Origin of the sequence: Buchnera aphidicola (Rhopalosiphum maidis), assembly GCF_003671935.1 — a bacterium.
GTDB classification, from domain to species: Bacteria; Pseudomonadota; Gammaproteobacteria; order Enterobacterales; family Enterobacteriaceae; genus Buchnera; species Buchnera aphidicola_AL.
Genome location: NZ_CP032759.1, coordinates 346,027 through 576,712 on the forward strand (window position 1 = coordinate 346,027; position 230,686 = coordinate 576,712).

At 25.0% G+C, this 230,686-nt stretch carries 197 protein-coding genes, 7 tRNA genes, 1 rRNA gene, 1 other RNA gene and 8 pseudogenes (2 of these 214 running past the window's edge); 101 read left to right on the forward strand and 113 right to left on the reverse strand.

Features of this window, described 5'->3' with window-relative positions:
• Both ffh and D8S97_RS01790 read right to left on the reverse strand, forming a co-directional pair.
• Nucleotides 1-72, reverse strand: the 5' portion of a protein-coding gene (gene ffh / locus D8S97_RS01785; RefSeq protein WP_158361182.1) for a signal recognition particle protein. 1,281 nt of this gene lie to the left of the window's left edge; 72 of the gene's 1,353 nt are visible here — the first part of the coding sequence; the start codon lies at nt 70-72; its stop codon lies beyond the left edge, outside the window.
• A gap of 141 nt (nt 73-213) precedes the next feature.
• Nucleotides 214-1,371: a chorismate mutase gene (locus tag D8S97_RS01790; RefSeq protein WP_158361183.1), complete on the reverse strand. Its 1,158-nt coding sequence runs from the start codon at nt 1,369-1,371 to the stop codon at nt 214-216.
• A gap of 381 nt (nt 1,372-1,752) precedes the next feature.
• On the opposite strand from D8S97_RS01790, the gene rplM reads away from it, so the two are divergent.
• Together rplM and rpsI are read left to right on the forward strand one after the other, a co-directional pair.
• Nucleotides 1,753-2,181 (forward strand): 50S ribosomal protein L13, encoded by a 429-nt coding sequence (gene rplM / locus D8S97_RS01795; protein WP_158361184.1) that lies wholly within the window; start codon nt 1,753-1,755, stop codon nt 2,179-2,181.
• A 17-nt stretch (nt 2,182-2,198) separates the two neighbouring features.
• Complete coding sequence (gene rpsI / locus D8S97_RS01800; RefSeq protein ID WP_158361185.1) at nt 2,199-2,591, forward strand: 30S ribosomal protein S9; 393 nt, start codon at nt 2,199-2,201, stop codon at nt 2,589-2,591.
• Nucleotides 2,592-2,714: 123 nt separating this feature from the next.
• Here rpsI and cgtA read toward each other — a convergent pair whose 3' ends face one another.
• The 5 genes from cgtA to D8S97_RS01825 all read right to left on the reverse strand — a co-directional run bounded on the left by cgtA (nt 2,715) and on the right by D8S97_RS01825 (nt 6,078).
• Entirely contained in the window at nt 2,715-3,716 is a 1,002-nt protein-coding gene (gene cgtA / locus D8S97_RS01805; protein ID WP_158361186.1) for an Obg family GTPase CgtA, read from the reverse strand.
• Nucleotides 3,717-3,853: 137 nt separating this feature from the next.
• Nucleotides 3,854-4,108, reverse strand: coding sequence for a 50S ribosomal protein L27 (gene rpmA / locus D8S97_RS01810; protein WP_158361187.1), 255 nt, complete (start codon nt 4,106-4,108; stop codon nt 3,854-3,856).
• A 6-nt stretch (nt 4,109-4,114) separates the two neighbouring features.
• Nucleotides 4,115-4,438: a 50S ribosomal protein L21 gene (gene rplU, locus D8S97_RS01815; protein ID WP_158361188.1), complete on the reverse strand. Its 324-nt coding sequence runs from the start codon at nt 4,436-4,438 to the stop codon at nt 4,115-4,117.
• Between the two features lie 107 nt (nt 4,439-4,545).
• Nucleotides 4,546-5,799, reverse strand: a complete 1,254-nt coding sequence (gene murA, locus D8S97_RS01820; RefSeq protein WP_158361189.1) for a UDP-N-acetylglucosamine 1-carboxyvinyltransferase — start codon at nt 5,797-5,799, stop codon at nt 4,546-4,548.
• Nucleotides 5,800-5,835: 36 nt separating this feature from the next.
• Nucleotides 5,836-6,078 carry a BolA family protein gene (locus D8S97_RS01825; RefSeq protein WP_158361190.1) on the reverse strand — a complete coding sequence of 81 codons (243 nt, stop codon included), beginning with the start codon at nt 6,076-6,078 and terminating at the stop codon, nt 5,836-5,838.
• A gap of 375 nt (nt 6,079-6,453) precedes the next feature.
• On the opposite strand from D8S97_RS01825, the gene greA reads away from it, so the two are divergent.
• From greA to D8S97_RS01885, 13 genes and pseudogenes are all read left to right on the forward strand, one after another.
• Complete coding sequence (gene greA / locus D8S97_RS01830; RefSeq protein ID WP_158361191.1) at nt 6,454-6,933, forward strand: transcription elongation factor GreA; 480 nt, start codon at nt 6,454-6,456, stop codon at nt 6,931-6,933.
• Nucleotides 6,934-6,987: 54 nt separating this feature from the next.
• On the forward strand, nt 6,988-7,608 hold the full coding sequence (gene rlmE, locus D8S97_RS01835) for a 23S rRNA (uridine(2552)-2'-O)-methyltransferase RlmE (protein ID WP_158361192.1): 621 nt from the start codon (nt 6,988-6,990) through the stop codon (nt 7,606-7,608).
• Between the two features lie 64 nt (nt 7,609-7,672).
• Complete coding sequence (gene ftsH, locus D8S97_RS01840) at nt 7,673-9,514, forward strand: ATP-dependent zinc metalloprotease FtsH (RefSeq protein WP_158361193.1); 1,842 nt, start codon at nt 7,673-7,675, stop codon at nt 9,512-9,514.
• Nucleotides 9,515-9,749: 235 nt separating this feature from the next.
• A pseudogene (gene glmM / locus D8S97_RS01845) lies at nt 9,750-11,089 on the forward strand (phosphoglucosamine mutase).
• A 234-nt stretch (nt 11,090-11,323) separates the two neighbouring features.
• Nucleotides 11,324-11,650 carry a preprotein translocase subunit SecG gene (gene secG, locus D8S97_RS01850; protein WP_158361194.1) on the forward strand — a complete coding sequence of 109 codons (327 nt, stop codon included), beginning with the start codon at nt 11,324-11,326 and terminating at the stop codon, nt 11,648-11,650.
• A gap of 39 nt (nt 11,651-11,689) precedes the next feature.
• A tRNA-Leu gene (locus D8S97_RS03125) sits at nt 11,690-11,771 on the forward strand.
• A 180-nt stretch (nt 11,772-11,951) separates the two neighbouring features.
• Nucleotides 11,952-13,439, forward strand: a complete 1,488-nt coding sequence (gene nusA, locus D8S97_RS01855; RefSeq protein WP_158361195.1) for a transcription termination factor NusA — start codon at nt 11,952-11,954, stop codon at nt 13,437-13,439.
• Between the two features lie 17 nt (nt 13,440-13,456).
• Nucleotides 13,457-16,069, forward strand: a complete 2,613-nt coding sequence (gene infB / locus D8S97_RS01860) for a translation initiation factor IF-2 (protein WP_158361196.1) — start codon at nt 13,457-13,459, stop codon at nt 16,067-16,069.
• A 58-nt stretch (nt 16,070-16,127) separates the two neighbouring features.
• Complete coding sequence (gene rbfA, locus D8S97_RS01865) at nt 16,128-16,502, forward strand: 30S ribosome-binding factor RbfA (protein WP_158361197.1); 375 nt, start codon at nt 16,128-16,130, stop codon at nt 16,500-16,502.
• A gap of 20 nt (nt 16,503-16,522) precedes the next feature.
• Complete coding sequence (gene truB, locus D8S97_RS01870; protein WP_158361198.1) at nt 16,523-17,461, forward strand: tRNA pseudouridine(55) synthase TruB; 939 nt, start codon at nt 16,523-16,525, stop codon at nt 17,459-17,461.
• Between the two features lie 103 nt (nt 17,462-17,564).
• Nucleotides 17,565-17,834 (forward strand): 30S ribosomal protein S15, encoded by a 270-nt coding sequence (gene rpsO / locus D8S97_RS01875; RefSeq protein WP_158361199.1) that lies wholly within the window; start codon nt 17,565-17,567, stop codon nt 17,832-17,834.
• A 285-nt stretch (nt 17,835-18,119) separates the two neighbouring features.
• Nucleotides 18,120-20,243 (forward strand): polyribonucleotide nucleotidyltransferase, encoded by a 2,124-nt coding sequence (gene pnp, locus D8S97_RS01880; RefSeq protein WP_158361200.1) that lies wholly within the window; start codon nt 18,120-18,122, stop codon nt 20,241-20,243.
• A gap of 368 nt (nt 20,244-20,611) precedes the next feature.
• Nucleotides 20,612-22,417: a DEAD/DEAH family ATP-dependent RNA helicase gene (locus D8S97_RS01885; RefSeq protein ID WP_158361201.1), complete on the forward strand. Its 1,806-nt coding sequence runs from the start codon at nt 20,612-20,614 to the stop codon at nt 22,415-22,417.
• A 66-nt stretch (nt 22,418-22,483) separates the two neighbouring features.
• Here D8S97_RS01885 and D8S97_RS01890 read toward each other — a convergent pair whose 3' ends face one another.
• From D8S97_RS01890 to argF, 4 genes are all read right to left on the reverse strand, one after another.
• A complete protein-coding gene (locus tag D8S97_RS01890) occupies nt 22,484-22,870 on the reverse strand; it encodes a Rid family detoxifying hydrolase (protein ID WP_158361202.1) in 387 nt (128 codons plus the stop codon).
• A 72-nt stretch (nt 22,871-22,942) separates the two neighbouring features.
• Nucleotides 22,943-23,398 (reverse strand): aspartate carbamoyltransferase regulatory subunit, encoded by a 456-nt coding sequence (gene pyrI / locus D8S97_RS01895; protein ID WP_158361203.1) that lies wholly within the window; start codon nt 23,396-23,398, stop codon nt 22,943-22,945.
• Nucleotides 23,399-23,408: 10 nt separating this feature from the next.
• On the reverse strand, nt 23,409-24,341 hold the full coding sequence (gene pyrB / locus D8S97_RS01900) for an aspartate carbamoyltransferase (protein WP_158361204.1): 933 nt from the start codon (nt 24,339-24,341) through the stop codon (nt 23,409-23,411).
• A gap of 162 nt (nt 24,342-24,503) precedes the next feature.
• Nucleotides 24,504-25,520, reverse strand: a complete 1,017-nt coding sequence (argF, locus tag D8S97_RS01905) for an ornithine carbamoyltransferase (RefSeq protein WP_158361205.1) — start codon at nt 25,518-25,520, stop codon at nt 24,504-24,506.
• Between the two features lie 172 nt (nt 25,521-25,692).
• Here argF and D8S97_RS01910 point away from each other — a divergent pair, with 172 nt between their 5' ends.
• The 3 genes from D8S97_RS01910 (at nt 25,693) to D8S97_RS01920 (ending at nt 31,103) form a co-directional block, all read left to right on the forward strand.
• Nucleotides 25,693-27,204: a leucyl aminopeptidase gene (locus D8S97_RS01910; RefSeq protein ID WP_158361206.1), complete on the forward strand. Its 1,512-nt coding sequence runs from the start codon at nt 25,693-25,695 to the stop codon at nt 27,202-27,204.
• A gap of 68 nt (nt 27,205-27,272) precedes the next feature.
• Nucleotides 27,273-30,128 carry a valine--tRNA ligase gene (locus D8S97_RS01915; protein ID WP_158361207.1) on the forward strand — a complete coding sequence of 952 codons (2,856 nt, stop codon included), beginning with the start codon at nt 27,273-27,275 and terminating at the stop codon, nt 30,126-30,128.
• Nucleotides 30,129-30,167: 39 nt separating this feature from the next.
• On the forward strand, nt 30,168-31,103 hold the full coding sequence (locus D8S97_RS01920) for a rhodanese-related sulfurtransferase (RefSeq protein ID WP_186821872.1): 936 nt from the start codon (nt 30,168-30,170) through the stop codon (nt 31,101-31,103).
• Nucleotides 31,104-31,126: 23 nt separating this feature from the next.
• Here the strand turns inward: D8S97_RS01920 and D8S97_RS01925 are convergent, their stop codons facing one another.
• From D8S97_RS01925 to pyrD, 3 genes are all read right to left on the reverse strand, one after another.
• Entirely contained in the window at nt 31,127-32,893 is a 1,767-nt protein-coding gene (locus D8S97_RS01925; protein ID WP_158361209.1) for an ATP-binding cassette domain-containing protein, read from the reverse strand.
• 20 nt (nt 32,894-32,913) lie between these two features.
• Nucleotides 32,914-35,010: a bifunctional 23S rRNA (guanine(2069)-N(7))-methyltransferase RlmK/23S rRNA (guanine(2445)-N(2))-methyltransferase RlmL gene (gene rlmKL, locus D8S97_RS01930; protein WP_158361210.1), complete on the reverse strand. Its 2,097-nt coding sequence runs from the start codon at nt 35,008-35,010 to the stop codon at nt 32,914-32,916.
• A gap of 127 nt (nt 35,011-35,137) precedes the next feature.
• Nucleotides 35,138-36,148, reverse strand: coding sequence for a quinone-dependent dihydroorotate dehydrogenase (pyrD, locus tag D8S97_RS01935; RefSeq protein WP_158361211.1), 1,011 nt, complete (start codon nt 36,146-36,148; stop codon nt 35,138-35,140).
• A 199-nt stretch (nt 36,149-36,347) separates the two neighbouring features.
• Here pyrD and pncB point away from each other — a divergent pair, with 199 nt between their 5' ends.
• The 3 genes from pncB to D8S97_RS01950 all read left to right on the forward strand — a co-directional run bounded on the left by pncB (nt 36,348) and on the right by D8S97_RS01950 (nt 40,251).
• Nucleotides 36,348-37,544, forward strand: a complete 1,197-nt coding sequence (gene pncB / locus D8S97_RS01940) for a nicotinate phosphoribosyltransferase (protein ID WP_158361212.1) — start codon at nt 36,348-36,350, stop codon at nt 37,542-37,544.
• A 70-nt stretch (nt 37,545-37,614) separates the two neighbouring features.
• On the forward strand, nt 37,615-39,015 hold the full coding sequence (asnS, locus tag D8S97_RS01945) for an asparagine--tRNA ligase (protein WP_158361213.1): 1,401 nt from the start codon (nt 37,615-37,617) through the stop codon (nt 39,013-39,015).
• A gap of 129 nt (nt 39,016-39,144) precedes the next feature.
• Entirely contained in the window at nt 39,145-40,251 is a 1,107-nt protein-coding gene (locus tag D8S97_RS01950; RefSeq protein ID WP_158361214.1) for a porin, read from the forward strand.
• Between the two features lie 171 nt (nt 40,252-40,422).
• Here the strand turns inward: D8S97_RS01950 and D8S97_RS01955 are convergent, their stop codons facing one another.
• From D8S97_RS01955 to rluC, 11 genes are all read right to left on the reverse strand, one after another.
• Nucleotides 40,423-40,950: a hypothetical protein gene (locus tag D8S97_RS01955; protein WP_158361215.1), complete on the reverse strand. Its 528-nt coding sequence runs from the start codon at nt 40,948-40,950 to the stop codon at nt 40,423-40,425.
• Between the two features lie 37 nt (nt 40,951-40,987).
• On the reverse strand, nt 40,988-41,335 hold the full coding sequence (locus D8S97_RS01960) for an HIT domain-containing protein (protein ID WP_158361216.1): 348 nt from the start codon (nt 41,333-41,335) through the stop codon (nt 40,988-40,990).
• An 80-nt stretch (nt 41,336-41,415) separates the two neighbouring features.
• Complete coding sequence (ptsG, locus tag D8S97_RS01965; protein WP_158361217.1) at nt 41,416-42,849, reverse strand: PTS glucose transporter subunit IIBC; 1,434 nt, start codon at nt 42,847-42,849, stop codon at nt 41,416-41,418.
• 35 nt (nt 42,850-42,884) lie between these two features.
• Nucleotides 42,885-43,685, reverse strand: coding sequence for a TatD family hydrolase (locus D8S97_RS01970; protein WP_158361218.1), 801 nt, complete (start codon nt 43,683-43,685; stop codon nt 42,885-42,887).
• 35 nt (nt 43,686-43,720) lie between these two features.
• A complete protein-coding gene (locus D8S97_RS01975; RefSeq protein WP_158361219.1) occupies nt 43,721-44,710 on the reverse strand; it encodes a DNA polymerase III subunit delta' C-terminal domain-containing protein in 990 nt (329 codons plus the stop codon).
• A complete protein-coding gene (tmk, locus tag D8S97_RS01980) occupies nt 44,707-45,345 on the reverse strand; it encodes a dTMP kinase (RefSeq protein WP_158361220.1) in 639 nt (212 codons plus the stop codon). The genes D8S97_RS01975 and tmk overlap by 4 nt, the downstream gene beginning before the upstream one ends.
• Nucleotides 45,346-45,415: 70 nt before the next feature.
• Nucleotides 45,416-45,655: an acyl carrier protein gene (gene acpP, locus D8S97_RS01985; protein WP_158361221.1), complete on the reverse strand. Its 240-nt coding sequence runs from the start codon at nt 45,653-45,655 to the stop codon at nt 45,416-45,418.
• Between the two features lie 74 nt (nt 45,656-45,729).
• Nucleotides 45,730-46,464, reverse strand: a complete 735-nt coding sequence (fabG, locus tag D8S97_RS01990; protein ID WP_158361222.1) for a 3-oxoacyl-[acyl-carrier-protein] reductase — start codon at nt 46,462-46,464, stop codon at nt 45,730-45,732.
• A complete protein-coding gene (gene fabD / locus D8S97_RS01995) occupies nt 46,454-47,404 on the reverse strand; it encodes an ACP S-malonyltransferase (RefSeq protein ID WP_158361223.1) in 951 nt (316 codons plus the stop codon). The genes fabG and fabD overlap by 11 nt, the downstream gene beginning before the upstream one ends.
• 110 nt (nt 47,405-47,514) lie before the next feature.
• Nucleotides 47,515-47,679 (reverse strand): 50S ribosomal protein L32, encoded by a 165-nt coding sequence (rpmF, locus tag D8S97_RS02000; protein ID WP_158361224.1) that lies wholly within the window; start codon nt 47,677-47,679, stop codon nt 47,515-47,517.
• A 103-nt stretch (nt 47,680-47,782) separates the two neighbouring features.
• On the reverse strand, nt 47,783-48,727 hold the full coding sequence (rluC, locus tag D8S97_RS02005; protein WP_158361225.1) for a 23S rRNA pseudouridine(955/2504/2580) synthase RluC: 945 nt from the start codon (nt 48,725-48,727) through the stop codon (nt 47,783-47,785).
• Between the two features lie 308 nt (nt 48,728-49,035).
• On the opposite strand from rluC, the gene rne reads away from it, so the two are divergent.
• A complete protein-coding gene (rne, locus tag D8S97_RS02010) occupies nt 49,036-51,939 on the forward strand; it encodes a ribonuclease E (RefSeq protein WP_158361226.1) in 2,904 nt (967 codons plus the stop codon).
• A 164-nt stretch (nt 51,940-52,103) separates the two neighbouring features.
• On the opposite strand, the gene D8S97_RS02015 is transcribed toward rne, so the two are convergent.
• The 10 genes from D8S97_RS02015 to flgB all read right to left on the reverse strand — a co-directional run bounded on the left by D8S97_RS02015 (nt 52,104) and on the right by flgB (nt 60,557).
• Complete coding sequence (locus tag D8S97_RS02015; RefSeq protein WP_158361227.1) at nt 52,104-53,738, reverse strand: FlgK family flagellar hook-associated protein; 1,635 nt, start codon at nt 53,736-53,738, stop codon at nt 52,104-52,106.
• A 27-nt stretch (nt 53,739-53,765) separates the two neighbouring features.
• Nucleotides 53,766-54,080, reverse strand: coding sequence for a rod-binding protein (locus D8S97_RS02020; RefSeq protein WP_158361228.1), 315 nt, complete (start codon nt 54,078-54,080; stop codon nt 53,766-53,768).
• Nucleotides 54,080-55,207: a flagellar basal body P-ring protein FlgI gene (locus tag D8S97_RS02025; RefSeq protein WP_261789568.1), complete on the reverse strand. Its 1,128-nt coding sequence runs from the start codon at nt 55,205-55,207 to the stop codon at nt 54,080-54,082. The genes D8S97_RS02020 and D8S97_RS02025 overlap by 1 nt, the downstream gene beginning before the upstream one ends.
• Nucleotides 55,208-55,389: 182 nt before the next feature.
• Nucleotides 55,390-56,106 carry a flagellar basal body L-ring protein FlgH gene (locus D8S97_RS02030; RefSeq protein WP_158361230.1) on the reverse strand — a complete coding sequence of 239 codons (717 nt, stop codon included), beginning with the start codon at nt 56,104-56,106 and terminating at the stop codon, nt 55,390-55,392.
• A gap of 80 nt (nt 56,107-56,186) precedes the next feature.
• Nucleotides 56,187-56,969 (reverse strand): flagellar basal-body rod protein FlgG, encoded by a 783-nt coding sequence (gene flgG, locus D8S97_RS02035; RefSeq protein WP_158361231.1) that lies wholly within the window; start codon nt 56,967-56,969, stop codon nt 56,187-56,189.
• A gap of 17 nt (nt 56,970-56,986) precedes the next feature.
• Nucleotides 56,987-57,736: a flagellar basal-body rod protein FlgF gene (gene flgF / locus D8S97_RS02040; RefSeq protein WP_158361232.1), complete on the reverse strand. Its 750-nt coding sequence runs from the start codon at nt 57,734-57,736 to the stop codon at nt 56,987-56,989.
• Between the two features lie 25 nt (nt 57,737-57,761).
• The gene (locus D8S97_RS02045; RefSeq protein ID WP_158361233.1) at nt 57,762-58,991 is read right to left on the reverse strand and encodes a flagellar hook protein FlgE; all 1,230 of its coding nucleotides are present in this window, start codon (nt 58,989-58,991) and stop codon (nt 57,762-57,764) included.
• 55 nt (nt 58,992-59,046) lie between these two features.
• Nucleotides 59,047-59,727 (reverse strand): flagellar hook assembly protein FlgD, encoded by a 681-nt coding sequence (locus D8S97_RS02050; protein WP_158361234.1) that lies wholly within the window; start codon nt 59,725-59,727, stop codon nt 59,047-59,049.
• Between the two features lie 10 nt (nt 59,728-59,737).
• Nucleotides 59,738-60,148 (reverse strand): flagellar basal body rod protein FlgC, encoded by a 411-nt coding sequence (gene flgC, locus D8S97_RS02055; RefSeq protein WP_158361236.1) that lies wholly within the window; start codon nt 60,146-60,148, stop codon nt 59,738-59,740.
• A gap of 7 nt (nt 60,149-60,155) precedes the next feature.
• Entirely contained in the window at nt 60,156-60,557 is a 402-nt protein-coding gene (flgB, locus tag D8S97_RS02060; RefSeq protein WP_158361238.1) for a flagellar basal body rod protein FlgB, read from the reverse strand.
• Between the two features lie 282 nt (nt 60,558-60,839).
• Between flgB and flgA the strand changes: the two genes are divergently transcribed.
• Nucleotides 60,840-61,508, forward strand: coding sequence for a flagellar basal body P-ring formation chaperone FlgA (gene flgA, locus D8S97_RS02065; RefSeq protein WP_158361240.1), 669 nt, complete (start codon nt 60,840-60,842; stop codon nt 61,506-61,508).
• A gap of 56 nt (nt 61,509-61,564) precedes the next feature.
• Nucleotides 61,565-61,975, forward strand: coding sequence for a flagellar export chaperone FlgN (gene flgN, locus D8S97_RS02070; RefSeq protein ID WP_158361242.1), 411 nt, complete (start codon nt 61,565-61,567; stop codon nt 61,973-61,975).
• A gap of 17 nt (nt 61,976-61,992) precedes the next feature.
• Here flgN and pyrC read toward each other — a convergent pair whose 3' ends face one another.
• Entirely contained in the window at nt 61,993-63,042 is a 1,050-nt protein-coding gene (gene pyrC / locus D8S97_RS02075; RefSeq protein WP_158361244.1) for a dihydroorotase, read from the reverse strand.
• A 149-nt stretch (nt 63,043-63,191) separates the two neighbouring features.
• Between pyrC and murJ the strand changes: the two genes are divergently transcribed.
• Entirely contained in the window at nt 63,192-64,736 is a 1,545-nt protein-coding gene (gene murJ, locus D8S97_RS02080; RefSeq protein WP_158361246.1) for a murein biosynthesis integral membrane protein MurJ, read from the forward strand.
• A gap of 155 nt (nt 64,737-64,891) precedes the next feature.
• Nucleotides 64,892-65,923, forward strand: coding sequence for an OmpA family protein (locus tag D8S97_RS02085; protein ID WP_158361248.1), 1,032 nt, complete (start codon nt 64,892-64,894; stop codon nt 65,921-65,923).
• Between the two features lie 66 nt (nt 65,924-65,989).
• Here D8S97_RS02085 and D8S97_RS02090 read toward each other — a convergent pair.
• Nucleotides 65,990-66,074, reverse strand: a tRNA-Ser gene (locus D8S97_RS02090).
• A 158-nt stretch (nt 66,075-66,232) separates the two neighbouring features.
• On the opposite strand from D8S97_RS02090, the gene D8S97_RS03130 reads away from it, so the two are divergent.
• Both D8S97_RS03130 and D8S97_RS02095 read left to right on the forward strand, forming a co-directional pair.
• Nucleotides 66,233-66,303: transfer RNA gene (locus tag D8S97_RS03130), tRNA-Cys, on the forward strand.
• Nucleotides 66,304-66,325: 22 nt separating this feature from the next.
• Nucleotides 66,326-66,410 (forward strand) — tRNA-Leu (locus tag D8S97_RS02095).
• 16 nt (nt 66,411-66,426) lie between these two features.
• On the opposite strand, the gene rsmC is transcribed toward D8S97_RS02095, so the two are convergent.
• A complete protein-coding gene (rsmC, locus tag D8S97_RS02100; protein WP_158361250.1) occupies nt 66,427-67,437 on the reverse strand; it encodes a 16S rRNA (guanine(1207)-N(2))-methyltransferase RsmC in 1,011 nt (336 codons plus the stop codon).
• Nucleotides 67,438-67,690: 253 nt separating this feature from the next.
• Here rsmC and minC point away from each other — a divergent pair, with 253 nt between their 5' ends.
• Genes minC through minE form a run of 3 tightly spaced genes read left to right on the forward strand, consistent with a single transcriptional unit; the run spans nt 67,691 to nt 69,511 of the window.
• Entirely contained in the window at nt 67,691-68,419 is a 729-nt protein-coding gene (gene minC, locus D8S97_RS02105) for a septum site-determining protein MinC (protein WP_158361252.1), read from the forward strand.
• Nucleotides 68,420-68,444: 25 nt separating this feature from the next.
• Nucleotides 68,445-69,257, forward strand: a complete 813-nt coding sequence (gene minD, locus D8S97_RS02110) for a septum site-determining protein MinD (protein ID WP_158361254.1) — start codon at nt 68,445-68,447, stop codon at nt 69,255-69,257.
• Between the two features lie 2 nt (nt 69,258-69,259).
• Nucleotides 69,260-69,511 (forward strand): cell division topological specificity factor MinE, encoded by a 252-nt coding sequence (gene minE / locus D8S97_RS02115; RefSeq protein WP_158361256.1) that lies wholly within the window; start codon nt 69,260-69,262, stop codon nt 69,509-69,511.
• A gap of 153 nt (nt 69,512-69,664) precedes the next feature.
• Here minE and tsaB read toward each other — a convergent pair whose 3' ends face one another.
• From tsaB to zwf, 4 genes are all read right to left on the reverse strand, one after another.
• The gene (gene tsaB / locus D8S97_RS02120; protein ID WP_158361258.1) at nt 69,665-70,330 is read right to left on the reverse strand and encodes a tRNA (adenosine(37)-N6)-threonylcarbamoyltransferase complex dimerization subunit type 1 TsaB; all 666 of its coding nucleotides are present in this window, start codon (nt 70,328-70,330) and stop codon (nt 69,665-69,667) included.
• A 46-nt stretch (nt 70,331-70,376) separates the two neighbouring features.
• On the reverse strand, nt 70,377-71,951 hold the full coding sequence (locus D8S97_RS02125) for a TerC family protein (RefSeq protein ID WP_158361260.1): 1,575 nt from the start codon (nt 71,949-71,951) through the stop codon (nt 70,377-70,379).
• A 722-nt stretch (nt 71,952-72,673) separates the two neighbouring features.
• A complete protein-coding gene (gene htpX, locus D8S97_RS02130) occupies nt 72,674-73,552 on the reverse strand; it encodes a protease HtpX (protein ID WP_158361262.1) in 879 nt (292 codons plus the stop codon).
• 203 nt (nt 73,553-73,755) lie between these two features.
• Entirely contained in the window at nt 73,756-75,225 is a 1,470-nt protein-coding gene (zwf, locus tag D8S97_RS02135; protein ID WP_158361264.1) for a glucose-6-phosphate dehydrogenase, read from the reverse strand.
• A gap of 284 nt (nt 75,226-75,509) precedes the next feature.
• On the opposite strand from zwf, the gene pyk reads away from it, so the two are divergent.
• On the forward strand, nt 75,510-76,955 hold the full coding sequence (gene pyk, locus D8S97_RS02140; RefSeq protein WP_158361266.1) for a pyruvate kinase: 1,446 nt from the start codon (nt 75,510-75,512) through the stop codon (nt 76,953-76,955).
• Between the two features lie 22 nt (nt 76,956-76,977).
• Here the strand turns inward: pyk and mepM are convergent, their stop codons facing one another.
• Nucleotides 76,978-78,219, reverse strand: coding sequence for a murein DD-endopeptidase MepM (gene mepM / locus D8S97_RS02145; RefSeq protein ID WP_186821873.1), 1,242 nt, complete (start codon nt 78,217-78,219; stop codon nt 76,978-76,980).
• Between the two features lie 10 nt (nt 78,220-78,229).
• Nucleotides 78,230-79,168 (reverse strand): zinc ABC transporter substrate-binding protein ZnuA, encoded by a 939-nt coding sequence (gene znuA, locus D8S97_RS02150; protein ID WP_186821874.1) that lies wholly within the window; start codon nt 79,166-79,168, stop codon nt 78,230-78,232.
• A gap of 72 nt (nt 79,169-79,240) precedes the next feature.
• Between znuA and znuC the strand changes: the two genes are divergently transcribed.
• Both znuC and znuB read left to right on the forward strand, forming a co-directional pair.
• On the forward strand, nt 79,241-79,957 hold the full coding sequence (gene znuC, locus D8S97_RS02155) for a zinc ABC transporter ATP-binding protein ZnuC (protein ID WP_158361273.1): 717 nt from the start codon (nt 79,241-79,243) through the stop codon (nt 79,955-79,957).
• A gap of 21 nt (nt 79,958-79,978) precedes the next feature.
• Nucleotides 79,979-80,764, forward strand: coding sequence for a zinc ABC transporter permease subunit ZnuB (gene znuB / locus D8S97_RS02160; RefSeq protein WP_158361275.1), 786 nt, complete (start codon nt 79,979-79,981; stop codon nt 80,762-80,764).
• A 3-nt stretch (nt 80,765-80,767) separates the two neighbouring features.
• Here the strand turns inward: znuB and aspS are convergent, their stop codons facing one another.
• From aspS to trxB, 3 genes are all read right to left on the reverse strand, one after another.
• Nucleotides 80,768-82,525, reverse strand: a complete 1,758-nt coding sequence (gene aspS, locus D8S97_RS02165; protein ID WP_158361277.1) for an aspartate--tRNA ligase — start codon at nt 82,523-82,525, stop codon at nt 80,768-80,770.
• Nucleotides 82,526-82,756: 231 nt separating this feature from the next.
• Complete coding sequence (gene infA, locus D8S97_RS02170) at nt 82,757-82,975, reverse strand: translation initiation factor IF-1 (RefSeq protein WP_011053826.1); 219 nt, start codon at nt 82,973-82,975, stop codon at nt 82,757-82,759.
• 122 nt (nt 82,976-83,097) lie between these two features.
• Nucleotides 83,098-84,057, reverse strand: coding sequence for a thioredoxin-disulfide reductase (gene trxB / locus D8S97_RS02175; protein WP_158361279.1), 960 nt, complete (start codon nt 84,055-84,057; stop codon nt 83,098-83,100).
• 290 nt (nt 84,058-84,347) lie between these two features.
• Between trxB and serS the strand changes: the two genes are divergently transcribed.
• The 9 genes from serS to tpiA all read left to right on the forward strand — a co-directional run bounded on the left by serS (nt 84,348) and on the right by tpiA (nt 91,845).
• The gene (gene serS, locus D8S97_RS02180; protein ID WP_158361281.1) at nt 84,348-85,631 is read left to right on the forward strand and encodes a serine--tRNA ligase; all 1,284 of its coding nucleotides are present in this window, start codon (nt 84,348-84,350) and stop codon (nt 85,629-85,631) included.
• Nucleotides 85,632-85,664: 33 nt separating this feature from the next.
• Nucleotides 85,665-86,750 (forward strand): phosphoserine transaminase, encoded by a 1,086-nt coding sequence (gene serC / locus D8S97_RS02185; protein ID WP_158361283.1) that lies wholly within the window; start codon nt 85,665-85,667, stop codon nt 86,748-86,750.
• A gap of 66 nt (nt 86,751-86,816) precedes the next feature.
• Nucleotides 86,817-88,103 carry a 3-phosphoshikimate 1-carboxyvinyltransferase gene (gene aroA, locus D8S97_RS02190; RefSeq protein WP_158361286.1) on the forward strand — a complete coding sequence of 429 codons (1,287 nt, stop codon included), beginning with the start codon at nt 86,817-86,819 and terminating at the stop codon, nt 88,101-88,103.
• 138 nt (nt 88,104-88,241) lie between these two features.
• The gene (locus tag D8S97_RS02195; protein WP_261789599.1) at nt 88,242-88,388 is read left to right on the forward strand and encodes a hypothetical protein; all 147 of its coding nucleotides are present in this window, start codon (nt 88,242-88,244) and stop codon (nt 88,386-88,388) included.
• Nucleotides 88,389-88,413: 25 nt separating this feature from the next.
• On the forward strand, nt 88,414-88,635 hold the full coding sequence (locus D8S97_RS03205; RefSeq protein ID WP_261789569.1) for a (d)CMP kinase: 222 nt from the start codon (nt 88,414-88,416) through the stop codon (nt 88,633-88,635).
• Between the two features lie 28 nt (nt 88,636-88,663).
• Nucleotides 88,664-88,867 carry a (d)CMP kinase gene (locus tag D8S97_RS03210; RefSeq protein WP_315968482.1) on the forward strand — a complete coding sequence of 68 codons (204 nt, stop codon included), beginning with the start codon at nt 88,664-88,666 and terminating at the stop codon, nt 88,865-88,867.
• Nucleotides 88,868-88,943: 76 nt separating this feature from the next.
• Nucleotides 88,944-90,623 (forward strand): 30S ribosomal protein S1, encoded by a 1,680-nt coding sequence (rpsA, locus tag D8S97_RS02205; protein WP_158361288.1) that lies wholly within the window; start codon nt 88,944-88,946, stop codon nt 90,621-90,623.
• A gap of 76 nt (nt 90,624-90,699) precedes the next feature.
• A complete protein-coding gene (gene ihfB, locus D8S97_RS02210) occupies nt 90,700-90,984 on the forward strand; it encodes an integration host factor subunit beta (protein ID WP_158361290.1) in 285 nt (94 codons plus the stop codon).
• A 96-nt stretch (nt 90,985-91,080) separates the two neighbouring features.
• Nucleotides 91,081-91,845 carry a triose-phosphate isomerase gene (gene tpiA, locus D8S97_RS02215; protein WP_158361292.1) on the forward strand — a complete coding sequence of 255 codons (765 nt, stop codon included), beginning with the start codon at nt 91,081-91,083 and terminating at the stop codon, nt 91,843-91,845.
• A gap of 6 nt (nt 91,846-91,851) precedes the next feature.
• Here the strand turns inward: tpiA and D8S97_RS02220 are convergent, their stop codons facing one another.
• From D8S97_RS02220 to phrB, 7 genes and pseudogenes are all read right to left on the reverse strand, one after another.
• The gene (locus D8S97_RS02220; protein WP_158361294.1) at nt 91,852-92,643 is read right to left on the reverse strand and encodes an MIP/aquaporin family protein; all 792 of its coding nucleotides are present in this window, start codon (nt 92,641-92,643) and stop codon (nt 91,852-91,854) included.
• A gap of 85 nt (nt 92,644-92,728) precedes the next feature.
• The gene (pfkA, locus tag D8S97_RS02225; protein WP_158361296.1) at nt 92,729-93,691 is read right to left on the reverse strand and encodes a 6-phosphofructokinase; all 963 of its coding nucleotides are present in this window, start codon (nt 93,689-93,691) and stop codon (nt 92,729-92,731) included.
• Nucleotides 93,692-93,967: 276 nt separating this feature from the next.
• Entirely contained in the window at nt 93,968-94,672 is a 705-nt protein-coding gene (gene gpmA / locus D8S97_RS02230; RefSeq protein WP_158361298.1) for a 2,3-diphosphoglycerate-dependent phosphoglycerate mutase, read from the reverse strand.
• Nucleotides 94,673-94,801: 129 nt separating this feature from the next.
• Entirely contained in the window at nt 94,802-95,992 is a 1,191-nt protein-coding gene (gene sucB, locus D8S97_RS02235) for a dihydrolipoyllysine-residue succinyltransferase (RefSeq protein WP_158361300.1), read from the reverse strand.
• Nucleotides 95,993-96,003: 11 nt separating this feature from the next.
• Nucleotides 96,004-98,775: a 2-oxoglutarate dehydrogenase E1 component gene (locus D8S97_RS02240; RefSeq protein ID WP_158361303.1), complete on the reverse strand. Its 2,772-nt coding sequence runs from the start codon at nt 98,773-98,775 to the stop codon at nt 96,004-96,006.
• Nucleotides 98,776-98,857: 82 nt separating this feature from the next.
• Nucleotides 98,858-99,601 (reverse strand): Nif3-like dinuclear metal center hexameric protein, encoded by a 744-nt coding sequence (locus D8S97_RS02245; RefSeq protein WP_158361305.1) that lies wholly within the window; start codon nt 99,599-99,601, stop codon nt 98,858-98,860.
• A 4-nt stretch (nt 99,602-99,605) separates the two neighbouring features.
• Nucleotides 99,606-101,047, reverse strand: a pseudogene (gene phrB, locus D8S97_RS02250) (deoxyribodipyrimidine photo-lyase).
• Nucleotides 101,048-101,393: 346 nt separating this feature from the next.
• Here phrB and fldA point away from each other — a divergent pair.
• A complete protein-coding gene (fldA, locus tag D8S97_RS02255) occupies nt 101,394-101,903 on the forward strand; it encodes a flavodoxin FldA (protein WP_158361307.1) in 510 nt (169 codons plus the stop codon).
• Nucleotides 101,904-101,994: 91 nt separating this feature from the next.
• The gene (gene queF / locus D8S97_RS02260; RefSeq protein WP_158361309.1) at nt 101,995-102,783 is read left to right on the forward strand and encodes an NADPH-dependent 7-cyano-7-deazaguanine reductase QueF; all 789 of its coding nucleotides are present in this window, start codon (nt 101,995-101,997) and stop codon (nt 102,781-102,783) included.
• A gap of 170 nt (nt 102,784-102,953) precedes the next feature.
• Here the strand turns inward: queF and gap are convergent, their stop codons facing one another.
• The 4 genes from gap to D8S97_RS02280 form a co-directional block, all read right to left on the reverse strand.
• On the reverse strand, nt 102,954-103,952 hold the full coding sequence (gap, locus tag D8S97_RS02265) for a type I glyceraldehyde-3-phosphate dehydrogenase (protein ID WP_158361311.1): 999 nt from the start codon (nt 103,950-103,952) through the stop codon (nt 102,954-102,956).
• 88 nt (nt 103,953-104,040) lie between these two features.
• A complete protein-coding gene (locus D8S97_RS02270) occupies nt 104,041-105,282 on the reverse strand; it encodes an FtsX-like permease family protein (RefSeq protein WP_158361313.1) in 1,242 nt (413 codons plus the stop codon).
• Nucleotides 105,283-105,990 carry a lipoprotein-releasing ABC transporter ATP-binding protein LolD gene (lolD, locus tag D8S97_RS02275; RefSeq protein ID WP_158361315.1) on the reverse strand — a complete coding sequence of 236 codons (708 nt, stop codon included), beginning with the start codon at nt 105,988-105,990 and terminating at the stop codon, nt 105,283-105,285.
• Complete coding sequence (locus D8S97_RS02280; protein WP_158361317.1) at nt 105,983-107,182, reverse strand: ABC transporter permease; 1,200 nt, start codon at nt 107,180-107,182, stop codon at nt 105,983-105,985. Before D8S97_RS02280 ends, lolD begins: the two co-directional genes overlap by 8 nt.
• Nucleotides 107,183-107,440: 258 nt before the next feature.
• Here D8S97_RS02280 and mfd point away from each other — a divergent pair, with 258 nt between their 5' ends.
• A complete protein-coding gene (gene mfd / locus D8S97_RS02285) occupies nt 107,441-110,839 on the forward strand; it encodes a transcription-repair coupling factor (RefSeq protein ID WP_158361319.1) in 3,399 nt (1,132 codons plus the stop codon).
• Between the two features lie 127 nt (nt 110,840-110,966).
• On the forward strand, nt 110,967-111,965 hold the full coding sequence (pgl, locus tag D8S97_RS02290) for a 6-phosphogluconolactonase (RefSeq protein ID WP_158361322.1): 999 nt from the start codon (nt 110,967-110,969) through the stop codon (nt 111,963-111,965).
• Between the two features lie 23 nt (nt 111,966-111,988).
• Here pgl and bioA read toward each other — a convergent pair whose 3' ends face one another.
• Nucleotides 111,989-113,287, reverse strand: coding sequence for an adenosylmethionine--8-amino-7-oxononanoate transaminase (gene bioA, locus D8S97_RS02295; RefSeq protein ID WP_158361324.1), 1,299 nt, complete (start codon nt 113,285-113,287; stop codon nt 111,989-111,991).
• A gap of 80 nt (nt 113,288-113,367) precedes the next feature.
• Here bioA and bioB point away from each other — a divergent pair, with 80 nt between their 5' ends.
• Entirely contained in the window at nt 113,368-114,396 is a 1,029-nt protein-coding gene (gene bioB, locus D8S97_RS02300; RefSeq protein WP_158361328.1) for a biotin synthase BioB, read from the forward strand.
• Between the two features lie 227 nt (nt 114,397-114,623).
• Nucleotides 114,624-115,328, forward strand: coding sequence for a dethiobiotin synthase (gene bioD, locus D8S97_RS02305; RefSeq protein ID WP_158361330.1), 705 nt, complete (start codon nt 114,624-114,626; stop codon nt 115,326-115,328).
• 81 nt (nt 115,329-115,409) lie between these two features.
• Here the strand turns inward: bioD and glyA are convergent, their stop codons facing one another.
• From glyA to rlmN, 4 genes and pseudogenes are all read right to left on the reverse strand, one after another.
• Complete coding sequence (gene glyA, locus D8S97_RS02310) at nt 115,410-116,663, reverse strand: serine hydroxymethyltransferase (protein ID WP_158361333.1); 1,254 nt, start codon at nt 116,661-116,663, stop codon at nt 115,410-115,412.
• A 72-nt stretch (nt 116,664-116,735) separates the two neighbouring features.
• Nucleotides 116,736-118,012 (reverse strand): annotated as a pseudogene (hisS, locus tag D8S97_RS02315) (histidine--tRNA ligase).
• Between the two features lie 44 nt (nt 118,013-118,056).
• A complete protein-coding gene (gene ispG / locus D8S97_RS02320) occupies nt 118,057-119,163 on the reverse strand; it encodes a flavodoxin-dependent (E)-4-hydroxy-3-methylbut-2-enyl-diphosphate synthase (protein ID WP_158361335.1) in 1,107 nt (368 codons plus the stop codon).
• 101 nt (nt 119,164-119,264) lie between these two features.
• The gene (rlmN, locus tag D8S97_RS02325) at nt 119,265-120,356 is read right to left on the reverse strand and encodes a 23S rRNA (adenine(2503)-C(2))-methyltransferase RlmN (RefSeq protein ID WP_158361337.1); all 1,092 of its coding nucleotides are present in this window, start codon (nt 120,354-120,356) and stop codon (nt 119,265-119,267) included.
• A 168-nt stretch (nt 120,357-120,524) separates the two neighbouring features.
• Between rlmN and D8S97_RS02330 the strand changes: the two genes are divergently transcribed.
• Complete coding sequence (locus tag D8S97_RS02330; protein WP_158361340.1) at nt 120,525-121,301, forward strand: inositol monophosphatase family protein; 777 nt, start codon at nt 120,525-120,527, stop codon at nt 121,299-121,301.
• 31 nt (nt 121,302-121,332) lie between these two features.
• On the opposite strand, the gene topA is transcribed toward D8S97_RS02330, so the two are convergent.
• The 4 genes from topA to D8S97_RS02350 all read right to left on the reverse strand — a co-directional run bounded on the left by topA (nt 121,333) and on the right by D8S97_RS02350 (nt 126,774).
• Nucleotides 121,333-123,903, reverse strand: a complete 2,571-nt coding sequence (topA, locus tag D8S97_RS02335; protein ID WP_158361343.1) for a type I DNA topoisomerase — start codon at nt 123,901-123,903, stop codon at nt 121,333-121,335.
• Between the two features lie 141 nt (nt 123,904-124,044).
• Entirely contained in the window at nt 124,045-125,070 is a 1,026-nt protein-coding gene (gene sohB / locus D8S97_RS02340; protein WP_158361345.1) for a protease SohB, read from the reverse strand.
• Between the two features lie 52 nt (nt 125,071-125,122).
• Entirely contained in the window at nt 125,123-125,875 is a 753-nt protein-coding gene (locus tag D8S97_RS02345; RefSeq protein ID WP_158361348.1) for a pseudouridine synthase, read from the reverse strand.
• Entirely contained in the window at nt 125,872-126,774 is a 903-nt protein-coding gene (locus D8S97_RS02350) for a DMT family transporter (protein WP_158361350.1), read from the reverse strand. Before D8S97_RS02350 ends, D8S97_RS02345 begins: the two co-directional genes overlap by 4 nt.
• A 219-nt stretch (nt 126,775-126,993) precedes the next feature.
• Between D8S97_RS02350 and trpD the strand changes: the two genes are divergently transcribed.
• The 8 genes from trpD (at nt 126,994) to cls (ending at nt 135,032) form a co-directional block, all read left to right on the forward strand.
• Nucleotides 126,994-128,001, forward strand: a complete 1,008-nt coding sequence (gene trpD / locus D8S97_RS02355; RefSeq protein WP_158361351.1) for an anthranilate phosphoribosyltransferase — start codon at nt 126,994-126,996, stop codon at nt 127,999-128,001.
• 1 nt (nt 128,002) lies between these two features.
• Nucleotides 128,003-129,358 (forward strand): bifunctional indole-3-glycerol-phosphate synthase TrpC/phosphoribosylanthranilate isomerase TrpF, encoded by a 1,356-nt coding sequence (gene trpCF, locus D8S97_RS02360; protein WP_158361353.1) that lies wholly within the window; start codon nt 128,003-128,005, stop codon nt 129,356-129,358.
• A gap of 37 nt (nt 129,359-129,395) precedes the next feature.
• Nucleotides 129,396-130,577 (forward strand): tryptophan synthase subunit beta, encoded by a 1,182-nt coding sequence (gene trpB, locus D8S97_RS02365; RefSeq protein ID WP_158361355.1) that lies wholly within the window; start codon nt 129,396-129,398, stop codon nt 130,575-130,577.
• 3 nt (nt 130,578-130,580) lie between these two features.
• Complete coding sequence (gene trpA / locus D8S97_RS02370; protein WP_158361357.1) at nt 130,581-131,411, forward strand: tryptophan synthase subunit alpha; 831 nt, start codon at nt 130,581-130,583, stop codon at nt 131,409-131,411.
• 95 nt (nt 131,412-131,506) lie between these two features.
• Nucleotides 131,507-132,250 (forward strand): YciC family protein, encoded by a 744-nt coding sequence (locus D8S97_RS02375; RefSeq protein WP_158361359.1) that lies wholly within the window; start codon nt 131,507-131,509, stop codon nt 132,248-132,250.
• A 28-nt stretch (nt 132,251-132,278) separates the two neighbouring features.
• Entirely contained in the window at nt 132,279-132,812 is a 534-nt protein-coding gene (locus D8S97_RS02380) for a septation protein A (RefSeq protein ID WP_158361361.1), read from the forward strand.
• A 42-nt stretch (nt 132,813-132,854) separates the two neighbouring features.
• Complete coding sequence (gene yciA / locus D8S97_RS02385) at nt 132,855-133,262, forward strand: acyl-CoA thioester hydrolase YciA (protein WP_158361363.1); 408 nt, start codon at nt 132,855-132,857, stop codon at nt 133,260-133,262.
• 309 nt (nt 133,263-133,571) lie between these two features.
• Nucleotides 133,572-135,032 (forward strand): cardiolipin synthase, encoded by a 1,461-nt coding sequence (gene cls / locus D8S97_RS02390; protein ID WP_158361366.1) that lies wholly within the window; start codon nt 133,572-133,574, stop codon nt 135,030-135,032.
• A 187-nt stretch (nt 135,033-135,219) separates the two neighbouring features.
• Here the strand turns inward: cls and ribA are convergent, their stop codons facing one another.
• The 10 genes from ribA to mnmA all read right to left on the reverse strand — a co-directional run bounded on the left by ribA (nt 135,220) and on the right by mnmA (nt 145,567).
• Nucleotides 135,220-135,810: a GTP cyclohydrolase II gene (gene ribA, locus D8S97_RS02395; RefSeq protein WP_158361368.1), complete on the reverse strand. Its 591-nt coding sequence runs from the start codon at nt 135,808-135,810 to the stop codon at nt 135,220-135,222.
• A gap of 130 nt (nt 135,811-135,940) precedes the next feature.
• A complete protein-coding gene (pyrF, locus tag D8S97_RS02400) occupies nt 135,941-136,651 on the reverse strand; it encodes an orotidine-5'-phosphate decarboxylase (RefSeq protein ID WP_158361679.1) in 711 nt (236 codons plus the stop codon).
• A 119-nt stretch (nt 136,652-136,770) separates the two neighbouring features.
• Nucleotides 136,771-137,727, reverse strand: coding sequence for a lipoyl synthase (lipA, locus tag D8S97_RS02405; RefSeq protein WP_158361371.1), 957 nt, complete (start codon nt 137,725-137,727; stop codon nt 136,771-136,773).
• A gap of 114 nt (nt 137,728-137,841) precedes the next feature.
• The gene (gene lipB / locus D8S97_RS02410) at nt 137,842-138,498 is read right to left on the reverse strand and encodes a lipoyl(octanoyl) transferase LipB (RefSeq protein WP_158361373.1); all 657 of its coding nucleotides are present in this window, start codon (nt 138,496-138,498) and stop codon (nt 137,842-137,844) included.
• A gap of 68 nt (nt 138,499-138,566) precedes the next feature.
• A complete protein-coding gene (locus D8S97_RS02415) occupies nt 138,567-139,202 on the reverse strand; it encodes a YchE family NAAT transporter (protein ID WP_158361375.1) in 636 nt (211 codons plus the stop codon).
• 60 nt (nt 139,203-139,262) lie between these two features.
• Complete coding sequence (gene rnb / locus D8S97_RS02420; RefSeq protein WP_158361377.1) at nt 139,263-141,203, reverse strand: exoribonuclease II; 1,941 nt, start codon at nt 141,201-141,203, stop codon at nt 139,263-139,265.
• Nucleotides 141,204-141,399: 196 nt separating this feature from the next.
• Complete coding sequence (locus D8S97_RS02425) at nt 141,400-142,182, reverse strand: enoyl-ACP reductase (protein ID WP_158361378.1); 783 nt, start codon at nt 142,180-142,182, stop codon at nt 141,400-141,402.
• 65 nt (nt 142,183-142,247) lie between these two features.
• Nucleotides 142,248-142,874, reverse strand: a complete 627-nt coding sequence (locus D8S97_RS02430; protein ID WP_261789570.1) for a transglycosylase SLT domain-containing protein — start codon at nt 142,872-142,874, stop codon at nt 142,248-142,250.
• Nucleotides 142,875-142,922: 48 nt separating this feature from the next.
• Nucleotides 142,923-144,293, reverse strand: a complete 1,371-nt coding sequence (gene purB / locus D8S97_RS02435) for an adenylosuccinate lyase (protein WP_158361381.1) — start codon at nt 144,291-144,293, stop codon at nt 142,923-142,925.
• 170 nt (nt 144,294-144,463) lie between these two features.
• The gene (mnmA, locus tag D8S97_RS02440) at nt 144,464-145,567 is read right to left on the reverse strand and encodes a tRNA 2-thiouridine(34) synthase MnmA (protein ID WP_158361383.1); all 1,104 of its coding nucleotides are present in this window, start codon (nt 145,565-145,567) and stop codon (nt 144,464-144,466) included.
• Between the two features lie 263 nt (nt 145,568-145,830).
• Here mnmA and lepA point away from each other — a divergent pair, with 263 nt between their 5' ends.
• From lepA to acpS, 5 genes and pseudogenes are all read left to right on the forward strand, one after another.
• The gene (gene lepA, locus D8S97_RS02445; protein WP_186821875.1) at nt 145,831-147,624 is read left to right on the forward strand and encodes a translation elongation factor 4; all 1,794 of its coding nucleotides are present in this window, start codon (nt 145,831-145,833) and stop codon (nt 147,622-147,624) included.
• A gap of 16 nt (nt 147,625-147,640) precedes the next feature.
• Nucleotides 147,641-148,572: pseudogene (gene lepB, locus D8S97_RS02450) on the forward strand (signal peptidase I).
• Nucleotides 148,573-148,710: 138 nt separating this feature from the next.
• On the forward strand, nt 148,711-149,391 hold the full coding sequence (gene rnc / locus D8S97_RS02455) for a ribonuclease III (RefSeq protein WP_158361387.1): 681 nt from the start codon (nt 148,711-148,713) through the stop codon (nt 149,389-149,391).
• The gene (era, locus tag D8S97_RS02460) at nt 149,388-150,236 is read left to right on the forward strand and encodes a GTPase Era (protein WP_158361390.1); all 849 of its coding nucleotides are present in this window, start codon (nt 149,388-149,390) and stop codon (nt 150,234-150,236) included. Before rnc ends, era begins: the two co-directional genes overlap by 4 nt.
• A 102-nt stretch (nt 150,237-150,338) precedes the next feature.
• Nucleotides 150,339-150,719: a holo-ACP synthase gene (gene acpS / locus D8S97_RS02465; RefSeq protein WP_158361392.1), complete on the forward strand. Its 381-nt coding sequence runs from the start codon at nt 150,339-150,341 to the stop codon at nt 150,717-150,719.
• 17 nt (nt 150,720-150,736) lie between these two features.
• Here the strand turns inward: acpS and tadA are convergent, their stop codons facing one another.
• Nucleotides 150,737-151,195, reverse strand: a complete 459-nt coding sequence (gene tadA, locus D8S97_RS02470; RefSeq protein WP_158361394.1) for a tRNA adenosine(34) deaminase TadA — start codon at nt 151,193-151,195, stop codon at nt 150,737-150,739.
• A 10-nt stretch (nt 151,196-151,205) separates the two neighbouring features.
• The gene (gene smpB / locus D8S97_RS02475) at nt 151,206-151,697 is read right to left on the reverse strand and encodes an SsrA-binding protein SmpB (RefSeq protein ID WP_158361396.1); all 492 of its coding nucleotides are present in this window, start codon (nt 151,695-151,697) and stop codon (nt 151,206-151,208) included.
• Between the two features lie 118 nt (nt 151,698-151,815).
• On the opposite strand from smpB, the gene D8S97_RS02480 reads away from it, so the two are divergent.
• Nucleotides 151,816-152,103, forward strand: coding sequence for an RnfH family protein (locus tag D8S97_RS02480; protein ID WP_158361398.1), 288 nt, complete (start codon nt 151,816-151,818; stop codon nt 152,101-152,103).
• A gap of 20 nt (nt 152,104-152,123) precedes the next feature.
• Here D8S97_RS02480 and D8S97_RS02485 read toward each other — a convergent pair whose 3' ends face one another.
• The 5 genes from D8S97_RS02485 to dnaQ form a co-directional block, all read right to left on the reverse strand.
• A complete protein-coding gene (locus tag D8S97_RS02485; protein ID WP_158361400.1) occupies nt 152,124-152,690 on the reverse strand; it encodes a nucleotide exchange factor GrpE in 567 nt (188 codons plus the stop codon).
• A gap of 96 nt (nt 152,691-152,786) precedes the next feature.
• Complete coding sequence (gene gpt / locus D8S97_RS02490; RefSeq protein WP_158361402.1) at nt 152,787-153,257, reverse strand: xanthine phosphoribosyltransferase; 471 nt, start codon at nt 153,255-153,257, stop codon at nt 152,787-152,789.
• A 99-nt stretch (nt 153,258-153,356) separates the two neighbouring features.
• Nucleotides 153,357-153,941 (reverse strand): D-sedoheptulose 7-phosphate isomerase, encoded by a 585-nt coding sequence (gene lpcA, locus D8S97_RS02495; protein WP_158361404.1) that lies wholly within the window; start codon nt 153,939-153,941, stop codon nt 153,357-153,359.
• Between the two features lie 87 nt (nt 153,942-154,028).
• Nucleotides 154,029-154,102 (reverse strand) — tRNA-Asp (locus tag D8S97_RS02500).
• A 73-nt stretch (nt 154,103-154,175) separates the two neighbouring features.
• Entirely contained in the window at nt 154,176-154,892 is a 717-nt protein-coding gene (gene dnaQ, locus D8S97_RS02505) for a DNA polymerase III subunit epsilon (protein ID WP_158361406.1), read from the reverse strand.
• A 33-nt stretch (nt 154,893-154,925) separates the two neighbouring features.
• Here dnaQ and rnhA point away from each other — a divergent pair, with 33 nt between their 5' ends.
• Both rnhA and gloB read left to right on the forward strand, forming a co-directional pair.
• Nucleotides 154,926-155,411: a ribonuclease HI gene (gene rnhA, locus D8S97_RS02510; RefSeq protein ID WP_158361408.1), complete on the forward strand. Its 486-nt coding sequence runs from the start codon at nt 154,926-154,928 to the stop codon at nt 155,409-155,411.
• A gap of 28 nt (nt 155,412-155,439) precedes the next feature.
• Nucleotides 155,440-156,213, forward strand: coding sequence for a hydroxyacylglutathione hydrolase (gloB, locus tag D8S97_RS02515; RefSeq protein ID WP_158361410.1), 774 nt, complete (start codon nt 155,440-155,442; stop codon nt 156,211-156,213).
• On the opposite strand, the gene D8S97_RS02520 is transcribed toward gloB, so the two are convergent.
• The 3 genes from D8S97_RS02520 to D8S97_RS02530 form a co-directional block, all read right to left on the reverse strand.
• Nucleotides 156,195-156,267, reverse strand: a tRNA-Ala gene (locus tag D8S97_RS02520). The genes gloB and D8S97_RS02520 overlap by 19 nt on opposite strands.
• A 16-nt stretch (nt 156,268-156,283) precedes the next feature.
• Nucleotides 156,284-156,360 (reverse strand) — tRNA-Ile (locus D8S97_RS02525).
• A 61-nt stretch (nt 156,361-156,421) separates the two neighbouring features.
• Nucleotides 156,422-157,970 (reverse strand): 16S ribosomal RNA (locus D8S97_RS02530).
• 385 nt (nt 157,971-158,355) lie between these two features.
• Between D8S97_RS02530 and argS the strand changes: the two are divergent.
• Nucleotides 158,356-160,097: pseudogene (gene argS / locus D8S97_RS02535) on the forward strand (arginine--tRNA ligase).
• 98 nt (nt 160,098-160,195) lie between these two features.
• Here the strand turns inward: argS and flhA are convergent.
• Together flhA and flhB are read right to left on the reverse strand one after the other, a co-directional pair.
• The gene (gene flhA / locus D8S97_RS02540) at nt 160,196-162,283 is read right to left on the reverse strand and encodes a flagellar biosynthesis protein FlhA (protein WP_158361412.1); all 2,088 of its coding nucleotides are present in this window, start codon (nt 162,281-162,283) and stop codon (nt 160,196-160,198) included.
• Nucleotides 162,276-163,427 carry a flagellar biosynthesis protein FlhB gene (gene flhB, locus D8S97_RS02545; protein WP_158361414.1) on the reverse strand — a complete coding sequence of 384 codons (1,152 nt, stop codon included), beginning with the start codon at nt 163,425-163,427 and terminating at the stop codon, nt 162,276-162,278. The genes flhA and flhB overlap by 8 nt, the downstream gene beginning before the upstream one ends.
• A gap of 186 nt (nt 163,428-163,613) precedes the next feature.
• On the opposite strand from flhB, the gene D8S97_RS02550 reads away from it, so the two are divergent.
• Nucleotides 163,614-165,329 carry a proline--tRNA ligase gene (locus D8S97_RS02550; RefSeq protein WP_158361417.1) on the forward strand — a complete coding sequence of 572 codons (1,716 nt, stop codon included), beginning with the start codon at nt 163,614-163,616 and terminating at the stop codon, nt 165,327-165,329.
• Nucleotides 165,330-165,388: 59 nt separating this feature from the next.
• Here D8S97_RS02550 and dnaE read toward each other — a convergent pair whose 3' ends face one another.
• The 9 genes from dnaE to rpsB form a co-directional block, all read right to left on the reverse strand.
• A complete protein-coding gene (gene dnaE, locus D8S97_RS02555; RefSeq protein ID WP_158361419.1) occupies nt 165,389-168,871 on the reverse strand; it encodes a DNA polymerase III subunit alpha in 3,483 nt (1,160 codons plus the stop codon).
• 32 nt (nt 168,872-168,903) lie between these two features.
• Nucleotides 168,904-169,362 (reverse strand): 3-hydroxyacyl-ACP dehydratase FabZ, encoded by a 459-nt coding sequence (gene fabZ, locus D8S97_RS02560; RefSeq protein ID WP_158361421.1) that lies wholly within the window; start codon nt 169,360-169,362, stop codon nt 168,904-168,906.
• 73 nt (nt 169,363-169,435) lie between these two features.
• A complete protein-coding gene (bamA, locus tag D8S97_RS02565) occupies nt 169,436-171,835 on the reverse strand; it encodes an outer membrane protein assembly factor BamA (RefSeq protein ID WP_158361423.1) in 2,400 nt (799 codons plus the stop codon).
• Nucleotides 171,836-172,024: 189 nt separating this feature from the next.
• Entirely contained in the window at nt 172,025-172,765 is a 741-nt protein-coding gene (gene uppS, locus D8S97_RS02570; protein ID WP_158361425.1) for a polyprenyl diphosphate synthase, read from the reverse strand.
• Nucleotides 172,766-172,811: 46 nt separating this feature from the next.
• A complete protein-coding gene (ispC, locus tag D8S97_RS02575; protein ID WP_261789571.1) occupies nt 172,812-174,035 on the reverse strand; it encodes a 1-deoxy-D-xylulose-5-phosphate reductoisomerase in 1,224 nt (407 codons plus the stop codon).
• Nucleotides 174,036-174,105: 70 nt separating this feature from the next.
• Nucleotides 174,106-174,663, reverse strand: a complete 558-nt coding sequence (frr, locus tag D8S97_RS02580; RefSeq protein WP_158361427.1) for a ribosome recycling factor — start codon at nt 174,661-174,663, stop codon at nt 174,106-174,108.
• 52 nt (nt 174,664-174,715) lie between these two features.
• The gene (pyrH, locus tag D8S97_RS02585) at nt 174,716-175,438 is read right to left on the reverse strand and encodes a UMP kinase (protein ID WP_158361429.1); all 723 of its coding nucleotides are present in this window, start codon (nt 175,436-175,438) and stop codon (nt 174,716-174,718) included.
• A 90-nt stretch (nt 175,439-175,528) separates the two neighbouring features.
• Complete coding sequence (gene tsf / locus D8S97_RS02590) at nt 175,529-176,335, reverse strand: translation elongation factor Ts (RefSeq protein WP_158361431.1); 807 nt, start codon at nt 176,333-176,335, stop codon at nt 175,529-175,531.
• Between the two features lie 38 nt (nt 176,336-176,373).
• The gene (gene rpsB / locus D8S97_RS02595; protein WP_158361433.1) at nt 176,374-177,111 is read right to left on the reverse strand and encodes a 30S ribosomal protein S2; all 738 of its coding nucleotides are present in this window, start codon (nt 177,109-177,111) and stop codon (nt 176,374-176,376) included.
• Between the two features lie 321 nt (nt 177,112-177,432).
• On the opposite strand from rpsB, the gene map reads away from it, so the two are divergent.
• Together map and dapD are read left to right on the forward strand one after the other, a co-directional pair.
• Nucleotides 177,433-178,218: a type I methionyl aminopeptidase gene (map, locus tag D8S97_RS02600; RefSeq protein WP_158361435.1), complete on the forward strand. Its 786-nt coding sequence runs from the start codon at nt 177,433-177,435 to the stop codon at nt 178,216-178,218.
• 52 nt (nt 178,219-178,270) lie between these two features.
• The gene (dapD, locus tag D8S97_RS02605; protein WP_158361437.1) at nt 178,271-179,095 is read left to right on the forward strand and encodes a 2,3,4,5-tetrahydropyridine-2,6-dicarboxylate N-succinyltransferase; all 825 of its coding nucleotides are present in this window, start codon (nt 178,271-178,273) and stop codon (nt 179,093-179,095) included.
• Nucleotides 179,096-179,142: 47 nt separating this feature from the next.
• On the opposite strand, the gene degP is transcribed toward dapD, so the two are convergent.
• Complete coding sequence (gene degP, locus D8S97_RS02610; protein WP_158361439.1) at nt 179,143-180,579, reverse strand: serine endoprotease DegP; 1,437 nt, start codon at nt 180,577-180,579, stop codon at nt 179,143-179,145.
• Nucleotides 180,580-180,889: 310 nt separating this feature from the next.
• On the opposite strand from degP, the gene D8S97_RS02615 reads away from it, so the two are divergent.
• The 22 genes and pseudogenes from D8S97_RS02615 to speD all read left to right on the forward strand — a co-directional run bounded on the left by D8S97_RS02615 (nt 180,890) and on the right by speD (nt 203,483).
• Nucleotides 180,890-181,801, forward strand: coding sequence for an FAD:protein FMN transferase (locus D8S97_RS02615; RefSeq protein WP_186821876.1), 912 nt, complete (start codon nt 180,890-180,892; stop codon nt 181,799-181,801).
• A gap of 303 nt (nt 181,802-182,104) precedes the next feature.
• Nucleotides 182,105-183,820, forward strand: coding sequence for an acetolactate synthase 3 large subunit (ilvI, locus tag D8S97_RS02620; RefSeq protein WP_158361443.1), 1,716 nt, complete (start codon nt 182,105-182,107; stop codon nt 183,818-183,820).
• A 4-nt stretch (nt 183,821-183,824) separates the two neighbouring features.
• Nucleotides 183,825-184,301, forward strand: a complete 477-nt coding sequence (ilvN, locus tag D8S97_RS02625; protein WP_158361445.1) for an acetolactate synthase small subunit — start codon at nt 183,825-183,827, stop codon at nt 184,299-184,301.
• Nucleotides 184,302-184,478: 177 nt separating this feature from the next.
• Entirely contained in the window at nt 184,479-185,417 is a 939-nt protein-coding gene (rsmH, locus tag D8S97_RS02630) for a 16S rRNA (cytosine(1402)-N(4))-methyltransferase RsmH (protein ID WP_158361688.1), read from the forward strand.
• Between the two features lie 2 nt (nt 185,418-185,419).
• Nucleotides 185,420-185,623, forward strand: coding sequence for a cell division protein FtsL (locus tag D8S97_RS02635; protein ID WP_261789572.1), 204 nt, complete (start codon nt 185,420-185,422; stop codon nt 185,621-185,623).
• A 99-nt stretch (nt 185,624-185,722) separates the two neighbouring features.
• Nucleotides 185,723-187,447, forward strand: coding sequence for a peptidoglycan glycosyltransferase FtsI (ftsI, locus tag D8S97_RS02640; RefSeq protein ID WP_186821877.1), 1,725 nt, complete (start codon nt 185,723-185,725; stop codon nt 187,445-187,447).
• A 16-nt stretch (nt 187,448-187,463) separates the two neighbouring features.
• Nucleotides 187,464-188,000, forward strand: a complete 537-nt coding sequence (locus D8S97_RS03215; RefSeq protein WP_261789573.1) for a Mur ligase family protein — start codon at nt 187,464-187,466, stop codon at nt 187,998-188,000.
• 5 nt (nt 188,001-188,005) lie between these two features.
• The gene (locus D8S97_RS03220; protein ID WP_261789574.1) at nt 188,006-188,995 is read left to right on the forward strand and encodes a Mur ligase family protein; all 990 of its coding nucleotides are present in this window, start codon (nt 188,006-188,008) and stop codon (nt 188,993-188,995) included.
• On the forward strand, nt 188,955-189,770 hold the full coding sequence (locus tag D8S97_RS03225; RefSeq protein WP_261789575.1) for a Mur ligase family protein: 816 nt from the start codon (nt 188,955-188,957) through the stop codon (nt 189,768-189,770). The genes D8S97_RS03220 and D8S97_RS03225 overlap by 41 nt, the downstream gene beginning before the upstream one ends.
• A complete protein-coding gene (locus tag D8S97_RS03230; RefSeq protein WP_261789601.1) occupies nt 189,719-190,330 on the forward strand; it encodes a glutamate ligase domain-containing protein in 612 nt (203 codons plus the stop codon). The genes D8S97_RS03225 and D8S97_RS03230 overlap by 52 nt, the downstream gene beginning before the upstream one ends.
• Nucleotides 190,314-191,381 (forward strand): phospho-N-acetylmuramoyl-pentapeptide-transferase, encoded by a 1,068-nt coding sequence (gene mraY, locus D8S97_RS02655; protein ID WP_158361448.1) that lies wholly within the window; start codon nt 190,314-190,316, stop codon nt 191,379-191,381. Before D8S97_RS03230 ends, mraY begins: the two co-directional genes overlap by 17 nt.
• A pseudogene (gene murD / locus D8S97_RS02660) lies at nt 191,381-192,702 on the forward strand (UDP-N-acetylmuramoyl-L-alanine--D-glutamate ligase). Before mraY ends, murD begins: the two are co-directional and overlap by 1 nt.
• 40 nt (nt 192,703-192,742) lie before the next feature.
• Nucleotides 192,743-193,864 (forward strand): annotated as a pseudogene (gene ftsW / locus D8S97_RS02665) (cell division protein FtsW); the annotation flags it as partial.
• Entirely contained in the window at nt 193,865-194,929 is a 1,065-nt protein-coding gene (murG, locus tag D8S97_RS02670) for an undecaprenyldiphospho-muramoylpentapeptide beta-N-acetylglucosaminyltransferase (RefSeq protein ID WP_158361452.1), read from the forward strand.
• Between the two features lie 52 nt (nt 194,930-194,981).
• Nucleotides 194,982-196,435, forward strand: a pseudogene (gene murC, locus D8S97_RS02675) (UDP-N-acetylmuramate--L-alanine ligase).
• The gene (locus tag D8S97_RS02680) at nt 196,432-197,349 is read left to right on the forward strand and encodes a D-alanine--D-alanine ligase (RefSeq protein ID WP_158361454.1); all 918 of its coding nucleotides are present in this window, start codon (nt 196,432-196,434) and stop codon (nt 197,347-197,349) included. Before murC ends, D8S97_RS02680 begins: the two are co-directional and overlap by 4 nt.
• A gap of 342 nt (nt 197,350-197,691) precedes the next feature.
• Complete coding sequence (gene ftsA / locus D8S97_RS02685; RefSeq protein WP_158361456.1) at nt 197,692-198,948, forward strand: cell division protein FtsA; 1,257 nt, start codon at nt 197,692-197,694, stop codon at nt 198,946-198,948.
• A gap of 48 nt (nt 198,949-198,996) precedes the next feature.
• Nucleotides 198,997-200,151: a cell division protein FtsZ gene (ftsZ, locus tag D8S97_RS02690; protein ID WP_158361458.1), complete on the forward strand. Its 1,155-nt coding sequence runs from the start codon at nt 198,997-198,999 to the stop codon at nt 200,149-200,151.
• Between the two features lie 283 nt (nt 200,152-200,434).
• A complete protein-coding gene (erpA, locus tag D8S97_RS02695) occupies nt 200,435-200,779 on the forward strand; it encodes an iron-sulfur cluster insertion protein ErpA (protein ID WP_158361460.1) in 345 nt (114 codons plus the stop codon).
• Nucleotides 200,780-200,857: 78 nt separating this feature from the next.
• Nucleotides 200,858-201,565 (forward strand): 5'-methylthioadenosine/adenosylhomocysteine nucleosidase, encoded by a 708-nt coding sequence (locus tag D8S97_RS02700; RefSeq protein ID WP_158361462.1) that lies wholly within the window; start codon nt 200,858-200,860, stop codon nt 201,563-201,565.
• A gap of 223 nt (nt 201,566-201,788) precedes the next feature.
• Nucleotides 201,789-202,649, forward strand: coding sequence for a polyamine aminopropyltransferase (gene speE / locus D8S97_RS02705; protein ID WP_158361464.1), 861 nt, complete (start codon nt 201,789-201,791; stop codon nt 202,647-202,649).
• 27 nt (nt 202,650-202,676) lie between these two features.
• Entirely contained in the window at nt 202,677-203,483 is an 807-nt protein-coding gene (gene speD, locus D8S97_RS02710) for an adenosylmethionine decarboxylase (protein WP_158361466.1), read from the forward strand.
• Nucleotides 203,484-203,570: 87 nt separating this feature from the next.
• Here the strand turns inward: speD and lpdA are convergent, their stop codons facing one another.
• The 4 genes from lpdA to D8S97_RS02730 form a co-directional block, all read right to left on the reverse strand.
• Nucleotides 203,571-205,001 (reverse strand): dihydrolipoyl dehydrogenase, encoded by a 1,431-nt coding sequence (gene lpdA / locus D8S97_RS02715; protein ID WP_158361468.1) that lies wholly within the window; start codon nt 204,999-205,001, stop codon nt 203,571-203,573.
• Nucleotides 205,002-205,027: 26 nt separating this feature from the next.
• Nucleotides 205,028-206,251 (reverse strand): 2-oxo acid dehydrogenase subunit E2, encoded by a 1,224-nt coding sequence (locus D8S97_RS02720; RefSeq protein ID WP_261789576.1) that lies wholly within the window; start codon nt 206,249-206,251, stop codon nt 205,028-205,030.
• A 13-nt stretch (nt 206,252-206,264) separates the two neighbouring features.
• Complete coding sequence (gene aceE / locus D8S97_RS02725; RefSeq protein WP_158361470.1) at nt 206,265-208,931, reverse strand: pyruvate dehydrogenase (acetyl-transferring), homodimeric type; 2,667 nt, start codon at nt 208,929-208,931, stop codon at nt 206,265-206,267.
• 231 nt (nt 208,932-209,162) lie between these two features.
• Nucleotides 209,163-210,212 carry a GMP reductase gene (locus D8S97_RS02730; protein ID WP_158361472.1) on the reverse strand — a complete coding sequence of 350 codons (1,050 nt, stop codon included), beginning with the start codon at nt 210,210-210,212 and terminating at the stop codon, nt 209,163-209,165.
• A gap of 137 nt (nt 210,213-210,349) precedes the next feature.
• On the opposite strand from D8S97_RS02730, the gene coaE reads away from it, so the two are divergent.
• Entirely contained in the window at nt 210,350-210,997 is a 648-nt protein-coding gene (gene coaE, locus D8S97_RS02735; protein ID WP_158361474.1) for a dephospho-CoA kinase, read from the forward strand.
• Here the strand turns inward: coaE and mutT are convergent.
• From mutT to truA, 4 genes are all read right to left on the reverse strand, one after another.
• Nucleotides 210,994-211,398, reverse strand: a complete 405-nt coding sequence (gene mutT, locus D8S97_RS02740) for an 8-oxo-dGTP diphosphatase MutT (RefSeq protein ID WP_158361476.1) — start codon at nt 211,396-211,398, stop codon at nt 210,994-210,996. The two genes, coaE and mutT, sit on opposite strands and share 4 nt — an antisense overlap.
• 34 nt (nt 211,399-211,432) lie before the next feature.
• Complete coding sequence (secA, locus tag D8S97_RS02745) at nt 211,433-214,057, reverse strand: preprotein translocase subunit SecA (RefSeq protein WP_158361478.1); 2,625 nt, start codon at nt 214,055-214,057, stop codon at nt 211,433-211,435.
• Between the two features lie 84 nt (nt 214,058-214,141).
• On the reverse strand, nt 214,142-216,442 hold the full coding sequence (mrcB, locus tag D8S97_RS02750) for a bifunctional glycosyl transferase/transpeptidase (RefSeq protein ID WP_158361480.1): 2,301 nt from the start codon (nt 216,440-216,442) through the stop codon (nt 214,142-214,144).
• A gap of 147 nt (nt 216,443-216,589) precedes the next feature.
• Complete coding sequence (gene truA, locus D8S97_RS02755) at nt 216,590-217,381, reverse strand: tRNA pseudouridine(38-40) synthase TruA (protein ID WP_158361482.1); 792 nt, start codon at nt 217,379-217,381, stop codon at nt 216,590-216,592.
• A gap of 302 nt (nt 217,382-217,683) precedes the next feature.
• Between truA and dksA the strand changes: the two genes are divergently transcribed.
• The 3 genes from dksA (at nt 217,684) to panC (ending at nt 219,902) form a co-directional block, all read left to right on the forward strand.
• On the forward strand, nt 217,684-218,139 hold the full coding sequence (gene dksA / locus D8S97_RS02760; protein ID WP_158361484.1) for an RNA polymerase-binding protein DksA: 456 nt from the start codon (nt 217,684-217,686) through the stop codon (nt 218,137-218,139).
• Between the two features lie 98 nt (nt 218,140-218,237).
• Nucleotides 218,238-219,029, forward strand: a complete 792-nt coding sequence (panB, locus tag D8S97_RS02765; protein ID WP_158361486.1) for a 3-methyl-2-oxobutanoate hydroxymethyltransferase — start codon at nt 218,238-218,240, stop codon at nt 219,027-219,029.
• A gap of 15 nt (nt 219,030-219,044) precedes the next feature.
• Nucleotides 219,045-219,902, forward strand: a complete 858-nt coding sequence (panC, locus tag D8S97_RS02770) for a pantoate--beta-alanine ligase (RefSeq protein WP_158361488.1) — start codon at nt 219,045-219,047, stop codon at nt 219,900-219,902.
• 9 nt (nt 219,903-219,911) lie between these two features.
• Here the strand turns inward: panC and hpt are convergent, their stop codons facing one another.
• Nucleotides 219,912-220,445 carry a hypoxanthine phosphoribosyltransferase gene (hpt, locus tag D8S97_RS02775; protein ID WP_158361490.1) on the reverse strand — a complete coding sequence of 178 codons (534 nt, stop codon included), beginning with the start codon at nt 220,443-220,445 and terminating at the stop codon, nt 219,912-219,914.
• Between the two features lie 755 nt (nt 220,446-221,200).
• Here hpt and thrA point away from each other — a divergent pair.
• Genes thrA through thrC form a run of 3 tightly spaced genes read left to right on the forward strand, consistent with a single transcriptional unit; the run spans nt 221,201 to nt 225,890 of the window.
• Nucleotides 221,201-223,648, forward strand: a complete 2,448-nt coding sequence (thrA, locus tag D8S97_RS02780) for a bifunctional aspartate kinase/homoserine dehydrogenase I (protein ID WP_158361492.1) — start codon at nt 221,201-221,203, stop codon at nt 223,646-223,648.
• 19 nt (nt 223,649-223,667) lie between these two features.
• The gene (thrB, locus tag D8S97_RS02785) at nt 223,668-224,597 is read left to right on the forward strand and encodes a homoserine kinase (RefSeq protein WP_158361494.1); all 930 of its coding nucleotides are present in this window, start codon (nt 223,668-223,670) and stop codon (nt 224,595-224,597) included.
• 3 nt (nt 224,598-224,600) lie between these two features.
• Nucleotides 224,601-225,890 carry a threonine synthase gene (gene thrC, locus D8S97_RS02790; protein WP_158361496.1) on the forward strand — a complete coding sequence of 430 codons (1,290 nt, stop codon included), beginning with the start codon at nt 224,601-224,603 and terminating at the stop codon, nt 225,888-225,890.
• Between the two features lie 66 nt (nt 225,891-225,956).
• Here the strand turns inward: thrC and ychF are convergent, their stop codons facing one another.
• From ychF to D8S97_RS02805, 3 genes are all read right to left on the reverse strand, one after another.
• Nucleotides 225,957-227,045, reverse strand: coding sequence for a redox-regulated ATPase YchF (gene ychF, locus D8S97_RS02795; protein ID WP_158361498.1), 1,089 nt, complete (start codon nt 227,043-227,045; stop codon nt 225,957-225,959).
• A 58-nt stretch (nt 227,046-227,103) separates the two neighbouring features.
• Nucleotides 227,104-227,637, reverse strand: coding sequence for an aminoacyl-tRNA hydrolase (gene pth / locus D8S97_RS02800; RefSeq protein WP_158361696.1), 534 nt, complete (start codon nt 227,635-227,637; stop codon nt 227,104-227,106).
• A gap of 166 nt (nt 227,638-227,803) precedes the next feature.
• Nucleotides 227,804-228,415: a Fe-Mn family superoxide dismutase gene (locus D8S97_RS02805; protein WP_158361500.1), complete on the reverse strand. Its 612-nt coding sequence runs from the start codon at nt 228,413-228,415 to the stop codon at nt 227,804-227,806.
• Nucleotides 228,416-228,768: 353 nt separating this feature from the next.
• On the opposite strand from D8S97_RS02805, the gene rnt reads away from it, so the two are divergent.
• A complete protein-coding gene (gene rnt, locus D8S97_RS02810; protein ID WP_158361502.1) occupies nt 228,769-229,416 on the forward strand; it encodes a ribonuclease T in 648 nt (215 codons plus the stop codon).
• Between the two features lie 120 nt (nt 229,417-229,536).
• Here the strand turns inward: rnt and grxD are convergent, their stop codons facing one another.
• Entirely contained in the window at nt 229,537-229,860 is a 324-nt protein-coding gene (grxD, locus tag D8S97_RS02815; protein WP_158361504.1) for a Grx4 family monothiol glutaredoxin, read from the reverse strand.
• Between the two features lie 128 nt (nt 229,861-229,988).
• Between grxD and ssrA the strand changes: the two genes are divergently transcribed.
• Nucleotides 229,989-230,365, forward strand: a transfer-messenger RNA (tmRNA) gene (gene ssrA, locus D8S97_RS02820).
• A gap of 16 nt (nt 230,366-230,381) precedes the next feature.
• Here ssrA and bamE read toward each other — a convergent pair.
• Nucleotides 230,382-230,686, reverse strand: the 3' portion of a protein-coding gene (gene bamE / locus D8S97_RS02825; protein WP_158361506.1) for an outer membrane protein assembly factor BamE. 10 nt of this gene lie beyond the right edge of the window; only the last 305 of its 315 coding nucleotides appear in the window; its start codon lies off the right edge, out of view — the gene reads right to left on this strand; the stop codon is at nt 230,382-230,384.

Consider the following 230,686-nt stretch of genomic DNA (forward strand, 5'->3'; position numbering starts at 1 on the left):
TTCTGTTAGTCTTCCTTTATTAATAATTTTACGTAAACTTTGTGACAGACGTTCCGTTAAGTTATTAAACATTTTTTTTACTCATTTTTTACAGTGATATTAAATTAATATTTATATTAAAATTCATGATTTTTTGTAATTTTTTTATTTATTATTAATATGCTTCAGTATTTATATAATATCTGAGATATTTTTTTAACTAATTAAAAATTTTTATGGAATTACTGGTACTGTGTTTTCACTTGGATAACAGCCTAGAACTTTTATAAATTTAGTAATTTTTCGGATTTGATCAAGAGTTTCTTGCATTAAAGAAGATGATAAATTTGCTTGAATATCAATGTAAAACATTTCCTCCCATGGGTTTTTATAAATGTTTTGAGAAGTTAATTTTTTCATGATTAATTTTTTTTTCTTTAATATTAATAAAACTTCAGCAAGAGCTCCTGATTCTTGACCTGTATTAAATATTAATGTTGTTTTCGTAGGTATTTTTGAAGAAAAAGTAACAGGTTTTCTTGATAATAAAATAAATCTTGTGATATTTTTCTTTTTATTCGCTAGATTTTTAGATAGTACTTTTAATCCATAAATTTTGCTTCCTAATTCACTACCTAACGCTGCATTAGTTATTACATTATAATTAGCGATTTTTTTCATTGCATCAGCTGTACTATTAGTATATTGAATTTTCCAATTTGGAAATTGATTTATAAAATAACTACATTGTTGAAATGGCTGAGGATGACTATATATTGTTTTAATTTTATTCAGTTCTATTTTTTTTATTGCAAGCAAACAATGATTTATTAAAATATTAATTTCTCCAATAATAAATAAATTTGTTTTTTTTAAAATATCAAATATTTCATTAATAAATCCAGAACAGCTATTTTCTATTGGTAAAACAGCATAATCTGTTTGATTATTTTCGACTGATTGTACAACTTCTTTAAAATTAAAGCATGCATTTTCAATACACATTTTGAAATTTCGCTCTGCATATTGAGATGCAGCAATATGTGAATAAGAACCTTTAGGACCAAGAAAAGAAAATCTAGAACAATTCAGATTGTTATCATTACAAAATTTATTTAATAATTTTTTTTGTGTTAATACAGATTCTTCAATTATTAATTGGAATAAACGTGTTATATAATTAATATCTAAATTATTTTTTTTTGCCAAATTAGTTAGTTTTTCTAACAAATTTTTTTCTCTTTCTATATCTCGTATAGGTTGATTATTTTTTATTTTAGATCTTGCTATATTTAATACTAACTTTTTTCTTTTTACTAATAACTGAACAATGTTTTTATCAATTTCATTAATTTCATTTCGAAAATTTAATAAATCATTTTTAGATGGCATAATTTATTTTACCTGTGCAATATTTATTTTTTTATTGAAATAAAATATATTTTTATATATATGTTCTTATTATTTTAAAATACAAATAATATTCATTTATATACAATCAATATTTATATATATTAGTTTTTTTTTGTTAGTTTTTCTTATTTTTTTTTTGGATAAAAAACTTTATTTTTTATATGTAAGATATAAGAAAATATTAATTTTAAATTAAACTGATATAATTTTATTTTTTATTAAAGGATTTTTATTTATGATTAATTATTTATAAAAATGTTTAAGAAAGTATTATAGGCAATAACACATTTACTATATCTTATTAATTATAATCATAGTATTATTTTCTCTGTTAATAACTATTTTTAAGTGAATTATGAAATGAAAACTTTTTCAGTTAAATTAAATGATATAAAACGAAATTGGTTTTATGTTGATGCAACGAATAAAATACTAGGTAGATTTGCAAGTGCAATATCTATTCGTCTTAGAGGAAAACATAAAGTTGAGTATACTCCTCATCTGGATACTGGAGATTATATTATAGTTTTAAATGCTTCAAAAATATTAGTCACCGGAAAAAAAAGAATGAATAAAACTTATTATCATCACACTGGCTATATTGGTGGTATAAAACAATCAAGGTTCGAAGAAATGCTCTTAAAAAATTCTACTAAAATAATAGAAATAGCTGTAAAAGGCATGTTGCCAAAAGGTCCTCTAGGACGTTCAATGTTTAAAAAATTAAAAGTTTTTTCTAATGAAAATCATGATCATATAGCACAATGTCCTCAGTTTTTAAATATTTAAAAAAGGTATAAAAATAAATGGTTAAAGTTCAAAATTATGGAACTGGACGTCGTAAAAGTTCTTCTGCTAGAGTCTTTCTTAGATCTGGTACTGGAGAAATAACTGTAAACAAACGTTCTTTAAAAGATTATTTTGGTCGTGAGACTTCTTGTATGATTGTACGTCAACCATTAGAATTAGTTGATATGATGAATAATTTTAATATTTATATTACAGTAAAAGGAGGAGGAGTTTCTGGTCAAGCTGGTGCTATTCGGCAAGGAATTACACGTGCTTTAATTAAATATAATCATTTGTTCCGTTCTGAATTGAGAAAATCTGGTTTTGTTACGCGTGATTCAAGACAAGTTGAACGAAAAAAAGTAGGTTTTCGCAAATCTAGAAAACGTACTCAATTTTCTAAACGTTAACTGATTTTTTTAAAGAACTTGGTTTTTATAATAAACCGAGTTCTTTTTTTTTATTTTCATAATGTTAAAAATTGTTATTTTAAATTAAAATCTAAAAAAAGGAATTTTTTATAAAAAACACAATTATCCCTTTAAGTAAAAGGATATATCAGAGCATAGTTTTTTAATACCTGTTTTTTTAATTGCAGAAATTAAGTAAAATTTATCCTCTATTTTTAAAAATTTTTTAATTTTATCAATTATTTTTCCTATTTCTGAAGATTCTATTAAATCAATTTTATTAAGAACTAACCATCTTGGTTTTTTATATAAAAGTGGATTGTATTTTTTTAGTTCGTTTAAGACAATTTCTATATTTTCGATAGGATTAGAGTAATTTGTAGGGCATAAATCAACAATGTGAAGTAATATTTTACACCTTTCTAAATGTTTTAAAAAATTAATGCCTAAACCAGAACCTTGAGATGCATTTTTAATTATTCCAGGAATGTCGGCTATAATAAATTTCCCATTTTGTGTACTAACGCTCCCTAGAATAGGGTTTATTGTAGTGAAAGGATAATTTGCAACTTTTGTTCTAGCTCTAGATATACTTTTTACTAAGGTAGATTTTCCAGCATTTGGCATACCTAATGTCCCTACATCAGCTATTAAAATTAATTCTAGTTGTATATTACGTTTTTCTCCTATTGATCCTAGTGTTCTTTGTCTTGGAGTTCTATTGATTGACGATTTAAATCTAGTGTTTCCTAATCCGTGCCAACCACCTTTAGCAATTAATATTTTTTGTTTATGTTCAATTAAATCACCTATGATTTCACGTGTTTCACAATTAATAATTTTGGTACCAACCGGAACATATATTTTTATATCATTACCCTTTTTACCAGAACAATTTCTTCCAGATCCATTTTCTCCGTGTGAAGCTTGAAATATTTTTTTAAATCTAAGATCAATAAGAGTATTTAAATTATCATTAGATTCTAACCAAACGTTTCCACCATCTCCTCCATCTCCTCCATCTGGTCCACCTTTAGGAATATATTTTTCTCTTCTAAAATTAATACATCCATTTCCACCATTTCCAGCAATAACTTGAATAATTGTTTGATCGATAAATTTCATTTTTTATTCTTTGTTTTTATAAAAATTATTTATTATATATATTTAATATTTAACTTTTAAGTTTCAAAAAAAGAATACCCCCTCCTTAATTTAAAAAAAGGGGTTTTCTATAATTAATATTTTATAAAAAATTTATATTAGTTAACTATGTTAATATAAGTTCTTTTTTTAATTCCCTTTTTTTTAAATTCTACCCTTCCTTTTATAGTAGCAAAAATAGTATGGTCTTTTCCACAACCGACATTTTTTCCAGGGTGAAATTTAGTTCCTCGTTGTCTTACAATAATGCTACCTGCTGAAATGAGTTCACCACCAAAACATTTAACACCTAATCTTTGAGCATTAGAATCTCTTCCATTTCTTGTAGATCCACCAGCTTTTTTATGTGCCATTTTTATTTATTTCCTATTAAAATTATTAATTTCTAAAATTTTTACATTAGTGAAATATTGACGATGACCTTGTTGTTTTTTATAGTGTTTACGGCGATTAAATTTTATTATTTTAATTTTTTTTAATCTACCATGATTTTCAATATGAGCTTTAATTTTACTTCCATATAAAAAAGGATTACCTATTTTTACTTCATTTTTATTAGAAATCATTAAAATATTATCAAACTCAATTATTGAACCCGGTGGATTATTTAATTTTTCTAATTGAATAATTTGATTTTTTTTTACTCGATATTGTTTTCCGCCGCTAATAAAAACTGCATACATAAAAATACCCCTGTTCTTTTAGTTATCTTTTTACCAAAGTATTATTAATTAATATTTTTTTTTAGTTTAAATAAATATAAATTGCATTGTTAAAACGTAAAAAATATTTATATATATTTAATATTTGCTCCTAATTTTTTTAGTTTTTCACAAAATGATTCATATCCTCTTTTAAAATGATAAACATTGTTAACTATTGTAATTCCTTTAGCAATACAACCTGCTAAAACTAATGTTGCTGATCCTCTTAAATCATTAGAAAATAAATTTTGAGCATACAAATTAGAAACACCTTTACAAATAATAGAATTATTTTTTATTTTTATTTGTGCTCCCATTTTAATCAGTTCTGAAACATAGATAAAACGATTATCAAATATGTTTTCAGTTATAATACCTTCACCTTGAGAAATACTGTTAAGTAAAGTAAATTGAGGTTGCATGTCTGTTGGAAATCCTGGATATGGAGAAGTTGAAATATTTATAGATTTTGGTTTTTTTCCTCTCATGTCTAATTGAATCCAATCTTTTCCTGTTTCAATTTCAGCGCCTGATTCTGATAATTTTATTAAGACGTTTTTTAAGTGTTTAGGTTCAGTATGACGGCAAATAATAAATCCTTTAGAAACAGCTGCTGCAATTAGAAAGGTTCCTGTTTCAATTCTATCCGGTATAATTCGGTGTTCTCCTCCATTAAGTTTTAAAACGCCTTTGATAAATATTGTATTACTACCTGCTCCAATAATATTTGCACCTAAGGTATTTAAAAATTTTGCAATATCAATAATTTCTGGTTCTTGAGCTGCATTTTCAATAATAGTTGTACCTTGAGCTAGCGTAGCAGCACTCATAAGAGTAATAGTTGCTCCTACACTTATTTTTTCGATATAGATACGTTTTCCTATTAAGGGTTTTCTAATAGAAGCAGAAATATAATTTTTTTCTAAAACAATTTTTGCTCCTAATTTAATTAAAACCTTAACATGAAGATCAATAGGTCTGGAACCTATCTTACAACCTCCTGGTAGAAATATTTTAGCTTGACCAAAACGAATTAAAAGGGGAGCTAACATCCAGATAGATGCTCTTATTTTTTTTGTTAAATCATATGGTGGAGAATAAATTTTTATTGAACTTGTATCAATATATAAAAGTTTTTTTTGATATTTTGTTTTTGCTCCTAAACTTTTCAATAATTCAATTGCTACAGTGATATCTGTTAGTTTTGGTATGTTGCTTATCTTAATTTTTTCTTCTGTCAATATAGTCATAAACAAAATAGGTAAAGCGGCATTTTTAGAACCAGAAATTATAACATTTCCATTTAATTTTTTATCGCCTTCTATATATAATTTATCCATTTTACTGTTAAATCTCTATACTATTTTTAATATATGTTATTTTTCATTTTTATCCCATTCTTCTAGTGTATAAGATTTTATAGAGACAGCATGAATTTTATTTTCTGTAATCATGTTAACTAAAGGTTTATATATTATTTGTTGTCTTTTAACTTGAGTTAGTCCTTGAAATATATTTCCTATAGCTGTTATTTTAAAATGATTATTATCTTCTGTAACATAAACGTCTTTTAAATTTAATTTTTCTTTTAATATTGAGATTATTTTTTTTCTGTTCATTTTCAAATATACTTTTGAATAATTGTTATAAAACATTAAATTTTTAAAATTTTGATAAATTTTATTTTTTACATTAAAATAGATATCTAAAATAGATACATACACTGTTCATTGTCAACTGTGAAAACACATTAAAAAAATAATTAAATTTTTATATAAAAAATTATTTTTTTTAATTTAAAATTAATTAAATTTTATCAATGATAAAGTAATATTACTATATTTTTATTTGAATCATTACTTATATAAAATAAAAATTTTTAAATATTTAAAAATTTTTATAGAAAATAATGGTATTTTTTAAATATTTTTTTATGCTTAAAAAAAAGATTAGTTTTATATTTTTTTAAGAAGTAACATAATGAGGTATTTTATATGACTAATTTAATTCCAATGACTGTTAGAGGTGCTGAAAAACTTCGAGAAGAACTTGAAAAACTAAAAAATGTAAAACGTCCTCGTATTACTATAGAAATAGCAGAAGCTAGAAAGCACGGTGACTTAAAAGAAAACGCTGAATATCATTCAGCTCGAGAAGCACAAAGTTTTTGTGAAGGACGAATACAAGAAATTGAATCTAAATTATCTAATTCTCAAATTATAGATATAACAAAAATATCAAATGATGGACGAGTAGTTTTTGGTTCTACAGTTACTATTTTAAATATAAAGAATAATCAAGTATTTACTTATCAAATCGTTGGTGACGATGAATCAGATTTTAAAAAAAATTTAATTTCTATAAATTCTCCTATGTCAAGAGGTTTAATTGGTAAAACTGTTAATACCATTGCTACTATATGCACTCCATCGGGTAATGTTGAATATAAAATTTTAAAAATAGATTATATCTAACTTAATACTTTTTTAACAATAAGAAATAATAATGTTTATAAAGATACTGAGAGTATGATTTCAAAAAAAAAATCAAATAGTTCTAATCGTTGGTTAGCAGAACATTTTAAAGATCAATATGTCAAGGAGGCTAAAAGGAAAAAAATACGTTCAAGATCTTGGTTTAAATTAGAAGAAATTGATAAAAGTAATAGGCTATTTAAACCTGGAATGAACGTTCTTGATTTAGGGTCTTCTCCTGGAGGTTGGTCCCAATATGCAGTCAGTAAAATAGGGAAAAAAGGATATATTTTAGCTTGTGATATATTACCTATGAAAAAAATAGTAGGCGTAGATTTTTTTCAAGGAGATTTTCGTAATCAAAAAACATTAAATGTAATGTTAAGTAATTTATCTAATATTAATTTTAATTTAATTATGTCTGATATGGCGCCTAATATCACAGGTTGTTCATCTATTGATATGCCACAAATTATTGAAATATGTAAAATAGTTTTTAAAATATCTGATTATGTATTATCTCGAAATGGTGTTCTATTAGTAAAATCGTTTCAAGGAGAGGGTTTTAATGAATTTCTTGCACAGATTAAAAATTTGTTTTCAAAAATTAAAATTTGTAAACCTAAAACTTCTCGATCAAGATCTCGAGAAATATTCATTCTAGCAACCAGATAAAAAATTATAATCTGTGTTGTTCTTTAAAAATAGATGTTAATGAGAGGTTGTTCCCTTGAGTGACATGGTTAAAAACCTGATCTTCTGGTTAGTTATTACAGTTGTTTTAATGTCTGTTTTTCAGAATTTTAATTCTAGCGATACCAGTAATCATAGAGTTGATTATTCCACTTTTTTATCAGAAGTTAATCAAGATCAGGTCCGTGAAGCATATATTAACGGACGGATGATTAGTGTTACTAAAAAAGACAGCAGTAAATATGTTACATATATTCCTATTAACGATCCTAAGTTATTAGATAATCTTTTAACAAAAAATGTTAAAATTATTGGTGAAATGCCTGAAGAACCAAGTCTTCTTATTTCTATTTTTATTTCTTGGTTTCCAATGCTATTACTAATAGGTGTTTGGATTTTTTTTATGCGTCAAATGCAAATGGGCGGTGGAAAAGGAGCCATGTCTTTTGGCAAGAGTAAAGCACGTATGTTGTCAGAAGATCAAATTCAGACTACCTTTTCTGATGTTGCAGGATGTGATGAAGCAAAAGAAGAAGTTAGCGAATTAGTTGAGTATTTAAAAGAACCTAGTCGTTTTCAAAAATTAGGAGGGAAAATTCCTAAAGGTATATTAATGGTAGGTCCTCCTGGAACTGGTAAAACACTGCTTGCAAAAGCAATAGCAGGTGAAGCAAAAGTTCCATTTTTTACAATTTCTGGTTCTGATTTTGTTGAAATGTTTGTTGGAGTAGGAGCTTCTCGAGTAAGAGATATGTTTGAACATGCTAGGAAATCTGCACCATGTATTATCTTTGTTGATGAAATTGATGCAGTAGGTCGTCAAAGAGGAGCTGGATTAGGTGGTGGTCATGACGAAAGAGAACAAACGTTAAATCAAATGCTTGTAGAAATGGATGGATTTGATGGTAATGAAGGTATTATTTTGATAGCTGCTACTAATAGACCAGACGTTTTAGATCCTGCCCTACTTCGACCTGGTCGCTTTGACCGTCAAGTTGTTGTAGCACTTCCAGATGTTCGCGGAAGAAAACAAATTTTAAAAGTACATATGCGTAAAGTTCCTTTATCTCAAGATGTAGATCCAATGATTATCGCTCGTGGTACGCCAGGTTTTTCAGGAGCAGATTTAGCTAATTTAGTTAATGAAGCTGCACTTTTTGCCGCTCGTTTTAATAATCGAGTAGTATCCATGATACATTTTGAAAAAGCAAAAGATAAAATTATGATGGGTTCTGAACGTAGATCTATGGTAATGAGTGATTTTCAAAAAGAATCCACTGCATATCATGAAGCAGGTCATGTTATTATTGGAAGATTAGTGCCTGATCACGATCCTGCACATAAAGTAACTATTATTCCTAGAGGCCAAGCGTTAGGAATAACTTTTTTTTTACCAGAATCAGACACACTTAGTATTAGTCGTCAAAAGTTAGAAAGTCAGATATCTACGCTTTATGGTGGTCGTTTAGCAGAAGAAATTATTTATGGTTCTAAAAATGTTTCAACTGGCGCATTCAACGATATTAAAGTAGCTACAAATTTAGCACGAAATATGGTAACTCAATGGGGATTTTCAGATAAACTTGGTCCTTTATTATATGCTGAAGAAGAAGGGGAAATTTTTTTAGGTCGTTCTGTTGCTAAAGCAAAGCATATGTCAGACGAAACAGCTAGAATTATTGATGAAGAAGTAAAATTATTAATTGAAATTAATTATAATCGTGCTAGAAAAATTTTAAATGAAAACATTGATATTTTACATGCAATGAAAGATGCTCTAATAAAATATGAAACTATTGATTCATTTCAAATTGATGATTTAATGGAACGACGGGAAGTTCGACAACCAAAGGGGTGGTCTGAAATTGATCAAAAGAAAAATATTTAAATAAATTATTATTTTTTATTTGGTTTTTAAAAAATATTTTTTTATTAATGAAATAAAATTTTAATGTAAATCACATTATTTTTTAAAAAAGCATTAAAATAAGATGAAGTCATAAATTTATTATAGCTTCATCTTGTTTTCTAAAATTTAAAATTATTTTTTATTCTTTTATAAAAAAATTTATTTTAGTTAAAAACTAAAAGATATTTTAAACAAATACAAGGATATAATTATCATGACGCATTTAAAATATTTTAGAACAGATGGCATACGTGGTAAAGTAGGAAAAAAGCCTATAACACCAGATTTTTTATTAAAGTTAGGACAAATTATTAGTATAGTATTAGGTGAAAATAAAAAAAAAAATTTATTATAGGAAGAGATACACGTATTTCAGGATGCATGCTACAGTATTCGTTAGAATTTGGAATTCTATCTAAAGGCTTTTCAACTGTATTAGCTGGTTGCATACCTACTCCTGCAATTGCATATTTAACACATTCTTTAAATGCTTCTGCTGGAATTATCATTTCAGGATCTCATAATCCTTTTTATGATAACGGAATAAAAATTTTTTTTAAAAATGGAATAAAAATAACTGAAGAAAAAGAATATATTATTGAGAAACAATTAGATGATTCTCTATATGATTCTTCCTATTCAAAAAACTTTGGTTTTTCCAATAAAATTAGAAATGCTGTAAAAAGATATATTACTTTTTGTAAGAGTACTTTTCCTAGGAATATAAACTTATCAAAGTTTACTATTGTAGTAGATTGTGCCAATGGATCTACTTACAATGTAGCACCTAAAGTTTTTCAAGATCTTGGCGCGAAAGTTATAACTTCTTCTATTTATCCAAATGGAATAAATATTAATAAAAATTCTGGATCTACTAATATCTTGGAATTAAAAAAATTAGTACTATCAATAAAAGCAGATATTGGCTTAGCATTTGATGGTGATGGAGATCGTGTTATTATGGTAGATCATTTAGGAAATGAAATAAATGGAGATCAAATTATTTACATAATTGCTCGAGAATATTTAAAAAACAATCAATTAAAGGGTGGAGTAGTAGGTACCTCAATGACTAATATGGGTATTGTTTCTGGATTAAAAGAACTTGGTATTCCTTTTTGCGCAACAAAAAAGATAGGAGATCGTTACATTTATAATAAAATTAAAGAAAAAAAATGGATTCTTGGTGCAGAGCAGTCAGGACATGTTATCTTATTAGATAAACATTCTACTGGAGATGGAATTATAGCTAGTTTACAAGTATTATTAACTATGATTAGAAATAATACATCTCTATATTTTTTATCTCAACAAGTAAAATTATTTCCCCAAATTTTATTGAACGTTTTTTTTAATAAAGAAAAAGATTTTAAAAAAGACATAAGATTACAATCGATTATTTATAAATCTAAAAAAATTTTAGGTGAGTCAGGTCGTTTATTTATACGAAAATCCGGTACAGAACCATATATTCGTATTATGGTAGAAGGTAAAAATTATCTGCAAATAAAAAAATTAGCTTATGATATTTCAGATGTAATTAAATTAATTTAATTTATATAAATAAAAAATTTTATTTTACTTTTTTTAAATTAAAAATATATTATTTTAATATTTATTTAATTAAAAAAGTAAGAATATTTTTTAAATATTAAAACAGAATTTTTTAAAAATAATATATATAATTTAATAATGTACTTATTTATACAAGTATAAGGTATTTTTTAAATAAAATATGAATTGATGTATATTTAAAAAATAATTTATAAAAAAGGAAAATAATATTTTATGTATTTGTTTTTTTTAATTTTTTTAATTCTCATATCTTTTTCTTTAATTTTTTTAATTTTGTTACAACCAGGAAAGGGATTTAATAATACTGTACATTTAAATGCATCAAATCACCTCAATTTTTTTAATAATATTGGAAACAGTAGTTTTATAAAAAATACTATTGGTTTTTTTGCTGGTTTTTTTTTAATTTTTAGCATTATTTTATGCAATATTAATGATAAAAAAGTTAATTCAGATGTTTTTTTAGAAAATAATATACACAAAAGTAGTTTAAAAGAAAAAAAAGAACTAAAAATATTAAATAATGAATTACCACGTTAAATTTTTGATATAAAAATTTTTTACAGTTCTGTATATTTTACCGAGGTGGTGAAATTGGTAGACACGCTATCTTGAGGGGATAGTGCCTTTAGGCATATGGGTTCAAGTCCCATCCTCGGTATTATTTTTTAGTATACAACTTAAAATTTATATTTTTTTAATAAAAAAACTATACGAAGGTATTATATAAAAAATATTTGATATTTTTATAAATAGGGTGATCTTACCTAAAACCCCGAATCTTCGGGGTTTTTTATTATAATATTTATTTGAAAAATTTTTTAGTTTGAGGTTGTCTAAGATGAATAAAGAAATCTTAGCTGTTGTAGAAGCTGTGTCTAATGAAAAATCGTTACCACGTGAAAAAATTTTTGAAGCTTTAGAAATTGCATTAGCAACAGCAACTAAGAAAAAACATGAACAAGAAATTGATGTAAGAGTTAGTATAAATCGCAAAACTGGAAATTTTAGTACCTTTAGGCGATGGATGGTAGTAGATATAGTTACTCATCCAACGAAAGAAATTACTTTAGAAGCAGCTTGTTTTGAAGGTGAAAAAGTTAAAATTAATGATTATATAGAAGATAAAATTGAATCTGTAAATTTTGACAGAATCACTACTCAAACTGCTAAACAGGTAATTGTTCAAAAAGTACGTGAAGCAGAACGAGCAATGTTAGTTGATCAATTTCGAAAATATGTTGGTCAAATAATTACTGGTGTAGTTAAAAAAATTAATAGAGATAATCTAACTTTAGATTTAGGTAATAATGCTGAAGCATTAATTTTACGCGAAGGTATGTTACCCAGAGAAAATTTTCGTCCTGGAGATCGTATTCGTGGTATTTTATATGGAGTATATCCAGAAGCTCGCGGTGCACAATTATTTCTGAGTCGTTCAAAAACTGAAATGCTGATTGAGCTTTTTCGTATAGAAGTTCCTGAAATTGGAGAGGAAGTTATTGAAATTAAAGCGGCTGCACGTGATCCTGGTTCTCGTGCTAAAATTGCAGTAAAAACTAATGACAAACGAATTGATCCAGTGGGAGCTTGTGTGGGCATGAGAGGTGCACGAGTACAGGCTGTGTCTAGTGAATTATGTGGAGAACGAATTGATATTATTTTATGGGATGATAATCCTGCTCAATTTGTTATTAATGCCATGGCTCCTGCCGATGTCGTTTCTATTATAGTAGACGAAGATCACCATACTATGGATATTGCTGTAGACTCAAGTAATTTAGCTCAAGCTATTGGACGAAATGGTCAAAATGTTCGCTTAGCTTCTCAGATTAGTGGTTGGGAGCTCAATGTTATGACTACAGAAGATCTTAGATCTAAACATAAAGAAGAAGCTTATGCAGCTTTTAACATTTTTAAGAAAAATTTGAATGTTAGTGAAAAAATTATTAAAACTTTAGTTAAAGAAGGTTTTTCTTCTCTTGAAGAATTAGCTTATATACCATTTAATGAATTATTGGAAGTTGACAATCTAACAGAAAAAGAAGTGAAATTAGTCCGTGAAGGTGCTAGACATGGATTACTTCTTCTTGAAGAAGATCAAGAAAATCAAATTAAAAATAAAAAAATCGAAAAAGATTTATTAAATATAAATGGCATGAATGAAGTATTAGCTTTAAAATTAGCGGAAAAAAATATATTTACTGTAGAAGAATTAGCTGATCAAGGAATAGATGATTTAATTGACATTGAAGGTTTAAAACCTGATAAAGCTGGTTTATTAATTATGGCAGCTCGGAATATATGTTGGTTTGGTAGTAAAGTCTGATAATAGGAAAAAATAGTATGGTTGATACAAATTTAAAAAGTTTGTCAAATGAAATTAAAATATCTGTTAAAGAATTAATAAAAAAATTATCTGAAATTGGAATTTCAAAAAATGAAAATGATTCCATCAATATAAAAGAAAAGAAAAATTTATTAAAGTATTTAGAAACTAAAAACAAATCTTTTTTAAATACTTTTATTTTACAAAGAAAAACACGCAGTACTCTAAATGTATCTACTCCTGGAGGAAAAAATAAATCTGTTCAAATAGAAGTAAGAAAGAAAAGAACATATCTTAAAAATAATAAATCTGAATTAGATATTCTGTTGAAAAATAAAATTTTATCTCAAAAAAAAGAAAAAAATAATTTAAAATTGTTTAAAAAGACTCTTTCAAAAGAAAAAAACTCACAAAAAAATATTGAAATTTTAGAAGAAGGTAAAACTCGTATTACTTTTACAAATTTGAATAAATTAAATCAATTAAAAAATTCTAACTCTCTAAATAAAAATGAAAAAAATAAATCTTTAAAAAAAAATACTGACTTAAATAGTCATCCATTTCATATGAAAAGAACAACAAAAGATAACACTGAAAATCGAAAATTATATAAGGAGGAAAAAAAAGATTATCATTTAACAACATTTCTTCACAATCGAAATACAGAAGACGATAATGATCGTGAAATAGAAAAAAATAAAAGAAATTATAATCGAAGTATAAAAAATTATCGTCAAAAGAAAAATAATAAACAAAATAATCAAATAAAAAACAAAAAAGATGAAATTCGTCTTTCTAAAAATAGAAAACATATAAAACAAAAAAATAAATCTGTTTTGCTACAACAAGCTTTTAAAAAACCAGAATCAATTATTAATCGAGATGTAGTTATCAATGGTACTATTACTGTATGCGATTTAGCTAATAAAATGGCAATAAAAAGTTCTGAAGTAATAAAAAGCATGATGAATATGGGAATAATAGGAACAATTAATCATGTTCTTGATCAAGATACAGCACAGTTGATTGCAGAAGAAATGGGTCATAAAGTTATTATACATCGTGAAAATGAAATAGAAGAATTAATAATGAAAGATCGTGATACAGGAAATAATATTTCTACAGTTCGTGCTCCTGTAGTAACTATTATGGGTCATGTTGATCATGGTAAAACATCATTATTAGATTATATTCGTTCTACAAAAGTAGCTTCTAATGAAGCAGGTGGAATTACACAAAATATTGGTGCTTATCATGTTACTACTGATTTAGGTTCTATTACTTTTTTAGATACACCAGGACATTCTGCTTTTACAGGTATGCGATCTCGTGGAGTTAAAATTACTGATATTGTTGTATTAGTGATTGCAGCCGATGATGGAGTAAAACCACAAACAATTGAAGCAATTCAACATGCAAAAGAAGCAAATGTTCCAATTATTGTTGCTATTAATAAAATAGATAAGTTAGATTCTAATATAGACCAAATTAAAAATGATTTGACAAAATATAATATTCTTTCAGAAGAATGGGGTGGTGAAAATATATTTGTACTTATTTCTGCAAAAACAGGAAAAGGTATAGATCATTTGTTAAACGCAATTTTATTACAGTCAGAAATGTTAGAACTTAAAGCTATATCTACAGGTATGGCTGAAGGTGTTGTAATAGAATCTTTTTTAGATAAAGGAAGAGGACCAATAGCGACTGTTTTAGTTCAAAAAGGAAATTTAAAAAAAGGAGATGTAATACTATGTGGATTTGAATATGGTCGTATTAAAGTTTTACGTAATGAAACTGGAAAAATACTTAAACATGCTGGACCATCTATTCCAGTAGAAGTTTTAGGTTTATCTAAAGTTCCTTTTGCTGGAGAAAAAGTAACTGTAGTACGTGATGAGAAAAAAGCAAAAGAAGTTGCTTCTTATAGAAAAGATAAATCTCGTGAAATTAAACTATCTCATCAAAATAGATCAAGTTTAGAAAATATGTTTGAAAACATTAAAAAAAATGATTTTTCTGAATTGAAAATTATTATTAAATCTGATGTACAAGGTTCTTTAGAAGCCATTTCTGGTGCTTTAGTTAAATTATCGACTGACGAAGTAAAAGTAAATATTATAGGATCTGGTATTGGTGGAATTACAGAGACAGATGCTTCTTTAGCTTTGGCTTCTAATGCTATTATTTTAGGATTTAATGTTCGAGCAGATTCTTCTGCTAAAAAAATAATTGATTTAGAACATCTAGATCTTCGTTATTATTCAGTTATTTATGATTTACTTGATGAAGTAAAAGCAGCTATGACCGGTCTTTTATCTCCTGAATATAAACAAAATATCATTGGTTTAGCTGAAGTAAGAAACATATTTAAATCTCCTAAATTTGGATTAATTGCAGGATGCATGATTACTGAAGGCATTGTTAAAAGAAGTAATCCAATTCGTATATTAAGAAATAATATAGTTGTATATGAAGGTGAATTGGAATCACTTCGTCGTTTTAAAGAAGATATAAATGAAATAAGACATTCTATGGAGTGTGGAATTGGTATAAAGAATTATAATGATCTACGTATCGGAGATGTTATAGAAGTTTTCGAAGTTAAAGAAGTAAAAAGAATATTATAAATTTAAATTTATAAAAGATGATACATTTTTAGAATATTTTAAATGTGGTAATAAAATCATGGAAAAATCATTTAGTCGATCTTCTAGAATTTCTCAAGAACTACAAAAAAATATTGCTGTTATTATACAGCACTCTCTTAAAGATCCACGTATTAAAACCATTATTACTGTTTCTGAAGTACGACTATCAAAAGATTTATCTTATGCTCAGGTATTTATTAGTTTTTTAGAAAACAATTATAATTTAACTGTAAAAAAAACATTAATTATATTAAATAAAGCTGCTGGATACATTCGAAAATTATTATGTAATAAAATGAATTTAAGAATCATTCCAACTATTGTTTTTTTTCATGATGATTCTTTTTTTAAAGGTAATAAAATTTCTGTTTTATTAAATAAAATAAAAAAAAATAATAACATTATATTATGAATAAAATAAAGGATAGATAAATGTTTTTTCATAAAAAACGTAATGTTAATGGATTTTTATTATTAGATAAACCTCAGGGAATGTCTTCTAATAATGTTTTACAAAAAGTAAAAATTATTTTTAATGCTAAAAAAGCAGGTTACATTGGAACTTTAGATCCTTTAGCTACTGGAATGTTACCTATTTGTTTTGGTGAAACTACAAAATTTTCTCATTATTTAAGTGAATCTGATAAGTATTATAATGTAATTGCTAAATTAGGTGAAAAAACATCTACTTCTGATTCTGATGGAATAATTTTAAGAAAACGACCTGTTTTTTTTACTTCTTTTGACCTCAACTTGGCTTTGAAAGCATTGACAGGTTTAATTAATCAAAAACCTTCAATGTATTCTGCTATCAAACATAATGGTATACCTTTATATAAATATGCACGAAAGGGAATAAATATTAAACGCAATATCAGATGTGTTTTTATATATAAGATTACTCTTATTAATCAAAAAGATAATTGGATTGAATTAAATGTACATTGTTCGAAAGGTACTTATATTCGAACACTTATTGAAGATTTAGGAGAAAAATTGTTTTGTGGGGCTCATGTAATTGCATTGCGTCGCTTGAAAATAGGATTACTTTCTTGCTCTAAATTAGTTAAATTAACTTTTTTAGAAAATTTATCAAATAAAGAAAATACTAAACAAATAAATTTTTTTAAAAAAATAGATGATTTGTTAATGCCTATTGATACTCCCATTCATTTTTTACCTAAGATATATATTTCTATTAAAAAATTATCTGTTTTTAAACTAGGACAAAAAGTGCCTTTTTTATCTAATATTAAAAATAGTTTAGTACGTGTTTTTGAAAAAGATAATAATAAATTTGTAGGTTTAGGAAAGATTAATTCTAAACAAATATTAATTCCATATCGGTTAGTTTCTATGTTGACTAATTAAGTTAATCTATATTAAATTTAACAATAGCATGATATTATTTTTTAAATAATTTAATTAAATTTTTAATGAGTTTTTACATAGATTAAAACATATGGAGTATCTAATGTCTCTTGCTATTATAGGTATAAAAGAAACAATTTTAAAATATGGTCAAAACGAAAAAAATACTGGAAAAACAGAAGTTCAAATTGCATTATTAACAAATCAAATTAATCATCTTCAATTGCATTTTTCTCAACATAAAAAAGATCATTGTAATCGAAGAGGTCTTTTAAATATGGTTTCGAAACGTCGAAAATTATTAAATTATTTAAAGAAAAAAAATATATCTTGTTATACTAAATTAATTAAAAGTTTAAATTTAAGACGATAAATAGTTTTTTAAATAATTGTAAGATTAAAAAATATTTAAAAATTTCAAATTAATAGATAAAAATATTTTTATTAAGGGCTTTTTTAGCCCTTTTTTTACAATTTTGTTTTGATTTTTTTTATTAAAAAAATATTAATAGAAAGTTTATTTAAAAAGTAAATTAAATTCATATTTAAAACAAATATTATATTTACAGATCAAATATTGTACTAATTTACAACTCCAATATTTAAAATTAAAAGTTTATAATAAATAGAAAATTAGTCTTATATTAAGGATATTATTTTGCTAAATCCCATTGTACGTAAATTTCAATATGGCCAACATACAATTACTTTAGAAACAGGTATAATGGCTCGTCAAGCAACAGCTGCTGTTATGGCTAGTATGGATGACACAGCTGTTTTTGTAACTGTTGTTGGAGAAAAAATAACGAATTCTAATCAAAAGTTTTTCCCTCTTACAGTGAATTATCAAGAACGAACATATGCTGCTGGTCGAATACCCGGAGGTTTTTTTAGAAGAGAAGGACGTCCGAGTGAAAGCGAAATATTGACTGCTCGACTAATTGATAGACCAATTCGACCTTTATTTCCAAAAGGTTTTTTTAATGAAATTCAAATAATTGCTACTGTAGTATCAGTTAATCCACAAATAAACCCTGATATAATTTCTATTATAGGCGCTTCAGCAGCGTTGAGTTTATCAGGTATACCATTTTATGGTCCAATTGGAGCTTCTAGAGTTGGTTTTATTAATAATCAATATGTTTTAAATCCTACAACTGATGATATGAAATCCAGTGTTTTAGATTTAGTTGTTTCAGGTACTCAAAATGCTGTTTTAATGGTAGAAGCAGAATCAAAAGTATTAAGTGAAGATAAAATTCTTGGTGCTATTATGTTCGGTCATCAACAACAACAAGTAGTTATTAACAATATTCGTTCTTTATCAAACGAAGCAAGTAAATTACCTTGGATAATATCTTATCCTGAAATAAATACAGAATTAGAAATAAAAATTACAAAGTTAGCTGAAAAGGACATAAGCAGTGCTTATTTAATATTTAATAAACAAGAAAGACATGAAAAATTAAATTTTCTTAAAGAAGAAATAAAAAAACTATTTTTTATCGAAAATTCAAATACGGATATGTCGGAAATTGAAGACATTTTTCAAAAAATTGAAAAAAACATTGTAAGAAAACGCATATTAAATAACGAAAATCGTATTGATGGACGCGAAAAAGATATGATTCGTGCATTAGATATCAGAACTGGTGTTTTACCTCGTACTCATGGTTCTTCTTTATTCACTAGAGGAGAAACGCAATCTTTAGTTTCTGTTACCCTAGGAACATCTCGAGATGCACAAAATTTAGATGAACTACTAGGAGATAAAACTGATAATTTTTTATTTCACTATAATTTTCCTCCTTATTCTGTTGGAGAAATTGGAATAGTAGGATCACCTAAAAGACGAGAAATTGGACATGGTCGTCTAGCTAAAAGAAGTTTATTAGCAGTTATGCCTAAATTAGATGATTTTCCTTATACTATAAGAATAGTATCTGAAATTACTGAATCTAATGGTTCTTCTTCTATGGCTTCTGTTTGCGGGGCTTCTTTAGCTTTAATGGACGCTGGAGTACCTATAAAATCTGCTGTTGCAGGAATATCTATGGGTCTAGTTAAGGAAGGAGATAAATATGTTTTACTTTCAGATATTTTAGGCGATGAAGATCATTTAGGAGATATGGATTTTAAAGTTTCTGGAACAGAAGAAGGGATTACAGCTTTGCAAATGGATATAAAAATAGAAGGAATTACTAATGAAATCATGCGTATTGCATTAAATAAAGCGAAATCCGCTCGATTGCATATTTTAAATGTTATGAAAAAGGCATTAAGTAAACCTAGAAAAGAAATTTCTGAATTTGCACCTCGTATTCATACAATTAAAATAAATCCTGAAAAAATTAAAGACGTAATAGGTAAGGGAGGATCGGTGATTCGTATGTTAACTGAAGAAACGGGAACTATAATTGAAATAGAAGATGATGGTACAGTTAAAATATCTGCAACAATTGGGGAAAAAGCAAAAAATGCTATTCGTAGAATCGAAGAAATTACAGCAGAAATTGAAGTAGGAAGAATTTATTCTGGGAAAGTAACTCGTATTGTTGATTTTGGTGCTTTCATTTCAATAGGTATTGGAAAAGAAGGTTTGGTACATATTTCACAAATTTCTGATAAAAGAGTAGAAAAAGTTTCTGATCATTTAACCGTTGATCAAATAATTTCAGTAAAAGTATTAGAAATAGATCGTCAAGGACGTTTAAGATTAAGTATTAAAGAAGTAGATAATTCTATTATTCCTAATAAATCTATAAATAATATTTATATCTGATATAATTATATCTAAACTAATAAAAAATTTAATCTTCTTTTTGTAATTTTTTCTATAAATTAACAGATTAAAAATTTTTTATTTTCAATAAAATATAGATTTATATCGTATCAGATAGTACCATATGAATAGTATACAAAATAAATCTAATTTTTTTTAAAAATAATTCTCATTATTTGCTAATGTAATATTTTATATTTTTAAAGAATCATTAGAAATAACTAATAAATATTATTTACTTTTAACATGTTTATTAGATCATTTAATTTGAGCCGGTTCACAACTTTCAATGAGAATAATAAATAATATATATTTTCATCATGAGCTATGTAGACTGGCCACTGTAACTTAAAAGGCATATCTATTGCATGACTCATACTGAAAGCACGTTTTCTTTTCTTGGTTTAAATCCTTTTATTATTAAATCTTTAGCAAACATGGGATATGTTAAACCTTCTCCTATTCAAGCAGCTTGTATTCCATTACTTTTAGAAGGACGAGATGTATTAGGAATGGCGCAAACAGGAAGTGGAAAAACAGCAGCATTTTCATTACCTTTACTACATAACCTGGATATTAACTTAAAATCACCGCAAATTTTGGTATTAGCTCCAACAAGAGAACTAGCTGTTCAAGTAGCTGAAGCTTTTTCAGATTTTTCTAAATATATAATAGGAATACATGTATTACCTTTATATGGTGGTCAACGATATGAAGTACAATTACGAGCATTACGACAAGGACCTCAAATTGTTGTAGGAACTCCAGGTCGTTTGTTAGATCATTTAAAAAGAGGAACTCTTAATCTTTCAAATTTACATTCATTAGTTTTAGATGAAGCAGACGAAATGTTACGTATGGGTTTTATAGAAGATGTAGAAACAATTATGTCTCAAATCCCTAAAGAACATCAAACAGCTTTATTTTCAGCAACAATGCCAGAAGCTATACGTCGTATTTCTAAAAGATTCATGAAAAATCCTCAAGAAATAAAAATACAATCGAATATGACTACACGTCCAGATATTAGACAAAGTTATTGGATGGTTTATGGTAGAAAAACTGATGCATTAATTCGTTTTTTAGAAGTAGAAGATTTTTCTGCAACAATTATTTTTGTAAAAACAAAAAATGCAACTTTAGAAGTTTCTGAAGCATTAGAACGTAATGGATATAACAGTGCTGCACTAAATGGAGATATGAATCAAGCTTTACGAGAACAAACTTTAGAACGATTAAAAAATGGTCGATTAGATATCTTAATTGCTACTGATGTAGCAGCTCGAGGCTTAGATGTAGATCGAATTAGTTTTGTTATTAATTATGATATTCCCATGGATCCAGAATCTTATGTTCATCGTATAGGTCGAACAGGTCGAGCAGGTCGAGCAGGTCGAGCATTATTATTTGTTGAAAATCGTGAGCGTCGATTATTACGTAACATTGAACGCACAATAAATCAAACTATTCCAGAAGTTCAATTGCCAAAAATTGAATTATTATGTAAAAGACGTCTTGAACAATTTGCAAAAAAAGTACAAGAACAATTAGAAAGTAGAGATTTAGACGAGTACAGTGCATTGTTAGATAAATTATATTCTCCTGGTGATTTAGATATAAAAACCTTTGCTGCTGCTTTATTAAAAATGGCTCAAGGAGGACGGCCTTTGATTATTAAAAAAGATTTATTAAGACGTCCATCTAGAGAGTTTTCTTTTAAAGATGATCGCCGACGTGAAGAAAGTAATCGTAATAATAATCGAAGTCGTCGTGACCGTCGAGATGTAAAAGATATAGACTTATACCGAATTGAAGTAGGTCGAAATGATGGAGTTGAAGTACGTCATATAGTTGGCGCCATTGCTAACGAAGGAAATATTAATAGTCGCAATATTGGAAACATTAAACTATTTTCTTCTTATTCAATTATAGAATTACCCAAAGGACTATCTAAAGATTTATTGCAACATCTCATGAAAACAAAAATTTTAAATAAACAAATAAATATAAAATTATTACGTGATAATAAAAATTATGAGACTAGAACGCATAATCGTTCTATTTTTAATAAAGATAAAAATAACAAGCGTCGTTTTTCTGAAAATCGTGTAAATAAATCTAATTCTATTAAAAATGAAACAAAGTCATCTTTTTCTCGTCGTAGAAGTGTTTAAGTTTATGCCGCTTTGCGGCATATTGAAGATATTATAGTAGGAAATAATTTAAAAATTGTACTAAATTTATTTTTTAAATGCTATTGCTTCCATTTCAATTTTTACGTTTTTTGGTAACTTTTGTACTTCTACACAGGATCTTGCAGGAAAAAGTGATTTATTATCTATAAAAAATTTTTCATATATTTCGTTAATTATATGAATTTTATTTAAATTAGTAGTAAAAATTGTTATTTTTATAATGTCTTGTATTTTATATCCTGAAGCAATAATAATAGATTTTATATTTTTTAATACAATATATGTTTGTTCAGAGATATTATCTGGTATATGTCCTGATTTGACATCAATAGGTATTTGACCAGATGTAATTAAAAAATGTTCATTTTTTATAGCTTGTGAATATGGTCCAATAGGTTTCGGAGCATTTTCAGTGTTAATTATCACATTCATAATTTACCATTTTTATGTTATTAAATAGAGAAATAAAATTTTTTAAAATATGTAATATTTAAATTATTTTTATTATAAAACTATATTTTTGGCGAATTCTTTTTCACAATACTGACATTTTAAATTCATTTCATTGTTTATATCTTTTGTAAAAACAAAGCTAGAAGTCATAAAATGATTATGACTAGCACAGTTACTGTTTGGACAAATTAAAATACGATCTATTTTTTTAGGTAAAGAAGGAAAAATTTTTCCTACTAAATTATATTTTTCAATATAATTAACTGTAGCACATGGTGCATAAATAGCTAATTGATTAATTTGATCGCCGCTCAAAAAAGTATTTTCAATCTTTATAATATCTTTTTTACCTAATTTTTGAGAAGGTAAATTTAATCCAATAGTAATTCTTTTTTCTGTTTCTGTAAACCGGAATAAAGAAAGTAATTTAAAACCAATATGTGCTGGAATATGATCAATTACACTACCAGATCTAATAGCTTCTACTTGAAGTTTATTTATTTGCATATTTTTTTTATTAAAAATGTTTTTCTATTAATACTAATGATAAAATGGCTTGACGCGCATAAATACCGTTTGCTGCTTGTTTAAAATACCAAGCATAAGGTGTGTAGTCAACATCGTTATCTATTTCATCTATGCGAGGTAATGGGTGTAATATTTTTAAATTATTGCGTGCATTTTTCAACGTTGAAGTTTTTAAAACAAATTTTGATTTAGCATTTGCATATTCAGTTGGATCAAGTCGTTCTTTTTGAACACGAGTCATATAAAGAATGTCAACTTCAGAAATTATTTCTTCTATGTTTTTATATCTTTCCCAATGAATTTCTTTTTTATAAAGCATATCACTGATATAGTTTGGCATAGTCAATGCATCAGGAGAAATAAAAAAAAATTGATTGTTTTTATATTTAGCTAAAGCTTGTGTTAATGAATGAACTGTTCGTCCATATTTTAAATCTCCTACCATAGCAATATTTAGATTATTAAGTTTAGTTTGTGTTTCTTTAATAGTGAATAAATCTAAAAGTGTTTGCGTTGGATGTTGGTTCGAGCCATCTCCTGCATTAAATATTGGTATTCCATTAGAAAATTTTGCAGCTAAACGTGCCGATCCTTCTTGAGGATGTCGAATAATAATTGCATCTACATATGAACTTATAACTGAAATAGTGTCTGCTAATGTTTCTCCCTTTTTTCCTAGAGAAATATTTTCTCCATTAGAAAATCCTATTATTGATGCTCCTAAACGATAAACAGCTGTTTCAAAAGATAAACGAGTACGTGTGGAAGCTTCAAAAAAACAACTGGCAATAATTTTGTTTTTTAGTAAATTAGGTTGTGCTTTTTCTTTTAAAAAAGCAGATTTTTTTAATACTAATTCTAATTCATTTCGATTAAGATCATTGATTGAAATTATATTTTTTTTATACAGAGAATTTCTCAATGTTTATTTTCCTTAATTATAGTGAAAAAGATAGCATTGGATATCTTATCAGTATACAAAGAGATAAGAAAAAAAATTATTGAGTGATTTTTTACATATTATAAATTTCATATTTTTTTATTATCATAATAATATGATTTTTTTTATAAAATATATTCATTTTTAAAAATTAATTTCTTTTACAAGACTAGATATAAGAAGTGCTTTTATAGTATGTAATCTATTCTCTGCTTGTTCAAAAATTATTTTTTGATGTTTTTGAAAAAGATTATCTGTTATCTCCATTCCGTCTTTTAATCTGTATTTTTCTAGTATAGATTTACCTATAATTGTTTTTTGATCATGTAAAGCAGGAAGACAATGTAGTATTTTTACTTTAGGATTTTTAGTCATTTCTATCATAGAATCATTTAGTTGATAATTTCTTAATAATTCAATTCTTTCTTTCCACATAGTTTGATCTTCTCCCATCGAAACCCAGACGTCGGTATAAATAAAATCTGTATTTTTAACACCTTCTTTAATATTTTCAGTACAGATTATATTACCTTGATTTTTTTTTGCTAAATTTTTGCATTCAGTAAAAAGATTTTTGTCAGGCCAACATTTTTTTGGAGATACTAAACGAAGATCTAATCCTACGATTGAAGCTGCTTCTAAAAAACTATTTCCTATATTATTACGTGAGTCACCAACATAGGCACACTTTATATCAGAAAAATCTTTATTTGGAAAAATTTCTTTCATGGTCAGCAAATCAGCCATGAGTTGTGTAGGGTGAAACTTTTCAGTTAATCCATTCCAAACTGGTACAGTAGAATATTGCGCTAAAATTTCTATTGTTTTATGATTATGACCTCGATATTGAATTCCATCATATAAACGACTAAGTACTCTTGCTGTATCTTCAATCGATTCTTTTGTTCCAAGATGAGTACTACCAGGTCCAAGATAAGTAACATGTGCACCTTGATCAAAAGCGGCAACTTCAAATGAACATCTTGTACGAGTTGATTCTTTTTCAAAAATTAAAGCAATATTCTTTTGTTTGAGAAATTTAATTTCTTGATGACTTTTTTTTATTTTTTTTAATTTTTCAGACAATGTAATAATGTTTTTTAATTCTATAGTGGTAAAATCTAATAGTCTTAAACAGTCACGTTGATAAAGATAATTCATAACTTAGATTCTCTATATAATTAGATAAAAATATATTTTTAATGAAGTTAAATTAGAAGTTAAAAATACGATTATATAGTATATAATATTTTTATATATTTATTTTTTTTAATATTGAAAGAATAAAATATATAATTAATAATGTTTCTACTATAATTTTTGAGAAAAAAATATGAAATTTTTTATAAAAAATTCTTCTCTAGAAAAAGAAAAAAGCGATTGTATCATAATTTTTGTATTTAAATTTTGTGAATTTACACATTTAAAAAATCATTTAAATGCATTTTCTTCTAGTTATATTAATAATTTTATTAGAAGAGGTGATATGCAAGGGAAAATAGGTCAAACTCTTTTATTGCACGATGTTCCTAACATTACTTCTAAAAGAATGTTACTAGTAGGATGCGGAGACAAAAATACTTTAAATAGATACTATCTTGGTAAGATAGTAAAAAAAACCATGAAAATTTTAAATCAATTTTCTATTAAAAATATTATTTTTTCTTTAAATGAAATAAATATTGAAAATTGTGATATATATTGGTCTATTAGGACAATAGTTAATTCTATTAATAAATATTTATATAAAAGTGTTAAGATAAATACATCTTTTAAAAAAGATATTTATTTAAATTCAATTTCATTAAATGTAATGAAAGATAAATATTTTAATATAGCGAAAAATGCTTTAGAACATGCTTTAGCAATTAATTCTGGAATTAGAGCTGCAAAAAATTTAGCTAATTTACCACCTAATGTTTGTAATCCATTGTACTTATCTTTACAAGCTCAAAAATTATCTGAAAAATACAAAGATAAAATTGATGTTACATCAATTGATGTCAAAGAAATGCATAAATTAGGCATGAACGCTTATATTGCCGTTGGTAGTGGATCTAAAAATAAACCATATATGTCTGTTATTAAATACTCTGGAAAAAATAAAAATAAGAAAAACAAAGTTATTGTCTTAATAGGGAAAGGACTAACATTTGATTCTGGAGGTATATCTATAAAACCATCTAAAAACATGAATGAAATGAAATATGATATGTGTGGTGCAGCGGCAGTATATGGAACTTTAATTGTTGCAGCTAAATTAAATTTACCTCTGACTATTATCGGTATTTTAGCTGGTTGTGAAAACATGCCAGGAGGAAATGCTTTTAGACCCGGCGATATTTTGACTACGATGTCGGGTAAAACAGTAGAAGTACTAAACACTGATGCTGAAGGACGTTTAGTTTTATGCGATGTTTTAACGTATGTAAATCGTTTTTCTCCCAATATAGTTATTGATATTGCAACTTTAACTGGAGCATGTGTTATAGCATTAGGAAATCATTTTAGTGGTTTTTTTTCGAATGATGAAAAACTTGCTTGTTCATTAGAAAAATCTTCGCAACAAACTAATGATAAAATATGGCGTTTACCTTTATCTAGAGAATATGAAAAAGAATTGTATTCCAATTTTGCGGATTTTTCAAACATTGGAAAAGGTAAAGCAGGTGCAATAACCGCTGCTTGCTTTCTTTATCAATTTTCAAAACAATACACTTGGGCACATTTAGATATTGCTGGAACAGCTTGGAAATCTGGAAAAAATCAAGGTGCAACAGGTCGTCCTGTTGAACTATTAAGTCAATTTCTATTAAATGAATCTGATTTTTTTAATTTTGAATAATATAAAAGAATTTAATTTGTTAATACGGCAATAGTGCCATTCTTAAAACAAAAATACAGTTGAATACAATGGAAAAAAATTACAACCCTAAAGATATTGAAGAACCTTTATATGATTTTTGGGAAAAAAATGGATTTTTTAAACCCAATAACAACTTAAATAAACCAACTTTTTGTATTATGATGCCACCTCCTAATATTACAGGTAATTTACATATGGGGCATGCTTTTCAACAAACAATTATGGATATATTGATTCGCTATCATAGAATGCAAGGAAAAAATACACTATGGCAAGTTGGCACAGATCATGCTGGAATAGCAACCCAAATTTTAATTGAACGTCAGATTTTTTTAGAAGAAAAAAAAACAAAAAAAGATTATGGTAGAAATAATTTTGTTAAAAAAATGTGGAAATGGAAAAAAAAATCTAATTTTTCTGTTACGAAACAAATGAGACGTTTAGGAAATTCTGTTGATTGGGAAAGAGAAAAATTTACTTTAGATCCTGATATTTCTGATTCTGTTAAAGAAGCTTTTATTATTTTATATAAAAATAACTTAATTTATCAAAAAAAAAGATTAGTACACTGGGATTCGAAATTGGAAACAGTGATCTCAGATTTAGAAGTAGAACATCGTTTAGTAAAAAGTAAAAAATGGTTGATTCGATATCCAATTGTTAAAAGTACAAAAACTATAAATACTAAATATTTATTAGTAGCTACAACTAGACCAGAAACCTTATTGGGTGATACTGCTTTAGCTGTGAATCCAAAGGATTATAAATATAATCATTTAATTGGTCAATTTGTCATATGTCCTATTGTTAATAGAATAATACCGATTATTGGAGATGATTATGCAGATTTAAATAAGGATACGGGTTGTGTAAAAATAACTCCCGCACATGATTTTAATGATTATGAAGTAGGACAGCGTCATAAATTACCTATGATTAATATTTTTACTTTTAATGGAAAAATTAAATCTAATTCTTCAGTTTACAATTATCAAGGTAAAGAATCTAATTCTTATAATTCGTTTATTCCAATTGAATTTCAAAATTTAGATATTTTATCTGCAAGAAAAAAAATTGTTTGTGAAATTAAAAAATTAGGATTTTTAGAAAACATCGAAGAATGTAATATTCTTACTCCTTATAGCGATCGAAGCGGTGTTATCATTCAACCCATGTTAACTAATCAGTGGTATTTAAAAACGTCTCAATTATCTAAATTAGCTATTTCTGTTGTTAGAGAAAAAAAAATTAAATTTATACCAGATCAATATGAAAGTATGTATTTGTCTTGGATGAATAATATTAAAGATTGGTGTATCTCACGTCAATTATGGTGGGGTCACCGTATTCCAATATGGTATGATGATAAGAAAAATGCATATGTTGGTCACAATGAAAAAAAAATACGTGAGGAATACAATATATCGAATGATATAATCTTAAATCAAGATAATGATGTATTAGATACGTGGTTTTCTTCCGCTTTATGGACTTTTTCTACGTTAGGTTGGCCGAAGAAAACAGAATTTTTAAAAGTTTTTCATTCAACGAATGTTTTAGTTAGTGGCTTTGATATTATCTTTTTTTGGATTGCTCGAATGATTATGTTAACAATGTATTTTGTTAAAGATTGTCATGGGAATCCTCAAATACCATTTAAAGATGTTTATATAACAGGTTTAATACGTGATGAAGAAGGTAAAAAAATGTCAAAATCAAAAGGAAATGTGATTGATCCAATTGATATGATAGATGGCATTTCATTAAATAAATTAATTGAAAAGAGAACAAATAATTTATTAAAACCTCATTTGTCTGAAAAAATTCGTGATCGTACTGTAAAACAATTTCCTAATGGAATTGATTCTACAGGTACAGATGCGTTACGTTTTACTTTTTCTGCTTTAGCATCTAATACACGTGATATACAATGGGATATGAATAGATTAAAGGGATATCGTAATTTTTGTAATAAACTTTGGAATGCTAGTCGTTTTGTTTTAATTAATACAAAAAATCATAATTATTTTAATTTTTCTATTGATGATAATATGTTATTAATAAATAAATGGATATTAATCAAATTTAATAATACAGTTAAATCATATAGAAACTCGTTAGATACTTATCGGTTTGATATTGCAGCTAATATTTTATATGATTTTGTTTGGAATGTTTTTTGCGATTGGTATTTAGAATTTGTAAAATCGATTATAAAATTAGGTACTTCTCAAGATATATATTTTACTAAAAATATTTTAATTTATATTTTAGAGTTATTGTTAAGATTATCTCATCCTATAATTCCTTTTATTACAGAATCTATTTGGCAAAGAGTAAAAATAATTAAAAATATTGAAGATAAAACAATTATGCTTCAACCTTTTCCAGAATATAATGATCAATTATTTGATGAAAATATATTGTCTAATATTAGTTGGATAAAAAAAATAATTATCTTTTTGCGAAATACTAGAGTAAAAATGAATATTAGTCCTACTAAATTATTACCATTGTTTTTAAAAAATATCAATTCTGAAAAAGAGAATATAATTAAAGAAAATAAATTTTTTTTAAAAAACATGGCATTTTTAGATAAAATCAATATTTTATCTAATAAAGACGATGAACCTTTTTTATCTATAAAAAAAATAATTGATGGAGTTGAAATTTTAATTCCCATACTGAAAATGGTTAATAAAGAAACTGAAGTAAAACGATTAAATAAAGAAATAAAAAAAATTAAATCACAAATTTTAATTTCTGAAGAAAAAACATCTAATCAAGATTTTTTATCTTATGCTCCCAAAAATATAATAAATCAAGAAATAAAAAAATTAAAAAATTTAAACGAAGTTTATTTAAAATTATCTCAACAATTAAAATTATTTAATAACTCATAATATAAAAAAATATAAATTTTTAATTAAAGGTTTTTGATGATGTCAAATTTATATAATCGTATTTCTAAAAAAGAATTGAAAAAAAAGATGCTTTTTAATAAAGAACCTCGTTTTGTAGTTTCTTTTTATAAGTATTTTTTAATAAAAAATACAAAAGAATTTAGAGATGAAATTTATAAAAATTTTTATGAATATAATGTTTTAGGAAGAGTTTACGTAGCTAATGAAGGTATCAATGCTCAGATTAGTATTCCTGTAAAATTTTATTTTTTGGTAAAAAATTTGTTATATAATTTTACTCCAGAACTAAACGATTTATTTATTAATAAATCATTAAATCATGATTCACAAGCATTTTCAGTGCTTTCTATTAAAATTAAAAAAAATATTGTTAATGATGGTATTACAAATCCATTGTTTAATTCTAAAAATGTCGGTATCTATATAAAGTCAAAACAAGTTAATACAATGTTGAATGATCGAAAAACAATTTTTATTGACATGCGAAATTCTTATGAATATCAAATTGGACATTTTCCAAATGCTATAGAAATTAAGAGTCAAACTTTTCGAGAGCAATTGAAGAAAGTAATTCAAATTATGGATTATGCTAAAAATAAAAACATTGTAATGTATTGTACAGGTGGTATTCGTTGCGAAAAAGCCAGTGCTTGGATGCATTTTAATGGTTTTAAATACGTCTATCATTTGAAAGGTGGAATTCTTGGTTATGTTCACGATGCTAAAAAAAACGGATTGCCGATTCTTTTTGAAGGTAGTAATTTTGTTTTTGATAACCGTATGATTGAAAAAATTTCAGATAAGATTATATCTTTTTGTAAACAATGTGCTAAACCTTCAGATCGATATGTAAATTGTAGTTTTGATCTATGTCATCTTCTTTTTATTCAGTGTGAAAATTGTGCAATTGATTTTAAAAATTGTTGTTCTTTAAAATGTATGCATGATGTATAATTAATTTTTTATAAAAAAATAATTTATAGTTTTTTTTCTAAGTTTTCCCAACATATTAATATTTTTTCTAATTTTTTTTCTTCTATTTTAAATTCTTTTAAAGTAGGTAATTGATTGATAATATTTTGTTTAAAAAAACTTGGTTCATTCATTTTATTTTTTAATCTTTGAATGTTATTTTCTATTTTTTCTATTTTATTTAATACTTCTTTTAATTCTTTTTTTACTTGATTTTGTTTTATTTTTGAACAATTAATATGAGATTTATTTTGATTTAATACACATTTTTTTTGAATTTTTCTATTTTTTTCTTTTATTACACTATCATATGAATTAAAATGTGTATTTATTAATCCATCTCCTTTAAATATCCAATATTTATTTACTGTATTTTCAATGAAATTTCTATCATGACTTACTATTAAAACTGTTCCTGAATATTTTATAATAATATTTTCTAATAATTCTAGTGTATCCAAATCTAAGTCGTTTGTAGGTTCATCAAAGATTAAAACGTTGCTTGGTTTTAAAAATAATTTTGCTAAAAGTAATCTATTACATTCGCCTCCAGACAAAGTTTTTACTAAACATTGTACTTGATTTGGTTTAAATAGAAATTTTTTTAGGTATCCTATTAAATGTTGTTCTTTTCCATTTAGTATAATTTTTTCTGTTCCATTGTTTATGTTTTCTAAGATAGATTTATTAGGATTTAAAATTGATCGGTCTTGATCAAAATATGCTATTTTCAATTCTGTTCCAAAATAAATTGAACCTGTTTGAATTTTTTTTTCTCCCATAAGTATTTTTATCATAGTACTTTTTCCAGATCCGTTGTTACCTATCAATCCTATTTTATCACCATATTGTATTATTGAAGAAAAATTTTGAATAATGGTTTTTTTTTCAATTAAAAAACTTATGTTTTTTAATTTAAAAATTATTTTTCCTGGATAACTTTTAATTTCATTAATTTTAATATTATCAAAGTTGTCTATTTTTTTATAGTTTTCATGTTCTTTTCGTAATGTTTTTAAATTTCTAACTCTTCCTTCATTACGAGTAGTACGAGCTTTAATTCCTTTTCTAATCCATATCTCTTCTTTTTCTAAATTTTGATCAAATAGTTTTTTATTTATTTTTTCAATCCGATTATGTTCTTTTTTTAATTTTATAAATTCTTTGTAATTTCCTGGAAAAGAAGTTAATTTTCCTCTATCAAGATCGACAATTCTTGTACATACATTTTGAATAAAAGATCTATCATGTGATATAAATAATACTGTTCCTGAAAATTTTTTTAAAAAGTTTTCTAGCCATGAAATTGAACTAATATCTAAGTGATTTGTTGGTTCATCAAGTAACAAGACATCTGGTTTACCTAACAATACAGAACCTAATACAATTTTTCTTAAAAATCCTCCAGATAACTCTGAAAGTAAAGAGTTTTTATCAACTTGAAAATTTTTAATTAATTTATTGATTTCTATAGTTTCATTAATATTTATTTCTCTTTTAAATTGGTTTTTAATAAAATTATGTATAGAAATATTTAGGTTTTTTGGATTATCTTGTTTTAAATAAGATATTTTAATATTTTTTTGATAAATGATAGAACCGTGATCTAAATCTTGATTTTTATTAATTACCTTTAATAAGGTTGATTTTCCAGCACCATTTTTACCAATTAAACTAATACGTTCGTTTTTATTTATATAAAGTACAACTTTTTTTAATATTTCTAAATCACTGAATGATAAAGAGGCATCTTGAATACTAATTAGAGGCATGTATTTCTCGTTTTTTTAATTTATTGAATATGTTTGATTAACCAAGAATGATAATTCTTTTTTAAATGATCTTTCGTTTGTGTTAAATTAGTAATATTTTTTGCATGTAGATTTATTTTTTTAATATTATTGCAATCAATTTCAAAGTTATGTGTTGAACTTGAAAAAACAATATTACCATCTTTTCGTAAGATTCTTTTTAGGTTTATCATTAATTCAATGTAATCTCTTTTTAATTCAAAAGATTTTTTCATTCTCTTGGAATTTGAAAAAGTAGGTGGATTTATAAAAATCAAATCAAATTTCTTTTTAGTTAAAACAATCCATTCTAAACAATCTTTTTGAATAAAAACATTTTTACTATTTGTTAAATTATTAAGAGACATATTGCGCATAGACCATCCAATATATGTATTGGATATATCTACAGTTGTAGTACTTCTAGCTTTTCCTAATCCTGCGTATACACTAGCTGCTCCAGTGTATGCAAATAAGTTTAAAAAATCTTTTCCTTTAGACATTTCACCTAATAGCTTTCTTACAAGTCGATTTTCCGAAAATAAACCTGTATCTAAATAATCAATTAAATTCACTAATAATTTTACATGATATTCTTTAATTATAAAAAAACTACCACTATTAAATAATTTTTGGTATTGTTCTTTGTTTTTTTGTTTTTTTCTAAACTTTATTACTATATTATTTGTAGGGATAGATAGTATTTCTTTACTATGGTAAATAGCATTACATAGTCTTTTATGTGCTTCTTTGTGATGTATTAATTTCGGTGCTTGATATTCTTGAATTACTAACCATTTTTTATAAACATCTACTATTATTTTATAATTTGGCAAATCTGAATCATATACTCGAAAACATTCTATTTCTTGTAAATCATTCCATTTTTTTAATTTTTTAAAATTTTTTTGTAGTCTATTTTGATATTCTTGGCTTTTATCGTTGATTGTATTTGAAAATATTTCGTAATTTTTTAAAGTACAGTTTAATGAACCATTTTTAAAAATAAAATTTTCGTATGATTTCATTTGTAAAAATTTTAATAAAAATTCAGATGAACTAAATACTGATAGTTTCCAATTTTTAAAGTGTTTTCTTGATATAACTCCTAATTCAATATATAAAGCTATTAAATTATTTTCAGTTTTATATCTTTCTCCATAAGGAGGATTGCTTATTAATGTGCCAATTTCTTGTTTTTGATAAGGATTTTTAAGATTACTTAAATCACATTTAACAAAATTAACAATATTTTCTAAATTTGCATTTATTGCATTTTTTTGAGCTTTCTCTATAATGTTTGGATTACAATCATATCCTATAAAATAATTTTTAACACATTTTTTTATACCTATTTTAAATCTTTCTTTTGCGTTTTTTAGAACTTCTTTCCATATTTTTTCATTATATCCCTTCCAAGATTGAAATCCCCATTTTTTTCTTGTAAGTCCAGGAGCTCTATCAGAAGACATCATTGCTGCTTCAATTAATAATGTTCCTGATCCACACATAGGATCTATTAAAGGAGTATTTTTTTTCCATCCTGAACTTAATATAATTGCTGAACTTAAGTTTTCTTTGATAGGCGCAACATCAAAAAATTTACGATATCCTCTTTTATTTAAAGCATCACCACTTAAATCTAACATAATATGAACTGAATTTTGAAATAAATATGCCGTAATACGAATATCTGGAGTGATAAGATTTATGTTGGGACGAATGGAATATTTTTGATAAAATTTATCCACGATAGAATCTTTAATTGTTAATGAACCAAATAAGCTATTTCGAATAATATTATTTGTTCCATTAAATTTAACTAGAAAATTATTTTCCAAGTATAATATTTTAGTCCAATTAATATTATAGGTATTATGATATAAATCATCACTATTTTTTATGGTAAATTTTTTTATACATAAAAAAATCCTTGAAGAAATTCGGCTCCACATTAAACTATTATATAGTATTAAATCTTCTCCTTCATAATATACGCCACCTTTTATAATTTTTATGTTTTTTCCTCCTAAAGATAGGAGTTCTTGTTCTAAAAATTTTTCACATCCAAAATTTGTACTAGCAAATAAATAATTCATTGTTTTATTTTCATTTTTTTAAATATTTAAAATTTTTTAAAAAATTAATATCTAATAAGATATGTTAGTAAAAAAAAAGAAAAAATTCTTAAAAAATACAGTGCTAAATTATATAAATATCTTTATTTTATAGATTTTTAATTATTTTTCTAACAAAATTTGGACCATGATATATTAATCCAGAATATATCTGTATTAAACTAGCTCCACATACAATTTTTTCTCTAGCAGCGTTGATAGAATTAATACCTCCAACTCCGATAATAGGAATTTTTCTTTTGAGATTTTTATATAATATTGATATCACATCATTGCTTTTTTTTTGTAAAGGTAAACCACTTAATCCTCCCTCTTGTATATTATTTTTAGTTTCAGGTATTAATGAATAATCTAATGTTGTATTAGTTGCAATAACTCCATCTATTTTATAGTGAATTAATTGGTTGGAAATATCAATTAATTCTTTTTTTGATAGGTCTGGAGAAATTTTAATCGCTATTGGTACATATTTAGAATATTTAGAATACATTTCTCCTTGTTTTTTTTTTATATCTCTTAATAAATTTTTAAATAATGTACCATATTGTAATTTTCTTAAATTAATAGTATTTGGAGATGAAATGTTAATAGCAATGTAACTGGCATAAAAATACACTTTTTCTATACAAATTAAATAATCTTTTATCGCATCTTCAATTTTTGTATTTTTATTTTTTCCTATGTTTACACCAATTATTCCTTTAAATTTAGATTTTTTTATATTATTAACTAAATAATCTATTCCGAAATTATTAAATCCCATTTTATTAATAATTCCTTCTATTGAAGGAATTCGAAAAATTCTAGGTTTTGGATTACCGTATTGGGGTAAAGGAGTAACTGTGCCTACTTCAATAAAACCAAATCCGATTTTAGATAAAGAATCTATATAATCTCCATTTTTATCCATTCCTGCAGCTAGACCAATTTTATTGTTAAATGTTAGCCCCATACATTTTGTTTTTTTTAATGGAATTGATTTAATAAAAAAATTTCTTATGAATTGAATTTTTTTAGAATTAAAATATTTTAATGTTAGTGTATGTGCTTTTTCAGGATCAATTAAAAATAAAAGTTTACGAATTAAATAGTAAAACATTATAATTCCTTTGTAAGAACAGTTAAAAACTTCATACTATGATTTTTTTTAAAAATTGATAACCTTTTTATTTATGTTATATTTTTATATATATTAGGATTGTTTTTATCATCTTTTAAACATTTTATATAATTTTAAATATAAAGTTATATGATAATTATCATACTATAAAAAAGAATACTATGAAAACAGATATATTATGAAACGATATAATTATCCAATAGTGAAAACGTTACTTGACACTGATGCGTATAAACTTCATATGCAACAAGCTGTTTTTTATCATTATAGAAATGTAAATGTGGTTGCAGAATTCATTTGTAGAGGTCCTAATACCTTAGGTCGCTATTCTAATATTTTATTAGATCAAATCAATATGATGTCTTCTTTATCTCTTAGTCATGAAGAATACCTCTATATGACCACTTTTCCATTTTTTAAAAGAGAATATTTACATTGGTTAAAAAAATTTCGTTATAATATTACACAAGTTAAAGTTAAAAATTATCATGGTCGATTACATATTCGTATAAGTGGATTGTGGAAAGAAGTAATTTTATGGGAAGTTCCTATTTTATCATTAATTAGTGAAATTTTTCATAAACATTGTTATCCAGATATTACTTCAAATATTGCAGTAAAGTATTTAGATAAAAAATTAACAAAATTTTTTAAAAAAAATAAGAATTTAGATTTATCTCGTTTAAAAATTGTAGATTTTGGAACAAGAAGACGATTTTCTTATGACGTACAATATTCAATTGTTAAAAGATTAAAAGATAAATTTCCTTTTTTAATTGGTTCGAGTAATTACCATATATCACGTATTTTAAAACTACTACCAGTAGGAACTCAAGCACATGAGTGGTTTCAAGCGCATCAACAAATTAGTTCTAATCTAAGAAATAGTCAAATATTGGCATTAGAAACATGGTTGCATCAATATAATCAACATTTAGGTATTGCTCTTACAGATTGTATTACAATGGATTCATTTTTACGTGATTTTAATTTATTTTTTTCAAAATCTTATCAAGGTATTAGGCATGATTCAGGGGATCCAGTAAAATGGGGCGAGAAAGCGCTTAAACATTATGAGCGTTTAGGAATTGATCCTACTACTAAAACATTATTATTTTCAGATAATTTAAATTTTAAAAAAATTATATCTCTTTATAAAAAATTTAATAATAGAATAAATATTATATTTGGTATTGGAACAAAATTAACCTGTGATATTCCAAATGTCAAACCACTAAATATAGTAATTAAACTTGTTAAATGTAATGGTAAACCAGTTGCCAAACTATCTGATAGTCCTGGTAAAACTTTTTGTTTAGATAGAGAATTTATTAAATCTTTATGTAAAGCGTTTGATTTATCATTGATATTTTAATTCAAAACTAGTCATCTTAATTAATTTTATTTCGATAGACTGTTTAAAAAGAAGATATAAGGAAAAAATTATGAGTACAATATCAATATCGAAAATCTATAAAGATGATATTATAGTAAATACTTCTATTACTGTCTCTGGATGGGTTCGAAGTCGTAGAAGTTCAAAATCTGGTTTTTCCTTTATTACAATGTATGATGGTTCATGTTTTGATTGTATACAAATTATTGCCAATAAAAATCTATCTAATTATTATACAGATATATTGCATTTAACTATAGGTTGTTCTATAACAATAACTGGAGTTCTTGTTTTATCTATTGGAGAACAACAAAAATACGAAATAAAAGCGACAGAAATTCAGGTATTAGGATGGATTCAAAACCCAGATACTTATCCAATATCTGCTAAAAAACATACTTTAGAATACTTAAGAGAAGTAGCACATTTACGTTCTAGAACAAATTTAATTGGAGCAATAGTAAGAATAAGAAATCATGTATTTCAATCATTACACAAATTTTTACATAAAAAAGGTTATTATTGGATTCCTACACCTATTATTACTGGTCTTAATACAGAAGGAGCAGGAGAAATGTTTCGCGTTTCAACGATGGATTTAAAAAACATTCCTAAGAAAATAAATGGTTCCGTTGATTTTAAAAAAGATTTTTTTGGAAAAGAATCTTTTTTAACTGTTTCGGGACAACTTAATTTAGAAACATATGCCTGTTCTTTATCAAAAGTATATACTTTTGGTCCTACATTTCGAGCTGAAAATTCTAATACCAGTCGTCATCTAGCAGAATTTTGGATGTTAGAAGTCGAATCTTCTTTTTGCAATTTAGATGAAATTGCAACGTTTTCTGAATCTATTTTGAAATATATTTGTAAATCTATTTTAAAATATTGTATGAAAGATATTAAATTTCTTAAAAAGTATATTGATAATGATATAATTAATCGTCTAAAAAAATTTTTGTTAGTAGATTTTGTACGCATAGAGTATAAAGACGCTATAGATATTTTATTAAATTCTAAAAATAAATTTGAGAATGTTGTTTCTTTCGGAATGGATCTTAATACTGAGCATGAGAGATTTCTTGTAGAAAAATATTTTAAAGTACCTGTAGTAATCATGAATTATCCCAAAGAGTTGAAAGCATTTTATATGAGATTAAATGACGATAAAAAAACAGTTGCCGCAATGGATTTATTAGTTCCAGGTGTTGGAGAATTAATAGGTGGTTCTCAACGTGAAGAACGTATTGCGATGTTAGATTTACGTTTATCAGAATTAGGTTTAAAAAAAGAAGATTATTGGTGGTATCGAGATCTTCGTCGTTATGGTACTGTTCATCATTCAGGATTTGGCATGGGTTTTGAGCGCTTAATTTCTTACATTACTGGAATAGCAAATATACGAGATATAATTCCATTTCCACGTACTGTTAAAAACGCTAATTTTTAAGCATTTTTTCCATATAAAATTATTTATTATTTTAATAGCATTTTATCGATTCAAAATTTATAAAAATACAATAATTATTTAAATCTTTTTAATTTAAACTATATTTACTAAAAAGGTAATATAAAAATTATGAAAAATCATAAATCTTTAGCAATTTTAATACCAATGCTCTTTGCTAGCACTAGTTCAGTAAATGCTATAGAAATTTTTAATAAAAATGGTAACAAATTAGAATTATATGGTAGCATAAATCCTAATCATAATTTTTCTAATAAATTTTTATCTACTGAAATTGTTTCTAAAGAAGATAATACTAATGCTGTTTTAGGATTATCAGGAAAAATAAACATTACTGATAAACTATCTAGTTATGCTAAAATCGAATATAAAACCGATCTTTTTATGCCTGAAGATTTAATGGACAAACAACAACCTAACACTGTACGTTTAGGATATGCTGGTTTAAAATATGGTAATTTAGGATCAATAGATTATGGTCGTAATTATGGTGTAATTCATGATGCACAATCACTAACAAATCACATTCCATACATTAATAATAACAGTGTTTTTGCATACAATGACAATTATATGGTAGGCAGAAATAATAGCCTACTAACTTATAGAAATAATAATATTTTTGGTTTAGTAGATGGCGTTAGTTTTGCTTTACAATATCAAGATGCAATTAAAAATAGAATTTCAGACCAGCAAAATAGTGTTGGTTGGGGAGCATCATTAAAATATGAAAGCGATTCGGGATTGACTGCTGTAGGTTCTTGTTTTACATCTGAAAGACCAATTTCTGATCAAAATAAAATAGATTTAAAAAGTAAATCTGTAGATTCATATGGATTAGGTTTTAAATATGATGCTAATAATGTATATATTGCCGCTTTTTATGGTGCTGCACGTAATTTAACACCATATCATATGCACAGCGATCGCTTTATTAACGAAACACAAAATATTGAAGCAATTGCAGAATATAGTTTTGACTCTGGGTTTCATCCGTCTTTAAGCTATTTAGATTCTAAAGGACAAAATTCAAATACTCCAAAAAGTGAATTAGATTTAGCAAAACAAATCAATATTTCTACTCGTTATGAATTTAATAAAAATGTTTCAACATACATGAATTATAAGATTAATTTATTAAAAGAAAACGACTTTATTAAAGATAATAAAATTCCTACAGATAATATTATTGGCGCTGGAGTAGTGTATCAATTTTAATATAGTTTTTTATGTTTTATAAAATTTTTTAAAGTTTAATTATTAACAATAAAAGCTTTCTACTGATTTATAAAAAATAAAAAAATTGATTTTCAGATTAGTAAAAATTTTATTTTTTATTTTTTAGTAGAAAGTAAATTTTTCTGTAAAATCAAACTAATTTAATTTTTTTTAATAAAATTTTTGCATTTTATAAAATATAATTTCTCCTGTTTTTACAAGTATCAATTGAATTTTTAATAAAAAAGGTTTATTTTCACCAATAATAGAAGTATCAAGGTAATATGTAGCATTGTTATTACGAGAAATTACAATGGCTTCATTCATACTTAATGAATTATTATCTTTAGATAATCCTAATTTTTCTTTTGTTTTGTTAATAGATTCTGTATCAATAATATGTATTTTTTTTTCGTTCATAGAAATAATTTTTTTAACAATATTAATTAATTTTTTATTTTCCAAAAAAATATTGCTTTTTTTTTCTACTAAATTAATATATAGCGATATTTTTTTAGAAAAAAATATATTCTTATTATTTATAATTTCTAAAATAATATTTTTAACAGTATCTTCAAAATTTAAAAAAATAATTTGTTTTCTTTCTAAGAAAAAGTTGTTTTTTTTTATATTTTTAAAAAAAGAACAACTATTTGTAAAAAATAAAAAAAAAGTTAAAAGTAATAGAATTTTGTTCAATTTTTAACCTTAAAATTTTTAAAAACATCAAATATGTTTAATATAGTGCTTTTAGTTTTTCACCTCCTAGTAAATGCATGTGAAGATAGTTTATTTCTTGTCCACCATTTTTATTACAATTGATAATTATTTTATATCCATCTTTGCTAATTTTTTTATCTTTAGCGATTTTAACAGCAATATAGAACATGTGCGCAAAAATATTTTTGTTTTTTTTATTAATATTATTTGATGTTTCTATAAAAGTATTAGGTATAATTAATATATGTATCGGAGCTTTCGGTGCTATATCTTCGAAAGCAGTTACTATTTTATCTTGATAAAGAATTTTTGTTGATGTTTCTTTTTTTATGATTTTTGTAAAGATTAAGTGTTTATTTTTCATGAAATGTTCTTTTTTATAATTTTAACTGATATAAAAACTTTAAATACCAGGGCGAGTGGAATTTTTACTCACCCTTTTTATTATGTATTATTCATATACTCATCCATTTCTGTTTTTATATTTTCTGATCTAGTGCCAAAAACAGCTTGTACTCCAGATCCTGAAATAACTACACCTGCAGCCCCAAGGTTTTTTAGACTATCTTGATTGACTTTTGATATTTCTAAAACTGTAATTCGTAATCTAGTAATACATGCATCTAAATGCTTAATATTACTTTTTCCACCTAATGCTTTAACAATATATGGCGCTATTTCTATATTGTTTTTAAAAAACATAGCTTTTTTGTTGTCTTCACGTCCAGGTGTTTTTAAATTAAATGTAGTTATTAAAAAATAAAATATACTATAGTATAAAAGGCCATAGCAGATACCAATAACTGGAAAGAGTAATATTTGATTACTATGTCCGCTCAATACTATGAAATCTATAAATCCATGAGAAAAACTAGTTCCAGCCCGCATATTTAAAAAAATACATAATGGAAAAGACAACCCTGCTAAAATAGCATGGACAACATATAATATTGGAGCAACTAATATAAAAGAAAATTCAATGGGTTCAGTAATTCCTGTTAAAAAAGCTGTTAAAGCTGCAGAAATCATAATACTTCCTATTTTAGCTCTATTTTCTTTTTTAGCTGTATGCCAAATTGCTAAAGCTGCTCCTGGAAGTCCATACATTTTAAAGATAAACCCACCTGATAAATTTCCTGCTGTTGAATCACCTGCCATATATCTTGCAATATCTCCATGAAAAACTTGTCCTACAGAATTTTTGTATTCTCCAATTTGCATTTGGAATGGAACGTTCCATATATGATGTAGACCAAATGGTACTAATGCTCTTTCTACTAAACCATACAGAGAAAAAGCAATAATAGGATTTTGATAAGCAGCCCATTCAGAAAAAAGTTGAATTTTATTACCAATAGTAGGCCAAATAAGGGATAGGATTAATCCTACAAATATTGCGCATAATCCTGAAATAATAGGAACAAATCTTTTTCCAGCGAAAAAACCTAAATATTCAGGTAATTGAATTCTATAAAATTTATTAAACATATACGCTGAAATTGCTCCTGCTACGATTCCTCCTAATATGCCAATATCAGAAAAATTTTTGTTTTTTATTGTATCAACATCTGTATTTAATACAGTTGGTTCAACTGCAGATAGTGTTTGAATTAATATGCTATAAGCAACAACAGCCGCCAATGCTGCAACACCATCATTATTACTAAATCCAAGAGCTACACCAATTGCAAAAATTAATGGCATATTGGAAAAAACAGAACCTCCTGTTTGTGCCATAATTTGAGAAATAGTCTCTGGTATAAAACTAAAATGAGCTGATCCTATTCCAAGGAGTATTCCTGCAATAGGAAGTACTGAAACGGGTAACATCAGTGATTTACCAACCTTCTGAAGGCTTGCAAATACATTTTTAAACATATTAAAAAACTCCTAAGTATATATAAAATATCAAATTAATTAAATAATATATTTTTTTTTAAATTTAAATTAAATAATGTAAAAAAATTATTTGTAGTAATTTTGGCTAATTCTTCTAAACTTATTTCTTTTATAAAAGCAACTTTTTTTGCTATAGAAAGTAAATATGCTGGTTGATTTTCTTTCCCTCTATATGGTGTAGGTGACAAATATGGTGAATCTGTTTCTATTAATAATTTTTTTAATGGTATTTTTTTTAGTGTATTACGTAATTCAATCGATTTTTTAAAAGTAATTATTCCAGAAAAAGAAATGTAAAATCCCATGTCTAGTAGTTGAAATGCTGATTTTTCATTTTCAGTAAATGAATGTAAAATTCCACCACATTTTTCTGCGTTTTCTTCCCTTAATATTTTTATTGTATCTTTTATAGCATTTCGACTATGTACTATAATTGGTTTATTTAATTCTATTGCAATTCTAATATGTTCTCGAAAAAATTCTTGTTGTAGATTTTTTGTTTCAGATGAGTAGTAATAATCTAGACCTGTTTCTCCCAATGCTAAAACACGTTTAGAATTAGATAACTTTTTTAATTCATTCAAATTTTTTATTTCTTTTTGGCAAAATAATGGATGAATCCCACAAGAATAAAAGATAGAACTATATTTATCTAATAATTTTTTTATTTTATAAAAATTATCTATAGAAGTTGCTACTGTCAAAAATTTTTTTACATGATTTTCGTATGCTTTTTTTAATATTTTTTCGATATTTTCATGCAATGAATTATGATTTAGTTGATCAATATGGCAGTGAGAATCAATTAATAACATAATTTTATCTCTTTCATTTAAAAAAAATATGAAATTTAAGGTTTAATAAAAAAGTGTAAAATTTTTTCCCATACAAGCAATTGTTCTAGTAGTAATAATTCATTATTAATACTAGATATACTTGATAAAATATATCGACATTTTATCCAATTTTTAATACTTTTATTTAAAATAATATTATTATATTTTTCAGAAAAAAAATTAATTAGTTTTAGTTGGTCACAGTTAGTCAATTTTTTCCTTTCATTGAAATTTATTTTTATAGCATCAAATAACAATAGACATATCCAATCTATTTTAATTATAGTATTGTTTTTACATAAGATGGGTAATATTTTTAGTAGATTTTTACTTTCAATGGAATTTGACAAAGATGTGTATAAGTTTTTTCTTTCTTCCCATAGTTCTCCCTCAATAAATTTTTTAGCATGCATAGGAGAACCTTGATTAATGCGTAGTGAAGTTAAATTTGATATATCATTTCTTTTATTTTCATTTTTTAGCCAATTTAAGCTCTCTTTTTCTATGGGGGGTGATAATCTATATAAAAAACAACGACTTTTTAATGTGTAATTTAATTTTAAATAGTTGTAATCTATAAGAAAAAACCAATTTTTTTCCGGTGGTTCTTCTAATGTTTTTAATAATGCATTTACTGCTGATTCTGTTAATTTATGAATATTTGGTAAAAAAATGATTTTATTATTTCCTTGTTGTGCACGTTTAAATATTTTTTCATTAATGATTCGAATAGAATCAACATCAAAGGTATTATTTTTTTCATTAATTATAGTATGCCAATCTGGATGATTTTTTGCAGACATTAGTTTGCACCCATGGCAATTATTACAAAATTTTATTCCTATTGGTTTTAAGCATAATAACCATTTACTAATAAACCAAATTAGTTTGAAAGCTCCTATTCCTTTTTGGGTTTGTATTAAAATGGCATGATGTGCTTTTTTTCTTTGATGCAGTTCAATAATATTTTTATATGGTTTTAGTAACCAAGGATACAATTTCATATAACTTTTTTTTCAAGCCATTTTAAAAGTTGGCTTTTTATATTTTGAGTAACAATTTGAATGTTTAAATTAGCGTTTATTTTTATTATTTTTTTGTCTAATTCTATATTTTTTAGGTAAGTATCTCTTGTTTTTTTAAAAAAGTTTAAAGAGCGATGTTCTATTCTATCTAATTTATTTCGTTTTAAAGCTCTTTTTAAACCAATTTCAGGATAAACGTCTAAATAAATAGTTAGATCAGGAATAAAATCTTTTAAAAATAGATATTTTAGCTGATTAATTTTTTTCTTTTTTATACCCAACCCGCCTCCTTGATAGGCTATAGAAGATAAATCATGACGATCTGAAATAACCCAAATACCCTTTCGCAAGGCTGGTTGTATTATTTTTTTAACTAATTGTATTCTTGCAGCATACATCAGTAACAATTCTGTTTCTTTTACAAAATCTTCAATATGAAAATTATTTTTTATTAGTTTTCTTATTTTTTCTGCAATAGGTGTACTTCCAGGTTGACGTACTAATATAACATTTTTTATGTTATATTCTTTTAAAGTACGTTGAATACAAATGCAAGCATTTGTTTTTCCAGCACCTTCTAATCCTTCAATTACAATAAATTTACTTTTGATCATTATTTTTAATTTATTTACATATGATTCGAATTGTACACTTCAGAAATGAATATTAAATATATAATAAAATTTATTTTTTATTTTGATTACTAATATAATTAATAGATTTTTGTACGGTATTAAGTTTTTCCGCATCTTCATCTGATATTTCAACATTAAATTCTTCTTCTAGAGCCATGATTAATTCTACTATATCTAGTGAATCAGCACCAAGATCATCTAAAAAAGATGCATTATTAAGTATTTTTTCTATTTTTATATCAAGTATATTTGAAATTATTTTTTTTATTTTTTTTTCAATACTATTCATTTTAAACATCTCATTTTTTTTAAATTATTTTTATTTTATCATAAAAAAATTGAATTTTTAGATATAGAAAAAATTTATGTCATATACATGCCTCCATTAACATGGAGTGTATGTCCCGTTATATACGATGCTTTTTCAGAAGAAAGAAATACTACCGCATCAGCTATTTCTTCTGGTTTTCCTATTCTTTTCATAGGAATTTTAGATAAATGTTTTTTATATTGAAAAATATTTAAATCTTTTGTAAGATTAGTTTTAATAAAACCTGGTGAAACAATATTAACTGTAATGCCCTTTGATGCAACTTCTAATGCTAGTGATTTATGAAATCCAACTAGTCCTGATTTTGAAGCACTATAATTGATTTGACCTTGATTTCCGATATAACCAATTACAGAGCCAATTGTAATAATACGTCCAAATTTTTTTTTAATCATCGAACGGATAACTGATTTCGACAGATAAAATATTGATGTTAAATTAATTTTTATTACATTTTCCCATTCCTGGTTACTCATGTAAACTAATAAATTATCTAATTTAGTACCAGCATTATTAATTAGTATATCAATAGAATATTCTTTTTTGTAAATTTCTTTCATTTTTTCTAAAATTGAATCACTATCTTTTAAATCTAAAACAAAACCGAATCCATTTTTTTTTAAATATTTATTAATTATTTTAACTCCGTTTACACTTGTAGAAGTTCCGATTACTTGTATTCCTTTTTGTAATAATTTTATAGCTATTTCTTTACCAATACCTTGATTTGCACCTGTTATTAATGCAGTTTTTTTGTTAATTTTCATTGTTTTTTTTATGAATTTTTTTAAATGCGATTAAAAAATTTTTTAAATTATTTGTATTGAACATAGTTATACTATGATTTTTTTTCATTAAATTAGTTAAAATTTTATTTGGTCCTATTTCTAACATTGTAAAAATTTTTTTTGATTTTATTAAATCAATTATTTCTTTCCATCTTACAGTACTATAAAGTTGTCGAACTAACGCTTTTTTAATTTTTTTTTCACTTTTTTCACATATAACATCTACATTATTAATAACAGGTATTTTCGGAGTTTTTATTTTAATAGATTGCAATAAATACTGCATTTTTTCTGCAACAGGTTTCATTAAACTACTATGTATAGGCGTATTAATGTTTAATTTTATTACATATTTAGCTCCATTTTTTTTACAACTGACACCGACCTCATGTACTGCTGATTTATCTCCTGAAACAATAATTTGATTTTTAGAATTTATACTTGCTATAGAAACAACTTTTTCTGAATGTTGTAAACATATATTTTCAATAATTATTTTATCTAAACCAATAATTGCTTGTACTAAAGATGGTTTATTTATAATAGTTCTTTGCATTAACTTACTTCTTAGTTTAACTATTTTTAGTGCATCAGAAAACTTTATTGCATCAGCACAGACTAATGCTGAATATTCTCCTAAACTATGTCCTGACATAAATGCTGGACATCGTCCATTTTTTTCTTTCCAAAACTGATAAATCGCAATTGATGAAGTTAATATTGCTGACTGTATATATTTATAATAATCATCTTTTTTTTTTGCACCATTTTTTATTAACTTTAATAAGTTATAATTAATACATTCTGATGCTTCATCGAATATTTTTTTAAAAATATTATTTTTTTTTTGAAAGAAAGAACACAACATGTTTGTATGTTGAGACCCTTGACCTGGAAATAGCATTGCAAATGAGTTCATTACATTTACCTATTTTGTTGAAAAAAGCATTTTTTAAATATATAAATTATTTTGAACCAAACATAATTTATAACATGGTACTTTTTAAAAAAGTACCATGTTTTTATTTTTTAAATGACTTTCTTTCCTCTATAGTATCCCTTCGCAGTAATATGATGTCGAATATGTGTTTCTCCAGAAAATTTATCTTGAGATAAAGTAACTTCTTTTAAAAAATCATGAGAACGTCTCATTCCTCTTTTAGATCGTGTTGGTTTGCTTTTTTGAACAGCCATTTTCTTCTCTATATAATATTATTTAAAATAAGTGTTTTATGTATGCAATGTGAGTGAAAAAAGGTTTTGTTGTGTAATATTCTCTTAAAGAATTTCTCATTTATTATACAAGAGTATTTAAATAATTTTTAAAATTTATATCTAACGGTGCTACAATATGCATTTTTTTTCCATTTTCAGGATGTGAAAAATTAATTGAAGTAGCATGAAGTAAAAGTCTATTAATTTTTGTTTTATTTTTTATATTAGAATCTAAATCACGTTTTCCATAACGTTTATCAAATAATATTGGGTGACCTGCATATAATGTATGTACACGAATTTGATGTGTTCGACCTGTTTTAGGTGTAATAGAAATTAAAGTGGTTAATGAATACCGTTTTTTTATTCTAAAACATGTCTCGGAAGGTTTTCCATCTTTGTTAATTGAAATTTTTTTTTGTTTGTTTTTTAAGTGAATTTTTAATAGAGGTTCAGATATCTTTTTTAAAGAAAGAGGCCATAGACCGTGTACTAATGCTATGTATTTTTTTTGTACTTTTTTTTCTCTCATTTGTTTGTGTAATGATATAAGAGACTTTCTTTTTTTTGCTAGCATCAAAACACCAGATGTATCTCGATCAATACGATGTACGAGTTCAAGGAATTTTTCTAATGGTCGAATCTTTCGAAAATATTCTATAACTCCTAAGTTTATACCGCTTCCACCATGTACTGCAATACCAGAAGGTTTATTTATAATTAATAAATGATTGTCCTCATATAAGATGTTATTCAATAAATTTTTTTCATATTTAGTTGTTAAAATATTGTTTTTTTCTTTACATATTATTTTTATTGGTGGAATTCTTAATGTATCACCTATTTTTAATTTGTAATGTGGTTTGATTCTTTTCTTATTAATTCGAATATTTCCTGTTCTTATAATACGATAAATTGCACTTTTTGGTACGTTTTTAAATTTTTTTTGTAAAAAATTATCTATACGTTGATTTATCATATCTTCATTAATATATATAATAGATACAGATGTGGTTTTATATGTCATTAAAAAAATCTCTATAAATTAAGTAATTTTTTTAATTTTTATTAATTATAATATAATTAAATATATAAATATATTAGTATGAATAATTAAATATTTATAATGATATTTTATAGAAAAAATAACTTTTTTGATTTTTTCAAGATTTTTTTTATTTTTAAATTATTTTAACACTATTTTAAAACAACTTATTTTTATATATATTTCAAACAAATATCAAAATTAGATATGAAAAAATTAATTCTTTTAAAAGTATATATTTTCTATTGATGTATTGACTTATTTATAAAAATAAGAGAGAAAACGTTATAATGAAAAGAATGTTAATTAATGCAACTCAGCAAGAAGAGTTACGTGTAGCTCTTGTTGATGGTCAGCGTCTATATGATCTTGATATAGAAAGTTCTGGATCAGAACAAAAAAAATCAAATATATACAAGGGGAAAATTACTCGAATTGAACCTAGTTTAGAAGCTGTTTTTATAGATTATGGTACGGAAAAACATGGTTTTTTACCATTAAGAGAAATTTCTAAAAATTATTTTCCAGAAAAATACAATTGTGATACACGTCTGAATATCAAAGATATTTTACGAGAAGGTCAAGAACTTATTGTTCAAATAGACAAAGAAGAAAGAGGTACTAAAGGCGCTGCATTAACTACCTTTATAACTTTAGCTGGTAGTTATTTAGTTTTGATGCCTAATAATCCTAAAATTGCTGGAATATCAAGGCGAGTTGAAGGAAATGATAGAATAGAATTAAAAGAATTATTATTATCTTTAAAAATTCCTGAAAAGATGGGTTTAATCATCAGAACCGCTGGTGTGGGGAAATCTATAAAATCACTACAATGGGATTTATCTCTTAGATTAAAACATTGGGATGCAATTAAAAAAGCTTCAACAAGAAAATCTGCACCATTCTTAATTCATCAAGAAAGTAACGTTATTGTCCGTGCTTTTAGAGATTATTTACGTCAAGATATTGGTGAAATTTTAATTGATAACCCAAAAACATTAGATGTTGCTCTTGAACATATTACTGCTCTAGGACGTCCAGATTTCATTAACAAAATTAAATTATATACTGGAGAGATACCACTTTTTAGCTACTATCAGATTGAATCTCAAATAGATTCTGCTTTTCAAAGAAAAGTAAAATTACCTTCTGGTGGGTCAATTATGGTAGATACCACAGAAGCATTAACAGCTATTGATATTAATTCAGCTCGTTCCACTCGTGGAGCTGATATTGAAACAACAGCATTCAACACTAATTTAGAAGCAGTAGAAGAGATTTCTCGTCAATTAAGATTACGTGATTTAGGCGGTTTAATCGTCATTGATTTCATAGACATGACAGCTATAAGTCATCAAAAAGCTATTGAAAATAAATTGCGTGAAATTGTTCGTGAAGATAGAGCACGTATTCAAATTGGACATATTTCTAGATTTGGTCTTCTAGAGATGTCCAGACAAAGGTTAAGTTCATCTTTAGGTGAGTCTAGCCATCATATTTGTCCTAGATGCACAGGTACAGGTACAATAAGAGATAATGAATCACTGTCTTTGTCAATTTTACGTTTAATTGAAGAAGAAGCTCTTAAAGAAAATACATATGAAGTTCATGCAATTGTACCAATAGAAATTGCTTGTTATTTGTTAAATGAAAAAAGAGAAGCAGTCTATGCCATTGAAAAACGTCAAGCGGGTGGTAAAACTATCATTGTTCCTAATAAAAACATGAAAACTCCGCATTATCTTGTATCTAGAATCAGAAAAGGTGAACAAATACGCTCTATGAGCTATTGTCTTTCTAACGTTAGAAAAAATAAAATACTAAATAATATTAAAAAAGAAATTTTAGAGAAAAAAATCAGATCTAATCCAATTTTAACAAATGTTTCTTTGTCTAGTTATTCACATAATAAAAAAAATATTGAAAAAGATAATATTCCAAGGAAAAGAAATTTTAATAATTTTATTATTAACGCGTTATTAAATAAAAAAAATCCCGTTTTTAAATTTATCACTTGGATAAAAGATTCTTTTCTTAAAAAGAATGTTTTTATTAAAAATGAGATTTTTAAACGAAGTATTTTTCAAAATAAAAAAAATGTTCTTTTCTCTAAAAAAGAGAATTTTTATAGCATAAAAGAGATCAATAAAAAAGATAAGATAGTATCTTCTATCAAGAAGAATGAAAAAAAGAAATTACTTAATAACATTAAAAAACATTATTATCATCAAAATAATAACTTTTTTGATAAAAACACTAAATATACGTCTTTTAAAAACATTGATTCTAAAATTAATAGTATTAATTTTAAATTAAAAAATTTAAATTTTTTAGAAAAAAATAATTTTTATATTTTTAATAAAAATAATTTTTTATATACAGAAAAATATTCTAAAAACGAATTTGAAAAATTTTTAAATTTTAAAATTACAAGCAATGTAGATTGCCATGACAGAAATCAAAAAAATTTAGAAAACAATACATCGTTTAAAAAAAAATCATCATGTAATAATATTATTTTTAATAATTATTATCCCAATAATATTATAGTTAATATTAATTCTACTATTTTTCAAACATATCAAGATTCTCAATTATTTAATTTTTATCCTATTAAAACTTCAATTTCAATGATTCCTCATAGTTTTTTTTCATTAGAATTAGTTCTTGGAAAATCGTTAAAAAAATATTCTTTTTCTAAGGAAAATCAAATAAAAAAATATCAAAAATTTAATCATTATACAAAATCAAATATGTTTTCTATCAATAAGAAAAATAATTTTATTAAAAATTCAACTTCATTTCCCAAAACATTTAAAACTAAAGAAATTAATCATTCTTATAAAAAAAATAAAATAATTACAAAATCATATTTTTTTAAAACATCTTTTAAATATAAAACTGTTATTCAAAATAGTACGAAATTGAAAGTAAAATTAATACCTAAAAAAAGTAATTCTTTAGTTTCAGATCAAAAAACAGTTTTTTTAAATCCAACTTTTAAAGAAGAAAACATAAAGAATCAGTCAAGTGCACCAATAACAAAAATTTTTAGTGATTTATCTTTAAACAAATATCAAAAAACTGTGACATCTCCAATTTTATTAAAAAAATTAAACAAAAAATTAAAAAAATCAGCTGGAGCGCATTCTGCTACAAACTTTTCTACTTCTCCTGTTAAAAAATCAGAATAAAATTATTTATTAAATATTAAAATTTTTTTTTTAAAGCAAAAAAATTATTCAAAAATAAAATCTATTAAATATATTATTTATTAGCGATAGCATTCTATGAAAAATAAAAACTTACTTTTTAAGTAAGTTTTTATTTTTTATAAAATATTTTTTAATTCTTAAAATTAACTATAACAATCAACAATTTCATTGAAAATTGTTTCAGCCATTTTTAGAATCTTAACATTTGCAAGATAACATTTTTGTTCATAGCTTAGATTTTGATAATTTTCATGAAAATTATCAGATTCTGATAACTTTTTATTTTTTAATATTTCAATCATGTTTCGTTTAAAAGGTACTTTTTCTTCAAGATCGTTACATTTGTAAGATATAGATTTTAAAAATTTTCGATAAGATTCATATAGTGTTTCTTTTTTGTTAACTATTTTTTCTTGGTTTAAATGATGTATTTTAATTGCATTATTTTTATTCATTTGACTTAAATCATTTGATGAAGATATTGAAAATCGATCATTTTTAACAATTAATAATTCTAGTTGATTCAAAGTTTTAGAATACGGTTTAATCATGTAAATATTACCTTCAGCATTATCTCCTTCTATTTTAAATTCAATTCCGTCAAAAGTAATATATGTGTTATTATCTTGTTGATATATATCTGATTCGACTACTGAACGATCTCTTAATCTTGTAACTGTCCAATGATTATTTTTTAAAAAAACTACATAATTAGTATCTTGTGCATCACTAGTCGAAACCCATTTAATAGAAGTAGGAAGATACGATTGATTTGTTGAGCTAGATATAATTTCTGGATTACTAATATTAAAAACTTGTTTTCCAAGATTTCCAAGAATATCATATCCTAATGTATGACATTCATTAATACTATCAGCAAAATTTATAGTCAATTGTCCAATTTTATTTCTTGCATTTTGTAGATCTTCTCTACGAAACATAAGAAGAGCACCTAAAGATGAACTCGGAATCATATGTTCCATTTTTTTTAATGTTTTTTCATTATCATCCCAATATCCTACGCTTATATATTTATCGTCAGTACTTGAAGTTAATGCAATTAAATTTTGTTTGTTATGATCATCAATAATACACATACCGTTATTTAAACATACTTTAAAAGAATTGTTTTCCTTAACTACTTTTACTCCTATTATATCATTTAATTCATCTATTAATTGATCTCGTTTATCTATAAAACTATCTACTCTATTAGGTAATTGAGCAGTAGGAAAAAATCGAATATCAATATTAGTATTATAAATTTGATTAATCAAAATGTTTGCTTTTTTTATTTTTTCTGTTATTGATTCTTTAACATCTTTTTCTAAGAAACTTAATTTTTCATCAAAATTTTTTAATTCACTAATGATTGTTTTTAAATTTTTTTCTATATTTTCATTAAATATGTTTACATTGTTATTAACAACATCATTTTCTATAGAAGAATACAATTGATTAATTAAAAGAGTAAAAATACTCGATTTTTCACCAAATAAATCTTCTAGTTTTAAATATTCTTCTATTTTTGTTTGTTCATCTTGTACTCTTTCGCTGATTTTTCGCTTTTCTTCTTTAATGAAATCATTGTAATCATCATATACTTTTTTTATTCGAACTCCTGCATTGAAATTAGGTTCATCTACAGTATCTTCTATAAAGATATTTTGTTTTATTTCGTCTTTATATTTTGGATTAATAATTTTGTTAGCAGTATTATTAATTAATATTTTTATTGCATTTATTCCAGTAATAGTAGAAGTTAATATAGAACTCATTTGGCTTCCTTTTTTGTAAAAAAATTATTATTTATATAATTTTTTTTGTTGAATTTGTTGTAAAATAATGTTTGTTAATCCTATACCCTTACTAGTCATTTCTTTTGAAATTTTTTGGTCGTAAACTTCAGTGTAAAGACGACTTTGATTACTATCTAATAAGTTATCTTGTGTTAAAGAATTTCTCATACTTTTTAATAACATTTGAATAAAAATACCTTCTACCTCCTTTGCTATTTCTAGTTGATATTTTTTAGGATTATTTTTCACTTGATATTTTAAATCACTAACAAATTTTGCTCTGTAGTTTGTTATATTAAATAAAGATAGATCATTTTTCATCAAACTATTTCCAATTTAGCATGAAGACAACCGGCATTTTTCATTAATTGTAGAATAGATATCAATTCGTCAGGTTTTGTTCCTAAAGAATTTAAGACTCGAACAATATTATTTAAACTAGTATTTTTAAAAGAACTATTACTAAAGGAATTATTACTAATATAGTTTCTGTTAATGATATTTTTTAAAAAACTTTCTTTTTCATGTTTTCTAAATGTATCTAGAAAACTTGAAGTAACATTTTTTTCTTCTTTTTTTTCTATTAGTATTGATAAATCTCCATGAGAAACAATACAAGTTCCTAATCTTACTTCTTGATTGATAACAACTGATCCAGTTCGAGGATTAACTATAACTTTAGCTTCTTGAGATGGCATAGAAATATCTATATTTTGAATATTAGATAACATGTGAACTTGTATCGTATTATTAGGATATGTATTTAACTGTACTGTTTTAGAATTTAAAGCTGTTGCTGTATCTGGATATTGCACATTGATCATATCACTTATTTTTTGTGCTATACTAAAATCTTCTTCATTTAATTGTAAATTAATTATTTTTTTCTTTCCGAAATCAGTATTTATTTCTCTTTCAATTGTTGCACCATGATTGATTCTTCCTGAATTTACTTGATTTGAAAAAATAGAATTATTTTTTTTTTGAGAATTATTTTTTTCAGATACTAGTACATTTCCTTGAGCAATAGCATAAATTTGATTGTCAGTACCCTTTAGAGGAGTCATTAATAATGTCCCACCCTTAAGGCTTTTTGCATCGCCCATTGATGATACTACTACGTCTATCTGCTCTCCTGTATGACTAAAAGGAGGTAAGTTTGCTGTAACTATAACAGCAGCTACATTTTTTAAATGCATATTAGTCTCAGGAGATACAGTTACGCCCAATTGCGATAGCATGTTATGCAATGATTGATTGGTAAATGGGGTTTGTGTTGATTGATCACCTGTACCATCTAAACCTACTATTAAACCGTAGCCAATTAATTGATTATCTCTTATACCTTCAATACTAGTTAAATCACGTATTTTTTCAGCATATGTAAAAGAACATAAACTTATTAAAATACAAATAATAAATTTTAATAACGATATTGTCTTAGACATAAAATACCTTATATTCATTTACTTTATTTATTCTATTTCTATATCTATTATATATAAAATATATCATCTATGATAAATTTTTTTTTTAATAATTTTTCTTTAATAAGTTTTTCCTCATAAAGGATTTATACGATCCTTTATGAGTTTTATTTAAAAAAATCAATTTTTAAAAATTTTTATGATTAAATAGGTGAAATTTTTAATAGAAATCGCTGTAACCACCCCATTTTTTGAATATCGTTAATACGATTATTACTTACGTATTCAATACGTGTGTCAGCAATTTGAGTAGAAGCAACTAAATTATTTTTATTTATATGATTAGGATTAATGACACCTGAAAAACGAATGAATTCTATACCTTGATTAATAGCCACTTGTTTTTCACCAATTACCTTTAAATTCCCGTTTGGTAGTACTTTCTGAACAGTAACTGTAATTAGACCAGTAAATGTATTTTTAGCGGAATTACTTCCCTTTCCTGAAAAGTCATTTTTTCCTATACTATCTATTCCTGTTTTGTTATCATTCATATTAAATCCCAATACAGGATTTAATTTTCCAGGTGTTACTGTTACACCTACATTTGCTGTTCCATCACGAGTTAAATTTGAAGAAGAACTATTGCTAGCGCTTATATTTTCTTGTAATACAACAGTTATTGTATCTCCTATATTATGAGATCTATGATCTTCAAAAAGGGGTTGATATCCATAATTTGTAGGTATTTTTTCTTGAAATAAAGAACCATTCTTAATTTTGGGTATCATGTTAGGTGCTACAGCAGTTGTAATACCATTAACTAAAGGTTTATGTTCAACAGAAGCGCAACTTTGAATGATTATTATAAAGAAAGCAGTCAAATAATATTTAATTTTATAACTAAATAATTTTACCACGGAAAAACAATCCTTAATGAAAACATATTAAAATAGATGTTTTTTAAAATTTATTGATTTATGATAAAAAAAATCAATTTTTATAGTTGAGATAATTTTTGTAGCATTTGATCTGAAGTATTTATGGATTTACTATTAATTTCATATGCACGCTGTGTTTGAATCATATTTACCAGTTCTTCAGCAACATTAACGTTTGAAGTTTCAACATATCCTTGATACAGTAAACCTGTACCGTTTAATCCAGGTGTGGTATCTATAGGACTTCCAGATGCTTGTGTTTCTTGATATAAATTCTCTCCTAAACTCTCTAATCCAGAATGATTAACAAAATTAATTAAATTCAATTGACCAATAGAAATTGGTTGAGTTTGTCCTTGTATTGTTACGCTGACAATACCATCTCTTCCTATATTCATGTTTATTGAGTTAGGTGGAATATTAATTTCAGGAACAATAGGAAAACCACTATTAGTTACTAATTGACCATTTTGATCTAGTTGAAAAGAACCATCTCTAGTATATGCTACGTTACCATCTGGTAGTTGTACTTGAAAAAAACCAGGTCCATTAATAGCTACATCTTTTGAAGAATCAGTTTTAGAAAGATTCCCTTGACTATAAATTTTTTCGGTGGCTACTGGTCTGACTCCTGTACCTAATTGTAATCCGGATGGTAAGGTAGTATCAATCGATGAATTTGCCCCTGCTTGTCGTATTGTTTGATACATTAAATCTTCAAATACTGCTCTAGAACGTTTAAATCCATTTGTACTTACATTAGCTAAATTATTGGAAATCACGTTCATGTTTATTTGTTGAGCATCCAGACCTGTTTTAGAAATCCATAAAGAAGGAATCATTTTTTTATCCTTTTAACTTAATTGTTAATATTAAATAATTGATTGGCATATTCTGTATTTTGGTCACATATAGATATAATTTTCATGTTCATTTCAAATTGTCTAGCATTTGAAATCATATCAATCATGTTTTTTGTTGGATTCACATTACTTGCTTCTAACATTTCTGTTTGTATACGTACACTACTATCATGAAGAATATTGTTATATTTGTTTAAATTATCTTTTTTAAGATAAAATAAACCATTTTCTTTTTGTATCAGATTATTATTTGGCAATCGTACTAATTTCAATGATCCTATTGTTGATTCTATAATACTATCTTTAGTTTTATTAATTTTTTTAATTATACCATTTGATGAAATTTTTAAATTTACATTATTTGGTATTTTTATGTTTCCATGATTTCCTATTACTTCATGATTTTGAACAGTAAGCTTTCCTTCTTGATTTATTTGTATATGACCATTTTTTGTATATGCTTCTTGACCATTTATATCTTTTATTGCTAGCCAACCGTTATCTTTAATAACTAAATCTAGTTTTCTTTGAGTATGAATTAAAACTCCTGGATAGAAATTATAATATTCCCTTACATCTTGATCATATGTTTTATATAGATTTCGAACGTTTTTATCTTTTATAAAAAAATTAAATGATTCTTTAAAACCAACTGTAGATATATTTGCTAAGTTGTTAGCAATTACTGCTTGTTTATCTAACAATTTAATAGCAGCATTCATAGATTCATATATTGCTTTTTCCATTTGATAACCCAATTTAGTTACAAAGTTATTTTAAATTAACTAACGTATTAATTATTTTATCTTCTGTTTTAAAAGCTTGAGCACTAGATTGATAATTACGTTGTGCAACAATCATGTTAATTAATTCTTTATTTAAATCAACATTGGATGATTCTAAAGATTTTGTATACAATATACCAAAACCTTGGTCTCCAGCAGCTCCTATTTTTTCCTTTCCAGCTTCATTTGTTGCTGACCAAATACTACCACTTTCAGGTTTTAATTTTTCTGGATTAATAAATTTAGCTAAAAATATTTGTCCTATTTTTTGTTCTTGTGCGTTTGTATATTGTCCAATAATTTCACCATTATTTAAAATGTCAAAATGTTTTAAAGAACCTTCTGAATATCCATTTTGAGACAATTCTATTGAAGGAACATCAGTTTCTGATGTTTTAAGAGTACATTCTAAATTTAAAGTAATTTCATCTAAAATAATATTTTTAGAATTTTTTGATGTAATTTGTAAAGAAGAATTAGAAATTAAATTGCCTTCAGAATCAAATTTTAAAATAAAATCATTGTTAATGATTTCATCAACTGGAGCTTTTTCATCATTTAATTTTATGTTTAGTTTCCATTGATTCTCGTCAATTTTATTAAAGGAAATATTGACTTTTTGAGGATTTGCATTTTGATCATAAACAGTAATACTGTGTATTTCTGAGTTATAAATATCATCATTTATTCCAGTTATACTGTTTGTAGAATTAAGATCGCTTATTAAATTGGCTTTTAACTTGATTTGATTTGTTGGTTTTGCTCTTAATACATTCGATTTTCTTAAATTAATAGGTTCTAGATTAGCTACATTGTTTAAATCATTTTTTAAATCAAGTTGATTTTGACCAGTTAAGTACATTCCTTGTCCATTAACAATATTTTTGTTTTTATCAAGTAAAAAATGACCGTTTCTTGTATAATGTACATAACCTTTAGAATCTAAAACTCGAAAAAAACCATCTCGTACAATTCCTAAATCTAAATCTCGATCTGTTTGAACTAATACTCCATCACTAAAATTTTGAACTAAATTGGAAATTCCAACACCAGATTTTGTAACTTGATTAGAATAAAATGAATGAGAAACTATATCAAAAAATGAAGGAGTACTGGATTTAAATCCGATAGTAGAAGCGTTTGCTATATTATTCGAGACAATATCTATATAATCATTATTAATCATTAATCCATTGATAGCTTCTATAATTGACATATAATTTTTTCCTTAATAATTTTTCATATAAAAATTTTGTCAAATTAAATTATCTTTATTTAAGAATTTTACGAATTTTTGATAAAGTTATAGTTCCCATTACTCCTAAATCAATAATTGGATCGCTTGAAGAAGAAGTAATAATACTGTTTACTAAAGCTTCACTTAAAATTTGTACAGGAACTTCCCTGTTGTTATTTTTAGCTGTAACAACAACATTATATTTTTCAGTCTTCATATCTTTTTTGTCTAAATTTTTACCATCCCATATGAAACCATATATACCGGATTTTAAATTTTTTGTTTCTTTAACGTGTATAATTTTTCCAGTATTATCAGTTATTTTTATATTTACTATGTTTGCATCACTAATTAATTCTATCCCGAACTTAGTTTCAACACCTTTAGTATGTACAATTTGAGAACTTGGTATCATTACATGATGTCCAATTAATGAAGATACCTGTATGTTTTGACTTTGATTAATTTTATTAGAAAATTTTCCAACAGTATTGTTTAATTTTTCAATTCCTGTAGCTGTATTAATTTGAGCTAGTTGTGATGTTAACTCAGTGTTTTTGATAGGATCTGTAGGATCTTGATTTTTAATTTGTGCCATTAATAGACTTAAAAAATTTTTTTGTAAATCTAGTGCATTAGAATCATTTTTTAAGTTATTACTATTATTTGCAATAATGTTGTTATTTATAGAAGAATTAATATTAACAGTGCTCATTTCTTCTTCCTTATTCTCCAATTGATAATGTTTTCATTATCATAGACTTTGCAGTTTTTACTACTTCTATATTGGCTTGATAATTTCTCGAAGCTGAAATATGATTTATTGTTTCTGTAACTGGATTAACATTAGTTTTTAAAACATATCCTTTCTTATTAGATAAAGGATTACTTGGATCGTATATTAATTGCATTGGATTAGGATCATTTATTATAGAAAAAACTTTTACTCCGCCGATTAAAGAATTTTTTAATGGATCTAATTTAAAAATAACTTTTTTTGCAGTATATGGATAAAATTTTCCATCTTTACATATGATGCTTTCTGAGTTAGCCAAATTACTAGCAATAACATTTATTTTTTCTGATTGAGCTGTCATAGCTGAACCAGCAATATTAAGTATATTTAATAAAGACATAATTTTTTTATCCCTTTAATACATGCATTATATTTTTAATTTCATTTTTTATGAAAACTAAATTTTCTTCATATTTCAAAGTATTTTTTATAAATTCTATTCTTTCTCGATTCATATCTACTGTATTTCCATTTGATTTAATTTCTTTTTTTACTATAGGTTTAACTTCGAACATAAAAAAATCGTTTTTTTTTGGATTTAGATGATATAAGGAAGTTTTTTTTAAAGGAATAGCTGAATTATTTTTTTTTATTATTTTTTCAATTTCATCTTTGAAACTGATATCCATTGCTTTATAGTTTGGTGTATCTGCATTCGCTATATTTGACGATAAAATTTCTTCTCTTTTAGAGTAAAAATTTAGTATTTTTTGATTAAAATCAAACATTTTATTTATTTTATTAAACATTTTTTATTCCTAGTATTTTTTATTGAAAATAAAGTTTTATTTTTTTAATAAAGAAACGTTTTAACGTTAAATTATGTAATGTAATATGAAATAAAGTTTTAGATGATTAAAATATAATTGTATTATAGATTTTTAAGAAATTTACTTTGTCCAATAAATTTATATTATACCTTTATTAGATATTTTGTATCAAGCAAAGAACCTTAAAAAATATAATATACTTATTAAACAACATTGATAGGTTTAATATTAATTTATATTGCTCAATAATTAAGGAAAAAAATGAAACTAATAAAAATATTTTTTTGTTTATTCATCTTTTTTTTATTTTCTAAGTCTTTTAAAGCTAATGCGTATAGTTTAAGTGATCAATTAAATAATTTTTTTAAAAAAGAATATGCTCTTAAAACAAAGAATATAAAAACAATAATACATACTCCATTAAAAAAAAAATTTTTTTGTAAAAAACCTATTTTTTCATTGGTGAATAATATTCATGATTTTGGAATACTTGATATTCTCTTAACTTGTGGAGATCAACATCATTATTTACAAGTTGAATTACAAGCGGAAGGGGAATATGTTATAGCCAAGAAAAAAATACCTAGGGGGACAAAAATCAGAGAAGAAGACTTAGAAAAAATAGTAGGACGATTAGATACACTACCTCGTAGTACATATTTTAATAAAAAAGATGTTATTAATAGAGTTAATTTACGCGATATTTTTCCCTTTCAACCTATTACTTCTTTTATGACTCGTCCTTTTTGGTTGGTTAAAACTAATCAACAAGTTACTGTAAAAATGAAGGGAATTGATTTTGAAGTTGTTTTTGTAGGTAAATCTTTAAGCAATGGTGCTAAAAAACAGAAGATACGTGTACAAATAAAAAATGGTAAGGTTTTAACTGGAATAATTAATGAAAATGGTGAAGTCATAGTTTTTTTATAAAAATGAAATAAAAAATTCTATGTAAAGTGTAATTTAAAAATGAGTATTCCAAAAAAATGAAAAAATTATTAAATATACTTAAAGAGATGAAAGAAAATATTATTTTCTTAGAAGACCTAATGAACCAAGAATATGATAATTTATTAAAATCTAAAACTAACATAAAAAAAATAGAATTAATTATAGAAAAAAAAGAGTTTTTTTTAAAAAAAATTTCGTTTTTAAAACAACAAAAATCAGTTATAGAAAATCAATATAATATTTTTCCACCTTACTTGCCATTCGATGAATTGCATCTATGTTGGAATGAAATTGTTTCTAAATGTTCTTTACTCAAGAAAAAAAATATACAAAATAAAATTGTTTTAAATCAAAAATTTTATTTAAATCAAAGATTTTTAAATATTTTTCAAAAAAATGAATTAAATAAAAATAATATTACATATGATTTTGATGGTAATTTATAAAAATCAAAAATTTATTTTTAAGATTCAATAGACCAATCTAATTTTTTTCCAGCTAAAAAAGGAATAATAACATTATTTCCAATATTGATTTTTTTTAAAATTTTATGAGGTTTTTTTACAAGTGTAATTGTTTCTTTATTAATTGGCATATTATAAAAGTTAGGTCCGTTTTCAGAGCAAAAAGATTGAAAATATTTTAATGCGTTTATTTCTTCAAAAATGCTAACATAACATAACAAAGAAGATGGAGCATTAAATATACCTGCACAACCAAAATTGTTGATTTTATTTTGATGAAAATGTGGAGCGCTATCACTGCCTAAAAAAAAATGTTTACTACCACTTGATATTGCATTTCTTAAAGCTATTTGATGTTTTTTTCTTTTTAAAAGAGGTAAACAATAAAGATATGGTTGAATTCCATTACTGAACATATTATTTCGGTTTAACATCAAGTGATGTGGTGTAATAGTACCAGCTAAATATGAAGAATTAGATTCCTTAATATACGATATAGCTTCTTCTGTTGTAACATGTTCTAGTATTATTTTTAATTCTGGAAAATGCTTACGTAACGGTATTAATGTATTTTCAATAAATTTTGCTTCTCTATCATATATATCAATATTTGGATCAGTTTCTTCTCCATGAATGAGCAATGGCATTTTAATGTTTTCCATAATCTTCAATAGATGATAAATTTCTTTAATATGTTTTATACCGTTTTTTGAATTAGTTGTGGAACATTTGGGATATAATTTTGCTCCTACAAATATTTTTTTAGCAAAACCTTGTTTTAATTCTTCAGGAGATGTTTTCTTTGTCAAATAACATATCATTAATGGTTTGAACGTAGTATTTGGTTTCATAGAATTTAGAATTCTACGACGATAAGACATTGATTTTAAACAATTTGTAATAGGTTGATCCAGATTAGGCATAATTATTGCACGTTTATAAAATTTTCCAGTGTATTGAGAAATTTTTTTTAAAATCTCATTGTCTCTTAAATGTACATGCCAATCATCAGGTTTTATAATTGTTATTTTTTTTAACAGTTTAGACATTTTAGTTTTGATGAATATTAAGAAATAATTTTATATTAACATTTTTTTATTAAAAATACTTTGCAGATACAAACATATTTATTCTTTAAAAAAATTAATTTTGAATCATAATTATAATATTTTAACCTCATAGGTTAGGTTAATTTCAAATGAATATTCTAAAATGTTTAGTGTCAGTAAGTGTAATGACATTAATATCACGTGTATTGGGGTTTCTTCGTGATCTTTTAATTGCTCATATATTTGGTGCTTCTATATTTACTGATGCGTTTTTTATAGCTTTTAAAATTCCTAATCTATTGCGTCAAATTTTTGCTGAAGGAGCATTTTCTAAATCTTTTATCCCTATTTTAATAAATTACAAATCCAGAAAAGATAAAGAATATATACAAGAATTTATTAGGTCTACATCTGGTTTAATGATATTAATTTTAACTATTATTGTAATTTTAGGAATCATTTTTTCTAATTATCTTATTATTGTTAATGCTCCGGGATTTTCCAAATCACCTGATAAATTACAATTAGCTTGTACTTTATTAAAAATAATGTTTCCTTATATTTTATTTATTTCTTTATCTTCATTATGTTCATCTATTTTAAATAGTTGTAATGATTTTTTTATTCCTTCTTTTTCTCCTATTATTTTAAATATTACTATTATAGTTTTTTCATTTTTTTTTAATAATTATTTTGAACCTTCTATTATTTCCTTGGCATGGTCTGTAATTATAGGTGGATTTTTTCAGCTATTTTATCAATTTCCATTTTTGTACAAAATAAATATGTTGGTTTTTCCTAATATTAATTTTAAAAATATTGGTCTTTTAAAAGTTTTAAGAAAAATGGGACCTTCTATTTTAGGTTCTGGTGCTAATCAAATTTCTTTAATCTTTAATACTATTTTTATTTCTTTATTAAACCCTGGTTCAATATCTTGGATGTATTATGCTGATCGACTAATTGAATTTCCAATAGGTATTATAGGAGTATCCTTAAGTACCATCTTATTTACGTCTTTTTCTAGTACTTATTCGAATAATACTAAATCAGAATATAAAAAATTGCTTAATTGGGCGATTCGTTTTAGTTTGATTTTATCTTTACCTATTTCTGTTATATTATTTATGTGTTCAAAACCATTAGTTATCATTTTATTTCAATACGGGAAATTTACAAATTTTGATGTTTTAATGACGCAAAAAGTACTAGAATTATATTCTTTTGGTTTAGTTTCTTTTATTTTAGTTAAGATTTTAGTTTCAGCTTTTTATGCTTATCAAGAAGTAAATATTCCAATGCGAATTTCAATTTTAACATTATTTTTAACACAATTAATGAATCCATTTTTTATTTTTTATTTTCAGCATTCAGGTCTTGCTTTGTCTTGTAGTATAGCTAGTTGGATAAATTTTATCTTACTTTATTGGAAAATGTACCAAAAAAAAATAGTTAATTTTAAATTAAACAATTTTATTTTTATTTTTCGTCTATTAATTGCAATATCAGTAATGATATTTTGTCTAATTGTTATGTTATATTTTATTCCTTCTTGGAAGATTGGTTCATTTTTTGATAAGATAATACGTTTATTTACTATTTTATTGGTTTCTGTAATAGTATATTTAATTACTTTATATTTTTTAGGGATACGAGTATTAAATTATTCTAGTCAATTATTTCAAAAAAAATAATTTTATACTAAAAAATTAATTTAAATATGTTATTTTAATACTAATATAATATTTATAATATAATTCGATATTATATATTTTTTCTATCAAAGATATAAAATATTCTATATATTTCTTATTATTTTCAATTTATTTAATTAAAAACGGAGTTTCAAATGAAAAAAAAAGTTCTTACTACTATTTTTTTGTTAGTAAGTTTAGTTACGGGTATTCGAGCCAAAGAAAACAATGGCTGGTATTTGGGTACTAGAATGGGTTGGTCTAATTTTAATATTTTAGAATATAAAAATGAAAACACAACAGAAAAAAACATAAAAGATAAATCAGGAGCACCGCTTTTTGGACTATTTTTAGGTTATGAATTTAATCCGTATTTTTCTTTTGAAATAGAAAATGATACAACAGGGTTTTCTCCTCATTTAATCTTTCAAAAAAATCAAAAAAATACACAACCTAATAGCATTCAACTTGCTACAAAAATATCATATCCTATAACAGACGATTTTAATATTTATACCCGATTAGGTGGAATGATGTTTTGGGATAATTTGTCTTCTAAACAAGAATTAAAAAATATTTTTACTAAAGAGAGTAAATTATTCCCTAATTTATCTTTAGGTGCTGAATATGTATTCAATGAAAGATTCATCACTAGATTTGATTATACTTGGAAAAATAATGTCGAAAAAATCATGAATTTATCTATGAAACCTACTTTAGGAGATTTTGTTCTTTCTTTTGGATGGAAATTTGGAAAATCTAGTATAAATGACATTTTTTCTTCATATATTCCTGAATCATCAAATCAACAATATGTTGCCCTCAACGAAAATATTAATTTTCCCTTTAATAGTACAGAATTAAAACCTATATCTAATGAAAAATTACAAAAATTACAAAAAGAAATAAAAAATATTAAATCAAAAAATATTTTTATTATGTTATCTGGTCATGCTGATAAAATAGGAAATAAAAAATACAATCAAAAATTATCTGAAGATCGTGCATACAGCATTAAAAATTATTTTACTTCACACGGTATTTCTCAAGATAAAATAACTGTTCAAGGGATGGGAAATGAATTTCCTCTAACTAATCAGATATGTAAAGACATATCCAGTAGACCTTTGTTAATCAGCTGTCTGGCTCCTGATCGTCGTGTGGAAATTGAAGTTTTGTCTGATTAATAAAATATATTTAAGTATAAAAATATTTTAAAGAGATATTCTTTTATTTTACTTTTTTATTTTTTTCGGAGAGAGAGAGATTCGAACTCTCGGATGATTTCTCATCGGCGGTTTTCAAGACCGCTGCCTTAAACCACTCGGCCACCTCTCCAGGTAAAAGATATTAAAAATATGTAAAATATTTTATAATACTAAAACATTATATTAGTTAATGTAAAGACATTTTTTTATTTTTTAATTTTAAATGTTTTATTAATAAAATTTTGTTTGTAATTTTGTTTTTTTTTTTCTATAATATATTTAAATAAAGGCGTGTTGACAGATTGGCTATGTAGCGGATTGCAAATCCGTATAACCCGGTTCGATTCCGGGATACGCCTATAAAAATTCGTTTTCAATAAAGCCCGGATGGTGAAATTGGTAGACACAAGGGACTTAAAATCCCTCGGCTTTTAAAGCTTTGCGGGTTCAAGTCCCGCTCCGGGTATAAAAAATCATATTTTTTATTTTAAAAAAGCCTGATAAATTTTATATTTATTGTTTTTTTCTATTATAAAAAATTTAGAAAAAATTTTTTTTAAATAAAAATCATAGCTAAAACATTGATTTGTAACAAATCTTAATTCTCCGTTTTTCTTTAAAAACTTTGTAGAATTAAATATTATTTTTTTTGTTATATTAAAATTTGTTTTTAAGTCATCATGAAAAGGTGGATTAGAAATAATCATATTAAATTTTTTAAAAACATTCGAATAGATATTACTCGATAATACTTCTCCCTTAAAAAAATTTGCATTAAGAGTAGCTTGACTTGATATTAATGCCGATGTTTTTCTATCGATCATTGTTAAAAAACAGTTAGGCGATTTTCTTAATACAGATACTGATAAAAAACCTGACCCACATCCAACATCTAATATTTTTCCATTAATTTTTTTACAAAAAGTAGATGCAAGAAATTTACTTCCTTCATCTATTTTTTTATGACCAAAAACACCTGGTAGGGATTTTATAATTAAATTTTTCCAAATATGTGTTTTAAAAAAACTTTCTAATATAAATTTCGTTTTTTTAAAAATAATACCTGACATTAAAATAGAGTGGTTTGCATTATCTATTTTTTTTAGTTTGACTGATTCTTCTAATATTAACTTTGCACTTTTTACTCCACTTGAATTTCCTCCTACAATAAAAATTTCACTTTCAATAGGAAAGTGAGATAGTAAATGAAATAATTGGAATTTTGCTTCAGATTTATTTTTAGGCCAATAATAAATTAATGTATTATAGTCTTCAACAATGTTTTTTGAAACTAACAATTCACGATAAAAAGTAATATTTTTATTGTCATTTATTTTTTTTAAATTTTGACTTTTTTGAAAATGTATTTTAGTTTTTATAGTTGATAAATTTATAGGTAATTCATCGTCTATATTTCCTGAAAAAAAAACTTTCCTATTTTTAAAAATTTTTTGATGACGTAATATAAGTTGACTGTTTTTAGAAAATATCAATATTTTTTTCCTTGTAAATTATAGAAATTTGATAAATCTAAACTATAATGTTTTTTATAAAGTTAGAAATTAATTTAATTTTATTCCAATCAAAGCATTTTTTATTTGTAATAATTTTAATAAAAAATAGAAATTGTTATCATATAATATTTATATTATAATTTAATTGAAATTAATATTTTTTTAGTTTTTCATAATAACAACACAATTTATATTTGATGTGCATATAATTAAACATTATTGAGCAATATATATGCAAAAAACGCCTATTGAACTGAAAGGTAGCAATTTTACATTATTAGTGCTGTATTTAAATACTAATAATATAGATTTAATTAGTAAATCGCTATATAAAAAAATTCAAGAATATCCTCAATTTTTTAAAAACGCCCCTATTATTGTTAATGTATCAAATTTACTGAATCAAGTAAATTGGAAAAAAATACAAGAAATTATTATTGCATATGGTTTTTATATTGTAGGTGTAAGTGGATGTAAAGATAATTACTTTAAAAAAATTATTATTGAATCAGGTTTACCTGTTTTATTAGAAGGTAAAAAAAGTAATACTAATAAAGATTTAAATTCTTTTTATCATGCTTGTACTTTAAAAAAAACAAAAAATGAACAACGACTACGAGTTAAAAAAATAGAAAAAACTCATATTATCAATACGCCTGTTCGTTCAGGACAAAAAATTTATGCTAAATATTCTGATTTAATAGTGATAAATAATGTAAGTGCTGGAGCAGAGTTAGTTGCTGATGGTAACATTCATATTTATGGTGCAGTTCGAGGTAGAGTACTTGCTGGTGCTAATGGAGATGTCACAAGTAAAATATTTTGTACAACATTGTTTGCTGAATTAATATCAGTATCAGGTCAATATTGGTTATCAGATCAAATACCATCACATTTTATTGGAAAATCAGCTCAAATTTACTTGAAAAATAAATTTTTAACTATTAATTCTCTCAGTTAAGTCTGTTTTTTTAGGAAATTTTTATATGACACGGATTATTGTAATTACTTCAGGGAAAGGAGGTGTAGGTAAAACCACTTCAAGTGCTGCTATTGCGACTGGTTTAGCGCGAAAAGGAAAAAAAACAGTTGTTATAGATTTTGATATAGGATTAAGAAATTTAGATTTAATAATGGGATGTGAGCGTAGAGTAGTATATGATTTTATCAATATTATTCAAGGCGATGCTAAAATTCAACAAGCTTTGATTAAAGATAAAAAAACAAATAATTTATTTATTTTACCAGCATCACAAACTCGAGATAAAGAATCATTAACATATTCAGGAGTAGAAAAAGTTTTAAATCAACTTGTAAAAATGGAATTTGATTTTATTATTTGCGATTCACCTGCAGGAATTGAAACTGGTGCCATTTTAGCGATATATTTTGCCGATGAAGCAATTGTAACTACTAATCCAGAAGTATCTTCAGTTCGGGATTCTGATAGAATCTTAGGTATTATCTCATCTAAATCAAGAAGATCTGAACAAAATATAACTCCTATAAAAGAATATCTTTTATTAACACGTTATAATCCGACACGTGTTAAAAAAGGAGAAATGCTAAGTATGGAAGATGTTTTAGAAATACTTCGTATACCAATTATTGGTGTAATTCCAGAAGATGCTTCTGTTTTACGGGCGTCTAATCAAGGTGAATCTATTATTTTAGATGAAACTTCTAATGCAGGAAGTGCTTATTTTGACACAGTTAATCGATTGTTAGGTGAAAATCATAAATTTCGCTTTATTGAAGAAGAAAAAAAAAGTTTTTTACAACGTTTATTCGGGAGATAGGTATGGCTTTATTAGATTTTTTTTTATCCCGGAACAAAAACACAGCTCATGTTGCAAAAGAAAGACTACAAATAATTGTTGCAGAACAAAGAAAGTTTAAAGGTGAACCACATTATTTCCCCCAGCTAAAACGTGAAATACTTTCTGTGATTTGTAAATATGTAAATATAGACCCTCATATGGTCACAATACAGTTAGAACAAAAAAATGAAGATATTTCTGTATTAGAATTAAATATTATTTTACCTGATTAAGTTTTTAAAATAAATAATAAAAGATGTTATTAATTCGTATGAATATTTTATCAAATTAAATATATATTCTATATATAAAATAATAATTCGATATAATCAATACTGAACTATACTTAATACTTCAGTATTGATTTTTTTAATCCTTAAATAATTTTAAAATAAATTATCTAAATAATTATTACTTGTTTTAGTACGGTGTAGAAATTCTTGATTTTTAATTTTTAGTAAACAAAATGGAATAATATCTTTTGCATTAGGATGTAACATTTCTTTTTTTTCAAATTTTAAAGTATTTTCCCATTTAATTTTTTCCCATCCATTTCCAACCAATGTCCATTTTTTTTGAAATGTTTTTATTTTTTTTTCTATTTCATTTATTTTAACTAAAGATTCTGTGTGTTCTCCTGTCCATAATAAACTATCATTTTTAATGTATCTCCCCCAGTATACCTCTCCTATTTTAGCATAAATTGCAACTAATATTTTCTTTTTTTTATATTTTCGCCATGCTTGCTCAGCTAAAATAGACAACGTTGAAATACCAAATATAGGTATTTTTAAACTTAAAGATAAACTTTGTGCAATACCTATTGCAATACGTATTCCAGTAAATTTTCCTGGTCCTTTTGAAAAAGCTACATAATTTAAATCCTTTAATGTAATTTTTGCATTTATTAGTACTTTTTGAATCATTGGTAATATTTTTTTGGTGTGTTCTTTTTTACAATTTTCTGATAATGAGTAAATTATTTTTTTTTTATATATAGCAACTGAACAATAATCAATTGAAGTATCAATAGCTAAAATTATGTCAGACATATTTTGCTCAAAATAAATTTAATAAAATTTTTATTTAAATAAAAAATTATTGAGAAAGCTCTTTATTTGTATCTTGATTTTTAGTTATCCTAACTAAATCGATACGATATTCTGTAGCTTTAACAATATAAAAAGAAAAAGAATTAATATAAATTGTCTCTCCTGGAAGAGGTAATTGACCTTTTTGAGAAATTAATAATCCTCCTAATGAAGCGCAGTCATCTTCTTTAATTAATTCTTTAGTATTAAGTAATTGTTGTAAAGAATGTAAATCTGTTTCTCCTTTAACTAGCCAACTATTTTGTTCTTTTATAATATCTGGAGTTTCATCAGCGTCTGGAAATTCTCCTGCTATAGCTTCTAAAACATCTAAAGGTGTGATTAATCCTTGAACAACGCCAAATTCATTGCTTACAATTACAAAACTACCTTGAGCTCGACGAAGTACTCCAAGTAAATTAATAGGATCAAGAGTATCTGGTATTATAATAGGTGGTATTTGAGAAGCAAATTTATAAACGTCTATATTTTTTTCAATAGCGACTAACAATTCTTTAGCTCTTACGATACCTATTATTTCATCTAACTCTCCTTTACAAACTGGAAATAAACTATGAGGTGTGTCTAATAATTGTAACCGAATTTCGTTGATTTTTTTTTCTGTATTTACCCATGATATATTACTTCGTGGGGTCATAATACTTTTAATAGATCGACCAGCTAAGGTAAGAACTCCATTAATCATATATTTTTCTTCATCTTTAAAACTTTCTGTTTCTAATGAAGATGATAGTACTATTTCTTCTTTATTATCAGTTTTTATTCTTGTTTTATTTTTGTTTTTTTCTCTTATCATTAAACGTAAAATAGCTTCAGCTGCTCTTTGTCTCATAGGTTTTCTAGATTGGTTTTTCATAAAATTATGACGAGCAATTTGATTAAAAATTTCGATTAAAATAGAAAAACCTATTGCTGCATATAAGTATCCTTTGGGGATATAAAATTTTAAAGATTCAGCAACTAAACTAAAACCAATCATTAGTAAAAAGCTAAGACATAGTACTACTACAGTTTGATGAATATTAATAAAATTTGTTAATGCTTTTGATGCTAATAACATTAATATCGTAGCTAATATAACTGCTATCATCATAATTAATAATTGATTTACCATCCCAACTGCTGTAATTATTGCATCTAGAGAAAAAACAGCATCTAATATAACTATTTGAATTACTACTGCCCAAAAACTAGCGTAATTTTTATTTTCTGTCTTTTCATGATCTTTATTTTCTAATCTTTCATGCAATTCAATTGTAGCTTTGAATAAAAGAAACAAACCACCAATCAGTAATATTAAATCACGTATTGACAAAGAAAAAAAATTATTGCTGATAATAGGAGAATTAAGTGTTACCACCCAAGATATCAATGATAATAATGCTAATCGCATAATCAAAGCTAATCCTAAACCAATTAAACGTGCTTTGTCTCTTTGATTAGGAGGTAATTTTTCTGATAAAATTGCTACAAATATTAAATTATCAATCCCTAAGACTACTTCTAAAATAACTAATGTTAACAAGCCGGCCCAGATTGACGGGTCTAAAAAAAACTCCATCAGAAAAACTCCGTAAAAAAAATAGGACAGCCCAATATTTAATATATCTAAATATCTAAGATATAATATAATTTGAGATTATATCAAGAAAATTAAAAAATAGTTGAGATACAATATGGACCATATTTGATTAAATAGATTTCGCGAGACTTCATTTGTATGAAGTTAGAAGTTGTTATGTTTAATTAAGCTATAGAGAAATAAAAAATTTTATTTTAAATTTAATAAATTTTTTTAAAAAAAATATTTTTTTAAAATAAAATAAGTATTTAGTAAAGTATATTTTTTATAATAAACTATTTTAGTTTCTAGTAATTTTTGGACTTTCAATTTTATTTTTTTTAATTATTTTTAAGATCAGTTTATCTATTGTGAAAAAATAAAGAAAATTATTTTCAACTATTATTTTTTCTGGTTTTTTATAAAATTTAGTTTAATTTATTTCCTTAATAAAATTTATTATTTTTAATATTTTCTAAAAATAGAAATTAGGAAAATAAACATCAATGATTTTTATAAGATATGAATTTAAGAATTTTAAGAAAAGTTTTATTAATATTTTTTAATTTTAAAAAATAATTTTGTATATTATAAACATTTTTACATTAAAAAACAAGTTTAAATCATTACTTAAAAAGTATTTTTTTATAAATTTTTTATCTCTTAATAGAAAAATTTTCTACTAAGAGAGGTAATTTTTTTGTATTTTTTGTTTCTTCTACTTACATATATTTCTTATTATTTAGAGCCTGTATTCTTTTATCTAAAGATGGATGAGAGGCAAATAATTCTATAAATGAATTAGATTTTCCATTAATACAAAATGCGATAATACTATCTGATTCTTGAGGTTCATGGCTTGATTTTAAACGATTTAAGGCAGAAATCATTTTTTCTCGACCAACTAATTTTGCTGAACTTGCATCAGCATAGAATTCTCGATTTCTAGAAAACCACATAGTAATAACACTTGCAAGTACGCCAAAAATTATTTCTAAAAATGTAGAAATTAAAAAAAATAAAAATGAATCTTTTCCGTCTTCACTGTTTTCATTTTTATTACTTGATAATAAGCTGCTTAATGCTTGCGAAACAATACGAGATATAAAGATTACAAAGGTATTTACAACACCTTGAACTAAAGTCATCGTAATCATATCACCGTTTGAAATATGACTAATTTCATGAGCAATTACTGCTTCTGCTTCATTACGTGTCATATTTTCTAATAATCCTGTCGAGATAGCAATTAAAGCTGAGTTACGACGGGCACCTGTAGCGAATGCATTGATATCAGCTGCTTCATATATTGCTATTTGTGGCATAATAATATTTTTTTTTATAGATTGTTGACGAATAGTATCAATTAACCAACGTTCTGTTTCGTTACTGGGATGATTGATAATTTTACCATTTACAGAACGTAATGCAATCCATTTAGACATCATAAGTGATAAGATAGATCCACTAAAACCAAATAGACTTGACATAATCAACAAACCATAAACACTTTCAGATTCAATTCCTGTCAAAGCAAGAATTAAACTAAATGTTGACATAACTGCTAGATTAGTTAATAAGAAAAGAATAATACGTATCATAAGATATTATCTTCCTCAATTTTAGATAAAATAGTTTTAATTAAAAAAGGAAATTTAATTAAACAAAATATAAAGGTGTTTTTTTAAAAAATATTTAAATTTATAGTATTAATTATTGAAAATAAAAGTATTAAAAAATAATTTTTTAAGCTAACATAATTTTCTTAATTAAGTCAAGATAGATAGATTATTTAGAGTTAATTTTAATTAAATGTTTCCCAAAATCGACCATCTCGCATAATGATTTCGTCTGAATTTTTTGGTCCCCATGTACCAGATTTGTATAACTGTAGAGTATTTGTTTTTTTCCAGCTATTTATTATTGGATCAATCCATTTCCATGCTTCTTCTACTTCATCTCGACATACAAATAATGATTGTATTCCTCTCATACTTTCAAATAGTAGTCTTTCATAAGCATCAACAAAATTTTTAGTATTGTTTATATTAAAATAATTACATTCCATTCTATCATTTATTAATTTATATTCCTTACTAAGCCCTGGTACTTTTTTTAGAAATTCTATTTTAATACTTTCATTAGGTTCTAAACGTATAATTAATTTGTTAGGTGGTAAATTTTTATTAAATTCTTGAAATAGGTTATTAGACATTTTTTTAAACACAACAACTATTTCAGAGTATTTATATGCTAAACGTTTACCTGTTCTTAAATAAAATGGAACTCCACACCATCGATGATTATCAATATCAACTTTAATTGAAACAAATGTTTCTGTTTTACTATTTTTGTTTGCACCGTTCTCTTCTACATAGGAAGGTACTTTTCTACCGTTTATAACTCCAGATGCATATTGACCTCTTGCTGTTTTAATATTTATTTCGTTTAAATGAATTTTTTTTAAAGAACGAAGTATTTTTAATTTTTCATCTCTTATACCTTCAGGTGTAATATTTTTTGGTTGATCCATCGAAACAATTGTTAGAATTTGCAAAAGATGATTTTGTATCATATCTCGTGTTTGTCCCATCTGATCAAAATAATTCCATCTATTTTCAATACCAACTTCTTCAGATACAGTAATTTGAATATGATCAATTATTTTGTTATTCCAACTATGAAAAAAAAATGAGTTTGAAAAACGTAATGCTAGAAGATTTAATATCGATTCTTTTCCAAGATAGTGATCAATTCGAAAGATTTGTGATTCTAAAAAGTATTTAGAAATTTGATTATTAATTTTTTTTGATGTTTCTAAAGATATTCCTAATGGTTTTTCTATTATGATTCTTGATGGAAAATAATTTAAATTAACTTTTCCTAATCCTGAAAAAATAGCGTTAAATGTATTGGGGGGGACTGCACAATAATAAATAATTATATTTTTTTTTTCGTGTAATATTTTTTTTAATTCTAAAAAATAAATATCCTTAGATACATCAATATTAAAAAAATTTAAACGTGAACTTAATTTTTTCCAAATATTTTCATCAAATTTTTCATTTAAAAATTTTTTTATTGCTTTTTTTACCACATTTATATAATCTTCTGTATTCCAATCAGCACGACCTGCACCAATTATACGTGTATCTGGATGTATTTTTTGAGATTTTTCTAATTTGTATAAAGCTGGTAATAATTTTCTTCTTGCTAAATCTCCTTTTGTTCCAAAAATAACTAGATCGCAAGCTTGATTAGTTTCTGTAATCATAATTTTCTCTTCGAAATTTAAAATATATGTATCGTTGTTACATTTTGTAATTTTAAAAACATTTATATGTTAAAATATGTATTATTTAAAAATTTTTAAAAAACTGTTTTTTACTGATTTTACTAAATAAACAAAAAAATATAAATGAATATTTCACATACTTATTTGAGTTTTTATGGTTTTATTTAAATGCGTATTATTAAATTCTCTATTCTTTCATATTTCTATTATTTTTTTTAAAGGTTAAAGTTATATATAATTAATACAATATTAAGAGGTTTTTTATGTTAAATCGTTTAAGAAGAACTAAAATTGTAGCAACATTAGGACCTTCTACAGATAAAGAAAATAATCTTGAAAAGATTATTTTATCTGGAGCAAATGTCCTTCGTTTAAATTTTTCTCATGGTTTACCTCACGAACACAAAAAAAGAGCAAAAGAAGCAAAAGAAATAATGTTTAAATTAAACTGTCATATTGCTCTATTAGGTGATTTACAAGGACCAAAAATTAGAATTTCTAAATTTAAAAAAAATAATATTTTTTTAAAAGTTAATGATACGTTTATATTAGATGCAAATTTAAATGAAAAAAGTGGAAATAATGAAAGAGTTGGAATTGATTATAAAAAATTACCAAATGATTTAAATATAAATGATATTTTGTTATTAGATGACGGAAGAATACAGTTAAAAGTAATAAAAATTAATAATTTTGAAATATTTACAAAAGTTATTATAGGTGGTGTACTTTCAAATAATAAAGGTATTAACAAATTAGGTGGTGGCTTATCAGCAAATGCATTAACAGAAAAAGATAAAAAAGATATAATTCTTGCCTCTGAAATTGATGTAGATTATTTAGCTGTATCTTTTCCTCGATGTGCTGAGGACCTAATCAAAGCTAGAGAATTGTTAAAAAATTCTGGTAGTGATGCTAAAATTATAGCTAAAATAGAAAGAGCTGAAGCAGTTTTTGATCAAAATTCTATAGAAAGTATAATATTATCTTCAGATGCGATTATGATAGCTAGGGGAGATTTAGGCGTTGAAATTGGCGATGCTGAATTAGTAGGTATTCAAAAAAAATTAATTAGAACAGCTAGAAAATTAAATAAAGTAGCAATCACAGCTACACAAATGATGGAATCTATGATTTTAAACCCTTTACCTACTCGAGCAGAAGTGATGGATGTAGCAAATGCCGTGTTAGATGGTAGTGATGCAGTTATGCTTTCTGCAGAAACTGCATCTGGTAAATATCCATCGGAAACTGTTATAAATATGGCTAAGGTATGTGAGGGAGCAGAAAAAGTTCCTAGTATTAATGTTTCTAGACATCGTCTTGATGTAGAATTTCAAAACATTGAAGAAGCAATTGCTATGTCATCAATGTATGCTGCTAATCACTTAAAGGGCATTACAGCAATTATCACTATGACTGAATCTGGTAAAACAGCATTGATGACTTCTAGAATTACTTCTGGATTGCCTATTTTTGCTTTATCAAAACATAAAAAAACTTTAAATCTAACTGCTCTTTATAGAGGTGTTATTCCTGTTTATTTTGATAGTAAAAAAGATGGTGTTAAAGCAGCTAATGAAGCTATAATTCTTTTATGTAAGAAAAAATTTTTATTTAATAATGATTTAGTCATTGTTACTCAAGGTGATATAATGGGGAAAATAGGTAAAACAAACACGAGTAGAATTTTAAAAGTTATGTATTAAAATTTTTTAGGTCAAAATTAAATTATTTTAATTTTGATAGTATTTTTTTAGATTCTTGCAGATACCTTATTCTTTCTTTTTTTGTTAACTGTTGTAAAAAAATACATTTTGCTTTTATAGGATCTATTGCATGATGATTAATCCAAATTTCATAATGTAAATGTGGACCAGTAGTACGACCAGTGTTACCTGAAAAAGCTATTATTTGACCTTTTTTAACTTTTTGACCTACTTTAACTAGAATTTTTTTAAGATGCATATATCTGGTAGTATAATAGTTATTATTTTTTAAAGAAATGTAAAAACCTGCAATTTTATTAAATTGTGCTTTTATAATTTTCCCATTACTAGTGGCAATTACAGGAGTACCTTGAGGCATAGCTAAATCTATTCCTAAATGACGACTAATACGATGAGTTACTGGATTAAGACGATGTAAGTTAAATGGAGAAGAAATTCGATATTTTTTCAAAAATGAAAAATTTATAGGTTCTTCTGATTTATTAAATCCATTAGCGTCGTAGAATCTTCCATTCTGTGCTTTTATTGAAAAATATTCCTTATCTAAATTATCTAATTTTATACCTAATAATGTTTTGCTGGTTTTTTTATTATTTGTTTTTTTGTTTAAAAAAATTAAATGAAATTTACTACCAATATTTAATTTATGAAAATTAATTTGCCATTCTATTGCTTCTATAATAGTATTTATTTCAGATTGATTTAATCCTGCTTGGTTAGCACTTTTAAAAAAATTAGAATTTTTTTTAATATAAATACTTTTCTTTTCTAAAACAAAATCTGATTTATTATATTTAAATTCATTTTTATATCTTTTGTATATTTTTTTTTGAAATTTAGAAATATACCATTTTAACGTGATTAAATTTCCTAATTTATCTCTTTTCCAATAAATTTTTTGTCCAATTTTTAGATTATTTAAATTTTTATCTGATTTAATTAATTGCAATATATCATTTATTTTTACTCCTGATTTTTTTAATAAGACACTAATTTTATCTCCATAAGTAACAATATTTTCATATGTTTTTAGATATTCTTTAATTTTTTTAAATTTTTTAAATTCTTTTTTTTGCTGTAAATTTTTTTGATTTAAAAAAGATTCTTCTGTATTTGTTAAAAAATTACAATTAGATAGTAGTATAAGAATTATTATAAAGATAATATTTATTAAAATTTTAATTATTTTAGAAAAAATTTTTTGATTAAAGAATACGAAAATTGTTTTATAGATCTGCTGCACTTTTTTTTCCTTAAATATTTTTTAAGCAGCTAATGTATTGGTTAGATAATTTTACAAGAAAATTTACATAGCTATTTTTCACTAATGGAATAGCTGTACCAAAAAGATCAAGACTTCCTTTTTGAATATTGTTTCCGCGTGTTATAACGTCAATAATATTTGAATGAAATTGTGGTTCTGTAAAAATACATCTTGCCTTTTTTTTTAATATTTGATTTCTAACCTCATACAAATACCGAATGCTTGTTTGTATTCCAGGATATTTTTTAAATCGTCCTAATGGATGAAGTCCATAAAAATTTTCAAAATATTTATAGGCATTATGAAAAGTAAAATATTTTTTTTCTTTTATAGATGATATGTTTTTTTTTATATCTTTATTTGTTTTTGATAAACATAACTTAAAATTTTTTAAATTTGCATCTAAAATATTTTTTTTTTGAGGAATTAATTTCAATAGCATATCATGTATAGCTATTGATGATTCTAATGCAATTTGAGGTGACAACCATATATGCATATCATACAATATATTATTAATTTCTTTTTTATTTTGTAAAGTATTTTTTTGTTTTTTTTTGTTTTTTTTTAAATTTATATCGTGTGTTAAAAGAAAATTAATTTTTTTTACTTTGCTTAACACAACGGTTTTTTTTTTAAAATAATTTACTGCTTTTTTTAAAAAAAAAGGTTCTATCTCATCTCCTATTAAAATTATAAAATCAGAATTTTTTATTTTAATTAAATCTAATGGACGAAAATAATAATTTTGTACTGTTGCTCCATTTGGTAGAATTACTTCTACTTTAGTTACTTTATCTGCAATCGCTGCTGCGATAAACCCTAAGGGTCTAAATACAGTTAATATAGTAGCATAACCATTGTTTGGTATTAATATTAATAACATTCCTAATATAGAAAAAAAAACCTTCTTTTTATTTTTTGACATAATATTTATATTCATCTTAAAAAAAATATTTTATAATAATTAATCTGCTATTTAAAACAGAATCTATTTAATATGTTAGAATTGATTATTTTAAAAAACGTTTATGTGAACTTCTCAAATCGTTCTATTTTATCGAATATATCTTTATCTCTAATTCCTAATCGTATTGTTACTTTAATAGGACCTAATGGAGCTGGAAAATCTACTTTAATACGTGTTATTTTAGGATTAATACAACCTAATTTAGGAAACGTTATTCGATCTCCTAAAGTGTCTGTTGGCTATGTACCTCAAAAATTACATCTTAATAATTTATTACCTATTACAGTAGAAAGGTTTATGAAACTATCAAAAAAGAAAAAAAACGTAAATATATTAAAAACATTAAAACGTGTAAAAGCAGAATCACTCCAGTATTCTCCATTGCAAAAATTATCTGGTGGAGAAATGCAACGTATTCTTTTAGCCAGAGCATTATTAAATAATCCAAATTTACTTGTTTTAGACGAGCCTATACAGGGAGTTGATGTAATGGGTCAATTAGATTTATATGAATTAATTAATCAAATTCGATCCCAAATCCAATGCTCTATTTTAATAGTTTCTCATGATTTAAATTTTGTTATGGCTAAAACAGATTATGTAATTTGTTTAAATAAACATATTTGTTGCTCTGGTACTCCCAAAACAGTTTTTAAAAATGCAGAGTTTACTTCTATATTTGGATCAAAACTTATAAAAGAATTGGCAATTTATAAGCATGATCATGATCATGTACATCAATATTAAAATTATAGAGTGTTTTTTATTATGTTTGAATTAATTTATCCAGGGTGGTTGGCTGGTATTTTATTATCTTTTGCAACAGGACCTTTAGGTTCATTTATTATTTGGCGTCGTATATCGTCTTTTGGTGATACGTTATCTCATTCTTCTATACTAGGATTAGCTATATCTATATTATTTAAAATCGATTCTTTTTATACAGTATTATTTTTTATGAGTTTTCTTGCTATTGTATTAGCATGGATTGAAAAGTTATTGTCAGTTTCATTGGAAACAATATTAAGTATAATATCGTATAGTTCATTATCTTTAGGAATGATTTTTATAAGTTTAATGTCTACTTCTCGTCATATAGATCTTAGCAATTATTTATTTGGTGATTTGTTAATTGTGACAAAATTTGATTTATTTATTATTTCTTTAGGAAGTTTGACTGTTTTAACCGTTTTATTTTTACGTTGGAATTCTATTTTGTTGCTGACAATTAATGAAGAATTAGCTCAAATAGATGGTGTTAACATTTTTTATGCGCGTTTGACTTTAATGTTAACTACGGCTTTAGCTATTTCTATTGCCATAAAATTTGTCGGCGTACTATTAATAACTTCATTGTTAATTATTCCTCCTGCAACTGCACAACTTTTTTCTGATTCTCCAGAAAAAATGATTATTATTTCAATAATAATAAGTATTATTTCAGTTACAGGTGGAATTTTTTTATCTTTTTTTTATAATACTCCAACTAGTCCATCCATTGTTTTATTTTCTTCCTGCGTTTACTTATTAAGTAATGTAAAAAAATTTTTATAAAAATTATTTATTTTTATTAAGATTGATACCTAATTCACTTAAAGTTGATTTTTTTGATTTACTAGGAGAGTTAGTCATTAAACAACTTGCCGAAGTTGTTTTCGGAAAAGCTATCACATCTTTAATATTATTAGTTTTTGTTAAAAGCATAACTATTCTATCTAATCCTAGAGCAATTCCTGCATGAGGAGGTGCACCATATTTTAGTGCTTCTATTAAAAAACCAAATTTTTCTATTTGAATTTTTTTTTCTATTCCAATGATATTAAATATTTTTTTCTGTATTTTACTATCATGAATACGCACTGAACCACCACCAATTTCATAACCATTAATTACTAAATCATAACTATCAGAAATAGCAAGATTGGGATTTTTTTTAAGTTTTTTTTGATTATTTTTTTTTAAAGCAGTAAATGGATGGTGATTGCAAGAAAATTTTCCATTATAATCTTCTTTAAACATAGGAAAGTCTACAATCCAAACAGGTTTCCAAGTATTTTTTTTGAAAAATGCAAAATCATCACCTAATTTTATGCGTAGCATTCCAAGAGATTTATTAACAATTTTTTCTTCGTCAGCTATTAAAAACAAGATATCTCCATTTTTTGCATTTGTTTTACGTAAAATATTTTCTAATGTGTTTTTATCTAAAATATTTTTCATTGAACTTTGGATATTTTCAAATCCATTTTCAATTGTATTTATTTTTATATAAAATAATTTTTTTGAACCAAATTTTTTTACATAATTAGAATATTCATCAATTTTTTTACGACTTATCTTATTACCTTGAAAAAAACATAATAAAGCTATTCTATTTTTTTTCTCTGCATTGATCTTAAAAAACGATGAAAATTTTTGTTCAATAAAAATATCAGTAACATCAATAATTTCCATCGGATTTCTTAAATCAGGTTTATCTGTTCCATAACGTTGTATAGCATCGTAAAAAGAAATTTTAGGAAATTTATTTAAATTGTAATCAATAATTTTAAGCCAAATTTTTTTTATTAATTTTTCTGCAAAATTTCTAATTTGAGAAGAGCTTACGAAGGCAGCTTCAATGTCAATTTGTGTAAATTCTGGTTGTCGATCTGCACGCAAATCTTCATCTCGAAAACATTTAACGATTTGATAATATTTATCAATACCAGAAATCATTAATAGTTGTTTAAACAATTGTGGTGATTGAGGTAGTGCATAAAATTTTCCTGGATAATTCCTACTGGGTACTAAATAGTCTCGAGCACCTTCTGGTGTAGATTTCGTAAGAAAAGGTGTTTCAATATCTAAGAAATTTTTTTTTGTCATAAAAATTCTTATTAAATAAGTAATTTTATTTCTTATTTTAAGATTTTCTAATAATTGAGAACGACGAAGATCTAAGTAACGATATTTCAATCGTATATCATCGTTGCTATTATTTGAATAATCTAGTGGTAATGCTTTTGAAATATTAAAAATATTTATTTTATTTACTAATATTTCTATTTCTCCGGTATCTAAGTTTTTATTTTTAGCACTTCTTTTTTTGACAATCCCTATCACTTGTATACAAGATTCGTTCTTTAAATCTAAAGCTTGTTTAAAAGCTTTATTATTTTTTTTTTCAAAAACAAGTTGCACAATACCCGTCCAATCTCGCATATCAATAAAAATAAATTGACTAAAATTTCTTATTTTATTTACCCAACCACACAAAACTATTGATCTATTTAAATCAATAATTCTAATGTTTCCACAATATTTAGTACGCATAAATTCTCTGCAAGATTTACTTGATTTTAAAAAAAATTTTTTATATCTCTAAAATATAAATTTTTTGTTTTAAAAAGTATAATTAGAAATTTTCAAAATAAAATAATTATCTTGAAATATTTTTTTTTTTGGAGTTATTTAAGAAATAAAGTAGATTGTTAAAATTTTTAAGTGATTTTTTTAGATTAATATTTTAAATTTCAATTGAATTTAAAAAATAAATAAAAATATTTAACGACTTCTAAAAATAATTCTTCCCTTTGTTAAATCATATGGTGTTAGCTCAATAGTAACTTTATCTCCTGTTAGGATTCTAATATAATTTTTTCTCATTTTTCCTGAAATATGTGCTGTGATAACATGTTTATTTTCTAATTCAACACGAAACATCGTGTTTGGTAATGTATCAATAACAATTCCTTGCATTTCAATGTTATCTTCTTTAGTCATATTTTTCTCTAGTTATGTTTACTTTTAAAATTTTATTGAAATATTTAGCATTTTTTATTATATCTGATACTAGTCATTTTGACTAGTATGTTTTTATTATTCTATAGATTAAAAGGAAAAAATTAAGATAATGAATTAAGATAACGTTCACTATCTAATGCAGCCATACAGCCACTTGAAGATGATGTAATAGCTTGTCTATATACGTGATCAATTACATCACCTGCTGCAAATATACCCGGTATGCTTGTTTGTGTATAGTTTCCATGAGTTCCTTTTTGTACTTTAATGTATCCATCTTTCATTTCTAATTGATTAGAAAATATATCTGTATTTGGTGTATAACCAATTGCAACAAATAATCCAGAAATTATAATTTTTACTTTTTTATTTTCTTTTAAACTGTTGTTTTGAATAAATAAATGGGTAACGCCTTGATTATTTCCTAAAATTTCTTTTATAGTAGAATTTAAATATAAAATAACTTTTTTAGTTTTCACAATTTTTAGTAATCTATCAATTAGAATTTTTTCAGCTTTAAAACTAGATCTACGATGAATTAAGTGAACTTTTTCTACAAAATTTGATAAATATAATGTTTCTTCTATAGCTGTATTACCACCTCCTACTACTGCAACTTCTTTGTTTTTATAAAAAAAACCGTCACATACAGCACAAGTAGAAACACCTTTTCCTAAAAATTTGTTTTCTGAACTTAATCCTAAGTAACGAGGATTTGCACCTGTAGCAATAATAACTGAATCGCATGTATATTTATTTTGTTCTCCTAATAAAAAGAATGGTTTTTTTTTAAATTCTACTGAAACAATATTATCATATATAATTTCTGTTTTAAATTTTAGTGAATGTTCATGCATGCGATTCATTAATTCAGGACCAGTAATTTTCTTAAAATCCCCTGGCCAATTTTCAATTTCATTGGTATTCATTAATTGACCGCCTTTACTTGTTCCAGTAATCAACAAAGGATTTAAATTAGCTCTAGAGCTATATATAGAAGCAGTATATCCTGCTGGTCCTGAACCTAAAATAATTATTTTTTTATGATTTATTAATTTCATACTCTATTTCCTTAAAATTTTTTGAAAATGTATTTATAATACTAGTTAGAGAGATGAATCTATTGAAAAATTTTTTATAAAAAAAATAATATAATTGCTTCTTTTTAAGAAACTTCAATAATAACTATTTTCTAAATTTATCTTATAATTTATAATTTATGCATATTATATATAAATAAATTTTATTTTTTATATTTTTAACTATAAATCAGATATAATTTGTATTGTTTTAACAATGTAGATTATTTTTAGATAATTCTAATTCTCAATTATAAAGACTTAAAAAAATTATGTTAAATCCTTATTTATTACGCAATCAAATACATTCGATAGCAGAAAAATTACTAAAAAAAAATTTTGAATTGAATATATCACTCATATCTTCTATGGAAGAAAAAAGAAAAAAATTGCAAATTAAAACAGAAAATTTGCAATATAAGCACAATAGCTTATCAGTGTTATTTAAAAAACAAAAAAATTTTCAAGAAGTAGACGAAAATTTAAAAAGAAAACTTATAGAATCAAGTAAAAATTTATCTTCTTTAAAAATTAAACTTAACCTATTAAAAGAAAAAATTCATAATTTTTCTATATCTATACCTAATATTCCTTCTGACGATGTTCCAAAAGGATGTTCATCAGAGAATAATAAAGTAATAAAATATTGGGGTAAAAAAAAAGAATATAATTTTGCTATTCAAGATCATGTAGAGATAGGAAAAAAACTAAATGAATTGGATTGGAAATCTTCTGCAAAAATATCAGGTTCAAGATTTGTTTTAATGAAAGGAAATATTGCTCTTTTACATCGTGCATTAAGTCAATTTATGTTAGATTTACATACTGTAAAACATGGATATATAGAAACGTATGTACCTTATTTAGTGAATCATGATGCACTTTACGGAACAGGGCAATTACCAAAATTTAGTGATGATTTATTTCATATTAATTCTATTGATAAAAAAAAATATATATTAATCCCTACAGCTGAAGTACCATTAACTAATTTATTTCGAAACGAAATACTAGATGAAGAAAAGTTACCTGTTATGTTAACAGCTCATACTCCTTGTTTTCGATCTGAAGCTTCTTCTTATGGACGTGATAGCAAGGGATTAATTCGATTACATCAATTTGATAAAGTAGAACTAGTTCAAATTGTACAACCTGAGTTTTCTATGAACTCTTTAGAATTATTAACTAATCATGCAGAAAAAGTTCTACAACTTTTGGATTTACCGTATAGAAAAGTTCTTTTATGTGGAGGAGAAATGGGTTTTTCTGCAACTAAAACATACGATTTAGAAGTCTGGTTCCCCTCTCAGAAAAAATATAGAGAAATTTCTTCTTGTTCTAATATGAGTGATTTTCAAGCTCGTCGCATGAAAACTCGTTATAGGAAAAAAAGTGAGAAACAAAATAATTTTGTTCATACATTAAACGGATCAGGTTTAGCAATTGGTAGAACATTGGCTGCTATATTAGAAAATTATCAAGATAAAGATGGTCGAGTTAAAATTCCAAAAATCTTGCAAAAAAAATATATGAAAGGTATAGAATATATAAATTAATTAGATATATCAAAAATGATTATTGGTGAAAAAATGAATTTGATTTATAATTTTAGTGCTGGACCTGCCATGATTCCAAAAGATGTTCTTCATCAAGCAAAAAATGAATTACAAAATTGGAATCAAATGGGTTGTTCTGTTATGGAAATTAGTCACCGTAGTAAAGAATTTATTCAAATAGCATTAGAAGCAGAACAAGATTTAAAAGATTTATTGAATGTATCAAATTCTTATGAAATATTATTTTGTCAAGGCGGTGCTCGAGGTCAGTTTGCTGCTGTTCCGATGAATTTATTAGGTAATTTTAAAGAAACAGATTATATTAATAGTGGATATTGGTCAAATTGTGCGTTGATAGAAGCTAAAAAATATTGTATTCCTAAAAATATATTAGTTAAAAAGACAAAAAATGGGAAAATTTTTCTTTTAAAACCTTCTCAATGGAACATAAGCAATAATTCTGCATATATTCATTATTGTCCTAATGAAACTATAGATGGAATGTCAATTTATGAGGAACCAAATTTTAAAAATAAAATAGTAGTTGGGGATTTTTCATCGTTTATTTTGTCTCGTAAAATTAATATTGAAAATTATGGTTTAATTTATGCAGGTGCTCAAAAAAATATAGGTCCTTCAGGTATTACAATTATTCTTATTAGAAAAGATTTAATAGGATATGCTGCTAAGATATCTCCCTCTATTTTAAATTATCACACAATGTCAAAATATAATTCTATGTTTAATACACCACCTACATTTTCTTGGTATTTATCAGGATTAGTGTTTAAATGGTTAAAAAAACAAGGTGGAATAAAAAAAATTGAAAAGTTAAATCAAAAAAAATCAAATCTATTATATCAAATAATAGATAATAGTGATTTTTATATTAATAATATAGACAGAAGAAATCGATCGCAAATGAATGTTGTATTTCATTTATATAATTCTAAATTAAATGAAGATTTTTTAAGAGAAGCAAAAGATGTAGGTTTAAACTCTTTGAAAGGGCACAGTGCAATTGGAGGTATGCGTGCTTCTATTTATAATGCTATGCCATTAGAAGGCGTTCAAGCTTTAGCAGAATTTATGTTATATTTTGAAAAAAAATATGGATAAAATATTTTTTATTCTCTCAAGAGATAAATTGAAAATTTTATTTTTTAATTAGAGTGTATTTTTATTATGCAAAAACTTTTGAAGTTAAAACCAGTTTCTTATGTTAACGGAACTATTCATTTACCTGGTTCAAAAAGTATATCGAATAGAGTTTTATTATTGTCTGCTATGGCTAATGGAATTACTTGTTTAGAAAATTTGTTAGATAGTCAAGATACTCAATATATGTTAACTGCTCTAAAAACAATTGGAATTAAATATTATTTATCAAATAACAATACATGTTGTCATATACATGGTATCGGAAAAGCATTTTATTCACCTCATTTCATTTCATTATTTTTAGGAAATGCGGGGACAGCTATGCGGCCACTTCTTGCTGCTCTATCTTTGAATGCAAATAATGCTGTCTTAAGTGGAGATGATAGGATGCATGAAAGACCAATTAAACATCTTGTTGATGCGTTAAAGCAAGGTGGAGCAATCCTTGAATATCAAAAAAGTATAGGATATCCTCCTATTTTAATCAAAGGTGGATTTGTAGGTGGACCTATTACATTAAATGGAAGTATTTCTAGTCAATTTTTAACATCATTATTAATGATCGCTCCATTAGCAATAAAAAATACTAGCATATTTATTAAAGGAAATTTAGTTTCTAAACCTTATATTGATATTACGTTAAATCTAATGAAAGCTTTTGGAGTGAATATTACAAATGATTCTTACAAATCTTTTTACATAACGGGAAATCAACAGTACCAATCACCAGGAAATTATTTAATTGAAGGAGACGCATCTTCAGCATCATATTTTTTGGCAGCTGCTGCAATTAAAGGAGGTTCAGTAAAAGTTACTGGAGTTGGTAAAAAAAGTATTCAAGGTGATATAGAATTTGCTCATGTACTTGAAAAAATGGGAGCTATTATTGATTGGGGCGACTCTTTTATTGTTTGTACACGTAATAAATTAGAAAAAATAAACTTAGATATGAATCATATTCCTGATGCAGCGATGACTATTGCAATAGTAGCTCTTTTTGCCAAAGGAACTTCAATTATTAAAAATATATATAACTGGCGTGTTAAAGAAACTGATCGATTATTTGCAATGAGTAAAGAATTGAAAAAAATAGGTGCAATAGTCAAAGAAGGAAAAGACTTTTTATCTGTTACTCCTCCCGATATCTTTAAATTTGCAGAAATTGACACATATAATGATCACCGTATAGCTATGTGTTTTTCTTTAATATGTTTATCTGGAATAAGTGTTAGTATACTTAATCCAAATTGTATTTCTAAAACTTTCCCATCTTATTTTAAAGATTTTTTAAAAATTAGTAAATTTGATTAACGTTTAAAATTATAGATAATTATATGTATTTTAATTGAAGTTTTTTTTAATTTTTTGAAAAAAATATGAAAAATAAAACTCCTCTTATTTGTAATTAATAGACGCAGTGGTGTAAGTAAAAGTTCTTTATTTAAAATCATAGCTCAAAAATTAAATTGGTCTCTTTTAGAATCTAGTAAAATATATCGATTGATAGTATTTTTTATATTAAATATTCCTATTTTAGAAGAAAAAATCATTCCTTTTTTAAAAAATTTAGATTTTTTTTCAAAAAAAAAGAGTTAATAAATTTAAAAAAAATCTTCAAAAAGTGAGTAAAATTGTTTCTCAATTAACAATTTTTTTTAAAGTTAAAAACATTTTGCTTTATCAACAAAAATATTTTCGTTGTTCTCCTGGATTAATAAAAGAGGAACGAAATGTGGGTACAGTAATTTTCCCTAATGCTATAATAAAATTTTTCTTAGACGCAAATTTCGAACATCATGTTTATAGAAGAAAATCACAACTAAAAAAACAGATGTTATATTGATTTTAAAAAATTATCAAAACAAATAAAAATTCGTGATGAACGTGATCAAAATCGATCAATTTCTCCTTTATACCCATCAGAAAATGCTATAATATTATATTCAACAAAAATAAGTTTTGAAAAAGTTGTTAAAACTTTAACAAAGCATATTGTTAAAAAAACAAATATATATTTTAAAAATAAATATAGATTTTTATTCGTAAAAATTGCACTCTTTAATATGGACTATTAAAAGATATATAAAACAAGCTCATTTCAACACGAAGTTAAAATGAACATTTAATAAAAGTTTTTTAAATATTATTAATATGAATGAATCTTTTGCTCAACTATTTGAAGAATCACTAAAAGAGATTAAAACTCGTCCAGGATCAATTATTCGAGGTATTGTTGTTTCTATAGAAAAAGAAACAGTGCTTGTTGATGCAGGTCTTAAATCTGAATCAGCAATTCCAGCTGAACAATTTAAAAATGCTCAAGGATTTTTAGATGTAAAAGTTGGAGATCAAATTGATGTTGCTTTAGATGCCATTGAAGACGGATTTGGAGAAACACTTTTATCTCGAGAAAAAGCAAAACGACATGAAGCATGGTTAATATTAGAACAAGCTCATGAAAAATCAGAAACTGTTATTGGTATTATTAATGGCAAGGTAAAGGGTGGATTCACTGTAGAACTAAATGATATACGTGCTTTTTTACCAGGTTCTTTAGTTGATGTTCGTCCTGTTAGAGATACTATTCATCTTGAAGGTAAAGAATTAGAATTTAAGGTAATAAAATTAGATCAAAAAAGGAATAATGTTGTTGTTTCACGACGTGCTGTAATTGAATCTGAAAATAGTGCTGAAAGAGATCAATTATTAGAAAATTTACAAGAAGGTATAGAAATTAAAGGAATTGTTAAAAATTTAACAGATTATGGAGCTTTTGTAGATTTAGGTGGTGTAGATGGATTGTTGCATATTACTGACATGGCATGGAAAAGAGTTAAACATCCGAGTGAGATAGTTAATGTTGGTGATGAAATCAATGTTAAAATTTTAAAATTTGATAGAGAAAGAACACGCGTTTCTTTAGGATTAAAACAATTAGGTGAAGATCCATGGATAGCTATTTCTCATCGTTATCCGGAAGGAATTAAATTAAGCGGTCGTGTGACAAACTTAACAGATTATGGTTGTTTTGTAGAAATTGAAGAAGGTGTAGAAGGTCTCGTTCATGTATCTGAAATGGATTGGACAAATAAAAACATCCATCCTTCTAAAGTAGTTTCAGTTAATAATATAGTAGATGTTATAGTTTTAGATATTGATGAAGAACGTCGTCGTATTTCCCTTGGTTTAAAACAATGTAAAGTAAATCCTTGGCAAGAATTTTCTGAAACTCACAAAAAGGGAGTTCAGGTTGCTGGAAAAATAAAATCTATTACAGATTTTGGTATTTTTATTGGTTTAAAAGGTGGTATTGATGGGTTAGTGCATTTATCTGATATTTCTTGGAAAATGTCAGGTGAAGAAGCAGTTAAAAAATATAAAAAAGGTGATGAAATATCAGCTGTAGTTTTGCAAGTAGATGCTGAACGAGAACGTATTTCATTAGGAATTAAACAATTAGAAGAAGATCCTTTTAATGTATATGTTTCAAATCATAAAAAAGGAACTATAATTACTGGAACAGTAAAATCTTTTGATAAAAAAACTATTATAATAAAATTATCAGAAGGAATAGAGGGAAATATAAAATTTTCTGAATCTTCTCGTATTAATTACGAAGAAATAATAAAAAAGTTAAAAATTGATGATACTATTTTAGTAAAATTATCTAATTTTGATCGAAAAAATAGAATTATTAATCTCACTTTTCATATTGTAGATGAAAATGATAGTAAAAAAGATCTAAAAAATAAAATAAATATAAAATCAAACGATGAATCCTTTTCTAATGTAATGACTGAAGCTTTTAAAGCAGCTCAAAATACTGAATAATTATTTGCAAAAGAAAATATATTTTTTATAATTTTTTTAAAATTTTTTGTAAAAATATATTAATTATAGAGGATTTATGACAAAGTCAGAACTATTCGAAAGAATTGCTGAACAAAAAGCTCATATTTCAAATAAAATAATAGAACATGCTGTAAAAGAAATGCTAGAATATATGTCAATTTCGTTATCTAAAGGGAAACGAATTGAAATTCGAGGGTTTGGTAGTTTTTCTTTGCATTATAGATCTTCTCGTATAGGTCGAAATCCTAAAACTGGTAAAAAAATTAAGTTAAATGAAAAATATGTACCTTATTTTAAACCAGGAAAACAACTACGAGATCGAGCTAATTTATATAAATAGTATATTTTCATACTTCAGTAATAGAAACTAAGTTTATATATAATTTTTTATAAAAGGCTTAGTTTCTATAAAATTAAAAAAATTGAGTACATTAATATGAAAAAAAATATTATTGCAGCTAATTGGAAGTTAAATGGTAGTATAAAAACTATTTCTTATTTTTTAACTTCTTTAAAATCAAAAATTTCATCTTTTTCAAAAAAAAGTGCAATTGTCATTGCACCTCCCACCGTATTTTTAGAAAGAGTATATAAAGAGATAAATAATACAAATGTTTATCTTGGTGCACAAAATATAGATATGAATTTAACAGGTGCATTTACTGGTGAAAATTCTGCTTTAATGATGAAAGATGTCGGTGTTAAATACATTATTCTTGGTCATTCTGAAAGACGTTTATTTCATAATGAAAATAACGAAATAATTTCAAAAAAATTTTGTTTAATAAAAAACTTAAACTTAATTCCTATTTTATGTATAGGCGAAACTGAAATAGAAAAAAAATCTAATAAGACTGAAAATATTTTAAAAAAACAATTAAATTTTATATTAAATTCTTTCGGAAAAAAAGCATTTAGAAATACAGTAATTGCATATGAACCTATTTGGGCTATAGGTACAGGTATTTCAGCAGACCCTAAAAGTGTACAATTGATACATAAATTTATAAAAAATCATATAAAAAAATATGATACTATTAGTGCAGAAAATTTGATTGTGCTATATGGAGGTTCAGTTAATGCATTAAATGCAGAAGATTTTCTGAAACAACCTGATATTAATGGGCTATTGATTGGCAGCGCATCTTTAAAATGTGAAGAGTTTTTAAAAATTATAAAAATATCAGATAATGTTTTATAAAAAAAATTATTTTTTTATAATAAAATTTATATATATCCATCCTCCTAAATTTATACCTAGAATAGGAGCTATTGTAGGTATTAAAAAATATGGGAAAATCATGTTATCACCACCTGTAAATGCTAATTTACCCCATCCAATTAAACTTAAAAATATTCTAGGACCTAAATCTCGAGCTGGATTTAAAGTAACATTATTATGCGCACCTAAAAATAAGTTGATTGTTGTAACTAGTACCCCTATTAAAAAAGGATTTATAAAATTATAAGATGAAAATAAATTTTTTTTTTCATTTATTTTCATAAGTATAATAATAAAAAAAATTCCAATAGATACTTCTAATATAAAATCGTGAATAAAATTATAATTTTCTTTGGGGAAAACACAAAAAATTGAAGCTAATTCAAGACTTTTTTTTGTTCCTCGTACAATATTATATTTCAACTCAAACGAGTTTAATAGATTATGATAAATAAGATAAATTAAAATGGTAAAGAAAAAAGTACCAGTTATCTGAGATATAATGTATGGTATTACCTTTTTTTTATTAAATTGAGAAGATAACCAAAGAAAAATAGTAACAGCTGGATTTAAATGTGCTCCAGATGTTGAAAAACTAAAATAAACTGATATGAATACTCCTAGTCCCCAAATAAAACTAATTTCATAATTATTGAAATGAAAATTTGTTAATTTTGATGTAGCAGAAAAACTAATTCCTAAAAATACTATTAAACCTGTTCCTAAAAATTCAACACAACACTGTTTTAATGTTTTTTTTTTACTACAAAGATTCATTTTTTTTGATACCTATATAATTTTATTTATTTAAAAATAAAATTAAAAATTTTAGAGCGCCGGAAAAACCGGCACTAATTTTGCATTAGTATAGCTTCTTAGCTGTAATTAACCAATCTTTTTTAAAAACACGTTTCATATTTTTTAGTGCATTCGTTATATCATTAAATACCATTTTTTCATTTTGCACTCCGACACATTTTCCTTTGTAACCTTCTATTAGTAATTCTACTGCATATGCCCCCATTCTTGATGCTAGTATTCGATCGTATACTACTGGTGAGCCTCCTCTTTGGATATGTCCTAAAATAGTAGCTCTTGTTTCTCTATTTGTTTTTTTTTCAATATATTTAGCTAATTTTTCTACATCACAAATATATTCTGTTATTGCAACTATTGCGTGTTTCTTACCTTTTTCAATTCCTGCTTGTATTTCAAAAACTAATTCTTCTTTTTTATAATTAATTTCTGGAAGAACAATAAATTCGCAACCACCAGCAATTGCAGCAGCTAGTGTTAAATCGCCGCAGTATCTCCCCATAACTTCTACAATAGAAATTCTTTGGTGAGAAGAAGAAGTATCTCTTAATCTATCAATTGCTTCAACAACTGTTTCTAAAGCTGTAAAGTAACCTATTGTATAATCAGTACCCGCTACATCATTATCTATAGTTCCTGGAATACTAATGCATGGAACTCCCATTTTTGTTAATTTTTGAGCTCCTATATAAGACCCATCTCCCCCGATTACAACAAGAGCATCAATATTTCTTTTATTTAAATTATTTATTGCAACAGTTCGTATTTCATTTTTACAGAAATCAGGAAATCTAGCAGATCCTAAAAATGTTCCACCTCTGTTAATCATATCAGAAACACTATATCTATCTAATTGTGTCATACGATTTTCGTATAAACCTAAATATCCATCATAAATACCGAATACTTCTAATTTTTCACTCAATGCTGTTCTTACTACTCCCCTAATTGCAGCATTCATACCAGGAGCATCTCCACCACTAGTTAATACTCCAATCTTTTTAATCATAAAAATCCCATTTTTTTAACTACTGTAAAAATTTGTTTTTTCCTATTATTTATTATTGATAAACATTTTTAGAATAATTGTATTTTTTAATGTAAAGAAAAATATATTTTTATATATAATTGTGCATGTTGAATACTAAAATTATTAAATGTTAAAAAGGTTAAAAAACTTTTTAAAAAAATCGATTTTATTTTTTTGAAAAAAAGATTTTATCTTTAATTAAATTAGAAACAATTTTATATATATATGAATTTTTGATAGAAAAAATATTTTATTTTAAATACTTTGTTTTAAGTAATACCATTTCATAGGAATACACTCTTTGTTGAATTCTAAAACAATTGGCATTGCAGTAGGAATCTCTAATTCTAAAATTTTTTTATTATCTATTTTATTTATAAATTGAATTAATGCACGTAAAGAATTTCCATGTGCTACAACAAGAACTTTTTGTCTTTTTTTTATTTGAGGTAAAATAAATTCATTCCAATAAGGAATTACTCTTTTTGCTGTCAATTCTAAGCTTTCACCTAATGGAATCGTATTAGTATCTATACTTGCATAACGTATATCATTTCCAGGAAATCGTTTATCTTTTAATGTAATTTGAGGAGGTATAATATCAAAACTGCGTCTCCATAAATTGACTTGTTTTTCGCCATATTTTTGAATCATTTCATCTTTATTTAATCCCTCTAATGCACCATAATGTCTTTCATTTAATCTCCAGGACTTTTTTACAGGTAACCAAGATTGATTCAATGTGTCTAAAATATATCCCAAGGTATGTATGGCTCTTTTTAGCATAGAAGTATGTGCATAATCAAAAAAAAATTTTTCTTTTTTTAATAATAATCCTGCTTTTTTAGCTTCATTTTTTCCATTTTGACTTAATTCTATATCGTGCCATCCGGTAAATCTATTTAAGTTGTTCCATTGACTTTGACCGTGTCGAATTAAGATTAATTTATTATTTTTCATATTTTATCTTCTATTTTTTTTATAATATACATGTACAATTATTTTATTAAAAATTAATTTTTTATAAATATAAAAGTACAGTTTATAATAAGAAATTACTGTACTTTTAAGATTAATTAAAAAATAAATTTATACATTAATTAAAATACGATTAAAATCTTCTAATATATCTTTTATAGTTACTAAAAAACTAACAGATTCTTTTCCGTCTATTAGTCTATGATCATAAGATAGTGCTAAATACATCATGGGAAGAATTTTTACCTTTCCGTTTATAGCCATAGGACGCTCTTTGATAAGATGCATCCCTAATATTGCGGTTTGAGGTGGATTAATAATAGGAGTAGACATTAAAGAACCAAAAACACCACCATTAGTTATGGTAAAGTTTCCCCCAACTAATTCTTCTAATTTTATTTTATTTTCTGTGCTTTTAATAGAAAATTCTTTTATTTTTTTTTCTATGTCGGCCATACTCATCTTATCTGCATTTCTTAAAACTGGCGTTATTACTCCTCTGGGAGTAGAGATAGCAATACTAATATCAAAATTTTTATAATAAACAATATCGTCTTTATCAATAGATGCGTTTACTTCTGGAAAAATTTTTAAGGCTTCTACTGCTGCTTTTACAAAAAAAGGCATAAATCCAATACGAACACCGTGTTTTTTTTCAAAAGATTCGCCATATTTTTTACGTAAAAATATTATTGATTGCATGTTTACTTCATTAAAAGTCGTCAGCATCGCTGTATTATTTTTAGTTTCTAATAATCTTTCAGCAATTTTTTGACGTAATCGTGTCATTTTTATTCTATTTTCAATGTTTTTATTTTCTTTTTCATTAAAAAAAGATTTTTTCTTTAATTGTTCCTGGTTTTTTTTTTCAATATTTTTTTGATTTTTTACATAATATAATTGATTAAATATTTCTTTATTTTTATTAATTTTTACTAAACGTCTTATAGAAGGTGTTAAATTATATAATTTTTCTTTAAAAGGAATATTAAAACTTCTATTTTGTATAAAAGATTGTTTGTTTTCTATTGATTTTAGTTCTTTTTTACTTTCAATATTTGTAGATTTAATGATATTTCCTAATATTTGGTTTGATTTAACAATTGCACCTTCTTTTTCTAAAATTTTATCTAATATTCCATTACACGGAGATGAAACTTCCAGCATGACTTTATCTGTTTCGATATCTACTATATTATCTTCAGAAGAAATTTTTTCTCCTATTTTTTTATACCATTTTACAACTACTGCATCGTTAACAGATTCAGGAAGATCAGGAACAAGAATATTTATTCTATTCATTTTATATCCTTCTATTTTATTTTAAAATTTAATGCATGATTTATTATTTTTTCTTGTTCTTTTCTATGGATTGAAATATGACCAGCTGCAGGTGATGCAGCAGATGAACGACCAACGTAATTTAAATCAGAATTTTTTGGTAAAAGAGTACGTAGAAAATTATTAATATAAAACCATGCTCCTTGATTTTTTGGTTCTTCTTGACACCAAATAAAATCTTGTACGTAAAAATAATTTTTTAATATTTTTAATATTTCATCTTTTGGAAATGGATATAATTGTTCAATTCGAATTAATGCAATATTATTAATGTTATATTCACTACGACGTTCTAAAAGATCGTAATATATTTTGCCAGAGCAAAAAATTAAACGTTTTACTTCGTTTTGTTTTCTATTTTTTTCGTTTATTACATTTTTAAAATTTTTATTTATTAAATCTTCTAAAGAAGATCTTGCCATAGTATTTCGTAAAAGTGATTTAGGAGTTAAAACAATCAATGGTTTACAAATATTGTTAAATATTTGACGTCTTAATAAATGAAATATTTGCGAAGACGTAGTAGGTATGCATATTTGTATATTATTTTCAGCACATAGTTGAAGAAATCTTTCAAGTCTAGCAGAAGAATGTTCAGGTCCTTGTCCTTCATATCCATGAGGTAAAAAAAGAACTAAGTTGGATTTTTGATTCCATTTTTGTTCACTCGCACTAATAAATTGATCTATTACTACTTGAGCACCGTTAGCAAAATCTCCAAATTGTGCTTCCCAAATAGTTAAATTATTCGATGGAAATAGTGAATATCCATATTCAAAAGCTAAAACGGCTTCTTCTGATAATACAGAATCCCAAATTTCAAATTTTCCTTGATTTTTTTCTATATTTTGCAAAGGAACGTAAATAGAACCATTCTTTTGATCATGAATAAAAGCATGACGATGAAAAAAAGTTCCTCTACTTATGTCTTCTCCTGAAAGACGACATGAAATACCTTCTTTAAGGATTGTTGCATAAGCTAGCAATTCAGCTGTACCCCAATCAAATGATTTCTGTCCTTCAGACATATTTATTCTTTCTTGATAAATTTTTTTAACTCTATCATGTACTTTAACTGAATTAGGAATAGTATTAATAGAATATAATAAATTTTTAACATTTAAAAAATTTAACTTTGTGTTTTCTTTTTGTTTTTTTACAAAAAATTTTTCATTTTGATTCTGAAAAGTTATATTTTTCTTTTTTGAAAAAACATTTTCTCCTTGTATCAGTTTAGCTGTATATTCGTTTATTATTTTTTTAACATCGTCAGATGTAATTAATTTTTCCGAAATTAATAAGTCAGAATATATTTTACTTGTAGTAGGATGATTCCGAATTTTTTTATACATAATAGGTTGTGTTACAGAAGGATCATCGACTTCATTATGTCCATTTCGTCTATAACAAACTAAATCTACAAAAACATCTTTTTTAAACTTTTTTTTAAATTTTAAAGCTAATTGAATCGCAAAAATAGAAGCTTCTATATCATCAGAATTGACATGAAACACAGGTGCTTGAATTATTTTAGCAATGTCAGTACAATGTTTACTAGAACGAAGATTTTTAGGATTAGATGTAGTAAATCCAATTTGATTATTAATAACTATATGAACAGTGCCACCAACTTTATAAGCTTCTGTTTGAGACATATTTAATGTTTCTTGAATTACACCTTGTCCAATAATAGAAGCATCACCATGTATATTAATAGATAAAACTTTGTTTTCAGAAATTTTTAATTGATCTATAGATGATCGTGCTATACCTAAAACAACTGGATTAATTATTTCTAAATGAGATGGATTATATGCTAATTTTAAATGTATTTTTTCTTTTTCATTTTGTATTTCAGCAACTCCACCCATATGATATTTTACATCTCCACTAAAATTTTTTGGTATATTAACTCCAGAAAATTCATCAAATAGTACCTTCGGATTTTTGTTTAATACATTTATTAATACATTTAATCTACCTCTGTGAGCCATTCCTAAAACAATTTCAGATATATTATTTTTTTTTGAATATCGAATTATTTCGTGCAGAATACTAATTAATGTCTCTGCTCCTTCTAAAGAAAATCGTTTTGTACCAGAAAATTTTTTTCCTAGGTATTTTTCAAAAGTTTCTCCATAAAGAATTTCTTTTAAAAATCTTATTCTTTCTTTTTTTGAAAACAAATTTTCTTTAAAAAATAATTCTATATGTTTTGTAATCCATTTTTTTTCAAATGAACTTTCAATATACATATATTCAAATCCAATAGAATTACAATATTTTTTATTTAATTCTTTATACAAATCTATAATTTTTATTTCATATCGAGAAGAATTCTTAAAATCAACTTTTACAGTTGTTTCTAATTCATTTTCATTGAAATTGTAAAAAGAAGATTCTAAATATTTATATTCTTTTCTTTTATTTAATTCAATAGGATTGATTAAAGATTTTTTATGACCTTTTTTTCGAAAAATATCAATAATATAATTAATTTTTTTTTCTAATATTTCTTGTTGGTAAATTTTGTTTTTTTGAAAAAAATTACTTTTATCATTGAATTTTTCTTCTTTTAAAATATCTTTTCCTTCTTTAAATAAATTTTTAAATTGATCATGCCACGTAGTATTAACAGATTTTGGATTTATTAAATAATTTTTATACATATTTTCAATATAGTTCTGATTACTACTAGATAACCAGGAGGAATTAAATAATCTTTCTAGTGTATTTTTTTTCATGTTTTTTATTAAACTTTTTATGTAGAAATTTTAAAAACAGTTAAAAATTTTATTGTATTTTTATAATTCACTTTTTTTCAAATTATGCTGGATTATAAATATCGATAAAAGTAACATCTAAATTATATTTTTTATTTAACCATATACCTAAAGATTTAATTCCATCTTTTTCTGTAGCATGATGTCCTATAGAAAAAAAATGAATACCTAGTTCTTTAGCAAAATGCATTGTTTCTTCTGAAATTTCGCCTGTTAAAAAAGCATCTACTCCAAAATTATATGCTTGTTCTATAAAATTTTGTCCCTTTCCACTACACCAAGCTACACGAGAAATAGAAAGTGGGGCATTTTCATATATATGTATAGGTTTTTTTTTATATTTTTTTTCTATTTTTTTAGCAAAATCAAAAGCGTTTATATTTTTTTCTAATATTCCCCAGAATAAATAAGGTAAAATATAACCTTTAATACAAATATTTAATTTTTTAGCTATTTGTGCATTATTTCCTATTTTAGGATGAATATCTAAAGGTAAGTGCCAACTGTATAAATTAATATTGTTAGAAAGTATAGTTTTTAATCTTTTTCTTTTCATGTTGTGAATATATCGAGATTCTTTTTTCCAAAAATAGCCATGGTGTACTATTATAGCATTTGCATTATAAGATAATGCTTGATCTAATAAGTCTTGACAAGCAGTAACACCTGTAACAATTTTTTTAATTGTTTTTTCCCCCTCTATTTGTAATCCATTAGGTATAACATCATTACATTCATGACTTAATAATTTTTTATTAATAATTTTTTCTAATAAAAAATTTTCCATATTATTAAACCTTTTGTTTTTTAGAATTTAATTGAGCTTTATTGTATACTAATAATGCTTTTTCTTTACTATTTCTATAGTCTATAATTGGTTCTGGATAATTTATTTTACAGTGATTTTTTGTTGACCATTCGTACGGATTATGAATATAGTGATCTGGTATACAATTTAATTCTGGAATATATTTACGTATAAATAAACCTGATTTATCAAATTTTTTAGATTGATTTAAGGGATTAAAAAAACGTATATATGGTGCTGAATCACTTCCTATTGAAGCTGACCATTGCCATCCACCATTATTTAATGCAAAATCCCCGTCAATTAAATTAGACATAAAATATTTTTCCCCCTTTCTCCAATTAATTAAAAGATTTTTTACTAAAAAACTAGACGTAATCATTCTTAATCTGTTATGCATCCAACCGGTTTGATTTAATTGTCTCATTCCCGCATCTACTATAGGAAAACCTGTATTTCCATTTTTCCAAGCGTTAAAATAATTTGTATTATTTTCCCAGTTAATTTTTTCCTCCCACGTCAATAATGATTTAGACTTACTAAGTATTGGAAAACCAATTAATAAATGATAGTAAAATTCACGCCATATTATTTCATTTAACCAATCTGAATTTAAAATAATATTTAATGGAATTCTTTTATATTGTTTTAAAACTATTTTTAAGCAATATCGTGGTGATATTATTCCTAAAGATAAATAGGGAGACAGCATACTAGTTCCATTTAAAAACGGAAAATTTCTTTTTAAAGAATATTTTTCCATTTTATAAATACAAAAACTTTTTAATTTTTCAATAGCTTTTTTTTCTCCAATAGGAAAAGTTTTTTGATCAAAATTAACAACTAAGTTTTCTGGAAATAATTCTAGTAATGAATAATTAAGATAAATTTTTCTTTTTTTTGGAATAGGAAAACATTCTGGAACTTTTTTTGATAAATTACATATTACTTTCTTTCTAAAAAAAGAAAAAATTTTATATGTTTTGTTGTGTGTATTTTTTATACTATCAATAGAAGTTAAGATACTATCGTGAAATCCTTTTACAACAACACCTTTTTCAGACAGTTTTTTTTTACTAGGCAATCGCGATTTCTTTCATTTATTTCATATTGATAATTATAAAACAAACTACTTATCTTTTTTTTTTCGCAGAAATAAATTAAATAATCTATTGAACTTAAAAAATTAGGACATTCGTGATAATGTAAAATAATATTTAATTTTAATAATTCTTTTTTTAAATTTATTAAATTTTGGTAGATAAATGATATTTTTTTTGAAGAAAGAAAATGATCTTTCCATTGTTTTGGTGTTGCAATAAACAAACCAGTAACTTGATCTACGTCAAACATACAAGCGTGATGTAAAGCAGTATTATCGTATAAACGAAGATCAGTTCGAAACCAAATTAAATTTTTTTTCATAATTTTTTTAACATATTCATAGTTGTATTAAAAATATATGTTATAATTTCTGTTTCTTTTTTTATAAAAAAATTTAAATTTTTTTATAGCATTCAATTTAAAAAAATATATGTATATTAAAGTTTTATAAAAAATTATTAAATAATTTTTAATTAAAAATCAACAGATATAACTTATAAATAAGTTATTAGAATACATTTATTTTACTAAGATAACAAAAAAAAATTAAATTTTTAGTTTTATGTTTTTTATGTAATTTTTTAAAAAAACATATTTTTAAATAAAAAAATTTCAAATATATTCTTCTTCATAATTAAGAATTATATTTTGATAGATAGGAAAAAATATGAAGAAAATAGGTATTTTTTTTGGAAGTGATACTGGGAATACAGAAAAAGTAGCAAAATTGATTCAAAAAAAAATTGGTAATAGTTCTATATTACATGATATTAGCAATGCTTCTAAAAAAGATATTGAACTTTTTGATTATCTAATACTAGGAGTTCCTACTTGGTATTATGGTGAAATGCAATGTGATTGGGATGATTTTTTACCTATTTTAAAAAAAATAAATTTTTTACAGAAAACTGTAGCATTATTTGGATGTGGAGATCAAGAAGATTATGGAGAATATTTTTGTGATGCATTAGGTTTAATATATAAAGTTTTAAAAAAAAATAATGCTAAAATAATTGGAAAATGGCCTACGATTGAATATAATTTTGAATCTTCTAAAGCTCTTTTAAATAAAGATTATTTTGTAGGATTAGCTTTAGATGAAGACCGTCAGTCGGAAAAAACCGAAAAAAGAATAAAAAAATGGATATCAAACATTCTTCCTCAATTTCATTTATAGATGATAAGATATTATCAATCAATATATTAAATTAAAAAAATAAATTTTATATACAATGCTCTTGTATATAATTGTAAATTAAAGAAAAAATATGAGTTTTAAAATAAATAATTTTCACCATCTACAACCGATATCTAGAAAAAAACATCGAAAAAAAATTAGGTTAAATTATATTAATCTTCCTTTTATAGGTAGAGATATTTGGACTTTATACGAATTATCTTGGTTAAATAAAAATGGATTGCCAAAAGTTGCTATTGCTAAAATAGAAATTGATATAAACAGTATTAATATTGTTGAATCTAAAAGTTTAAAAACTTATATAAACAGTTTTAATCAAATACAATTTGATAATGATATTAATTTTATTAAAATTTTAACTGACGATCTTACTAAATGTGTATGTGGACAAGTTTCTGTTAAACTATTTAGTTTAGATGAAATTAAAAAACAAAAAATTTCAGATTTTCGGGGTACTTGCATAGATAATCAAAATATTAAAATAGAATCATATAAATATGATCCATCATTACTAATGATTGATTCTAAAAAAAAAATTACTAAAGAGAGTTTATATACTCATCTATTTAAATCCAATTGTCCTGCTACTCAACAACCTGATTGGGCATCAATGTATATCACATATATTGGATTACCAATTAATCACGATTCTTTATTACGCTATTTGATTTCTTTTCGTTCTCATAACGAATTTCATGAAGAATGTATTGAACGAATTTTTAATGATATTAATAAAATTTGTAAACCTGAAAAATTAACTGTATATGGAAGATATACTCGAAGAGGTGGAATAGATATCAATCCATGGAGAAGCAATACTATTTTTTCACCTTGTTTTATTAGATTAGCTAGACAATAAAAAATTAAAAAAAAATTTTTTTTAAAAAGCAGTATTAAGGTTGTACTTAATACTGCTATACTCAAAAAAAGTAAGATATGTCTTATATGTAAAATTATTTAATATATTTAAATATTTTTATATATAATAAAAATATACTTCTATATTTAGAAGAAATTATAGCCTAATATTTATTTCGAAGAAATTAATGTAACTAAATCTAGTACCTTGCTAGAATAACCTGTTTCGTTGTCGTACCAAGCAATTAATTTAGCAAAATTTTTATTTAGAGATAAACCAGCTTTAGCATCAAAAATAGAAGTTAAATCATTACCATTAAAATCTGTTGATACAACTTCATCTTCAGTATATCCTAAAATTCCTTTCATTTTTTGTTCAGAAGCATCTTTAATAACTTGACAAATTTCGTTGTATGTTGCTGTCTTTTTATAACGTACTGTTAAATCTACTACAGATACATTTGAGGTAGGAACTCGAAAAGCTATTCCTGTTAATTTACCATTTAAATGTGGTAAAACTTTTCCTACAGCAATAGCTGCTCCTGTAGAAGAAGGAATAATATTTTGTAAAGCACCTCGACCACCTCTCCAATCTTTTTTAGAAGCACTATCAACAATTTTTTGAGTAGCTGTACTAGCATGTACAGTAGTCATTAGCCCTTCAATAATACCAAAATGATCATCTATTACCTTTGATAAAGGAGCTAAACAATTAGTTGTACAAGAAGCGTTAGATACAATTTTTTCTCCTTTATATTTATCAAAGTTAGCACCTTTGACAAACATAGGGATACCATCTTTTGATGGTCCAGTGATTACAACTTTTTTTGCACCAGATAAAATATGTTTATAAGCTGTCTCTTTTGTTAAAAATAGACCTGTAGATTCGATAACTACATCAATTGACAATTCATCCCACATTAATTTTTCAGGATCTTTTATTGAGGTAATTCTAATTTTTTTTCCGTTAACAATAAGATTTTTATTTTCAATTTCAATATTTTTTTTAAAAATACCATGAGTCGAATCATATTTTAACATATAGGCTATATATTCAGGATCAAGTAAATCATTTATTGCTACAATTTGAATATTTTTACGTGCTTGAGCTAAACGAAATAAAACACGTCCAATCCTACCAAATCCATTAATACCTACTTTAATAGTCATTATTTTCACCGTTTTTTATAAATTATTTATAACTAATATTTACTTTTTTATAAAAAATATTTTTTTCATTTCTTTAAAAGAAATAATTTTAATATTCTCTTAATATTTCGTTGGGATTTATTTTAGATGCATAATATATGGGATACCAATTTGCAATAATTCCTATTATTAAGGTACTTATAAAAATAATAATTAAATCAAATAAATTTAATTTTAATAATAAAAAATTTTTATAATAGACATTTTGTAATAACCAACTTTCTGAAAAATTGTTTTCTAAAAACAACATAATTTTTTTAAAATTTAATACTGTTATAATACCTGTTAATAAACCTATTAAATTTCCTATAAAAATAAAACGCATTCCATAGTAGAAGAAAATTAGTTGAATAAGAATATTATTGGCACCTATACTTCGTAAAATAGCAATTTCTTTTGTTTTTTTAGATATAGTTGTTAAAGAAATAGATATCAAACTAAAACATGAAATCAGTATTATCAAAAATAATGTCAAATATATTATTGTTTTAATTATTTTAATATCATGATAAATATATTTATAACTGTACATCCAACTATAAAAAAAAAGAGGTATTTTTGTTTTTTCAGCTATTTTTAGAATAATTTTATCTGCTTGAAATGGATCAGACATATACAATTCAATTTTATCAACATCGTTGTCTATTTTAAAAACTTTTTGGAAAAAAATAAAAGGTATTAACCCAATGTTTGAGTTTGAAATTCCATTAGAATGGAATATAGATTTAATTTTAAAAGAAAAATTTTTTATTTTATTTTTTTCAAAATTTATTTTTTTATTTAAAATAATTAGAGTAATTAAATCTCCTTCTTTAAGAGAGAAATACTCTGCTAAATCAGAAGAAATAATAATTTCATTGTTACAAATTTTTTTTAATTTAGAAAAATTAAATAATTTTTTTTGAAAAGAAAAATACTTTTTTATATATTCTACATTTTTGAAACTTTTAATATTAATAAACCTTATTTGATCATTTTTTAATAGAATACTATTCATTAAAATATATGGTTCAGAGTAAATAACTTCTGGTAGGAGTTTTAATTTTTTTGTGACATCTTTCCAATTAAGTAAAGATTGATCTGTTAGTTCAATAATCCCATGTGGTAAAGCTGACAAAATATTTTTTTTTATTAATATTTGAAAACCATTTAAAGCGCTAAAACTTAAAACTAATGTGAATATACTAATAGAAATTCCTATCTTAGATAAAATAGAAGTTAATAATACTGCATAATTTTTATTATTTCGATGATATAATCGTTTTGAAATTAAAAAAGATAAAAAATTCATTTAATGTGTCTTTTTATATTGATTCTTATTATTAAATAATTGACCATGTTTCATTTCAAATAAAATATGTTGTTTTTTTATAAAACTTAGATTATGACTTACGATTAAAAAAGAAGTATTTAAAGTGCTATTTAACTCAAATATTAAATCAAAAATAATTTTTTCATTATTTTTATCTAAATTACTTGTTGGTTCATCTGCTATTACTAAAGAAGGTTGATTGACTAAAGCTCGAGCGATGGCTACACGTTGTCTTTCACCACCAGACAATTCAGAAGGATATTTATTTACTTTTTTTTCTAAATGAACTCTTTTTAATATTTCATATGATTTTTCTTTTGATTCTTTAGTACTTTTTTTACTGATTAATGATGGTATAGAGACGTTTTCAAGAACATTAAAATCTAAAAGTAAATGATGAAATTGAAAAATAAATCCTAATTTTAAATTTCTTAATTTAGCTATTTCGTTCGATGACATAGAACTTAATAAAATTCCATCAAATAGTATACGTCCAGAAGTAGGATTATCTAATCCACTTAATAAGTGTAAAAATGTACTTTTTCCAGAACCAGATTTTCCAGTTATAAATATAATATCGCCTCTGTGAACTTTTAATGATATATTACTTAATATTTTTATTTCTTCTTTTTTTTTATAAAAAGACTTTGTCAAATTAGCACATTGTAAAATTATATTTTTATTCATCAGATAAGATTCTAGCTGGGGTTGATTTAATAGCATACCAAATTGGATATAATGTTGATAAAATCGTAAAAAATACAGATATAAGATTGATTATTAAAATTTGAATGGGAAGAACTTTTATAGGAATCTCAATATCGATAAAAAATATTTTAATTAAAAAATTCAAAAAATCTTTTTGAAAAATTAATATAATACTAATTATTGTACCAACTAAATTTCCAACTACAGAAATAGTTGATCCTAAAACAACGAATATTAACATTATTTTATAACGAGATAACCCTTGAGATTGAAAAATCGAAATATTATTTTTTTTATCTAGTACATTCATGGTTAGTGATGTAACAATGTTAAAACCTGCTACTAATAAAATTAAAATAAAAAAAAATAACATAATGTATTTTTCGATTTGCATTGCTTTAAAAAACTCACCTTTTTTCATTTTCCAATCTAATATAATAAAATTTTTATTTAATTTTTTTATTTTCTGAACATTTAGAATAAATGGATCTTTCAACCATATTCTCCAACCAGTGATATGATATTTATCATAATTCAAAAAGTTTAAAGCATTTTTTTGATTCATTAATATTTGATATTCATCAACTTCATTATTAGTTGAAAATATACCAGTTATTGTAAATAATCTTATATTAAGATAATTTTTTAAAAGATTTCTTTTACTAAAAGGCAAAACAATTAATTTAATTTTGTCATTTATATGAACATGCAGTTTTTTAGCTAGTTCGCTGCCTATAATTATATTATATTTTCTTGAATTAAGAGTATATGAAGAATTTTTTATACCATAATTTTCTAAAATTTTTTTATTCTTTGCTTCAATACCAATTATTTCTCCTATATTAATTTCATTTTTATTTTCGATAATTACTTTTTTACTAACAAAATCTGTAATTTGTTCAATATTTTTTAACTTTAAAATTTCTTTAGGAAAATGTAATTTATTAACACTGCGACTTTTACTAGTAATAATTACATGGGGAATAAAAGATAAAATGTCATTTCGAAATTTATTTTGAAATCCATTGATTATAGATATGGTAATAATAGTTGAAGATATACCGACACTTATGCCTAAAATTGATAAAATAGTAATAATTTTTTTAAAATTTGGTAAATGAGGATTCCATAGATAACGTAAACCGATAAATATATATATAGGCTTATACATTTATAATATCTTTAATAGTTAAGAACTGTTGTAGTAAATTGAATTTAAAAAAATAATTTATTTATGTTAATTTTACAATTAAAATTTTAACTTGTATATTAACATATTTAATAAACAATATTAAAAAATATATATAAACATATTTATAAATAAATTATTATTTATTTTGGTTTTATTAAAGAAAAAATATTTTTTTAATAATATGTTGAGTCTATTTTTAAGAGTTTTATAAAAATTTTCAATTAGATAAATAATAATATGATAAAAAAAAATAAAAAAATATATATATCAGATCAACTGATTTTATCAGTAATTCCATTTGAATGTGCTTCTATTATCGAAAATCATTCAGATTTAGTTGTATTGATTACATCTAATATAAAATCCTCTTTACAATTAGAAAAATTAACAAAATATTTTACAAATAGACAAGTAATAGTTTTTCCAGATTGGCAAATATTGCCATATGATCATCTTTCACCTGATAAAAAAATTATCTCTTCTCGTATTTCTACATTATATAATCTTTCTAAAATAAAAAAAGGTTTGTTAATTATTGCAGTTCAAACTCTTTTACAAAAAATATGTCCTTATAAATATCTTTACAAAGAATCTTTTTTAATTCAGAAAGATAATTTTTTTAAATTTAAAAATTTAATTTCTAAACTAGAAAAGATTGGATATTGTAAAAGAAATGAAGTGAAAGAGATTGGTGATTTTAGTATAAAAAAATCATTAATTGATATTTATCCTGTTGGTTCAATTTCACCGTATAGAATTTTTTTTGAAGAGAATAAAATTTTTAATTTAAAATTATTTAATATAAATAATCAACTAACTTTTAAAGAAAAAGAATCAATTGTTGTTATGCCAAGAAATGAGTTTCCAAAAAATAAAGATGGATTTGATATTTTCAAGAAAAATTATAATCAATTTTTTTCTAAAAATATGGAATTTAATAAATTTTATAAAAGTATTTTTGAGAAAAAAAAATTTTTTAGTGTTGAGTATTTACAATCGTTTTTTTTTGAAAAACCGTTATCAACACTATTTGATTATTTATCTGAAAAAACTTTAATTATTTATCAAGATCAATATAAGAATAATTCCAATGAATTTTGGAAAAAAATTACAGAAAGATATAATTTATTGCAGAAAAAATATTTTAATATAATAATTAAACCGGAAAAAATATGGATAACAACTAAAGAATTATCATTTTTTTTAAAAAAATATTGTTCTATTCAAATTGTACTTAGTAAGGATACAGAGAATAAAAATTCTATTAAAAAAAATTACAAAAAATTACCTGAATGTTTCATGAACGCAAATACCAGTGAAAAATTCTCTTTTTTAAAAAATTTTTCAGGAAAAATAATTTTTTCTTTAACAAAAGAGGATTGTATAAAAACCTTTTTAAAAATTTTGGCATCTGAAAACATTTATCCAAAATACATAAAAAATATTACTGATTTTAATCAAAATTTTAATTATTTATACATTATAGGGAATTTATATAATGGATTTATAAATATAAAAAGAAATTTTTTATTCGTTCCTATAAAAAAAATTTTTCCAAATTTTAATCAAAATAAATCTCTTATACTAATTAAAAAAAATATTCTTCAAAAAAAAAAGAATCATTTAGATAAATTAAAATTAAATGATTTAATCATACATATTGAACACGGTATTGGACGATATCAGGGATTAACTAAAATAAAGACTGCTAGTATTGAATCTGAATATTTAGTCATTTTATATGCAGAACAAGATAAATTATATGTTCCTATTTCTCATTTACATCTTATTTCACCTTATATTGGAATTCTAGAAAAAAACATACCACTTCATAAATTAGGTGGAGGTAGCTGGAATAAAGAAAAAACGAAAATTAATAAAACTCTTTATGATCATGCAGCAATTTTGTTAGATATTTATTCAAAAAGATTGTCTCAAAATGGATTTTCATTTCAAATAAATGAAAAAAATTACAAACTTTTCTGTAAAGATTTTCCATTTAAAACTACATTAGATCAAAATGATGCAATCAAATCTGTATTAAACGACATGAAAAAATCTATTCCAATGGATAGATTAATTTGTGGAGACGTAGGATTTGGTAAAACAGAAGTAGCAATGAGAGCTGCTTTCATATGTGTATCAAATTATAAACAAGTCGTTATTTTAGTACCAACTACTTTATTAGCACAGCAACATTTTGATAATTTTAAAAAACGTTTTCATAATTGGTCTGTTAAAATTGATATTTTATCTCGATTTAGAAATGAAACAGAACAAAAAAATATTTTAACAAAAATTAAAAATGGAGATATTAAAATATTAATAGGAACACATAAAATTTTATTAAAAAATATAAATTGGTACAATCTTGGTTTACTGATTATTGATGAAGAGCATCGATTTGGTGTAAATCATAAAGAAATCATAAAAAAAACATATTCTAACATTGATATATTAACTTTAACAGCAACACCTATACCTCGTACTTTAAATATGGCCATGACAGGTATAAAAGATTTATCTATTATATCACAGCCACCTCAAGAAAGACTAAAAATAAAAAGCTTTATAGAAGAGTATAATCCTATTTTAGTCAAAGAAGCAATTTTACGTGAAATATCTAGAGGTGGACAAGTGTATTATATTTATAATAAAGTTCAGAATATTAATAATATAGCGAAGAAATTATCAAATTTAGTTCCTGAAGCTCATATTAAAATCGGGCATGGTCAAATGAAAAATACTGAACTAAAAAAGATAATGAATGAATTTTATCATCATCATTTTGATGTTTTAGTTTGTACAACTATTATTGAAAGTGGTATTGACGTACCAAAAGCTAATACTATGATTATAGAAAATTCAGATTATTTTGGATTATCTCAACTTCATCAACTTAGAGGGAGAATTGGACGGTCAAATCATCAAGCATATTCTTTTTTTCTCGTAAATAATTTAAAAAAAATTACATCAGAGGCAAAAAAAAGACTAAATGCTATTTCATTAATAAATAATTTTGGAGGTGGATTTACTCTATCAAATAAAGATTTAGAAATTAGAGGAATAGGTGAATTGTTAGGTAAAGAGCAAAGTGGTCACATACAGAATATTGGTTTTTCTTTGTATCTAAAATTATTAAAAAAAGCAATTGAAATTTTAAAAAATGGTGGAGAAAAACCTTTATTAGAAGAACTAATAAAAAAATCAGATATTGAACTTTATGTACCTTCTTTATTACCTTCTAGTTATATTTTTGATGTGAATAAACGATTGTTTTATTATAAAAAACTTTCAAACGTTAAAAATAAAAAAGATATAGAAAAAATAAAATTCGAATTAATAGACCAATTTGGAAAATTACCTCTTCCTGCAAAAAATTTAATTTTAATCTCTAAAATTAGATTATTAACAGAAGAAATTGGTATTTTATGTATTAAATCTAATGGAAAAAGAGGAATTATAGAATTTGATAAACAAAGTACTATTAATACGGAATATTTGTTAAAATTATTCAAACAAGAACCTCATCTTTGGAAAATGGAAAACTCAATAAAATTACATTTTTTCCATAATTTTAAAGATAATTATACACGTCTTAAATGGATTAAAGATTTATTAAAAAATATTAAATAAAAAAATTATGTAAAATATAAATTTGTAATAAATTACAATTATTTTTAAAAATTTTTTATAAATAATTATATAAAAAATATTTATGTATCTCCCTTTGATTTTTATTAAAAAATATTGAGAAAAATATATGAAACAAATTTTTTATATTGCCAATGCAGAAAGTGAAAATATAGAAGTATGGAATCTACATAATAATGAAAATATGGAATTAATACAAACAGTTCAAACTAACGGTCAAGTGCAGCCAATTTCAATTATTAAAAATAAAAATTTATTATATGCTGGAGTTCGTCCTAACAATTGTATTGTTAGTTATTGGATAGACGAAAATGGTTTACTTAAAAAAAAAGGAGAAAGTATTATTCCTGGTACACCTAATTATATTTCTTTTGATAGTAGCGAAAAATTTTTGTTTTGTAGTTCATATCACTCTAACTGTATAAGCGTAAGTCCATTAGATAAAAATGGTGTTCCTAAAAATCCAATACAAATTATTCATAATATTGAAGGTTGTCATGCTTCTAAATTCAATAGTAAATACAATGTTTTATTTGTAACTTCATTAAAAAATGATTGTATTTATTTATATAAGTTAACAGATTTCGGTATATTAAAAAGCACGGAACAAAAATTAGTTTCTTCTCAATTAAAATCAGGACCGCGTCACATTATATTTCATCCTAATCAAAATTTTGCTTATACTGTTAATGAATTGAATGGTACTGTTGATGTATGGAAAATATATCAAGAAAATACTTTATTAAAAGTAAAAAATATACAAAATGTAAATTTATCAAATTTAAAAGAAAAAAAATATTGGTCTTCTGACATTCACTTAACTTCATGTGGTAATTTTTTATATGTATCTGATAGATTTTTGAATAGCATTTCATTATTTCATGTTAATAAAAATGATAATAAAATTAATTTTTTAAAAAAATATGATACAGAAGAACAACCACGTTCATTTTGCATTGATGAAAATAATAACTATTTAATAGTTGCTGGACAAAAATCTAATAAATTAAGTTTATATAGAATTTGTCAAAAAAAAGGTACCTTAAAAAAGATCAGTGAATACAAGACGAGTAAAGGTCCTCTATGGATAGCTTCATTTATAATGTAAATTAATAAAAAATATTTTATAAATTAAACGCTATTTACATTGAATAATGTATCATTATCTAAAGATTTTTTAATAACATTAATAAGTTTTCTTAAACAATCCATACTGATAATATAAGGTGGTACAATATAAATGATTTTTTTAAACGGTCGAATCCAAACACCATTTTTTACAAAAAATTTTTGTATAAGAGCCATATTCACGCAATGTGAACATTCAACTACTCCAATAGCACCTAATACACGAACATCTTTAACTCTTGGATGATGAATTAATGGTAATAAATTTTGATAAAGTTGTTTTTCAATATTAAAAACTTGTTTTTTCCATTCATTTTTTTCTAGTATTTTTATATTAGCACTAGCTACAGCACACGCTAATGGATTACCCATGTAAGTAGGTCCATGCATAAAACAACTTACTGTACTTCTGCTAATTGTATTTGCAATGTTTCGTGAAGTTAAAGTAGCAGCTAAAGTTATTGTACCACCCGTCATAGCTTTACCTAAACAAAGTATGTCTGGTACAACATTAGCATGTTGAAAAGCAAAAAATTTTCCAGTACGACCGAATCCTGTTGCAATTTCATCAAAAACTAATGGAATGGAATAATTTTTACATAATTTTTTTATTTCTTTTAAGTATGTAGGATGATAGAAATTCATTCCTCCTACACCTTGTACAATAGGTTCTAACATAACGCCAGCTATTTGTTTTGATTTTTTTCTCATTATTTTTTTAAAAGATTGGATATCAACGGAGTTCCATTCTTTATGAAAAGAAGAAGTAGGTTTTTCTGCAAATAAATTTCTTGGTAAAAATTTATTGTATATTCTATGCATAGAATTATTGGGATCAGAGATGGACATAGCAGCAAAAGTATCACCATGATATCCATTTCTAATTGTTAGAATTTGTGTTCTTTGTTCACCTAAGGCTTCCCAATATTGTATTAACATTTTTATTGCTACTTCAACAGCTATTGACCCAGAATCAGAAAGAAAAACACAATCTAATTTTTTTGGAGTTAATTTAACTAATTGCTTACATAGTAAAATTGCAGAAGGATGCGTAATACCTCCAAACATGACATGAGACATTTTTCTCATTTGTTTTTTTAAAGATCTATTTAATACAGGATGATTATAACCATGTATAGTAGACCACCATGAAGACATACCATCTATTATATTTTTTCCATTTTTTAATTTTAAATAAACACCTTTTGCTGACATTACAGAATAACATGGAAGAGGGTTGATTATAGAAGAATACGGATGCCAAATGTGCTTATGATCAAAAAATATATCAGATTGACTCATTATAATTTATATATAAAAATATTAAATAAGTTATTATAAACCTTTACTTAAACAAAATCATATTTTTTTTTGGAGATTATATGAATCGCAGATGGAATCTAGAAGACACAAAAAAACTTTTTTCAAAACCTTTTTTTGATCTTATATTTGAAGCTCAAAAAAAACATCGTGAATACTTTAATCCTAATAGAATACAGATTAGTACATTACTATCAATTAAAACTGGTGCATGCCCTGAAGATTGCAAATATTGCCCACAAAGTTCAAGATATAAAACCGGTTTAAAAAAAGAACCATTATTAGAAATAGAACAAATTTTAAAAGCTGCAAAAAAAGCTAAATCTTCAGGTTCAACTCGATTTTGCATGGGTGCTGCATGGAAAAATCCTAAAGAAAAAGATATGCCATATTTAGAAAAAATTATCAAAGAAATAAAAAAAATGGGGATGGAAACCTGTATGACTTTAGGAACACTAAATAATTCTCAAGCAAAAAAATTAGCTGATGCAGGTTTGGATTTTTATAATCATAACTTAGATACATCTTCTAGTTTTTATAGCAGTATAATAACAACTCGTACATACGAAGAACGTTTAAATACTTTAAAAACAGTTCGAAATTCAGGTATGAAAATTTGTTCTGGAGGAATTATTGGTCTTGGGGAAAAAAAACAAGATCGAATGGAACTTCTAATGGAATTATCTAATTTATCTATTCAACCAGAAAGTGTGCCAATAAACATGCTAGTAAAAATACCTGGAACACCTATGGAAAAAAATGAAAATGTAGATCCATTTGAATTTATTAGAGTTGTAGCAGCTACAAGAATTATGATGCCAAAATCTTATATTCGATTATCTGCAGGTCGTGAAAATATGAATGATCAGACTCAAGCTATGTGTTTTATGGCAGGAGCAAATTCTATTTTTTATGGATGTAAACTACTAACTTCAAACAATCCAAAAGAAGAGAAAGATCAAAAACTTTTTCAAAAATTAGACCTTTTTCCTGATTATAAAATACAAAGTTTTAAAAAAGGTAATAAAGATAATGACAATTTAAAAACATCTAATTTAAAAAAAGAACAATACTATAATGCAGCAATCTAATAAACTAAATATAAAAGTATTTTTTAATAGATTTTTTTATTTATTTTAAAATACTTATTCTTTTAATTTGCGTAACCAACCACTATATTCTTTTGTATTAATAAACCAATTAAATACATAGAATAAACTGTGTTGAGTTACCCAACTTAAAACTTTATAAATTTAAAGAAATTATCTTTAATAGATAATAAATATTATATATAGTTCCTAACTAATTAAAATAAATTATGAAAAAAAAAATATTTATCACTGGTACTGACACAGGTATAGGAAAAACAACTGTAAGTAGTATTTTATTAAGAAAAGCAAGCGAATTGGGATATAGAACAGCAGGATACAAACCTATATCTTCAGGAATTAAAAAACGTAAGATTATATTTTCTAAAACGAAAAAAAAACAATATGTTTTTATAAATCAAGATGCTTTAATTTTAAAAGAAAATAGTTCTGTTTTGTTAGATTACAAAGAAGTAAATCCGATTTCGTTTTCTGGAAATCTACCTCCTCATATGATGAGTTTAATTCAGAAAAAAAATATACGAAAAAAAGATTTATCTTTAGGTTTGAATCATATTGCTCAAAAATCTAATTGGATTTTAATAGAAGGAGCAGGTGGGTGGTACACACCTCTATCTGAGATAGTATCTTTTTCAGATTGGGTCAAGGAAGAAAAGTTAGAAATTATTTTTGTTGTAGGAATAAAATTAGGTTGTATTAATCATGCTATTTTAACTGAAAAAGCAATTCTTTCAGAAAATTTAACATGTTTAGGATGGATTGCTAATAATATTTTTCCAAAGAATCAGTATACTTCATATTATATCCAAACTTTGTTAAGTTATATTAAATCACCATTATTAGGAATAATTCCTTATTTAAAAAATAAAAATTTAATTAATATTAAAAAAATAAAAATTTTGGTTCCTGAATAAAATATAATAATAAATATTTTCAATATTTATTATAATTAATATTATCTTTAACAAAGATGGATACAGTTAATATGTTTTGATTTAAATATAAACAGGATATTCTGAACAGAGTTCTAATACTTTATTTTTTATTTTAATAATGCTATTTTTATTTTTAATATTATTTAAAATATAAACAATCCAATCTGCTACCTGTAATATTTCGTTTTCTTTGAAACCTCGTTTTGTAACAGCAGGCGTTCCAATACGTATTCCTGAAGTAATAAAAGGACTTCTTAAATCATTTGGAACAGTATTTTTATTAACCGTTATATTGCATTTTCCTAAAGCAATATCAGCTTCTTGTCCTGTTATTTTTTTATTTGTTAGATCTAGTAAAAATAAATGATTAGATGTATTTCCAGAGACAATTTTATAGTTGTTTTCTAAAAAAGATTGAACCATAATTTTAGCGTTTTTAATAACTTGTTGTTGATATAGTTTAAAACTAGGTTCTAAAGCTTCTTTAAAAGCAATGGCTTTTGCCGCAATAACATGCATAAGTGGTCCACCCTGTGCACCTGGAAAAACAGATAAATTTATTTTTTTATAAAATGCATCAGTTCCATTTTTAGATAAAATTAAACCACCACGAGGACCTGCTAATGTCTTATGTGTTGTACTTGTTACAACATGTGCATAATCTATAGGATTAGGATAAAGATTTGCAGCTATTAAACCAGCGATATGAGCAATGTCAACAACAAAATAAGCATTAATTTCATCAGCAATATTTCGCATCTTTGACCAATTACAAATGCCAGAATATGCTGAAAATCCACCAATAATCATCTTAGGTTTATGTTTTTTTGCTAACTCTCTCATTTCTTGATAGTCAATATCTCCGTTTTTATCTACTCCATATCCGACTACATTATATATTTTTCCTGAAAAATTTACAGAAGAACCATGTGTTAAATGACCTCCATGAGATAATTTCATTCCTAATATTGTATCACCAGGATTTAATAGTGCTGTATAAACAGCAAAATTTGCTTGGGATCCTGAATGAGGTTGAACATTAGCATAATCAGCGTTAAAGAGTTTTTTTGCTCGATTAATTGCTAGTTTTTCTACAATATCTACGTATTCACAACCCCCATAATAACGTTTTTTAGGATAACCTTCTGCGTATTTATTAGTTAATTGTGAACCTTGTGCATACATGACATAATTACTAGTGTAATTTTCTGATGCAATTAATTCTATGTGGTTTTCTTGTCGATTTTTTTCTTGATCAATTGCTTTCCATAATTCTGGATCATATTCAGCAAAATCTATTTTTTTATTAAACATTTTTGTCCTATAACTTTAGAATAAAATAAAAAATATACAATTAAATTTCGTATAAGTATTTTTTTAATTATTTTATTTGTTAAAAATTTTTTTAATTTTTAATATTAATTCACTTTTTGAAAAAAAATATTCTTTTCCCTTTTTTAAATCTTTTAATAAAAAACAATTATTGCTTATTTCATTTGTACCTATTAATATCGCAATATGAGCTAAAGAATCTACGGCATTTTTTATTTTTTTTGAAAGACTACAAGTTAAAAAATCTACAAATATTTTTAATTTAGGATATATATTTCTTATTTCTTCTGATAATTTTATTGCATATATTTTATTTGTTTCTCCTATAAAAATAATATAAATATTAATTTCTTCTTCTTTAAAAGAAATAATATTTAATGATTTTATTAATAAAACCAAACGTTCAATACCTATTGCAAATCCTATGGCAGATGTTTTATTTCCACCTAGTTCTTCAACTAAAGAATCATATCTCCCACCAGCACAAATAGTATTTTGGGATCCTATTTGATCTGTTTTCCATTCAAATACAGTACTATTATAATAATCTAAACCACGTACTAAATTTGGGTTATGTATATATTTTATTCCATATAAATCCATCATATTACATAAACTGTTAAAATGATGAATTGAAGCAGAATTAATATAGTTTTTTAATAATGGAGCTTTTTTTAGAATTTTCTGTAGAATAGTATTTTTAGAGTCTAAAATTCTAAACGGATTAGTATATAAACGTTTTTGAGAATCTTCATCTAAAAAACTTTTATATTTTTCAAGAAATAGAACTAATTCTTTTTGATATTTAACACGATCTAATTTGGAACCAATTGAATTAATTTCTAATTTTACATGATTATCAATAGATAAACTTTTCCATAAACGATTTATTAATAAAATAATTTCTAAGTCAATATCTGGTGTATTCAATCCAAAAACTTCAACACCTAATTGATAAAATTGACGATATCGACCTTTTTGTGGTCTTTCATATCTAAACATAGGACCTAAATACCAAAATCTTTTTTTTTTTTTAATAATAAATTATTTTCTATAATAGCACGTACACAACCTACAGTTCCTTCAGGACGTAAGGTTAAACTATTTCCTTTTCTATCTTTAAAAGAATACATTTCTTTTTCAACTACATCAGTTACATTTCCAATAGCTCTTTGAAAGATTTTAGTTTTTTCTAATATAGGTAGTCTAATTTCTTCATAACAATAACTATTTAATGTTTTTTTAACGATATTTTCTATTTTTTTCCAAATTTTTAATTCTTCAGGAAGATAATCATGCATTCCTCTTACTAGATTAATTTTTTTATTCACTATTTTCTCTTATTATATTTCTTAAATGTATTTTTTGATAACAGTTAAATATTTTTTGTTTTTAATTTATCTAAATATTTTGCTTTTTTTCGAATTTGGATTTCAAGTTCTTTAATAATTTCTTCGTTTTTTAACTTGTTTTCTTGCCGAATTCCATCTTGATATAATGCACTTTTTTTAGATCCTCCAACAACTCCTAACGTAGATATTTTAGCTTCTCCTATTCCATTAACAATACAACCAATGATAGAAACATCCATAGAAGTTGAAAGATCTTCTAAGTTTTTTTCTAATTGATTTACTACACTAATTACATCAAATTCTTGTCTAGAACAAGTTGGACATGCAATAAAATTAATACCTCTAGATCTGATTCCTAAAGTTTTTAAAATATCGTATCCCACTTTTACTTCTTCTATTGGATCTGCAGCAAGTGAAATTCTTAAAGTATCACCAATACCGCACAATAATAAAGAAGTTATTCCAATAGAAGATTTGACTATCCCATTACGTAAAGCGCCTGATTCTGTTATCCCAATATGTATTGGTTGAATTATTTTTGTTGCTAGAATTTTATTTGCTTTTACTGCTGAAAAAACATCTGATGTTTTTACACTAACTTTAAATTGATTAAAGTTTAAACTATCTAAATATTCAATATGTCTAATAGCTGATTCTACTAAAGCTTCAGGAATAGGTGATTTATATTTTTTTAATATATCATTTTCCAATGAACCTGCATTAACACCAATTCTAATAGGTATGTTTTTATGTTTTGCACAATTAACTATTTCTGATATTCTTTTTTTATTGCCGATGTTTCCTGGATTAATTCTTAAGCAATCAGCTCCATATTCTATTGATTTAATAGCTAGTCTATAATCAAAATGTATATCAGCAATTAATGGAACGTCTACATTGGATTTAATGATCTTGAATGATTTCGCAGCGTCTAGAGTAGGAATAGAAACTCGAACAATATCAACTCCTACTTTTTTTAATTTTATAATTTGTTTTATTGTTTCTTTTATATTTGTAGTTTGAGTATTGGTCATTGACTGTACAGAAATAGGAGCTCCATTTCCAATAGGTACACTGCCAACGTAAATACGATTAGATTTTCTTCTTTTAATATTTTTGTATTTATTCATATTTTTCTATAGATGTTTAATATAATTATTATAAATATAAGAGAATATTTTTTTATTTTAAATAAAATAATTAAATATTAATACTCTTTAAAAATTTAGAATTAGTTTCTAATACGATTAATTATTTCACCAGTTAATTGACCGCACGCAGCGTTAATATCTTGACCTCTATTTTTTCTAATTGTTGTATTAAATCCCTTTGTCCTTAAAATATTTGCAAAAATATTAATTCTTTTTTTACTGCTAGATATAAAATTTGCATTTTTAAAAGAATTCCAAGGAATAAGATTTATTTTACTAGGAATTTTTTTTAAAATATTTGCTAATTCTTTGGCATTTTCGTTTGAATCGTTAATTCCACTTAACATAACATATTCAACAGTAACACCACCTCTATTTGCACGAGAAAATTTTAAATATTGAGAAACTGAATTTAAAAAAGATTTAATATTATACTTTTTATTTATTGGCATAATTGAATTTCTAATAAAATCATTTGGTGCATGTAAAGATATAGCTAAACTAACATCGATTTTTTTACTTAATTTATCTAATGCTGGAACAATTCCTGAAGTAGAAAGAGTAATACGACGTTTTGATAATCCAAATCCATTTTTATCTAAAATAATTTTTATTGCAGAAACAACATTATTTAAATTTAACAAAGGTTCACCCATACCCATGAAAACTATATTAGTAATTAAACTATTATTTTTTTTTTCCCTTAATATTTTATTCGCCTGCCAAATTTGAGAAATAATTTCAGAAACTCTTAAATTTCTGTTGAAACCTTGTTGTCCAGTAGCACAAAAATCACATCTTAGAGCACAACCAATTTGTGAAGAAACACAAAGAGTAGCACGTTTTTTTTCAGGAATATAAATAGTTTCTATTTTTTGTTTATTAATAGATGTAATCCATTTAATAGTACCGTCATAAGATACTTTTTCTTCTGTAAAATTTGATGCAAATATACAAGATTTTTCATTTAATTTTTTTCTAATATCTTTTTTCAGATTTGACATTAAATTAAAATTACTACAATTATAATTGTAAATCCATTTCATGAGTTGTTCTGTAGAAAATTTTTTAGCTCCAATAGAAATAAGAAAAATTTCTATTTCTTTTGGATTTAAATCTAATAAGTTGATCTTATCATTAGAAATATTTTGTATATTAATACTTTTATGCATCTAATAACCTTAAATAATTAGTCCACAAATATTTAGATATAAAATAATTATTATATAGATAATTAGTTTAATTAAAAAAATATTAAAAATATATAAATTATGATATTATAAAAAACCATATATTTTTTTGATAAAACTTTATCTTTTTTTTAAATTTAGGAGAATATAATGCATCCAATGTTAAATATTGCCATTCGTGCAATTCGAAAAGGAGGAAACATTATTATACAAAATTATGATACTCAAAAATTTATTAAAGAAGATATAGATAAAAAGAAAATATTTATTAAAAATATAATGTATAAAACATACAGAATAATTAGTGAAGTAATTTACAAATCTTATCCAAATCATGTTATTTTAAATAAAAATACTGATTTTATAAAAAATGAAAAAAATACTTTATGGGTTATCAATGAATTAGATGGAAAAAATAATTTTATTAAAAACTTTCCACATTTCTGTATATCTATTGCTGTTGTTATAAAAAATAATATAGAAATTTCAGTAATATATGATCCTATAAGAAACGATTTATTTACAGCTGTTAAAGGACAAGGTTCACAATTAAATGGTTATCGTATTCGATGTGCTAATATTAAAAGCTTAAATTATACTACTGTAGCTGTCAATTTACCTCTTAAAAATTATGAACAATCTTTATCTTATTTAGAAATATATAAAAAGTTACTTTTCTCTGGAATTTCAATTAGATGTACTGGTTCTACTGTACTAGATTTAGCATATGTAGCCTCTGGTAGAATAGACTGTTTATTTGATTTTAATCCCAAATCTATTAATCTTATAGCAGGAAAACTACAAGCAAGAGAAGCAGGTTGTTTAACTAGTAATTTTACTGAAAACAGTGAAGATCATAATTTTTATACTTCAAATTTAACTAGCAGTCCTAAATTTATTAGATTAATTGCTGAAAAAATACGTTAATCTTATTTTTTCAAAAAATAATTAAGTTATGTTATTTGTTGAAAATACACCATTTTTGATCAATAAAAAAAGCCGACCAACCTGTAAATTTTCCTTCTTTTTTAGAAGCAACATACTGTTTTTTACTTAATTTATTAAAACAAACTATAGTTTTGTTTCCTTGGTTATCTCTTTGAGGTGCACTAGCTAAATATCGTAATTTTTCTGGCAATAAATATTCAAATTTAGCGAGTTCTTCTACAAAAGGTGATCTTGTTTCACGTGATTTAGGAAATGTATTTGCAGCGAAAAAAATACCAGAAATCCCCTCTCTTAAGACATACCATGTATTAGATTTTGTACATAATATATCGGGAAATGGAATAGGTTTTAATTTTGGTTCTGATATTTCACCATTAGGTAAAATTTTTCTTGTATTTTTACATTCATTATTAATACACATAAAAAACTTTCCAAATCTACCTATCTTAAACAACATATCACTTTCACATCTTTCACATTTTATTTTTTTAAATAAATTATTTAAATTTTTTTTAAATTGACCTTTCTTAAGATCATAACCACTGCAAGTAGGATTATTTATACAAATTAAAATCTTAAGATTTTCATTAATTAAGTAAGCATCCATTATCATGTTGCATTTCTTACATTTATTTTTTAGGTTGAAACTTTTTTCTTTTTTTTCTTCTTCTTTTGTTTTATTGAAATCATTTAATTCAATTAAATTTATTGTATTTTTACAGCGTTTTTCATTAAGTTGAGAACTGTATCCTAAACAACTTAAAAAAACACCAGTAACAGCTGTTTTAATTCCCATTTTTTTATTACATACAGAACAATTAATTTCAGTGGGTACAGTAATATTTAATTCCATACCACCTTCTTCAGGTTCTTTTTTTGCTTTTTCTAACTGTTTAGAAAAACTATCAAAAAAAGAATTTAATAAATGTTTCCAATTAATTAATTTTTCAGAAACTTGATCAAGATTTTTTTCCATACGAGCTGTAAAATCATAATCAACTAAATCAGAAAAATTTTTTTTCAATCGAGTTATAAGAATTTCTCCTATTTTTGTGGCATAAAACTTATTTTTTTTGACTTTTAAATATCCTTTTTCTTTTATTTTCGTTATTATAGTAGCGTAAGTAGAAGGTCTTCCTATACCTCTTTTTTCTAATTCACGTACTAGAGATGATTCACTAAACCGTGGAGGAGGCTTAGTAAAAATTTGATTAGGTAAAATTTTATCTAAAAGTAAAAGATCTCCTATATTTAATATAGGAAATTCAAAATTAATCTTTTTCGATTTTTTCAAAATTTTAGTCCAACTTGAAAAAAGTATTATTTTTGCACTTGAATGTAATTTAAATGTATCAGCAATAACTGTCGTGTTAATAGATTTGTATATTTCTGATTTCATCTGAGATGCTACAAAATAATTCCAAATTAATTTATATAATTTTGCAGCATCTATATCATGATTATCAATATTTGTAATTTGGACATCTGATGGTCGAATAGCTTCATGAGCTTCTTGAGAATATTTTTGATTTGCATATATATTTGGTTTTTCAGGTAAATAATCACTTCCATAAAAATCTTCTATGTACAATCTAACTTTTTTAATAGCATAATCGCTTAAAAAACAAGAGTCAGTTCTTATATAAGTTATGTATCCCTGCTCATATAATTTTTGTGCTAAAAACATTGTTTTTTTTACACTAAATCCTAAATCGAGATTAGAAGCTTGTTGTAAAGTAGAGGTAATTAATGGAGCTGGTGGTTTCTTTTTTAAAATTTTGTCTTTTCTATCAGTAACAAAAAAAGATAAATTTTTAATTTTTTTTATTACAGAATTTACTTCTTTTTGATTATTTAACAAAAATTTTTTATTTTTATAATGCGTTATTTCCATAATTATTTTTTTATTTTCTCTAGATAAAAGAGAAAGACTTACTTTCCAATATTCATCTTCTATAAAATTTTTTATTTCATATTCTCTTTCTGCTATGAGTCGAACAGCTACAGATTGAACACGACCTGCAGATAATCCTCTTGATATTTTTTTCCATAATAAAGGTGAAATCATATAGCCCACAATTCTATCCATGAATCGACGAGCCTGTTGTGCGTATACTCGATTCATATTAATTTTACTGATATTTTGAAAAGCATTTTCAATTGATTGTTTAGTTATTTCATTAAAAACAACGCGTCGAAATTTAAAAGAATTTCCTCCAATTACTTCTTTTAAATGCCATGCTATTGCTTCACCTTCTCTATCTAGATCAGTGGCAAGATATATATAGTTAACTTTATTTGCAATGTCTTTTAATTCAGAAATAATTTTTTCTTTACCAGGAAGAATGTGGTATTCTGCTTTCCAATTTTTATATGGATTAATACCCATTTGTTGTACTAAGATTTTTTTTTCATTAAATTCTAAATTAGATTTTTTAATGCTTTTTTTCTTTTTAGGTTTATTACTTATTAAATCTCGTACATGACCTACACTAGATTTTACTATATATTGATTACCTAAATATTTACTTATAGTTTTTGCTTTAACGGGGGATTCAACAATAACTAAAGATTTACACATAATTTTAGTCCAATGATATCAGCATCTTTTTTATTAAGATCACATTACTGTAAAAAAAATTTAAAAATTTAATTATATTTTTAATTTTTAAGTGCATATTTAAATTTAAATAAAATATTTTTGCAAATCATTCAATTAAACCTATAAATAATTTTTATAGGAAAAAATTTTGATTATAATATTTTTAATATTTTCTATAATAAAAGATGTAAAATTTTCCAATTTTTTATTATTATAAATATATTGAATATTTAATAAAGTATAATCGTCTTTCATTTTAGACATTAAAATATTATCACTTATATTAACTTCATCGACTAAATTTTTCTTAAAAGCTATTGTTCCGAACCAATGTTCTCCATTGGATACATCTTCAATATCTAAAGCTGGTCTTTTTTTCTTTATAAAATTTTTAAACATTTCATGTGTTACGTTCAATTCTTCACAAAATTTTTTTCGTGTTAATTCTGTATTTTTACCAAACATAGTTAATGTACGTTTATAATCTCCAGCAGTATGTAACTCAATATCAATATTATATTTTTTTAATAATTTATTAAAATTAGGCAATTGACCTACTACACCAATTGAGCCTATTATAGCAAATGGCGCTGAAATAATATAATCTCCAACACAAGCCATCATATAACCTCCACTAGCAGCAATTTTGTCGATAGATACAATCAAACGTATTTTATTTTGACGTAATCTTTCTAATTGAGCTGCCGCTAAACCATATCCATGAATCACACCTCCTGAACTTTCTAATCTTAATAAAACTTCATCATTTTTATTCGCTACTAAAAGTATTGCAGATATTTCTTCTCTTAATCCAATAACTTCATTTGCGTGAATACCACCTTTAAAATCTAAAACAAAAAGTGTTTTTTTTCTTAAATTTGAAGTTGTTTTATTTTTTTTTTCGAACTCTTTATCTTTTTTTTTCTCTTCTTTAATCCAATTTTTTTTTTCGAACTGATTCATTCTAGATAATAAAATATTTTTTTTTATATTTTTATATTTTTCTTCTAATAAAATAATCTTAAATTTCTTTTGATTTTTTCTTTTTCTTTTTATTATTTTAAAAACTAATGGTGTTATAAAAATAACAAATAAAAAAGTAATTGTTTTTGCTAAAAATAACTCATAACTTAAAAGTAAATTCACAAAATTAACCTTTTTAAAAATAAATTTAAATAATTTTTTAAAGTGTAAAATTTTATTTCTTTTTGAAATTAATTAGATTATATAAATTTTTTGATATTATTGAATTTAACATTATCCACTGACCTTCTTTTAAACTTTTTGGTAAAATAATATTACCGTATCGAACCCTAATTAATTGACTTACTTGACATTTAACAGATTTTAACATTAATCTAATTTCACGGTTTTTACCTTCACATAAAATACCCTTAAACCATTTATTTTTTCCTTCTTTTTTACTGTATAAAGGTATTATTTCTTTGAACGAAACGTAATCATGTGCAATCTTAACTCCTTTTTTTAAAATATTTATTTTATTTTGATTAATTTCTCCAAAAATTCGAATATTATACTCTCGTTCAATTTGATTGCGCGGATGCATCAGTTTATTAGCTAACACTCCGTTATTAGTAAATAATAACAATCCTTTAGTATTAATATCTAATCTTCCTATGCTAACCCATCGGTTTAAATTTAATTTAGGGAGTTTATCAAATACAGTTAATCTTTTCTGAAAATCACTTCTAGTACAAATTTCACCTATAGGTTTATTATAAATTAAAACTTTAGTTTTGTTGTCTTTTCCTCGTACAACTATTTTTTTATTATTAATTAAAATTTCACCAGGATTGTTTTTATTTAAATATTGACCAATTGTAGCTTTTTTCCCGTTAATACTTATATTACCGCATTTAATCATATATTCAATAAAACGACGTGAACCGTATCCTAAATTAGACAATAATTTTTGTATTTTTTCAGTCATTTTGAAAACCTTATGACATTTTTAAAGAAATTTATAGGAATTAAAGTTAATAATATTCCTAATCCTGATGGTAAAAAAAACCATAATTCATATAATAAAATTGTTTTTTTATAAATATATATTTCTAAAAAACTTGAAATTAATGGAAAAATCAAAAAAACAATAGAAGCATAGAATGAATTTACTCTTTTTTGCAAATAAAAATAAGATAAAATACCGCAAATTCCACAGAAATTACCAAGATAAAAAATAGCTAAAATAGATCTAGTAGAAAAAACAGTAATATTAGGAGATTCAATAAACCAAGATATAGTAGATAAAAAAATTCCAGACATTAAAGATGGTAATGCGTTAAATGTGATGACAGATACATTACAAGATTTTTTTTGACATTCAACGTAAATTATAGCATGACTAAGTAATGCTAAAAGTAAAGACAAGATACCTTTCCATTGAAAAAAACATTCTGATTTAAGATTTATTAATAACACGAAAAACAATGTAATTAAAGAAATTACCATACCAATTTTTTGAATAAAGTTTATTTTTTTTTTTAGATAAATATGTGAAATTAGTAATACTAAAACAGGCATATTAGCAAAGATAATAGAAGAAATAGAAGAATTTACATAGCTACCACCATAAAGCATTAATGTAAAGGGTATGGAAAAATAAAAAATAGAAATAAAAATTTGAAAACGTCTTTGACCATATGGAAATAAAAGAGGTGTTTTTGTTAAATAAGAAAGTATAATTAGTAAAGGAGAAGCAACTAAAAATCGTATTCCAGTTGCAAAAAAAGGTGGGATTGTTTCTACTGCAATTTTCATTGCTATCCAGGTTGTTCCCCAAGTTACGGATACTAAAAAGAATAATGTTATTACTATAATTTTATTCATTTAAAAATTCCAAGATATATAAAAATATACACTATATAACATATTAAACTAATAATAGTTATATCTTATTTTTTATAGTTTTTTTAAACAATAACAATATGCAAGAATAAAGTTTTTAAAAATTTAAATTGAATTATTTTGATCAATAGATTATTGTGAAAAATTATTAAGATAATAAAAAATTACTAATTTTTTAATTAAAGTTTTAAAAGGTATTCAATGCAAAATATTTTTAATAAAATTTATGAATCAAAATCTTTAAATCAAGAAGAAAGTTATCAAATTTTTAAATTAATTGCATCAGGTGGGATGAACGAAATACAATTATCATCTATTTTAACAGCAATGCAAATGCATGGTGAATCAGAAGAAGAAATATTAGGTGCTATCTACGCATTTCTAGAAAAAATGAAATTCTTTCCTAGACCCAATTATATTTTTTCTGATATAGTTGGCACAGGTGGAGATAGTAAAAATACTATTAATATTTCAACTGCAAGTGCTTTTGTTGCAGCATCATGTGGATTTAAAATCATTAAACATTGCAATAAAGGGGTTTCAAGTAACTCCGGTTCTTCTGATCTTCTGAATAAATTAAAAATTAATTTAAATACATCTTTAGAAAATTCTAAAAAAATTTTAGATAAATTAAATATTTGTTTTCTTTTTGCCCCTATATATCATAATGGTTTTAAATATGCATCTAAAGTTCGAAGTATCCTAAAAATTAAAACTATTTTTAATTTATTAGGACCATTTCTAAATCCCTCTAGTCCTCCTTTGACTGTAATCGGTGTTTATAAAAAAAATTTAATAAATCCTATGTCTAGAATTTTAAAAAAATTAAAATACCAAAGAGGTATAGTTTTACATGGTGATAATACAGATGAAGTTACAGTACATGGTACAACATACGTTTCTGAATTGTTAAATAATAAAATTTATTCGTATGAATTAGAACCAGAAGATTTTGGTATAAAAACTTATCCTAAATCAACATCTGTAGAGTATTCATCAGAAGAAAACTACCATATTATCAAAAAAACAATGAAAGGTAAGGGTGAAAAGTTGCATGAAGAATTAATTGCAGTTAATGTTGCAATACTGTTAAAAAATTTTGGATATGAAGATTTAAAGGAAAATACAAAAATAGCACTAAATAAAATTCGTAGCGGAGATGTCTGCAAACATATAAAACAAGTTTCTAATATGTCGAAAGAAGATTAATATGCAAGAAACTATACTGAATAAAATCATCAAAGATAAAATTACTTGGATTGAATATAGAAAAAAAAAACAACCATTAATTACATTTCAAAATAAAATTAATAAAGAAACACGCAACTTTTACCATCATTTAAAAAGCAAACATCCCTTTTTTATATTAGAATGCAAAAAAAGTTCTCCTTCTTTAGGAATAATTAGAAAAAACTTTAATTTAATTAAAATTGCAAATATTTATAAAAAGTATGCTTCATCTATTTCAGTTCTTACAGAAGAAAAATATTTTCATGGAAATCTAGAATTTATCAATATTGTGCGAAAATGTGTATATCAACCAATTTTATGCAAAGATTTTTTTATTGATCCATACCAAGTTTATTTAGCTAGATATTATAATGCTGATGCTATTTTACTAATGTTATCTGTATTAAATGACATTCAATATATTGAACTATCTAGAATTGCGAAAAATTTAAACATGGGAATATTAACAGAAATTAATAATACTGAAGAACTGAATCGTGCTATCAAATTAAATGCTTCTGTTATTGGAATAAACAACCGAAACTTACATGATTTATCAATAGATTTAAATAGAACACGAAATTTATCACCTTTAATTAAAGATAGAATAATTGTTAGTGAATCAGGCATAGAAAAAAACTATCAGATAAAAGAATTAAGTAAAGTAGTTAATGGATTTTTAATAGGTTCGAGTTTAATGTGTAAAAAAAACTTAGAAACAGATATAAAATCTTTGATAATAGGCGATAATAAAGTATGTGGACTAACTCGTATTATTGATGCAAAAATTGTAGAAAATTGTGGAGCAGTTTACGGAGGATTGATTTTTGCAAAAAATTCGCTACGTAAAATTAATAAAAAAATAGCAAAAAAAATTATTTTTAACAATAGTTTAAAGTTTGTAGGTGTTTTTCAAAATGAAGATATAAAAAAAATTGTTGATATAGCTGAACAACTTTCTTTATATTCCGTTCAACTACATGGTTGTGAAAATCAAAAATATATTAATATTTTAAGAAAAAGACTATGTAAAGATATAAATATTTGGAAAGCTTTTTCTATTCAATCAACGTTACCAATATTAAATTTAGATAATATCGATAAATATATTTTTGATTCTGGTTCTGGAGGTAGTAATACAACTTTTAATTGGTCACTTTTAAAAGGACTAACTTTAGATAATGTAATTTTAGCAGGAGGTATTAATACAGATAATTTTCTTATTGCATCTCAATTCAATTGTTCAGGATTAGATTTTAATTCAGGAGTAGAAAAATGTCCTGGAATTAAAGATCATAAAAAAATTAATTTAATTTTTAAAAAATTAACGTTTTAATCAATTTTTTTAAAAAAATACCGGAAATCAACGAAAAATGACTTTACTAAATCCTTATTTTGGCAAATTTGGAGGTATGTATGTTCCTCAAATATTAATGCCAGCTTTATATCAACTAGAAAAAAACTTTGTTGATGCAAAAAAAGATCCAAATTTCCAAAAAAAATTTTTTGATTATTTAAAAAATTATGCTGGAAGACCAACTCCATTAACTTTATGTAATAATTTAACCAAAGGTACAAAAACACGTATTTATCTTAAAAGAGAAGATTTGTTACATGGAGGAGCACATAAAACAAATCAAGTATTAGGACAAGCAATGTTAGCAGTAAAAATGAAAAAAAAAGAAATAATTGCTGAAACTGGTGCTGGTCAACATGGTGTTGCTGTTTCTATTGCTTGCGCACTATTTAATTTAAAATGCAAAATTTATATGGGTTACAAAGATATAAAGAGACAAAGCCCTAATGTTTTTCGTATGAAGTTAATGGGTGCAGAAGTTATATCAGTAAGGAATGGATCAGGAACGTTAAAAGATGCATGTAATGAAGCTTTACGTGATTGGTCTGGTAATTACCAAAAATCGCACTATATCATTGGTACAGCTGCAGGTCCACATCCTTATCCAACAATCGTAAAAGAATTTCAAAAAATGATTGGAGAAGAAGCAAAAAAACAAATTTTAGAACAAGAAAAGAAACTTCCAGATGCGATAATTGCTTGCGTAGGTGGAGGATCTAATGCAATTGGCATTTTTTCTGAATTTATGAATGAAAAAGTTGATTTAATTGGTGTAGAACCAGCTGGTCGGGGTATAGAAACAGGAAAACATGGAGCACCGTTAAATCATGGTAGAACAGGTATTTATTTTGGAATGAAATCGAGTTTAATGCAAAATCAAGAAGGTCAAATAGAAAAATCTTGGTCTATTTCTGCTGGTTTAGATTTTCCATCTGTTGGCCCTGAGCATGCTTGGTTACATAGTATTAATCGTGCTCAATATGTATCCATTACTGATATAGAAGCTTTAGAAGCATTTCAAATTTTATCTAAAAAGGAAGGTATTATTCCTGCTTTAGAGTCTTCTCATGCATTAGCTTATGCATTAAAATTAATGTATCTTTATCCTAAAAAAGAACAAGTATTTATTGTGAATCTATCTGGACGTGGAGATAAAGATATATTTGCAGTTCGTGAAATATTAAAAAAACAGGAATAAAAAATGAGTCGTTATAAAAAAATATTTCAAAAATTATCTTTAATTAAAGAAGGATGTTTTGTACCTTTTGTAGTTATAGGAGACCCTTCTTTAGAAATGTCACTAAAAATCATTGAAACACTAATTAAAAATGGAGCAGATGCTTTAGAATTAGGAATCCCTTTTTCAGATCCACTAGCAGATGGTCCTACTATTCAAAAAGCCAGTTTACGTTCATTATCTAATAATAACACTATTTTACAATGCTTCGAAGTAATTGAAAAAATACGAAAAAAATATCCAAATTTACCTATAGGAATCTTATTATATGCTAATTTAATATATAATTACGGTATTAAAAATTTTTATTATCAATGTTTTCAATGTGGTTTAGATTCTGTATTAATAGCCGATATACCTATAGAAGAATACAGTCCCTTTTACAAAATAGCAAATCAATACGATATAGATTCTATCTTTATATGTCCACCTGATGCAGACGATGTACTATTGTCTAAAATTTCTTTATATGCAAAGGGATACATTTATTTATTATCTCGTTTAGGAGTAACAGGAATAGAAAAAAAAACAACATCATTATCAAACGTATTTATAAAAAAAATAAAAAAACATAGTGATCTTCCACTATTACAAGGCTTTGGAATTGAAAATTCTACACAAATTCAAAATTCACTTTTATCTGGTATCAATGGTGTAATATGTGGTTCGGCAATTATAAATATAATCGAAAAAAATTTAAAAAAAGAACAAAACATGATAAATGAAATAAAAAATTTTTCTAATAAACTAAAAAAAGCTACTAAATTTGTTAAATCTAATCTTAAAAAAATTTAAATTTGATTTGTTTTTAATAAATTTTTTAAAAAAATTATCTAAAAATAATGTGTATAATCTTTAAATTTTATACAATTTTTATAAGGAATATACATATGTCTATTACAATACGCGAATTGTGCAATGATACATATCATTTCGTGTCTAAAGAAGCAAAAATTATTATTTTTATATCTATGTTAGCTACTTTTATGAGTATTTTAATCAACATGCTGATTAAACCCAATATGCATATTATTGCTATAATAGAAAACAAAAAATTTATAAGTTCTCATTCAATCTTTGATTTAATTAATAACATGAGTGTATACGAAAAAAAAGAATTACTAAAATATTCAATATTTAAAATACTTGAATTTTTGATAAATAAGACTTTTTTAGTAGGTAGTATAATTACCTTAATTAGACACTTATCTAATAATCAAAGAGAATCAATTAAGCTGTCACTGTACTCTTCATTTAAATTATTACCAAGTTTATTTATATTAAATTTTATTACAACTTTCATTATTCAAATAGGTTTTATGTTTTTTATTTTTCCAGGTATATTTTTGTCAGTTTTACTTGCTTTATCACCTATTATTTTATCATTTAAAAAAAATAATTTAATAGAATGTATACGTTTAAGTATATCTATTTCCTATAAAAATTTAAACGTTATTGGAATAAGCGTTCTATTTTGGATGTGTGTTAAATTTATTTTCACGACAATATTTTCTAATACCTATATAATAAGTAAAAATTTTGTTTTTTTAATATTGAATATTAATATGAATATATTTTTTTCAATTTTAATTATATATTTATTTCGTTTCTATATGCTTTTCTTACGTTCTTAAAAAATTAAATATTTTTTAGGTTTCTAATATGAAAAAAATTCTGAATTTATTGCCGATACTAACTTTCTTCATATTTTATAGATTTTATGATATTTTTATAGCATCAAAATCTTTAATTTTTACATCAGGTTTAATTTGTTTACTTTATTGGATTATTTATAAAGAAATAGATAAAATTAATTTATTTAGTTTTATTACGATTACTGTTTTTGGTTCTTTAACAATATTTTTTCATAATAGTCAATTTATTAAATGGAAAATAACAGTAATTTATATGATATTTTCTATAATATTATTGATTAGTCAATTTTGGATGAAAAAACCTATATTACAAAGACTTTTAGAAAAAGATATAAAAATTTCTGATTTTTATTGGAAAAAAATTAATTTTTCTTGGGCATTATTTTTTTTATTTTGTAGTATTTTAAACATTTATATAGCATTTTGGTTACCAGAAAAAACTTGGGTAAACTTTAAAGTTTTTGGTCTTTCATGTTTAATGTTTCTTTCAATTTTAATTACAAGTGTTTATATAAATTGTAAAATGTTAAAAGAAAAATAAATTGCATGTTTGTTTTAATATAATAGAGTGAAAATTTTAATAATGCCAAAAAACAATAAATTACCACAGGGAACAATAGTGTTAAAAACACTTACCATGCCTTCAGATACGAACTCTAATGGGGATATATTTGGTGGGTGGATTATGTCTCAAATGGATATAGGCGGTGCTATCCTAGCTAAGGAAATAGCAGGTGGAAGAGTAGTAACAGTGCAAATAGAAGGTATAACTTTTCTTAAGCCTATATCAGTTGGAGATGTTCTAAGTTGTTATGCAAATTGTATTAAAACAGGCAATAGTTCAATTACTGTTAATTTAGAAGTATGGATTAAAAAAATTTATTCTAAACCATTAGGTCAAATTTATTGTGCTGCAGAAGGTATATTTGTTTATGTAGCAATTGATAAAACAGGAAAACCTCGAGAATTATTACCTATGAGTATTATTTAAAAAAAATTTTTAAAAAATTAAAAATGTTTTTACAACTGCTATTTCTATATAAAAACAAATTTTAAATATAATTTAATAAAAAAGTTTAAATGATAAGACTCAACACTTTAAAAAATAAAATAATATGCACAACATGTATAATGCACTATTTTCTTTTTATTTAAAGTGTTGAATTCATTAATTTTACAATATATGCTTTTATTTTAAATACCAAATTATTAGTTTTATATTCCATATTTAAAAATTAAAAAACATTTAATTAAATAAAAAATACTTTTATAAAAAGGTATGAATAGGAGCTTCAAATGAATGGATATTTTCTATAATTTAATAAAATGGCTAGTTGTGTTAATATACTGGTTATTAATTGCTAATATTACCTATCGTATTTTAATTAAACGTCGTAGCATACCTTCCTCCATGTCTTGGCTTTTAACTATTTATATTATTCCTTTTATAGGAATAGCTATTTGGTTTTTCTTTGGTGAATTATATTTAGGAAAAAGACAAAAAAAAATAGCAAAAAAAATTTGGTCTATATCTAATACATATCTTAATGAACTTAAATCTTATAAATATATTTTTCAAATAAAAAATAGTGAAGTAGCTACTTCATTGTTTCAATTGTGCAAACATCGACAAGGAATTTCTGGAATTAAAAATAATAGAATAACACTTTTAACTAATACTAAAGAAACAATGAAAGTTTTAATACGTGATATTTATTCAGCACGTAAAAATATTGAAATGGTATTTTATATCTGGAAACCAGGTGGTATTGCTGATCATGTAGCTACTGCTTTAATAGATTCTGCTAAACGCGGAGTACATTGTAGACTAATGTTGGATTCAGCAGGAAGTATAGCATTTTTTAGAAGTCCTTGGTTTGATGTTATGAAAAAATCTGGAATTGAAATCGTAGAAGCCTTAAAAGTTAGTTTAATAAGAATTTTTTTACGACGTTTAGATGTAAGACAACATAGAAAAATTATACTGATTGATAATTATATTTCTTATTCTGGTAGTATGAACATTGTAGATCCATATTTATTTAAACAGTCTTCTGGTATCGGTCAATGGATTGATTTAATGACAAGGATAGAAGGTCCTATAGCAACAACTATGGGTATCATTTATTCATGTGATTGGGAAATAGAAACAGGTTTTAAAATTTTACCTAAATTACCAAGTAAGGAAATGTTAAAAAAAAAATGTAATCAAAACTCTAGTATTCAAGTAATCGCATCAGGTCCAGGATTTCCTAAAAATGTTATTCATCAAGCATTGTTAACAGCTATTTATTCAGCACGAAACGAATTAATTATGACTACTCCATATCTTGTACCTAGTGATGATTTGTTGCATGCCATTTGCACCGCTGCTCAAAGAGGTGTAAAAGTTAGCATTATTATACCTTTATATCACGATTCTATTTTAGTTAAATGGGCAAGTAGAGTGTTTTTTAGTGAATTATTAGAAGCAGGAGTAAAAATATACCAATTTAAAAAGGGGTTATTACATAGTAAAAGTATATTAATTGATCAACAACTCAGTTTAATTGGAACTGTAAATTTAGATATGAGAAGTTTATGGTTAAATTTTGAAATTACTTTAGTAATTGATGATAGTAAATTTAGTCGTAATTTATGTACTATACAAAAAGAATACATTGCCGATTCTCGATTATTAGATAAAAATACTTGGTCTATGCGTGCATATTGGACTCGTGTTTTAGAAAAAATTTTTTATTTTTTAAGTCCATTATTATAATTTCAAAGTTTTTTATAAAAAAGGTTCATTTTAAAAAAAACGTTTTTTTGTCAATAAATATTTAAAAATGTTTAGGGGTTAATTTAAAAAAACCCCTGATATTTAAAAATTTTTAAAAAATATATACGTAATAATTATATACTACATGAACTAAAAATATAAATTACATATATATTTTTAAAAAATTTTATTTAAATAATAAATGACCCATTTTTTCAGCTTTAGTTTTTAAATAACGAGCGTTTTTAACATTTTTTTCTACAATAATAGGGATTCTTTCTACAATTTCTATTCCAGACTCCATAAGCATGTTTATTTTAAATGGATTATTTGTTAATAAACGAATTTTTTTTATATTTAAAATATTAAAAATATCAGCACACAATGAAAAATCTCTTTCATCTGCAGAAAAACCTAATTTTTGATTAGCTTCAACTGTATCTAAACCTTTGTCTTGCAAAGAATATGCTTTAATTTTATTGAGAAGACCAATATTCCTACCTTCTTGACGGTGGTATATTAATATACCATTTCCTTCTGAAGCAATTCTACTCATTGCCATTTCTAGTTGAATACCACAATCGCATCTTAAACTAAAAAAAGCATCTCCTGTTAAACATTCAGAGTGTATTCTAGCAAGAATAGGAATATTTTTTTGTATATTTCCATAAACAAGAGCAATATGATTTTTTCCATTCTTTTTTTCTTCAAAACCAAATATTAAAAAATCTCCCCAAGGAGTGGGTAAAATAGCTTTTTCTATTTGAATTAATTGCATAACTTCTCCAATTTTTGTTTTATTTCATAATTTAAAAAGAAAATTAATTAATAATTTATATTAGAAATATGTATCTTAAAAAATATTTTTAAGAACTTACTTTATATAAATATTTATTAATATAAAAATATTATTGCATAGATTCTATAATAGAATTTAACTTTTTAATCGGATTCTTTGAAGTTGTAATAGAACGTCCTATAACTATATAGTCTATTTGACATTCTTTTGCTTCTCTTGGAGTAATAATATGCTTTTGATCAAATGAAGAATCAGTTGAAAATCTAATACCTGGAGTAACAATCTTATATTTATCTCCGTATAATAATTTCATTTTTTTTGCTTCTTTTCCTGGACAAACGACTCCATCTAAACCACAATCATTAGATAATTTTGATAATATTAAAATATAGTCTTTTAATGATATTTTAATTCCTATTTCTTTTAAATCTTTTTCTTTTAAACTAGTTAATACAGTTACAGCAATTAATAAAGGAGCTCTTTTAAAGGATTTTAAAGCTTTCTTTGCTGAAAGAAGCATATTTTTACCACCAGATGCATGAACACTTAACATCCATATTCCTAAATCTGCCGCTGCTTTCGTAGCGTTAAATACAGTATTGGGAATATCATGGAATTTTAAGTCAAGAAATATATTAAATCCCAATTTATGCAATTCTTTTACAAACTGACTTCCTAAAATTGTAAACATTTCTTTACCAATTTTTAAATAAAAAATAGAAGGATCAAGAAGATCTACTAATTTCATAGCTTCTTTCTTAGAATAAAAATCTAAAGCAATAATAATTTTTGGAATATTATAATAACTGGGATGTAACACTATTTGACCTCTATTAAAAATAATTTTTATATATTTGTTCACAATGTCAAAATGCTAATTACATAATGTTGAAAATATTTGTTTAAAAATAAATAACAATTAAATTTTTAATAAATTGATTATTTTTTAATAAATAAATTCGTTTGAAAACTAGCATGGTATGATGAACGTACAAAAGGTCCGCAAAATGCATTAGTAAAACCGATAGACAATGCTTCTTTTTTTATATTTTCAAACTCTGAAAGTGGTATATAACGTTGTACTGGAATGTGATTAATACTAGGTTGCAGATATTGTCCTACTGTTAAAAATGTAACACCACTTGAATAAAGATCCTTCATAACTTGAATTATTTCTACATCTTTTTCGCCTAATCCTAACATAAAACCTGATTTTGTCGGAATATTAAAAAATTTTTTCTTAAAGGATTCTAATAAAAAAAGTGATCTTTTATAATTAGCTCCAGGCCTTATTTTTTTATAAAGACGAGGAACATTTTCTATATTATGATTGAATACATCAGGTAATCCTGAATTAAAAATATTTAAAATTAGTTTTACTCTTCCTCTAAAATCAGGAACTAATATCTCAATTTTAACTTTATTTTTTTTTCTAATAGATGTAATACAATTAACAAAATGTTGAGCCCCCCCGTCGTATAAATCATCTCTGACGACTGAAGTAATAACAACGTAATTAATACCCATGTCAAATACAGTTTTTGCCAAATTGTTCGGTTCTTCTTCATTTAAGGAATTAGGTTTACCATGAGAAACAGCGCAAAATGGACAATTACGAGTACATTTTGATCCAAGAATCATAAATGTTGCAGTTCCGTGATTAAAACATTCTGGTAAATTTGGACAGTTGGCTTCTTCGCAAACAGAATATAAATTATTTTTACGCAAAGCATTTTTTATTCCACGAATACGAGATGTATCAACAGGTATTTTGACTTTTATCCAATTAGGTTTGTTAAGTTTTATTATTTTTTTAGAAAAATTTTTAGTAGGAATAACATTTAATGTTTTGTTTTTTTTTATAATTTTAAATAAAGAATCTTTTTTATTATTCATAAAACGAATTGTCTCGATTAGAAATATTTATTTATATCATAATTATTAACTTAAAAAAGCAATTATTTTATATTTTTTATTAAAAAACATAATGTTTTCTAAGCATTATTCTTATTATTTAATAGAAAATTTTTTTTCAATAATTGAAACATTTAATAAATAAGATAATTTTTTAATTAAAATTACACGAATTTCTTTTAATGTTAAAAAAGAATTAAATTCTTTAACTTGTGTCATTTTTATATTAATATCTCCACAAGGATTAATATAATTAAATGGTGTTAAATCCATGTCAACATTTAATGATAAACCATGCAATGTAAATCCTTTTTTTACTCTTAATCCTAATGAGGATATTTTTTGATCATTTACATAAACTCCAGGAGATTTACTTTTAATATTTGCTTTAATAGAAAAATAATTCAAAGTTTCTACTATTAGAGTATGCATTATATTTATAAGATCACGAATAGTAATTTTACGACGTTTTAAATCAATTAAAAAATACAATATTTGTTGTCCGGGACCATGATATGTAATTTGACCACCTCTATCTGTAGTAACTACTGGAATATTATTAATAGTATTATTACAGATCGTTGCATTCTTTTTTCGTAGTAAACCTTGAGTAAAAATTGGATAATGTTCTAAAAACCAAATTTCATCAAATGTATTAATATTACGTATTTCTGTAAAAAAATGCATTTTATTAAACATTTCTATCCAATTTTTCAAACCGAAATTTCGAAAAAAAATAATTTTATTATTCAATGGAAAAAAATCCAATTTTTTATTTAAAAGTATTAAATAAAACAAAAAATGTCAATTTTAATAAATAATTAATGTAATAATTCAGAAAAAATAGATTTTATTCCAATACTAAGAAATTCTATTCCTAAAGACATCAACAATAAGCCCATAATACGTGTAATAATATTAATACCTGTTTTTCCTAATATTTCTACTACACATGGAGCAGCTCGAAAACATAACCAACAAAAAAATGAAAATAAAAAAATAGCTATACTACATCCTAAAAAATTGATCCAAGTAGAATAATAAGTACTCCAAACAATCGTTGAACTAATTGCGCCTGGTCCTGCAATTAATGGCATAGCTAAGGGTACAACGCTTATGTTTTCTTGATTTTTGTCTTCACTTGTTTTTTTGTCTTTTGTAAATTTTCCACTGATCATTGAAAAAGCAATACCAATAATTAGTATTCCTCCTGCAATACGAAATGAATTAATAGATATACCAAAAGCATTTAAAATGTTATTACCTAAAAATAGAGATATTAATAAAATTAGAAAAGCAGAAAAGTTAGCAACCAAATTAGTTTTTTGTCGTTCTAAATTAGATTGATGATTAGTCATAGTTGTAAATATGGGGATCATTCCAATGGGATTAACTAAAGCACATAAACTTACAAAAAATTTTATATATACAGAAAAATCAAACGTTGAAATATGCATATTATACTCTTAATTTATATTGAATTTTTTTTAATTGTATTAAAATAATTAAAAAAACATTTAAGGATCAAGTCGTGCAATAATACTGCGTGTTTGTAATCGAATCTCTAATAAAATAACTTTTATTAAATCAGATATTTTGTAATGCAAAACACCTTTAATAAAAACTGTTCCTGTTTCTTGATTAAAAATTAATTCTTCTCGAATAGGATGTAGAAACAAAGCAGGAACAAATATATTTGCACCATTTTCTAATAATTTAGCTCTTATTCCACTTCTAGAAACATCTATAATTTCGGCTTTAAACTTTTTATTCTTAAATTCTTTTTTTTGAAAAAGTAAAACATAAAGCCAATCTGAAATATCTCTTTCTGCAATTCTATTACGACGTTTTTGTTCATTAATTCTTAACTTTATATCTTCACTAGGTTTAGTAACATTTTTATCATTATTAATGATAGATTTTAATAGACGATGATTAATCATATCACTGTACTTTCGAATAGGAGATGTCCAAGTGGCATATTCTGAAAAACCTAATGCAAAATGAGGACTGGGAGTAATACTAAAATCTCCGAAAGATTGATAACGTCGAATACGACTATTGATATAATTATTAGATAATATATTTAACACACGTCTAAGATTGCAAAATCCTTTTAAACTAGTTATTTCTTTTACGGTAAATTTTAAATTATAATTTTTTAAAAAAGAAACAACATTTTCAGCATTAATAGAATCAAAACCAGCATGTGTATTATATATTCCAAATCCAAGATTTTTTGATAAAAAATTAGCAGCAGATATATTTGCTATTATCATTGCTTCTTCAATAATTTTATGTGCAATACGTCTTTTTTCAATAATAACGTCTTCTACTATTCCAGTGTCAGAAAATTGAAATCTATATTCTATACTATCTTTAAATAAGACAGCATTCAATGTTCTCCATTTTATACGTAGTAAACATAAACGATGTAAAAGCAATATTTGATTTTCAATTGATTTTGTTTCTGGTTTCCATGAACCAGTTTTTTCAATCCAATCTGATACATGTTCATAACATAATTTTGATTTTGATTTAATCCATGCTAAAAAAAAATTAATTTTATTACAAATATTTCCATTTTTTAAAATTTTAATACAACACGCCAATACTGGTCGACGCTCATTAGGATTTAAAGAACACATGTCTTCTGATAAGTTTCGAGGTAACATAGGAATGTTAAAACCTGGCAAATAATTTGTAAATCCTCTTTGTGAAGCAATTACATCTAATCTACTTCCACTTTTTATATAAGCTGTCGGATCTGCAATAGCTACAGTTAAACAAAAATGACCATCATTATCTTCTTCAATAAAAAGAGCATCATCAATATCTTTTGTATTAAAATTATCTATTGTAATAAAATTAAGATGTGTTAAATCCCTTCTATTAGAATTATCTTTTAAAACAAGATCATTTTTTTCTATTATAGGTGCTTTTCTTTCAAGATTATGACGTGATAAAGTTACCCACCATGGTATAAATGGACTATTTGATTTAGCTATTTCTTTAATTAATTCAGCATAAAATATGTGATTTCCATTAAGTTTGTGTTGAATTAATTTCGCTACAGCCCAATCTCCTGTTTGAAAAACATCAACACAATTTTTATGAGGCCGACATATTATAAGGTCTTTTAAAAAAGGATAATCAGGCAAAATAAATAATTTTTTGTCTTTTTTTTCAATTTTTCCTACAAATCGATTTAAAAAAGGTTCAATCAATCTTTCAGGTTCAACTATTTCACGATCTTTTTCTATTTTTAATAAAGCTGATATTTTATCTCCATGCATAACATTTTTCATATTTTTAGGAGGTATAAAATAACTTTTTTGCGGATCCACTTCTAAAAATCCAAATCCTCTTTCAGTACTTTTTACTATTCCTTCAACCCGTGGTGTTTTAGCATGTAGATTTTTTTTTAATTGCGCAAGTAATGGATTGTTTTGGAACATAGTAATACTACCTAATTATTATAGTAGAAAATAAATAATTAATAATTTTAATATATAACTTATTTGTCAAATATCATAGACAAATTTTACTAAAAATATTAATGAAAACTAATATTTTATTCATAAAAATTGATTTAAATTTAAATTTTAAATTAATAAGAAAAAAATATATATAAAAAATTCTATTTAAATAAAATTAAATCATAGAATTTATTCCGTTTAAATTGAAACCATGATCAACATTAATAATTGAACCTGTGATTCCAATAGATAAATTGGAACATAAAAAAGCTGCAACGTTCCCTATTTCTTCACTAGTAACATGATTTTTTGTTAACGACAAAAATTTGTGTATTTTTTTTATTTTTTTAAAATTTTTAATTTGACAAGAAGATACTGTTTTAATGGGTCCAGAAGAAATAGCGTTAACTCTAATATTTTTTAAACCTAATGAATGAGCCATATATCGAACATTTGCTTCCAAAGAAGATTTTGCTAAACCCATCATATTGTAATTAGATACTATTTTTTGCGATCCTAAATAAGATAATGTTACTAAAGAAGAAAAATTATTTAACATATTTTTACATTCTCTTGCCATACTTAAAAAACTATATGAACTAATTTCATGACATATATTAAATGATTCTCTATTACTGCTTTCAATAAAGTCTTCACTGATTTGTTTTTTAGGACAATAAGCAATAGAATGAACCAATCCATCAAAACTACCCCAAACTTTTTTTATATTAAAAAATAATTCTTTAATATTATCATCATTAGATACATCACAAGCAAAAATAGTATTATGATTAATTGATTTAATCAAATGTTTAATCTTATTAATTATTTTTTTATTTTGACAAACAAAAATTAATTCTGCTTGTTGTTTATACATTGATTTTGCAATACCAAATGAGATTGATTTTTCATTTAATACACCAGTTATTAAAATTTTTTTACCTTTTAAAATGCCCATTGTAAAATTCCAAATAAATACTGTATATGTGAAAAATATCTTATATCTAAAAATAATAAGAATATTTAAATTAAATTATAAATTCTTATTACTTTTTCTAAATATTGAGAGGCTTGTATTGATGGATGTTTTTTTACATACTTAAAAAACGTTTCTATTGTCATAGAATTTATTATTTTTATTGCTTTATTTCTATTTTTAGAGAAAATTTTCAGAAATGCACTAGTTCCATTAACATATGAAACAATAGTTGCATATCTCATTATTTCCTTATTTTTTATACCTAATAAATTTTTTTTTTGTATTAAATTTATATATGATGTTCCAATATTAATATTTATTTTAGGATTATATAATTCTTGAACAGAAGGTTGACCTTTTTTCCCATTTAAACGATAAATTTCTAAACCTGCTGCAGAAGGTTTTATTTGCATTAACCCAATTGCATTTGATTTACTTTTAGCATAAGGATTGCCAGAAGATTCAGCATAAATAATAGATTTAATTAATTTCTCTTCAATATTATATTTTTTTGATGCGTTCTTAATTAAAAAATTCCAGTCATGAATAGTTTTTTCTATACTTTTTTTATTTAAAAAAGAATAATTATTTATTATGTTTTTTTTTATATTTAAATAATTATTGCATCCCATTAGTAATATAATAGAAAAAATTAATGATTCGAACTTCACTGAAAAAATTCCTTAGAATTGAAAGATAAACATATAAATAATATATTTTTACTTTATTCCATCAATAATTTGGCTGGCTGCGCCAATATAATTAGACGGAGATAATTTTTTTAAACGTTCTTTTTCTATTTTTGGAATATTTAATTTCTCAATAAATTGATGTATGTTAATTTTTTTTATTTCTTTTCCTCTAGTTAATTGTTTTAACTTTTCATACGCATTTTCAATTTTATAACGACGCATAACAGTTTGAATTGCTTCAGATAAAACTGACCAATTATTATTTAAATTTTTTAATAGTTGAGCAGTGTTAATTTTTAATTTATTTGTCCCTGACAAAACAGAATTATATGCAATAATAGAGTAAGAAAATGCTACCCCTATATTTCTTAAAACCGTAGAATCACTTAAATCACGTTGCCACCTAGAAATAGGTAACTTATTCATCATATGATTCATTAAAGCATTTGATAATCCTAAATTACCTTCAGAATTTTCAAAATCAATAGGATTAATTTTATGCGGCATTATAGAAGAACCTATTTCTTGATTTTTTGACTTTTGTTTAAAATAATTAAGGGAAATATATCCCCAAATATCACGATTAAAATCAATTAATATATTATTAAAAAGAGACATACATCCAAAAAATTCTACAATATAATCATGTGGTTCTATCTGTGTAGTATACGGATTCCAAGAAATTCCAAATGACACTATAAATTCTTTGCTTATTGTATGCCAATCAACTTTTGGATAAGCGGCTAAATGTGCATTGTAGTTTCCAGTCGTACCATTCATTTTTCCTAATATTTCTATTTTTTTTAACTTATGATATTGACGTTGCATACGATAGTAAAAATTAGCCATCTCTTTGCCCATAGTAGATGGAGTAGCAGGTTGACCATGAGTCATAGATAACAATGAATTATCTTTATATTTAAAAGAAGCATTCTTTAAAAATCTAAGTATTTTTTTCCATAACGGCAAAATAATTTCATCACGAGCATTTTTTATCATTAAAGCATATGCTATATTATTAATATCTTCCGAAGTACATGAAAAATGTACAAATTCTAAAAATGGTAACAGTTTTTTTGATTTAGATATTTTTTTTCTTAAAAAATATTCTAATGCTTTAATATCGTGATTAGTCTCTTTTTCTATATTTTTAATAGATATTGCGTCTTCTTCATTAAATTTTTCCAAAATATTATCAAGAAATAGTATTTCTGTATTTTCTATATTTTTAATTTCTAGTATTTGATGCATATGAATTATTTTTTTTAACCATTGAATCTCTACATTAAGACGATATTTTAAAAAACTGAATTCACTAAAAATATTGCGCAAAAATTTAGTAGAATTAGAATATCGACCATCAATTGGGGAAATAGCTGTTAATTCGTTTAACTCCATATTTTAAATTCCTACTATCTAAAAAAAGATAAAAATATTTTTTTTTATTTTATGATTATACAGTGTTTTTCTTAAAATTGTATTAAAAATCAACATCTCAATATACCACTAAAACAATCGTTTAATATACATTATGTTAAAAATAGATATTTCTATGCTTTAAAAATAAATTATAATAATGGTAATCTTGATTTTATAATCCCCCCACCTAAACATATTTCTGACGAATAAAAAACTATGGATTGTCCAGGTGTAACTGCAATAACCGGAGAATCAAATAAAACTTTAATAAAAAAATTATTCATATATTGTATATTACAAAAAATATCAGTTTGACGATATCTAGTTTTTGCTTGACATAAAAAAGGGAAATTCATTTTATCACAATTAATCCAATTAATTTTTTCTGCTATTAAACCTATAGACATTAATTTTTTATTAAATGAACCTTGAGCAACAATCAATGTATTATTTTTAATTTTTTTTTCAACTACATACCATGGCATGTTATATTTTCCTTTAATTCCACCAATTCCTAATCCTTTACGCTGGCCTAATGTATAACAAAACAAACCGTTATGTTGTCCAACAACTGTGCCATTAGTTGTAATAATATTACCTTTTTCTGACTTAATATAACGATGAAGAAAACTATTTATTTTTTTAGGTCCAATAAAACAAATTCCAGTAGAATCTTTTTTCTCAGCAATTTTTAAACCAATGTTTTTGGCAATCATTCTAACTTGCTTTTTTTTTAAATTTCCAATAGGAAATAAAATATTTTTTAGCTGTACACTTTTCAATGTATATAAAAAATAACTTTGATCTTTATTAAGATCTGTTCCTTTCAAAAGATAATATTTTTTATCTTTTTTTTTAATTTGAGCATAATGGCCAGTGGCAATATAATTTGCTTGAAGAACCTTAATAGAATAATCAAAAAATATTTTAAATTTAATTTCTTTATTACATAATATATCAGGATTTGGAGTTTTTCCTTTTTTATGTTCACTTAAAAAATTTTCAAATACCCGTTCCCAATATTCTTTAGAAAAATTTATTTTATGCAAATAAATATTTAATTTTTTACATACATCTTCTGCATCAGATAAATCCTGAGCAGCACTACAGTATTTTTTTTTGTCATCTTCTTCCCAATTCTTCATAAATAAACCTTCTACTTGGTAGTTTTGTTTTTTCAAAAACCATGCAGAAACTGATGAATCTACGCCTCCAGACATTGCGACAATTACTTTTTTATTTTTTTCTATCATAAATAATTAGATCTTGATTTTTTTAAAGGATATTAAATTTAATATTTTTTTTTGCAGTAAAAAGTTATTTTTTAATATTACAAAAAATTTTTAAATTTTTTTATATTTACAGTAATTTACATTATTAAATGTATATTATATTCAAATGAATATAAGAAATATATTAAATATTTATACTTTTAAAAAATATTAATATAAAATAAATTTTAATATATTTTTAAGTAAAAATTTTCACTAAATTAATTTTAAAAATGGTCAAAAAAATGAAAAATATAAGAAACTTTTCTATTATCGCTCATATTGATCATGGAAAATCAACTTTATCGGATCGTTTAATTCAAAAATGCGGTGGACTTTCTGAAAGAGAAATGTCTAACCAAGTTTTAGATTCTATGGATCTAGAAAAAGAAAGAGGTATTACAATCAAAGCACAAAGTGTAATGATTGATTACACAAATAAAAGTGGTAATATCTTTCATTTAAATTTTATCGATACACCTGGTCATGTAAACTTTTCTTATGAAGTTTCTAGGTCATTAGCAGCTTGCGAAGGCGCATTATTAGTTGTTGATTCAAGTCAAGGTGTAGAAGCGCAAACATTAGCAAATTGTTCTACTGCTTTAGAAATGAACCTTTCAATAGTCCCAGTATTGAATAAAATAGATTTACCTAATTCAAATCCAGAAAAAGTAGCCAGAGAAATTGAAGATATTATCGGTATTTCTGCATTAAATGCGATTAGATGTTCAGCTAAAACTGGTCAAGGAATAGAAGAATTAATAGAATGTATCATTAATGAAATTCCAGCACCTGATGGTGATGAAAATAAACCGTTACAAGCACTTATTATTGACTCTTGGTTTGATAATTATCTAGGTGTAGTATCTTTAATAAGAATTAAAAATGGAATAGTTTCAAAAAAAGATAAAATAAAAGTAATGAGTACAGGAAAAATATATTCAGTTGATCATTTAGGTATATTTACACCAAAAAAAATAAATAAAAATTTCTTAAAATGCGGAGAAGTAGGTTGGATTATCTGTGGAATTAAAAACATTTCTGCAGCTCCAGTGGGAGATACGTTAACAAATGCTAAAAATCCAGCAATTAATATGCTAACAGGTTTTAAAAAAATAAAACCTCAAATTTATGCTGGTTTATTCCCTGTTACATCAGATCAATATGAAATATTTAGAGATGCTTTAGGCAAACTTAGTTTAAATGATTCTTCTTTATTTTATGAACCAGAGAATTCAACTGCTCTCGGTTTTGGATTTAGATGTGGTTTTTTAGGTTTATTACATATGGAAATTGTTCAAGCTCGTTTAGAGAGAGAGTATTCTCTTGATTTAATCTCGACCGCTCCAAATGTAATGTATCAAATAGAATTAAATAATGGGAAAAAAATTTATTTAGATACTCCTTCAGATTTTCCTATTAATAGCGAAATAAAAAAAATAAAAGAACCTATTGTTGAATGTAATATTTTATTACCCTCTAAATTTCTTGGTCCAGTTATGAAACTGTGTATAAAAAAAAGAGGAACTGAAATTAATATGACTTATCATGAACAGCAAGTATCTTTAAAATATTATATTCCAATGAACGAAGTTGTTTTAAATTTTTTTGATGAGTTGAAGTCAGTTTCCAGTGGATATGCTTCACTAGAATATGATTTTAAACATTTCAAAACTGTTAAAATGGTTAGAATAGATATTCTAATCAATTCAGAAAGGATAGATGCATTAACAGTAATTTCTCATTATAAAAACGCTCAACATCGTGCTCGTGAAATAGTTGATAAAATGAGGGAATTAATACCTCGACATCAATTTGATATTAACATTCAAGCAACTATTAATAACTCTATTGTTGCTAGATCAACAATTAAACAATTAAGAAAAAATGTACTAGCGAAATGCTATGGTGGTGATATTAGCAGAAAAAAGAAACTATTAAAAAAACAAAAAGATGGAAAGAAGAGAATGAAAAAAATAGGAAATGTTAATTTGCCAAAAACAACGTTTCTTACAATTTTGAATATTAATAAAAATTAAAATATGAGAAAAAATAATGCGTAATATACTAACTATTTTTTTATTAATTAGCACTTTTTTAACCGGTATACTTTGGATAAAGTATCGAATTCCATTAATTAAAAATTATTTTTATGAAAAAAAAAAAAAAATAACATATTTTTAATAGACAAAATAGTTTTAGAAAACAAAAAATGTTTTTTCCGGTCTTTATCATCTTTTTTCCCAATATTTTTTATTGTTTTGATAGTACGTTCGTTTATTTACGAACCTTTTCAGATACCTTCAGGTTCGATGATGCCAACGCTTTTGATAGGAGATTTTATTTTAGTAGAAAAATTTGCATATGGGATTAAAGAACCAATTACAAATAAAACTCTTATTCAAATAAATTCACCCCATCGTGGTGATATTGTAGTTTTTAAACATCCTAAAAATAATATTGATTATATTAAACGTGTAATAGGATTACCGGGAGATAAAATTCAATATGATATTAATACAAAAAAATTAAAAATTTGTGTTGATTATGTTAACCAAAAAAACTGTAAAAATAAGCTTTTTATTAAATATTCTAAAACGGAATTAAGTAATTTTTTTCAAAAAATATATCTTTTTAATGAAAATAAAATAGGAAAAGAAAAAGTATACAATTCTATTTATTTTAAAAAAGTTCAAGAGAAAATGAGTAATTTAAAACATTATATACTAATATTAGACGGAATTAAAAGTGAAAGAAACGATTATTATCGTCAATTAGGTATGCCTAAATTGGTATGGATAGTTCCTAAAAATAAGTATTTTATGATGGGAGATAATCGTGACAATAGCTTAGATAGTCGCTATTGGGGATTCGTACCTGAAAAAAATTTATTAGGAAAAGCTATAACAATATGGATGAGTTTTGAAAAAAAAGAAAATGAATGGCCAACAGGTATACGTATCAACAGAATCGGCAACATATATTAAAAATAATAATTAATATAACAGAATGTAATCAGTATTACGATATTAATATTTGAAATATATATTAAATGTTATAAAAATTTTACTGTTTTTCCTGTTATATGTAAAAATCAATTAAAATATTATTGAAATTGGTATAACATGAACCATATCGTAGTAAATAAAATACAGCAAGTATTGGGATATACTTTCACTCATCAAGACCTGTTAAAACAGGCGTTAACCCATCGCAGTGCAAGTAGTAAACATAATGAAAGACTGGAATTTTTAGGGGATTCTATTTTAAGTTTTGTAATTGCCAATGCTTTATATCAGCATTTTCCATATATTGATGAAGGTGATATGAGTCGTATGAGAGCTACCTTGGTAAGAGGTAATACTCTAGCAGAAATAGCATATGAATTTGATTTAGGAGAATATTTACAGTTAGGTCAAGGTGAATTAAAAAGTGGAGGCTTTCGTCGCGAATCTATTCTAGCTAATACTGTAGAAGCTTTAATTGGTGGCATCTATTTAGATAGTAACATTAAAACAGTAGAAAAATTAATACTTAAATGGTACGAAAAACGTTTAGAAAAAATAAGTCCTGGAAATACGCAAAAAGACCCTAAAACAAGATTGCAAGAATATTTACAATCTAAACATTTATCTTTACCTTCATATTTTATTGTGGAAGTATATGGTGAGGCACATAACCAACTATTTACTATTCACTGTGAAGTTAGTACCATTCCAAAAAGTTTAATTGGTAAAGGTACAAGCAGAAGAAAAGCAGAACAAGATGCAGCAAAAAAAGCATTAATTAAATTAGGTGTAGAGTGAAAAAAAGAAAACAATATTGTGGATATATAACTATTGTTGGCAGGCCTAATGTTGGCAAATCAACATTAATTAATGAAATAATTGAAAATGAAATTTCTATTATTTCAAAAAAGAAAAATACAACACAAAAAAACATTATAGGTATAAAAACAAAAGAATCACATCAATTTATTTATATAGATACACCAGGCATATATTTTAATAAGAGGAAAAATATACAAGAAAAAAAAGATAACAATTTAAAAATGATAAAAAGTTCAATATTAACTATATTTATTGTAGATCGTACTATTTGGAAAATAGAAGATGAAATTATTTTTAATAAAATTAAAAAAAATAAAATTCCAATTATTTGTGTTATTAACAAAATTGATATTATTCCAAATAAAAGCATTCTTTTACCACATATTAATTTTCTTTCAAGAAAAATTAATCCAATAGAAATTATACCTGTTTCGGCAAAAAAAAGAGAAAATATACTTCTTTTAGAAAAAAAAATATATCCTTATTTACCAAAAAATAATCATATTTTTCCTAAAAAATGTATTACAACAAATTCTTTATTTTTTTCAATATCTGAAATAATTCGTCAACAATTAATGTTTTTTTTAAGAGATGAATTACCTTCAATAACAACGGTAGAAATTGAATCACTTGAAGAAAAAGTAAAAAAAATACTCTACATTAGAGCTATAATTTATGTGAAATATGAAAGACAAAAAAAAATTATTATTGGACAAAAAGGAGAAGGAGTTAAAAAAATCAGTATGTTATCTAGGTTTAAAATCGAAAAAAAAATGAATATGAAAGTACATCTTGTAATATGGGTCAAGAAAAAAAATTAAAAAAATTATTTTTTTTAAAATTAGTTAAAATACCTAAAATGTTTTAACTAATTTTAAAAATAAAATTAAAAATTTTGTTCAATTAAGAGAAAAGATACTAATATGTCTATTGTAGGTATAGGAACAGATATTATAGAAATTTTGCGTATTAAAAATATTGTTTATAATTTTAAAGATAAATTAGCGAAAAAAATTTTATCAGTACAAGAATGGGAGAAATATATAGTAAACAAAAATCCTATAAACTTTCTTGCTAAAAGATTTGCAGTAAAAGAAGCAGCGTCTAAAGCTTTAGGAACAGGAATTAATTACGGAATAAAATTTAATCAATTAGAATTATATAATGATATATCAGGGAAACCTAAATTACGTTTTTTAAAATGTGCTTTACAAAAATCTAGAGAGATAAAATGCAAATCTATATTTGTTAGTATAACCGATGAAAAATTATATGCGTATGCGTTAGTTATTTTAGAAAATTAATTATCTCTAAAAAAAATTTAACGTCTTTTCTTTTTAAAAAAATTACTTAATATATTAGAACATTCATTTTTCATAATTTTTTTTTCTACTATTAATTTATTTTTTTTTTCTAAATTTGAAAAAATTTTTTTTAAAAATGGATTTTTTTTCGTATCTTTATAAGGTGAACCGAATACTAATCTTTTAACACGACTATTTAAAATAGCTCCACAGCACATCATACAAGGTTGCAATGTGACATATAATGTTGTGTTTAATAACCTATAATTTCGTATGTTTCTACTTGCTTTGCGCAAAGCCATAATTTCTGCATGAGCAGTAGAATCATTTTGAGAAATAACACTATTCCAGCCGAATCCTATAATTGTTTCTTGAAAAACAATTACTGCGCCGATGGGTACTTCTCCAGTTTTTTCTGCATGATGTGCATACCTTAATGCAATTTTCATCCAATAACTATCGCGACTATTTTTCATAAAATATTTTTTAAATATGAAACCTGACTTTTTTTAAAATTTTTGATTTTTCTTTGTTCCATTGATTTTGTTTTTCATCTTCCCTTTTATCTATTTTAGTTTTTCCTTTAGCTAATCCAAAATTTAATTTACACCAAGACTTTTCCCAAAATAAAGATAATGCAATCAATGTAGAACCTATTTTATTTTTTTTATTAGATAAATATTGAATTTCACTCTTATGCAAAAGTAATTTTCTTTTTCTCGATGAATCACAAAATAAATGATTAGAACAGGTATTTAGAGGTTGAATAACAGAATTGTAAAGATACATTTCATTTAAATTATCATTGTTAATATAACTTTCAGTAATATTTATTTTTCCTAATCTAATAGATTTTACTTCCCATCCCATTAATACAAGACCTGATTGAAATACTTCTTCTATAAAATAATTATAATATGCTTTTTTATTTGTACAAATAGTAGATGATTTTAAATAACATTTTTTTTTACGAGACATAATTAGATGTAATCCAAAAGAAACTTATATTTAAATATTTTCTTAAAAATTTATTCATATATATTGATTTATTTTGAAAATTTTGTTAAAAAAGAATTTTTTATAATAAAAAATAAACATGAATATTATTAAAGTAACAGTTATCTATGCCTTGCCTAATATCCAATACATTAATGAAGTTAAAATTTGTTCAAATTCAACTGTAAAAGATGCTATATTAGCTTCAAATTTACTTAATAAGGTTAAAAATATTCAATTTTATAAAAAAAATGTAGGAATTTATAATAAATTAGTACATTTAAATGAAAAGATAAAAAATGGAGATCGAATTGAAATCTATAGAAATTTAATAATCGATCCCAAAGAAAGAAGAAGAAAAAGATCAAGTTTTTTTTTAAAAAAATAAATTTTTACTGTTAAAAAAAATTATTTTTTGCTTTTTGAAACAATAACCATAGCAGGACGTAATAAACGAGATTCATGAAGGATATAACCAGATTGCATAATATCTACTACATGATTATCTTGTATTTTATCATTGTAATCAATAGACATTGCTTGATGAATTTCTGGATCAAACAATACATTATTGTCATTAATTTTTGAAATATTAAATTCAGTTAAAATTTCGTCTAATAAAGAAGAAATAAAATTTAATTTTTTAATAATTTCTAAATAAAATTCTTCTCTTTTCTCTTTAATTATATTTAAAGCACGCTCGATGTTATCTATAATTGGAAGAAATTCAATAATCAATTTTTCTAAAGAAAACTTTCTGAATTTTTCTATTTCATTATTTAGTCTATTATTTAATTTTATTGTTTCTTCATGATTTTTTAATTGTAAATTTATAATTTGTTCTTGATATTCTTTTAAATCAACTTCTAATGAAGTAATCAGATTATTTTTTTCTATTTGCTCTAAATTTTCTTTTTTTTCTTCTTTTTTAAAATCGTTAACTGTTTTTTCATTTTTGTCTTTTTTATTTTTCATAAATGTACCTGTTTTACAATTTCATATATATTTATCGATAGTAAATTTTATAGTATCTTTTTATAAAAAACGATTTTATAACTTTTTAAGTTGCTATCATTTTTTAACAAGAGGCGGAATATAAGATGTTGACATATCCCATGGTTGTTCTATCCATATATTTTGATCAATATCAATAATATAGTTATCTACTAATAATCGACCCAATGGTTTTGCAAAAATAGTTACAAAATATGCTTTTGGATATAAATGACGAATAATTTTTGCTGTCCCTCCTGTGTCAACAAGATCGTCTACAACAAGAATTTTTTCTCCGTTTTTTTTTGCTTTTGCTTTTTTAATTATTTTTCTACTTTTTTGCAAACAATCATCATTGTAACTCGCAATGCATACGGTATCTACACATCGAATACCTAATTCTCTTGCTAATATAGCAGAAGGAACAAGACCTCCTCGACTCACAGCGATTATTCTATTCCAAGAATTTTTTATTTTAAGTAATCGATTAGCTAGTCTTCTAGTATGAATTTGAAGCATATCCCAGGTAACAATGTATTTCTCACTCATGAAAAAAAAATCCAAAACTATAAAATAGTATTTATTAAATAAAGTGGAAATAATTTGTAATTATTGTAGGATTTACAATTGCAAAAATAAAATGATTAATTAATTTGTTTTATTCATTTCTTTTTCAATAATTAATATTAATATATGAATAATTTTAATGTGCATTTCTTGTATTCGATCTGAATAACCATGATATGGAATGCAAATTTCTATATCAGATAAATTTTTAACTTTACCTCCGTTATTTCCTGTTAAGGAAATGACTTTCATATTTTTTTTACGTGCAGCTTGTATTGCATTAATAATATTAATAGATTTACCAGAAGTAGAAATTGCTAGAAGCACATCGTTAGAACAACCAATACTTTCTACATAACGTGAAAATATTTGATCATATCCAAAATCATTTCCTACTGCAGAAATATGGCCAATATCAGAAATAGGTATTGCAGCATATCCAGGTCTTTTTTCTCGATAAAGACCAGTTAATTCTTCAGCAAAATGTACTGCATCGCAATGAGAACCACCATTTCCACAAGAAATTACTTTATTTTTATTTTTAAAGGATTTTGCAATTAAAATAGCTGATTTTTCAATATTTTGAATTTGTTCTTCATTTTTTGAAAAAATTTTTAATATTTGTAATGCAGTATTTAATTCAGAAGAAATAATTTTTTTATACATTTTTAACATTCTTGAAATTTAAAAAAATAGAAAAATTTTTTTCTATTTTTATTAGAAAAAAATTATTAAAGAAAATTATTTTTTTTTCGGTGCGGACGGGATTCGAACCCGCGACCCCCGGCGTGACAGGCCGGTATTCTAACCGACTGAACTACCGCACCTTTTTATTATTTCTATATTGTACATATTTTAAAAAAATGAGTCAATCATCTTTTTATAGTTATTCGTAATTTACTATGAAATACATGTTTTTTTGTTTTTTAAATATCTTAAATATTTTGTATGAAGTTCTAATTCTTGTTTATTTGCTCGTAGTATTTTTAAAGACGGATTTTTTTTTATTATTAAATTTTTGGAACATTCAAAATCTCTTTTATTTCTAATATTTTTATCAAATGAAATTGATTCTTGATTACTAGTCATTAAAAGATATAATTTACCTAACAAAAAAGCATCTAAAATAGCACCGTGTAAAATTCTATGGGAATTTTTTATTTTATAACGTATACATAATGCATCTAGTGTATTTTTTTTTCCAGGAAATAATTTTCTAGCTATTTTTAATGTATCAGTAATAGAGCAAAAATTTGATATGTCCTGTATTTTTTTACTTAATATTGAAAACTCTTGATTTATAAAACCCACATCAAAAGATGCATTATGAATTACTAATTCTGAATTTTTGATATAATTAAAGAAATCTTTAGCTATATCTTTAAAACTTGGCTTATCTGATAAAAAATTGTCAGTAATACCATGAACTTTTATAGCATTTTCTTCTATCAACCTATCAGGTTTAATATAAGAATGAAATTTTTTTCCTGTAAAACGACGGTTAATAATTTCAATAGCACCGATTTCAATAATTCTATGATTAAGATAAGGCGGGCTTACACTATTCATTCCTGTTGTTTCAGTATCTAATACAACTATTCTTTTTTTGTTTTTCATAATAAATTATTTAATATTGGAATAATAATTAAAATGTTAAAATTAGTTGAAATATTTTCAGATGGTTCTTGTTTAGGAAATCCAGGTTCAGGTGGATATGGTACAATATTACGTTATAAATTACATGAGAAGATATTAACTTCAGGTTTTTTTTTAACTACCAATAATAGAATGGAATTAATGGGTGTAATATCTGGTTTAGAATCCCTTAAAGAATCTTGTACAGTTAAAATTACAATTGATAGTCAATATGTAAAAAAAGGTATTACAAATTGGATTTATAAATGGGAAAAACAAAAATGGAAAACAAATAAAAAAAAATCAGTAAAAAATTTAGATTTATGGTTACGTATCAACACCGCTATGAAAAATCATTATATTAAATGGTTTTGGGTTAAAGCACATGTAGGTCATTTAGAAAATGAAAGATGTGATAAAATAGCTCGTCAATCGGCTCAAAATCCTTCGATCAAAGATTTTTTTTATGAAAATAATTTTTATCAAAAAAAAAATTTATAATATTTTTTTATTTTTAACGGAATTTAAAATGATTCTTACAAGTATTTCTATATTAAATGATAATTACGTTTGGATTTTGTATGATAGTAATTCTTTTTGTATAATTATTGATCCTGGTGTTGCTGAAAATGTAATAAAAAAAATAGAAAAAAAAAGATGGAAACCAATAGCAATTTTATTAACTCACAATCATACTGATCATGTAGGAGGTGTTAAAGAAATTATAAAAAAATATCCGGATATAATTGTTTTTGGTCCTGAAGAAACAAAAAAAAATAATGTAAACAAAATTGTAAAAAAGGGAGATAAAATTAAATTATTAGAAAACGAAATCAACGTTTTTTTCACTCCAGGTCATACATTAGGTCATGTTTCATATTATTTAAAACCATATTTTTTTTGCGGTGACACATTATTTTCAGGAGGTTGTGGTCGTGTTTTCGAAAATAGATTTGTTGACATGTATCAATCTATTAATTTGATAAAATTCTTACCAGAAAAAACAATATTGTGCTGTTCACATGAATATACCCTATCTAATTTAATTTTTTCTATGTCTATTTTACCATTTGATAAAAAGATAAAAAACTACTATAAAAAAATAAAAAAAATTATCTCGAAAAATAAGAAGAGTCTTCCAGTCTATCTTAAGACTGAGAGAAAAATAAATATCTTTTTAAGAACAGATGAAGAAATTATTAAAAAGTCAATGGGATTAGAAAAATATAAAAGTGATCTTGAGGTTTTTATTTTATTGAGGAAAAGAAAGGATAATTTTTTAATTGGAGCTAAGCGGGATTGAACCGCTGACCTCCTGCGTGCAAGGCAGGCGCTCTCCCAGCTGAGCTATAGCCCCAGATAGTATTTATTAATGGTAGGCCTGAGTGGAGTTGAACCACCGACCTCACCCTTATCAGGGGTGCGCTCTTACCATCTGAGCTACAAGCCTTTATAAAACAAAATTTTATTAGATAATTTGTGTGGGCACTTTCTAAAAAAGTATATATTTTTAAGGAGGTGATCCAACCGCAGGTTCCCCTACGGTTACCTTGTTACGACTTCACCCCAGTCATGAATCACAAAGTGGTAGACGCCTTCCATTTTCATGGTTAGGATATCTGCTTCTTTTGCAACCCACTCCCATGGTGTGACGGGCGGTGTGTACAAGGCCCGGGAACGTATTCACCGTGGCATTCTGATCCACGATTACTAGCGATTCCGACTTCGTGGAGTCGAGTTGCAGACTCCAGTCCGGACTACGATTTACTTTATGAGGTTTGCTTGTCTTTGCAGATTTGCTTCTCTTTGTATAAACCATTGTAGCACGTGTGTAGCCCTGGTCGTAAGGGCCATGATGACTTGACGTCGTCCCCACCTTCCTCCGGTTTATAACCGGCAGTCTCCTCTGAGTTCCCGGCCGAACCGCTGGCAACAGGGGATAAGGGTTGCGCTCGTTGCGGGACTTAACCCAACATTTCACAACACGAGCTGACGACAGCCATGCAGCACCTGTCTCACAGTTCCCGAAGGCACTTTTTTATTTCTAAAAAATTCTGTGGATGTCAAGACCAGGTAAGGTTTTTCGCGTTGCATCGAATTAAACCACATGCTCCACCGCTTGTGCGGGCCCCCGTCAATTCATTTGAGTTTTAGCCTTGCGGCCGTACTCCCCAGGCGGTCGACTTAATGCGTTAGCTTCGGAAGTCACTTCTCTTGGAAACAACCTCCAAGTCGACATCGTTTACGGCATGGACTACCAGGGTATCTAATCCTGTTTGCTCCCCACGCTTTCGCACCTCAGTGTCAGTATTCGTTTAGGAGGCCGCTTTCGCCACAGGTATTCCTCCAGATATCTACGCATTTCACCGCTACACCTAGAATTCTACCTCCCTCTACGATACTCTAGCATTTCAGTTTCAAATGCAGTTCCTAGGTTGAGCCCAGGGATTTCACATCTGACTTAAAAAACCACCTACGTGCTCTTTACGCCCAGTAATTCTGATTAACGCTTGCACCCTCCGTATTACCGCGGCTGCTGGCACGGAGTTAGCCGGTGCTTCTTTTGCGGGTAACGTCACAAAATAAAATTATTAGTTTTATTTCTTTCCTCCCCGCTGAAAGTACTTTACAACCCTAAGGCCTTCTTCATACACGCGGCATAGCTGCATCAGGCTTTCGCCCATTGTGCAATATTCCCCACTGCTGCCTCCCGTAGGAGTCTGGACCGTGTCTCAGTTCCAGTGTGGCTGGTTATCCTCTCAGACCAGCTAGAGATCGTTGCCTTGGTAAGCTTTTACCTTACCAACAAGCTAATCTCGTCTGGGTTCATCCAAAAGCATGAGGCCTTAAAAAGGTCCCCCACTTTGGTTTTTCAACTTTATGCGGTATTAGCTACCATTTCTAGTAGTTATCCCCCTCTTTTGGGCAGATCCCCAGATATTACTCACCCGTTTGCCGCTCGCCGACAAGAAAGCAAGCTTTCTTTCGCTGCCGCTCGACTTGCATGTGTTAGGCTTGCCGCCAGCGTTCAATCTGAGCCATGATCAAACTCTTCAGTTTTAAAAACTTTATTCTTAAAGAATAAATCTTTAAGATTTTTTAAATATTAATTTTGTACTTAATTTTCTGTGCCCACACAGATTATCTAATTATTTTGTTAAAGAGCGTTGTTTTGAAACTTTATACGAGATTACATTTTTTTTACTGTGTTGTCAACCTTTTTTAATAAAATTAATTTTTATTTTTAATTTTATAAAAAATTTGTTAATTCAGTTAAATTATTTTTGATAAATAAACAATATGTTTACATAAATTTATAACAATATTGTAAAGAAAAATCTACTAAACAACTATACTTATAGTATAGTAAAAATTATTTATAAAGTTTTATAAAAACTTTATTTTTCAAAAATTTATTTTTAATTTATAAAAAGGTTATTTATTTATGAATATAAAATATATAATAAAAAAAGACATTGAACAAGCTCTAATTAAAATTAATAGTAATTATGATTATAAAGTATTAATCACGTCAAATAAAAAAATAGAATTTGGTCATTATCAAGTTGATAATTTAATTAAGATATCTAATCTATTAAGAACAAAACCATATAAATTATTTCAAAAAATAATAAATCTTATAGAAAAACAAAAAATCTATAAAAAAATAGTTTTTTCAAATCCAGGATTTATTAATATTTTTATTAAAAATAAATGGTTATCTGAAAAGTTAGAAATACCATTTATTTCATCTCGCCTTGGTGTTAAACATATTTATCCAAAAAAAATATTATAGTAGATTACTCTTCTCCAAACATTGCAAAAGAAATGCACGTTGGACATTTAAGATCAACTATAATAGGTGATGTTACAGCAAGAATATTAGAATTTTTAGGACACAAAGTAATTAGAGCTAATCATATTGGAGATTGGGGAACACAATTTGGTATGCTAATTGCATATTTAGAAGATAAAAAATTACTAAAAAAGTTAAAAAAAAATCTTCTTTCACTTAAAGATTTAGACAATATTTATTGTCAATCAAAAAAAGAATACGATTCAAATAAGTTATTTTCAAAAAAATCTAGAGAATTTGTAGTAAAATTGCAAAATGGAGATCAATATTGCTGTTCTATTTGGAAAAAATTGGTATCAATTACCATGTTAGAAAATTATAAAATATATAAAAAGCTCAATGTAACGTTAAAAGAAAAACATACTATGGGAGAAAGTGTATATAATTCAATGCTTCCAAAAATTGTAGAAGATCTCAAAAAACAAAAAATAGCTGTTGAAAAAAATGGAGCTGTTATTGTTTGTCTTGATGAATTTAAAAATAGAATTGGAAAATCTATGGGAGTAATAATTCAAAAAAAAGACAAAGGTTTTTTATATTCAACTACTGATATTGCTTGCTTTAAATATAGATATCAAACTTTACGTGCTGATCGAATCATATATTATACTGATTCCCGTCAATATCAACATCTTTTACAGTCATGGACTATTGCTAAAAAAGCTAATTACATATCTAAAAATTTATTGCTAGAACATCACATGTTTGGAATGATGTTATCTAAAAACAAACGTCCTTTTAAAACTCGAGACGGAAACACTATAAAACTCTCTGATCTTCTTAACGAATCCATAAATAGAGCTACTAATTTAATTAAGAATAAAAAACCTAATTTATGCAAAAGAAATTTAATTAAATTAGGGAAAACAATTGGAATCAGTGCTGTAAAATATTCTGATTTATCTAAAAATAGAAATACTAATTATATATTTGATTGGGACAAGATGTTAAGCTTTGAAGGCAACACCGCTCCTTATATACAATACGCCTATACAAGAATTACATCTATTTTAAAAAAATCAACTATTCCATTGCATAAAATAAAAATGAAAATAATTCTTAATGAAGAAAGTGAAATTAATCTAGCTATTAAAATATTAGAATTTGAAGAAATTATTTTATTAATAGCTAAAAATGGAACTCCTCATATTATGTGTAAATATCTTTATGAACTGTCTACATGTTTTTCTAATTTTTATGAAAACTGTTCAATTCTTTTTTCCGAAAAAATAAAAATTAGAAAAAGCAGAATTAAATTATCTTTTTTAACAGCAAAAACAATAAAAAAAGGACTAAATTTATTAGGAATTAAAACCGTGAAAAAAATGTAAAAACAATTTATATTTTAAAAATTCAGTAAGGTGAGGAAATAATGAAGTACTAGAATGTACTAATTAAAACCACACCAACCTGTATTTATAAAATACAATTAACTACCAATTACACTAGTCATTTTTATTTTTTTTACATCTGTTATTTCAAATTGTGATAATACTGTTAATTCTGGAAAGTTTTTTCGTAAAATTTTTGATAAAAAAAATCGAAGAGGATGAATTACTAATAATACAATAGGAGCATTTATTAATTTTTGTTTTTCAATAGCTTCTTGAGTTTTTATTATCAGTAATTCAGACAAACCTGGTTCTATAGTATTGTTTTGTCCTTTGACAGTATCTAATAATAATTGTTCTAAGTTTGTTTCTAAACCTATTATTTCAATGATATCTTTTTTATAAAACAATTTTTGTGTAATAACTTTACTTAATGCAATACGAACAAAATTAGTTAACTCATTTGGATCTTTTTGATCGATAGAATATTCTGACAATGTTTCTAAAATAGTTCTCATATCCCGTATTGGCACTTCTTCTAAAAGAAGATTTTTTAAAATTTTATGCAAAGTTGTTAAACTTAATACATTTGGTATTAAATCTTCAGTTAATTTTGGCATTTCTAAATTAACATGATCTAATAGTTGTTGAGCTTCTTGACGACCAAATAATTCATCAATATGTTTAGAAATCAAAAAATTTAAATGTGTTGCAATAATAGCACTAGCTTCTACTACAGAATAACCTTTTTTTTCTGCTTCATTTTTAAAGTTAAAATCGATCCAATAACCAGACAAACCAAAAGTAGGTTCATAAACTTTTTTAAATGGTAAAGGTTCTGTTTCTCTTCCTGAATTAATAGCCATATATTTTCCGCAAAAACAATTACTTTGACCAACTTCTACTCCTTTAATAAAGATTTTATAACTATTCTGTTTTAAATTTATATTGTTTTTAATGTGGACTAATGGAGGTAAAAATCCGATTTCTTGAGCAAACTTTTTACGAATAATACGTATTTTATCTAATAAATCACCTTTTTTTTGAATATCAACCATAGGTATTAAACTGTATCCTATTTCTATTCTTATAGGATCTTCTAATTCAACATCACTCCAAGAAGCTTCGGAAATTGAATTATCTACTGATTTATATTTTTTTTTAGAAGTTAAAAGATTTTTCTCAGTATTATTTTTTTTTCTACTTAGCCACCAAGACAGAGATAATAAAGAAAAAGTAAATACTAAGAATATAATATTTGGCATTCCTGGAACTAAGCCAAGAATACCTAAAACTATTGCACTCAGAAAAATTACCTGTGAATTATAAAATAATTGACTTATCATTTGTTCGCCAACATTTTGATTTGTACTAACGCGTGTAACAATTACTCCAGCAGCTGTAGAAATGACTAAAGCTGGAATTTGAGCAACTAAACCATCTCCTATAGTTAATAAAGTATATACTTCTGCAGCTTGATTTAATAACATGTTATGTTGAAATAAACCGATAATTAGTCCTCCAAAAATATTAAGAACCATAATCAAAATACCAGCGATTGCATCTCCTCGAACAAATTTACTTGCACCATCCATTGATCCATAAAAATCAGCTTCCTTCGTGATTTTTAAACGACGTCTTTTAGCCTCTGCTTCTCCAATTAAACCTGCATTTAAATCAGCATCAATAGCCATCTGTTTTCCTGGCATTGCATCTAATATAAATCTTGCTCCAACTTCTGCTATTCTTCCAGATCCTTTCGTAATCACCATAAAATTAATGATAACTAAAATAACAAAAACAACTATGCCAATAGCAAAATTTCCACCGACTAAAAAATGACCAAATGATTCTATAACCTGACCTGCTGCATGCGTTCCAGTATGACCGTTTAAAAATATTACGCGCGTTGACGCAACGTTTAATGCTAAACGTAACAATGTAGAAAAAAGCAAAATTGTTGGAAAAGCAGCAAAATCTAAAGTATGTCGAGTAAACATCGATACGAGTAAGATAATTATTGATAAAGCAATATTAAAAGTAAAAAAAACATCTAAAACGAATGGTGCTAATGGTAAAACCATCATCGATAAAATAATTAAAATTAAAACTGGACCTGCTAGTATTTGCCATTGTGTTCTTTTTAAGCTTTGTATCATACGAAAAAAAGAAGAAAAATTAATCATTACTTTTACTTTCTCCTGTGATATTAAATTCTGATGGAACTGATATATTTTTAGGTTTTTCAGGGAAAATACCGCCCTCTCTTTTCCATTTTCTTACTTTCCAAACCCATGCTAAAATTTCAGCTACAGCTTTATAAAGTGGACCTGGAATATATTGACCTATTTCTGAATAACGATATAATGAACGAGCTAAAGATGGTGCGGAAATAATAGCAACGCTATTTTTAGTCGCAATTTCTTGTATTTTAACAGCTGTTTCACCAATACCTTTAGCAATTACTTTAGGAGCATTCATTTTATGAAGATCATACTTAAGTGCTATTGCATAACGAATAGGATTAGTTATAACGACATCTGCTTTAGGAACATCTAAAATCATTCTTCTTCGCAAATTTATTTTCATTTGCTGTCGAATACGTGTTTTTATTTGTGGACTTCCTTCTCTTTCTTTAAACTCATCTTTTATCTCTTGATGAGTCATTTTTAATTTTTTACAATGTTTCCATTGTTGCCATAAAATATCTAAAATAACAATTGGTATTAATCCTAATATTACAAAAATACAACAATAAGCAATTAAATTAAATGCATAGGATAATGAAGATGCAATACTTCTAGTATTTAATAAGAATATTTTAAAAAAATATATCCATAAATACCAAATAGATATAGTACTAATTATAAATAATTTGAGTATTGTTTTTAACAATTCAATAAATGTTTGAAAAGAAAAAATTTTTTTTAAACCAGATAATGGATTTAATCTTTTAAAATTGAATTGTAAAGATTTAAAATTGAACTTTATACCACTAAATAAAATAGGAGGAACAATAATTATAAATATTAAAAACGAAAGAAATGGAAAAAAAACAATCAATATTTTTTTTATAAAAATAAAAAAATTTAATGAAATATTTTGTTTGTTTGTAAGAATACTTTCATTAAAATAAAAATTATTAAATATAATAGTTTTTAATTCAAAAATAATTGAATATCTAAACCACCATAAGTTTAATAAACCAACTATTAAAATTAATAAAGAATTTAATTCACGAGAATATCTTGTTTGTCCTTTTTTTTTAAATTTTTCGATATGATGCTCTGTTGGTTGTTCTGTTTTTTCTTCTTTTATATCATGATTCATTTTAAATACTTTTAACCATTAAAGTTTTTTAGTTAGCAGACAAATTTTAATTAAAAAAAATATTTTAAATACAATTTTATTATATAATAAAGTTATTAATAATAATTTAAAATAAACATTTCAAATATTTTAAAATAAATTTTTTATTTTAAAAAAATAATCTTTATTCTTATCGAGACTTTTTATATGCGTGCAAGTAAATATTTATTTTCAACGTTAAAAGAAACACCACATAATGCAAAAATTATTAGTCATCAACTTATGTTAAAAAGTGGAATGATTAGAAAACTATCTTCAGGTATATATATTTGGCTTCCAACAGGTATAAAGGTATTAAAAAAAATAGAAGATATTATCAGAAATGAAATGAAAAAAATACATGCTTTAGAACTATTAATGCCAATTATACAACCCGAAAAACTTTGGCAAGATAGTGGAAGATTAAATATATATGGAGAAGAACTACTACAGTTTTATGATCGACGAAACCAAAAATTTATATTAGGACCAACGAACGAAGAAGTAATCACTAATTTTATTCGAAATGAAATTCATTCATATAAAGATCTTCCATTAACTATATATCAAATACAAACAAAATTTCGAGATGAAATAAGACCTAGATTTGGGATTATTAGATCTCGTGAGTTCATTATGAAAGACGCTTATTCTTTTCATATTAGTAAATATTGTTTAGAAAAAACTTATAATGATTTTTATCAAAGCTACATAAATATATTTAATAAAATAAAAATTCAATTTCGTGCAGTCAATGCAGATTCAGGATCTATGGGAGGAAATGTTTCTCATGAATTTCAAGCTTTATCGGAAAATGGTGAAGATGAAATTGTTTTTTCAAAAAATACATCATATGCTTCAAATATTAATACAGCAAAATCGATGGAAACAATTAACTTTTTTAAAGAAAAAAACAAGATAGTTTCAAATCAAATAAAGAGCAAAAAATCTATAAAAAGTTTCAATGAATTAAAAAAACCTATTAAAAATCTTGTAAAAACTATATTAATCCGAACTAAAATTAATAATCATTCTTCTTTAGCAGCTCTCTTAATCCGTAAAGAACACAAACTAAACTTATTTAAAATAGAAGAAATTGATATAATTGAAAAACCATTGTCATTTGTTAATGAACAGGAAACTATTGAATTAATGGGAGTAAAATCAAAATTTTTAGGACCTTTAGGTTTAAAAATTCCTATCTTTGCAGATATATCTGTTTATTATATGAAAGATTTTACTATCGGATCTAATATTAATGAAAAATTTTTTATTAATGTAAATTGGAACGTAGATTTACCTATTCCAATTATTAAAGATATTAGAAATATAACGAAAAAAGATCTAAGCCCAGATGGATCAAAATCTTTAGAGATTAAAAAAAGCATTGAAATTGGACATATTTTTCAATTAGGAAAAGAATACTCAAAAAAAATGAATGTATTGGTTCAAGAAAAAAATAATAATCAAAAACACATACATATGGGATGTTATGGTATTGGAATAACGCGTATCATTGCTGCTCTAATCGAACAAAATTATGACGATAGTGGAATTATTTGGCCTGATTCTATCGCTCCTTTTCAAGTTGTCATCTTACCTTTAAATATAAAAAAATGCACTAAAATCAAAGAAGTGACGGAAAATTTATATAAAAATTTTAAAAAAGAAAAAATAGATGTGATTTTAGACGATCGAAATGAAAGACCAGGTATTATGTTCAATGAAATAGATTTAATTGGAATTCCACATCAAATTATAATTAGCCCACGTCATATCAATGAAAATAAGATTGAATATAGAGAAAGAAAAAATAAGAAAAGTATTTTAATTAAGGTAAAAGAAATTACGTGTTTTTTAAAAAAAAAATTAAATTTAATTTAAAAAAATAAGATATATTAAATAAAATTTTTAATAATTTTTTTTATATTTTTTAATTTTTTTTAAAAATACTGTATGTATATTTTATATTTATTGGTGAAGTTATCTAAATCAATTAAAAATTCGTTACTGATTGTAATTAACCATTTTTTTACTAATTCACATTTAGGATTAATGTGGTCTTTTTCAAAAAAAATATAAATAGGAGTTTTACCTATAGGTTGTTTTTTAAAAAATTGATAAATATTTTTTAAAAGATTTTTATCTCTTTGTTTTTCTTTTAATATAATTGTTAATTTATTAAGATATTTTTCTCTTGCTAAATTTAAATTCATAATATTATATGCTGTCATTTTTAAATTTTTATTAATAAAATGAGTGTTTAAAACACCTGAAACAATTAAAATTTTATTTAATTTAATCAAATGTTCAAATGAATTTAATAAACTTTCAAAAACTACTACTTCTAAAAAACCAGTGTTATCATCTAATACTAAAATAGCTATACGATTTTTATTTTTTGTAACTTTTACTTTAATAGAAATAACTATTCCTGCCACTATTATTTTTTTGTTAGTCTTATTAGAAAATTTTAATTTTGAAAATGTTACATTATTAATGTAGTATTTTAACTCTTCTAAATATCGATCAATAGGATGCCCTGTAAGATATAAACCTAAAACTTTATGTTCATTTTCTAATTTATTTTCTTCATAAGAAGAAGAATTTAATAAATTATTATTTTTTATAGTATTTAATTCTTCTTTAAACGAACCAAATAAACTTTGTTGTTTAAATTTTTTTATTTTAAAATGCTCTTTTGATGCCTTGATAGTATCTTCAATTAAAGAAAGTAAATAACTTCTATTTGTGTTCAAACAATCAAAGCTACCAGACATAATTAATTTTTCTAAAATTTTACGAGTTATTTTATTAGGATCAGTACGAGTACAAAGATCAAATAAATCGAAAAAAAATCCATTTTTTTCTCTTTCTCTAACAAGATTACGTATTGAATTTTCACCTATACCTTTAATTGCTCCAAGACCGTACACGATATTTTTTTTATCGTTAACATAAAATTCATATTTACTCAAATTGATATTTGGAGGTATTATTTTTATTCCCATTTGAAGGCATTCATTGACTAAAATTACAATTTTATCTGTATTATCTATATCAGATGTCATAGTAGAAGCCATAAATTCAGAAGGATAATGTGCTTTTAACCATAAAGTTTGATAAGATACTAATGCGTAAGCTACAGAATGAGATTTATTAAATCCATACCCAGCAAATTTTTCTAATAAATCAAAAATTTTTACAGATAATTTTTTGTCAATTCCATTTTTTTGAGCACCCTCTATAAACACAACTCGTTGTTCAGACATATCTTTCAAATTTTTTTTGCTCATAGCTCGTCTTAAAATATCAGCTTTTCCTAACGTATAACCTGCTAAAACTTGAGCAATTTGCATTACTTGTTCTTGATATAAAATAATACCATATGTTGATTCTAATACTGGTTTTAATAATGAATGCTGCCATTTATGATCAGGATATGCAATTTCTTCATTTCCATGTTTACGATTAATAAAATTATCTACCATTCCAGATTGTAAAGGTCCAGGTCTAAAAAGCGCGATTAATGCAATAATGTCTTCAAAACAATCTGGTTTCAATCGTTGGATTAAGTCTTTCATTCCATAGGATTCTAGTTGAAAAATAGCGGTAGTTTCACATTTTTTTAATAAAATAAAACATTTACCATCATTAAGAGGAATAGAATTGATATTAATTTTTTTTTTGTTATTTAATAATAAATTTCTATTAATCATGTTTACCGCACAATTAATAATTGTTAATGTACGCAAACCAAGAAAATCAAATTTTAATAATCCAACATACTCTATATCATTCTTATCAAATTGAGTTACAGGATTATTTCCTTTTTCATCGCAATACAAAGGACAGAAATCAGTAATCTTGGTAGGAGAAATTACTACACCTCCTGCATGTTTTCCAACATTACGATTTATTCCTTCTAATTTTTTTGATATATCAACTAAATGTTTAACATCTTCATCACTTTTATAAAGATTATATAATTCTGAATCTTTAGAAAAAGCGTTTTTTAATGTAATTCCTGGATCTAAAGGAACTAATTTAGATAAATTATTAATAAATCCATAAGGATATCCTAAAACTCTTCCAACATCTCTAATAACTGCTTTTGCGGTCATTGTACCGAAAGTAATAATTTGAGCTACTGATTCTCTACCGTACATATCTGCGACATGTTCGATTACTCGATCCCGCTTTTCCATACAAAAATCAATATCAAAATCAGGTAATGAAATGCGTTCTGGATTTAAAAATCGTTCAAATAATAAATCAAAAAACAATGGATCTACCTCAGTTATATTTAATGCATATGCTACTAATGAACCAGCTCCTGAACCTCTTCCAGGACCTACTGGTATATTATTATCTTTCGCCCATTGTATAAATTCCATAACAATTAGAAAATAACTAGGAAATCCCATTTTGTTAATTATACTTAATTCAATATCTAAACGATTTTTATATTTAAAATAAATATCTTTATCTATTTTCGTAAAATTTTCTTTTAAACGTTTTTTTAATCCTTTTTTAGATTTTTCAATTAAATAATTCTCAATACTTATTTTACCTATAGAAAACTGAGGTAGAAAATATTTACCAGATTTTATAAAAACATTACAACGTTTTGAAATTTCTACACTATTAATGATGGCTTCTGGAATATCGGAAAAAAGAGCACACATTTCTTTTTCAGTTTTTAAAAATTGATGTTTACTATAATTATTTTGAATCTTAGATTCTTTTAATCTTGCACCTTCATTAATTGCAATTCGAATTTTATGAATTTCAAAATCTTCTTTATTTAAAAAACATACATCATTAGTAGCAACAACTGGAATATTTTTCAAATAAGATAAATCTACTGCTAGATTTAAGTATTTTTCTTCATTTTCTCTGTCAGTTCGAATTAACTCTAAATAGTAAAATCCAGAAAAATATTTTTCATAAAAACACAAACAGTTAGATATTAATGAAGTTTGACCTCGCAATAAAATTTTTCCAATTTCACCTTTGCAACCTCCAGAAAGTAATATTAATCCATTATTTAATTCTGATAACCACTTTTTCTCTATTGTTACATATTTTTCACAAAAATATCCTTTTTTATAAGCGCGAGAAATTAATAAAATTAAGTTTTTATATCCTTGTTGAGTTGAAGCTAATATAGTTAATTCTGTTAATTCGTTTTTTATGAATTCAGAAAAAAATTTGACTGTAGCTCCAATGATAGGTTTTAAAGCTGATTTATGAGCTGCATTATAAAATTTTATTACACCGTATAAATTATTAAAATCTGTTATAGAAATCGAACTCATTCCTAAATTAACTGCTTTTTTCACTAAATCTTCTGGTTTTGATAATCCATCAATAATTGAATAATCACTATGTACGTGAAGATGTACAAATTTTTCTAAATTCATTTATTTTCCTAAAATTTAAATAAAAAATATATTTAACTAAATATATTTTTTTTATAAAAAATTATTGTAGATTTACAAACATTTTTTTTATTTACTATGGCAAAATTTTTAAATTTTATAAAATTTTTTTTAAACTCTAAGAAAATTACTTCAATAAATATTTGATCACCAGGAACTACAATTTTTTTAAATCGCGTGTTCTCAACACCTACAAAATAATATAATTTATTAATATTTAATTCACCTATACTTTTAAAAATTAAAATAGCAGCTGCTTGAGCCATAGCTTCAATAATTAAAACACCAGGAAAAATAGGTTCTTCTATAAAATGACCTCGAAAAAAAGGTTCACTTATAGTGCAGTTTTTAAGTGCTTTTAAATATTGAAATTCTTTAAAATCTAAAATTCGATCAATAAGTAAAAAAGGATAGCGATGCGGTAAAATTTTTAAAATTTCTTTAAAATTTAAAATATATTTATTAGAATTCAAAATTTTTTCCTAATTGAAAAACAATATTTTTATTTTACATAAAACTAATATTGAAAATTAAAATTCATTCAAATTACCAATTTTTTCCAAAGTTAAATTGAAATGCTTCTAATTGATTATTTTCATTTTTATGAATAGGATATGCATAAGAAAAAACTAATGGACCAATAGGAGAAAACCATTGTAAAGATATACCAATAGATGCATAAATATTATTTAAACTACTGTAATCTGGAAATTGTGAAAAATTAACATTTTGTTTTTTTTCCCACTTAGTGTCCCAAATATTCCCAGCATCTAAAAAAAACGAAGACCTAAGGAATTTACTATACTCATTTTTAATCAATGGAATTGGTGTAATTAATTCTAAATTAGAAATAATTATAGCGTTTCCACCAATAGAATCTATAGATTCACAAAAAATACTTTTTTTATTATGTTCTAAACATTCGTCTAAATTAGAATTCATATAAATTTTTTTAGGACCAATAGTATTTGCCCGAAATCCACGAATATTATTTGAATTAATAGCATGAAAATTTTCATAAAAAGGTAATTTTTCTTCGTTTAAACTATTTCCAATACCAGCGCGAATATGAGTTAAAAATATAAATTTTTTTTCTTTATCAAAAGGAATATACTGTTCACTATCAAATAAAAACTTATAGAAATTATTATCTGAACCAGGAATTGTATTTTTCCCACTGACATAAGTTTGATTTCCTGAAACAGGAAAATAAAAATATTTTAGAGTATCATGCATTAAAGAATAATTTAAAGTAAAATCATCTACTAAACTATTTTTTAAAAATTTGTCGTTAGATGTATTTTGCACTTCTAAAAAAGACTTTTCTTCTTTGTTTATTAAACCGTTATGGGTATATCCAAAACCAATATTCATTCTATTGAATGTATTAATTAAAAAACTTAAATCACTTTCAAATCCAGCAGTACTTTTTATAATATTAGAAAAACTATTTATATTATATTTAAAATCATTATAAAACAATCTAGTGTTTAGATTTGTACCATCGTCAGTAAAATATGGATATATAATTGATATATCAGCATATTTTTGACTATTGTTTTTAACGACACTAGCTTTTAGTGAGTTTCCAGAACCAAATAAATTATCCTGAGAAACAGATGCATTAAAACTTAATCCACTATCTCTGCCATATCCTAAACCAAAGTTTAAGGTGCCAGTAGGCTGCTCTTTAAGTGTATAGGTAATATCAACTCCATTTTTTTTATTAGATAAGATTTCTTTTTTTACAGTGATATCACGTAAAAATTTTATTTTTTCTAAAGACTTCTGACCCAACTCTATTAATTTTAAATTAAACCATTCACCTTCTGCTTGTTTTATTTCACGTCGTAAAACTATATCTTGAGTTAATTCATTTCCTCTAAAATTTATTTTATTTACAAAATAGCGTTTTTGAATATCTATATTAAAATTTAAAATTATTTTTTTTTCTTTAAAATTAATTTCTGGATAAATAATAATTTTAGGTTCGATATATCCTTTTTCAGATAAAAATCTTTCTATTTTTTTAACTATCAAGGTAATTTTTTCTTTATTATAAACTTCATTCTTATCAAAATTAATAAGATCTTTAATGGATTGATAATACTGTAATAAATTACCATTAACAAAAAAACTAGAAATTTTATACTGTTTTCCTTCAGATATATAAATTGTAATATTTACTTTGTTTTGATCTTTTAAAAAATGTACTATTTTTTTATTTATATTAAAATAGTAGTATCCTTTATTGAAATAAAAATCACTTAAACTTTTTAAATCTTCTTCTAATTGTTGAGAATAGTAAAATCGTTTTTCTAAAAAATTCCACCAAGACTTGCGATCTTTTAATTTAAATAACGAAATTATTTTTTCTCGAGAAAAATGATTATTTCCAATAATTGTAATATGATTTATTTCTGTTAAATTACTTTCATAAATAAGTATTTTTAAATCTACTTTATTATGTGAAGAAGTTTTTTTAAATATCTTAATATCAGAATGATATCTTCCAATGTTGTCATAAAATTCTTTTAAATTTTTTATAAAAATTGTATTTAAAAAAGGATTCAAAAAATTACCTTTTTTAATTCCTAATTTATTAAGATACTGCTTAAGAATAGAATCTTTAATTATTTTATTACCTAAAAAAGTAATATTTGAAATAATAGGTCGTTCTTTCATTTCAAAAATAATAGTTTTACCTGAATAAACTATTTTAATATCTTCAAATTTTCCAGTTTTAAATAAAGCTTTGATACTATTTTTAATATCATTGTCAGATACGTGACTTCCAATATCAAAAAAAATATTTTTTAACACCTCATCTTTTGAAAAATATTTTAATCCCTTAAATTGAATGTTTTCTATAGTCCATACATTTTTTGAAAAAACGTTAATACTAAAAAACATTAAAAAAATCATGAAAAAACTTTTAATTAACATTATTATTACAATTTTTCCTACAATATATCTCTTATTTTTATAAAAATTAATTTTTACTTATAAAAAAAGATATTACGAAATAAAAAAGAAGATTTGAATAAAAACTACTTTTAATAAAAAAAATTTTATTTTTAATAAAAAAGTTTTCTATATATTAATAATATTTTTAAAAATTATTTTTTAATTATTTTAAATTCCTCCAAAACGACGTTCACGAGTAATAAAATAATCAATTGCATGCTGAAAATCAAGAGGATTGAAATCAGGCCATAAAATATCAGTAAAATATAGTTCAGAGTATGCTATTTGCCATAAAAAAAAATTACTAATTCTTTTCTCCCCGCCAGTTCTAATAACTAAGTCTACTGGTAATAATTCACTTGTAGACAAATATTGAGAAAAATTTTGTTCTTCAATTTGATTGATATCTAATAATTCTTTTTGAACAGCTTTAACAATTTTTTTTACACCTTGTGTAATATCCCATCTACCACTATAATTTGCAGCAATATTTAAAATTAAACCAGTATTATTTAAAGTTTTTTTTTCTACTTTACTAATATAATTTTGCAACTTTTCACTAAAAAAAGTTATATCTCCAATTACTTTTAAACGAATATTATATTTATTTAAATTTTTTATTTCATTTTTTAATGCAAAAAAAAATAATTTCATTAATGCTTTAATTTCTAATTTCGGACGTCGCCAATTTTCTCTGCTAAAAACATATAAAGTTAATATTTCTATATTATTTTCAACAGCAAACTTTATTATTTTTCTTGCTGTTTTAAAACCTTCTTTATGACCTAAAGTCCTTATTTTACCTCTTTTTTCAGCCCATCGTCCATTTCCATCCATAATAATTGCTATATGACGAAGATTGTCTTCTTTAATTTTTTGCTTATTTTTTAACGAAGATTTATATAACATAATTTTTATAAATTTCTCTTAAGAAAAAATTTTATATGAAATAATATTAAAATATTAAAGACGATATTTTTTTTTCAGATTTTATTCTTGTTTTTTTATCAATTTCTAAAACTTCTTCAATAGAAATAGGTTCTGAAAAAGAAGAAGACATTAAAATATCAGTATTAATTTCAGAGATTTGATTAAAACTAATTTTTGAATCTAGAAAAGCTGATACAGTAACTTCATTAACAGCATTTAAAACTGTCATTGCCGCTTGCCCTTCATCAAAAGCATCAATAGCTAATTTTAAGCATGGAAATTGAATAAAATCTGGTTTAAGAAAAGTTAAATTATTTAATTTATTGAAATTTAAAAAATTAGCTCCAGAACATATACGATCAGGCCAAGACATTGCGTATGAAATTGCAACTTTCATATCAGGAACAGAAAGTTGTGCTAACACTGCCCCATCAATATATTCAACCATAGAATGAATAATAGATTGAGGATGAATCAAAATATCAATTTCTGAAGATGAAGCATTAAATAGCCATCTCGCTTCAGCATATTCAAAACCTTTATTGATCATAGTTGCTGAATCGATTGATATTTTTCTTCCCATTGACCAATTTGGATGAGAGCATGCTTCTGATGCAGTAACAAAAGATAAATTTTCTTTTTTAAAATTATAAAATGGCCCCCCAGAAGCAGTTAAAATAATAGATTTAATACCATTTTTTTTTAAATTTATTTTACCTAAGTTTTCCTGAATAAACTTAGGCAAGACTTGAAAAATTGCATTATGTTCACTATCAATAGGAAAAATTTTAGCTTTATTAAAAGATAAAGCTTTCATAAAAATAATACCTGATGTAATCAAAGATTCTTTATTAGCTAATAAAATTGTTTTTCCAGCGTTTATTGCAGATAAAGTAGGTAATAAACCTGCCATTCCTACAATGGCAGATATAACTAAGTCGGCTTCTTTTAAAGAAGCTAATTCACAAATAGCTTTATTACCAGATAAAACTTGTGTTTTTATTTTTTTATCTTTTAGTTTTTCTCTTAAAATATCAGCTGATTTTTTATTCTTCATTACAACCCAATCAGGAGAAAAAAAATCACATTGTTGTAACATAACAGAAACATTTTTGTCAGCTACTAAAACAATTACTTTAAATAAAGAAGGATTTCTTTTAACGATAGATAAAGCACTGATACCAATAGAACCAGTAGATCCTAAAATAGTTATTTTTTCATAAAAATTTTTAATATCAATAGTATTCAATTATTAAAAATTACTATACAAACATATATTTTAAAATATAAAAAAAACTTTTCAAAATATTATATAAATTTTAAAACTTCATAAGTTCTTTTTCTTTTTCCAATAAAATTGCGTCTATTTTTTTGATATAATCATCCGTCATTATTTGAATTTTATTTTGCGCAGTATGCTCATTATCTTCACTAATAACCTTACTTTTTAAATATTTTTTTATCTTATCATTTGCATCTCGACGAATATTTCTTATATAAATTCGTGTATTTTCTGCATTATTGCGAATTACTTTAATTAAATGTTTTCTTCTTTCTTCTGTCAACCCAGGTATGGGTACAATAATATCTTTGCCATATACAACTGGATTTAAGTCAAGATTTGAATTTAAAATCGCTTTTTTAATCAAAGATGTACTAGAATCATCAAAAATGTTAATTTTAAGAGTATGATAATCTTCAACTACGACATTAGATATTTGCCTCAGAGGAACTTTAGAACCAAAATATTCAACATAAATACTGTTTAATAATTCTGGAGATGCTCGTCCAGTTCGAATGTTATTTATTTGCATTTGAAAATTACTAATGCATACTTTCATCTTTTCATTACTTTTAATATGAATGTCATTAATCACATGAGTTCCTATAAAATATATTCTTTAATTTATAATGTTTTTTACTAAAAACTTACTTAATAAGAGTACCTTCATCATATCCTTTAATAATACGATACAAAGATCTAGGCTTATTAATGTTAAATACTCGAATTGGTAAATTGTGATCTCTAGCTAAAGAAAAAGCTGATAAATCCATTACTTTTAATTCTTTTTGAAGAACATCTTTATATGTTAGTTTTTTATAAAAAATAGCTTGAGAATATTTTTTTGGATCTTTTGAATAAACTCCATCAACTTTTGTACCCTTTAAAATAATATCTGATTTTGTTTCAATACCACGTAAACACGCAGCAGAATCAGTTGTAAATAAAGGATTACCTGTACCTGCAGAAAAAATCACAACAAAATTATTAGATAATAAATCTATTGCTCTTTCATAATTGTATGTTTCGCATATACCATGAATTGGTATAGATGACATAACATAGTTAGGAATCGAATAAGAATTCATAATATCTCTCATAGCTAAACTATTAATAATTGTTGATAAGATACCTATATGATCCGATACTATTCTGTTTATACCTAACTGAGATAAAGTTGCACCGCGAAACAAATTTCCACTCCCAATAACTAAACCTACTTGAATACCGCATTTTAATACTAATTTAATTTCTTTTACTATTCTTTTTAAAGAATTTATATCAATACCAAATTTATTCACTCCCTGCAAAACTTCACCGCTTATTTTAAGCAAAATACGGCGGTATATAAATTTTGTATTGGTAGACATATTTTTTAACCTAAATAGATTTAATTAAAAATATTATTTATTTTTGTATAAATTAATCAGTATTAAATTTTATTTTTAAAATAGTTTTTTTTAATTAATTAAACTCTTTTCTCCTATCTCAAACCTAATGAAAGATATAATGCGAGCATTATATTCATTTAGTAATGAACCTACTGTTTTTGTAGTATCCATAATAAAATTTTGACCAGTTAATGAAATAGTGTTAATAAATTTATTCATTCGACCTTGAACTATTTTTTTTAAGATTTCAGACGATTTATTTTCTTTTTTTGCTAATTCTAATTGAATTTTATATTCACGTTGAAAAACAGAATCGGATATTTCATTTGGAGATAAATATTCAGGTTTGCTTGCAGCAATATGCATAGCAATGTTTTTTAGTGTTTCTTTGTTTAAATTACTAGCACTAACTAATACGCCAATTCGACCACTATGTAAATAAGAAAATATGTTATCGCCTTCAATCAAACTAAATCGATTAATTTTAATATTTTCACCTACTTTTGAAATGAGTTCTGCTTTTTTTATTTCAAAAATATTTTTAATATCATCAATGTTTCTTATCTTTTTTGATAACGCTGTTAAAATTATTTCTTTGCCTAATGCACAAAATAAATCATCTTTTGCAACAAAATCAGTTTGGCAATTTAATTCAAGCATAGCACCTATTTTATTTTGAATCTTTGCAAAAATTAGTCCTTGATTTGTAATATTATGTATTTTTTTTTCAGCTTGTGCTTGTCCTGATTTTCTTAAATTATCAATAGATAATTCAATATCTCCCTTTTCTTCTATTAGAGCACGCTTACACTCCATAAATCCTGCTCCGGTACGTAATCTTAACTCTTTAATTAAAAGAGCAGTAATATTACTCATTATTATTTCCTCTTCTGGTTTAAACTAAAAATACGTAATTATTGTTCTATACTTATATTTTTTTCTGAATCTAATAGCATTTCTCCAAATGAATTACAATTTTGGTTTTTACAAATACTCATTGATACAGCTTTTAAATATAACGTTACTGATCTAATAGCATCATCATTACCAGGAATGACATAATCTACACCATCAGGATTAGAATTAGTATCTACTATAGCAAAAACAGGAATTCCTAAATTATTTGCTTCTTTGATTGCAATATTTTCATGAACAGCATCAATTACAAATAAACAATCAGGTAACCCCCCCATATTTTTAATACCACCTAAACTATTTTCTAACTTAGATAATTCTCTTGTTCTTATTAATGCTTCCTTTTTAGTAAGTTTTAAAAAAGTACCATCTTGTGATTCTATTTCTAAATCTTTTAAACGTTTTATAGATTGTCGAACAGTCTTCCAATTAGTTAACATGCCTCCTAACCAACGATGATTAACATAAAATTGATTGCAATTTATAGCTGTTTCTTTTACTTTTTTACTAGCAGCTCTTTTAGTACCTACAAATAATATTTTCCCTTTTTTAAAAGAAATTTTTTTCAATTCAGATAAAGCAAAATTAAACATTGGAAGAGTTTTTTCCAAATTAATAATATGTACTTTATTGCGAGAACCAAAAATGAAAGGTTTCATCTTTGGATTCCAATAACGTGTTTGATGACCAAAATGAACACCTGCTTTCAACATATCGCGCATTGACACTATTTCCATAATTGTTCCTTAAAATAAAAAAATTTAATCAAGATATCAAAAAAAATACATGCTTTAAATAATTCATTCTAGATAAAAAAATTCTATATATTCATTATAAACGGGAAAAATAGCTTATATTTTTTTATTTCGTCTATGAAAACGAATTTAATATAAATATATCATATTCAATATTAAGAATAATAATAATTATTAACGTCTTTTACGTTTTATTTCAATATTTTAATTAAATAAAAAATAAAAAATTATTTTCAAGTAAAATTTACAACGTATAATTTAAATATTCTAAATTTTCTTAAATATAAAAATTGACTAAATATTATGAGTTGCATAATAAAAACAGAATCAGAAATTAAAAAAATGAAAGTATCTGGAAAAATAGCTGCAGAAGTATTAGAAATGATTGAACACTATATTAAACCTAATATAAGTACAGAAGAAATTAATAATATTTGTCATGATTTTATTATTAAAAAAAAAGCTGTTTCAGCATGTTTAGGCTATCATGGTTTTCCAAAATCTATTTGCGTCTCTGTTAATGACGTAGTATGCCATGGAATTCCAAATAAAAATCAAATTTTAAAATCAGGAGACATAGTTAATATCGATGTTACAATTATAAAAAAAGACTATCATGCAGATACCTCAAAAATGTTCCTTGTAGGAAAAACAAGTATTTTATCTCAACGTTTATGCAAAATAGCTCAAGAAAGTCTATATAAATCTTTAAATATATTAAAACCCGGTATACCTCTATACAAAATTGGTGAAGTTATTCAAAATTACGTTGAAAATAATAATTTTTCAGTTGTAAAAGAATATTGTGGTCATGGTATTGGACGTTCATTCCATGAAGAACCATATGTACTTCATTATAAAAACAAAAGTGATATTTTTTTAGAAAAAGGAATGATTTTTACTATCGAGCCTATGATTAATGCAGGAAGTCATGAAGTACGATGTATGAAAGATGGTTGGACTGTTAAAACAAAAGATCATTCTCTATCTGCTCAATACGAACATACTGTACTAATAACAAAAGACGGATGCGATATTTTAACATGGCAAAAAAATGAAACAATACCATCTAAGTTTATTAACAAATGATTAAATCCAGTAAAAAAATTTAATAACAAATTCCATTAGGTCCATTTAAAAAATGAGAAAATATAAAGAAATAATTGAAAATGCTTATGCAAAAAAAAATGAAATTAATAGCAAAAATATCGATGTTGAAACGAACCAAACAATTCATCATATTATTAAATTGTTAAATAGTGGAAAAATTAGAATTGCAGAAAAAAAAGAAAATGTTTGGATTACACATCAATGGTTAAAAAAAGCGATTTTATTATATATGTATTTAAATAAAAATAATATATTTCAAGGTAGTTTTAGTAAATACTACGATAAAATTCCTCTTAAATATGAAAATTACAATGAAGAAAAATTTAAAAAAGAAAAAATTCGTGTAGTTCCACCAGCTACAATTCGATATGGTTCTTTTATTAATTCTAATACAGTTGTAATGCCATCATACATAAATATTGGTGCGTATGTAGATCAAGGTACTATGATAGATACTTGGGCTACCGTAGGTTCTTGTGCTCAAATTGGAAAAAACGTACATCTATCAGGAGGTGTAGGCATAGGAGGAGTTCTAGAACCTCTTCAAAACAATCCTACAATTATCGAGGATAACTGTTTTATTGGAGCACGTTCTGAAATAGTAGAAGGAGTAATTGTAGAGGAAGGTTCAGTGATCTCTATGGGAGTCTTTATAGGACAAAGTACTAAAATTTATAATAGAGAAACAGGAGAAATTGTATATGGAAGAGTCCCAGCTCATTCTGTAGTAGTTTCTGGAAGTTTACCAGCAAAGAATGGAAAATATAATCTATATTCTGCTATAATTGTTAAAAAAGTAGATTCCAAAACACTTAATAAAGTAGAAATCAATCAACTTTTACGCGATAAAAAATAAACAAATGAAAACCGCCCGGTAGTATATCGGGCGGAACAATAAAATAGTTATTCACTCACTAAGTAAATACTATTACTTCCTCTTTTCACACTAAAAACTAGTATATTTGGCTTTAAATCTAAAATATTTTTCAAATCATTTAAATTATTTATTAATTTTTGATTTACTTCTACAATAATATCATCTTTCTTAAAACCAATTTTTGAAGCTTGAGTGTTTGATTTTACATTCTCTATTTTTACACCTTTTTGTCCATTTAACGAGTAATCACTTAAATCAGCACCTTCTACACCTGTATAAATATCTCCTAAATTAACACTGTTTTTTAAAGATGGCTTCAATTCAACAATTACATTTTTAGTTATTCCATCTCGAAATATTCCTAATTCCATTTTAGTAGATACTGGTAAAGACCCCACTTCAGCACGTAATGCTGCAAAACTAGAAATTAATTTTTTATTTAAAGAAACGATAATATCACCTGCTTTAATACCTGCATGAAAAGCAGAAGAATCTGGTAAAACTTGACTGACAAATGCACCTTTTTGAGCATTTATTTTCATTACATTAGCTAGATCTGAATTTAGCTCCATACCTATAATTCCTAGTTCTCCACGTTTTACTTGTCCAAATTTAACCATTTGTTCTGTAAGGTTTTTAACCATGTTTCCAGGAATAGCAAATCCAATTCCAATGTTACCCCCATCTGGTGCTAATATAGCAGTGTTAATACCTATTAATTCACCATTTAAATTAACTAATGCCCCACCAGAATTACCTCTGTTGATAGCTGCATCAGTTTGAATAAAATTTTCATAATGCTCAATATTTAATCCACTTCTTCCTAAAGCAGAAATAATACCAGAAGTTACAGTTTCACCAAGACCATACGGATTACCGATAGCAACAGTATAGTCACCTACCCGCAGAGTATCAGAATCAGCAATTTTTATCGCACTTAAGTTTTTTGCATCTTTTAATTGTATTAAAGCAATATCAGAACGGGCATCTTTTCCAATTATGCAAGCTTCATAACGACGTCCATCACTTAGTTGCACTTGAATTTTATTTGCGTTTTCTACAACATGATTATTTGTTACAGCATATGCTTTATCAGCGTTAATAATTACACCAGAACCTAATGCATGAAATTTTTCGTGCATATTACTAGAATTGGGATTAGAACGACAAAAAGGAGAATTTCGAAATGGTGAGTTACCCTGACAAAAAGGAGAATTATGACCAAAAAATGGTTGAAACTGATGAGGTAAGCGAGAAGTATGAACTACAGTACTTCCTTCAATGTTAATACTGATAACTGAAGGCATAACTTTTTCTAACATAGGAGCTAAACTAGGAGCTAGTTGTACAGAAGGAATGTTTTGAGAAGAAGTAAAGGTTTTACTTCCCCAAGACATTCCAAGACTTAGTAATAGCGTTAAAACAAGCGTTATCCCGCTTAATACTATATTTATTCTTTTCATCGTTTATTTCTCGTAAAGTACAATCTGATCTTATAAATAAAACTATTTAAAAAATTACTATTAAATTACAATAAATTTTAGTATACACTCCATCTTTAATTAACTCCATCGATGGTTAATAGAAAATAAAAAAATAAATTTATTAAACTAAAATATAAAAATAATTTATAATAAATTTTTTATTTTTATAGACAATCTTATATCGATGATTTTAAATATTATGTTTAGTGTTTTTTTGTTATTTTTAATAATTTTTAATATATTACATAAAAATGAAGAAGAAAAATTTACACAATTAAAAGGAAAAACTATGAGTACATACTGGCAAGTTAATATTCCATATGTACAAAACAAGTTATATATAAAACATTTAATACAAAAAAATTTAGACAAAGATGAAGAGCTATTATCTTCTTGGAAAAAAAACTCTTTAGTATCTAAATTTAATAAACTAAAAAAAAATAAACTATTATCTATTAACGAAGAATTCTTTAAAATTATTTCAATAGCGTTTAAAATTAATAAAAAAACTTATGGAAAACTAGATATTACAATTGGAAATTTAATTAATATATGGGGATTTGGAAATAAAAAAAAACCATATAATTATCCATCTATTAATGAAATAAAAAAAAATATTTCTCTTACCGGAATTAAACACTTAACTTTAATTAGAAATTCTACTGGCAATTATATTAAAAAAGATTTAGATGGTATTAAAATTAATCTTTCTACGTTAGGTGAAGGATTTGCAACAGATCATCTTGCTTCAGTTCTTAAAAAAGAAGGAATAGAAAACTATACTGTTTCAGTAGGAGGTACAGTGTTAGTTAAAATAAAAAATAAAGAAAATCCTAAAATTATTGCAATTCAAAAACCTACTGATAAAATAAAATCAATTCACTTATTAGTCCACTTAAAAAATGAATCAATTAGCACAGCTGGTACTTATCGAAATTATTATTTTTTAAAAAATAAAAAAATATCACACTTGATTGATCCTAAAACAGGAATTCCTATAACACATAACTTAGTATCAGTTAGCGTAATTTCACCAACTGCTTTAGAAGCCGATGGTTGGGATAGTGCTTTACTTGTTTTAGGTTTTAAAAAAGCAAAAAAATTAGCATTAAGAGAAAATTTAGCAGTTTGTCTCATAACTAAAAAAAACAATATTTTTTCAACATGGATGTCACCCCATTTCAAAGAATTTTTAATATAATACTAAAAGGTTTCATTAATATTAAAAAATGCAGATCAATCGTTTTTAATAAAACATATTTAAATTCATTTCAATTGATTGATAATATTCAATATATTTGTAATAATGAATTAATTAACCTAAAAAAAATCAAGTTTTCTACAAATTTTAAATTAAGTAATTGTATTAAAAAATAAAAACGTTTATTTAAAATTTTTTTAATATGTTAAATTATTCTTTTTTTATCTAGATAAACTATCAGGATAAACTACAAATAGAAAACTAGGAAATAAAACCTAATAAATTAGCATCCTGGAGGAAAAATTGGAAATATTATCAGGAGCCGAAATGGTCATCAGATCATTAATTAATCAGGGAATACAGCATATATTTGGTTATCCTGGTGGTGCTGTCCTAGATATTTATGATGCTCTAAAAACTGTTGGCGGAATTGAACATATTTTAGTACGACACGAACAAGCAGCAACTCATATGGCTGATGGATATGCAAGATCTACTGGAAAAATAGGTGTTGTATTAGTTACTTCTGGACCAGGAGCTACTAACGCTATTACTGGTATTGCTACAGCTTATATGGATTCTATTCCAATGGTCGTAATTTCTGGTCAAGTAGCTTCATCATTAATTGGATACGATGCATTTCAAGAATGTGATATGATTGGTATTTCTCGTCCGATAGTAAAACATAGTTTTTTAGTAAAAAAAACTGAAGATATACCTATCATTTTTAAAAAAGCTTTTTGGTTGGCATCTACTGGACGTCCTGGACCAGTAGTTATTGATTTACCAAAAGATATTTTAAAGAAAACAAATAAATACAATTTTGTATGGCCTCAAAATGTACATATACGTTCTTATAATCCAACAACTAAAGGTCACCAAGGACAAATTAAAAAAGCATTACGTACATTATTAAAAGCAAAAAAACCTGTTATTTACGCGGGCGGGGGAATTATCAGTTCTAACAGCAGTGAAGAACTGCGTATATTTGCAGAAAAAATCAATTGCCCTGTAACAACATCTTTAATGGGATTAGGTGGATTTCCAGGAAGCCATATGCAAAGCATTTCTATGTTGGGTATGCATGGTACTTACGAAGCCAATATGGCTATGCATTATTCTGATGTAATTTTTGCAATTGGTGTTCGATTTGACGATCGAACAACAAATAATTTAAAAAAATATTGTCCAAACGCTACTATTTTACATGTTGATATTGATCCTACTTCAATTTCTAAAACTGTTTCAGCAGACATTCCTATTGTTGGAGATGCTAAACAAGTTTTAAAAGAAATGATTGAACTGATAAAAAAAGAAAAACACATTCATTCTTTAAATGAATGGTGGGCTTCTATAGAAGAATGGAAAAAAGTTAAAAGTTTAGAATATAATAAAAAAAGTACTAAAATAAAACCACAAACAATTATTAAGACTCTTTTTAAATTAACAAAAGGCACATCTTATATTACTTCAGATGTAGGCCAACATCAAATGTTTACAGCTCTATACTATCAATTTAATCAACCTAGACGTTGGATTAACTCAGGTGGATTAGGTACAATGGGATTTGGATTACCTGCCGCTTTAGGCGTTAAATTAGCATTACCAAAAGCTACTGTAATTTGTATTACTGGAGATGGTAGTATTCAAATGAATATTCAAGAATTGTCCACAGCACGACAATATAATCTTGCAATTTTAATATTAAATCTTAATAATTCCTCCTTAGGAATGGTTAAACAATGGCAAGACATGATTTATTCTGGAAGACATTCGCATTCCTATATGGATTCACTTCCAGATTTTGTAAAATTAGTTGAATCATATGGACACGTTGGTCTAAAAATAAAAAAGACTGAGGAATTAGAAGAAAAACTAATATTAGCATTAAAAAAACTATCTGAAGGTAATTTAGTTTTTTTAGATATTCACATAGATGATTCTGAGCATGTTTATCCGATGCAAATTCAAGGTGGCGGTATGAATGAAATGTGGTTAAGGAAAAAAGAGGTTTCCTAAAAATATGCGAAGAATTTTATCTGTTCTCTTAGAGAATGAATCAGGTGCTTTATCCCGAGTGATAGGACTCTTTTCACAAAGAGGCTATAATATCGAAACAATTACAGTTGCACCAACAGAAGATCCTTCTCTTTCAAAAATGACTATACAAACAATTGGAAATGAAAAATCTATTGAACAAATTGAAAAACAATTACACAAATTAATTGATGTATTAAGAGTAATAAAAATTGGACAAAATTCTCATATAGAACGTGAAATAATGTTATTGAAGGTACAAACAAATAATTGTAAAAAAAATGATATTAAGCATATTACTGAAGTATTTCGAGGACAAATTGTAGATATAACATCTACAACATATGTATTACAGCTTTCTGGTACTACAAAAAAATTAGATTCTTTTCTCAAAATAATTAGAAATATAGCAGAAATTATTGAAATGACTCGTTCTGGAATAGTGGGTATTTCTCGAGGTTGATTTTTTTATATTAGTCAACAGTTAACTTCTACTTAAAAAATTTCTTTTAAAAAAATATTTTTGTTTATACATATAAAATATTTAAGAATAATTTATCAAAAAAACTATATTAAACATGGTTATTTTCATCTGAAAATGACCATGTACCTTCTTCATTTATATCATGCATATTCCACTATGAATCAAAAAATCAAACATATTTCTGTAATGAAAAAAGAAATAATAGAATCATTAAAAATAAAAAAAAACGGTATTTATATTGATGGTACATTTGGAATGGGTGGCCATTCTATTTCAATTTTAAAAAAATTAGGAACACAAGGAAAACTCTATTCTCTTGATAGAGATCCAAATTCTGTATTTATAGGAAAACAAATTAAAGATAAACGTTTTGATATCATTCATGAAAAATTTTCAAAAATATTAAATTATGCGAGATATAAAAATATTATTGGAAAAGTCAACGGAATCTTATTTGATCTTGGAACATCATCATTGCAAATAGAAGATGAAAAAAGAGGTTTTTCTTTTAAAAAGAATGGTCCTTTAGATATGAGAATGAATCCAAATTGTGGCATTTCTGCTTCAGATTGGCTTTTCAAAAGTGATATGAACAAAATTTATTTTGTTTTAAAAAATTTTGGAGAAGAACGATTTGCAAAAAGAATTGCGTATGCAATAAAAAACTATTGCAAAACAAAAAAAATAAAAAGTACTTTTGAACTAGTAGATATTATAAAAAAGGCAACACCTATAAAAAATAAATTCAAACACCCTGCTAGAAGAACGTTTCAAGCAATTCGAATTTATATCAATCAAGAACTAGAGGAAATTAAACAAGGATTAGAAAAAACCCTACAAATATTAAAACCAGGAGGTCGTCTTTCAATTATTTCTTTTCATTCTTTAGAAGATAGAATAGTAAAAAAATTTATGATAAAACATAGTAAAAAAGCAACTGTTCCATACGGTTTTCCTATTACAGAAAATCAATTAAAAAAACTAAAAAAATGTAAATTAAAAATTATTAATCGTATTCTACCAACTCCGAAAGAAATTGAAAAAAATTCTCGATCTCGTAGCTCCATACTTCGAATAGCTGAACTAAAAGAATAAATATGAAAATAAAACGTTATGATCTACCAAAAATAATTAAAAAAGATTTATTTCTACATGGAAAAATCCATTTGATTTTACTATTAGCAATAATTTTATCTGCTAATTCTGTTATTATCGTAGTTTATAATACTCGATTATTAATTTCTGAAGAAGAAAATTTGAATTTAAAACAAAAAAAAAAGACGATGAATGGAGAAATTTAATAATCGAAAAAAACGCTATTTCTATACCTTCTATTAATTAGAAATTAATATTTTCAATTAAATAAAAAACATGTCTAAAATATAATAGATAGCTTAAAAATGTATACGAAAAAAAAAATGAACTTTTTTAAAAAAAAAAGAACAAAAAAAACAATTTATATAAATTGGCGTTTTATAACATTGTGCAGCATTGTTTTTTTATTTTTAGTAGTTTTAACATTACGCATAATATTTCTTCAAATAATCAATTCTAAAAAACTAGTATATGAAGGAGATCGCAGAACACTCAGAATACAATCAGTCATAAGTAGAAGAGGAATAATTAATGACCGATCGGGATATCCATTAGCTGTTGCTGTTCCAGTAAGTGCAGTGTTTGTAGATCCAACAATGATTGTAAATATAAAAGATATTAAAAATAATATACGTTGGAAAGCATTATCAGAGATATTATCAATTCCATTAAAAAAAATAATATTTCGTATGACTTCAGACAAACATCTGAAGTTTATTTATTTAGCTCGCCAAATTAGTCCAGAAATTGGAGATTATATCAAAGCATTAAAATTACCAGGAGTTTCTTTAATAGAAGAGTCAAAACGATATTATCCTTCTGGAGAAATCGCAGCTCAATTAATTGGGATAAATAATATAGACGGAGAAGGAATTGAAGGTATAGAAAAAAGCTTTAATTCATATCTAAAAGGAAAACCAGGAAAAAGAAAAATAAGAAAAGATAACCAAGGACAAATAATTGAAAACGAATCCTTAATTAACAAATCTAATTCTAACAATTTAATACTAAGTATCGATAAGAAATTACAAACAATTGTATATAAAAAATTAAACAACGCAGTTAATGAAAATAAAGCTGATTTTGGAATTGCTATTTTAATCAAAATAAAAACTGGGGAAATATTAGCTATGGCTAATAGCCCTTCATACAATCCGAATGATATGCAATACATGATCAAAAAAAATCTTCGCAATAGAGCTATTACAGACGTTTTTGAACCAGGATCAACAGTTAAACCAATTGTTATTATGGAAGCACTAAAGAAAGGAATAATTAAAAAAAATTCAATAATTAACACGAAGCCGTATTTCATAAAAAAACATAAAATAAAAGATGTAGCATACCATGATAAATTAAACATAACGGGAATCTTGAAAAAATCTAGTAACGTTGGAGTATCAAAAATTGCATTATCTATGAATACTTCAGAATTAATTAATAGCTATATTAAATTTGGATTAGGAGAACCAACTAATTTAGGATTAATTGGAGAACAAAAAGGTTTTCTTCCTAAGAAAAAAAAATTATCAGATTTAGAAAAAGCTACTTTTTCTTTTGGATATGGGCTAATGATAACTCCTCTTCAATTAGCTCGTTTATATACAATTATTGGAAGCTATGGAATTTATCGTCCACTTTCAATTATTAAAATTGATCATCCATTATATGAAAAAAGAATTTTTCCCAAAAAATATGTAAAAAATGTTATCCATATGATGGAAACTGTTGCCCAACCTGGTGAAGGTGGTGCTCAAGCGGCAATTAAAGGATACCGTGTTGCAATTAAAACAGGAACTGCAAAAAAAGTAGGTATTCACGGATACTATATCAAAAAATATATAGCTTATACTGCAGGAATAGTACCAGCTAGCGATCCAAAATTCTCTTTAACAATTATAGTTGATAATCCTAAAGGAAAAAAATACTACGGAGGTGCAGTTTCTGCGCCAATATTTAGTAATATAATGAAATTAGTACTAAAAGAAATGAAAATAAAACCAGATAATTTAAAAAATAAACTATCATAATTTTATAAAAACATTAATGAAAAAAAATAACTTAAAACATGTCTTATTTCCATGGATTAAAAACACTCCTGAAAAAATTTTTTCAAATTTCTCTTTAGATAGTCGAAAAATAACTTCTCAAGATGTTTTTCTAGCTATAGAAGGTTCAAAAGAAAATGGAAATAATTTTATTTCTGAAGCAATTGAAAAAAAAGTAGTAGCAATACTCTCTGAAACTAAAGAAAAAGAAAAACATGGAGAAATAAATTATATCAATACGATTCCTATATTATCTTTTTTTCAATTATCTGAAAATATTTCACACTTAGCAGGAAGAATGTACAAGGAACCAGCTAAAAAATTGACAATTATTGGCGTAACTGGAACTAATGGAAAAACCACTGTAACACAATTAATTAATCAATGGAGTGAATTATTAGGAAAAAAAACCGGTACAATGGGAACTTTAGGAAATGGTTTTTTTAATAATTTAAAACCTACAAAAAACACGACTTCTTCAGCTATTGATATTCAATCATTTTTATATATCGCTTTAAAAAAAAAATTAATTTAATTACTATGGAAGTTTCATCACACGGTTTAACACAACATCGTGTAAAAAATATTCCATTCTATATTGGAATATTTACCAACTTAACACAAGATCATTTAGATTATCATAAAAATATGAAAAAATATGAATCAGCAAAATGGTCTTTTTTTAGTCAACACAAAGTAAAAAAATTTATATTAAACGCCAATGATAAATGTGCAAAAAAATGGTTAAAAAAACTGTCGGATAAATACACAATTGCAGTGACTATCAAAGATGAAACACAAAAAAAATATTCTAAAAAATGGATAAACGCAGTTCGTATTAAATCTAATATAAATTTTACTAATATAGAATTCGAATCTAGTTGGGGTAAGGGAATTCTATCAACTTGTTTAATTGGTTATTTTAATATACAAAATTTATTATTATCATTTGCTTCCATGCTAGAAATGAACTATAAATTATCAGACTTAATTAATACATCTATTCAACTTCAACCCATACTTGGTCGCATGCAACAATTCAATGCTGTTGGAAAACCAACAGTAATTATAGACTATGCTCATACTCCTGACGCATTAAAAAAAGCATTAAATTCAATTAGATCATATTATTTAAAAAATAAAATATGGTGTATATTTGGATGTGGAGGAGAAAGAGATCAAAAAAAACGTCCATTAATGGGCGCTATTTCAGAAAAAATAGCAGATAGAATAATCATTACGAATGATAATCCTAGAAATGAAAATCCAAATAAAATTATCCAAGAAATTATACAAGGATGTATACAAAAAGAAAAAATAAAAATTATTCCTGATAGAAAAAAAGCAATATCATCTGTTTTTTTCGAAGCTAATATTAATGACATAATTTTCATATCGGGAAAAGGACATGAAAATCAACAAATAATTGGAAATAAAATAATTAATTATTCCGATCAAAAAGTAATATTAAAATTATTGGAAAAACAACATGATTCCTTTATCGTTAAAAAAAATAGCCACTATCACTAACGGTCAATTATACGGAAAAGATTTTATAATAAATGAAATTGTCATAAATACAAAAAAAATTACATTAGGCTGTCTTTTTATTGCTTTGAAAGGTAAAAAGTTTGATGCACATATATTTATAAAAAAAGCAGTTAACAAAGGTTGTTCTGCAATTATAAGTCAAAAAAAAATCAATTTTAATATTTCTTATATTATAGTAGAGGATACATCTATTGCTTTAGGAAAAATTGCAGCTTGGATTCGTCAAAAAATAAATCCGAAAATATTAGCAATTACTGGATCCTGTGGAAAAACATCGGTAAAAGAAATGACTAAATCTATCCTAGAAAGAAATGCAAAAACAATATCTACAATCGATAATTTAAACAATCACATCGGAGTACCTATAACCTTAATGAGGTTAACAAAAAAACACAAATATGGAGTAATTGAATTAGGTGCGAACAATCCTGGTGAAATTTATTATACTGCCAATATTACACAACCAAATGTAGTTTTAATAAATAATATTTATTACTCACATTTAGAAGGCTTTAAATCTTTATTGGGAGTATCCAAAGCAAAAGCAGAAATATTATCTGGTCTAAAATCTCAAGGTATAGTTATCATTAATTTAGATAGTAATCATCTTTCTCAATGGAAAAAAGAAATAAAAAATAAAAATATTTTTTATTTTTCTATTCAAAAAAAAAAGAAAGTAATTTTTTTTCTACTAATATCAAAATATATGCAGACAAAACATCTTTTACTATGTGTACACCGTCTGGTAAAATAGACATTTCATTGCCTCTTTTAGGATATCAAAACATATCTAATGCGCTAGCAGCTAGCGCTCTTGCATTTTCTCTTAATATACCTTTAAAACAAATTCAAGATGGTCTACTGTCAACACCTATATTACCAGGTCGATTAGAATCAATTAAATTAAGTATTGATAATATTTTAATTAACGATACATATAATTCTAACGTTGCTTCAATGATAACAGCAATCAAAGTATTAGAAAAAATGCCAGGTTACAAGATACTTGTAGTTAGTGATATGGCTGAATTAGGAGAAAAAAGTACTCTGTATCATAAAATTATAGGAAACATTGCTAATTCATCTACAATAGATTACATCTTAAGTATTGGTAAAAAAAGTTATGAAATTAGCAAAATATGTAAAAATAGTACACATTTTCTAGAAAAAGAAAAATTAAAAAAATGTTTAAAAAAAATAATTTTAAAAAAAAATAAAACTACAGTTCTAATTAAAGGTTCTCGTAAAACGAAAATGGAAAAAATAGTAAAATATCTAATCAGGGAGTTTAAAAAAAATGCTGATTTGGATTAATCAATATTTATATTTAACAGTGTTGTCTTCTATTTCATTTAGAATGATATTCAGTTTGTTAACATCTTTTTTTATTAATTTATATTTCATTCCATATATTATATCTTATTTTAAAAAATCACAAAAATACCAAATAATACGTAAAGATGGCCCAATAACACATAGTTTAAAAAAAAATACACCAACTATGGGAGGATTATTTATACTTATTTCAATATTGATTTCTATCTTCCTTTATTGTAATTTATTTAATGAATACATTTGGTATGTTATCGGTATATTAATAGGATATGGCTTGATTGGATTTTTAGATGATTATAAAAAAATAAAGTATCAAAGTCCTAAAGGATTAAAAATTTCTTTAAAGTTTTTTTGGTTATCAATAATTGCCGTGATTATTATTTATTCAATTCATTTAAATTTAAATAACAGTATTAGTATTGAATTGGCAATTCCATTTTATAAAAAAGTATTTCTAAAAGTAAATTATTTATATATGTTTTTATGTTATTTTGTTATCGTTGGAACAAGCAATGCAGTTAATTTAACAGATGGATTAGATGGATTGGCAATTATGCCAATAATTCTATTATCTTTTGGTTTAGGAATAATTTCTTTTTGCAGTTCAAATGTTTTTATTTCTAATTATATGAATATTCCTTATTTAGAAAAAGCAAACGAATTAAGTGTTTTATGTACAGCAATAATTGGATCAGGATTGGGATTTTTATGGTTTAATACTTATCCAGCTAAAATATTTATGGGCGACATTGGATCATTATCATTAGGTGGTTCTTTAGGAACAATAGCTATATTGTTGCATCAAGAATTTTTATTATTAATTTTAGGTGGTATTTTCGTATTTGAAACTATATCAGTAATACTACAAATTATATACTTTAAAATAAGAAAAAAAAGAATGTTTAAAATGGCACCAATACACCATCATTACGAAATAAAAGGATTATCAGAATCTTTAATTGTTGTAAGATTTTGGATAATTTCGCTGCTATTTTTGTTCATAGGAATACTGTCTTTAAAGGTAAATTAATGTCACATAATTATTTTGGAAAAAAAATATTAATTTTAGGATTAGGATTAACTGGAATATCATGTATTAATTTTTTTTAAAAAAAGGAATAAAACCTAGAGCAATAGATGAATCTAAAAAACCTATCTTTTTGCATAAAATCTCTAAAAACGTTGAATATAAATTAGGACATTTAGAAAAAGATTGGATTTTAGAATCTGATTTAATTATCATCAGTCCAGGTATTTCTTCTTTTAAACCTATTTTAATGAAAGCTCGTTCATTAGGAATTGAAATTATTAGCGATATTGAATTGTTTTCTAGAGAAACAAAGTGTCCAATTATTTCTATTACTGGTACTAATGGAAAGAGTACCGTAGCAACTATGGTAAAAAAAATTGCAGAAAAATCAGGAGAAAAAGTTTGTTTAGGAGGAAATATCGGGTTACCAGTATTAGAAATGCTAACAAAAAAAGCTAGTTTATATGTACTTGAATTATCGAGTTTTCAATTAGAAAATACATTTAGTTTAAAATCGAAAATAGCTGTAGTTCTAAATATCACTGAAGATCATCTTGATAGATATCCGAAAGGCTTTTCACAATATAAAAAAATTAAATTGTCTATTTACAATCAAGCTGAAACTTGTTTGATTAACTTAAAAAAAAGAGAAAAAAAACCATTTAATACAAAATTAAAAAAATATATTAGCTTTGGTATATATAAAAATAATGACTATTATATTAATTATGAAAAAGAAAAAACATTTTTATGCTGCAAAAATGAAAATATACTTGATACTACTAGTATGTTGATACATGGAAATCATAACCATGAAAATGCACTTGTATCATTAGCAATTTCTGATGAAATGAGATTTGATCGCAAAATTGCAATAAATACACTTAAAAACTTTTCAGGATTACCACATCGATTTGAAACAGTTCATATTAATAATAATATATCCTGGATCAATGATTCTAAATCCACTAATGTTAACAGCACTAAAGTTGCTCTTCAAAATCTGAATACAAAAGGAACAATATGGTTATTACTAGGAGGAGACAGTAAATCTTCAAATTTTGATATTTTAAAAAAATATTTTAAAAAATTAAAAATACAAATATATTGTTTTGGGAAAGACGGTCTTATTTTATCAAAACTATGTAAAAAAAAATCTTTTCATATTGAAACTTTAAAACAAGCAATAAATTTAATCTCAAAAAAAGTCCAACGAGGTGACATTGTTCTTTTATCTCCTGGATGCAGTAGTAAAGATCAATTTTCTAACTTTGAAGAAAGAGGTAATCTTTTCATAGAATTATCCAAGGAAATGAATTAATGTTTTTTTTAAAAAAAAAAATAATATAAAAAATAATCATATTCTATTATATGATCGTTTCTTAGTATGGTTGACTTTAGGTTTATGTGTAACAGGATTAGTTATGGTAACTTCTTCATCTATTCCTATAGGTCAAATTTTATATCACGATCCCTTTTTTTTTGTAAAAAGAGAAATATTTTATTTTTTTTTAATATTTTTGTTATCTTTTATTTTTCTACGTATACCTATTTTTTTTTGGGAAAAAAATAGCAATTTAATATTAATTATTTCAATTTTTTTACTTACAATTGTATTATTAGTTGGCAAATCAGTGCATGGATCACATCGATGGATAAGCATAGGTATATTGCATTTACAACCTTCTGAAGTATGCAAAATATCTTCTTTTTTTTACATATCTAATTATTTGTCGCGAAAAATAAAAGAAGTGCGTAACCGTTTTTGGGGTTTTTTAAAACCTATAACAATTATTACAATACAATCAGTTCTTTTATTAGCGGAACCTGATTTAGGTACAGTTATTGTTTTATTTGTCACTACTTTGTCAATTTTATTTCTTTCTGGAGTAAAAATAAAACAATTTATTACAGTTATTTTATCAGTAGTATTGATTATTACTGCTTTAGTTTTTTTCGAACCATATCGAATTAAAAGAATGTTATCATTTTGGAATCCTTGGAACGATCCATTTGGTAATGGATACCAATTAACACAATCTTTAATAGCTTTAGGACGTGGTCATTTTTTTGGACAAGGTTTAGGCAACTCAATACAAAAATTAAATTATCTACCAGAAGCTCATAGTGATTTTATATTTTCTATAATAGGTGAAGAATTAGGCTATATAGGCTGTTTTTTAATATTATTAACAATTTTTTTAATTTCTTTTCGAGCTATGTATATAGGACAAAAATCTTTTGAAAAAAAACAAATTTTTTCAGGATTTTTAGCTTGTTCAATTGGTTTGTGGTTTAGTTTTCAAACACTTATAAATATTGGAGCTGTAACTGGAATATTACCTACTAAAGGTTTAACCTTACCATTAATTAGCTATGGTGGTTCAAGTTTAATTATTAATTTAATGGCTATTTGTATATTGTTAAGAATTGATTTTGAAATACGATTAAGTGAACATCAAGCTTTTCCTAAAGGTATTTAAATGAATTCTAAAAAAATAATGATTATAGCAGGTGGTAGTGGTGGACATGTTTTTCCAGGTCTTGCTATTGCAAAACACTTGATTAAAAAGGGATGGGATGTTAATTGGATAGGTACAAGAAATAAAATAGAAGCTGAAATTATTCCAAAATATAATATTAAAATTCATTTTATAAAAATTCAAGGATTACGTAATGCTAGCTTGAAAAATTTAATTTTTTCTCCAATAAATATATTAAATTCTTATTTTCAGGTTAGAAAAATAATAAAAAAATGGATGCCAGATATTATGTTAGGAATGGGGGGATACGTATCAGGTCCAAGTGGAATAGCAGCGTGGAGTTGTAAAATTCCCTTTGTGTTACACGAACAAAATAAAATTGCAGGAATAACAAATAAACTACTTTCTAAAATTTCTACAAAAAACATGCAAGCATTTTCAGGAACTTTATTAAATGCAGAAGTAGTAGGCAATCCTGTTCGTGAAAATATTATTAATGTACCACCACCAGTTGAACGTTTTAAAAATAGAAAAGGCCCTTTAAGGATTTTAATTATTGGAGGTAGTCAAGGTGCTTCTATTTTTAATAAGACTCTTCCAGAGATATCGTTTTTTTTAAAAGAAAAAGTTATTATTTGGCATCAATCAGGTAATCATGATTTTCAATTCACTAGAAAAAAATATAAAAAATACAGTTCATATAAACATATAATAAGTGCTTTTATCGAAAATATAGAAGAAGCATATGCATGGGCAGATATAATTATATCTCGATCTGGCGCTTTAACAGTAAGTGAAATTACTGTAGTAGGATTAGGTGCAATATTTATTCCTTATCCACATAAAGATAAACAACAATATCTAAATGCAGAAGATTTAAAAAAAAATGGTGCTGCAAAAATTATTGAACAATCAACATTTAGTACAAAATTAGTGATAAAAATATTAAATTCTCTAAATAGAGAAAAACTTTTTTTAATGGCTAAAAAAGCTTATTCTCTAGGAATGAGAAATTCTACGTCAAAAATCTCTAAAATTATTCACGATGTTAGTGGTAAAATATAAAACGTTACTAATAGCATAAATATTAAATATTTTTACTAAAAAAAAATTAAAAATGAATATAAATAAGATAAAAAAATATAATTTTTTTAAAGAAAAAAAATTTAAAAAAATTCATTTAATAGGCATTTCTGGATCAGGAATGAGTGGAATTGGGCTAATTTTATTTAAATTAGGATATAAAATTAGTGGTTCAGATTTATCAAAAAACTTTATGACAAAAAAACTAAAAAAAATGGGAGTAAGTATTTATTTTCAACATTCTGAAGAAAATATTAAATATGCTGATTTAATTGTTATATCCAGTGCCATTCCTTCTGATAATCCAGAAATCACAGCAGCTAAAAAAAAAATATTCCTATATTGTTAAGATCTGAAATGCTTCAAATATTAATGCAATTTAAATTTGGAATAGCGGTATCTGGAACACATGGTAAAACTACTACTACTTCAATGATTTTTGATATATTAAAGAACAATAAATCAGATCCTACAGTTATTAATGGAGGCTTAATAAAATCGATTAATTCTCATGCAAAACTTGGTTTTTCTGATTATCTTATTGCAGAAGCAGACGAGAGTGATGCTTCTTTTCTTTACTTAAAGCCTGTAATAGCTATTGTAACTAATATAGAATCTGATCATATAGATAATTATAATGGTAACTTTGAACTATTAAAAAAAGCATTTTTACATTTCTTAAATCAAATCCCATCATACGGTATTGCTATACTATGTATAGACAACCATGCAATTCTTGATATTTTACCAAAAATAAAATGCAGAGTAATTACATATGGATTCAATAAAAATGCAGAATTTTGTATTACATCTTATAAACAACGTAATTTTATAAGTAATTTTACATTAATTAGAAAAAAACAATTAAATAACTTAGAAATTACTTTAAATTTACCAGGTGAGCATAATGCATTAAACGCTACTGCTGCTGTTGCTTTTTCAACATGTCAAAAAATACCTGACAAAACAATTTATCAATCATTAAAAAAATTTCAAGGAACTTCGAGACGATTTGAATACATTGGAAAATTATTTATAAAAAAAAAATCTATTCAAAACGAAAGTGTTATGTTAATAGATGATTATGGTCACCATCCAACTGAATTATCTGAAACTATTAAAACAATACGAAAAAGCTGGCCTAAAAAAAACTTAATAATGGTATTTCAACCTCATCGATATACGAGAACTCGAAGTTTATATTACGATTTCGTTAGAATTTTATCTCAAGTAGACTTTCTCTTAATACTAAATGTATATTCTGCAAATGAATCATATATTCCAGGAGCAGATAGTTTTTCACTATATAGTGATATAAAAAAAATGAAAAAAACAAATGTAACCTTAGTAAATAATCATAATTTAATATTAAATTTTCTTATCCCTTGTTTAAGGGGAAATGATATTATCTTATTGCAAGGTGCTGGAGATATAGACACTATAATAGATAAAATTTTTATCTTAAAAAATAAAAAAGTGATAATATGAAAAAGAAAATAGCAGTATTATTAGGAGGTAATTCTTCTGAAAGAAACATTTCAATTAAATCCGGCTATGCAATTCTTAAAAGTTTATTAAGGTCTGGATTTAATGCGCATGCAGTTGATACTCGTGATTTTCCTATCATGCAATTAAAAAAACAAGGTTTTGATAGTGCTTACATTGCTCTTCATGGAAAAGGTGGTGAAGACGGTAGTATTCAAGGAATTCTCGAATATTTAAATATTCCATATACAGGTAGTGGAATTATGTCTTCTGCAATTTCTTTAGATAAATGGAGAACTAAATTATTGTGGAAATCTTATTCTCTTCCAGTGTTACCAGATGTGTATCTGAAAAAAGAAGATATTTTAAAATATACATATCCTTATATTTTAAAAAAAATTTTAAAATTGCAATTTCCTGTTGTAGTGAAACCAAATAATGCAGGTTCTAGTATAGGAGTTACAATAGTTCATTGTCACAACTTACTAATTGACTCTATTAATATCGCATTCAATTATAGCAATGATATAATTATTGAAAAGTTTTTGGAAGGAAGGGAATACACAGTATCAATCCTTAACAGAAAAATATTACCTCCTATAAAAATTCTTACAAAAAATAGTTTTTATAATTATAGTGCTAAATACACAGAATCTTCGACTAAATACTTATGTCCAAGTGGATTAAATCATCAAAAAGAAAAAGAATTAAAAAAAATAGTAAAAATAGCTTGGAATACTTTAGGATGTAAAGGCTGTGGAAGGATTGATACAATATTAGATAAAAAAAACAATTTTTGGTTGCTAGAAATAAATACTATTCCTGGAATGACTCATCGAAGTTTAGTTCCAATAGCCGCTAAAACTATAGGAATATCATTTGATGAACTAGTGTTAAAAATACTTAAAAATGAATAAAAAACTATTTTTTATTTTTTTTAATTAATAAAATTATTTAAAATCAAAAATTAATTTAATAAAGATTAGAAAAAAATATACTATTTTAGTTAAAATATCAAAATAACTAAAAATTATTAGTTAATAATATAGCTGTATTTTACAGTATTTTTTTTTAAATATAAAAATATTGTATAAACACAAACAATAAATTAATTAAAAATTAATCATTTCTATAAAAATAAAAACCGTAAAAAACATTATTTATGTTAAGTAATTACGCTATGAAATAAATATAAAAAATTAGAAATCCTGTTTTATTGTAAAAGTCATATTTAAAAATATAGTATAGGCTAAAGAATAATGATTATATCAAAAAACAGAAAATTAGTAGTCGGACTAGAAATTGGTACTACTAAAGTAGTCACTTTGGTTGGAGAAGTTCTAATAGATAATCAAATAAAAGTAATTGGAATTGGAATATGTGAATCTAAAGGAATAGATAAGGGTAGAATAAATAATTTAGATTTAGTAATTTCATGCATACGAGAATCTATTCATCAAGCTGAAATTATGGCTAATTGTCAAATAACCTCTGTTTATTTATCTTTGTCCAGTAAATATATTAACTGTCAAAATGAAATAGGTATAGTTCCTATTTCTGAAGATGAAGTTACGAAAGAAGATATAGAAAACGTAATACACACTGCAAAGTCTGTAAAAATTCTTAACGAACATCACATATTACATGTAATTCCACAAGAGTACTCTATTGATCAACAATCTGGAATAAAAAATCCTATAGGTTTATCTGGAACAAGAATGCAGGTAAGAGTACATTTAATTACATGTCATAAAAATATGGCTAAAAATATTATTAAAGCAGTAGAAAAATGTGATGTAAAAGTTGATCAAGTCATTTTTTCTGGTCTTGCTTCTAGTAAAGCTGTTTTAACTGAAGATGAATGTAAACTAGGAGTTTGTATGATTGATATAGGAGGAGGGACAATTGATCTTATTACCTATATTGATGGATCTATACAAGATAGCCAAGTTATTCCATATGCTGGTAATATTGTAACTAAAGATATTTCATACGCTTTTAGTACGTCTTATGCAGATTCAGAAAAAATAAAAATTACATATGGTTCTGCGATAAAACTTTCTCCTGGAATGTCGAAAAACATTGATTTATCTAATAAATATGAAAATTTTCAAAAAAATCTGCAACAAGACACAGTAATAGAAGTAATTGAATCAAGATATAGCGAATTATTACATTTAATTAATCATAGAATTCTTTATGTGCAAAAAAAACTTTATAAAGAAGGAAGAAAATATCAATTAACAGGTGGTATAGTACTTACTGGAGGCGCGTCAACAATTTCATTTTTAACAGAATGCGCAGAAAAAATTTTTCAAAAAAAAATTAGAATTGCTAAACCTCTAAACATTTCAGGATTAACAGAAAATATAACTGAACCACATTATTCAACAGTAGTTGGTTTATTACACTACGGAAAAGAATTTTACTTTAATGATGAAAACAAAAAAAAAGAAAATTCTTTTATTGAAAAATGGTTTAAGCAAATTAATAATTGGTTTAAAAAAGAATTTTAAAAATAAATAAACCTTCTAAAAATTAAAGATAGATAACGGAATTAAATTATGTTTGAACCTGTAGAATTAAGTAATAATGCAGTAATTAAAGTAGTTGGTGTTGGTGGTGGTGGTGGAAATGCAGTAGAACATATGGTACGAGAACGAATTGAAGGTGTTGAATTTTTTGCTATTAATACCGATGCACAAGCTTTAAGAAAAGTAGAAGTAGGACAAACCATACAAATAGGAAATAATATTACTAAAGGATTAGGAGCTGGTGCTAATCCAGAAATTGGACGTACTTCAGCAGAAGAAGATAAAGAATTATTAAAATCTGCATTAGATGGTTCTGATATGGTGTTTATAGCGGCGGGAATGGGTGGAGGAACTGGAACTGGAGCAGCACCTGTAGTAGCAGAAATAGCAAAAGAATTGGGCATTCTCACCGTTGCTGTAGTAACAAAACCTTTTAATTTTGAAGGTAAAAAAAGAATGATTGTTGCTGATCAAGGAGTTGTAGAATTATCAAAACATGTAGATTCTTTAATTACAATACCTAATGATAAATTACTCAAGGTATTGAGTAGAGGTATTTCTTTACTAGATGCTTTTGGTGCTGCTAACAATGTTTTAAAAGGAGCTGTACAGGGAATTGCTGAATTAATTACTCGACCAGGTTTAATGAATGTAGATTTTGCTGACGTAAGAACTGTGATGGTTGAAATGGGATATGCAATGATGGGAACAGGAATATCTTCTGGAGAAAATCGTGCTGAAGAAGCTGCAGAAATTGCTATATCTAGCCCATTATTAGAAGATATAGACTTATCAGGAGCACGAGGTGTTTTAGTTAATATTACTGCAGGTTTTGATTTAAAATTAGATGAATTCGAAACTGTAGGTAATACTATTAGATCTTTTGCTTCAGACAATGCAACAGTTGTTATAGGTACTTCTTTAGATCCTGATATGAATGATACACTTAGAGTAACAGTAGTTGCCACAGGTATTGGGATGGAAAAATATTCAGACGTTAATCAAACAAAAAACAAATCTTCTAAAGAACTTCTAATGGATTATCGCTATCAATATTTAAATATCTCACCTACAACAATAGATAAAAAAAATGTAAAAAATGAAATAAAAGAAACAGAAAATCAAAAAAGAAAAGAACCAGAATATCTAGATATTCCTGCTTTCCTTCGCAAACGATCTGATTAACTGTTTTAAAATTAAAAATTTTACATTTTAAAAGATTTATATGTTAAGAAATATTATTTTTAATATTTTTTATTGTACTAAATAAAAATAATATTATTTTTACATAACCTGCGCCAATAATTAATATATTATCTATCGGCGCAAGGACTTTTTTATTATAAAATAATAAATTAATTTGATTTTTTTCATACTAAAAATATGTTTAAAAATTTTTTTGTGATAAAATCAAATAAAATATTTTATTTTCTAAAATTTCTTTAAATATCTTGAGAATATATTAAAAATGGAAACAAATCCTAAAAAATATATTGAATTCACTGATTCGGCTACAAATAAAATAAAAAATATTATTAAAGAAAAAAAAAATAAAAATTTAAAACTAAGAATATACATTATTGGTGGTGGATGCAGTGGATTTCAATATCAATTTATTTTCGATGAAAAAATTAGTGAAGATGACATATTAATTAAAAAATCAAATGTTTCTCTTTTAGTTGATCCTATCAGCTTACAATATTTATATGGTGGTACAATAGATTACTTAGAAAATTTAGAAGGATCAAAATTCATAGTATCTAATCCAAATGCTAAAAACACCTGCGGATGTGGTCTGTCTTTCAGTATTTGAAATATATTATTAATTTAAAATCATTAAAATTCTAGTAATTATTAATAATCTTAAAAACTTAAATCTTATTTATAAAAAATGAAAATTGGAATAATCGGTGCTATAGAACAAGAAATTAAAAAAATCAAAGAAACTATAGATAATTTAACAACAGAAAAAATCGGGAACATTAAAATTTATAAAGGAAAATTTAAAAAAATAGAAATTTTTCTCATTCGATCAGGAATTGGAAAAGTTTCTGCAAGCATATCCACTATGATTCTCATCAACTTATTTCAACCTGATTTTATTGTTAACAGCGGTTCTGCAGGAAGTTTGAATTCCTCTTTAAAAATAGGGGATATTATTATTCCCAAACAAACATGTTACCATGATGTAAATTTAACAAATTTTGGATACTCTAGAGGACAAGTTCCTCAATATCCTAAAAAATTTAAGACCAATAAATATTTACATGAAATTTTAAAAAAAATTGCTATTAATTTTAAATTTAAATTTTTAACAGGACTTCTTATCACTGGAGATTCTTTTATTAGGGGAAATAATTTTATAAAAAAAATAAAGAATCAATTTTCTTCAGCAATAGGAGTAGAAATGGAATCTACTGCGATAGGTCAGGTATGTTATCAATTTAAAATTCCTTTTATTGTAATAAAATCAATATCTGATTTATCTGACAGCAACGCTACTTCAAACTTTGAAAAAAACATTTCAATCGCGTCGTTAGAGTCTTCAAAACTAGTAATATTGTTATTAAAAAAAATAAGTTCTCAGAATTCTATTTAATAAAGAATAGCGTTTTTATTATATTTTTGATAACCTTGTACTATTTTTTAAATTTATATTAAAAATGTATTATTTATTACGATCAGTCAATTTTAAAAGTTTTTACTGTAAAATAATTATCCTTCTTTTAAAAAAAAGTCTAAAAATACATTCTATTATTTCACTATACTCAGTATAGACTATTCGTATTTAAATAATTTATATTTTATAGGATAAAAAAACCATGATTAATGAAAAAATATGGCATGAAAAACTTCATCGTCATATTGGACAATACTTTTCAATTGACAAAATATTATATCAAAAAAAAAATAAATACCATGATATTGTTATTTTTCAAAATTCTATTATGGGAAGAATCATGGTAATAGATGATGTACTTCAAACTACAGAAAAAGATGAATTTATATATCATGAAATGTTGACTCATGTTCCCATATTTTATCATGGGTTCATAAAAAAAGTATTAATAGTAGGTGGCGGAGACGGAGGTATATTACGAGAAATATGTCGACATAATAGTATTGAAAATATTACTATGGTTGAAATTGATATAAATGTTATTGAATTATGTAAAAAATTTTTCCCTAGACACAGTAACAACGCATATAAAGATCCACGTCTAAAAATAGTTATAGATAATGGATTAAATTTTATAAAAACAACAAAAGAAAAATTTGATCTTATCATATCAGATTCTACTGATCCTATAGGTTGTGGAAACGATTTATTTTTATCAGAATTTTACTTACATTGTAAGAATCATCTTTTTGAAAACGGTATATTTGTAGGACAAAATGGTATTTTTTTTCTACAAAAAAACAATATTAATCAAAGTTATAAAAAATTAAAAAAATATTTTAATGACGTAAGTTTTTATCAAGCAACTATTCCTAGTTATTATGGCGGAGCAATGATGTTTTCTTGGGGTACCGATAATATGGATTTACGTAAAATAAATGCTACAAATTTAGAACAACGTATAAAAAATACACAGTTATCTTTTAATTACTATAATTCCAAAATTCATATAAGTAGTTTTTATTTACCTGAATATATAGTTAATACGTTAAATAAAAGTTAAAAATCCTTATGTAGGAGAGTAATTAAATTGCAAAAACTAAAATTATATGGCTTTAATAATTTAACTAAAAGCCTAAGTTTTTGTGTTTACGATATTTGCTATGCGAATACTAATGATTCACGAAATAGTTATATTTCTTATATTGATGAACAATATAATGCTATTCGACTAACAAAAATATTAAAAAAAACCTGTTCAATTATTGGTGCCAATGTTCTTAACGTTTTCCATCAGGATTATGAACCTCAAGGTGCAAGTGTAACTATTTTAGTATGCGAAGATCCAATAAATTTAGAAAAAGTAAACATTGTAAATAAAAACAATAATATTATATCATCTTCTGTATTAGCTCATTTAGACAAAAGTCATATTTGTGTTCATACATATCCAGAAAGTCATCCTCAAAGTGGAATTTGTACCTTTCGTGCAGATATAGAAGTTTCAACATGTGGAATAATCTCCCCTCTTAATGCATTAAATTATCTTATTCATCAATTAGAATCAGATATTGTAACAATTGAATATCGTGTTAGAGGATTTACTCGAGATATTCACGGTATAAAGCATTTTATTGATCATAAGATTGATTCTATTCAAGATTTTATGTCTAATGATATAAAATCAATGTATGAAATGATCGATGTTAATATATATCAAGAAAATATTTTTCATACTCGTATGCTACTAAAGGTATTTAATTTAAAAAACTATTTATTTAATATTAACGTAGAAGATTTGTCAAAAAAAGAACGTTCTTATATTATAGACTTATTATGGAAAGAAATGAGAGAAATATATCATGGTAAAAAAATCTCTATGATTAAAAAAATATAACTTTTGAAATTATATTTTTTTTAAACTATTCAAAAGTTAAAAAATTGATACACTTCTTTCCTTCCTCTAAAAGAAGTGTATCAATTGTTAGTTTAATAATGATTTTTTTAAATTTAAAAGATCTGTTACTGTTCCTTGAAAAACTTCTGAAGCTGAACAAATCGATTCACTTAAAGTTGGATGCGGATGAATAGTAAGTGAAATATCTTCAGCATCACACCCCATCTCAATCGCAAGTCCAATTTCACTGATTAATTCGCTAGCATTTGTACCTACGATAGATCCACCAATAATTTTATTAGTATCTTTGTCAAAGATTAACTTTGTCATACCTATATTACAATTTGATGCATTTGCTCTTCCCGATGCACTCCAGGGAAATAAAGAAACTTCATAATCTATATTATTTTTTTCAGCTTCTTTTTCATTTAAACCTACCCAAGCAATTTCAGGATCAGTATAAGCAACTGATGGAATAACTTTAGGTTCAAAATAATGTTTTTTACCAGAAATGACTTCAGCAGCAATATGCGCTTGCTGTATTGCTTTGTGAGCTAACATAGGAAAACCTGTGACATCACCAATAGCATAAATATGAGATATATTTGTTTTTAATTGCTGATTTACTTGAATAAATCCAAATTCGTTTAATTTTAATCCAATTTTTTCTAATCCTAGAGAGTCAATATTTGGACTTCTTCCAATTGCAACAAGTATATTATCATAATAACAAATATTTTCATTTCTGTTTTCTTGAGCTAAAGTAACAATAAGATCGTTATTTTTTGATCGTTCAAGTTTTTTAACATGAGTATTTAACAATAAATTAAATTTATTTTTAATTGTTTTTAAATATATGTCAGTGACATCTTTATCTACTGAAGGAAGAAAAACATTAAATCGATCAACAATATCTACTTTTGAACCCAATGCACTATATATTGTTGCCATTTCTAAACCAATAATACCTCCTCCTATAATTAAAAAACGATTAGGTATATTTTTTAGTGATAAAGCATCTGTTGAATCCCAAATTTTATTATCTTCATTAGATAAAGAAGGTATTTTTATAGGTGTGGAGCCGCTAGCAATGATTGCATGTTTAAAAAAAATTGTAAAAGAATTTTTTTTATTTTCTACAAAAACACTATGATCAGTATTAAAAAATGCTTTTCCTTGAATAGTTCTTATTTTTCTTTTTACCCCCATATTAGCTAATCCAGTAGTAAGTTTATTAATAATTTTTTCTTTCCAATTATTAATTTTTTCAATATCAATAATTGGTTTATTAAAAAAAACTCCTGTTTCAGATAATTCACTTGCATCTTTTATTACCTTAGCTATATGCAATAATGATTTTGAGGGAATACATCCTACATTTAAACATACACCACCTAATTGTTCATAACGTTCTATTAAAACAGTATCTAAATTTAGATCTGCACATCGAAAAGCAGCAGAATAACCTGCAGGTCCTGAACCTATAATTAAAACTTCGGATTGAATTTCTTGATGCATTTGAATGAACCTCTTTAGAAAAAAAATTACATAATTAAAAAACGTATATCAGATAATAATTTTCCAATAAAAGTTAAAAAACGAGCAGCATCTGCTCCATTAATGACACGATGATCATATGATAAAGATAATGGTAACATTAAAGAAGGAATAAATTCTTTTCCGTTCCATAGTGGTTTGATTGAAGACTTTGAAACTCCCAGAATTGCAACTTCAGGAGCATTGATAATTGGAGAGAACCAACTACCTCCAATTCCACCTAAATTAGAAATTGTAAAACAACCCTCTTTCATGTCTAATTCATTTAGTTGATTTTCACGCGCTTTCTTTGAAAGAAGAATTAGTTCAGAAGATAAACGTGATATGTTTTTTTTATCAACATCTTTCAAAACAGGAACAAATAAACCACGTTCAGAATCAACAGCAATACCAACATTAACATAATTCTTTAAAAGAATTGTTTTTTTATTTGAAGATAAAGAACTATTAAAAATAGGAAATTCTAGCAATGCACACGCTACAGTTTTTATAATGAAAGGTAATATAGTAATATTAGAAATTATATTATTTTTTTGTTTTTTTTGACTATTATATTTCTGACGAAATTCTTCTAATAAAGTGATATCAACTTCATCAAATTGAGTTACGTGAGGTATATTTACCCAATTTTGATGTAAATTTTTACCGACAATTTTTTGAATATTTGTAAGAGATATTTCTTTGAATGAAGGTTTATGAGAATTTTTAATATTATTTTTTTCTATATCAAAAAAGTTTTTGTTTATAGTATTATTTTTTATATATAATTCAATATCTTCTTTTAAGATACGATTTTTAGGTCCAGAAGGTTTAATATTTTTTAAATCAATGCTTAAATGACGAGCTAAACGTCTTATAATTGGTGTTGCATGAACTAACATATTTTTTTTAATATTTCTTTCTTCTAAAAAATTTTCACTTGATTTTTTTTCTTGTTTTATGACATTTAATTCTTTTTTATTTTTAATACGATTAACATTATCAATTTTAAAAACCATAATTGTAGATAAAGTTGTTACTTTTTCACCAACTTTTATAACAATATCCTTTACAACTCCAGATGTTGGTGATGGTATTTCCATAGAAGCTTTATCTCCTTCTACAGTTATTAACGCTTGATCTAATTTTATTTCTTCACCAATTTTTACTAATATTTCTGTTACCTCGACTTCATCCAAACCAATATCAGGCATTTTAACTTCAATATGCACTTTTCTTTACCTCTTAAGCTAAACGCGGATTAATTTTATCTGCATTAATATTAAATTTAATAATCGCTTCTTCTACTACTTTTTTATTAATATTATTTAATTTAGCTAACAAGTTTAAAGCAGCTACCACAATATAATAAGCACTAACTTCAAAATGGTCACGTAATTTATCACGACTATCTGAACGTCCAAAACCATCTGTACCTAATACATAATATTCATTTGATGGAATATAATGACGAATTTGTTCAGCAAATAACTTCATATAATCAGTTGCTGCTACAGCTGGAGAAGAATTCATTACAGTTTTAATATAAGCAATTCTTTTTTTTTCAAATGGATGTAGCATATTCCATCTTTCACAGTCTTCACCATTTCTAGCTAATTCTGTAAACGAAGTTACACTATAAATATCTGCAGTTATAGAATAATCATTAGATAAAATTTCACCAGCTTTACAAACACAACGTAAAATAGCTCCAGATCCCATTAACTGTACTTTTAATTTAGTTCCTTGAAAAGTTTTTAACTTATAAATTCCTTTACAAATACCTTGCTCTACGCCTTTTGGCATGGCAGGCATGTAATAATTTTCATTAATTGTTGTAATATAATAATATATGTTTTCTTGAAGAGGACCATACATTCTTCTTAATCCATCTTGTATTATAACAGCAACTTCATAAGCAAATGCAGGATCGTAAGAAATACAATTAGGAATTGTTAATGATTGTATATGACTATGACCATCTTCATGCTGTAAACCTTCTCCGTTTAAAGTAGTTCTTCCAGAAGTTCCTCCAATAAGAAAACCTCTTGCTTGCTGATCACCAGCAGCCCAAAAAAGATCACCTATTCTTTGAAAACCAAATATTGAATAATAAATATAAAAAGGAATCATAGGAAAATTATTCGTACTATAAGAAGTAGCCGCTGCTAACCAAGACGAAGCAGCACCTAGTTCATTTATTCCTTCTTGCAATATTTGTCCTTTTTTGTCTTCTTTATAATAAGCTAATTGTTCTCGATCTTGAGGAATATATTTTTGTCCAATAGAACTATAAATTCCAATCATTCTAAACAAACCTTCCATGCCAAATGTACGAGCTTCATCTGCTATGATTGGAACTATTAAATTTTTAATGCAATGATTTTTTAAAATTAAATTTAAAACACGAACAAAAGCAACAGTAGTGGAAATTTTTTTATTTTGTTCTTCTAATAAAGATTTAAAGTCTATTAAATCTGGAATATTTAATGCATTAGTAAATTTAGATAAACGAAATGGGATATAACCACCCAGTTTTTTTCTTTGTTGATGCATATAGCAATATTCTTTAGAATTTTTTTCAAAAACAACATATGGTAATTCTTCAATATCTTTATTTAATATAGGAATATTAAAACGATCTCGAATGTAAATAATTCCATTAACATTAATTTTTTTTATTTGATGTGCTGTATTTTTACCTTCAGCAATAACACCCATACCATATCCTTTAACTGTATGAGCCAAAATAACAGTTGGTTTATCTTTGATCTCCTTGGCTTTTTTTAATGCGTTAAACAGCTTTTTAGGATCATGTCCTCCCCTATTTAAATTCCATATTTCTTCATCTGTCATATCTTTTACTAATTCTAATGTTTCTTTATATTTACCAAAAAAATACTTTCGAACATATGCTCCATCTTTTGACTTTAACGTTTGATAGTCACCATCTATTGTTTCATTCATTAGTTGAATTAATTTTCCAGTTTTATCTTTTTTTAATAAAACGTCCCATTTTCCTCCCCATATCACTTTTATAACTTTCCATCCAGCTCCATAAAAAAAACTCTCTAATTCATTTACAATTTTACCATTACCTACTACTGGACCATCTAGTCTTTGTAAATTACAGTTTATTATAAAAATTAAATTATCTAATTTTTCACGAACAGCAATAGAAATAGCTCCTTTAGATTCTGGTTCATCCATCTCACCATCTCCTAAAAAAGCATAAACTGTCTGTTTAGATGTATTTTTTAATTCACGATTTTGTAAATATTTTAAAAATTTTGCTTGATAAATAGCACAAAGAGGTCCTAATCCCATTGAAACAGTTGGAAATTGCCAAAAATTGGGCATTAATTTAGGATGGGGATAAGAAGACAACCCTTTCCCATCAACTTCTTGCCTAAAATTGTCAATTTGTTCTTTTGACAAGCGACCTTCTAAAAAAGACCTAGCATAAATACCTGGAGCAATATGACCTTGAAAATAAACTAAATCACCTCCATCTTCATTATTTCTAGAACGAAAAAAATGATTGAAACATACCTCATATATTGTTGCAGAAGATTGAAAAGAAGATAAATGCCCTCCTAACTCTAAATTTTTTTTGGAAGCACGTAAAACCATCATTATGGCGTTCCAACGAATAGCTGAACGAATACGTCTTTCTAAAATTAAATCGCCTGGATATTCAATTTCTTCTTCACTACTAATTGTATTAATATAATCGCTAGTAAAAAAACATTTAAAAAAATTCGATCTAGTTATTTTAGACTTCTTCAAGATCTTTTCAATTAAAAATTTAGCTCTTTCGAGACCTTCTTCACGAATAACAGATTCAATTGATTGTACCCAATCGTTAGTTTCGATTGGGTCCACGTCATCATTATATAAATTTTCTGACATGGTTTAAATTCCTTATGTATTGTATTTAAAAAAAATGAAATTTAACTCTTCAAATATCATTACTTTTAAAGTAATAATCAATTTTATGTAATTAAGTAATTTTAATTTTTTAAAAAAGAGAATTTTTTTATTTAAGACAACTGTCAACTTCTAAAAAAAATCAACAAAACTAACTATATAGTATAATTAATTTTATTGATTTTATTTTTTTAACTTTTAAAAAAATCCATTTTAATTTTTAAAATTATTAAAAATACGATTTTCTTGTTCGCTAACTCGTATAAAAGTAGTCCTTTTAGTTAACTCTTTTAACTTTTGTGCTCCTACGTAAGTACAAGAAGAACGAAGTCCTCCTAAAATATCACGTACAGTTATATCTACGTTGCCACGAAAAGGTATTTTAACTATTTTCCCTTCAGATGCACGATATCCTGGAATTTTACCTATATATCGTTTCATTGCAGAAATAGAACTCATACCATAAAATAACATAAACTTTTTAGATTTTTCTTTGATTATTTTTCCCAAACATTCAGTGTGCCCTGCAAAAATACCACCCAACATAACAAAATCAGCACCACCTCCAAAAGCCTTTGCAATATCTCCAGAAACAGTACAGCCTCCATCACTAATGATTTGACCGTTTAATCCATGTGCAGCATCTGCGCACTCTATAATAGCTGATAATTGTGGGTAACCTACTCCTGTTTTTACTCTTGTAGTACATACGGAACCAGGTCCTATACCTACTTTTACTATATCTGCTCCAGATAATATTAATTCTTCAACCATTTCACCAGTAACAACGTTACCTGCACAAATAATTTTATCTGGAAAAAAATCTCTTACTTTTTTCAAAAAAGAAACAAAATACTCAGAATAACCGTTAGCTACATCAATGCAAATATATTTTAATTCAGAAGACAAAGAAAAAATTTTTTTTATCTTTAAAAAATCTAAATTAGATGTTCCAATTGAAACAATGACATGTTTCAATATATTTTTTGAAGAAATTTGAATAAAATCTTTCCATTCATCAAAAGAATAATATTTATGTACTGCTGTTAATATATTAAATTTAGATAAAGATTCAGCCATACGAAAAGTACCTATAGTATCCATATTAGCTGCAATAATTGGAATTCCTAACCATTTTATGGTAGAATATTTAAAAGAAAAACAACGAATAAGATTAACTTCCGAACGACTTTTTAAAGTAGATCTTTTTGGCCTTATCAGAACATCTTTAAAACCTAGTTTAATATCTTCTTCAATACGCATAAAATAAAAGTCCTGTACTAAATATTAAAATATGATATAAAAAATTTTATAATATAAAAATAGTTTTTTTAATAAAAATTGAATATTTCGTATTTTTAGTACTATTAAATATCTAAAATTAAATAAATAAAACAATTATGACTTATATTGTAGCACTTACTGGAGGAATTTGTAGTGGAAAAACTACTGTTTCTGATAGCTTTAAAAAAATAGGTGTTAATATTATTGATACTGATATCATTGGAAGAGAAATAATAGAAAAAAAAACAAAAATATCAAGTTCTATTAAAAAAAAATTCGGTAAAACAATATTAAATAAAGACAATTCAATAAACCGTTTTTTTCTGAGAAATTATATTTTTAATGATAAAAAAAGTAGATTATGGTTGGAACATATACTACATCCTATAATTTTAAAAGAAAGTAAAAAAAAGATAGAATCAACAAAATCAAATTGGTGTTTATGGGTTGTTCCATTACTTTTTGAAAAAAAAATAGAAAAAAAAGCAAACCGAATACTTTTAATTGACACACCAGTAAGAACACAAATCAAACGTATAGTAAAACGAGATAAAATAAGTATTTATGAAGCTAAAAAAATTATTGCTCATCAAATTAGTAGAAAGAAAAGAATTTATTTATCAGATGATATTATATTAAATAAAAATAAAAATATTAAAAAATTAAATTCATACGTGTACTATCTTAATAATTTTTATATGTATTTATCAAAAAAAAATAATCAAAGAAATATAAAAAAAAATAATCTAACTAAGTTTTACTAAAACATATGTATTTTTTTATAAATTACATTTCTTTCTAAAGCGTTAATAATATTATTATTTGGCGTGGGAAAATTAAAATATTTTAAATTATCAAAAAATATCCATTGATATACATATCCTTCTTTACTATATGCTCTGCCTTTCCATTTAGTAACTAAAAAAAAATATAATTTTATTTTTTTATAAAAAAACTCAATACATCGAAAACAGCGAAATTTCAATATCTTAAGATCTACTTCTTCTGACAACTCTCGCTTTAAAGCATGTATTAGAGTTTCATTTTTTTTTACTTTTCCTCCTGGAAATTCCCATAAATCCGAAAAATATTTGTTTTTTTTTGCTTTAGTAATATAAATTTTATTTTTTTTTATAATTATTCCAATTGCTATATTATAATTCATTAAGTAAAATCCAGATTAAAAATTTTAAAAAAACTTATAAACTTCCATGACAATACTTATATTTTTTTTCAGATCCACAAAAACAAGGTGTATTTCTTCCTATTTTAATATTGTCGTTTAATACAAAAGAGTTATTATTAATATTTAAATTTATATTTCTCTTTATATAAGATAAATCTAATTTACTGAGAAAAGATATAACCTCATATTTTAATAATTCCAACATATTAGAAAACATATTAAAAGATTCACGTTTGTATTCCTGTTTAGGATCTTTTTGGGCGTAACCACGTAAATGAATCCCTTGTCTTAAATAATCCATTGCAGATAAATGTTCTTTCCAAAGAGAATCTAGTGTTTGTAGCATAATAGATTTTTCTATCATTCTGATGTTAGAAAAACCTATTTCAACTTCTTTTTTAAGATAATTTTTTTTTGCAATATCAATAATTTTTTTTACAATATTTTCTTTTTTTATATCAGGATCTTTTTTTAACCAATCTTGAATTGATATGTTTAAGTTAAATTCAATATTTAATTTTTTTTCTAAATCTAAAATATTCCATTTGTTTTTTGGAAAATCGAAATTTACATGTGTTTTAATTGTACGATACAATACGTCTTTTAAAATATCGTAAATAGTTTTTTGAATGTTTTTTGAATCAATTAATTTATTACGCTGTGCATAAATTACACGACGTTGTTCATTGCATACATCATCATATTCTAATAATTGTTTTCTAATGTCAAAGTTACGATTTTCTACTTTTTTTTGAGCATTTTCTATGGCTTTTGTAACCCAAGGATGTTCAATAGCTTCATTAAAAGATAGTCCTAACTTTCTCATCATACTAATGATTTTATCAGATGCAAAAATCCTCATTAGTGAATCTTCCATAGACAGGTAAAAACGTGAAGAGCCACTGTCTCCTTGTCGACCAGAACGTCCTCTTAATTGATTATCAATCCGACGTGATTCATGACGCTCAGTACCAATAATATGCAATCCTCCAGATAAAACAACTAAATCATGTTGTTTCTTCCAATTTATCTTAATTTTTTCAATTTTATCTAAACATACATTTTTTTCTAATTCTGATTCTAAACTACCTCCTAGTACAATATCTGTGCCTCGACCTGCCATATTAGTAGCAATTGTTACTGATTTCGCTTTTCCTGCCTGAGCTATAATTTCAGCTTCTCTTGCATGAAATTTAGCATTTAAAACATTATGCTTAATATTTAATTTTTTTAGTTTTTTTGAAATCATTTCTGATTTCTCAATTGAAATTGTACCTACTAAGACAGGTTGATTTTTTTTTATACAATTTTGAATATCTTTTAAAATAGCGTTTATTTTTTCTTCTTCAGTCATATAAACTAAATCAGGCATATCTTTTCTTATCATTGGCTTATTTGTAGGAATGGTAATAGTGTCCAGATTATAAATTGAACTAAATTCAAAAGATTCAGTTGAAGCAGTACCTGTCATACCGGCTATTTTTTTATATAAACGAAAATAATTTTGAAATGTAATCGATGCTAAAGTTTGATTTTCATTTTTTATAACAACGTTTTCTTTTGCTTCTATTGCTTGATGCAGTCCATCAGACCATCTTCTACCTGGCATAGTTCGACCTGTGTGTTCATCCACAATAATAACATTGTTACCTTGTACAAGGTAATCTACATTTCGTGTAAATAAATTATGCGCACGTAAAGCGGATATGACATGATGCATTAATATAATATTATTTGAAGAATATAAAGATTCTCCTTTTTTCATTAATTTTTGATTAAGTAATAGCTTTTCAACTTCAACTAAACCTCTTTCAGTTAAATATATTTGTTTTGATTTTTCATCAATAGAAAAATGACCATTTCCGTGAAATTTTTCTGAATCTTCTTTTTTTTGACAAATTAAAGATGACACTAATTTGTTAATTTCTTTATATAAAAAAGAACTATCTTCTGAAGGTCCAGAAATAATTAAAGGCGTTCTAGCTTCATCTATTAAAATAGAATCAACCTCATCTACTAAAGCATAATTTAACTCACGTTGAACTCTTTCTTCAGGAGAAAAAACCATATTATCTCGAAGATAATCAAATCCGTATTCATTATTAGTACCATAAGTAATATCACATAAATAAGCCTTTTTTTTATCAAGAAAAGACATTTCAGATAAATTTAAACCAACTTTCAAACCAAGAAATTCAAATAAAGGAGTATTTTTTTTAGCATCTCGCTCTGCTAAATAGTCATTCATAGTAACTATATGTACTCCTCGACCTGTTAATGCATTTAAATAAGAGGGTAAAGTTGAAGTTAATGTTTTTCCTTCTCCTGTACGCATTTCTGCAATACATTGTTTATTTAAAACTATACCACCAAGAATTTGAACATCAAAATGACGCATATTGAAAACACGACGACTTGCTTCTCGAACTGTTGCGAAAGATTCTGGTAATAAATTATCTAAACTTTCACCATTTTGTAATCTTATACGAAATAATTTAGTATTTTCTTGCAGTTTCTTATCTGATAATTTTTTAAATCTTTCTTCTAATTGATTAATTGAAGATACTATATTTTTAAATTTTTTTAAAACACGATCATTACGATTACTAAATATTTTAGTTAAAAATTTAATAAACATATTAGAATTCTCAAGTTATACTTTTTTATTAATTAAAATAATCAACCATTTATTAGATATAAAATAGTATTTTTTATTGATTGATTATAAAAAAAAACTTTTTATCCAAAATAAAAAATTTTTTTTCTTTTTTTGAATGTTCTTAATTTTTTTTTTCACAAGCATGTTTTTACTACATATATTTTCATTATTTAACAACCATATTGGTAAAGGTTTTTGATGTTCGTCACTTTTCTCACAAAATAACGTCCCTAATTTATTCATATAAAACACATTGATATTGTTAGGAGGTTCTAATATTAATGGAGTTGGAGCTTGATATTCAAGATATCTTCGATAAATTTGCATAGCTCCTGAAGAACCATATAATTTAGTTGATTTATTATTATCTCTTCCTATCCAGGTAATTACAATTTGTCTACCATCAATCCCCACAAACCAATTATCTACTAAGTTGTTTGTTGTGCCTGTTTTACCTGCCAAAGAAAATTCTTTAAAAACTAAACCTAATGATTTTGCTGTTCCACAACTAACGACTTTTTGCATACCATACAATGTTAAATAAGTTGCTTCAATAGATTCTATATTTTTAGATTGAGGTAAACTTTGGTATAGTACTTTACCATCATCAGAAATAATTGATCGAACTGAAGATAGCAAATTTTTATAACCATTATTTGCAATTACCTGAAAAACTTGAGCTATTTCAATAGGCGTTAAATTAATAGCTCCTAAAGATATAGAAGGAAACGGAGTAATTAGTTTTTTAGAAATTCCTAAATGAAACCAACTTTTCATTAAGTTTTCTAAACCCATATCTATACTTAAATTAACAGTGGGAACGTTGATCGAATTAGTTAATGCATCTATCAACATTACTTTCCCACTAAAATGATAATTATTATTTTTTGGAATCCAAAATTTACCATTCTTTAATTTAATTGCAATTGGACGATCAGAAATCCAAGTATTTAAACGATATTTTTTAGGATGAGATAATGCCGTTAAATAAGTGATTGGTTTAGATAGAGAACCAATAGAACGACGAGCCTGTAAGGCACGATTATAACCATAAAATTTTGGATTAGATCCTCCAACAAGAGATTGAATTTCTCCAGTAAAACGATCTACTACAATCATAGCAATTTCTAAATCTTTTAATTTTTTTTTCTTTTTTAAAATTGGTATTCCTATCTTAACAGCTTTTTCAACAGCGTTTTGCGAAAAAACATCTAAAGTTGTAAAAACTTTTATACCTGATAAATTTTTAATCTTATTTTTTAATTTTTCTTTTATTTCCATTTGAACAAGCTGTGTAAAATTAGGATAAGAAGAAATAACACATCCTCTAGGCTTTATATTTAAAGGTCTTTTAGACAATTTAATATAAATTTTTTCTTGAATATATCCTTGATTAAATAATGATAGTAAAACTATATTTCTTCTATTTAAAGCAAATTCAGGATTGCTCCAAGGATTATACAAAGAAGCTCCTTTGACCATTCCCACTAATAAAGCATACTGATCTAAATTTAACTCATCAATTGGTCTGCCAAAATAATATAAACTAGCAAGAGGGAAACCTCGAATTTGTTCTTTACCGTCTTGTCCTAAATAAACTTCATTCAAATATAACTCTAAAATACGATCTTTTTTATAAAACCAATCTAAAATTAATGCCATATACGTTTCATTTATTTTTCTCCATATTGAACGAGTATTTGTTAAAAAAAGATTTTTAACTAGCTGTTGAGTAAGAGTACTGCCACCCTGAACTGTTCTACCTGCCATTATATTAACTAAAAAAGCTCTTCCTATAGAAGACAGATTAATACCATTATGTTCATAAAAATATCTATCTTCAATTGCTAATAATGTTTTAATTAACAGTTGTGGATATTTAGATCTAGGAATAAATACACGTTTTTTTCCTTCTGGAGATTCTAACATGGCTATTAACTTAGGTTCTAAACGAAAAAAACTAAAATTACGATTATTTTCAATATTTTGAATTTTCAATAAATAGTTTTCATCAAAAAACAACTTCACATGAAATGCGTTTTCTCTCAGATCTGGAAAATCAAAAGAACGACGTATAAATTCTATATTATTGTTTTTTATAGTGTATTCACCTGGTGACATAACAGTATCAACTTCTCTATACATAGTACCTTGTAAAAATTTTGATACTTCTTTCTGAGAGTATAGGTTACCAGGTTCTAAATTTATTATACGACTATATATTGATATAGGAAAATGCCATACTTTGCCATCAATCAATCGTCCTATTTTCATGTATAAAAAAAATCCATAAATCAATACTAAAATTAATATTAAGAAAAAAATTTTTCCTAATAATTTTATTTTTCTTTTATTGAAATACATCAAAAACCCTTTTAATGAAAAAATTTTTTATTTACAAAAGAAATAAATTTTTATTTTAATAATATATGTAATTTATAAAATATAAATAAATTAAATATATTAAAAAAAGAAAATATTTTAAAAAAAAATTTAACGTTGATTTTTTCTTTAAATAATAAAATCATTTTTTAATACAGGTAAATTAAAATATATAGGATATTCTACAAAGAATAAATATAAACCTTGAGCTGGAGCAGTAGGACCTGCATAGTTTCTATCTTTTTTATCTAATAGTTTTTTAATGCAATTTTTTTCTGTATAATTGCTGATTTTAATTAATGAACCAACAATATTTCGAACCATATGATATAAAAAAGAATTAGCAGTAATATCAATAATTACCCAATTTTTTAAACGCCAAACATTTAAATTGGTTATTTTTCTTCGAGGAGAATTTGATTGACAACCTAAAGCACGAAAAGATGAAAAATTATGCTCTCCTAATAAGGATTGTGCTTCAACAAACATCTTATCAATATTTAATTTTTTATGAACATGATTTGATTTACTAGAAAAAATAGCAGAACGACATCTATTATTATATATGATATAACGATAAGAACGAGAAATAGCACTATAGCGAGCACTAAAACTTTGTGAAACTTCCTTCACCCATTTGACAGAAATATTTTTAGATAAATAAGTATTTACTCCAACTGTCCAAGAAAAGTCACTTCTAACAGAAGTACTTGTAAAATGTATTACTTGTCCTACACTATGAACACCAGCATCAGTACGACCGGAACATACAGTATTTACTGGATGATTTGCAATTTTAGACAAAGCTGTCTCTATTTCTTCTTGAACAGTAGGAAATCCCTTTTGACGTTGCCAACCATGATAATAACTTCCATCATATTCTACTCCCAAGGCAAATTTCTTAATTTTTTTTTCTTTCATTTATTAAATTTCCTATGAATACATAAAAAATGTTTTTTTTAATTAAAAATACAATTATTTAAATTAATATATTTGTATAAAAATATATTTCACTCAAGTTTATGTTAATATTATTTAAAATAATTATTTTTATTTTTTTTGAATATTAAAATTCATTTTTAATTAAAAATAATAATATCTAAATGATTTTTGTATTCTTATTTAAGATAAATGTTTTTTAAATAACACGAATCATCAATAATTAATATTTAAAAATATATTTTTTATTTTAAATACATGTAAATATTTCATTGGACAAAAATATGGAAAAAGAAAAACGCAAAAAAACGTCATCTCTAAATGTTCTTTCTATTGCTGGTTTGAAACCTTATCAAAAAAAAATAGATGAAGAATACATGAATGAAAAACAAATGTTACATTTTAAAAAAATTCTCGAAACATGGAAAAATCAATTAAAAATTGAAATTAATCACACTTTACTTTATATACAAGACAAATCAACTAACTTTCCAGATCCTATTGATCGAGCTGCTCAGGAAGAAGAATTCAGTTTAGAACTAAGAAACAGAGATAGAAGTCGTAAATTAATAAAAAAGATACAAGAAACTTTGAAAAAAATAAAAGATAAAGACTTTGGTTACTGTAGTTCTTGTGACGTTGAAATCGGAATTCGTCGCTTAGAGGCTAGACCAACTGCAAATCTCTGTATTGATTGTAAAACATTAGCAGAAATTCGAGAAAAACAAATGGCTGGTTAACATGTTTAGATTAGGATATTCGATTGATATATTAAATTATCTCGAGTATCCTTTCTTAAAATTAATTAATTATTTTCTTTTAAAAAAAGTAGGTAACAATGGAATCTATCACTATTTCAAAAATACAAAACTGGAAGAAAAATAAAAAAAAAATCGCTGCTATCACAGCTTATGACTTCAGTTTTTCTAGACTATTTTCAAATGAAGGTATTCCTATAATGCTTATAGGTGATTCTCTAGGGATGACTATTCAAGGCCATAATTCTACATTATCTGTAAAAATTCAAGATATTGAATATCATACAAAAGCTGTTAGAAAAGGTTCACCCAATTCTTTTTTATTGTCTGATTTACCATTTATGTCTTATTTTGGAGTCAAAGAAACTTTAAAAAATACAGCTAAAATTATACAAGCTGGAGCTAATATGATAAAAATAGAAGGTGGAAAATGGTTAGTTAAAACCATAAAAGAACTATCGAAAAGATCAATATTAGTTTGTGGACATATAGGATTAACTCCACAATCTGTTGATTATTTAAGTGGTTATAAAGTTCAAGGAAAAGAACAAAATGACGCACAAAGAATAATAGATGAAGCTTCTATTCTAGAAGAAGCGGGTATAAAAATGTTAATTCTAGAATGTATTCCTTCACTTTTAGCTAAAAAAATAACTGAAAACTTATCTATTCCAGTGATTGGTATAGGATCAGGTAAATATACTGACGGACAAATACTTGTCATGCAAGATTTGTTAGGAATAACTGATGGAAAAAAACTAAAATTTGTAAAAAATTTTCTTTCTGATAGTGGAAGCATTCAAAATGCTGTTAAAAAATACATTAGTGAAGTTGAAAATGGTAATTTTCCTAATGAAAAATATAGTTTTTAAAATTGCGAGATGACAATGAATATTATAAAAAATGTACATATATTAGAAAAAAAAATAAAAGAATTAAAAAAAAAGAAAAAAGTAATTGGATTAGTACCAACAATGGGAAATTTACATCATGGTCACATAAAACTTATTTCATCAGCAAAAAAGTATGTAGATATTGTAATCGTAAGTATTTTTATCAATCCCATGCAGTTTAATAATTTATTAGATTTAAAAAAATATCCTAAAACTTTTGAACAAGATTGTTGTATTTTAAGAAAAGAAAAAATTGAAATTCTTTTTTATCCTGATATACATGAAATGTATCCTATTGGATTAAAAAATCATACATATATTGACGTACCTAAACTATCTAAAATTATAGAAGGTAAAGCACGTCCTGGTCATTTTGTTGGCGTAACAACAATAGTTTGCAAATTATTTAATTTAGTACAACCAAACTTTTCTTTCTTTGGAGAAAAAGATTATCAACAATTATTAATTGTAAAAAAATTAGTTAAAGAATTAAATTATCCTATAAAAATTATCAGTGTACCTACAATAAGATTAAAAAACGGATTAGCTTTTAGCTCAAGAAATAAAAACCTGAGCATTTCAGAACAAAAAAAAGCACCTTTTTTATATAAAACTATAAAAAAAACATGCAATATTATTAGGCAAAAAAAAGGAAAAAACATTCATAAAACCATTCAAGAATCACGAGAATATCTTAGAAAAAAAGGATTTTATATTGATATATTTAATGCATATGATCCTAAAACACTTGATTCTATATGTAAACCAAGTAAAAGTATTATTGTACTAGCATCAGTTTGGTTGGGGAAAACTCGATTAATTGACAATAAAAAAATTACACTAAAAAATTAAAAAAACTCTTTACTTTTTAAAAATTACTTTTCCTATATATGGTAAATATCGATAAGATTGAGCATAATCTATTCCATAACCAACCATAAATTCGTCAGGTATAGAAAAACCTATAAAATCAACATTAATATCCACTTCACGACATTCTGGTTTATCTAAAAGAGTACAAATAGACAATGACTTTGGATTTCTTAATTTTAAAATACCTAATACCTTACTCAAGGTTTTTCCAGAATCAATAATATCTTCAACAATTAAAACATTTTTATTATAAATATCTTCATCTAAATCTTTTATAATTTTTACATCTCCAGTAGAAATCATTCCACGTCCATAACTAGAAGTAGTCATAAAATCAACTTCATGTTCAATTTTAATTCTACGACATAAATCTGCTACAAACACAAATGAACCACGTAGTAAAGCAATTAATATTATTTTATTTTCGCTATTTTTATATTTTTTAGTAATTTCTTTACCTAGTTCACGAACGCGAATATCTAGTTCTTTTTCCGAAATAATAACTTTGATAGTATGTTTCATAATATTAACTAAGTTTTTAGTGTATGTTGAAATTTGTTATATTAAAAAATGATTTTTTGATATTTATTGAATAAACACAGTTTTTTTAAAAAATTTTAATATAAAAATTTACAAACAAAAATATTTATTTTTTAACTATTGCACTAATAATAATCATTATGTTATAAAAATCAAATTACTAATAGAAAAATAGTATTAATTTAATAGAAATATAATTATAAAATAATCAAATTCATTTTTAATTTTTTAAGTAAAATTTATTCTACAATTAAAATTTTTAATATTTTTTAAAATCAATAAAAAACATATTATTATTTATATAAAAATAATAATTTTAATAATTAAACATATCATATAAAAAAATAAAAGTTTTTTAATAGAAAAAATATCTTTTTTTTCCTAATAATTTATTACAATATTAATAAACTAAATCTGTGATAAAATTAATAATATTTAAAATATACGTTATACTTAAAAAAACAAAAATATTCTTAATTACAGCTCTAAATCTTATTAAATAACACTATTCAATAAATTAATTAACTTGCTTTAAAGTTTTGTTGATTTATGTCTAAGGATACTACGTAAAACATATTAATATCTACTGCTTATCGTTTCTTCTTTAGTAGAAGAACTGTTTTTATTTATTATAACTAATCATACTTAATATGAGACAATGTATATATTTAATAAAAACCCGCTCACGAATAATGCGGGTTTTTTATGATATAAATTTAAGGATATAAAAAAAAAATATGAAACTATTAAAATTTGGCGGAACTTCGCTAGCTAACGCAGAAAAGTTTTTATGTGTAGCAGATATTATAGAAAAAAAAAATAAAAAAGAACAAACTGCAGTTGTTCTTTCTGCTCCAGCTAAAATAACTAACTATTTAGTTACAATCATTGAAAAAAAAATTGATAATGATGAAATTCTCAAAAAAATCAATCTCGCAGAAAATATTTTTATTGAATTAATAAAAGATATTAAAAAAATACAATCACTTTTTCCATACGAAAATTCAAAAGAAAAAATTCAAACAGAATTTAATAAATTAAAAAAAATAATAAATGGTGTTTTTTTAATCAAACAATGCCCAGAAAGTATTCAACCTATCATAATATCGCGTGGAGAAATACTTTCAGTTATTATTATGAAAAACATATTAAAGTCTAGAAATCATGAAGTTACCATTTTAAATCCAGTTGAAAATCTTTTATCAACAGGAAGTTATTTAGATTCTACTGTTGATATAAAAGAATCCAAAAAGCGTATTAAAAAAATAAATATAAATCAAAAAAATATTATTTTAATGCCTGGATTCATTGCAGGAAACAAAAAAGGAGAATTAGTAGTACTAGGTCGTAATGGTTCTGATTATTCCGCAGCAGTTTTAGCTTCTTGCTTAAATGCGAAATGTTGTGAAATTTGGACTGATGTTGACGGTGTTTTCACAGCAGATCCAAGAATCGTTTCTAATGCTCACTTATTAGAATCAATATCGTATCAAGAAGCAATGGAACTATCATATTTTGGAGCTAAGGTATTACATCCTCGTACTATTGAACCGATTTCCCAATTTCAAATACCATGCATTATAAAAAACACTAATAATATTCATGCTAAGGGAACTTTAATTTGTCAAAAAAATAATTCAAATGAAAATTTTCTAAAAGGAGTCACACATCTTGATAATATAGTTATGTTCAATATTTCTGGGTCTTGTTTAAAAGATTCAGGAAAAATAATTTCACGTATATTTAGTACACTTGCAAGAGAAAATATTGAGATTATTTTAATAACACAGTCATCTTCAGAAAATAAAATCAATTTTTGTACTTTAAAAAAAGACGTTGATTATATTTTTCTAACATTAAAAAAAGAATTTAAATTAGAAATAAAAGAAGGATTATTAAATAGTTTAAATATAGTAAAAAATTTAGCTATTTTATCAGTTATTGGTTCTAATATTTCTGAAAAAAATAATATCGCATCAAAAATTTTTTCTTCTTTAGGTTCATCGAAAATTAATGTACTTGCAATTGCACATGGATCTTCAGAACATTCTATATCAGTAGTGATTAAAAAAGAAAATCTTTTGCAAGGTGTACAAAATATTCATAATGCATTGTTTTTTAAGAAAAAAATTATAAATGTTTTTTTAATTGGAATAGGTGGAGTTGGAAAAGCATTATTAAAACAAATATTAAAACAAGAAAAATTTTTAGAGAAAAAAAATATAAAAATAAAATTACGTATGATTGCTAATTCTAAAAAATTACTTTTTTTAAATGATTTTATTACTTTAAATAATTGGGAAGAAAATTTTAAAAAATCAAAAGAAGAATTTAATTTAACAATATTAAATAAAATATTAAAAAATACTTTAGATTCTAATTCAGTCATCATTGATTGTACATCTAATGAACTTTTATCAAAACAATATGTTCATTTTATTAAAAATGGTTTTCATATAGTTACTTCGAATAAAAAAGCTAATACAAATTCTTTAAAATATTACAACGAAATTAGAACTACTGCATTAAAAGAAAATAAAAAATTTTTGTATGAAACTAACGTAGGAGCTGGATTGCCAGTTATAAATACACTTCAAAATTTATTTAATACAGGTGATTATCTTACATCATTTAAAGGTATATTATCTGGTTCGTTATCTTATATATTTGGAAAGTTAGAAGAAGGTATATCTTTATCAGAGGCTACTAAAGAAGCACAAAAATTGGGTTTTACTGAACCAAATCCATTTGATGATTTATCTGGAATCGACGTGGCTAGAAAATTATTAGTTTTAGCTAGAGAAATTGGATATGCAATAGAACTGAAAGATATAAGCATTGAACCTATACTACCAGAAAAATTTAAAAATAATCAAAATTCTGAAGAATTTTTGATTAAATTACAAGAATTAGATTTATCGTTTACAAAAAGAGTTAATAAAGCACGTAATTTAGGAAATGTACTGCGTTTTGTTGGAAGTATAGAAAAAAATGGTATATGTTCAGTAAAAATTGAAGAAATAAACAATAATAATCCATTATATAAAGTAAAAAATGGTGAAAACGCATTAACATTTTATACAAACTATTATAAACCAATCCCTCTTGTACTAAGAGGATACGGTGCGGGTAATAATGTTACTGCCTCTGGGGTGTTTTCCGACTTACTACGTATAATATTATAAACATCATCGGAGTACAGTAATGATTAAAATTTATGCACCAGCTTCTATTGCTAACGTTGGAGTTGGATTTGATATTTTAGGTGCAGCAATTATACCAATAAATGGTACTTTTTTAGGCGACTGTGTAACAGTTAAGTTATCAAAAAAATTTGAACTGATTAATAAAGGTATTTTTTCTAATAAATTACCTATAAATAAAGAACAAAATATTGTTTGGAAATGTTGGTTTAAATTCTGTAAAGTAATAAAAAAAAATATTCCAGTTTCTATAATTCTCGAAAAAAACATGCCAATCGGATCGGGACTAGGATCCAGTGCTTGCTCAGTAGTCTCTACTTTAGTAGCAATTAATCAAATTTGTAATAATCCTTTGAATTCAAAAGAATTATTATTACTTATGGGTGAAATAGAAGGTGAAATATCAGGAAGCGTTCATTATGATAATGTAGCGCCATCTTACTTAGGGGGTCTTCAATTAATACTAGAAGACAATGACGTTATAAGTCAAAAACTGCCTAATTTTAAAAATTGGCTTTGGATTATTGCTTGGCCAGGAGTTAAAGTTTCTACTGCAGAAGCAAGAAAGATTTTACCTAAAGAATACAAAAAAGATATTTGTGTTAAAAATAGTCGTTATTTAGCAGGTTTTATTCATGCATCGTATACTCAACAATCTCATTTAGCAGCTAGATGTATGCAAGATTTTATAGCAGAACCATATCGCAGTAAATTAATTCCTAATTTTCTAAACGCCAAGGAAAAAATTAAAAAAATTGGAGCAATAAGTTGTGGGATATCTGGTTCAGGTCCTACTATTTTTGCAATTTCTGATAATATAAAGACTGCTGAAAAAATATCTTTATGGCTCAAAAATAATTATTTACAAAATAAAACAGGATTTGTTCATATTTGTTGTGTAGATTTAAAAGGTGTACGCAAAATAGGATAAAAAATGAAACTTTATAATTTAAAAAACCATAACGAACAAGTAAACTTTGAAACTGCTGTAAAACTTGGATTGGGACAGAAACAAGGTTTGTTTTTTCCTGTAGAATTGCCAATTATTACACCTGTAGAATTATTAAAAATATTAAAAATGGATTTTATTACACGAAGTACTGAAATACTTTCTAAATTTATTAGCAGTGAAATATCTAAAGAAATTCTATATGAAAATGTTAAAAAAGCATTTTCATTTTCAAAACCATTAAAAGTTTCTATCAATAAAAACATAAGTTGTTTTGAACTATTTCATGGACCAACATTAGCATTTAAAGATTTTGGTGCACGTTTTATGGCCCAAATGATACTATCTCTTAATAAAAAAAACGAATCTTTCACTATTTTAACTGCAACATCAGGAGATACTGGTGCTGCAGTTGCGCATGCATTTTATGGAATGAAAAACATTCGAGTAATTATTTTATACCCAAAAGGGAAAATAAGTGTATTACAAGAACAATTGTTTTGTACTTTAGGGAAAAATATAAAAACTATATCGATCAACGGTAGTTTTGACGATTGTCAAAAATTAGTTAAAAAAGCTTTTGACGATAAAAAATTAAAAGAATTAATAGGATTAAATTCTGCAAATTCCATTAATATTAGTCGTTTATTAGCTCAAATATGTTATTATTTTGAAGCTTTTTCATTAATTTCTGAAGAACAAAGAAAAAACTTAGTTATAGCTGTTCCATGCGGTAATTTTGGTAATTTAACAGCAGGTTTATTAGCTAAATCTCTTGGTTTATCGATTAAATCATTTATTGCATGCACTAATGCAAATGATACAGTTCCAAGATTTCTTAGCAGTGGAAAGTGGAACCCTCAAAAAACTATATCAACAATTTCCAATGCAATGGATATTAGTCGTCCTAACAATTGGCCTCGAATTGAAGAATTATTTCGTCGGAAAAAATGGAATTTAAAAGAATTAAGATTCGGAAGTGTATCAGATAATATTACGCAAGAAACTCTGAAAGAATTATTTCAACTAGGTTACGTATCTGAACCACACGCTGCAATTGCCTATAGATTATTGCGTGATCAATTAAAAAAAGACGAATTTGGTTTATTTTTAGGAACTGCGCATCCATCTAAATTTAAAGATACTGTCGAAAAAATATTAGAAAATAATATTTTATTACCAAAAGAACTGAAAAATAGAACTAATTTACCATTATTATCTCATAACATAAATCCTGATTTTAATAAATTAAAAGAATTTCTACTAGAAAAATAAAAAAAATTAGAGAGGAAAATTAAATTTATCCTCTCTAACAAATTTTTTATCAAAAAATATTTTTCTTTAAACGTTAAATAAAAAATTAATAATATCACCATCTTCAATTTGATAAAATTTTCCTTCGCTTCTATATTTACCTGCTTCTTTAACTTTAGCTTCACTTTTATATTTTATAAAATCTAAATAATTCATAATTTGTGCACGAATAAAACCTCTTTTAAAATCACTATGTATTTTATCAGCAGCTTGAAGACTAGTACTGCCATTCGGTATAGACCATGCACGAATCTCTTTTATTCCTGCAGTAAAAAATGTTATTAAATCAAGTATTTTATAACCCGATTTAATGATATTATTTAATCCTAAATCAATTATGTTAAAAGATTTCATAAAATATTTTTGTTCATCTTGATTCATATTTACTAGATCTAATTCTAGATTTGAATTAATTGGAATAACTAAAGAACCTTCTTTTTTAGCTATTTTTTCTAACTCATTCAAAAAAAAATGCGATTCTTTTCCTTCATTAATATTAGCAATATACATTATTGGTTTTAAAGTTAAAAAGCGTAAATAACTAATAATTTTTTTTTCATTTTGATTTAAAGAAAGGGTTTTTAACATTGAAAAATTTTTTAAATGAATAAGACATTTGTTCAATACAACTAATTTTTCTTCTATCTCTTTTTTATTAAATTTAAGTTGCTTTTTTAGTTTTAATACAGATTTTTCACAAGTTTCAAAATCTGCTAATATAAGTTCAGAATTAATTATGTCAACATCGATTTGAGGTTGAACTCGATCATAAACATGACTAATGTTATCATCTTTAAAACAGCGTACAACATGAGCAATAGCATTAGTATCTCGTATATTACTTAAAAATTGATTGCCTAAACCTTCACCTTTAGATGCACCTTTTACTAAACCAGCAATATCTACAAATTCTATAAATGCATTTACTATTTTTTCTGGTACAATGATCTTAGCAAGATTATTAATACGATTATCAGGAACTGAAACAATCCCTATGTTTGGCTTAATAGTACAAAATGGAAAATTAGCAACTGCTGAATTACCTTTAGTTAAGGCATTAAATAAAGTTGATTTACCTACGTTAGGTAATCCTATGATTCCACATTTAAAACCCATTTTTTATACACCTTAAAATTACGATAAATAATTAGAATTTAAAAATTTTTATATCTGATTATTGTATAAAATTTAATAATGTAAAATTTTCTTTTATCGCATATGAAATAGATTTCTGAATTAAATTTAATTCTCTAAAATCAGGTATAGAAAGTACAAAAGATGATATTTCATTTTTATTTTTTGGACGACCAATTCCAACTCTTAATCGACAAAAATTTACCTGAGTGTTAAATTCTTTAATAATGTTTCTTAATCCATTATGACCACTATGTCCATAACTATATTTGTACTTTATAATTCCAGGATCTAAATCTAAATCATCATGTACTATTAATATTTGACTTAAACTAATTTTATAAAACGAAGCCATTTTATGAACTGAATAACCATTTATATTCATAAAAATATTAGGTACAAGTAAATAAATTAAATTTGACTTTATATTTAAACAAGTAGTAAAACCAAAAAATTTTTTTTCTTCTTTTAAAACACTACAATAATATTTTGCTAAGGTATAAATATACCATGATCCAACATTATGGCGCGTTTTGTGATATTTTTTTTTAGGATTAGATAATCCTACTATCATCTTTATTTTATTCAAAAAGAATCCTTTTATATTTTTAAATTAATGAAAAAAATGAAAACATATAATGATATTATATGTTTTCATTATAAAATATTAAAAATATTTATTAATTAAAAATTTATATTAAAAAAAACAATTTTCATAAAATAAAATTAATTCAAAAAAATTATTTTAAAAAACGATCAGATGCCTCATCCCAATTCACTACATTCCAAAAAGATTTAATATAGTCTAATCGTCTATTTTGATATTTTAAGTAATAAGCATGTTCCCAAATATCTAATCCAATAATAGGGTAACCATAAGTACCGGATATTGATTTACCCATTAATGGATTATCTTGATTAATTGTAGATACTACAGACAATAAACCGTTTTGATTTACTAACCAAACCCAACCTGAACCAAAATGATTTAAGGCAACATCTTCAAACTTTCTTTTAAAACTTTCAATACTTCCAAATTGTTTATTAATTTCTGATTTTAAATCACCTTGCAATGATGTTCCAATTTTTAAACCTTTCCAAAACAAACTATGATTTATATGTCCCCCTGCGTTATTACGCAATGCAGTTTTGTTTTCTAAACTTATTTCATTAAAAATAGACATTAACTCTTCAATTGAAAGTGAAGAAAAACTTGTTTTTTCTAAAATAGAATTAGTATTATTAATATAATTTTGATGATGTTTTGTATGATGAATTTTCATTGTTTCTTCATCAAAAAAAGGCTCCAAAGCATTATATGAATAAGATAAATTAGGTAAGAAATAGCTCATTTTTTTTCCTAAAATAAAAAATAAAAAAATAAAATAATAAATTTAAAATTAAATTAATAATTTAATCTTAAATGTTTTATTAAATTATAGTACAATTATTTGGTTATAAACAAGAATCATAGTAAATATTTAATCAATATCTAAATTAAAAAATATAAAATAATGTTCTTTTATTAGAAAATTAATTTTATTTAAAATTTTTTACAAAAAATATTTTTCACTACTCACTTTTTGATTCATTTTTAATATTTTATCTATCAATAAAATCAAAAAAATATAACTTACAAGATTGATAAAAATAAATCAAAAGTTAACTATATTAAACACCAAGTGTTTTAAATGATGAGATTTTGATGTCTACAACTCAAGAATTCAATTTATTAAGTAATCGCTTTCGAACTTTTTATCCTGTTGTTATCGACATTGAAACAGCAGGGTTTAATCCAAAAACTGATGCAGTATTAGAAATTGCGTTAATAACTTTAAAAATGGATAAATTAGGATGGTTGCATAAAGAAGATATACTTCACTTTCATATAAAACCATTTAAGGGATCTATTATCAATTCTGATGCTATTGCTTTTAATAAAATTGATCCATTTAATCCTTTGCGTGGAGCTATTAGTGAAACATTAGCTGTTGAATCAATATTAGAAAAAGTAAGAAAGGGAATAAAAATACAAGGATGCACTCGAGGAATCGTTGTCGCTCATAATGCACATTTTGATCATAATTTTTTAATGGAAGCTATTCAAAGAGTTAAAATTAAAAATAATCCTTTCCATCCGTTTGTCACATTCGATACAGCTACATTAAGTGGATTAGCTGTAGGTCAAACTGTATTAGCAAAAGCATGTAAAGCAATGGGCTTGTCATTTGACAATAATCAAGCGCATTCAGCACTATATGATAGTTTGCAAACAGCTAATCTTTTTTGCAAAATAGTAAATCGTTGGAAAGGTTTAGGTGGATGGCCTGTAAATATTGAAAAAAGCAAGTAAAATTTATATTAGGTATGCAATGAAAATAATATTTTTAAAATCTTTATAAAAACGATATGACATTAACAATAAAATCCTAATTTTTTTTGCATAATGTCATATCTTATTTTTTTAAATTTATTATTTAGAATTTAATACTGCATTAGATATTATTTTTTTTAGTTCTCCACTTTCTAGCATTTCAAGTATAATGCTACATCCACCAATTAACTCTCCTTTTATCCATAATTGAGGAAACGTTGGCCAATTAGCGTACTTCGGCAATTCTTTTCTAATATCTAAATTTTCTAAAACATCAACATATGCAAATTTTTCCCCACAAACAGATAAAGCTTGAACTGCTTGAGCTGAAAAACCACAACTAGGAGATTGAGGTGTACCTTTCATATAAATTAAAATGATGTTGTCTTTAATTTGACGTTTTATTTTTTCAATTATATTCATAATTTTTCCAAAAAAAAGTTAAAAAACTGAAAAATAAAATTTTTGTTTAAAAACACTTTGAAAAATATTTTATAGACAATTTTATTTTTTTTTGCAATACTAAGTAGCGAAATTTAATTTTAAATTATGGGGCTGTTTTTGGATTCGACAAAATTATCAAAAAAATAAAGTGCATGCCGAGGAACGGTTTGCCTCGATAAAAAACCGTAAAAAAATAGCTGCAAATAACAAACAAAACTACGCTTTAGCAGCTTAAAACACTGTTTAAAGCCCTTTCATCTCTAACTTATCTCTTGAAGAAGGAGAAATTTTTAAGAAAGGTCAAAATTTAAAGAGAACAACGTGAGCACTAAGCTTGACAGTGACACGAAAATAATTTTCAAGCTATACGCTTAAAATGCGTTCTTCCAAATTAAGCGATGAATAATCAGTAAAGAAAAACTAAGCATGTAGTATCTTTATTTATAGACATTTTGGACGCGGGTTCAAATCCCGCCAGCTCCAAAAATATAAAAAATAGTTCATTGAATATCTAATTTTGATACTTTATTTTCAATAAAAAAAATATTTAATGTTTTTTGACGACATCCAAATTTATTTTCTTTTTTACAAATAATATAGTGAAAAACATCATTAAAAGAATCAGAAATAATTGGATTGCCAAAAATATAAATTATTTGTTCTTTTGTCATTCCTTTATAATTTTTTTCAAACTTATTTAAATCAAAATAAGACTCATTTAAATTATTTAAAACATGATTTTTTTTCTCCAATACTGCACAACTAGAAAATAAAAAAAGCATTAATAATATTCTTAAAAAAATCT

What these genes read in the sequence shown, in the direction of transcription:
- pncB (WP_158361212.1), top strand. Translation starts at nt 36,348, where the DNA reads ATGAAACGATATAATTATCCAATAGTGAAAACGTTACTTGACACTGAT.
- D8S97_RS02375 (WP_158361359.1), top strand. Translation starts at nt 131,507, where the DNA reads ATGTCTATTACAATACGCGAATTGTGCAATGATACATATCATTTCGTG.
- pyrD (WP_158361211.1), bottom strand. Translation starts at nt 36,148, where the DNA reads ATGTTTTACTATTTAATTCGTAAACTTTTATTTTTAATTGATCCTGAA.
- sucB (WP_158361300.1), bottom strand. Translation starts at nt 95,992, where the DNA reads ATGAATAGAATAAATATTCTTGTTCCTGATCTTCCTGAATCTGTTAAC.
- thrB (WP_158361494.1), top strand. Translation starts at nt 223,668, where the DNA reads ATGATTAAAATTTATGCACCAGCTTCTATTGCTAACGTTGGAGTTGGA.
- serS (WP_158361281.1), top strand. Translation starts at nt 84,348, where the DNA reads ATGTTAAATCCTTATTTATTACGCAATCAAATACATTCGATAGCAGAA.
- ftsI (WP_186821877.1), top strand. Translation starts at nt 185,723, where the DNA reads ATGTATACGAAAAAAAAAATGAACTTTTTTAAAAAAAAAAGAACAAAA.
- htpX (WP_158361262.1), bottom strand. Translation starts at nt 73,552, where the DNA reads ATGATACGTATTATTCTTTTCTTATTAACTAATCTAGCAGTTATGTCA.
- rpsB (WP_158361433.1), bottom strand. Translation starts at nt 177,111, where the DNA reads ATGGAAATAGTGTCAATGCGCGATATGTTGAAAGCAGGTGTTCATTTT.
- infB (WP_158361196.1), top strand. Translation starts at nt 13,457, where the DNA reads ATGGTTGATACAAATTTAAAAAGTTTGTCAAATGAAATTAAAATATCT.
- flgN (WP_158361242.1), top strand. Translation starts at nt 61,565, where the DNA reads ATGAAAAAATTATTAAATATACTTAAAGAGATGAAAGAAAATATTATT.
- mrcB (WP_158361480.1), bottom strand. Translation starts at nt 216,442, where the DNA reads ATGTATTTCAATAAAAGAAAAATAAAATTATTAGGAAAAATTTTTTTC.
- rpmA (WP_158361187.1), bottom strand. Translation starts at nt 4,108, where the DNA reads ATGGCACATAAAAAAGCTGGTGGATCTACAAGAAATGGAAGAGATTCT.
- flgC (WP_158361236.1), bottom strand. Translation starts at nt 60,148, where the DNA reads ATGTCTTTATTAAATATACTTAATATTGCTGGTTCAGCTATGACAGCT.
- tpiA (WP_158361292.1), top strand. Translation starts at nt 91,081, where the DNA reads ATGAAAAAAAATATTATTGCAGCTAATTGGAAGTTAAATGGTAGTATA.
- lipA (WP_158361371.1), bottom strand. Translation starts at nt 137,727, where the DNA reads ATGAATAATAAAAAAGATTCTTTATTTAAAATTATAAAAAAAAACAAA.
- D8S97_RS03225 (WP_261789575.1), top strand. Translation starts at nt 188,955, where the DNA reads ATGATTCCTTTATCGTTAAAAAAAATAGCCACTATCACTAACGGTCAA.
- fabD (WP_158361223.1), bottom strand. Translation starts at nt 47,404, where the DNA reads ATGAACTCATTTGCAATGCTATTTCCAGGTCAAGGGTCTCAACATACA.
- D8S97_RS02125 (WP_158361260.1), bottom strand. Translation starts at nt 71,951, where the DNA reads ATGGAGTTTTTTTTAGACCCGTCAATCTGGGCCGGCTTGTTAACATTA.
- D8S97_RS01825 (WP_158361190.1), bottom strand. Translation starts at nt 6,078, where the DNA reads ATGAACAGAAAAAAAATAATCTCAATATTAAAAGAAAAATTAAATTTA.
- cgtA (WP_158361186.1), bottom strand. Translation starts at nt 3,716, where the DNA reads ATGAAATTTATCGATCAAACAATTATTCAAGTTATTGCTGGAAATGGT.
- grxD (WP_158361504.1), bottom strand. Translation starts at nt 229,860, where the DNA reads ATGAATATAATTGAAAAAATAAAACGTCAAATTAAAGACAACATCATT.
- trpCF (WP_158361353.1), top strand. Translation starts at nt 128,003, where the DNA reads ATGCAAGAAACTATACTGAATAAAATCATCAAAGATAAAATTACTTGG.
- rbfA (WP_158361197.1), top strand. Translation starts at nt 16,128, where the DNA reads ATGGAAAAATCATTTAGTCGATCTTCTAGAATTTCTCAAGAACTACAA.
- trxB (WP_158361279.1), bottom strand. Translation starts at nt 84,057, where the DNA reads ATGAAATTAATAAATCATAAAAAAATAATTATTTTAGGTTCAGGACCA.
- flgF (WP_158361232.1), bottom strand. Translation starts at nt 57,736, where the DNA reads ATGGAAAAAGCAATATATGAATCTATGAATGCTGCTATTAAATTGTTA.
- flhB (WP_158361414.1), bottom strand. Translation starts at nt 163,427, where the DNA reads ATGAATCATGATATAAAAGAAGAAAAAACAGAACAACCAACAGAGCAT.
- D8S97_RS02245 (WP_158361305.1), bottom strand. Translation starts at nt 99,601, where the DNA reads ATGGAAAATTTTTTATTAGAAAAAATTATTAATAAAAAATTATTAAGT.
- aspS (WP_158361277.1), bottom strand. Translation starts at nt 82,525, where the DNA reads ATGCGTACTAAATATTGTGGAAACATTAGAATTATTGATTTAAATAGA.
- rnt (WP_158361502.1), top strand. Translation starts at nt 228,769, where the DNA reads ATGTCTACAACTCAAGAATTCAATTTATTAAGTAATCGCTTTCGAACT.
- D8S97_RS01960 (WP_158361216.1), bottom strand. Translation starts at nt 41,335, where the DNA reads ATGAAAAATAAACACTTAATCTTTACAAAAATCATAAAAAAAGAAACA.
- rlmN (WP_158361337.1), bottom strand. Translation starts at nt 120,356, where the DNA reads ATGCATAAAAGTATTAATATACAAAATATTTCTAATGATAAGATCAAC.
- tsf (WP_158361431.1), bottom strand. Translation starts at nt 176,335, where the DNA reads ATGAGTAATATTACTGCTCTTTTAATTAAAGAGTTAAGATTACGTACC.
- bioB (WP_158361328.1), top strand. Translation starts at nt 113,368, where the DNA reads ATGAATCGCAGATGGAATCTAGAAGACACAAAAAAACTTTTTTCAAAA.
- queF (WP_158361309.1), top strand. Translation starts at nt 101,995, where the DNA reads ATGAGTTTTAAAATAAATAATTTTCACCATCTACAACCGATATCTAGA.
- flgA (WP_158361240.1), top strand. Translation starts at nt 60,840, where the DNA reads ATGAAACTAATAAAAATATTTTTTTGTTTATTCATCTTTTTTTTATTT.
- speE (WP_158361464.1), top strand. Translation starts at nt 201,789, where the DNA reads ATGATTAATGAAAAAATATGGCATGAAAAACTTCATCGTCATATTGGA.
- D8S97_RS02270 (WP_158361313.1), bottom strand. Translation starts at nt 105,282, where the DNA reads ATGAATTTTTTATCTTTTTTAATTTCAAAACGATTATATCATCGAAAT.
- coaE (WP_158361474.1), top strand. Translation starts at nt 210,350, where the DNA reads ATGACTTATATTGTAGCACTTACTGGAGGAATTTGTAGTGGAAAAACT.
- panC (WP_158361488.1), top strand. Translation starts at nt 219,045, where the DNA reads ATGAATATTATAAAAAATGTACATATATTAGAAAAAAAAATAAAAGAA.
- asnS (WP_158361213.1), top strand. Translation starts at nt 37,615, where the DNA reads ATGAGTACAATATCAATATCGAAAATCTATAAAGATGATATTATAGTA.
- truA (WP_158361482.1), bottom strand. Translation starts at nt 217,381, where the DNA reads ATGAAAGAAAAAAAAATTAAGAAATTTGCCTTGGGAGTAGAATATGAT.
- rlmKL (WP_158361210.1), bottom strand. Translation starts at nt 35,010, where the DNA reads ATGAATTATTTATTTGCTAGTACAAATTTTGGATGTGAAAAATTTTTA.
- erpA (WP_158361460.1), top strand. Translation starts at nt 200,435, where the DNA reads ATGGAAACAAATCCTAAAAAATATATTGAATTCACTGATTCGGCTACA.
- pyk (WP_158361266.1), top strand. Translation starts at nt 75,510, where the DNA reads ATGTTAAATCGTTTAAGAAGAACTAAAATTGTAGCAACATTAGGACCT.
- topA (WP_158361343.1), bottom strand. Translation starts at nt 123,903, where the DNA reads ATGTGTAAATCTTTAGTTATTGTTGAATCCCCCGTTAAAGCAAAAACT.
- D8S97_RS02480 (WP_158361398.1), top strand. Translation starts at nt 151,816, where the DNA reads ATGAATATTATTAAAGTAACAGTTATCTATGCCTTGCCTAATATCCAA.
- degP (WP_158361439.1), bottom strand. Translation starts at nt 180,579, where the DNA reads ATGAAAAGAATAAATATAGTATTAAGCGGGATAACGCTTGTTTTAACG.
- truB (WP_158361198.1), top strand. Translation starts at nt 16,523, where the DNA reads ATGTTTTTTCATAAAAAACGTAATGTTAATGGATTTTTATTATTAGAT.
- ihfB (WP_158361290.1), top strand. Translation starts at nt 90,700, where the DNA reads ATGACAAAGTCAGAACTATTCGAAAGAATTGCTGAACAAAAAGCTCAT.
- D8S97_RS02330 (WP_158361340.1), top strand. Translation starts at nt 120,525, where the DNA reads ATGCATCCAATGTTAAATATTGCCATTCGTGCAATTCGAAAAGGAGGA.
- D8S97_RS01890 (WP_158361202.1), bottom strand. Translation starts at nt 22,870, where the DNA reads ATGAATGTGATAATTAACACTGAAAATGCTCCGAAACCTATTGGACCA.
- rsmH (WP_158361688.1), top strand. Translation starts at nt 184,479, where the DNA reads ATGAATCAAAAAATCAAACATATTTCTGTAATGAAAAAAGAAATAATA.
- pyrC (WP_158361244.1), bottom strand. Translation starts at nt 63,042, where the DNA reads ATGTCTAAACTGTTAAAAAAAATAACAATTATAAAACCTGATGATTGG.
- mutT (WP_158361476.1), bottom strand. Translation starts at nt 211,398, where the DNA reads ATGAATTATAATATAGCAATTGGAATAATTATAAAAAAAAATAAAATT.
- D8S97_RS02700 (WP_158361462.1), top strand. Translation starts at nt 200,858, where the DNA reads ATGAAAATTGGAATAATCGGTGCTATAGAACAAGAAATTAAAAAAATC.
- dksA (WP_158361484.1), top strand. Translation starts at nt 217,684, where the DNA reads ATGGAAAAAGAAAAACGCAAAAAAACGTCATCTCTAAATGTTCTTTCT.
- D8S97_RS01885 (WP_158361201.1), top strand. Translation starts at nt 20,612, where the DNA reads ATGACTCATACTGAAAGCACGTTTTCTTTTCTTGGTTTAAATCCTTTT.
- tsaB (WP_158361258.1), bottom strand. Translation starts at nt 70,330, where the DNA reads ATGTCTGACATAATTTTAGCTATTGATACTTCAATTGATTATTGTTCA.
- secA (WP_158361478.1), bottom strand. Translation starts at nt 214,057, where the DNA reads ATGTTTATTAAATTTTTAACTAAAATATTTAGTAATCGTAATGATCGT.
- gpmA (WP_158361298.1), bottom strand. Translation starts at nt 94,672, where the DNA reads ATGAAAAATAATAAATTAATCTTAATTCGACACGGTCAAAGTCAATGG.
- fabG (WP_158361222.1), bottom strand. Translation starts at nt 46,464, where the DNA reads ATGAAAATTAACAAAAAAACTGCATTAATAACAGGTGCAAATCAAGGT.
- lolD (WP_158361315.1), bottom strand. Translation starts at nt 105,990, where the DNA reads ATGAATAAAAATATAATTTTACAATGTGCTAATTTGACAAAGTCTTTT.
- trpB (WP_158361355.1), top strand. Translation starts at nt 129,396, where the DNA reads ATGACTTTACTAAATCCTTATTTTGGCAAATTTGGAGGTATGTATGTT.
- ftsH (WP_158361193.1), top strand. Translation starts at nt 7,673, where the DNA reads ATGGTTAAAAACCTGATCTTCTGGTTAGTTATTACAGTTGTTTTAATG.
- gpt (WP_158361402.1), bottom strand. Translation starts at nt 153,257, where the DNA reads ATGAGTGAGAAATACATTGTTACCTGGGATATGCTTCAAATTCATACT.
- thrC (WP_158361496.1), top strand. Translation starts at nt 224,601, where the DNA reads ATGAAACTTTATAATTTAAAAAACCATAACGAACAAGTAAACTTTGAA.
- tadA (WP_158361394.1), bottom strand. Translation starts at nt 151,195, where the DNA reads ATGAAAAATAGTCGCGATAGTTATTGGATGAAAATTGCATTAAGGTAT.
- D8S97_RS03220 (WP_261789574.1), top strand. Translation starts at nt 188,006, where the DNA reads ATGGAAGTTTCATCACACGGTTTAACACAACATCGTGTAAAAAATATT.
- rplU (WP_158361188.1), bottom strand. Translation starts at nt 4,438, where the DNA reads ATGTATGCAGTTTTTATTAGCGGCGGAAAACAATATCGAGTAAAAAAA.
- D8S97_RS02085 (WP_158361248.1), top strand. Translation starts at nt 64,892, where the DNA reads ATGAAAAAAAAAGTTCTTACTACTATTTTTTTGTTAGTAAGTTTAGTT.
- D8S97_RS02050 (WP_158361234.1), bottom strand. Translation starts at nt 59,727, where the DNA reads ATGAGCACTGTTAATATTAATTCTTCTATAAATAACAACATTATTGCA.
- D8S97_RS01790 (WP_158361183.1), bottom strand. Translation starts at nt 1,371, where the DNA reads ATGCCATCTAAAAATGATTTATTAAATTTTCGAAATGAAATTAATGAA.
- rpmF (WP_158361224.1), bottom strand. Translation starts at nt 47,679, where the DNA reads ATGGCTGTTCAAAAAAGCAAACCAACACGATCTAAAAGAGGAATGAGA.
- smpB (WP_158361396.1), bottom strand. Translation starts at nt 151,697, where the DNA reads ATGTCTCGTAAAAAAAAATGTTATTTAAAATCATCTACTATTTGTACA.
- tmk (WP_158361220.1), bottom strand. Translation starts at nt 45,345, where the DNA reads ATGATCAAAAGTAAATTTATTGTAATTGAAGGATTAGAAGGTGCTGGA.
- D8S97_RS02045 (WP_158361233.1), bottom strand. Translation starts at nt 58,991, where the DNA reads ATGTCAATTATAGAAGCTATCAATGGATTAATGATTAATAATGATTAT.
- mnmA (WP_158361383.1), bottom strand. Translation starts at nt 145,567, where the DNA reads ATGATAGAAAAAAATAAAAAAGTAATTGTCGCAATGTCTGGAGGCGTA.
- ribA (WP_158361368.1), bottom strand. Translation starts at nt 135,810, where the DNA reads ATGCAATTAATTCAAATAGAAAAAGCTATTTTACCCACTCCTTGGGGA.
- cls (WP_158361366.1), top strand. Translation starts at nt 133,572, where the DNA reads ATGGATATTTTCTATAATTTAATAAAATGGCTAGTTGTGTTAATATAC.
- lpdA (WP_158361468.1), bottom strand. Translation starts at nt 205,001, where the DNA reads ATGCATCAAGAAATTCAATCCGAAGTTTTAATTATAGGTTCAGGACCT.
- D8S97_RS02635 (WP_261789572.1), top strand. Translation starts at nt 185,420, where the DNA reads ATGAAAATAAAACGTTATGATCTACCAAAAATAATTAAAAAAGATTTA.
- ftsZ (WP_158361458.1), top strand. Translation starts at nt 198,997, where the DNA reads ATGTTTGAACCTGTAGAATTAAGTAATAATGCAGTAATTAAAGTAGTT.
- fldA (WP_158361307.1), top strand. Translation starts at nt 101,394, where the DNA reads ATGAAGAAAATAGGTATTTTTTTTGGAAGTGATACTGGGAATACAGAA.
- D8S97_RS02345 (WP_158361348.1), bottom strand. Translation starts at nt 125,875, where the DNA reads ATGACTGAAAAAATACAAAAATTATTGTCTAATTTAGGATACGGTTCA.
- D8S97_RS02240 (WP_158361303.1), bottom strand. Translation starts at nt 98,775, where the DNA reads ATGAAAAAAAATACACTAGAAAGATTATTTAATTCCTCCTGGTTATCT.
- rnc (WP_158361387.1), top strand. Translation starts at nt 148,711, where the DNA reads ATGAACCATATCGTAGTAAATAAAATACAGCAAGTATTGGGATATACT.
- serC (WP_158361283.1), top strand. Translation starts at nt 85,665, where the DNA reads ATGAATTTGATTTATAATTTTAGTGCTGGACCTGCCATGATTCCAAAA.
- acpP (WP_158361221.1), bottom strand. Translation starts at nt 45,655, where the DNA reads ATGAATAGTATTGAAAAAAAAATAAAAAAAATAATTTCAAATATACTT.
- hpt (WP_158361490.1), bottom strand. Translation starts at nt 220,445, where the DNA reads ATGAAACATACTATCAAAGTTATTATTTCGGAAAAAGAACTAGATATT.
- uppS (WP_158361425.1), bottom strand. Translation starts at nt 172,765, where the DNA reads ATGTTATATAAATCTTCGTTAAAAAATAAGCAAAAAATTAAAGAAGAC.
- D8S97_RS02615 (WP_186821876.1), top strand. Translation starts at nt 180,890, where the DNA reads ATGAGTACATACTGGCAAGTTAATATTCCATATGTACAAAACAAGTTA.
- pyrI (WP_158361203.1), bottom strand. Translation starts at nt 23,398, where the DNA reads ATGCAAATAAATAAACTTCAAGTAGAAGCTATTAGATCTGGTAGTGTA.
- gap (WP_158361311.1), bottom strand. Translation starts at nt 103,952, where the DNA reads ATGACTATTAAAGTAGGTATTAATGGATTTGGTAGGATTGGACGTGTT.
- D8S97_RS02280 (WP_158361317.1), bottom strand. Translation starts at nt 107,182, where the DNA reads ATGTATAAGCCTATATATATATTTATCGGTTTACGTTATCTATGGAAT.
- trpA (WP_158361357.1), top strand. Translation starts at nt 130,581, where the DNA reads ATGAGTCGTTATAAAAAAATATTTCAAAAATTATCTTTAATTAAAGAA.
- pgl (WP_158361322.1), top strand. Translation starts at nt 110,967, where the DNA reads ATGAAACAAATTTTTTATATTGCCAATGCAGAAAGTGAAAATATAGAA.
- minE (WP_158361256.1), top strand. Translation starts at nt 69,260, where the DNA reads ATGGCTTTATTAGATTTTTTTTTATCCCGGAACAAAAACACAGCTCAT.
- rpsI (WP_158361185.1), top strand. Translation starts at nt 2,199, where the DNA reads ATGGTTAAAGTTCAAAATTATGGAACTGGACGTCGTAAAAGTTCTTCT.
- D8S97_RS01925 (WP_158361209.1), bottom strand. Translation starts at nt 32,893, where the DNA reads ATGCCTCTAATTAGTATTCAAGATGCCTCTTTATCATTCAGTGATTTA.
- D8S97_RS02805 (WP_158361500.1), bottom strand. Translation starts at nt 228,415, where the DNA reads ATGAGCTATTTCTTACCTAATTTATCTTATTCATATAATGCTTTGGAG.
- mfd (WP_158361319.1), top strand. Translation starts at nt 107,441, where the DNA reads ATGATAAAAAAAAATAAAAAAATATATATATCAGATCAACTGATTTTA.
- acpS (WP_158361392.1), top strand. Translation starts at nt 150,339, where the DNA reads ATGTCTATTGTAGGTATAGGAACAGATATTATAGAAATTTTGCGTATT.
- zwf (WP_158361264.1), bottom strand. Translation starts at nt 75,225, where the DNA reads ATGATTACAGAAACTAATCAAGCTTGCGATCTAGTTATTTTTGGAACA.
- greA (WP_158361191.1), top strand. Translation starts at nt 6,454, where the DNA reads ATGACTAATTTAATTCCAATGACTGTTAGAGGTGCTGAAAAACTTCGA.
- D8S97_RS02415 (WP_158361375.1), bottom strand. Translation starts at nt 139,202, where the DNA reads ATGCATATTTCAACGTTTGATTTTTCTGTATATATAAAATTTTTTGTA.
- rluC (WP_158361225.1), bottom strand. Translation starts at nt 48,727, where the DNA reads ATGACATATAAAACCACATCTGTATCTATTATATATATTAATGAAGAT.
- mraY (WP_158361448.1), top strand. Translation starts at nt 190,314, where the DNA reads ATGCTGATTTGGATTAATCAATATTTATATTTAACAGTGTTGTCTTCT.
- bioA (WP_158361324.1), bottom strand. Translation starts at nt 113,287, where the DNA reads ATGAGTCAATCTGATATATTTTTTGATCATAAGCACATTTGGCATCCG.
- D8S97_RS02020 (WP_158361228.1), bottom strand. Translation starts at nt 54,080, where the DNA reads ATGAAAAATGATCTATCTTTATTTAATATAACAAACTACAGAGCAAAA.
- minC (WP_158361252.1), top strand. Translation starts at nt 67,691, where the DNA reads ATGCAAAAAACGCCTATTGAACTGAAAGGTAGCAATTTTACATTATTA.
- D8S97_RS01910 (WP_158361206.1), top strand. Translation starts at nt 25,693, where the DNA reads ATGAAATTTTTTATAAAAAATTCTTCTCTAGAAAAAGAAAAAAGCGAT.
- D8S97_RS02015 (WP_158361227.1), bottom strand. Translation starts at nt 53,738, where the DNA reads ATGAGTTCTATATTAACTTCTACTATTACTGGAATAAATGCAATAAAA.
- D8S97_RS02380 (WP_158361361.1), top strand. Translation starts at nt 132,279, where the DNA reads ATGAAAAAAATTCTGAATTTATTGCCGATACTAACTTTCTTCATATTT.
- rnb (WP_158361377.1), bottom strand. Translation starts at nt 141,203, where the DNA reads ATGTTCCAAAACAATCCATTACTTGCGCAATTAAAAAAAAATCTACAT.
- yciA (WP_158361363.1), top strand. Translation starts at nt 132,855, where the DNA reads ATGCCAAAAAACAATAAATTACCACAGGGAACAATAGTGTTAAAAACA.
- znuC (WP_158361273.1), top strand. Translation starts at nt 79,241, where the DNA reads ATGTTAGAATTGATTATTTTAAAAAACGTTTATGTGAACTTCTCAAAT.
- aceE (WP_158361470.1), bottom strand. Translation starts at nt 208,931, where the DNA reads ATGTCAGAAAATTTATATAATGATGACGTGGACCCAATCGAAACTAAC.
- gloB (WP_158361410.1), top strand. Translation starts at nt 155,440, where the DNA reads ATGATTCTTACAAGTATTTCTATATTAAATGATAATTACGTTTGGATT.
- flgB (WP_158361238.1), bottom strand. Translation starts at nt 60,557, where the DNA reads ATGTTTAATAAAATAAATAAAATGTTTGATTTTAATCAAAAAATACTA.
- znuA (WP_186821874.1), bottom strand. Translation starts at nt 79,168, where the DNA reads ATGTCAAAAAATAAAAAGAAGGTTTTTTTTTCTATATTAGGAATGTTA.
- trpD (WP_158361351.1), top strand. Translation starts at nt 126,994, where the DNA reads ATGCAAAATATTTTTAATAAAATTTATGAATCAAAATCTTTAAATCAA.
- D8S97_RS02485 (WP_158361400.1), bottom strand. Translation starts at nt 152,690, where the DNA reads ATGAAAAATAAAAAAGACAAAAATGAAAAAACAGTTAACGATTTTAAA.
- dnaQ (WP_158361406.1), bottom strand. Translation starts at nt 154,892, where the DNA reads ATGAAAAACAAAAAAAGAATAGTTGTATTAGATACTGAAACAACAGGA.
- ftsA (WP_158361456.1), top strand. Translation starts at nt 197,692, where the DNA reads ATGATTATATCAAAAAACAGAAAATTAGTAGTCGGACTAGAAATTGGT.
- flhA (WP_158361412.1), bottom strand. Translation starts at nt 162,283, where the DNA reads ATGATTAATTTTTCTTCTTTTTTTCGTATGATACAAAGCTTAAAAAGA.
- D8S97_RS01950 (WP_158361214.1), top strand. Translation starts at nt 39,145, where the DNA reads ATGAAAAATCATAAATCTTTAGCAATTTTAATACCAATGCTCTTTGCT.
- glyA (WP_158361333.1), bottom strand. Translation starts at nt 116,663, where the DNA reads ATGTTTAATAAAAAAATAGATTTTGCTGAATATGATCCAGAATTATGG.
- purB (WP_158361381.1), bottom strand. Translation starts at nt 144,293, where the DNA reads ATGGAGTTAAACGAATTAACAGCTATTTCCCCAATTGATGGTCGATAT.
- infA (WP_011053826.1), bottom strand. Translation starts at nt 82,975, where the DNA reads ATGACTAAAGAAGATAACATTGAAATGCAAGGAATTGTTATTGATACA.
- ilvN (WP_158361445.1), top strand. Translation starts at nt 183,825, where the DNA reads ATGCGAAGAATTTTATCTGTTCTCTTAGAGAATGAATCAGGTGCTTTA.
- rplM (WP_158361184.1), top strand. Translation starts at nt 1,753, where the DNA reads ATGAAAACTTTTTCAGTTAAATTAAATGATATAAAACGAAATTGGTTT.
- secG (WP_158361194.1), top strand. Translation starts at nt 11,324, where the DNA reads ATGTATTTGTTTTTTTTAATTTTTTTAATTCTCATATCTTTTTCTTTA.
- D8S97_RS02550 (WP_158361417.1), top strand. Translation starts at nt 163,614, where the DNA reads ATGCGTGCAAGTAAATATTTATTTTCAACGTTAAAAGAAACACCACAT.
- znuB (WP_158361275.1), top strand. Translation starts at nt 79,979, where the DNA reads ATGTTTGAATTAATTTATCCAGGGTGGTTGGCTGGTATTTTATTATCT.
- D8S97_RS01920 (WP_186821872.1), top strand. Translation starts at nt 30,168, where the DNA reads ATGTCAAATTTATATAATCGTATTTCTAAAAAAGAATTGAAAAAAAAG.
- minD (WP_158361254.1), top strand. Translation starts at nt 68,445, where the DNA reads ATGACACGGATTATTGTAATTACTTCAGGGAAAGGAGGTGTAGGTAAA.
- ptsG (WP_158361217.1), bottom strand. Translation starts at nt 42,849, where the DNA reads ATGTTTAAAAATGTATTTGCAAGCCTTCAGAAGGTTGGTAAATCACTG.
- dapD (WP_158361437.1), top strand. Translation starts at nt 178,271, where the DNA reads ATGAGAAAATATAAAGAAATAATTGAAAATGCTTATGCAAAAAAAAAT.
- bioD (WP_158361330.1), top strand. Translation starts at nt 114,624, where the DNA reads ATGAAAAAAAAAATATTTATCACTGGTACTGACACAGGTATAGGAAAA.
- bamA (WP_158361423.1), bottom strand. Translation starts at nt 171,835, where the DNA reads ATGTTAATTAAAAGTTTTTTCATGATTTTTTTAATGTTTTTTAGTATT.
- D8S97_RS01970 (WP_158361218.1), bottom strand. Translation starts at nt 43,685, where the DNA reads ATGTTATTAATTGATTCTCACTGCCATATTGATCAACTAAATCATAAT.
- aroA (WP_158361286.1), top strand. Translation starts at nt 86,817, where the DNA reads ATGCAAAAACTTTTGAAGTTAAAACCAGTTTCTTATGTTAACGGAACT.
- D8S97_RS02425 (WP_158361378.1), bottom strand. Translation starts at nt 142,182, where the DNA reads ATGGGCATTTTAAAAGGTAAAAAAATTTTAATAACTGGTGTATTAAAT.
- pth (WP_158361696.1), bottom strand. Translation starts at nt 227,637, where the DNA reads ATGATAGTAGGATTATCTAATCCTAAAAAAAAATATCACAAAACGCGC.
- dnaE (WP_158361419.1), bottom strand. Translation starts at nt 168,871, where the DNA reads ATGAATTTAGAAAAATTTGTACATCTTCACGTACATAGTGATTATTCA.
- rnhA (WP_158361408.1), top strand. Translation starts at nt 154,926, where the DNA reads ATGTTAAAATTAGTTGAAATATTTTCAGATGGTTCTTGTTTAGGAAAT.
- pyrH (WP_158361429.1), bottom strand. Translation starts at nt 175,438, where the DNA reads ATGTCTACCAATACAAAATTTATATACCGCCGTATTTTGCTTAAAATA.
- ispG (WP_158361335.1), bottom strand. Translation starts at nt 119,163, where the DNA reads ATGAATAAATACAAAAATATTAAAAGAAGAAAATCTAATCGTATTTAC.
- lepA (WP_186821875.1), top strand. Translation starts at nt 145,831, where the DNA reads ATGAAAAATATAAGAAACTTTTCTATTATCGCTCATATTGATCATGGA.
- D8S97_RS03215 (WP_261789573.1), top strand. Translation starts at nt 187,464, where the DNA reads ATGAAAAAAAATAACTTAAAACATGTCTTATTTCCATGGATTAAAAAC.
- murA (WP_158361189.1), bottom strand. Translation starts at nt 5,799, where the DNA reads ATGGATAAATTATATATAGAAGGCGATAAAAAATTAAATGGAAATGTT.
- flgG (WP_158361231.1), bottom strand. Translation starts at nt 56,969, where the DNA reads ATGATTCCTTCTTTATGGATTTCTAAAACAGGTCTGGATGCTCAACAA.
- D8S97_RS02350 (WP_158361350.1), bottom strand. Translation starts at nt 126,774, where the DNA reads ATGAATAAAATTATAGTAATAACATTATTCTTTTTAGTATCCGTAACT.
- argF (WP_158361205.1), bottom strand. Translation starts at nt 25,520, where the DNA reads ATGAATTATCTTTATCAACGTGACTGTTTAAGACTATTAGATTTTACC.
- ychF (WP_158361498.1), bottom strand. Translation starts at nt 227,045, where the DNA reads ATGGGTTTTAAATGTGGAATCATAGGATTACCTAACGTAGGTAAATCA.
- thrA (WP_158361492.1), top strand. Translation starts at nt 221,201, where the DNA reads ATGAAACTATTAAAATTTGGCGGAACTTCGCTAGCTAACGCAGAAAAG.
- D8S97_RS01975 (WP_158361219.1), bottom strand. Translation starts at nt 44,710, where the DNA reads ATGAAATTGTATCCTTGGTTACTAAAACCATATAAAAATATTATTGAA.
- D8S97_RS02025 (WP_261789568.1), bottom strand. Translation starts at nt 55,207, where the DNA reads ATGTCTAAGACAATATCGTTATTAAAATTTATTATTTGTATTTTAATA.
- panB (WP_158361486.1), top strand. Translation starts at nt 218,238, where the DNA reads ATGGAATCTATCACTATTTCAAAAATACAAAACTGGAAGAAAAATAAA.
- D8S97_RS02730 (WP_158361472.1), bottom strand. Translation starts at nt 210,212, where the DNA reads ATGCGTATTGAAGAAGATATTAAACTAGGTTTTAAAGATGTTCTGATA.
- rpsA (WP_158361288.1), top strand. Translation starts at nt 88,944, where the DNA reads ATGAATGAATCTTTTGCTCAACTATTTGAAGAATCACTAAAAGAGATT.
- rlmE (WP_158361192.1), top strand. Translation starts at nt 6,988, where the DNA reads ATGATTTCAAAAAAAAAATCAAATAGTTCTAATCGTTGGTTAGCAGAA.
- D8S97_RS01915 (WP_158361207.1), top strand. Translation starts at nt 27,273, where the DNA reads ATGGAAAAAAATTACAACCCTAAAGATATTGAAGAACCTTTATATGAT.
- lpcA (WP_158361404.1), bottom strand. Translation starts at nt 153,941, where the DNA reads ATGTATAAAAAAATTATTTCTTCTGAATTAAATACTGCATTACAAATA.
- map (WP_158361435.1), top strand. Translation starts at nt 177,433, where the DNA reads ATGAGTTGCATAATAAAAACAGAATCAGAAATTAAAAAAATGAAAGTA.
- nusA (WP_158361195.1), top strand. Translation starts at nt 11,952, where the DNA reads ATGAATAAAGAAATCTTAGCTGTTGTAGAAGCTGTGTCTAATGAAAAA.
- D8S97_RS02220 (WP_158361294.1), bottom strand. Translation starts at nt 92,643, where the DNA reads ATGAATCTTTGTAGTAAAAAAAAAACATTAAAACAGTGTTGTGTTGAA.
- murG (WP_158361452.1), top strand. Translation starts at nt 193,865, where the DNA reads ATGAATTCTAAAAAAATAATGATTATAGCAGGTGGTAGTGGTGGACAT.
- rne (WP_158361226.1), top strand. Translation starts at nt 49,036, where the DNA reads ATGAAAAGAATGTTAATTAATGCAACTCAGCAAGAAGAGTTACGTGTA.
- pfkA (WP_158361296.1), bottom strand. Translation starts at nt 93,691, where the DNA reads ATGATTAAAAAGATTGGAGTATTAACTAGTGGTGGAGATGCTCCTGGT.
- murJ (WP_158361246.1), top strand. Translation starts at nt 63,192, where the DNA reads ATGAATATTCTAAAATGTTTAGTGTCAGTAAGTGTAATGACATTAATA.
- D8S97_RS02680 (WP_158361454.1), top strand. Translation starts at nt 196,432, where the DNA reads ATGAAAAAGAAAATAGCAGTATTATTAGGAGGTAATTCTTCTGAAAGA.
- rpsO (WP_158361199.1), top strand. Translation starts at nt 17,565, where the DNA reads ATGTCTCTTGCTATTATAGGTATAAAAGAAACAATTTTAAAATATGGT.